The sequence below is a fragment of the Pseudomonas oryziphila genome, assembly GCF_003940825.1.
Taxonomy (GTDB): Bacteria; Pseudomonadota; Gammaproteobacteria; order Pseudomonadales; family Pseudomonadaceae; genus Aquipseudomonas; species Aquipseudomonas sichuanensis.
Genome location: NZ_CP034338.1, coordinates 507501 through 734004 on the forward strand (window position 1 = coordinate 507501; position 226504 = coordinate 734004).

General features: G+C 63.3%; 212 protein-coding genes, 5 tRNA genes, 2 rRNA genes, 1 pseudogene and 1 riboswitch (2 of these 221 only partly in view). Of the genes and pseudogenes, 157 read left to right on the forward strand and 63 right to left on the reverse strand.

The features are described 5' to 3' along the window. The 52 genes from EJA05_RS02430 to bfr all read left to right on the forward strand — a co-directional run. Nucleotides 1-1897, forward strand: a 23S ribosomal RNA gene (locus EJA05_RS02430); it begins 1006 nt to the left of the window's first position. A 133-nt stretch (nucleotides 1898-2030) separates the two neighbouring features. Continuing rightward, nucleotides 2031-2146, forward strand: a 5S ribosomal RNA gene (gene rrf / locus EJA05_RS02435). Nucleotides 2147-2313: 167 nt separating this feature from the next. Then, nucleotides 2314-3273, forward strand: coding sequence for a bifunctional biotin--[acetyl-CoA-carboxylase] ligase/biotin operon repressor BirA (gene birA / locus EJA05_RS02440; protein ID WP_125462375.1), 960 nt, complete (start codon nucleotides 2314-2316; stop codon nucleotides 3271-3273). After that, the gene (locus EJA05_RS02445; RefSeq protein ID WP_125462376.1) at nucleotides 3263-4012 is read left to right on the forward strand and encodes a pantothenate kinase; all 750 of its coding nucleotides are present in this window, start codon (nucleotides 3263-3265) and stop codon (nucleotides 4010-4012) included. The genes birA and EJA05_RS02445 overlap by 11 nt, the downstream gene beginning before the upstream one ends. 7 nt (nucleotides 4013-4019) lie before the next feature. After that, complete coding sequence (locus tag EJA05_RS02450; protein ID WP_125462377.1) at nucleotides 4020-4445, forward strand: hypothetical protein; 426 nt, start codon at nucleotides 4020-4022, stop codon at nucleotides 4443-4445. Nucleotides 4446-4597: 152 nt separating this feature from the next. Further along, nucleotides 4598-4681 (forward strand) — tRNA-Tyr (locus EJA05_RS02455). A gap of 24 nt (nucleotides 4682-4705) precedes the next feature. Next, nucleotides 4706-4779, forward strand: a tRNA-Gly gene (locus tag EJA05_RS02460). A 28-nt stretch (nucleotides 4780-4807) separates the two neighbouring features. Beyond that, a tRNA-Thr gene (locus EJA05_RS02465) sits at nucleotides 4808-4883 on the forward strand. Between the two features lie 79 nt (nucleotides 4884-4962). Then, nucleotides 4963-6156, forward strand: coding sequence for an elongation factor Tu (tuf, locus tag EJA05_RS02470; protein ID WP_016497741.1), 1194 nt, complete (start codon nucleotides 4963-4965; stop codon nucleotides 6154-6156). A gap of 54 nt (nucleotides 6157-6210) precedes the next feature. Continuing rightward, nucleotides 6211-6286: transfer RNA gene (locus EJA05_RS02475), tRNA-Trp, on the forward strand. Between the two features lie 43 nt (nucleotides 6287-6329). Next, the gene (secE, locus tag EJA05_RS02480; RefSeq protein WP_125462379.1) at nucleotides 6330-6698 is read left to right on the forward strand and encodes a preprotein translocase subunit SecE; all 369 of its coding nucleotides are present in this window, start codon (nucleotides 6330-6332) and stop codon (nucleotides 6696-6698) included. Between the two features lie 9 nt (nucleotides 6699-6707). Next, complete coding sequence (gene nusG / locus EJA05_RS02485; RefSeq protein ID WP_110996446.1) at nucleotides 6708-7241, forward strand: transcription termination/antitermination protein NusG; 534 nt, start codon at nucleotides 6708-6710, stop codon at nucleotides 7239-7241. Nucleotides 7242-7360: 119 nt separating this feature from the next. Beyond that, nucleotides 7361-7792 carry a 50S ribosomal protein L11 gene (gene rplK, locus EJA05_RS02490; protein WP_027595466.1) on the forward strand — a complete coding sequence of 144 codons (432 nt, stop codon included), beginning with the start codon at nucleotides 7361-7363 and terminating at the stop codon, nucleotides 7790-7792. Further along, a complete protein-coding gene (gene rplA, locus EJA05_RS02495; RefSeq protein ID WP_125462380.1) occupies nucleotides 7792-8487 on the forward strand; it encodes a 50S ribosomal protein L1 in 696 nt (231 codons plus the stop codon). Before rplK ends, rplA begins: the two co-directional genes overlap by 1 nt. A 199-nt stretch (nucleotides 8488-8686) precedes the next feature. Continuing rightward, nucleotides 8687-9187: a 50S ribosomal protein L10 gene (gene rplJ / locus EJA05_RS02500; protein WP_110996444.1), complete on the forward strand. Its 501-nt coding sequence runs from the start codon at nucleotides 8687-8689 to the stop codon at nucleotides 9185-9187. A 77-nt stretch (nucleotides 9188-9264) separates the two neighbouring features. Then, on the forward strand, nucleotides 9265-9630 hold the full coding sequence (gene rplL, locus EJA05_RS02505) for a 50S ribosomal protein L7/L12 (protein ID WP_003255496.1): 366 nt from the start codon (nucleotides 9265-9267) through the stop codon (nucleotides 9628-9630). A 218-nt stretch (nucleotides 9631-9848) separates the two neighbouring features. Continuing rightward, nucleotides 9849-13922, forward strand: coding sequence for a DNA-directed RNA polymerase subunit beta (gene rpoB / locus EJA05_RS02510; RefSeq protein ID WP_125857232.1), 4074 nt, complete (start codon nucleotides 9849-9851; stop codon nucleotides 13920-13922). A gap of 64 nt (nucleotides 13923-13986) precedes the next feature. After that, nucleotides 13987-18186 carry a DNA-directed RNA polymerase subunit beta' gene (rpoC, locus tag EJA05_RS02515; RefSeq protein ID WP_125462382.1) on the forward strand — a complete coding sequence of 1400 codons (4200 nt, stop codon included), beginning with the start codon at nucleotides 13987-13989 and terminating at the stop codon, nucleotides 18184-18186. 211 nt (nucleotides 18187-18397) lie between these two features. Continuing rightward, entirely contained in the window at nucleotides 18398-18769 is a 372-nt protein-coding gene (rpsL, locus tag EJA05_RS02520; protein ID WP_003255492.1) for a 30S ribosomal protein S12, read from the forward strand. A gap of 106 nt (nucleotides 18770-18875) precedes the next feature. Beyond that, entirely contained in the window at nucleotides 18876-19346 is a 471-nt protein-coding gene (gene rpsG, locus EJA05_RS02525) for a 30S ribosomal protein S7 (RefSeq protein WP_003246741.1), read from the forward strand. Nucleotides 19347-19376: 30 nt separating this feature from the next. Next, nucleotides 19377-21524, forward strand: a complete 2148-nt coding sequence (fusA, locus tag EJA05_RS02530; protein ID WP_125462383.1) for an elongation factor G — start codon at nucleotides 19377-19379, stop codon at nucleotides 21522-21524. Nucleotides 21525-21551: 27 nt separating this feature from the next. Further along, nucleotides 21552-22745, forward strand: coding sequence for an elongation factor Tu (gene tuf / locus EJA05_RS02535; RefSeq protein WP_016497741.1), 1194 nt, complete (start codon nucleotides 21552-21554; stop codon nucleotides 22743-22745). Nucleotides 22746-22886: 141 nt separating this feature from the next. Next, entirely contained in the window at nucleotides 22887-23198 is a 312-nt protein-coding gene (rpsJ, locus tag EJA05_RS02540; RefSeq protein ID WP_003186070.1) for a 30S ribosomal protein S10, read from the forward strand. A gap of 80 nt (nucleotides 23199-23278) precedes the next feature. Beyond that, complete coding sequence (rplC, locus tag EJA05_RS02545; RefSeq protein ID WP_011531887.1) at nucleotides 23279-23914, forward strand: 50S ribosomal protein L3; 636 nt, start codon at nucleotides 23279-23281, stop codon at nucleotides 23912-23914. Between the two features lie 12 nt (nucleotides 23915-23926). Further along, nucleotides 23927-24529 (forward strand): 50S ribosomal protein L4, encoded by a 603-nt coding sequence (gene rplD, locus EJA05_RS02550; RefSeq protein WP_003255485.1) that lies wholly within the window; start codon nucleotides 23927-23929, stop codon nucleotides 24527-24529. Then, a complete protein-coding gene (gene rplW, locus EJA05_RS02555) occupies nucleotides 24526-24825 on the forward strand; it encodes a 50S ribosomal protein L23 (RefSeq protein ID WP_003255484.1) in 300 nt (99 codons plus the stop codon). Before rplD ends, rplW begins: the two co-directional genes overlap by 4 nt. A gap of 14 nt (nucleotides 24826-24839) precedes the next feature. Next, nucleotides 24840-25664 carry a 50S ribosomal protein L2 gene (gene rplB / locus EJA05_RS02560; protein ID WP_003255483.1) on the forward strand — a complete coding sequence of 275 codons (825 nt, stop codon included), beginning with the start codon at nucleotides 24840-24842 and terminating at the stop codon, nucleotides 25662-25664. 16 nt (nucleotides 25665-25680) lie between these two features. Continuing rightward, nucleotides 25681-25956 (forward strand): 30S ribosomal protein S19, encoded by a 276-nt coding sequence (gene rpsS / locus EJA05_RS02565; protein WP_003255482.1) that lies wholly within the window; start codon nucleotides 25681-25683, stop codon nucleotides 25954-25956. A gap of 11 nt (nucleotides 25957-25967) precedes the next feature. Then, nucleotides 25968-26300, forward strand: a complete 333-nt coding sequence (rplV, locus tag EJA05_RS02570; RefSeq protein ID WP_003103908.1) for a 50S ribosomal protein L22 — start codon at nucleotides 25968-25970, stop codon at nucleotides 26298-26300. A gap of 13 nt (nucleotides 26301-26313) precedes the next feature. Beyond that, complete coding sequence (gene rpsC, locus EJA05_RS02575) at nucleotides 26314-27000, forward strand: 30S ribosomal protein S3 (RefSeq protein WP_011531889.1); 687 nt, start codon at nucleotides 26314-26316, stop codon at nucleotides 26998-27000. Between the two features lie 12 nt (nucleotides 27001-27012). Continuing rightward, on the forward strand, nucleotides 27013-27426 hold the full coding sequence (rplP, locus tag EJA05_RS02580; protein ID WP_009397508.1) for a 50S ribosomal protein L16: 414 nt from the start codon (nucleotides 27013-27015) through the stop codon (nucleotides 27424-27426). Further along, the gene (gene rpmC, locus EJA05_RS02585) at nucleotides 27426-27617 is read left to right on the forward strand and encodes a 50S ribosomal protein L29 (RefSeq protein ID WP_002555481.1); all 192 of its coding nucleotides are present in this window, start codon (nucleotides 27426-27428) and stop codon (nucleotides 27615-27617) included. Before rplP ends, rpmC begins: the two co-directional genes overlap by 1 nt. Nucleotides 27618-27619: 2 nt before the next feature. Next, nucleotides 27620-27886 carry a 30S ribosomal protein S17 gene (rpsQ, locus tag EJA05_RS02590; protein WP_003255478.1) on the forward strand — a complete coding sequence of 89 codons (267 nt, stop codon included), beginning with the start codon at nucleotides 27620-27622 and terminating at the stop codon, nucleotides 27884-27886. A gap of 23 nt (nucleotides 27887-27909) precedes the next feature. Next, nucleotides 27910-28278, forward strand: a complete 369-nt coding sequence (gene rplN, locus EJA05_RS02595; RefSeq protein ID WP_008089810.1) for a 50S ribosomal protein L14 — start codon at nucleotides 27910-27912, stop codon at nucleotides 28276-28278. Between the two features lie 11 nt (nucleotides 28279-28289). Then, nucleotides 28290-28604: a 50S ribosomal protein L24 gene (gene rplX, locus EJA05_RS02600; RefSeq protein ID WP_125462384.1), complete on the forward strand. Its 315-nt coding sequence runs from the start codon at nucleotides 28290-28292 to the stop codon at nucleotides 28602-28604. A gap of 20 nt (nucleotides 28605-28624) precedes the next feature. Further along, a complete protein-coding gene (gene rplE, locus EJA05_RS02605) occupies nucleotides 28625-29164 on the forward strand; it encodes a 50S ribosomal protein L5 (protein WP_003255474.1) in 540 nt (179 codons plus the stop codon). Between the two features lie 13 nt (nucleotides 29165-29177). Next, nucleotides 29178-29483, forward strand: coding sequence for a 30S ribosomal protein S14 (rpsN, locus tag EJA05_RS02610; protein ID WP_023629181.1), 306 nt, complete (start codon nucleotides 29178-29180; stop codon nucleotides 29481-29483). 210 nt (nucleotides 29484-29693) lie between these two features. Then, the gene (gene rpsH / locus EJA05_RS02615; RefSeq protein WP_110996348.1) at nucleotides 29694-30086 is read left to right on the forward strand and encodes a 30S ribosomal protein S8; all 393 of its coding nucleotides are present in this window, start codon (nucleotides 29694-29696) and stop codon (nucleotides 30084-30086) included. Between the two features lie 12 nt (nucleotides 30087-30098). After that, nucleotides 30099-30632 (forward strand): 50S ribosomal protein L6, encoded by a 534-nt coding sequence (gene rplF / locus EJA05_RS02620; RefSeq protein WP_110996349.1) that lies wholly within the window; start codon nucleotides 30099-30101, stop codon nucleotides 30630-30632. Nucleotides 30633-30642: 10 nt separating this feature from the next. Beyond that, the gene (rplR, locus tag EJA05_RS02625) at nucleotides 30643-30993 is read left to right on the forward strand and encodes a 50S ribosomal protein L18 (RefSeq protein ID WP_011531893.1); all 351 of its coding nucleotides are present in this window, start codon (nucleotides 30643-30645) and stop codon (nucleotides 30991-30993) included. Nucleotides 30994-30996: 3 nt separating this feature from the next. Further along, nucleotides 30997-31497, forward strand: a complete 501-nt coding sequence (gene rpsE / locus EJA05_RS02630; RefSeq protein ID WP_046857343.1) for a 30S ribosomal protein S5 — start codon at nucleotides 30997-30999, stop codon at nucleotides 31495-31497. A 2-nt stretch (nucleotides 31498-31499) separates the two neighbouring features. Beyond that, the gene (gene rpmD, locus EJA05_RS02635) at nucleotides 31500-31676 is read left to right on the forward strand and encodes a 50S ribosomal protein L30 (RefSeq protein WP_011531895.1); all 177 of its coding nucleotides are present in this window, start codon (nucleotides 31500-31502) and stop codon (nucleotides 31674-31676) included. Nucleotides 31677-31679: 3 nt separating this feature from the next. Further along, on the forward strand, nucleotides 31680-32114 hold the full coding sequence (gene rplO, locus EJA05_RS02640; RefSeq protein WP_110996350.1) for a 50S ribosomal protein L15: 435 nt from the start codon (nucleotides 31680-31682) through the stop codon (nucleotides 32112-32114). Further along, nucleotides 32115-33446: a preprotein translocase subunit SecY gene (secY, locus tag EJA05_RS02645; protein WP_003257108.1), complete on the forward strand. Its 1332-nt coding sequence runs from the start codon at nucleotides 32115-32117 to the stop codon at nucleotides 33444-33446. 30 nt (nucleotides 33447-33476) lie between these two features. Beyond that, entirely contained in the window at nucleotides 33477-33593 is a 117-nt protein-coding gene (gene rpmJ / locus EJA05_RS02650; RefSeq protein WP_032116397.1) for a 50S ribosomal protein L36, read from the forward strand. Nucleotides 33594-33722: 129 nt separating this feature from the next. Then, the gene (gene rpsM, locus EJA05_RS02655) at nucleotides 33723-34079 is read left to right on the forward strand and encodes a 30S ribosomal protein S13 (protein ID WP_003255457.1); all 357 of its coding nucleotides are present in this window, start codon (nucleotides 33723-33725) and stop codon (nucleotides 34077-34079) included. An 18-nt stretch (nucleotides 34080-34097) separates the two neighbouring features. Continuing rightward, nucleotides 34098-34487: a 30S ribosomal protein S11 gene (rpsK, locus tag EJA05_RS02660; RefSeq protein WP_003255454.1), complete on the forward strand. Its 390-nt coding sequence runs from the start codon at nucleotides 34098-34100 to the stop codon at nucleotides 34485-34487. A 15-nt stretch (nucleotides 34488-34502) separates the two neighbouring features. Next, entirely contained in the window at nucleotides 34503-35123 is a 621-nt protein-coding gene (gene rpsD / locus EJA05_RS02665; RefSeq protein ID WP_110996351.1) for a 30S ribosomal protein S4, read from the forward strand. A gap of 22 nt (nucleotides 35124-35145) precedes the next feature. Further along, nucleotides 35146-36147 (forward strand): DNA-directed RNA polymerase subunit alpha, encoded by a 1002-nt coding sequence (locus EJA05_RS02670; RefSeq protein ID WP_003255452.1) that lies wholly within the window; start codon nucleotides 35146-35148, stop codon nucleotides 36145-36147. A gap of 42 nt (nucleotides 36148-36189) precedes the next feature. After that, a complete protein-coding gene (gene rplQ / locus EJA05_RS02675) occupies nucleotides 36190-36576 on the forward strand; it encodes a 50S ribosomal protein L17 (protein WP_003255451.1) in 387 nt (128 codons plus the stop codon). Between the two features lie 171 nt (nucleotides 36577-36747). Next, nucleotides 36748-38187 carry a catalase gene (locus EJA05_RS02680; RefSeq protein WP_125857233.1) on the forward strand — a complete coding sequence of 480 codons (1440 nt, stop codon included), beginning with the start codon at nucleotides 36748-36750 and terminating at the stop codon, nucleotides 38185-38187. A 163-nt stretch (nucleotides 38188-38350) separates the two neighbouring features. Next, entirely contained in the window at nucleotides 38351-38815 is a 465-nt protein-coding gene (gene bfr / locus EJA05_RS02685) for a bacterioferritin (RefSeq protein WP_110996353.1), read from the forward strand. Between the two features lie 65 nt (nucleotides 38816-38880). Here bfr and uvrA read toward each other — a convergent pair whose 3' ends face one another. Next, the gene (gene uvrA / locus EJA05_RS02690) at nucleotides 38881-41715 is read right to left on the reverse strand and encodes an excinuclease ABC subunit UvrA (RefSeq protein ID WP_178125880.1); all 2835 of its coding nucleotides are present in this window, start codon (nucleotides 41713-41715) and stop codon (nucleotides 38881-38883) included. A 129-nt stretch (nucleotides 41716-41844) separates the two neighbouring features. On the opposite strand from uvrA, the gene EJA05_RS02695 reads away from it, so the two are divergent. From EJA05_RS02695 to EJA05_RS02815, 25 genes are all read left to right on the forward strand, one after another. After that, nucleotides 41845-43239 carry an MFS transporter gene (locus EJA05_RS02695; RefSeq protein ID WP_125462386.1) on the forward strand — a complete coding sequence of 465 codons (1395 nt, stop codon included), beginning with the start codon at nucleotides 41845-41847 and terminating at the stop codon, nucleotides 43237-43239. Between the two features lie 9 nt (nucleotides 43240-43248). Next, the gene (locus EJA05_RS02700) at nucleotides 43249-43797 is read left to right on the forward strand and encodes a single-stranded DNA-binding protein (RefSeq protein ID WP_110996355.1); all 549 of its coding nucleotides are present in this window, start codon (nucleotides 43249-43251) and stop codon (nucleotides 43795-43797) included. A gap of 196 nt (nucleotides 43798-43993) precedes the next feature. Further along, nucleotides 43994-46327, forward strand: coding sequence for a hypothetical protein (locus tag EJA05_RS02705; protein ID WP_125857234.1), 2334 nt, complete (start codon nucleotides 43994-43996; stop codon nucleotides 46325-46327). Further along, nucleotides 46324-47526 (forward strand): hypothetical protein, encoded by a 1203-nt coding sequence (locus EJA05_RS02710; RefSeq protein WP_125857235.1) that lies wholly within the window; start codon nucleotides 46324-46326, stop codon nucleotides 47524-47526. The genes EJA05_RS02705 and EJA05_RS02710 overlap by 4 nt, the downstream gene beginning before the upstream one ends. 10 nt (nucleotides 47527-47536) lie before the next feature. Further along, the gene (locus EJA05_RS02715) at nucleotides 47537-48193 is read left to right on the forward strand and encodes a DUF1266 domain-containing protein (RefSeq protein WP_125857236.1); all 657 of its coding nucleotides are present in this window, start codon (nucleotides 47537-47539) and stop codon (nucleotides 48191-48193) included. 443 nt (nucleotides 48194-48636) lie between these two features. Beyond that, the gene (gene tssA / locus EJA05_RS02720) at nucleotides 48637-50193 is read left to right on the forward strand and encodes a type VI secretion system protein TssA (RefSeq protein WP_125857237.1); all 1557 of its coding nucleotides are present in this window, start codon (nucleotides 48637-48639) and stop codon (nucleotides 50191-50193) included. A 33-nt stretch (nucleotides 50194-50226) separates the two neighbouring features. Further along, complete coding sequence (tssB, locus tag EJA05_RS02725) at nucleotides 50227-50727, forward strand: type VI secretion system contractile sheath small subunit (RefSeq protein ID WP_110996291.1); 501 nt, start codon at nucleotides 50227-50229, stop codon at nucleotides 50725-50727. 28 nt (nucleotides 50728-50755) lie between these two features. After that, entirely contained in the window at nucleotides 50756-52228 is a 1473-nt protein-coding gene (gene tssC, locus EJA05_RS02730; protein ID WP_110996292.1) for a type VI secretion system contractile sheath large subunit, read from the forward strand. 6 nt (nucleotides 52229-52234) lie between these two features. Then, a complete protein-coding gene (gene tssE, locus EJA05_RS02735; RefSeq protein WP_125462391.1) occupies nucleotides 52235-52657 on the forward strand; it encodes a type VI secretion system baseplate subunit TssE in 423 nt (140 codons plus the stop codon). Between the two features lie 133 nt (nucleotides 52658-52790). Further along, nucleotides 52791-54578: a type VI secretion system baseplate subunit TssF gene (gene tssF / locus EJA05_RS02740; protein WP_110996294.1), complete on the forward strand. Its 1788-nt coding sequence runs from the start codon at nucleotides 52791-52793 to the stop codon at nucleotides 54576-54578. Then, nucleotides 54542-55549 carry a type VI secretion system baseplate subunit TssG gene (gene tssG, locus EJA05_RS02745; RefSeq protein ID WP_125462392.1) on the forward strand — a complete coding sequence of 336 codons (1008 nt, stop codon included), beginning with the start codon at nucleotides 54542-54544 and terminating at the stop codon, nucleotides 55547-55549. Before tssF ends, tssG begins: the two co-directional genes overlap by 37 nt. 6 nt (nucleotides 55550-55555) lie before the next feature. After that, on the forward strand, nucleotides 55556-58180 hold the full coding sequence (gene tssH, locus EJA05_RS02750; RefSeq protein ID WP_190306029.1) for a type VI secretion system ATPase TssH: 2625 nt from the start codon (nucleotides 55556-55558) through the stop codon (nucleotides 58178-58180). Nucleotides 58181-58190: 10 nt separating this feature from the next. Then, nucleotides 58191-59711, forward strand: coding sequence for a sigma 54-interacting transcriptional regulator (locus EJA05_RS02755; RefSeq protein ID WP_125857239.1), 1521 nt, complete (start codon nucleotides 58191-58193; stop codon nucleotides 59709-59711). 83 nt (nucleotides 59712-59794) lie between these two features. Further along, complete coding sequence (locus tag EJA05_RS02760) at nucleotides 59795-59935, forward strand: type VI secretion protein (protein WP_125462395.1); 141 nt, start codon at nucleotides 59795-59797, stop codon at nucleotides 59933-59935. Between the two features lie 18 nt (nucleotides 59936-59953). Next, the gene (gene tagH, locus EJA05_RS02765) at nucleotides 59954-61135 is read left to right on the forward strand and encodes a type VI secretion system-associated FHA domain protein TagH (RefSeq protein ID WP_125857240.1); all 1182 of its coding nucleotides are present in this window, start codon (nucleotides 59954-59956) and stop codon (nucleotides 61133-61135) included. A gap of 5 nt (nucleotides 61136-61140) precedes the next feature. Continuing rightward, nucleotides 61141-61647, forward strand: coding sequence for a type VI secretion system lipoprotein TssJ (tssJ, locus tag EJA05_RS02770; protein ID WP_110996300.1), 507 nt, complete (start codon nucleotides 61141-61143; stop codon nucleotides 61645-61647). Further along, nucleotides 61644-62975 carry a type VI secretion system baseplate subunit TssK gene (gene tssK, locus EJA05_RS02775; protein WP_110996301.1) on the forward strand — a complete coding sequence of 444 codons (1332 nt, stop codon included), beginning with the start codon at nucleotides 61644-61646 and terminating at the stop codon, nucleotides 62973-62975. The genes tssJ and tssK overlap by 4 nt, the downstream gene beginning before the upstream one ends. Before the next feature lie 2 nt (nucleotides 62976-62977). Beyond that, nucleotides 62978-63847 (forward strand): type IVB secretion system protein IcmH/DotU, encoded by an 870-nt coding sequence (gene icmH / locus EJA05_RS02780; RefSeq protein ID WP_125462397.1) that lies wholly within the window; start codon nucleotides 62978-62980, stop codon nucleotides 63845-63847. A 14-nt stretch (nucleotides 63848-63861) separates the two neighbouring features. After that, nucleotides 63862-67389, forward strand: coding sequence for a type VI secretion system membrane subunit TssM (gene tssM, locus EJA05_RS02785; protein WP_125857241.1), 3528 nt, complete (start codon nucleotides 63862-63864; stop codon nucleotides 67387-67389). Then, nucleotides 67389-68117 (forward strand): PP2C family protein-serine/threonine phosphatase, encoded by a 729-nt coding sequence (locus EJA05_RS02790; protein ID WP_125462399.1) that lies wholly within the window; start codon nucleotides 67389-67391, stop codon nucleotides 68115-68117. The genes tssM and EJA05_RS02790 overlap by 1 nt, the downstream gene beginning before the upstream one ends. After that, nucleotides 68114-69160 (forward strand): serine/threonine-protein kinase, encoded by a 1047-nt coding sequence (locus tag EJA05_RS02795; RefSeq protein ID WP_125857242.1) that lies wholly within the window; start codon nucleotides 68114-68116, stop codon nucleotides 69158-69160. The genes EJA05_RS02790 and EJA05_RS02795 overlap by 4 nt, the downstream gene beginning before the upstream one ends. 51 nt (nucleotides 69161-69211) lie before the next feature. Continuing rightward, nucleotides 69212-72187, forward strand: a complete 2976-nt coding sequence (locus EJA05_RS02800; protein WP_125857243.1) for a type VI secretion system Vgr family protein — start codon at nucleotides 69212-69214, stop codon at nucleotides 72185-72187. Beyond that, nucleotides 72184-76950, forward strand: a complete 4767-nt coding sequence (locus EJA05_RS02805) for an RHS repeat-associated core domain-containing protein (protein ID WP_223811880.1) — start codon at nucleotides 72184-72186, stop codon at nucleotides 76948-76950. Before EJA05_RS02800 ends, EJA05_RS02805 begins: the two co-directional genes overlap by 4 nt. Nucleotides 76951-77070: 120 nt before the next feature. Then, on the forward strand, nucleotides 77071-77259 hold the full coding sequence (locus EJA05_RS02810) for a hypothetical protein (protein ID WP_125462402.1): 189 nt from the start codon (nucleotides 77071-77073) through the stop codon (nucleotides 77257-77259). Nucleotides 77260-77545: 286 nt separating this feature from the next. After that, nucleotides 77546-77788 (forward strand): hypothetical protein, encoded by a 243-nt coding sequence (locus tag EJA05_RS02815; protein ID WP_125857244.1) that lies wholly within the window; start codon nucleotides 77546-77548, stop codon nucleotides 77786-77788. Nucleotides 77789-78423: 635 nt separating this feature from the next. On the opposite strand, the gene EJA05_RS02820 is transcribed toward EJA05_RS02815, so the two are convergent. Beyond that, nucleotides 78424-80058 (reverse strand): hypothetical protein, encoded by a 1635-nt coding sequence (locus tag EJA05_RS02820; RefSeq protein WP_125857245.1) that lies wholly within the window; start codon nucleotides 80056-80058, stop codon nucleotides 78424-78426. A 506-nt stretch (nucleotides 80059-80564) separates the two neighbouring features. On the opposite strand from EJA05_RS02820, the gene EJA05_RS02825 reads away from it, so the two are divergent. The 14 genes and pseudogenes from EJA05_RS02825 to EJA05_RS02890 all read left to right on the forward strand — a co-directional run bounded on the left by EJA05_RS02825 (nucleotide 80565) and on the right by EJA05_RS02890 (nucleotide 97040). Further along, nucleotides 80565-81083 carry an Hcp family type VI secretion system effector gene (locus EJA05_RS02825; protein ID WP_125462404.1) on the forward strand — a complete coding sequence of 173 codons (519 nt, stop codon included), beginning with the start codon at nucleotides 80565-80567 and terminating at the stop codon, nucleotides 81081-81083. An 84-nt stretch (nucleotides 81084-81167) separates the two neighbouring features. After that, nucleotides 81168-84179 carry a type VI secretion system Vgr family protein gene (locus EJA05_RS02830; RefSeq protein ID WP_125857246.1) on the forward strand — a complete coding sequence of 1004 codons (3012 nt, stop codon included), beginning with the start codon at nucleotides 81168-81170 and terminating at the stop codon, nucleotides 84177-84179. Then, complete coding sequence (locus EJA05_RS02835; RefSeq protein WP_223811881.1) at nucleotides 84176-88879, forward strand: RHS repeat-associated core domain-containing protein; 4704 nt, start codon at nucleotides 84176-84178, stop codon at nucleotides 88877-88879. Before EJA05_RS02830 ends, EJA05_RS02835 begins: the two co-directional genes overlap by 4 nt. 10 nt (nucleotides 88880-88889) lie before the next feature. After that, complete coding sequence (locus EJA05_RS28325) at nucleotides 88890-89504, forward strand: hypothetical protein (protein WP_223811882.1); 615 nt, start codon at nucleotides 88890-88892, stop codon at nucleotides 89502-89504. A gap of 272 nt (nucleotides 89505-89776) precedes the next feature. Further along, a pseudogene (locus tag EJA05_RS02845) lies at nucleotides 89777-90202 on the forward strand (RHS repeat domain-containing protein); the annotation flags it as partial. Nucleotides 90203-90562: 360 nt separating this feature from the next. Then, nucleotides 90563-90970, forward strand: coding sequence for a hypothetical protein (locus tag EJA05_RS02850; protein WP_125857247.1), 408 nt, complete (start codon nucleotides 90563-90565; stop codon nucleotides 90968-90970). Nucleotides 90971-91739: 769 nt separating this feature from the next. After that, nucleotides 91740-92129: an Imm10 family immunity protein gene (locus EJA05_RS02855; protein WP_223811883.1), complete on the forward strand. Its 390-nt coding sequence runs from the start codon at nucleotides 91740-91742 to the stop codon at nucleotides 92127-92129. Nucleotides 92130-92682: 553 nt separating this feature from the next. Then, on the forward strand, nucleotides 92683-93198 hold the full coding sequence (locus tag EJA05_RS02860) for a hypothetical protein (RefSeq protein ID WP_125857248.1): 516 nt from the start codon (nucleotides 92683-92685) through the stop codon (nucleotides 93196-93198). A gap of 367 nt (nucleotides 93199-93565) precedes the next feature. Beyond that, nucleotides 93566-93886, forward strand: coding sequence for a hypothetical protein (locus tag EJA05_RS02865; RefSeq protein WP_125857249.1), 321 nt, complete (start codon nucleotides 93566-93568; stop codon nucleotides 93884-93886). Nucleotides 93887-93938: 52 nt separating this feature from the next. Continuing rightward, nucleotides 93939-94247 carry a hypothetical protein gene (locus tag EJA05_RS02870; RefSeq protein ID WP_125857250.1) on the forward strand — a complete coding sequence of 103 codons (309 nt, stop codon included), beginning with the start codon at nucleotides 93939-93941 and terminating at the stop codon, nucleotides 94245-94247. A 328-nt stretch (nucleotides 94248-94575) separates the two neighbouring features. Continuing rightward, complete coding sequence (locus tag EJA05_RS02875; RefSeq protein WP_125857251.1) at nucleotides 94576-95166, forward strand: hypothetical protein; 591 nt, start codon at nucleotides 94576-94578, stop codon at nucleotides 95164-95166. A gap of 304 nt (nucleotides 95167-95470) precedes the next feature. Further along, entirely contained in the window at nucleotides 95471-95794 is a 324-nt protein-coding gene (locus EJA05_RS02880) for a hypothetical protein (protein ID WP_125857252.1), read from the forward strand. Nucleotides 95795-95933: 139 nt separating this feature from the next. Then, complete coding sequence (locus tag EJA05_RS02885; protein ID WP_223811884.1) at nucleotides 95934-96653, forward strand: SMI1/KNR4 family protein; 720 nt, start codon at nucleotides 95934-95936, stop codon at nucleotides 96651-96653. Nucleotides 96654-96776: 123 nt separating this feature from the next. Continuing rightward, complete coding sequence (locus EJA05_RS02890; RefSeq protein ID WP_011531938.1) at nucleotides 96777-97040, forward strand: PAAR domain-containing protein; 264 nt, start codon at nucleotides 96777-96779, stop codon at nucleotides 97038-97040. Between the two features lie 349 nt (nucleotides 97041-97389). Here the strand turns inward: EJA05_RS02890 and EJA05_RS02895 are convergent, their stop codons facing one another. The 7 genes from EJA05_RS02895 to EJA05_RS02925 all read right to left on the reverse strand — a co-directional run bounded on the left by EJA05_RS02895 (nucleotide 97390) and on the right by EJA05_RS02925 (nucleotide 104956). Further along, on the reverse strand, nucleotides 97390-98775 hold the full coding sequence (locus EJA05_RS02895; protein ID WP_125857253.1) for a TolC family outer membrane protein: 1386 nt from the start codon (nucleotides 98773-98775) through the stop codon (nucleotides 97390-97392). Beyond that, the gene (locus tag EJA05_RS02900) at nucleotides 98775-100862 is read right to left on the reverse strand and encodes a peptidase domain-containing ABC transporter (protein ID WP_125857254.1); all 2088 of its coding nucleotides are present in this window, start codon (nucleotides 100860-100862) and stop codon (nucleotides 98775-98777) included. Before EJA05_RS02900 ends, EJA05_RS02895 begins: the two co-directional genes overlap by 1 nt. Nucleotides 100863-100899: 37 nt before the next feature. Next, complete coding sequence (locus EJA05_RS02905; protein WP_125857255.1) at nucleotides 100900-102057, reverse strand: JmjC domain-containing protein; 1158 nt, start codon at nucleotides 102055-102057, stop codon at nucleotides 100900-100902. 752 nt (nucleotides 102058-102809) lie between these two features. Then, nucleotides 102810-103022 carry a hypothetical protein gene (locus EJA05_RS02910; RefSeq protein ID WP_125857256.1) on the reverse strand — a complete coding sequence of 71 codons (213 nt, stop codon included), beginning with the start codon at nucleotides 103020-103022 and terminating at the stop codon, nucleotides 102810-102812. Between the two features lie 51 nt (nucleotides 103023-103073). Further along, nucleotides 103074-103385: a hypothetical protein gene (locus EJA05_RS02915; protein ID WP_125857257.1), complete on the reverse strand. Its 312-nt coding sequence runs from the start codon at nucleotides 103383-103385 to the stop codon at nucleotides 103074-103076. Nucleotides 103386-103528: 143 nt separating this feature from the next. Further along, nucleotides 103529-103732: a LuxR C-terminal-related transcriptional regulator gene (locus EJA05_RS02920; protein ID WP_125857258.1), complete on the reverse strand. Its 204-nt coding sequence runs from the start codon at nucleotides 103730-103732 to the stop codon at nucleotides 103529-103531. Nucleotides 103733-103774: 42 nt separating this feature from the next. After that, nucleotides 103775-104956: an HlyD family secretion protein gene (locus EJA05_RS02925; RefSeq protein ID WP_125857259.1), complete on the reverse strand. Its 1182-nt coding sequence runs from the start codon at nucleotides 104954-104956 to the stop codon at nucleotides 103775-103777. A 400-nt stretch (nucleotides 104957-105356) separates the two neighbouring features. Between EJA05_RS02925 and fdnG the strand changes: the two genes are divergently transcribed. From fdnG to EJA05_RS02965, 7 genes are all read left to right on the forward strand, one after another. Next, nucleotides 105357-108425, forward strand: a complete 3069-nt coding sequence (gene fdnG, locus EJA05_RS02935; protein ID WP_150132777.1) for a formate dehydrogenase-N subunit alpha — start codon at nucleotides 105357-105359, stop codon at nucleotides 108423-108425. After that, on the forward strand, nucleotides 108425-109375 hold the full coding sequence (gene fdxH / locus EJA05_RS02940) for a formate dehydrogenase subunit beta (protein ID WP_125462412.1): 951 nt from the start codon (nucleotides 108425-108427) through the stop codon (nucleotides 109373-109375). The genes fdnG and fdxH overlap by 1 nt, the downstream gene beginning before the upstream one ends. After that, a complete protein-coding gene (locus EJA05_RS02945; RefSeq protein ID WP_125462413.1) occupies nucleotides 109372-110028 on the forward strand; it encodes a formate dehydrogenase subunit gamma in 657 nt (218 codons plus the stop codon). The genes fdxH and EJA05_RS02945 overlap by 4 nt, the downstream gene beginning before the upstream one ends. A gap of 4 nt (nucleotides 110029-110032) precedes the next feature. Beyond that, nucleotides 110033-110959 (forward strand): formate dehydrogenase accessory protein FdhE, encoded by a 927-nt coding sequence (fdhE, locus tag EJA05_RS02950; RefSeq protein WP_125857262.1) that lies wholly within the window; start codon nucleotides 110033-110035, stop codon nucleotides 110957-110959. Between the two features lie 154 nt (nucleotides 110960-111113). Beyond that, nucleotides 111114-112541 carry an L-seryl-tRNA(Sec) selenium transferase gene (gene selA / locus EJA05_RS02955; RefSeq protein WP_125857263.1) on the forward strand — a complete coding sequence of 476 codons (1428 nt, stop codon included), beginning with the start codon at nucleotides 111114-111116 and terminating at the stop codon, nucleotides 112539-112541. Then, nucleotides 112538-114460 (forward strand): selenocysteine-specific translation elongation factor, encoded by a 1923-nt coding sequence (gene selB, locus EJA05_RS02960; RefSeq protein ID WP_125861233.1) that lies wholly within the window; start codon nucleotides 112538-112540, stop codon nucleotides 114458-114460. Before selA ends, selB begins: the two co-directional genes overlap by 4 nt. A gap of 9 nt (nucleotides 114461-114469) precedes the next feature. Then, nucleotides 114470-114565: transfer RNA gene (locus EJA05_RS02965), tRNA-Sec, on the forward strand. Between the two features lie 121 nt (nucleotides 114566-114686). Here EJA05_RS02965 and EJA05_RS02970 read toward each other — a convergent pair. Both EJA05_RS02970 and EJA05_RS02975 read right to left on the reverse strand, forming a co-directional pair. Then, a complete protein-coding gene (locus tag EJA05_RS02970; protein WP_125857264.1) occupies nucleotides 114687-115679 on the reverse strand; it encodes an asparaginase in 993 nt (330 codons plus the stop codon). Nucleotides 115680-115828: 149 nt separating this feature from the next. After that, nucleotides 115829-117271 carry an alanine/glycine:cation symporter family protein gene (locus tag EJA05_RS02975; protein WP_125462417.1) on the reverse strand — a complete coding sequence of 481 codons (1443 nt, stop codon included), beginning with the start codon at nucleotides 117269-117271 and terminating at the stop codon, nucleotides 115829-115831. 179 nt (nucleotides 117272-117450) lie between these two features. Here EJA05_RS02975 and EJA05_RS02980 point away from each other — a divergent pair, with 179 nt between their 5' ends. Next, nucleotides 117451-118254: a helix-turn-helix domain-containing protein gene (locus EJA05_RS02980; RefSeq protein ID WP_110993334.1), complete on the forward strand. Its 804-nt coding sequence runs from the start codon at nucleotides 117451-117453 to the stop codon at nucleotides 118252-118254. Between the two features lie 248 nt (nucleotides 118255-118502). On the opposite strand, the gene EJA05_RS02985 is transcribed toward EJA05_RS02980, so the two are convergent. After that, the gene (locus tag EJA05_RS02985) at nucleotides 118503-119342 is read right to left on the reverse strand and encodes an alpha/beta hydrolase (RefSeq protein ID WP_125857265.1); all 840 of its coding nucleotides are present in this window, start codon (nucleotides 119340-119342) and stop codon (nucleotides 118503-118505) included. A gap of 159 nt (nucleotides 119343-119501) precedes the next feature. On the opposite strand from EJA05_RS02985, the gene EJA05_RS02990 reads away from it, so the two are divergent. Together EJA05_RS02990 and EJA05_RS02995 are read left to right on the forward strand one after the other, a co-directional pair. After that, nucleotides 119502-120386, forward strand: coding sequence for a sugar nucleotide-binding protein (locus EJA05_RS02990; RefSeq protein WP_125857266.1), 885 nt, complete (start codon nucleotides 119502-119504; stop codon nucleotides 120384-120386). After that, complete coding sequence (locus EJA05_RS02995; protein ID WP_125462422.1) at nucleotides 120379-121311, forward strand: NAD-dependent epimerase/dehydratase family protein; 933 nt, start codon at nucleotides 120379-120381, stop codon at nucleotides 121309-121311. The genes EJA05_RS02990 and EJA05_RS02995 overlap by 8 nt, the downstream gene beginning before the upstream one ends. A 251-nt stretch (nucleotides 121312-121562) precedes the next feature. On the opposite strand, the gene EJA05_RS03000 is transcribed toward EJA05_RS02995, so the two are convergent. Then, a complete protein-coding gene (locus EJA05_RS03000; protein WP_125857267.1) occupies nucleotides 121563-122003 on the reverse strand; it encodes a winged helix-turn-helix transcriptional regulator in 441 nt (146 codons plus the stop codon). 100 nt (nucleotides 122004-122103) lie between these two features. On the opposite strand from EJA05_RS03000, the gene EJA05_RS03005 reads away from it, so the two are divergent. Continuing rightward, complete coding sequence (locus EJA05_RS03005; protein WP_125857268.1) at nucleotides 122104-123348, forward strand: MFS transporter; 1245 nt, start codon at nucleotides 122104-122106, stop codon at nucleotides 123346-123348. Here the strand turns inward: EJA05_RS03005 and EJA05_RS03010 are convergent. The 5 genes from EJA05_RS03010 to EJA05_RS03030 form a co-directional block, all read right to left on the reverse strand. Further along, entirely contained in the window at nucleotides 123336-124019 is a 684-nt protein-coding gene (locus EJA05_RS03010) for an OmpW/AlkL family protein (protein ID WP_125462425.1), read from the reverse strand. The genes EJA05_RS03005 and EJA05_RS03010 overlap by 13 nt on opposite strands. 109 nt (nucleotides 124020-124128) lie before the next feature. Continuing rightward, entirely contained in the window at nucleotides 124129-124662 is a 534-nt protein-coding gene (locus tag EJA05_RS03015; RefSeq protein ID WP_125861235.1) for a DUF3299 domain-containing protein, read from the reverse strand. A 122-nt stretch (nucleotides 124663-124784) separates the two neighbouring features. Continuing rightward, entirely contained in the window at nucleotides 124785-126050 is a 1266-nt protein-coding gene (locus EJA05_RS03020) for an ABC transporter permease (RefSeq protein WP_125857269.1), read from the reverse strand. After that, entirely contained in the window at nucleotides 126050-126760 is a 711-nt protein-coding gene (locus tag EJA05_RS03025; protein WP_125857270.1) for an ABC transporter ATP-binding protein, read from the reverse strand. The genes EJA05_RS03020 and EJA05_RS03025 overlap by 1 nt, the downstream gene beginning before the upstream one ends. Then, a complete protein-coding gene (locus EJA05_RS03030) occupies nucleotides 126761-127336 on the reverse strand; it encodes a DUF2796 domain-containing protein (protein WP_125857271.1) in 576 nt (191 codons plus the stop codon). A gap of 133 nt (nucleotides 127337-127469) precedes the next feature. On the opposite strand from EJA05_RS03030, the gene EJA05_RS03035 reads away from it, so the two are divergent. Continuing rightward, entirely contained in the window at nucleotides 127470-127814 is a 345-nt protein-coding gene (locus EJA05_RS03035) for a hypothetical protein (RefSeq protein ID WP_125857272.1), read from the forward strand. Between the two features lie 124 nt (nucleotides 127815-127938). Here EJA05_RS03035 and trxA read toward each other — a convergent pair whose 3' ends face one another. From trxA to EJA05_RS03050, 3 genes are read right to left on the reverse strand one after another with little or no spacing between them, the layout of a single operon-like run. Next, the gene (gene trxA, locus EJA05_RS03040; protein ID WP_125462430.1) at nucleotides 127939-128811 is read right to left on the reverse strand and encodes a thioredoxin; all 873 of its coding nucleotides are present in this window, start codon (nucleotides 128809-128811) and stop codon (nucleotides 127939-127941) included. A 28-nt stretch (nucleotides 128812-128839) separates the two neighbouring features. Continuing rightward, complete coding sequence (locus EJA05_RS03045) at nucleotides 128840-129499, reverse strand: class I SAM-dependent methyltransferase (protein ID WP_125857273.1); 660 nt, start codon at nucleotides 129497-129499, stop codon at nucleotides 128840-128842. Next, complete coding sequence (locus tag EJA05_RS03050; protein ID WP_125857274.1) at nucleotides 129500-129952, reverse strand: YbaY family lipoprotein; 453 nt, start codon at nucleotides 129950-129952, stop codon at nucleotides 129500-129502. A gap of 96 nt (nucleotides 129953-130048) precedes the next feature. Between EJA05_RS03050 and nrdR the strand changes: the two genes are divergently transcribed. The 12 genes from nrdR (at nucleotide 130049) to EJA05_RS03110 (ending at nucleotide 138905) form a co-directional block, all read left to right on the forward strand. Continuing rightward, nucleotides 130049-130513: a transcriptional regulator NrdR gene (gene nrdR, locus EJA05_RS03055; RefSeq protein WP_016393425.1), complete on the forward strand. Its 465-nt coding sequence runs from the start codon at nucleotides 130049-130051 to the stop codon at nucleotides 130511-130513. A 2-nt stretch (nucleotides 130514-130515) separates the two neighbouring features. Further along, a complete protein-coding gene (ribD, locus tag EJA05_RS03060; RefSeq protein ID WP_125857275.1) occupies nucleotides 130516-131646 on the forward strand; it encodes a bifunctional diaminohydroxyphosphoribosylaminopyrimidine deaminase/5-amino-6-(5-phosphoribosylamino)uracil reductase RibD in 1131 nt (376 codons plus the stop codon). Between the two features lie 42 nt (nucleotides 131647-131688). Continuing rightward, entirely contained in the window at nucleotides 131689-132354 is a 666-nt protein-coding gene (locus tag EJA05_RS03065; RefSeq protein ID WP_110993350.1) for a riboflavin synthase, read from the forward strand. A gap of 18 nt (nucleotides 132355-132372) precedes the next feature. Further along, a complete protein-coding gene (gene ribBA, locus EJA05_RS03070; RefSeq protein ID WP_110993351.1) occupies nucleotides 132373-133464 on the forward strand; it encodes a bifunctional 3,4-dihydroxy-2-butanone-4-phosphate synthase/GTP cyclohydrolase II in 1092 nt (363 codons plus the stop codon). A gap of 91 nt (nucleotides 133465-133555) precedes the next feature. Further along, nucleotides 133556-134032, forward strand: coding sequence for a 6,7-dimethyl-8-ribityllumazine synthase (gene ribH / locus EJA05_RS03075; RefSeq protein WP_110993352.1), 477 nt, complete (start codon nucleotides 133556-133558; stop codon nucleotides 134030-134032). Beyond that, entirely contained in the window at nucleotides 134029-134529 is a 501-nt protein-coding gene (nusB, locus tag EJA05_RS03080; RefSeq protein ID WP_110993353.1) for a transcription antitermination factor NusB, read from the forward strand. The genes ribH and nusB overlap by 4 nt, the downstream gene beginning before the upstream one ends. A gap of 17 nt (nucleotides 134530-134546) precedes the next feature. After that, on the forward strand, nucleotides 134547-135503 hold the full coding sequence (thiL, locus tag EJA05_RS03085) for a thiamine-phosphate kinase (protein ID WP_125857276.1): 957 nt from the start codon (nucleotides 134547-134549) through the stop codon (nucleotides 135501-135503). Further along, entirely contained in the window at nucleotides 135500-136003 is a 504-nt protein-coding gene (locus EJA05_RS03090) for a phosphatidylglycerophosphatase A family protein (protein WP_023632630.1), read from the forward strand. Before thiL ends, EJA05_RS03090 begins: the two co-directional genes overlap by 4 nt. A gap of 17 nt (nucleotides 136004-136020) precedes the next feature. Then, a complete protein-coding gene (locus EJA05_RS03095) occupies nucleotides 136021-136761 on the forward strand; it encodes a substrate-binding periplasmic protein (RefSeq protein ID WP_125857277.1) in 741 nt (246 codons plus the stop codon). Between the two features lie 298 nt (nucleotides 136762-137059). Continuing rightward, nucleotides 137060-137677, forward strand: coding sequence for a GTP cyclohydrolase II (gene ribA, locus EJA05_RS03100; protein WP_125462436.1), 618 nt, complete (start codon nucleotides 137060-137062; stop codon nucleotides 137675-137677). After that, on the forward strand, nucleotides 137674-138093 hold the full coding sequence (locus tag EJA05_RS03105; RefSeq protein WP_125462437.1) for an MFS transporter: 420 nt from the start codon (nucleotides 137674-137676) through the stop codon (nucleotides 138091-138093). The genes ribA and EJA05_RS03105 overlap by 4 nt, the downstream gene beginning before the upstream one ends. Continuing rightward, on the forward strand, nucleotides 138093-138905 hold the full coding sequence (locus EJA05_RS03110) for a cobalamin-binding protein (protein WP_125857278.1): 813 nt from the start codon (nucleotides 138093-138095) through the stop codon (nucleotides 138903-138905). The genes EJA05_RS03105 and EJA05_RS03110 overlap by 1 nt, the downstream gene beginning before the upstream one ends. Here EJA05_RS03110 and EJA05_RS03115 read toward each other — a convergent pair. From EJA05_RS03115 to EJA05_RS03130, 4 genes are all read right to left on the reverse strand, one after another. Next, complete coding sequence (locus tag EJA05_RS03115) at nucleotides 138883-140733, reverse strand: TonB-dependent receptor domain-containing protein (RefSeq protein WP_125857279.1); 1851 nt, start codon at nucleotides 140731-140733, stop codon at nucleotides 138883-138885. The two genes, EJA05_RS03110 and EJA05_RS03115, sit on opposite strands and share 23 nt — an antisense overlap. 94 nt (nucleotides 140734-140827) lie before the next feature. Next, nucleotides 140828-142723 (reverse strand): 1-deoxy-D-xylulose-5-phosphate synthase, encoded by a 1896-nt coding sequence (gene dxs, locus EJA05_RS03120; RefSeq protein ID WP_125857280.1) that lies wholly within the window; start codon nucleotides 142721-142723, stop codon nucleotides 140828-140830. 184 nt (nucleotides 142724-142907) lie between these two features. After that, nucleotides 142908-143795: a polyprenyl synthetase family protein gene (locus tag EJA05_RS03125; protein WP_125857281.1), complete on the reverse strand. Its 888-nt coding sequence runs from the start codon at nucleotides 143793-143795 to the stop codon at nucleotides 142908-142910. Next, the gene (locus tag EJA05_RS03130; RefSeq protein ID WP_011531978.1) at nucleotides 143792-144034 is read right to left on the reverse strand and encodes an exodeoxyribonuclease VII small subunit; all 243 of its coding nucleotides are present in this window, start codon (nucleotides 144032-144034) and stop codon (nucleotides 143792-143794) included. The genes EJA05_RS03125 and EJA05_RS03130 overlap by 4 nt, the downstream gene beginning before the upstream one ends. A gap of 225 nt (nucleotides 144035-144259) precedes the next feature. On the opposite strand from EJA05_RS03130, the gene EJA05_RS03135 reads away from it, so the two are divergent. From EJA05_RS03135 to EJA05_RS03145, 3 genes are read left to right on the forward strand one after another with little or no spacing between them, the layout of a single operon-like run. Next, entirely contained in the window at nucleotides 144260-145663 is a 1404-nt protein-coding gene (locus tag EJA05_RS03135; protein WP_125857282.1) for an MBOAT family O-acyltransferase, read from the forward strand. Next, nucleotides 145650-146777, forward strand: coding sequence for an SGNH/GDSL hydrolase family protein (locus EJA05_RS03140; RefSeq protein ID WP_223811885.1), 1128 nt, complete (start codon nucleotides 145650-145652; stop codon nucleotides 146775-146777). Before EJA05_RS03135 ends, EJA05_RS03140 begins: the two co-directional genes overlap by 14 nt. A gap of 1 nt (nucleotide 146778) precedes the next feature. Then, nucleotides 146779-147972, forward strand: coding sequence for an SGNH/GDSL hydrolase family protein (locus EJA05_RS03145; protein WP_125857283.1), 1194 nt, complete (start codon nucleotides 146779-146781; stop codon nucleotides 147970-147972). Nucleotides 147973-148092: 120 nt separating this feature from the next. Here the strand turns inward: EJA05_RS03145 and ribB are convergent, their stop codons facing one another. Next, nucleotides 148093-148743, reverse strand: a complete 651-nt coding sequence (ribB, locus tag EJA05_RS03150; RefSeq protein WP_125857284.1) for a 3,4-dihydroxy-2-butanone-4-phosphate synthase — start codon at nucleotides 148741-148743, stop codon at nucleotides 148093-148095. 80 nt (nucleotides 148744-148823) lie between these two features. After that, a riboswitch (FMN riboswitch) is annotated at nucleotides 148824-148965 on the reverse strand. A 93-nt stretch (nucleotides 148966-149058) separates the two neighbouring features. On the opposite strand from ribB, the gene EJA05_RS03155 reads away from it, so the two are divergent. The 4 genes from EJA05_RS03155 (at nucleotide 149059) to EJA05_RS03170 (ending at nucleotide 152069) form a co-directional block, all read left to right on the forward strand. Next, nucleotides 149059-150264, forward strand: a complete 1206-nt coding sequence (locus EJA05_RS03155) for an RtcB family protein (RefSeq protein WP_125857285.1) — start codon at nucleotides 149059-149061, stop codon at nucleotides 150262-150264. 100 nt (nucleotides 150265-150364) lie between these two features. Then, nucleotides 150365-151348, forward strand: coding sequence for a zeta toxin family protein (locus EJA05_RS03160; RefSeq protein ID WP_125857286.1), 984 nt, complete (start codon nucleotides 150365-150367; stop codon nucleotides 151346-151348). A 158-nt stretch (nucleotides 151349-151506) separates the two neighbouring features. Continuing rightward, nucleotides 151507-151737: a type II toxin-antitoxin system ParD family antitoxin gene (locus EJA05_RS03165; RefSeq protein ID WP_125857287.1), complete on the forward strand. Its 231-nt coding sequence runs from the start codon at nucleotides 151507-151509 to the stop codon at nucleotides 151735-151737. After that, the gene (locus EJA05_RS03170) at nucleotides 151734-152069 is read left to right on the forward strand and encodes a type II toxin-antitoxin system RelE/ParE family toxin (RefSeq protein ID WP_125857288.1); all 336 of its coding nucleotides are present in this window, start codon (nucleotides 151734-151736) and stop codon (nucleotides 152067-152069) included. The genes EJA05_RS03165 and EJA05_RS03170 overlap by 4 nt, the downstream gene beginning before the upstream one ends. Nucleotides 152070-152378: 309 nt before the next feature. On the opposite strand, the gene EJA05_RS03175 is transcribed toward EJA05_RS03170, so the two are convergent. The 9 genes from EJA05_RS03175 to exaC all read right to left on the reverse strand — a co-directional run bounded on the left by EJA05_RS03175 (nucleotide 152379) and on the right by exaC (nucleotide 161647). Continuing rightward, nucleotides 152379-153077 (reverse strand): LexA family transcriptional regulator, encoded by a 699-nt coding sequence (locus EJA05_RS03175; protein WP_125857289.1) that lies wholly within the window; start codon nucleotides 153075-153077, stop codon nucleotides 152379-152381. A 163-nt stretch (nucleotides 153078-153240) separates the two neighbouring features. Beyond that, the gene (ppa, locus tag EJA05_RS03180; protein WP_003255365.1) at nucleotides 153241-153768 is read right to left on the reverse strand and encodes an inorganic diphosphatase; all 528 of its coding nucleotides are present in this window, start codon (nucleotides 153766-153768) and stop codon (nucleotides 153241-153243) included. Nucleotides 153769-153862: 94 nt separating this feature from the next. Next, on the reverse strand, nucleotides 153863-154678 hold the full coding sequence (locus tag EJA05_RS03185) for a M90 family metallopeptidase (protein WP_125857290.1): 816 nt from the start codon (nucleotides 154676-154678) through the stop codon (nucleotides 153863-153865). A gap of 5 nt (nucleotides 154679-154683) precedes the next feature. Beyond that, complete coding sequence (locus EJA05_RS03190) at nucleotides 154684-155331, reverse strand: DedA family protein (protein WP_125857291.1); 648 nt, start codon at nucleotides 155329-155331, stop codon at nucleotides 154684-154686. Between the two features lie 333 nt (nucleotides 155332-155664). Further along, nucleotides 155665-156123 (reverse strand): GNAT family N-acetyltransferase, encoded by a 459-nt coding sequence (locus tag EJA05_RS03195; protein WP_125462452.1) that lies wholly within the window; start codon nucleotides 156121-156123, stop codon nucleotides 155665-155667. A 106-nt stretch (nucleotides 156124-156229) separates the two neighbouring features. Next, nucleotides 156230-157048 carry an ethanolamine ammonia-lyase subunit EutC gene (gene eutC / locus EJA05_RS03200; RefSeq protein ID WP_125857292.1) on the reverse strand — a complete coding sequence of 273 codons (819 nt, stop codon included), beginning with the start codon at nucleotides 157046-157048 and terminating at the stop codon, nucleotides 156230-156232. 8 nt (nucleotides 157049-157056) lie between these two features. Beyond that, nucleotides 157057-158451, reverse strand: coding sequence for an ethanolamine ammonia-lyase subunit EutB (locus tag EJA05_RS03205; RefSeq protein WP_125462454.1), 1395 nt, complete (start codon nucleotides 158449-158451; stop codon nucleotides 157057-157059). 49 nt (nucleotides 158452-158500) lie between these two features. After that, entirely contained in the window at nucleotides 158501-159949 is a 1449-nt protein-coding gene (gene eat, locus EJA05_RS03210; protein WP_125857293.1) for an ethanolamine permease, read from the reverse strand. A 177-nt stretch (nucleotides 159950-160126) separates the two neighbouring features. Continuing rightward, the gene (exaC, locus tag EJA05_RS03215) at nucleotides 160127-161647 is read right to left on the reverse strand and encodes an acetaldehyde dehydrogenase ExaC (RefSeq protein ID WP_125462456.1); all 1521 of its coding nucleotides are present in this window, start codon (nucleotides 161645-161647) and stop codon (nucleotides 160127-160129) included. A gap of 266 nt (nucleotides 161648-161913) precedes the next feature. On the opposite strand from exaC, the gene EJA05_RS03220 reads away from it, so the two are divergent. The 4 genes from EJA05_RS03220 (at nucleotide 161914) to EJA05_RS03235 (ending at nucleotide 166207) form a co-directional block, all read left to right on the forward strand. Next, nucleotides 161914-163881: a sigma-54-dependent Fis family transcriptional regulator gene (locus tag EJA05_RS03220; RefSeq protein WP_125857294.1), complete on the forward strand. Its 1968-nt coding sequence runs from the start codon at nucleotides 161914-161916 to the stop codon at nucleotides 163879-163881. Nucleotides 163882-163947: 66 nt separating this feature from the next. After that, on the forward strand, nucleotides 163948-165297 hold the full coding sequence (gene mpl / locus EJA05_RS03225; RefSeq protein ID WP_125857295.1) for a UDP-N-acetylmuramate:L-alanyl-gamma-D-glutamyl-meso-diaminopimelate ligase: 1350 nt from the start codon (nucleotides 163948-163950) through the stop codon (nucleotides 165295-165297). After that, nucleotides 165294-165923 (forward strand): flavin prenyltransferase UbiX, encoded by a 630-nt coding sequence (gene ubiX, locus EJA05_RS03230; protein WP_125462459.1) that lies wholly within the window; start codon nucleotides 165294-165296, stop codon nucleotides 165921-165923. Before mpl ends, ubiX begins: the two co-directional genes overlap by 4 nt. Beyond that, nucleotides 165920-166207 carry a YceK/YidQ family lipoprotein gene (locus EJA05_RS03235; protein WP_125857296.1) on the forward strand — a complete coding sequence of 96 codons (288 nt, stop codon included), beginning with the start codon at nucleotides 165920-165922 and terminating at the stop codon, nucleotides 166205-166207. Before ubiX ends, EJA05_RS03235 begins: the two co-directional genes overlap by 4 nt. A 125-nt stretch (nucleotides 166208-166332) precedes the next feature. Here the strand turns inward: EJA05_RS03235 and EJA05_RS03240 are convergent, their stop codons facing one another. From EJA05_RS03240 to EJA05_RS03250, 3 genes are all read right to left on the reverse strand, one after another. Continuing rightward, the gene (locus tag EJA05_RS03240) at nucleotides 166333-166977 is read right to left on the reverse strand and encodes an oxidoreductase (protein WP_125462461.1); all 645 of its coding nucleotides are present in this window, start codon (nucleotides 166975-166977) and stop codon (nucleotides 166333-166335) included. 26 nt (nucleotides 166978-167003) lie between these two features. Next, on the reverse strand, nucleotides 167004-168737 hold the full coding sequence (locus EJA05_RS03245) for a C13 family peptidase (RefSeq protein WP_125857297.1): 1734 nt from the start codon (nucleotides 168735-168737) through the stop codon (nucleotides 167004-167006). 113 nt (nucleotides 168738-168850) lie between these two features. Beyond that, nucleotides 168851-169306: a MaoC family dehydratase gene (locus EJA05_RS03250; RefSeq protein ID WP_125462463.1), complete on the reverse strand. Its 456-nt coding sequence runs from the start codon at nucleotides 169304-169306 to the stop codon at nucleotides 168851-168853. Between the two features lie 148 nt (nucleotides 169307-169454). Between EJA05_RS03250 and EJA05_RS03255 the strand changes: the two genes are divergently transcribed. From EJA05_RS03255 to EJA05_RS03265, 3 genes are read left to right on the forward strand one after another with little or no spacing between them, the layout of a single operon-like run. Further along, complete coding sequence (locus EJA05_RS03255; RefSeq protein ID WP_125857298.1) at nucleotides 169455-169817, forward strand: CidA/LrgA family protein; 363 nt, start codon at nucleotides 169455-169457, stop codon at nucleotides 169815-169817. Continuing rightward, a complete protein-coding gene (locus EJA05_RS03260; RefSeq protein ID WP_110993385.1) occupies nucleotides 169814-170530 on the forward strand; it encodes an LrgB family protein in 717 nt (238 codons plus the stop codon). The genes EJA05_RS03255 and EJA05_RS03260 overlap by 4 nt, the downstream gene beginning before the upstream one ends. A 9-nt stretch (nucleotides 170531-170539) precedes the next feature. Further along, a complete protein-coding gene (locus tag EJA05_RS03265; RefSeq protein ID WP_125462465.1) occupies nucleotides 170540-171130 on the forward strand; it encodes an LON peptidase substrate-binding domain-containing protein in 591 nt (196 codons plus the stop codon). Nucleotides 171131-171217: 87 nt separating this feature from the next. Here the strand turns inward: EJA05_RS03265 and EJA05_RS03270 are convergent, their stop codons facing one another. Next, on the reverse strand, nucleotides 171218-172534 hold the full coding sequence (locus EJA05_RS03270; RefSeq protein WP_125857299.1) for a bifunctional DedA family/phosphatase PAP2 family protein: 1317 nt from the start codon (nucleotides 172532-172534) through the stop codon (nucleotides 171218-171220). A gap of 3 nt (nucleotides 172535-172537) precedes the next feature. Next, nucleotides 172538-173230 carry a DNA-3-methyladenine glycosylase gene (locus EJA05_RS03275; protein WP_125857300.1) on the reverse strand — a complete coding sequence of 231 codons (693 nt, stop codon included), beginning with the start codon at nucleotides 173228-173230 and terminating at the stop codon, nucleotides 172538-172540. A gap of 297 nt (nucleotides 173231-173527) precedes the next feature. Here EJA05_RS03275 and EJA05_RS03280 point away from each other — a divergent pair, with 297 nt between their 5' ends. The 13 genes from EJA05_RS03280 (at nucleotide 173528) to EJA05_RS03340 (ending at nucleotide 185962) form a co-directional block, all read left to right on the forward strand. Then, nucleotides 173528-174799, forward strand: coding sequence for a glutamate-5-semialdehyde dehydrogenase (locus tag EJA05_RS03280; protein ID WP_125857301.1), 1272 nt, complete (start codon nucleotides 173528-173530; stop codon nucleotides 174797-174799). A gap of 34 nt (nucleotides 174800-174833) precedes the next feature. Further along, a complete protein-coding gene (gene nadD, locus EJA05_RS03285) occupies nucleotides 174834-175460 on the forward strand; it encodes a nicotinate-nucleotide adenylyltransferase (RefSeq protein WP_189654551.1) in 627 nt (208 codons plus the stop codon). A 44-nt stretch (nucleotides 175461-175504) separates the two neighbouring features. Further along, nucleotides 175505-175933, forward strand: a complete 429-nt coding sequence (gene rsfS, locus EJA05_RS03290; protein WP_110993391.1) for a ribosome silencing factor — start codon at nucleotides 175505-175507, stop codon at nucleotides 175931-175933. Between the two features lie 9 nt (nucleotides 175934-175942). Further along, nucleotides 175943-176410, forward strand: coding sequence for a 23S rRNA (pseudouridine(1915)-N(3))-methyltransferase RlmH (gene rlmH, locus EJA05_RS03295; RefSeq protein ID WP_125857302.1), 468 nt, complete (start codon nucleotides 175943-175945; stop codon nucleotides 176408-176410). Nucleotides 176411-176426: 16 nt separating this feature from the next. After that, a complete protein-coding gene (mrdA, locus tag EJA05_RS03300) occupies nucleotides 176427-178325 on the forward strand; it encodes a penicillin-binding protein 2 (protein ID WP_110993392.1) in 1899 nt (632 codons plus the stop codon). Between the two features lie 38 nt (nucleotides 178326-178363). Beyond that, the gene (gene rodA / locus EJA05_RS03305; RefSeq protein ID WP_189654552.1) at nucleotides 178364-179467 is read left to right on the forward strand and encodes a rod shape-determining protein RodA; all 1104 of its coding nucleotides are present in this window, start codon (nucleotides 178364-178366) and stop codon (nucleotides 179465-179467) included. Between the two features lie 17 nt (nucleotides 179468-179484). Continuing rightward, nucleotides 179485-180495, forward strand: coding sequence for a lytic murein transglycosylase B (mltB, locus tag EJA05_RS03310; RefSeq protein ID WP_125462471.1), 1011 nt, complete (start codon nucleotides 179485-179487; stop codon nucleotides 180493-180495). Next, the gene (locus tag EJA05_RS03315) at nucleotides 180495-181493 is read left to right on the forward strand and encodes a septal ring lytic transglycosylase RlpA family protein (protein ID WP_125462472.1); all 999 of its coding nucleotides are present in this window, start codon (nucleotides 180495-180497) and stop codon (nucleotides 181491-181493) included. Before mltB ends, EJA05_RS03315 begins: the two co-directional genes overlap by 1 nt. Nucleotides 181494-181751: 258 nt before the next feature. Beyond that, nucleotides 181752-182912 carry a D-alanyl-D-alanine carboxypeptidase family protein gene (locus EJA05_RS03320; protein WP_110993396.1) on the forward strand — a complete coding sequence of 387 codons (1161 nt, stop codon included), beginning with the start codon at nucleotides 181752-181754 and terminating at the stop codon, nucleotides 182910-182912. 72 nt (nucleotides 182913-182984) lie between these two features. After that, on the forward strand, nucleotides 182985-183260 hold the full coding sequence (locus EJA05_RS03325; protein WP_110993397.1) for a DUF493 domain-containing protein: 276 nt from the start codon (nucleotides 182985-182987) through the stop codon (nucleotides 183258-183260). Then, nucleotides 183260-183907 (forward strand): lipoyl(octanoyl) transferase LipB, encoded by a 648-nt coding sequence (gene lipB, locus EJA05_RS03330; protein ID WP_125462473.1) that lies wholly within the window; start codon nucleotides 183260-183262, stop codon nucleotides 183905-183907. The genes EJA05_RS03325 and lipB overlap by 1 nt, the downstream gene beginning before the upstream one ends. Nucleotides 183908-183909: 2 nt before the next feature. Further along, nucleotides 183910-184926 carry a lipoyl synthase gene (lipA, locus tag EJA05_RS03335; RefSeq protein WP_125857303.1) on the forward strand — a complete coding sequence of 339 codons (1017 nt, stop codon included), beginning with the start codon at nucleotides 183910-183912 and terminating at the stop codon, nucleotides 184924-184926. Nucleotides 184927-185023: 97 nt separating this feature from the next. Next, complete coding sequence (locus tag EJA05_RS03340) at nucleotides 185024-185962, forward strand: S66 peptidase family protein (protein WP_125857304.1); 939 nt, start codon at nucleotides 185024-185026, stop codon at nucleotides 185960-185962. Between the two features lie 120 nt (nucleotides 185963-186082). On the opposite strand, the gene EJA05_RS03345 is transcribed toward EJA05_RS03340, so the two are convergent. Both EJA05_RS03345 and arfA read right to left on the reverse strand, forming a co-directional pair. Beyond that, nucleotides 186083-187396, reverse strand: coding sequence for a lytic murein transglycosylase (locus EJA05_RS03345; RefSeq protein WP_125857305.1), 1314 nt, complete (start codon nucleotides 187394-187396; stop codon nucleotides 186083-186085). 250 nt (nucleotides 187397-187646) lie between these two features. Next, the gene (arfA, locus tag EJA05_RS03350) at nucleotides 187647-187811 is read right to left on the reverse strand and encodes an alternative ribosome rescue factor ArfA (protein WP_125857306.1); all 165 of its coding nucleotides are present in this window, start codon (nucleotides 187809-187811) and stop codon (nucleotides 187647-187649) included. Nucleotides 187812-188259: 448 nt separating this feature from the next. Here arfA and EJA05_RS03355 point away from each other — a divergent pair, with 448 nt between their 5' ends. Both EJA05_RS03355 and EJA05_RS03360 read left to right on the forward strand, forming a co-directional pair. After that, nucleotides 188260-188727, forward strand: coding sequence for a hypothetical protein (locus EJA05_RS03355; RefSeq protein WP_125857307.1), 468 nt, complete (start codon nucleotides 188260-188262; stop codon nucleotides 188725-188727). A gap of 92 nt (nucleotides 188728-188819) precedes the next feature. Then, a complete protein-coding gene (locus EJA05_RS03360) occupies nucleotides 188820-189722 on the forward strand; it encodes a hypothetical protein (RefSeq protein WP_125857308.1) in 903 nt (300 codons plus the stop codon). A gap of 154 nt (nucleotides 189723-189876) precedes the next feature. Here EJA05_RS03360 and holA read toward each other — a convergent pair whose 3' ends face one another. The 3 genes from holA to leuS all read right to left on the reverse strand — a co-directional run bounded on the left by holA (nucleotide 189877) and on the right by leuS (nucleotide 194224). Beyond that, nucleotides 189877-190914 (reverse strand): DNA polymerase III subunit delta, encoded by a 1038-nt coding sequence (holA, locus tag EJA05_RS03365; RefSeq protein ID WP_125857309.1) that lies wholly within the window; start codon nucleotides 190912-190914, stop codon nucleotides 189877-189879. Nucleotides 190915-190950: 36 nt separating this feature from the next. Beyond that, on the reverse strand, nucleotides 190951-191556 hold the full coding sequence (locus tag EJA05_RS03370) for an LPS-assembly lipoprotein LptE (RefSeq protein WP_125857310.1): 606 nt from the start codon (nucleotides 191554-191556) through the stop codon (nucleotides 190951-190953). 61 nt (nucleotides 191557-191617) lie between these two features. Continuing rightward, nucleotides 191618-194224: a leucine--tRNA ligase gene (leuS, locus tag EJA05_RS03375; protein WP_125857311.1), complete on the reverse strand. Its 2607-nt coding sequence runs from the start codon at nucleotides 194222-194224 to the stop codon at nucleotides 191618-191620. A 239-nt stretch (nucleotides 194225-194463) separates the two neighbouring features. Between leuS and EJA05_RS03380 the strand changes: the two genes are divergently transcribed. Together EJA05_RS03380 and EJA05_RS03385 are read left to right on the forward strand one after the other, a co-directional pair. Continuing rightward, the gene (locus EJA05_RS03380) at nucleotides 194464-194778 is read left to right on the forward strand and encodes a hypothetical protein (protein WP_125857312.1); all 315 of its coding nucleotides are present in this window, start codon (nucleotides 194464-194466) and stop codon (nucleotides 194776-194778) included. Between the two features lie 129 nt (nucleotides 194779-194907). Continuing rightward, nucleotides 194908-195669 carry a YdcF family protein gene (locus EJA05_RS03385; RefSeq protein ID WP_125462480.1) on the forward strand — a complete coding sequence of 254 codons (762 nt, stop codon included), beginning with the start codon at nucleotides 194908-194910 and terminating at the stop codon, nucleotides 195667-195669. Between the two features lie 252 nt (nucleotides 195670-195921). On the opposite strand, the gene lnt is transcribed toward EJA05_RS03385, so the two are convergent. The 8 genes from lnt to EJA05_RS03425 form a co-directional block, all read right to left on the reverse strand. Further along, a complete protein-coding gene (lnt, locus tag EJA05_RS03390; protein WP_125857313.1) occupies nucleotides 195922-197439 on the reverse strand; it encodes an apolipoprotein N-acyltransferase in 1518 nt (505 codons plus the stop codon). A gap of 8 nt (nucleotides 197440-197447) precedes the next feature. Next, nucleotides 197448-198287 (reverse strand): HlyC/CorC family transporter, encoded by an 840-nt coding sequence (locus tag EJA05_RS03395; protein ID WP_110993410.1) that lies wholly within the window; start codon nucleotides 198285-198287, stop codon nucleotides 197448-197450. A 26-nt stretch (nucleotides 198288-198313) separates the two neighbouring features. Continuing rightward, a complete protein-coding gene (ybeY, locus tag EJA05_RS03400; protein WP_125857314.1) occupies nucleotides 198314-198787 on the reverse strand; it encodes an rRNA maturation RNase YbeY in 474 nt (157 codons plus the stop codon). Continuing rightward, nucleotides 198780-199778, reverse strand: coding sequence for a PhoH family protein (locus EJA05_RS03405; protein ID WP_125462483.1), 999 nt, complete (start codon nucleotides 199776-199778; stop codon nucleotides 198780-198782). Before EJA05_RS03405 ends, ybeY begins: the two co-directional genes overlap by 8 nt. A 262-nt stretch (nucleotides 199779-200040) precedes the next feature. Then, nucleotides 200041-200586, reverse strand: coding sequence for a tetratricopeptide repeat protein (locus EJA05_RS03410; RefSeq protein ID WP_125857315.1), 546 nt, complete (start codon nucleotides 200584-200586; stop codon nucleotides 200041-200043). A 246-nt stretch (nucleotides 200587-200832) separates the two neighbouring features. Next, nucleotides 200833-202116, reverse strand: a complete 1284-nt coding sequence (hemL, locus tag EJA05_RS03415) for a glutamate-1-semialdehyde 2,1-aminomutase (RefSeq protein ID WP_125462485.1) — start codon at nucleotides 202114-202116, stop codon at nucleotides 200833-200835. Nucleotides 202117-202133: 17 nt separating this feature from the next. Further along, nucleotides 202134-202757 carry a thiamine phosphate synthase gene (thiE, locus tag EJA05_RS03420; RefSeq protein ID WP_125462486.1) on the reverse strand — a complete coding sequence of 208 codons (624 nt, stop codon included), beginning with the start codon at nucleotides 202755-202757 and terminating at the stop codon, nucleotides 202134-202136. A 14-nt stretch (nucleotides 202758-202771) separates the two neighbouring features. Further along, nucleotides 202772-203569, reverse strand: coding sequence for a hydroxymethylpyrimidine/phosphomethylpyrimidine kinase (locus tag EJA05_RS03425; protein WP_125857316.1), 798 nt, complete (start codon nucleotides 203567-203569; stop codon nucleotides 202772-202774). A 264-nt stretch (nucleotides 203570-203833) separates the two neighbouring features. On the opposite strand from EJA05_RS03425, the gene EJA05_RS03430 reads away from it, so the two are divergent. The 4 genes from EJA05_RS03430 to EJA05_RS03445 all read left to right on the forward strand — a co-directional run bounded on the left by EJA05_RS03430 (nucleotide 203834) and on the right by EJA05_RS03445 (nucleotide 209835). Next, nucleotides 203834-205825 (forward strand): sensor histidine kinase, encoded by a 1992-nt coding sequence (locus EJA05_RS03430; RefSeq protein WP_125462488.1) that lies wholly within the window; start codon nucleotides 203834-203836, stop codon nucleotides 205823-205825. Between the two features lie 109 nt (nucleotides 205826-205934). After that, a complete protein-coding gene (locus tag EJA05_RS03435; RefSeq protein ID WP_125462489.1) occupies nucleotides 205935-207587 on the forward strand; it encodes an acyl-CoA dehydrogenase family protein in 1653 nt (550 codons plus the stop codon). 124 nt (nucleotides 207588-207711) lie between these two features. Next, nucleotides 207712-209199: an AMP nucleosidase gene (gene amn / locus EJA05_RS03440; RefSeq protein WP_190306030.1), complete on the forward strand. Its 1488-nt coding sequence runs from the start codon at nucleotides 207712-207714 to the stop codon at nucleotides 209197-209199. A 6-nt stretch (nucleotides 209200-209205) separates the two neighbouring features. Further along, a complete protein-coding gene (locus tag EJA05_RS03445; protein ID WP_125857318.1) occupies nucleotides 209206-209835 on the forward strand; it encodes a pseudouridine synthase in 630 nt (209 codons plus the stop codon). A 102-nt stretch (nucleotides 209836-209937) separates the two neighbouring features. Here EJA05_RS03445 and EJA05_RS03450 read toward each other — a convergent pair whose 3' ends face one another. The 3 genes from EJA05_RS03450 to EJA05_RS03460 form a co-directional block, all read right to left on the reverse strand. Then, entirely contained in the window at nucleotides 209938-210141 is a 204-nt protein-coding gene (locus EJA05_RS03450) for a DUF2788 domain-containing protein (RefSeq protein ID WP_011535816.1), read from the reverse strand. A 53-nt stretch (nucleotides 210142-210194) separates the two neighbouring features. After that, on the reverse strand, nucleotides 210195-210671 hold the full coding sequence (locus EJA05_RS03455) for an Lrp/AsnC family transcriptional regulator (RefSeq protein ID WP_125462492.1): 477 nt from the start codon (nucleotides 210669-210671) through the stop codon (nucleotides 210195-210197). Between the two features lie 428 nt (nucleotides 210672-211099). Next, the gene (locus EJA05_RS03460) at nucleotides 211100-212311 is read right to left on the reverse strand and encodes an MFS transporter (RefSeq protein WP_125857319.1); all 1212 of its coding nucleotides are present in this window, start codon (nucleotides 212309-212311) and stop codon (nucleotides 211100-211102) included. 132 nt (nucleotides 212312-212443) lie between these two features. Here EJA05_RS03460 and EJA05_RS03465 point away from each other — a divergent pair, with 132 nt between their 5' ends. Together EJA05_RS03465 and EJA05_RS03470 are read left to right on the forward strand one after the other, a co-directional pair. Continuing rightward, nucleotides 212444-213031: a TetR/AcrR family transcriptional regulator gene (locus tag EJA05_RS03465; protein ID WP_125857320.1), complete on the forward strand. Its 588-nt coding sequence runs from the start codon at nucleotides 212444-212446 to the stop codon at nucleotides 213029-213031. Between the two features lie 93 nt (nucleotides 213032-213124). After that, complete coding sequence (locus EJA05_RS03470) at nucleotides 213125-213931, forward strand: DUF6515 family protein (protein WP_125857321.1); 807 nt, start codon at nucleotides 213125-213127, stop codon at nucleotides 213929-213931. Between the two features lie 147 nt (nucleotides 213932-214078). Here EJA05_RS03470 and EJA05_RS03475 read toward each other — a convergent pair whose 3' ends face one another. Both EJA05_RS03475 and EJA05_RS03480 read right to left on the reverse strand, forming a co-directional pair. After that, nucleotides 214079-214948, reverse strand: coding sequence for a cation diffusion facilitator family transporter (locus EJA05_RS03475; protein ID WP_125857322.1), 870 nt, complete (start codon nucleotides 214946-214948; stop codon nucleotides 214079-214081). 25 nt (nucleotides 214949-214973) lie between these two features. Continuing rightward, on the reverse strand, nucleotides 214974-215393 hold the full coding sequence (locus EJA05_RS03480) for a polyribonucleotide nucleotidyltransferase (RefSeq protein WP_125462495.1): 420 nt from the start codon (nucleotides 215391-215393) through the stop codon (nucleotides 214974-214976). 122 nt (nucleotides 215394-215515) lie between these two features. On the opposite strand from EJA05_RS03480, the gene hrpB reads away from it, so the two are divergent. Next, nucleotides 215516-218044 (forward strand): ATP-dependent helicase HrpB, encoded by a 2529-nt coding sequence (hrpB, locus tag EJA05_RS03485; RefSeq protein WP_125857323.1) that lies wholly within the window; start codon nucleotides 215516-215518, stop codon nucleotides 218042-218044. 51 nt (nucleotides 218045-218095) lie between these two features. Here hrpB and EJA05_RS03490 read toward each other — a convergent pair whose 3' ends face one another. Then, entirely contained in the window at nucleotides 218096-218587 is a 492-nt protein-coding gene (locus EJA05_RS03490; RefSeq protein WP_125857324.1) for a hypothetical protein, read from the reverse strand. Between the two features lie 149 nt (nucleotides 218588-218736). Next, nucleotides 218737-219393, reverse strand: coding sequence for a YciC family protein (locus tag EJA05_RS03495; RefSeq protein WP_125857325.1), 657 nt, complete (start codon nucleotides 219391-219393; stop codon nucleotides 218737-218739). A gap of 156 nt (nucleotides 219394-219549) precedes the next feature. Here EJA05_RS03495 and EJA05_RS03500 point away from each other — a divergent pair, with 156 nt between their 5' ends. Both EJA05_RS03500 and EJA05_RS03505 read left to right on the forward strand, forming a co-directional pair. Beyond that, nucleotides 219550-220293, forward strand: coding sequence for a DUF2076 domain-containing protein (locus tag EJA05_RS03500; RefSeq protein WP_125462498.1), 744 nt, complete (start codon nucleotides 219550-219552; stop codon nucleotides 220291-220293). A gap of 157 nt (nucleotides 220294-220450) precedes the next feature. Next, the gene (locus EJA05_RS03505; RefSeq protein ID WP_125857326.1) at nucleotides 220451-220930 is read left to right on the forward strand and encodes an NYN domain-containing protein; all 480 of its coding nucleotides are present in this window, start codon (nucleotides 220451-220453) and stop codon (nucleotides 220928-220930) included. 132 nt (nucleotides 220931-221062) lie between these two features. Here EJA05_RS03505 and EJA05_RS03510 read toward each other — a convergent pair whose 3' ends face one another. After that, nucleotides 221063-221521 (reverse strand): Lrp/AsnC family transcriptional regulator, encoded by a 459-nt coding sequence (locus tag EJA05_RS03510; RefSeq protein WP_125857327.1) that lies wholly within the window; start codon nucleotides 221519-221521, stop codon nucleotides 221063-221065. A 154-nt stretch (nucleotides 221522-221675) separates the two neighbouring features. Here EJA05_RS03510 and yedA point away from each other — a divergent pair, with 154 nt between their 5' ends. Together yedA and EJA05_RS03520 are read left to right on the forward strand one after the other, a co-directional pair. Then, nucleotides 221676-222572, forward strand: coding sequence for a drug/metabolite exporter YedA (yedA, locus tag EJA05_RS03515; RefSeq protein WP_125857328.1), 897 nt, complete (start codon nucleotides 221676-221678; stop codon nucleotides 222570-222572). A gap of 182 nt (nucleotides 222573-222754) precedes the next feature. Then, on the forward strand, nucleotides 222755-224086 hold the full coding sequence (locus EJA05_RS03520; RefSeq protein WP_125462502.1) for a DEAD/DEAH box helicase: 1332 nt from the start codon (nucleotides 222755-222757) through the stop codon (nucleotides 224084-224086). A gap of 108 nt (nucleotides 224087-224194) precedes the next feature. Here EJA05_RS03520 and EJA05_RS03530 read toward each other — a convergent pair whose 3' ends face one another. Further along, entirely contained in the window at nucleotides 224195-225436 is a 1242-nt protein-coding gene (locus tag EJA05_RS03530) for a TIGR03862 family flavoprotein (protein ID WP_125861239.1), read from the reverse strand. A 273-nt stretch (nucleotides 225437-225709) separates the two neighbouring features. Next, nucleotides 225710-226504, reverse strand: the 3' portion of a protein-coding gene (locus tag EJA05_RS03535) for a histone deacetylase family protein (protein WP_125857329.1). 120 nt of this gene lie beyond the right edge of the window; the window shows 795 of its 915 coding nt (coding positions 121-915); the start codon falls outside the window, past its right edge; its stop codon occupies nucleotides 225710-225712.

Here is a 226504-nt window from a genome sequence, read left to right on the forward strand (position 1 = left end):
CCAAAGTCATGGTTAAGTGGGAAACGATGTGGGAAGGCTTAGACAGCTAGGAGGTTGGCTTAGAAGCAGCCACCCTTTAAAGAAAGCGTAATAGCTCACTAGTCGAGTCGGCCTGCGCGGAAGATGTAACGGGGCTCAAACCATGCACCGAAGCTACGGGTATCATCTTTTGATGATGCGGTAGAGGAGCGTTCTGTAAGCCTGTGAAGGTGAGTTGAGAAGCTTGCTGGAGGTATCAGAAGTGCGAATGCTGACATGAGTAACGACAATGGGAGTGAAAAACTCCCACGCCGAAAGACCAAGGTTTCCTGCGCAACGTTAATCGACGCAGGGTTAGTCGGTCCCTAAGGCGAGGCTGAAAAGCGTAGTCGATGGAAAACAGGTTAATATTCCTGTACTTCCAGTTATTGCGATGGAGGGACGGAGAAGGCTAGGCCAGCTTGGCGTTGGTTGTCCAAGTTTAAGGTGGTAGGCTGAGATCTTAGGCAAATCCGGGATCTCAAGGCCGAGAGCTGATGACGAGTGCTCTTTAGAGCGCGAAGTGGTTGATGCCATGCTTCCAAGAAAAGCTCCTAAGCTTCAGATAACTGGGAACCGTACCCCAAACCGACACAGGTGGTTAGGTAGAGAATACCAAGGCGCTTGAGAGAACTCGGGTGAAGGAACTAGGCAAAATGGCACCGTAACTTCGGGAGAAGGTGCGCCGGCGAGGGTGAAGGACTTGCTCCGTAAGCCCATGCCGGTCGAAGATACCAGGCCGCTGCGACTGTTTATTAAAAACACAGCACTCTGCAAACACGAAAGTGGACGTATAGGGTGTGACGCCTGCCCGGTGCCGGAAGGTTAATTGATGGGGTTAGCGCAAGCGAAGCTCTTGATCGAAGCCCCGGTAAACGGCGGCCGTAACTATAACGGTCCTAAGGTAGCGAAATTCCTTGTCGGGTAAGTTCCGACCTGCACGAATGGCGTAACGATGGCGGCGCTGTCTCCACCCGAGACTCAGTGAAATTGAAATCGCTGTGAAGATGCAGTGTATCCGCGGCTAGACGGAAAGACCCCGTGAACCTTTACTATAGCTTTGCACTGGACTTTGAGCTTGCTTGTGTAGGATAGGTGGGAGGCTTTGAAGTGGGGACGCCAGTTCTCATGGAGCCATCCTTGAAATACCACCCTGGCAACCTTGAGGTTCTAACTCAGGTCCGTTATCCGGATCGAGGACAGTGTATGGTGGGTAGTTTGACTGGGGCGGTCTCCTCCCAAAGAGTAACGGAGGAGTACGAAGGTGCGCTCAGACCGGTCGGAAATCGGTCGTAGAGTATAAAGGCAAAAGCGCGCTTGACTGCGAGACAAACACGTCGAGCAGGTACGAAAGTAGGTCTTAGTGATCCGGTGGTTCTGTATGGAAGGGCCATCGCTCAACGGATAAAAGGTACTCCGGGGATAACAGGCTGATACCGCCCAAGAGTTCATATCGACGGCGGTGTTTGGCACCTCGATGTCGGCTCATCACATCCTGGGGCTGAAGCCGGTCCCAAGGGTATGGCTGTTCGCCATTTAAAGTGGTACGCGAGCTGGGTTTAGAACGTCGTGAGACAGTTCGGTCCCTATCTGCCGTGGACGTTTGAGATTTGAGAGGGGCTGCTCCTAGTACGAGAGGACCGGAGTGGACGAACCTCTGGTGTTCCGGTTGTCACGCCAGTGGCATTGCCGGGTAGCTATGTTCGGAAGAGATAACCGCTGAAAGCATCTAAGCGGGAAACTTGCCTCAAGATGAGATCTCACTGGGATCTTGAATCCCCTGAAGGGCCGTCGAAGACTACGACGTTGATAGGTTGGGTGTGTAAGCGCTGTGAGGCGTTGAGCTAACCAATACTAATTGCCCGTGAGGCTTGACCATATAACACCCAAGCAATTTGCGCGTAAGCCGAATTGTGGTGGTGAAGACGAAAAACCCGAAAGTTCGCAACATCACAAATCACATATCTGAATTAGCCAAGAGTGTTCCTAAGACATTCTGGGCAACCGAATTTCTTGACGACCATAGAGCATTGGAACCACCTGATCCCATCCCGAACTCAGTAGTGAAACGATGCATCGCCGATGGTAGTGTGGGGTTTCCCCATGTGAGAGTAGGTCATCGTCAAGATTCATTTCGCAAAACCCCTATCTGCGCATGCAGGTAGGGGTTTTGTCTTTTCCGGAAGAAAATATTGCAATGTCGACGACGGTTTCCTCCCTTGAGGGTGGCCCTTTTCCTATGCAAGGCTTCGGGGCGTGGCTATCATGCCAGCCTTATTCCGAGTCGAGACTGGCATGCTGAAGTTGTTGAATCTCCTCAAGGATGGCCGGTTCCATTCCGGAGAAGCACTGGGGGCGGCCCTTGGTGTAAGCCGCAGTGCCGTCTGGAAACAGCTGCAACATCTTGAGAGTGAGCTGAACCTGACCATCCATAAGGTCCGTGGGCGCGGCTATCAGCTGGCAGCGCCGTTGAACCTGCTGGAATCGCACGCGATTACCGCGTTCTCCCAGGGCGAACAGTGGCCTGTGTTCATCCATGAAAGCATCGACTCGACCAATGCCGAGGGCTTACGGCTTGCGGCGCAAGGCCAGACTGCTCCCTTTCTGGTGCTTGCCGAGCGCCAGACGGCCGGTCGTGGTCGTCGCGGGCGGCAGTGGGTAAGCCCGTTTGCTGAAAACCTTTATTACAGCCTGGTGTTGCGGGTTGAGGGTGGCATGCGTCAGCTCGAGGGGCTGAGTCTGGTGGTTGGCCTGGCGGTAATGCGTACCTTGCAAGCTTTCGGGCTCAAGGATGTCGGGCTCAAGTGGCCAAACGATGTTCTGGTAAGGGGGCGCAAGATCACCGGGATCCTGCTGGAGTTGGTCGGCGATCCGGCCGATGTCTGTCATGTGGTGCTGGGTATCGGCATCAATGTGAATATGCAGTCCAGTGAGCAGATCGACCAGCAATGGACCTCCATGCGTAGCGAAGCTGGTCTGGTGGTTGATCGTAATAAATTGGTTGCTTTACTCAGTCAGCAGCTGCAGCACGAGCTGGCGCGTCATCGCCGATACGGCTTCGCCGCGTTCCAGGAGGAATGGGAGCAAGCGCACCTGTGGCAGGGGCGCAAAGTCTCCTTGGTGGCAGGCAATACCCGCATCGATGGGGTGGCGCGAGGTGTGGATGGTCAAGGCGGCTTGCGTCTTGATGTAGATGGTGTGGAAAAGAGCTTCAGCGGTGGCGAGCTCAGTCTGAGGTTGCGTGATGATTCTTGAGCTCGACTGCGGGAACAGCTTTATCAAATGGCGGGTGATACACACTGCAGATGCGGCTATCACTGGGGGTGGAATCGTCGACTCTGACCAGGCCCTTGTAGCTGCTATCGGTGCGCTTCCTGGCTTGCACCTGGCGGGAGGGCGAATGGTCAGCGTGCGTAGCGAAGAAGAAACTACGGCACTTTGTGCTCTTCTTCAGCAAGCCTTCGCCATCGACGTTAAAGTGGCTCAGCCGGTGCAGGAAATGGCCGGGGTGCGCAATGGCTATGAGGATTTCCAGCGCCTGGGCATGGATCGCTGGCTGGGTGCCCTGGGCGCTTTCCACTTGGCCAAAGCTGCTTGCCTGGTCATTGACTTCGGCACTGCGGCCAAGGCGGACTTTGTTGCGGCCGATGGTGAGCATCTGGGGGGGTATATTTGCCCTGGCATGCCGCTGATGCGCAGTCAGTTGCGGACCCACACGCGCCGTATCCGCTATGACGATGCATCGGCTGAGCGTGCTCTTAGCAGCCTGGCTCCTGGGCGCTCTACGGTAGAGGCAGTAGAGCGTGGCTGTGTGCTGATGCTCCAGGGTTTTGCCCGGACGCAAATCGAGCAGGCGAAAGCCTTGTGGGGTGATGACTTTACGATTTTCCTCACGGGTGGAGATGCCCCGTTGGTGCATGAGGCCGTTCCCCAGGCGCGGATCGTGCCGGATCTGGTATTCGTTGGTCTGGCCATGGCCTGCCCTTTGAGTTGAGGTGTCTATGCGCTGGTTGTTTCTGCTGTTACTGGTGCTGAACGTTTTCTATTACGTATGGCATCAGCAGGAGGCTCCGCTGAGGGTCAAAGAGGTCGCACCTCTCTCTTTATATAAAGGCAGCCAGCAAGAGATTCGTCTGCTGCGTGAAACGGGAGTTGCGACACCAGCCAGGCGCCGGGATGAATGCCTGGTGGTGGGTGGGCTTGCTGGGCGGGAGCAGCTCGATGCGCTACGTCAGCGGTTACTGAGCCTCGATATCGCCTCGCAGCCGGTCGCAGGACAGTTGCCTGGATCCGACGGGTTGTGGCTCAAGGTGGCCCCTGAAGGCGAGCGTTTGCTGGACCAGTCGGTGCTGGCCATTCTTTCCAAGGATTTCAAAGACTTAAAACACAAAATTATTTTGTGCGAGGGTATTGCAACTGCTGAATAGCTTGATAGAATGGCGCCCGCTTCACAGGGAACGCCACTCAGGTAGCAGAACCAGAAGCAGTGTCAAAGTGGCTAACCTTCAGATTTGATTGAAAAAATTTGAAAAAAAGCTTGACACTAGGGCGGCAGCCAAATAGAATGCCGGCCACATCTGGAGGGATTCCCGAGCGGCCAAAGGGGACGGACTGTAAATCCGTTGCGCGAGCTTCGAAGGTTCGAATCCTTCTCCCTCCACCAGTTTTAGCGAGAGCCGCAAGCTCCGCGGGTATAGTTTAGTGGTAGAACCTCAGCCTTCCAAGCTGATGATGCGGGTTCGATTCCCGCTACCCGCTCCAAGTTTGCAGTTGTTGCGCAAAGTGTTTCGCTCTTGTAGCTCAGTTGGTAGAGCACACCCTTGGTAAGGGTGAGGTCAGCGGTTCAAGTCCGCTCAAGAGCTCCATATAAACAAGGCAGATATGAAAATATCTGCCTTTGTTTTATCAGCGGTATGACTATTTCTTCTGCGGAGGACTGTATCGATGGCTAAGGAAAAGTTTGATCGTTCCCTACCTCACGTTAACGTCGGCACTATCGGCCACGTTGACCACGGTAAGACTACTCTGACTGCAGCGCTGACCCGCGTCTGCTCCGAAGTTTTCGGTTCGGCCGTCGTTGAGTTCGACAAGATCGACTCGGCTCCGGAAGAAAAAGCTCGCGGTATCACCATCAACACCGCGCACGTTGAGTACAACTCGAACATTCGTCACTACGCTCACGTTGACTGCCCAGGTCACGCTGACTACGTGAAGAACATGATCACCGGTGCTGCCCAGATGGACGGCGCGATCCTGGTTTGCTCGGCCGCCGATGGTCCGATGCCACAAACCCGTGAGCACATCCTGCTGTCCCGTCAGGTTGGCGTTCCGTACATCGTGGTCTTCCTGAACAAGGCTGACCTGGTAGACGACGCTGAGCTGCTGGAACTGGTCGAGATGGAAGTTCGCGACCTGCTGTCCACCTACGACTTCCCAGGCGACGACACCCCGATCATCATCGGTTCGGCTCGTATGGCTCTGGAAGGCAAAGACGACAACGAAATGGGCACCACCGCTGTCAAGCGTCTGGTTGAAACTCTGGACAGCTACATCCCAGAGCCAGAGCGTGCTATCGACAAGCCGTTCCTGATGCCAATCGAAGACGTGTTCTCGATCTCCGGTCGCGGTACCGTTGTTACCGGCCGTATCGAGCGCGGTATCGTTCGCGTTCAAGACCCGCTGGAAATCGTTGGTCTGCGTGACACCACCACCACCACCTGCACCGGCGTTGAGATGTTCCGCAAGCTGCTGGACGAAGGTCGTGCTGGCGAGAACTGCGGCGTCCTGCTGCGTGGTACCAAGCGTGACGACGTTGAGCGTGGTCAGGTTCTGGTCAAGCCGGGTTCGGTCAAGCCGCACACCAAGTTCACCGCAGAAGTCTACGTTCTGTCGAAGGAAGAAGGCGGTCGTCACACTCCGTTCTTCAAAGGCTACCGTCCTCAGTTCTACTTCCGTACCACTGACGTGACCGGTAACTGCGAACTGCCGGAAGGCGTTGAAATGGTAATGCCAGGTGACAACATTCAGATGACTGTCACCCTGATCAAGACCATCGCAATGGAAGACGGTCTGCGCTTCGCCATCCGTGAAGGCGGTCGTACCGTCGGCGCCGGCGTCGTAGCAAAAATTATCGAATAAGTAGTTGATTTACTTGATCAGGCCGGTATAATGGCCGGCCTGATACAGCGTTACAGGTCAGTAGCTCAATTGGCAGAGCGACGGTCTCCAAAACCGTAGGTTGGGGGTTCGATTCCCTCCTGACCTGCCATTCACCTCGGTGTGATGGCTTTCTTCTTACAGGATCCTCCTCGATGACCCCCAAAACTGAAGCCCAAGAATCGCGTTTTGATCTGTTCAAGTGGCTGGCTGTAGTGGCTTTGGTGGTTGTTGCTGTCGTGGGTAATCAGTATTACTCGGCATCGCCGATCCTGTATCGCGTTCTCGCACTTCTTGCTCTGGCTGCGGCTGCTGGCTTTGTTGCCCTGCAGACTGCGAAGGGTAAGTCGTTTTTTGCGTTGGCGAAGGAAGCTCGTACTGAGATCCGTAAAGTCGTGTGGCCGACCCGCCAAGAAACCACTCAGACCACGCTCATCGTAGTGGCTGTTGTTCTGGTTATGGCACTGCTGCTGTGGGGGCTAGACTCCCTGCTCGGCTGGGCGGTCTCCTTGATTGTTGGCTAAGGGTGTCCCGTGGCTAAGCGTTGGTACGTAGTGCATGCTTACTCGGGTTACGAGAAGCATGTGATGCGCTCCCTGGTAGAGCGCGTCAAGCTGGCTGGCATGGAAGACGAGTTCGGCGAGATCCTGGTCCCGACCGAAGAAGTCGTCGAAATGCGCAACGGCCAGAAGCGCAAAAGTGAGCGCAAATTCTTCCCTGGCTATGTGCTGGTCCAGATGGAAATGAACGAAGGGACTTGGCACCTTGTCAAGGACACCCCTCGCGTCATGGGTTTCATTGGTGGTACCGCAGACAAGCCTGCGCCGATCACCGATAAAGAGGCTGAGGCCATCCTGCGTCGCGTAGCCGATGGCAGTGACAAGCCGAAGCCGAAGACGCTGTTCGAGCCTGGTGAAGTGGTTCGCGTCATTGACGGACCATTCGCCGACTTCAATGGCAGTGTCGAAGAGGTTAACTACGAGAAGAGCCGTCTGCAGGTTGCAGTGCTCATTTTCGGTCGCTCTACTCCGGTGGAGCTCGAGTTCAGCCAGGTCGAGAAGGTCTAGCCGAACGAAGCATCCCATACCCCGCAGCCCTATGTGCTGCGGGGTTTTGTCGTCACTGGGATAAAACGCAAGTCATCCGGGGAGCCATCTGGCGTTCGTACCCGATATTGGAGTAGCTCATGGCTAAGAAGATTCAGGCTTACATCAAGCTGCAAGTAAAGGCCGGCCAGGCCAACCCTAGCCCACCCGTTGGTCCAGCACTGGGTCAACACGGTGTGAACATCATGGAATTCTGCAAGGCCTTCAACGCCCGTACTCAGGGTCAAGAAGCCGGCCTGCCGACTCCTGTGATCATCACTGTCTACAGTGACCGTAGCTTCACCTTCGAAACCAAGAGCACCCCTGCCTCGGTTCTGCTGAAGAAAGCTGCTGGCCTGACCAGCGGTTCGGCTCGCCCGAACACTGTCAAGGTCGGTACTGTGACCCGCGCTCAGCTGGAAGAGATCGCCAAAACCAAACAGGCTGATCTGACCGCTGCTGACCTGGACGCTGCTGTACGCACCATCGCTGGCTCTGCCCGCAGCATGGGCCTGAACGTGGAGGGTGTGTAATGGCTAAGCTGACCAAGCGCCAAAAGGCTATCGCCGAGAAAATCGAAGCAGGCAAGGCCTACAACTTCGAAGAAGCCGCAGCTCTGCTGGCTTCGCTGCCGAACGCCAAATTCGTCGAGTCGTATGACATCGCCGTAAACCTCGGTGTTGACCCGCGTAAATCCGACCAGGTCGTACGTAGCGCTACCGTGCTGCCGCACGGCACTGGCAAGACCGTACGCGTTGCCGTCTTCACCCAGGGTCCAGCTGCTGAGGCCGCTCTGGCTGCCGGCGCTGACCGTGTAGGTATGGACGACCTGGCTGCCGAGATGAAAGCCGGCGACCTGAACTACGACGTCGTTATCGCATCGCCTGATGCCATGCGTGTTGTGGGTCAGCTGGGTCAGGTTCTGGGTCCTCGCGGCCTGATGCCTAACCCGAAAGTCGGTACCGTTTCGCCAGACGTAGCCACTGCCGTGAAAAACGCCAAGGCTGGTCAGGTTCGCTACCGCACCGACAAAAACGGTATCATCCACACCTCCGTTGGCAAAGTCGGCTTCGAAGCTGGCAAGCTGAAGGAAAACGTTGAAGCCCTGATCGCTGATCTGAAGCGTATCAAGCCGGCTTCCTCGAAAGGTATCTACGTCAAGCGCGTTACCCTGAGCACCACCATGGGCCCAGGTCTGATCATCGATCAGAGCTCGCTGAGCGTGTAAGACAATGTTGGCGGGTGTCATGCCCGCCAGCAGCAAAAATTGGGGTCCCTGCCTGGCGGGGGCTATCCAAGACCGTAGGCGGCGCAAGCCTTAAACAACCAGCCTACGCAGATGGTGCTCCCGGTTCCTTACCGAATCAGACACCAAAACGACATCCGGCTTCGGCCAGATGAAACGGTAACAAGCAGGAGTTTTACCCGTGGCAATTAAACTCGAAGACAAGAAGGCCATCGTCGCTGAAGTCAACGAGGCTGCCAAAGTCGCTCTGTCCGCTGTCGTGGCTGATGCCCGTGGTGTGACTGTAGGCGCAATGACCGGACTCCGTAAAGAGGCTCGTGAAGCTGGCGTATACGTACGTGTCGTACGTAACACCCTGCTCAAGCGCGCTGTTGCTGACACTGAATTCAGTGTCCTCAACGACGCCTTCACTGGCCCTACCCTGATCGCTTTCTCCAACGAGCACCCGGGCGCTGCTGCCCGTCTGTTCAAAGAGTTCGCCAAGGGTCAGAGCAAGTTCGAGATCAAGGCAGCTGCGTTTGACGGCAAGTTCATTGCAGCGAACCAGATCGACGTGTTGGCTACCCTGCCGACCCGCGACGAGGCCATCGCGAAGCTGATGAGCGTGATCCAAGGCGCTACCAGCAAGCTGGCTCGCACCCTGGCAGCTATTCGCGACCAGAAAGAAGCAACCGCCGCCTAAGGCGCGCGAAACTCTTTCGAATCATACGTTTAATTTGATAGCTGCTTAGGCTGTCACCCCAATACAGGATTTAAGTCATGTCCCTGACTAACGAGCAAATCATCGAAGCAATCGGCCAGAAAACCGTTCTGGAAGTTGTTGAGCTGATCAAAGCAATGGAAGAAACCTTCGGCGTTACCGCTGCTGTTGCCGCTGCTGGCCCAGCTGCCGCTGCTGCCGTTGTTGAAGAGCAGACCGAGTTCAACGTTGTTCTGGTTGAAGCCGGCGACAAGAAAGTGAACGTCATTAAAGCCGTTCGCGAGCTGACCGGTCTGGGCCTGAAAGAAGCCAAAGAGAAAGTCGATGGCGCTCCTCAGGTTGTAGCTGAAGGCGTTTCGAAAGAAGCCGCTGAAGACGCTAAGAAGAAGCTGGAAGAAGCAGGCGCCAAAGTCGAGCTGAAGTAATTTCGACTGTGCGATGCCAGCCTGAGCGTTAAGCGAAGGGCTGATGGCTGGTGGCTTATGCCACCGGCCTTTTTCCGTTATTGGTGGCCGATCAGGTCGGCCCCGATAACGAGCAGTAACCACCATGAGGGTGGCGCAAACCAAGGGGTTTGCACGATTTTCTGGCTGCTCCCGCCGGGAGATGCCAAACAAGCAGGTGACCAAGCTGGGGAATGCTGATGGCTTACTCATACACTGAGAAAAAACGTATCCGCAAGGACTTTAGCAAGTTGCCGGACGTCATGGACGTGCCTTACCTCCTGGCAATCCAGCTGGATTCGTATCGCGAATTCCTGCAGGCAGGAGCATCCAAGGACCAGTTCCGCGACATCGGCCTGCATGCGGCCTTCAAATCGGTATTCCCGATCATCAGCTACTCCGGCAATGCTGCCCTGGAGTACGTCGGCTACCGCCTGGGTGAGCCGGCCTTCGATGTGAAGGAATGTGTCCTGCGCGGTGTGACCTTCGCGGTCCCGCTGCGGGTGAAGGTGCGCCTGATCATCTTCGACAAGGAATCGTCGAACAAAGCGATCAAGGACATCAAAGAGCAAGAAGTCTACATGGGTGAAATCCCCCTGATGACTGAGAACGGTACCTTCGTTATCAACGGTACCGAGCGTGTGATCGTCTCCCAGCTGCACCGTTCGCCTGGTGTGTTCTTCGACCACGACCGTGGTAAGACCCACAGCTCGGGCAAGCTGCTGTACTCCGCACGCATCATCCCTTACCGCGGTTCGTGGCTGGACTTCGAGTTCGACCCGAAGGACTGCGTGTTCGTTCGTATCGACCGTCGCCGCAAGCTGCCGGCCTCGGTACTGCTGCGCGCCCTGGGTTACAGCACCGAAGAGGTTCTGAACACCTTCTACACCACCAACGTTTTCCACGTTTCCGGCGAAAAACTGAGCCTGGAGCTGGTGCCTCAGCGTCTGCGTGGTGAAGTCGCGGTCATGGACATCCACGACGATTCCGGCAAGGTCATCGTCGAGCAGGGCCGTCGTATCACCGCACGCCACATCAACCAGCTGGAAAAGGCTGGCGTGAAACAGCTGGACGTGCCGCTGGAATACATGTTGGGCCGCACCACCGCCAAGGCGATCGTGCACCCGGCTACCGGCGAGATCCTGGCCGAGTGCAACACCGAGCTGACCACCGACCTGCTGGTCAAGGTCGCCAAGGCTCAGGTCGTTCGCATCGAAACGCTGTACACCAACGACATCGACTGCGGTCCGTTCATTTCGGACACCCTGAAGATCGACACCACCAGCAACCAACTGGAAGCGCTGGTCGAGATCTACCGCATGATGCGTCCGGGCGAGCCGCCAACCAAGGACGCCGCCGAGACCCTGTTCAACAACCTGTTCTTCAGCGCCGAGCGTTACGACCTGTCCGCCGTTGGCCGCATGAAGTTCAACCGTCGTATCGGTCGTACCGAGATCGAAGGTTCGGGCGTGCTGAGCAAGGAAGATATCGTCGAGGTTCTCAAGACCCTGGTCGACATCCGTAACGGCAAAGGCATCGTCGACGACATCGACCACCTGGGTAACCGTCGTGTCCGTTGCGTCGGCGAGATGGCCGAGAACCAGTTCCGCGTTGGCCTGGTGCGCGTGGAACGTGCGGTCAAAGAGCGTCTGTCGATGGCTGAAAGCGAAGGCCTGATGCCGCAAGACCTGATCAACGCCAAGCCGGTTGCGGCGGCGGTGAAAGAGTTCTTCGGCTCCAGCCAGCTCTCGCAGTTCATGGACCAGAACAACCCGCTCTCCGAGATCACCCACAAGCGCCGTGTCTCTGCACTCGGCCCTGGCGGTCTGACCCGTGAGCGTGCTGGCTTTGAAGTCCGTGACGTACACCCGACCCACTACGGCCGTGTGTGCCCGATCGAAACGCCGGAAGGCCCGAACATCGGTCTGATCAACTCCCTGGCGGCCTATGCCCGCACCAACCAGTACGGCTTCCTGGAAAGCCCGTACCGCGTGGTGAAAGAGGGTGTGGTCAGCGACGACATCGTGTTCCTGTCCGCGATCGAAGAAGCCGATCACGTCATTGCCCAGGCTTCGGCCGCAATGAACGAGAAGAAGCAACTGATCGACGAGCTGGTAGCGGTCCGTCACCTGAACGAATTCACCGTCAAGGCGCCGGAAGACGTCACCCTGATGGACGTTTCGCCGAAGCAGGTAGTTTCGGTTGCTGCGTCGCTGATTCCGTTCCTCGAGCACGACGACGCCAACCGTGCGTTGATGGGTTCGAACATGCAGCGTCAGGCTGTACCTACTCTGCGTGCCGACAAGCCGCTGGTCGGTACCGGCATGGAGCGCAACGTTGCCCGTGACTCCGGCGTCTGCGTCGTGGCCCGTCGTGGCGGCGTGATCGACTCCGTCGATGCCAGCCGCATCGTGGTACGTGTTGCCGATGACGAAGTGGAAACCGGTGAAGCCGGTGTCGACATCTACAACCTGACCAAATACACCCGTTCCAACCAGAACACCTGCATCAACCAGCGTCCGCTGGTGAGCAAGGGTGACGTGGTCAAGCGCAACGACATCATGGCTGACGGCCCGTCCACCGACATGGGTGAACTGGCGCTGGGTCAGAACATGCGCATCGCGTTCATGGCCTGGAACGGTTTCAACTTCGAAGACTCCATCTGTCTGTCGGAGCGCGTGGTTCAGGAAGACCGCTTCACCACGATCCACATCCAGGAACTGACCTGTGTGGCCCGTGACACCAAGCTTGGCCCAGAGGAAATCACCGCGGACATCCCGAACGTGGGTGAAGCTGCGCTGAACAAGCTGGACGAAGCCGGTATCGTCTACGTAGGTGCCGAAGTCGGCGCTGGCGACATCCTGGTCGGCAAGGTCACCCCGAAAGGCGAGACCCAGCTGACGCCGGAAGAAAAACTGCTGCGCGCGATCTTCGGTGAGAAGGCCAGCGACGTCAAAGACACCTCCCTGCGCGTGCCGACCGGCACCAAGGGTACCGTCATCGACGTACAGGTCTTCACCCGTGATGGCGTTGAGCGCGACAGCCGCGCCCTGTCCATCGAGAAGATGCAGCTGGACGAGATCCGCAAGGACCTGAACGAAGAGTTCCGCATCGTTGAAGGCGCAACCTTCGAGCGTCTGCGTTCCGCGCTGAACGGCCAGGTGGTTGACGGTGGTGCGGGCCTGAAGAAAGGCACCGTGATCACTGACGACGTGCTGAACGGTCTGGAGCACGGCCAGTGGTTCAAGCTGCGCATGGCTGAAGATGCACTGAACGAGCAGCTGGAAAAGGCTCAGCAGTACATCGTCGACCGCCGCCGTCTGCTGGACGACAAGTTCGAAGACAAAAAGCGCAAGCTGCAGCAGGGCGATGACCTCGCACCGGGCGTACTGAAGATCGTCAAGGTCTACCTGGCAATCCGTCGTCGCATCCAGCCGGGCGACAAGATGGCCGGTCGTCACGGTAACAAAGGTGTGGTCTCGGTGATCATGCCGGTTGAAGACATGCCGCACGACGCCAACGGTACGCCGGTCGACGTCGTACTGAACCCGCTGGGCGTACCTTCGCGTATGAACGTCGGTCAGATCCTTGAAACCCACCTGGGCCTCGCGGCCAAGGGCCTGGGCGAGAAGATCGATCGCATGATCGAAGAGCAGCGCAAAGCCGCTGAGCTGCGTGGTTTCCTCACCGAGATCTACAACGAGATCGGTGGTCGTCAGGAGAACCTGGACGAGTTCACCGACGAAGAGATCCTCGCCCTGGCGCACAACTTGAAGAAGGGCGTGCCAATGGCCACTCCAGTCTTCGACGGTGCCAAGGAGAGCGAGATCAAGGCCATGCTGAAACTGGCAGACCTGCCAGAAAGCGGCCAGATGGTGCTGTTCGATGGCCGTACCGGCAACAAGTTCGAGCGTCCTGTGACCGTCGGTTACATGTACATGCTCAAGCTGAACCACTTGGTGGACGACAAGATGCACGCGCGTTCCACTGGTTCTTACAGCCTGGTTACCCAGCAGCCGCTGGGTGGTAAGGCGCAGTTCGGTGGTCAGCGTTTCGGGGAGATGGAAGTGTGGGCGCTGGAAGCATACGGCGCGGCATACACCCTGCAAGAAATGCTCACAGTGAAGTCGGACGACGTGAACGGCCGTACCAAGATGTACAAGAACATCGTGGATGGCGATCACCGTATGGAGCCGGGCATGCCCGAGTCCTTCAACGTGTTGATCAAAGAGATCCGTTCGCTCGGTATCGACATCGATCTGGAAACCGAATAACACGTGACGCGAAGGGGAGTGCGGCAGCTGATGCCCACTCCCTGCTCCGCCAGGAGGAAAGGCCTTGAAAGACCTACTGAATTTGCTGAAAAACCAGGGTCAAGTCGAAGAGTTCGACGCCATCCGTATCGGTCTGGCGTCGCCTGAAATGATCCGTTCGTGGTCGTTCGGTGAAGTCAAAAAGCCCGAGACCATCAACTACCGTACGTTCAAGCCTGAGCGTGACGGCCTGTTCTGCGCCAAGATCTTTGGCCCAGTCAAGGACTACGAGTGCCTGTGCGGCAAGTACAAGCGCCTGAAGCACCGTGGTGTGATCTGCGAGAAGTGCGGCGTTGAAGTCGCCCTGGCCAAGGTTCGCCGTGAGCGCATGGCGCACATCGAGCTGGCCTCGCCGGTTGCCCACATCTGGTTCCTGAAGTCGCTGCCGTCCCGTATCGGCCTGCTGATGGACATGACCCTGCGTGACATCGAGCGCGTGCTCTACTTCGAGAGCTACGTCGTGATCGACCCGGGCATGACCACCCTCGAGAAGGGTCAGCTGCTCAACGACGAACAGTACTTCGAAGCGCTGGAAGAGTTCGGTGACGACTTCGACGCCCGCATGGGTGCCGAGGCTGTCCGCGAGCTGCTGCACGCTATCGACCTGGAGCACGAGATTGGCCGCCTGCGCGAAGAAATTCCGCAAACCAACTCGGAAACCAAGATCAAGAAGCTGTCCAAGCGCCTGAAGCTGATGGAAGCTTTCCAGGGCTCGGGCAACCTGCCTGAGTGGATGGTCCTGACCGTCCTGCCAGTTCTGCCGCCGGACCTGCGTCCGCTGGTACCGCTGGATGGCGGCCGCTTCGCGACCTCCGACCTGAACGATCTGTATCGTCGGGTGATCAACCGTAACAACCGTCTGAAGCGCCTGCTCGATCTGTCGGCGCCGGACATCATCGTGCGCAACGAAAAGCGCATGCTGCAGGAGGCGGTCGACGCCCTGCTCGACAACGGCCGTCGCGGTCGCGCCATCACTGGCTCGAACAAGCGTCCGCTGAAGTCGCTGGCCGACATGATCAAAGGTAAGCAAGGTCGCTTCCGTCAGAACTTGCTCGGTAAGCGCGTGGACTACTCCGGTCGTTCGGTAATTACCGTAGGCCCGACCCTGCGCCTGCACCAGTGCGGTCTGCCGAAGAAGATGGCCCTCGAGCTGTTCAAGCCGTTCATTTTCGGCAAGCTGGAAATGCGTGGTCTGGCGACCACCATCAAGGCCGCCAAGAAGATGGTCGAGCGCGAGCTGCCAGAGGTGTGGGACGTTCTCGCCGAAGTGATTCGCGAACACCCCGTACTGCTCAACCGTGCACCGACCCTTCACCGTCTGGGTATCCAGGCCTTTGAACCGGTACTGATCGAAGGTAAGGCGATTCAGCTGCACCCGCTGGTCTGCGCCGCGTACAACGCCGACTTCGACGGTGACCAGATGGCCGTTCACGTGCCGCTGACGCTGGAAGCCCAGCTCGAAGCGCGCGCGCTGATGATGTCGACCAACAACATTCTGTCGCCAGCCAACGGTGAGCCAATCATCGTTCCGTCGCAGGACGTTGTACTGGGTCTGTACTACATGACCCGTGAAGCCATCAACGCCAAGGGCGAAGGTCGCGTATTCGCCGACCTGCAGGAAGTCGACCGCGTATTCCGCGCCGGCGAGGCTGCCCTGCACGCGAAAATCAAGGTTCGTATCAACGAAACCGTGAAAGAGCGTGATGGTTCGGTGGTCAAGAACACCCGCATCGTCGACACCACCGTTGGCCGTGCGCTGCTGTTCCAGGTTGTACCGGCAGGCCTGCCGTACGACGTGGTCAACCAGCCGATGAAGAAGAAGGCGATCTCCAAGCTGATCAACCAGTGCTACCGCGTGGTTGGTCTTAAAGAGACCGTTATCTTCGCTGACCAGCTGATGTACACCGGTTTCGCTTACTCGACCATTTCCGGCGTTTCCATCGGTGTTAACGACTTCGTTATCCCGGACGAGAAAGCCCGCATCATCGGTAACGCTACCGATGAAGTGAAGGAAATCGAGAGCCAGTACGCCTCCGGCCTGGTAACCCAGGGCGAGAAGTACAACAAGGTCATCGACTTGTGGTCGAAGGCGAACGACGAAGTGTCCAAGGCGATGATGGCCAACCTCTCGAAAGAGAAGGTCATCGACCGCGAAGGCAAGGAAGTCGAGCAAGAATCCTTCAACTCGATGTACATGATGGCTGACTCCGGTGCTCGTGGTTCCGCGGCCCAGATCCGTCAGCTGGCCGGTATGCGTGGCCTGATGGCCAAGCCGGACGGCTCGATCATCGAGACGCCGATCACCGCGAACTTCCGTGAAGGTCTGAGCGTACTGCAGTACTTCATCTCGACTCACGGTGCTCGTAAAGGTCTGGCGGATACCGCACTGAAGACAGCTAACTCCGGTTACCTGACTCGCCGTCTGGTGGACGTTGCCCAGGATCTGGTCGTGACCGAGATCGACTGCGGCACCGACCAGGGCCTGCTGATGACCCCGCACATCGAAGGCGGCGACGTTGTCGAGCCGCTGGGTGAGCGCGTACTGGGTCGTGTCATCGCCCGTGACGTGTTCAAGCCAGGTACCGAGGACGTCATCGTTCCTGCCGGCACTCTGGTCGATGAGCAGTGGGTCGAGTTCATTGAGCTGAACAGCATCGACGAAGTGGTCGTGCGTTCGCCGATCAGCTGCGAAACCCGCTACGGCATCTGCGCCAAGTGCTACGGTCGCGACCTGGCTCGCGGTCACCAGGTGAACATCGGTGAAGCTGTCGGCGTTATCGCTGCACAGTCGATCGGTGAGCCGGGTACCCAGCTGACCATGCGTACGTTCCACATCGGTGGTGCTGCAAGCCGTACTTCGGCTGCCGACAGCGTCCAGGTGAAGAACGGCGGTATGGTGCGTCTGCACAACCTGAAGCAGGTCGAGCGTGCCGATGGCAACCTGGTTGCCGTGTCGCGTTCAGGCGAACTGGCCATTGCCGATGAATTCGGTCGTGAGCGTGAGCGCTACAAGCTGCCTTACGGTGCGGTGATTTCGGTCAAGGAAGGTGACAAGGTCGAAGCTGGCGCCATCGTCGCCAAGTGGGACCCGCACACCCACCCGATCGTTACCGAGCTGAAAGGTACCGTGACCTTCGTGGGCATGGAAGAAAACATCACCATCAAGCGCCAGACCGACGAACTGACCGGTCTGACCAACATTGAAGTCCTGGACGTCAAGGATCGCCCTGCCGCAGGCAAGGAAATCCGTCCGGCCATCAAGATGGTCGATGCCAATGGCAAGGATCTGTACCTGCCAGGTACCGATGTACCTGCTCAGTACTTCCTGCCAGCCAACGCCCTCGTCGGTGTGGCTGACGGTGCTCAGATCGGCGTCGGTGATGTTATTGCGCGTATCCCGCAAGAAACTTCGAAGACCCGTGACATCACCGGTGGTCTGCCACGCGTTGCCGACCTGTTCGAAGCGCGTCGTCCGAAAGAAGCCTCGATTCTGGCTGAAGTCAGCGGCACCATCGCCTTCGGTAAAGAGACCAAGGGCAAGCGCCGTCTGGTCATCACCCCGACCGATGGCAGCGATCCGTACGAAGAGCTGATTCCGAAGTGGCGCCACCTGAACGTCTTCGAAGGCGAACAGGTAAACCGCGGCGAAGTTATCTCCGACGGCCCGAGCGATCCGCACGACATCCTGCGTCTGCTGGGTGTGAGCGCGCTGGCGAAGTACATCGTCAACGAGATCCAGGACGTTTACCGTCTGCAAGGCGTTAAGATCAACGACAAGCACATCGAGACCATCCTGCGTCAGATGCTGCGCAAGGTCGAGATCGCCGAGTCGGGTGACTCCAGCTTCATCAAGGGCGACCAGATGGAACTGACTCACGTGCTGGTCGAGAACGAGCGTCTCGCCGCCGAAGACAAGTTCATCTCGAAGTTCACCCGTGTGCTGCTGGGTATCACCAAGGCCTCGCTGTCGACCGAATCGTTCATCTCCGCGGCTTCCTTCCAGGAAACCACCCGCGTACTGACCGAAGCGGCCGTTACCGGCAAGCGCGATTACCTGCGCGGCCTGAAAGAGAACGTGGTCGTGGGTCGTCTGATCCCGGCCGGTACCGGTCTGGCCTATCACAGCGAGCGCAAGCGCCGCCGTGAAGCCGACAAGCCGCTGCGTGTGAGCGCCAGTGAGGTGGAAGCCGCACTGACCGAAGCGCTGAACTCCAGCGGTAACTAAGTACAGGGCAGGGCCCCGGCAAACCCCGCGCGACCATCGATGACATGAAATGTTGCCGATGATCGGGCGGGGAGGGCCGGGGCCTCGTCTTGACTGGGTGCAAGATCCTCCGTAGACTTTTGTACCCTTAAATTTGGTGAGGCTCCGTCTCGCCAATTTTTGGCTTTCTTGCAAGACAATTGAGTCGCAAGGCAATCAGTGGAGCTAGTAGATGGCAACTATCAACCAGCTGGTACGTCAGCCGCGTAAGCGTTCGGTCGAGAAATCGGACGTTCCTGCGCTGCAGAACTGCCCGCAACGTCGTGGCGTGTGCACCCGCGTGTACACCACTACGCCGAAAAAACCTAACTCGGCACTGCGTAAAGTATGCCGTGTGCGTCTGACCAACGGTTTCGAGGTTTCCTCGTACATCGGTGGTGAAGGCCACAACCTGCAAGAGCACAGCGTCGTCCTGATCCGTGGCGGCCGTGTAAAAGACTTGCCAGGTGTTCGTTACCACACCGTTCGCGGCTCTCTGGATACTTCGGGCGTCAAAGGCCGTAACCAGGGTCGTTCGAAGTACGGTACCAAGCGTCCGAAGTAATCGGCCGTTTGCAGACATCCATTTTTTTGAGTCGATAAGAGTAAGGTCGGGCAGGGGTCGAAGACCCACGTCCCGGGCTAACCTGAAGACCGTTTGAGGGCTTATCATGCCAAGACGTCGTGTAGCAGCAAAACGTGAGATCCTTGACGATCCGAAGTACGGATCCCAGATCCTCGCCAAGTTCATGAACCACGTGATGGAAAGCGGCAAGAAGGCCGTAGCCGAGCGCATCGTTTACGGTGCCCTGGATACCGTCAAAGCACGCAAGAACAGCGACCCCCTGGAAATCTTCGAGAAAGCTCTCGACGCCATCGCTCCGCTGGTCGAAGTTAAGTCCCGCCGTGTTGGCGGTGCCACTTACCAGGTCCCGGTTGAAGTTCGTCCATCCCGTCGTAACGCTCTGGCAATGCGCTGGCTCGTAGACTACGCCCGCAAGCGCGGCGAGAAGTCGATGGCCCTGCGCCTGGCCGGTGAACTGCTGGATGCTGCCGAAGGCAAAGGTGCTGCAGTCAAGAAGCGTGAAGACGTTCACCGTATGGCTGAAGCCAACAAAGCGTTCTCGCACTACCGCTTCTAATTCAAGCATCAATCATTTTGCGAGGGCTTTATGGCTCGTACTACAGCAATTAACCGCTACCGTAACATTGGTATCTGTGCCCACGTTGACGCGGGCAAGACCACCACTACCGAGCGGATCCTGTTCTACACAGGTCTGAGCCACAAGATGGGCGAGGTGCATGACGGCGCCGCGACCACCGACTGGATGGTGCAGGAGCAGGAGCGCGGTATCACCATTACCTCCGCTGCCGTTACCACCTTCTGGAAAGGTTCCCGTGGTCAGTACGACAACTACCGCGTAAACGTCATCGATACCCCCGGCCACGTTGACTTCACCATTGAAGTAGAGCGTTCGCTGCGTGTACTCGACGGCGCGGTCGTTGTGTTCTGCGGTACCTCCGGCGTTGAGCCGCAGTCCGAAACCGTATGGCGTCAGGCCAACAAGTACGGCGTTCCACGTGTTGTTTACGTGAACAAGATGGACCGTGCCGGTGCCAACTTCCTGCGCGTTATCGGCCAGATCAAGAACCGCCTGGGTCACACCCCGGTTCCGGTCCAGCTGGCTATCGGTGCTGAAGACGACTTCCAGGGTCAGGTTGACCTGATCAAGATGAAAGCCATCTACTGGAACGACGACGACAAAGGTACTACCTACCGCGAGGAAGAGATTCCTGCTGAGCTGGTGGACCTGGCCAACGAGTGGCGCAGCAACATGGTCGAGGCTGCTGCCGAGGCCAACGAAGAACTGATGAACAAGTACCTTGAAGAAGGTGACCTGTCCGTCGAGGACATCAAGGCTGGTCTGCGCGCCCGTACCCTGGCGAGCGAGATCGTTCCTGCTGTCTGCGGTTCGTCGTTCAAGAACAAGGGTGTTCCCCTGGTTCTCGACGCCGTTATCGACTTCCTGCCTGCTCCGACCGAAATCCCGGCGATCAAGGGTATCCACCCTGACCTGATCGACGTGCCGAAGGACGAAGTTACCGCAGAGCAGTACGATGAGCGTCCTGCTGACGACAACGAGCCGTTCTCGGCCCTGGCGTTCAAGATTGCCACCGACCCGTTCGTTGGTACTCTGACCTTCGTCCGCGTTTACTCGGGCTTCCTGACCTCCGGTGACTCCGTCATCAACTCGGTCAAGGGCAAGAAAGAGCGCGTTGGTCGTATGGTGCAGATGCACGCCAACCAGCGTGAAGAGATCAAAGAAGTACGCGCTGGTGACATCGCTGCTCTGATCGGCATGAAGGACGTCACCACCGGTGACACCCTGTGCAACGCCGACAAGCCGATCATCCTCGAGCGTATGGACTTCCCTGAGCCGGTAATCTCGCTCTCCGTAGAGCCGAAAACCAAGGCTGACCAGGAGAAGATGGGTATCGCACTGGGCAAGCTGGCCCAGGAAGACCCGTCGTTCCGAGTCAAGACCGACGAAGAAACCGGCCAGACCATCATCTCCGGTATGGGTGAGCTGCACCTGGACATCCTCGTTGACCGCATGAAGCGCGAGTTCAACGTCGAGTGCAACGTCGGCAAGCCGCAGGTTTCGTACCGCGAGAAGATCACCAAGTCCAACGTCGAGATCGAAGGTAAGTTCGTTCGTCAGTCGGGTGGTCGTGGTCAGTTCGGTCACTGCTGGATCCGTTTCTCGGAGCCGGACGTGGACGACAAAGGCAATATCACCGAAGGCCTGGTGTTCTCCAACGAAGTCGTTGGTGGTGTGATTCCTAAGGAATTCATCGCCCCGATCCAGAAGGGCATCGAAGAGCAGATGAAAAACGGCGTTGTTGCCGGCTATCCGCTGCTCGGCCTGAAGGCCACGGTATTCGACGGTTCGTACCACGACGTCGACTCCAACGAAATGGCGTTCAAAATCGCTGCTTCGATGGCCACCAAGCAACTGGCCCAGAAGGGCGGTGGCGTGGTCCTCGAACCGATCATGAAGGTCGAAGTTGTAACCCCGGAAGATTACCTGGGTGACGTGATGGGTGACCTGAGCCGTCGTCGTGGGATGATCCAGGGTAATGAAGACTCGGTGTCCGGCAAGGTAATCACTGCTGAGGTGCCGCTCGGAGAGATGTTCGGTTACGCGACCGACGTTCGTTCCATGTCTCAGGGTCGCGCAAGCTACTCCATGGAATTCTCCAAATACGCCGAAGCTCCGTCGAACATCGTCGAAGCACTCGTTAAAAAACAAGGCTAATCCCCTTTAGGCAAGAGGTTCACTGTCGTGGCTAAAGAAAAATTTGATCGTTCCCTTCCCCACGTTAACGTCGGCACCATCGGCCACGTTGACCACGGTAAGACCACTCTGACCGCAGCTCTGACCCGCGTCTGCTCCGAAGTTTTCGGTTCGGCCGTCGTTGAGTTCGACAAGATCGACTCGGCTCCGGAAGAAAAAGCTCGCGGTATCACCATCAACACCGCGCACGTCGAGTACAACTCGAACATTCGTCACTACGCTCACGTTGACTGCCCAGGTCACGCTGACTACGTGAAGAACATGATCACCGGTGCTGCCCAGATGGACGGCGCGATCCTGGTTTGCTCGGCCGCCGATGGTCCGATGCCACAAACCCGTGAGCACATCCTGCTGTCCCGTCAGGTTGGCGTTCCGTACATCGTGGTCTTCCTGAACAAGGCTGACCTGGTAGACGACGCTGAGCTGCTGGAACTGGTCGAGATGGAAGTTCGCGACCTGCTGTCCACCTACGACTTCCCAGGCGACGACACCCCGATCATCATCGGTTCGGCTCGTATGGCTCTGGAAGGCAAAGACGACAACGAAATGGGCACCACCGCTGTCAAGCGTCTGGTTGAAACTCTGGACAGCTACATCCCAGAGCCAGAGCGTGCTATCGACAAGCCGTTCCTGATGCCAATCGAAGACGTGTTCTCGATCTCCGGTCGCGGTACCGTTGTTACCGGCCGTATCGAGCGCGGTATCGTTCGCGTTCAAGACCCGCTGGAAATCGTTGGTCTGCGTGACACCACCACCACCACCTGCACCGGCGTTGAGATGTTCCGCAAGCTGCTGGACGAAGGTCGTGCTGGCGAGAACTGCGGCGTCCTGCTGCGTGGTACCAAGCGTGACGACGTTGAGCGTGGTCAGGTTCTGGTCAAGCCGGGTTCGGTCAAGCCGCACACCAAGTTCACCGCAGAAGTCTACGTTCTGTCGAAGGAAGAAGGCGGTCGTCACACTCCGTTCTTCAAAGGCTACCGTCCTCAGTTCTACTTCCGTACCACTGACGTGACCGGTAACTGCGAACTGCCGGAAGGCGTTGAAATGGTAATGCCAGGTGACAACATTCAGATGACTGTCACCCTGATCAAGACCATCGCAATGGAAGACGGTCTGCGCTTCGCCATCCGTGAAGGCGGTCGTACCGTCGGCGCCGGCGTCGTAGCCAAAATCATCGAGTAATCACTCGACCGATTGAAAAAGCCCCCGCTCAGCGGGGGCTTTTTTTATTGGGTTGACACTAAATTGGGGCGTCTATAGAATCACGCCTCCTTTTAGCGGGCGTAGTGCGTCCGTTGGGAACAGCCTGGAGTCTGAAATCCAATGCAAAATCAGCAAATCCGTATCAGGTTGAAGGCTTTCGACCATCGCCTGATCGACCAATCCACCCAGGAAATCGTGGAAACCGCGAAACGTACTGGTGCACAAGTGCGTGGTCCAATTCCACTGCCTACCCGCAAAGAGCGTTTCACCGTTCTGGTCTCCCCGCACGTCAACAAAGACGCGCGTGACCAGTACGAGATTCGCACTCATAAGCGTGTTCTGGACATCGTCCAGCCAACGGATAAAACCGTTGACGCGCTGATGAAGCTTGATCTGGCGGCCGGTGTGGAAGTACAGATCAGCCTCGGCTAAGACTTCGGTCTGGTCGTGTAACGCTCTGAAATGGGCGGCCATAGCGGGTGAAAGCCCCGTACACTCATGAGGTTTACAACATGACTATTGGTGTAGTCGGTCGAAAAGCGGGTATGACCCGTATTTTCACCGAAGAAGGTGTCTCCATTCCGGTCACGGTCATTGAGATCGAGCCGAATCGCGTCACCCAGTTCAAAACCGAAGAAACTGATGGCTACCGTGCAGTGCAAGTCACTGTCGGCGAGCGTCGTGCTTCGCGTGTGACCGCCGCTCAGGCTGGCCACTTTGCCAAGGCCAACGTTGCCGCTGGTCGCGGTGTCTGGGAGTTCCGTCTTGAAGAAGGCGATTTCCAGGCTGGCGATCTGATCAAAGCTGAACTCTTCACTGCAGGCCAGCTGGTAGACGTAACCGGTCAGTCCAAAGGTAAAGGCTTCGCCGGTACCATCAAGCGCTGGAACTTCCGTGGTCAAGATAACACCCACGGTAACTCCGTATCGCACCGTGTCCCTGGCTCCATCGGCCAGTGCCAGACTCCTGGTCGTGTATTCAAGGGCAAGAAAATGTCCGGTCACATGGGCGCTGAGCGCGTGACTGTGCAGTCCCTGGAAGTAGTACGCGTAGACGCTGAACGCAACCTGCTGCTGATCAAGGGTGCCGTTCCAGGCGCTACTGGCGGCGACGTGGTTGTGCGTCCAGCTGTCAAGGCTCGCGGGTAAGGGGAAACTGACATGCAACTTAATGTAAATGACGCTCAGGCGATCGAAGTTTCCGAACTGACTTTCGGTGGCGAATTCAACGAGACGCTGGTACACCAAGCAGTCGTGGCCTACATGGCCGGCGGCCGTCAGGGCACCAAGCAGCAGAAGACCCGTTCTGACGTGGCCGGTGGCGGTAAGCGCCCATGGCGTCAGAAAGGTACTGGCCGTGCTCGTGCCGGTACTACCCGTGGTCCGATCTGGCGTGGCGGTGGTGTAACCTTCGCAGCTCGTCCTCAGGATCACTCGCAGAAGCTCAACAAGAAGATGTATCGCGCAGCTCTGCGCTCCATCCTCGCTGAGCTGGTGCGTAGCGACCGTCTGGTCGTGGTTCAGGACTTCGCTGTTGAAGCGCCGAAAACCAAAGACCTGCTGAACAAGCTGAACGGCATGGGTCTGAGCGATGTTCTGATCGTTTCGGACGCTGTTGATCAGAACCTGTACCTGGCTGCTCGCAACCTGCCGCACGTCGATGTACGTGACGTTCAAGGTTCCGACCCGGTCAGTCTGATCGCATACGAGAAGGTGTTGATCACCGTCTCGGCCGTGAAGAAATTCGAGGAGCTGCTGGGATGAACCAGGAACGCGTATTCAAAGTCCTCCTTGGCCCGCACGTTTCCGAGAAGGCTACCGTTCTGGCTGAGAAGAAAGGCCAGTTCGTATTCAAGGTTGCTACCGATGCAACCAAGCTGGAAATCAAGAAAGCTGTCGAAGGCCTGTTCAACGTAAAAGTTGAAAACGTGTCGACTGTTAACGTTCTGGGTAAAACCAAGCGTACCGCACGTGGTCTGGGCAAGCGTAATGACTGGAAGAAGGCAATCGTCTCCCTTCAGCCAGGCCAAGATCTCGATTTCAGCAGCAGTGCTGAGTAAGGAAGGGGTGCATCATGGCAATCGTTAAATGCAAACCGACTTCCCCTGGCCGCCGTTTTGTGGTCAAGGTGGTCAACAAGGAGCTGCACAAAGGCGCTCCTCACGCACCGCTGATCGAGAAAAAATCGAAGTCTGGTGGTCGTAACAACAATGGCCGCATCACCACGCGTCACGTGGGTGGTGGTCATAAGCAGCATTACCGTCTGGTCGACTTCCGTCGCAACGACAAGGATGGCATTCCAGCCACCGTCGAGCGTATCGAATACGACCCGAACCGTACTGCTCACATCGCCCTGCTGTGCTACGCAGACGGTGAGCGTCGCTACATCATCGCCCCTAAAGGCGTGAGCGCTGGCGACCAGCTGATTGCAGGTGCCCTGGCCCCAATCAAGGCCGGTAACTCCCTGCAGCTGCGCAACATTCCAGTAGGTAGCACCATTCACGGCATCGAACTGAAGCCGGGTAAAGGTGCTCAGATCGCTCGTTCCGCTGGTGCTTCGGCTCAGCTGATCGCTCGCGAAGGTGTCTACGTGACCCTGCGTCTGCGCTCTGGTGAAATGCGTAAAGTCCTGGCTGAGTGCCGTGCGACCCTGGGCGAAGTCTCGAACTCCGAGCACAGCCTGCGTTCGCTGGGTAAAGCTGGTGCCAAACGCTGGCGCGGCGTTCGCCCAACCGTTCGTGGTGTTGCCATGAACCCGGTTGACCACCCGCATGGTGGTGGTGAAGGTCGTACCTCCGGTGGTCGTCATCCGGTATCGCCATGGGGCTTCCCAACCAAGGGTGCTAAAACCCGTGGTAATAAGCGTACCGACAACATGATCGTCCGTCGTCGCAAGTAACTAGAGGGATACGACAGTGCCACGTTCTCTGAAAAAAGGTCCTTTTATCGATCTTCACCTGTTGAAGAAGGTCGAAGTGGCGGTGGAGAAGAACGATCGCAAGCCAGTTAAAACCTGGTCGCGCCGTTCGATGATCCTGCCACAAATGGTCGGTCTGACCATCGCGGTACACAACGGTCGCCAACACGTCCCAGTTCTCGTGAACGAAGACATGGTCGGCCACAAACTGGGCGAGTTCGCCGGTACCCGCACCTATCGCGGGCACGTGGCTGACAAGAAAGCCAAGCGTTAAGGGGTAAGGAAATGGAAGTAGCCGCTAAGTTGTCGGGCGCTCGCATCTCCGCCCAGAAAGCCCGCTTGGTCGCCGACCAGATCCGCGGGAAGAAGGTGGGCGAAGCGCTCAACCTGTTGGCCTTCAGCAGCAAAAAAGCCGCTGAAATCATGAAGAAAGTCCTCGAGTCGGCCGTTGCCAACGCCGAACACAACGAAGGCGCAGACGTTGATGACCTGAAGGTCTCCACCGTCTTCGTCAACGAAGGGCGTTCGCTGAAGCGCATCATGCCGCGTGCCAAAGGCCGCGCTGATCGCATCGTCAAGCGGTCTTGCCATATCACTGTCAAGGTTGCGGACAAGTAACGGAGTCGATCAGATGGGTCAGAAAGTACATCCCACTGGCATTCGCCTGGGAATCGTCAAGGAGCACACCTCCGTCTGGTACGCAGACGGCGCGACTTACGCAGATTACCTGCTGAAGGATCTGCAAACTCGTGAGTACCTCCAAGACAAACTAAAAAGCGCGTCCGTAAGCCGTATCGATATTCATCGTCCGGCTCAAACTGCACGCATCACCATCCACACCGCTCGTCCCGGTATCGTTATCGGCAAGAAAGGTGAAGATGTTGAGAAGCTGCGTCAGGACCTGACCAAGCAGATGGGTGTGCCTGTGCACATCAACATCGAAGAGATCCGCAAGCCGGAACTCGACGCTATGCTGGTTGCTCAGAGCGTAGCCCAGCAGCTGGAACGCCGCGTAATGTTCCGTCGCGCCATGAAGCGCGCCGTACAGAACGCCATGCGTATTGGTGCCAAGGGCATCAAGATCCAGGTGAGCGGTCGTCTCGGCGGTGCCGAGATCGCACGTACCGAGTGGTATCGCGAAGGTCGTGTGCCCCTGCACACCCTGCGTGCCGATATCGACTACAACACCTACGAAGCTCACACCACCTACGGTGTGATCGGTGTCAAGGTTTGGATCTTCAAAGGCGAAGTGATTGGTGGTCGCCAGGAAGAGCTGAAGCCTCAAGCACCAGCGCCTCGTAAAAAAGCTGCTAAGTAAGGGGTACGCCAAATGTTGCAACCAAAGCGTACAAAATTCCGCAAGCAGATGACTGGCCACAACCGTGGTCTGGCACTGCGCGGTAGCAAGGTCAGCTTCGGCGAGTTCGCTCTGAAAGCTGTCGCCCGCGGTCGTCTCACCGCTCGCCAGATCGAGTCGGCACGTCGTGCCCTGACCCGTCACGTTAAGCGTGGCGGCAAGATCTGGATCCGTGTGTTCCCGGACAAGCCAGTTACCAAGAAGCCTCTCGAAGTGCGGATGGGTAAAGGTAAGGGTTCCGTGGAATACTGGGTTGCCCAGATTCAGCCAGGCAAAGTCCTGTACGAGATCGAGGGTGTTTCTGAAGAGCTGGCGCGCGAAGCTTTCGCCCTGGCCGCTGCAAAGCTGCCTCTCGCCACCTCCTTTGTTAAGCGGACGGTGATGTGATGAAAGCGAATGAACTTCGTGAAAAATCCGCACAGCAACTGAATGAGCAACTGCTCGGCTTGCTGCGCGACCAGTTCAATCTGCGCATGCAGAAAGCAACTGGCCAGTTGGGGCAGTCGCACCTGCTCTCGCAAGTTAAGCGTGACATCGCTCGCGTGAAAACTGTGCTCAACCAGCAGGCAGGTAAGTGATCATGGCTGAAGCTGAAAAAACCGTCCGTACGCTGACTGGCCGTGTCGTCAGCGACAAAATGGACAAGACCATCACCGTTCTGATCGAGCGTCGCGTAAAGCACCCGATCTACGGTAAATACGTTAAGCGTTCGACTAAGCTGCACGCGCACGACGAAGCCAACCAGTGCAAGATCGGCGACAAGGTTTCCATTCGCGAAACCCGTCCGCTGGCCAAGACCAAGTCCTGGGCACTGGTTGAAGTCCTCGAACGCGCTGTTGAAGTCTAAGGGCTAGGGGTCGGAGAAATTTTATGATTCAGACTCAATCCATGCTCGATGTGGCCGATAACAGCGGCGCTCGTCGCGTCATGTGCATCAAGGTGCTCGGCGGTTCGCACCGCCGTTACGCCGGCATCGGTGACATCATCAAGGTAACCGTCAAGGAAGCAATTCCGCGCGGTAAGGTCAAAAAAGGCCAAGTGATGACTGCTGTTGTCGTCCGTACCCGTCACGGTGTACGTCGCGCTGACGGTTCCATCATTCGTTTCGACGGCAACGCTGCTGTTCTGCTGAACACCAAGCAAGAGCCGATCGGCACTCGCATCTTCGGGCCAGTGACCCGTGAACTTCGTACCGAGAAGTTCATGAAGATCGTCTCGCTCGCCCCTGAAGTGCTCTAAGGAGATCCGACATGCAAAAGATTCGTCGTGACGACGAGATCATCGTGATCGCCGGCAAAGACAAAGGTAAGCGCGGTAAGGTGCTGAAGGTTCTCGCTGATGACCGTTTGGTCGTCGGTGGTGTCAACCTGGTCAAGCGTCATACCAAGCCTAACCCGATGGCGGGCGTCCAGGGCGGTATCGTCGAGAAAGAAGCGCCACTGCACGCTTCCAACGTTGCCATCTTCAACAGCGAAACCAACAAAGCTGACCGCGTTGGTTTCAAAGTAGAAGAAGGTAAGAAAATTCGTGTCTTCAAGTCGACCCAAAAAGCGGTTGATGCTTGAACACTGCTAGGTAGAAGACCATGGCACGACTGAAAGAGATTTACCGGAACGAAATCGCTCCTAAGCTTAAGGAAGAACTTAAGCTGTCGAACGTGATGGAAGTTCCTCGCGTTACCAAAATCACCCTGAACATGGGTCTGGGCGAAGCGATCGGCGACAAGAAAGTCATCGAGCACGCTGTAGCTGACCTGGAAAAGATCACCGGTCAAAAGCCGGTCGTGACTTTCGCTCGCAAATCCATCGCTGGCTTCAAAGTCCGCGAAGGCTGGCCGATCGGCGTCAAGGTGACCCTGCGTAGCGACAAGATGTACGAATTCCTGGACCGCCTGCTGGCGATCTCCCTGCCTCGGGTTCGCGACTTCCGCGGCCTGAATGCCAAGTCCTTCGATGGTCGTGGCAACTACAGCATGGGCGTGAAAGAGCAGATCATCTTCCCGGAAATCGACTACGACAAGATCGATGCTCTGCGCGGTTTGGACATCACCCTGACCACCACTGCTCGTTCGGACGACGAAGGCCGCGCTCTGCTGCGTGCTTTCAAGTTCCCGTTCCGCAACTGATTGGAGTAGGAAAATGGCCAAGAAGAGCATGAAAAACCGCGAGCTGAAGCGTCAGCTCACGGTAGCCAAGTACGCCAAAAAGCGTGCCGAGCTGAAAGCGACCATCGTCAACCTGAACGCCTCTCCAGAAGAGCGTTTCGCTGCCGTTGTCGCTCTGCAGAAGCAGCCACGTGACGCTAGCGCCTCGCGCATGCGTAACCGCTGCCGCATCACCGGTCGTCCGCACGGCGTGTACCGCAAGTTCGGCCTCGGCCGTAACAAGCTGCGCGAAGCCGCCATGCGTGGTGATGTGCCAGGTCTGGTCAAGGCCAGCTGGTAATCCCGGTTGGCGTGACCGCCGGCGGAAGGGGAGAAATCTTCCGACCGCCGGTGACCTCGCAAAGAAACAAGCCCCTATATGGGGCTTGTTTCGTTTCTGCCTTGTGTCTAGAATGACCGGCTCACCTGAGCCTGGGTTTTTTACCCTGCCTGCCCGGGTGGTTGTGATAGCCGCAAGGCTAATAATTCTTGTATCAGGAGCATCTAGCCCATGAGTATGCAGGACCCGTTAGCGGACATGCTAACTCGCATCCGTAATGCCCAGATGGCTGAAAAGTCTGTCGTAAGCATGCCTTCCTCCACGCTGAAGGTCGCGGTTGCCAAAGTACTGAAAGACGAAGGTTACATCGCCGGCTACGAAGTCAGCGGCGAAGCCAAGCCTTCCCTGTCGATCGAACTGAAGTACTTCGAAGGCCGTCCGGTCATCGAGGAACTGAAGCGCACCAGCCGTCCAGGCCTGCGCCAGTACAAGGCCGTCACTGACCTGCCGAAAGTACGTGGCGGTCTGGGCGTGTCTATCGTCTCCACCAACAAAGGTGTGATGACTGACCGCGCTGCGCGCGCTGCCGGTGTCGGCGGCGAAGTTCTGTGCACAGTGTTCTAAGGGGAGATAGGCATGTCTCGCGTCGCTAAGAACCCCGTTAAGCTGCCAGCAGGCGTCGAAGTCAAATTCGCCGGTCAGCAGCTTTCGGTGAAGGGTGCCAAGGGCACTCTCGAACTGAACGTTCACTCGTCTGTTGAAGTTACCGAAGAAGCTGGCGAGCTGCGTTTCGTCGCCCGCAACGGTGATCAGCAAGCTCGCGCCATGGCCGGTACCACCCGCGCCCTGGTGAACAACATGGTCCAGGGCGTAAGCCAAGGCTTCGAGCGCAAGCTCCAGCTGGTCGGTGTTGGTTACAAGGCACAGGCCAAGGGCACCATCCTGAACCTGGCTCTGGGCTTCTCGCACCCAGTGGATTACGAACTGCCAGCCGGTATCACCGCTGAAACTCCTAGCCAGACCGACATCCTGATCAAGGGTATCGACAAGCAGCTGGTAGGTCAGGTGGCCGCTGAAGTCCGCGGTTTCCGTCCGCCAGAGCCTTACAAGGGCAAGGGTGTGCGTTACGCGGATGAAGTAGTCCGTCGTAAAGAAGCCAAGAAGAAGTAGGGCCTAGCAAATGACCGACAAAAAAGTTACTCGACTGCGTCGCGCTCGCAAAGCACGCCTGAAAATGCACGAGCTCGAAGCCGTGCGTCTGTGCGTGTTCCGCTCCTCGCAGCACATCTACGCCCAGGTCATCTCGGCCGACGGCAGCAAGGTTCTGGCAAGTGCCTCGACCTTGGACAAAGAACTGCGTGATGGTGCCACCGGCAACATCGACGCGGCCACTAAGGTTGGCAAGCTGGTAGCTGAGCGTGCGAAAGCCGCCGGTGTATCTCAAGTTGCCTTTGACCGTTCCGGCTTCAAGTACCATGGCCGCGTCAAAGCGCTGGCTGATGCTGCTCGTGAAGGCGGGCTGGAGTTCTAAGTTATGGCAAATAACGATCAAAAGCGCGACGAAGGCTACATCGAGAAGCTGGTTCAAGTTAACCGCGTTGCCAAGACCGTCAAGGGCGGCCGTATCTTCACCTTCACCGCGCTGACCGTGGTAGGTGATGGCAAAGGCCGCGTTGGCTTCGGCCGTGGCAAATCGCGCGAAGTACCAGCTGCGATCCAGAAAGCCATGGAAGCTGCTCGTCGCAACATGATTCAGGTTGACCTGAAAGGCACCACCCTGCAGTACGCCACCAAGGCCGCCCACGGCGCCTCGAAGGTCTACATGCAGCCTGCCTCGGAAGGTACCGGTATCATCGCCGGTGGCGCAATGCGTGCCGTCCTGGAAGTTGCTGGCGTTCAGAACGTCCTGGCCAAGTGCTACGGCTCGACCAACCCAGTGAACGTGGTACACGCCACCTTCAAGGGTCTGAAAGCCATGCAATCCCCTGAGTCCATTGCTGCCAAGCGCGGCAAGACTGTTGAGGAGATCCGCTGATCATGGCAACCGTTAAAGTTACGCTGATCAAGAGCGTCTCGGGCCGTATCCCTAACCACAAACTGTGCGTGAAGGGTCTGGGTCTGCGTCGTATCGGTCACACTGTAGAAGTCCAGGATACTCCCGAGAACCGCGGGATGATCAACAAGGCTTACTACATGCTGAAGGTCGAGGGTTAATCGATGAAACTCAATGATCTGAGTCCAGCGCCGGGTTCCCGTCGCGAGAAGCACCGTCCGGGCCGTGGTATCGGTAGCGGTCTGGGCAAGACTGGTGGCCGTGGTCACAAAGGTCAGACTTCGCGTTCCGGTGGCACCATTGCTCCAGGCTTCGAAGGCGGTCAACAGCCGCTGCACCGTCGCCTGCCGAAGTTCGGCTTCGTATCCCTGAAAGCCATGGACCGCGCAGAAGTGCGTCTGTCCGAACTGGCCAAGGTGGAAGGCGATCTGATCACCGTTCAGTCCCTCAAGGACGCCAACGTGATCGGCCAGCACGTACAGCGCGTGAAAATCATGCTGTCGGGCGAAGTCACTCGCGCAGTCACCCTCAAGGGTATCGCCGTCACCAAAGGTGCACGTGCGGCTATCGAAGCAGCTGGCGGCAAGTTCGAGGAATAAATGGCTAAGCAAGGTGCTCTCTCTTCGCTCGGTAAGGGCGGGATGTCGGAACTCTGGGCTCGTCTGCGTTTTCTGTTCATGGCGATCATCGTCTATCGGATTGGCGCGCACATCCCGGTACCAGGCATTAACCCGGACCGTCTCGCGGATCTGTTCCGGCAGAATGAGGGGACCATTCTTAGCTTGTTCAACATGTTTTCCGGCGGCGCGCTGGAGCGCATGAGCATCTTTGCACTGGGGATCATGCCGTACATCTCGGCATCGATCATCATGCAGCTCATGACCGCTGTCAGCCCGCAGCTGGAACAGTTGAAGAAGGAAGGTGAAGCTGGCCGTCGCAAGATCAGCCAGTACACCCGCTACGGCACCGTTATCCTGGCGCTGGTTCAAGCCATTGGCATGTCCATTGGCCTGGCCAACCAGGGCGTGGCGTTTTCTGTTGGCCTCGGCTTCCATGTCGTCGCCGTCTCCACCTTCGTGGCAGGCGCGATGTTCATGATGTGGCTGGGTGAGCAGATCACCGAGCGCGGTGTGGGCAACGGTATCTCGATGTTGATCTTCGCAGGTATCGTTGCCGGTCTTCCGAGAGCAATCGGGCAGTCTTTCGAGTCTGCGCGTACAGGCGATATCAACATCTTCGCCCTGGTCGCTATCGGTTTGCTGGCAGTAGCGATTATCGGTTTCGTGGTGTTCATTGAGCGTGGTCAGCGTCGTATCGCCGTTCACTACGCCAAGCGTCAGCAGGGCCGCAAGGTCTTCGCTGCGCAGACCAGCCACCTGCCGCTGAAAGTGAACATGGCGGGCGTAATCCCGGCCATTTTCGCGAGCAGCATCTTGCTGTTCCCGGCTTCGCTGGGTGCCTGGTTCGGTCAGTCCGAAGGTATGGGCTGGCTGCAGGACATCTCGCAGTCGATCGCTCCTGGTCAGCCGTTGAACATTCTGCTGTTTAGTGCAGGGATCATTTTCTTCTGCTTCTTCTACACAGCGTTGATGTTCAATCCGAAAGACGTAGCGGAAAACCTGAAGAAGTCCGGTGCCTTTATTCCGGGTATCCGTCCTGGTGAGCAGTCGGCGCGCTACATTGATGGCGTTCTGACCCGTTTGACCATGTTCGGTGCTCTTTACATGATGGCCGTGTGCCTGCTTCCCCAGTTCCTGGTGGTGGCTGCAAACGTGCCGTTCTACCTTGGCGGGACCTCGTTGCTGATTGTGGTAGTGGTTGTGATGGACTTCATGTCCCAAGTACAATCGCACCTCGTTTCGCACCAGTACGAATCCCTGATGAAGAAAGCCAACCTGAAAGGCTACGGCGGCAGCGGTCTGCTGCGCTGATCTAGCCCCTTAAGGTTCGAGGAGTCGGTAATGAAAGTTCGTGCATCGGTGAAAAAGCTGTGCCGCAACTGCAAGATTATTCGTCGCGAAGGTATCGTGCGCGTGATCTGCAGCGTGGAACCGCGTCACAAGCAGCGCCAAGGCTGAGTGTGATCTGCGTCAAACCCAGCAGCTAGTGTGCTGCTGGGTTGATTATTCGTTTCTACAGCGATATTATCTCGCGCCCTATTTCTTGGCTTCCGGGGCGTAGGTAGCTGTCAATTGGAGTCCCACTGAATGGCCCGTATTGCAGGCGTCAACATTCCAGATAACAAGCATACTGTTATCTCGCTGACCTACATCTATGGTGTCGGTCGCACTACTGCACAGAAAATCTGTGCAGACGCTGGTGTCAACCCAGCCGCAAAGATCAAGGATCTGAGCGACGAGCAAATCGAAACCCTGCGTGGCGAAGTTGCGAAGTTCACCACCGAAGGTGACCTGCGTCGTGACATCAACATGAAGATCAAACGCTTGATGGACCTGGGTTGCTACCGCGGCCTGCGTCATCGTAAAGGTCTGCCGGTTCGCGGTCAGCGCACCAAGACCAACGCACGCACCCGTAAGGGCCCGCGTAAGCCGATCCGCAAGTAATCGCCCAGGAATATAGACATGGCAAAACCTGCTGCTCGTCCTCGTAAGAAAGTCAAAAAGACAGTGGTTGATGGCATCGCCCACATCCATGCGTCTTTCAACAACACCATCGTGACCATCACCGACCGTCAGGGCAACGCACTGTCCTGGGCGACCTCCGGTGGTTCGGGTTTCCGTGGTTCGCGCAAATCCACCCCGTTCGCAGCTCAGATCGCTGCTGAGCGTGCTGGTCAAGCTGCGCTGGAATACGGCCTGAAAAACCTCGACGTCAACGTCAAGGGTCCAGGTCCGGGTCGTGAATCCGCCGTTCGTGCACTGAACAGCTGCGGCTACAAGATCGCCAGCATCACCGACGTGACGCCAATCCCGCATAACGGGTGCCGTCCGCCGAAGAAGCGTCGCGTGTAATCAGGAGACAGATAAATGGCACGTTACATTGGTCCAAAATGCAAACTGTCTCGCCGTGAAGGCACTGACCTGTTCCTGAAGAGCGGCGTTCGCGCTCTGGAATCGAAGTGCAACATCGAAGCAGCCCCAGGTATCCACGGCCAGCGCCGTGGCCGTCAGTCCGACTACGGTACCCAGCTGCGCGAGAAACAAAAAGTTCGTCGTATCTACGGTGTTCTGGAGCGTCAATTCCGCGGTTACTACCAAGCGGCTGCCTCGAAGAAAGGCGCCACCGGTGAGAACCTGCTGCAGATGCTCGAGTCCCGTCTGGACAACGTCGTCTACCGTATGGGCTTCGGTTCTACCCGTTCCGAGTCCCGTCAGCTGGTTTCGCACAAAGCAATCAGCGTCAACGGCAAGACCGTGAACATTCCATCCTACCAAGTTCGTCCGGGTGACGTGGTCGCAGTTCGCGAGAAGTCGCTGAACCAGCTGCGCATTGTTCAAGCCCTTGAACTGTGCTCTCAGCGTGGCCGCGTTGAGTGGGTAGACGTGGATGCTGCTAAAAAGTCGGGCGTTTTCAAGAACGTTCCTGCTCGCAGCGACCTGTCCGCCGACATCAACGAAAACCTGATTGTCGAGCTCTACTCCAAGTAAGGGCTAGAAAATAGGTGCATCCATGCAGATTTCGGTAAATGAGTTTCTGACACCCCGCCACATTGATGTGCAGGTTGTCAGTCCAACCCGCGCCAAGATCACGCTCGAGCCTCTCGAGCGTGGCTTCGGCCATACCCTGGGCAACGCGCTGCGCCGCATCCTGTTGTCCTCCATGCCTGGCTGTGCAGTAGTCGAGGCCGAGATCGATGGCGTACTCCATGAGTACTCCGCGATCGAAGGTGTACAGGAAGACGTCATTGAAATCCTGTTGAACCTGAAAGGCCTGGCTATCAAGCTGCACGGTCGTGACGAAGTTACGCTGACCTTGTCGAAAAAGGGTTCGGGGGTGGTTACCGCTGCCGATATTCAGCTGGATCACGATGTCGAGATCGTCAACCCCGATCACGTAATCGCGAACCTGGCGTCCAACGGCGCCCTGAACATGAAGCTCACTGTAGCTCGTGGTCGCGGTTACGAGCCGGCCGACTCCCGTCAGACCGACGAAGACGAAAGCCGTAGCATTGGCCGTCTGCAGCTGGACGCTTCGTTCAGCCCGGTGCGTCGTATCGCCTATGTGGTCGAGAACGCCCGTGTTGAACAGCGTACCAACCTGGACAAGCTGGTCATCGATCTGGAAACCAACGGTACCCTGGATCCTGAAGAGGCCATCCGTCGTGCCGCGACCATCCTGCAACAGCAGCTGGCCGCGTTCGTCGACCTCAAGGGTGACAGCGAGCCGGTTGTGGTCGAGCAGGAAGACGAGATCGATCCGATCCTGCTGCGCCCGGTTGACGACCTGGAACTGACCGTACGTTCGGCCAACTGCCTCAAGGCGGAGAACATCTACTACATCGGCGACCTGATTCAGCGTACCGAAGTAGAGCTGTTGAAGACTCCTAACCTGGGCAAGAAGTCCCTGACTGAAATCAAGGACGTCCTGGCCTCCCGTGGTCTGTCTCTCGGCATGCGCCTCGACAACTGGCCGCCTGCAAGCCTTAAGAAAGACGACAAGGCGACAGCCTGATCGTCGTAATCACCGAACGTTGTGTTTGGTAAGGAATGAATCATGCGTCATCGTAAAAGTGGACGTCACCTGAGCCGTACCAGCTCTCACCGCAAAGCTATGTTCCAGAACATGGCTGTGTCGCTGATCGAGCACGAGCTGATCAAAACCACCCTGCCGAAAGCCAAGGAACTGCGCCGCGTTGCCGAGCCGCTGATCACCCTGGCCAAGGAAGACAGCGTTGCCAACCGTCGTCTGGCCTTCGACCGTACTCGTTCGAAGTCCGCTGTTGGCAAACTGTTCAACGACCTGGGCAAGCGTTACGCCACCCGTCAGGGCGGCTACCTGCGCATCCTGAAGTGCGGTTTCCGCGCTGGCGACAACGCTCCTATGGCGTACGTCGAGCTGGTTGATCGTCCGGTCGGTGGTGCTGTAGAAGCTGCCGAGTAAGACGTTCTGTCTGCTACAAAGAACCGGGCCTAGTGCCCGGTTTTTTGTTGCCTGATGAATTGTCATTTTCTATTGATGCAAGTCAGGCAATGAATTTGTTCGTGTCACACCGCTCGTCAATACTCTCTCCAAGCCGATTAGCCGGCCGTTCAAGACCGATAAGGAGAGCCCATGAGCAAGATTCTCACCACCGCCAGCGGTGCACCTGTAGCCGATAACCAGAATTCCCGTTCCGCCGGCCCGCGCGGCCCGCTGTTGCTCGACGATTTCCACCTGCTCGAGAAGCTCGCTCACTTCAACCGCGAGAACATTCCTGAGCGCCGGGTACATGCCAAAGGCTCGGGCGCCTACGGTACTTTCACCGTTACCCGCGACATCACCGGCTACACCAGCGCCAAGCTGTTCAGCGCCGTCGGCAAGCAGACCGAAACCTTCTTGCGGTTCTCCACCGTGGGTGGCGAGCGCGGATCTGCTGATACCGAGCGCGACCCGCGTGGCTTTGCGGTCAAGTTCTACACCGAGGAAGGCAACTGGGACATTGTCGGCAACAACACGCCGGTCTTCTTCATTCGTGACCCGCTGAAATTCCCGGATTTCATTCACACCCAGAAGCGCCACCCGCAGAGCAACCTGAAGAACGCCCAGATGATGTGGGACTTCTGGTCGCATTCGCCGGAGGCGCTGCATCAGGTCACCATCCTGTTCTCCGATCGCGGCATCCCGGACGGCTACCGCCACATGCACGGTTTCGGCAGCCATACCTACAGCCTGATCAACGACAAGGGTGAGCGCACTTGGGTCAAGTGGCACTACAAGACGCAACAGGGCATCAAGAACCTGGCCCCTGCCGAAGCCGCGCGCCTGGCCGGCAGCGACCCTGATTACGCCCAGCGCGACCTGTTCGAGGCCATCGAACGTGGCGATTACCCGCGCTGGACCGTGTGCATCCAGGTGATGAGCGAAGCCGAGGCTGCATGCCGTCAGGAGAACCCGTTCGACGTAACCAAGACCTGGTCGCAAAAGGACTATCCGCTGATCGAGGTCGGCGTGCTGGAGCTCAACCGCAACCCGCTCAACTACTTCGCCGAAGTCGAGCAGGCCACGTTCGGCCCGAGCAACATGGTCCCGGGCGTGGGGCTGTCGCCAGACCGTATGCTGCAAGGGCGCGTATTCGCCTACGCCGACGCCCACCGCTACCGCGTGGGTACCAATCACCAGCATCTGCCGGTGAACGCGCCGCGCAGTCCCGTGCACAGTTACCAGCGCGATGGCGCCATGGCCAGCGGCAGCTACGGCAGCGCGCCGAACTACGAACCGAACAGCTTCAGCGATGCACCCAAGCAGTCGCCGCGTCATGCCGAGCCGTCGTTGGCCCTCAATGGTGCGGCTGATCGCTACGATCACCGTGAGGACAACGACTACTACAGCCATGCCGGCGCACTGTTCCGCCTGATGAGCAACGAACAGCGAGCACTGCTGATCAACAACATCGCCGGTACCATGGCCAATGTCAGCGAGGACGTCATCCAGCGCCAACTGCAGCACTTCTACAAGGCCGATCCGGCCTATGCGCAAGGCATTGCCAAAGCCCTGGGCATAACCCTTGCCTAAGTCGAAGTGATAAAAAGAACCGCCCTCATTTGGGCGGTTTTTCAATGAAAATCACTACGGTTTAGCCGATTATTTGCCGTTAATTGCGCATTTTCCCGTGACCACGCGCAAAAGCTGGTTCAAACTATGAGCTGTCGAAGTATTCACAGGGAGAAGCAGGGCGATGCAAGGTCACCCGGACGTAATCAACTACCTCGTCATGTTGCTGAAGGGCGAACTGGCAGCACGCGATCAATACTTCATCCATTCGCGGATGTATGAAGATTGGGGCCTGGGCAAGCTCTTCGAGCGCATCAACCACGAGATGGAAGAAGAGACGCAGCACGCCGATGCGCTGATGCGCCGTATCCTCATGCTCGAAGGCACCCCGGACATGCGCGCTGACGATCTGGAAGTGGGCAAGACCGTGCCCGAGATGATCGCTGCCGACCTCAAGCTCGAGTACAAAGTCCGCGCCGCGCTGTGCAAGGGCATCGAGCTGTGCGAGCTGCACAAAGACTACATCAGCCGCGACATCCTGCGCGCGCAGTTGGCAGATACCGAAGAAGATCACACCTACTGGCTAGAGAAGCAGCAGGGCCTGATCAAGGCTATCGGCCTGGAAAACTACCTGCAGTCGCAGATGTAAGTTATCCACAGCTGCAAAAAAGCCCCTGTCACTCACATGGCAGGGGCTTTTTCATGGCCGCGAGATCAGGCTCGATCTCGCTCCAGCAGTGGTTTCAGATAGTGCCCGGTATAGGACTGCTGCTTCTCGGCCAGCTCTTCGGGCGTACCGACGGCAATGATCTGCCCGCCCTTGGAGCCACCCTCCGGCCCCAGGTCCACCAACCAGTCCGCCGTCTTGATCACATCCAGGTTGTGCTCGATGACCACCACGGTGTTGCCGTGGTCGCGCAGACGATGCAGCACGTCCAGCAGTTGCTGGATATCGGCGAAGTGCAAGCCTGTGGTCGGCTCGTCGAGGATGTACAGGGTCTTGCCGGTATCGCGCTTGGACAGCTCGCGCGACAGCTTGACCCGCTGCGCCTCGCCGCCCGACAGCGTGGTGGCTGACTGCCCCAGCTTGATGTAGGAAAGCCCCACGTCCATCAGCGTCTGCAGCTTGCGCGCCAGTGCTGGCACCGCGTCGAAGAACCCACGGGCATCCTCGATGGTCATTTCCAGCACCTCGTGGATGTTCTTGCCCTTGTACTTGATCTCCAGGGTTTCGCGGTTATAGCGCTTGCTCTTGCACACATCGCACGGCACGTAGATGTCCGGCAGGAAGTGCATTTCCACCTTGATCAGGCCGTCGCCCTGGCACGCCTCGCAGCGCCCGCCCTTGACGTTGAACGAGAAGCGCCCCGGGCCATAGCCACGGGAGCGCGCCTCCGGCACACCGGCGAACAGCTCACGGATCGGTGTGAAGATGCCGGTATAGGTCGCCGGGTTTGAACGCGGCGTGCGACCGATCGGGCTCTGGTCGATATCGACCACCTTGTCCAGGTGTTGCAGGCCATCGATGCTGCTGTGCGGCGCCGGCTCCAGGGTGCTGGCACCGTTGAGCGCGGTGGCCGCCAGGGGGAACAGGGTGTTGTTGATCAGCGTCGATTTACCCGAGCCGGACACACCGGTCACGCAGGTCAAAAGGCCAATCGGCAGTTCCAGGTCGACGTTCTGCAGGTTGTTGCCGCGCGCGCCCTTGAGCTTGAGCGACAGCTTCTTGTTGCGCGGGGTGCGCTTGGCCGGCACGACGATCTTCTTGCGCCCGGACAGGTACTTGCCGGTCAGCGAATCGGGGTGCGCCATCACCTCGTCCGGTGTGCCTTCGGCGACGATCTGCCCGCCATGCACGCCGGCCCCAGGGCCGATATCCACCACGTAGTCGGCCAGGCGGATGGCATCCTCGTCGTGCTCCACCACGATCACCGTGTTGCCCAGGTCGCGCAGGTGGTTGAGGGTGGCCAGCAGGCGGTCGTTGTCCCGTTGATGAAGGCCGATGGACGGTTCATCGAGGATGTACATGACGCCCACCAGGCCGGCGCCGATCTGGCTGGCCAGGCGGATCCGCTGGGCCTCGCCGCCGGACAGGGTGTCGGCGCTGCGGTCGAGGGTCAGGTAGTCGAGGCCGACGTTGACCAGGAACTGCAGGCGCTCGCAGATCTCCTTGAGGATCTTCGCCGCGATCTCGCCACGGCGGCCGGTCAGGGTCAGGTCGCTGAAGTAGTTGCTGGCTTCACCGATCGGCAGGTTGGTCACCGCCGGCAGGGTCTTCTCGCCCACCCACACATGCCGCGCCTCACGGCGCAGGCGGGTGCCGCGGCAGTCGGGGCAGGGCTGGGTGCCAAGGAACTTGGCCAGCTCTTCGCGCACGGTGGCCGACTCGGTCTCGCGGTAGCGGCGCTCGAGGTTGGGCACGATGCCTTCGAACGGGTGCGAGCGCTTGACGATATCGCCCCGGTCGTTGAGGTACTTGAAGTCGACGCTTTGCTTGCCGCTGCCGTGCAGGATGACCTTCTGGTCCTCGGCCGAAAGCTCGCCGAACGGCTGCTCAAGGCTGAAGCCATAGTGCGCCGCCAGCGAACCGAGCATCTGGAAGTAGTAGACGTTACGCCGGTCCCAGCCGCGTATCGCCCCCTCGGCCAGGGTCAGCTCGCTGTTGACCAGGCGCTTGGTATCGAAGAACTGCTTCACCCCCAGGCCATCGCAGGTCGGGCAGGCGCCGGCCGGGTTGTTGAAGGAGAACAGCTTCGGTTCCAGCTCGCTGATCGCATGGCCGCAGATCGGGCAGGCGAAGCGCGCGGAGAAGATCGTCTCTTCGCCGTCCTCGTCATCCATCGGCGCTACCAGGGCGATGCCGTCCGCCAGCTTTAGCGCGGTCTCGAACGACTCGGCCAGGCGCTGTTGCAGGTCGGCACGCACCTTGAAGCGGTCTACCACCACATCGATGCTGTGCTTCTTCTGCTTGTCCAGCTTGGGCAGTTCGTCCAGCTCGTAGAGCTTGCCGTTGACCCGCGCACGCACGAAGCCCTGGGCGCGCAATTCGTCGAACACCGCCAGGTGCTCACCCTTGCGCTCGCGGACCACCGGTGCCAGCAGCATCAGCTTGCTGCCTTCGGGGTTTTCCAGCACCAGGTCGACCATCTGGCTGATCGTTTGCGCTTCCAGCGGGATGTCGTGGTCCGGGCAGCGCGGCGTGCCCACCCGCGCATAGAGCAGGCGCAGGTAGTCGTAGATCTCGGTGATGGTGCCCACGGTGGAGCGCGGGTTGTGCGAGGTGGACTTCTGCTCGATGGAAATCGCCGGCGACAGGCCTTCGATGGTGTCGACGTCGGGCTTTTCCATCATCGACAGGAACTGCCGGGCGTAGGCCGACAGCGATTCCACATAGCGGCGCTGGCCCTCGGCATACAGCGTGTCGAACGCCAGCGACGACTTGCCGGAGCCGGACAGGCCGGTGATCACGATCAGCTTGTCCCGCGGTAGCGTGAGGTCGATGTTCTTCAGGTTGTGGGTACGTGCCCCACGAATCAGGATCTTGTCCACTGCGGCCTCGCTCGGCGGGCATAAACAAAGGAGTATACGGCGCGCTGCCAGTACGCGGCAAAGCGTCGCGCAGATGCCGCCAAGCCGTCGGACTGATAGAATCGCCGCCGGTTCACACGAGGTTAATCCATGCACGACACCCACAACGAGCGCATGAGTGGCAGCGAAACCCGCGCCGCTAGCGGCCTGGCCCTGGTCTTTGCCTTTCGTATGCTGGGCATGTTCATGGTATTGCCGGTGCTGGCCACCTACGGCATGGACCTGGCCGGTGCCACGCCTGCGCTGATCGGCCTGGCCATCGGCGCCTATGGCCTGACCCAGGCCGTGCTGCAGATTCCGTTCGGCATGATCTCCGACCGCATCGGCCGCCGCCCGGTGATCTACCTGGGCTTGGTGATCTTCGCCCTCGGCAGCGTGCTGGCGGCCCAGGCCGACTCGATCTGGGGCGTGATCGCCGGGCGCATCCTGCAAGGTGCCGGGGCCATTTCCGCAGCCGTCATGGCGCTGCTGTCCGACCTCACCCGTGAGCAACACCGCACCAAGGCCATGGCCATGATCGGCATGAGCATCGGCCTGTCGTTTGCCGTTGCCATGGTCGTCGGGCCGCTGCTGACTCGCGCCTTCGGCTTGTCAGGATTGTTCCTCGCCACTGCAGGACTTGCCCTGGTCGGTATCGCCCTGATCGCCTTCGTCGTGCCCAACACCCACAAGACCCTGCAGCACCGCGAGTCCGGCGTGGCCCGTCAGGCCCTGGGCCCGACCCTGCGCCATCCGGACCTTCTGCGCCTGGACGTGGGCATTTTCGTCCTGCACGCCATCCTCATGGCCAGCTTCGTCGCGCTGCCGCTGGCCTTCGTCGAACGCGGCGGGCTGCCGAAGGAAGAACACTGGTGGGTGTACCTGACCGCGCTGCTGGTTTCATTTTTTGCAATGATCCCCTTCATCATCTACGGCGAGAAGAAGCGCAAGATGAAACGCGTGCTGCTTGGCGCGGTCAGTGTATTGTTGCTGGTGGAGCTGTTCTTCTGGCAGTGGGCTGACAACTTGCGCGGACTGGTGATCGGCACCGTGGTATTCTTTACCGCCTTCAACCTGTTGGAGGCATCCTTGCCTTCGCTGGTCAGCAAGGTGTCGCCCGCCGGTGGCAAAGGGACTGCAATGGGTGTGTACTCCACCAGTCAGTTCCTGGGTGCCGCGCTGGGAGGAATCATCGGTGGCTGGTTGTTCCAGCACGGTGGCCTGAGCATGGTGTTTCTCGGTTGCGCGGGGCTGTGTGCCCTGTGGCTGGTCACTGCGTTGCGCATGAACGAGCCGCCTTACGTGACCAGCCTGCGCATGCCGCTGACGCCAGAGGCAGTCCGGGAAGCCGGGCTTACCGAGCGCCTGATGGCCGTGCCGGGTGTGACCGACGCCGTGGTGGTGGCAGAAGAAGCCGCCATCTATATCAAACTGGATACGAAAATTTTGGACCGTGCGACCCTCGAGCGTCTGGTGAACCCAGCCTCTTCGGCGTGCGAAGCCTAGGAGAACGTTATGGCCCGTGGGGTTAACAAAGTCATTCTGGTCGGTACCTGCGGTCAGGATCCCGAAGTCCGCTACCTGCCCAACGGTAACGCCGTGACCAACCTGAGCCTGGCCACCAGCGAGCAGTGGACCGACAAGCAGTCCGGCCAGAAGGTCGAGCGCACCGAGTGGCACCGCGTTTCGCTGTTCGGCAAGGTTGCCGAAATCGCCGGCGAGTACCTGCGCAAAGGTTCGCAGGTGTACATCGAAGGCAAGCTGCAAACCCGCGAGTGGGAAAAAGACGGCATCAAGCGCTACACCACCGAGATCATTGTCGACATCAACGGCACCATGCAGTTGCTTGGCGGCCGTCCGCAGAACCAGCAGGGTGGCGGCGACCAGTACAACCAGGGTGGTGGCAACAACTACAACCAGGGTGGCGGCCAGCAGCAGTACAACCAGGCCCCGCGTCAGCAAGCCCAGCGTCCTCAGCAGGCGCCACAGCGCCCAGCGCCGCAGCAGCCGGCTCCGCAGCCAGCCGCCGACTTCGACAGCTTCGACGACGATATTCCGTTCTGATCGCAAGCGCTCGGCGTTACGCCAACTCGAAAAACCCAGGGCCTGTGCCCTGGGTTTTTTTATGGCCCCTCGCGCAGTAACGCAATCACCGACTGATGGCATATTGGCGCCAGGAATCTTGGCTTTGTCTGGCGCAACTGGTAGCGTGCGCGCCACGACGCACAGGGTGTGCGCAGGTCATCACAGGGAGCAGCACATGACAGTCGCCAATACCGTCATTACCGGCATTGAACTCGAGCAATTGCTGGACCGCCTCGACGGCGTCCTCCAGGACCATGGCGCTGCCGCGCTGCTGGAGCAACTGCAGGCCGAGCCGCTGCAAGCCGACTCGATCGGCTCGATCGAGCGCCTGCATGTGCTGTGGGTCAACGCCGGTGACCTCCACGCCGCCACCCGCGTGCTCGAGCATGACGGCCAACGCCTGCTTGAACACTGCGACCCCGCCGCCCGCGCCGAACTGAGCATGTGCCTGCTGCTCAAGCGCCTGCGCCTGGCCAATTACTGCGACGACGAAGCGCTGCTGGAGCAACTGCTCGACCAAGCCCAGGCCATGGCCCAGGTCGCGCCGGACTATGACGTCGAGCACTACCGCCGCGCGCGTATCTTCGAGCAGCTCGAGCAGCGTTGCCTGGCGCTGGCGCTCAAGGCCATCGATGCCCGCCACGCCCTGACCCTGCTCAACCCCGGGCGTGCCAGCCTGCGCGCCTGGGATCAGGCCGACCGCGCCTGCCGCCGCGCCTGGGCGCTGCACAACCACCAGCAGCAGGCCGAAGCCCACGAGGTCGCCCTCGAAGCTGTGGCCGCGTTGCGCCAGGCCGGCCCGGACCAGGACATCGACCAGGGCGACTGGACCTGGCTGGGCAATAGCCTGATCGAGCTGATCCCGTTGCGCCTGGCCATGTTCGAGCAACCGGTGATGGCGCTGATCGCCGACCTGCCGCTGGCCCAGCGCCGCGAGTGGGAAGTGCGCCTGGCGCGCCTCGCCGCCCGGGCCATGCATGCCCAGGGCGACCTGCCGGGCGCCTTGCGCATCCTGCCGGCCGCGGCCATTGCCCTGGACTGCGAAGGCGACAACAGCTTCATCGCCTATGAGCTGCCTTGGCTGGTCGAGGCAGGCGAAATCGAACGGGCAGGGCGCCGAGCCTTCCACGAGATCTACGACCTGCGCGCAACCGCCGGGCCGGTCTCGGCACAGGTGGTGGTCGAGCGCCTGCTCGCCCAGGACCCGAGCGTCTGGTGGCCACTGTGCGTCATGCGCGCCTGTGACAGTGAAGAGGTGCTGGAGCACTTCCTGGCGTGCCTGCCGGCCCTCGACGAGTCGCCAGCGGGGAAGGGCGCGCTGCTCGAAGCGCTGTACGACGATGGCGAACAGCCCGAACGGCTCGCGCGTCTGTATGCCCTGGCCCTGGCCGAGGCCCAGCGCATCGCCCCGCGCCACCCCTGGATCCTGCGCTTGCAGGCCGTGCGCGACCGGCAGGCCGGGCGCATCGACGCCGTCACCGAGCTGGCCCTGCTGCAGGAAGCCTTCGCCAGCGGCCAGTTGGATGATCACCGCAGCAGCTATGCCCTGATGTACGCCACGGCCAGTGCGCAGGGCCTGCTCGCTGCCTTGCACCTGCCACCATTCACCCTGGCCAGTGGCTACGACTACTACAACCACGGCTGCAAGCTGTCGGGGCTGGTCGAGCACTTCATCGAAACCCTCGCGCCCGAGCAGCAGGCACAAGCCTGGCACTTGAGCGAGATGGCCCAGCGCGAAAGCTACGAGCGCGGCCAGGCATGCCTGGAGCGCTACTTCGCCAGCGGCCAGGGGCATCGCGGCGACGGTTGCGCGCACCTGTACTCGATGCTGTGCAACAACCTGGCGATCAACTACCGCTACCTCAAGGGCCAGGAGCGCGTCGCGGCGTCCATCGAACTGCACCAGCGCGGCATCGACGCCAGCCCCTTCGCCGAGCACTACCACGGCCTGCTCAACGCCCAGCTCGCCCTCGACGACCACGCGGCGGTGTGCCAGGCGGCGGAAGCCCTGTGGCACTTCGTCCTGGCCCATGGCTACGGCCGTCACGACCCGGATGGCTACATCGGCAAGGTCGCCAGGGCGCTGTATTTCCTCGACCGTGACCACGAGATCACGATCTGGCTGCAACGCCTGCTCGACTGGCAGGCCGAGCAGGAAATCACCGATCAGCAAGTGGACTACGACGGCCTGCGCTGCCGGATGAAGGTAGCCCTGCACCTGGCCCCCACCCAGCCGGACGCCGCGCTGGCGCTGTGGCAGCGCTTTGAAGCGATCATCGTTGGCCACAACGACACGCTGCTGACCTGGGATGCCGGTGACCTGTTCAAGAACCTCGGTCGCAAGGATGAAGCCATCGCTCGCTACACCGCGGCACTGGCCCTGTGTGCCGGCAGCGAGGCGCCCCACGACGTGGCCAACGCCGCCACCCTGCGCCAGGTCATCGACGAGATGCAGCAGGAGCCGGTGCAGGCGCCTGCGGCCAAGCGCTGGTGGCAAGTGTGGAAATGATCGCCACCCCGCGCGCCGGCGCCTATGCGCCGCGCAACCTGCTCAACGCCGAAGCGCTCAAGCGCCGCCTTGAGCAACGCAGCCAGGCCAGGGGCGACGAAGCGCCGGTGCGTAGCTGGCTGCTCAACCATTTCTACCGCCAGCTGGTCGGCAACTTCGAGCCGGTGCACAGGGTGCACAGCCTCGAGCAGGCCGCGACCTTGCTGCAAGGCCAGGCCGTGCCAGCCTGGGTCGGCCGCCACCTGGAACAGGCGGCCAAGGCGGATGGCGCCGTGACGCTCGCCTGGCTCGACCCGGAACACCCAGCGGTGCTGGAGCAGGAGGCGATGCTGGTGGAGTTCCTTGCCGCGCGCAAAGGCACGGCGCTGGACGGCAAGCTCGAACGCATCAACTGCCCGCAGGCCCTGGCGCTGTGGCACCAGGAACACGCCCGCATGGCCGCGCGCCAGGCCCAGGGATGGCGCCAGAGCCGGCCCGAGGCAGTGCGCCAGGTGGTCGAATGCGCCGAGCACGCGCTGGTCGAGCTGCTGCCAGACGGCCCGCACCTGCGCGAGGAAATGGCCTTCGAAAGCTACGTGATGCGCCACTGCCTCGGCCAGTTCGCCGACCGTCGCGCCCTGCACGGTGGCTACGGCGAAAGCTACGCCGAGGCCGTGGAGGCCGGGCGCATGCGCATCTTCAGCCTGCGCGATGGCCAGGGCCAGCCGCACATCACCATCAGCCTGCTGGTCATGGCCGACGGCAGCCTGCGCCTCGACCAGCTCAAGGGCAAACAGAACCGCCCGCCGGTCGGCCGCTACCTGGACGACGTGCTCAGGTGCCTGAACGCCCTGGGCACCGACCGGCAAACGCCGGCGGATTGCCTGGCCATCGGTGTGGTGCGCTGTGACGCGGGCTGGTGCCGGCTGGAGGCGGTGACCGACCCCGCTACCCAGGCGCGGCTGATCGCCCAGCACCCGCAGTTGTTCGACCGTTTCGCCGCGCCCTCGGCGCTGGTGGAATGGCTGGTGGCGGCGCGTCAGCCCGAACAGTTGCGGGCGACGCCACCGCGCACCGCCACGTTGCGCTACGCCTTGCGCCACCTGCTTGGCCAGCCCGCACATGACGGCCCGGTCTACGCGACTGAAGCCGTGACCTGGCCCGGCATGACCGCGGCCATGGCCGCTGGCATCGCCGATTGGCTATCCACCCAACGCTGAGGCTATTGCGATGTTGATCTTCCTGGGCATGCTGGTCGCCACCTGGCTCCTTGCACGCTGGCTGCGCCCGCGCGCGCCGGATTTCGAGCTGTACAGCCCCCGCAGGCACCTTGCGCTGGCGCTGGCGAGCCCCATGGCAGAGGCCATGCAGGTGGACGGTTTCTACAACAAGCACTGCACGAACTTCACGCAAAGTGCCCAGGACTTCCTGCGCATCCCCTTGCTGCACATCGTTGGTCTGCAAGGCAGCGCCAGCGACGAAGAGATCCAGCGCTACTTCGCCACCGACTTCGAGCGCCAGTGGTTCCGCCTTGACCTGCTCAACTTGCAACCAACCGACGACCCGCGTGCCGCGCTGGCCTTCGCCTGCCTGCGCTGCGCCTTTCTCGTGCGCTGCGCCCTGTTGCTGGGTTGGCTGGCGCCCGACATTGGCTGGCGCGTGCTGTTGCTCAACGCCCAGCGCGCCCAGGACTGTTTCGATGGCTGGGCGGATTTCGGCGCGGCCTATCTTGCCGGTCGTCGGCAATGGGTCGGGGCCTTTCGCGCCGATTCGTTGGGTCTTTTTGACGAACAGCGGCTTCAGGCATTGCTGGCGCCCGAGGGGCGTTGGGCCGAGCTGCCGTGGCGCGAAGTGCCTGCATTGAGTCCAGAACTTCAGCCGGCATGAGCGCATGTTCTTGTTGCAAGATGCTGCGGGGCTCGATGTAGGAATGCCCTGAAATTTGATTCAAGTAATTGTGTTTCGAGCGCATCACTGATTACTGTTGCGGCCCTTCAATGAAGTCTGGTGTTGGCGCTAACATGTGTTGTTGCTTATGTGTGTGAAATTTAAGTTAAAACAACGGAATATTGTTTCAAGCATTAACCTGACAACTTTCCCAGGTGGGTCAGGGTATATATGAGTGCCATCAGGGAAACCCCTAGAAGCCCGCTGCTCCTGTGTTTGCTATCCATTTGAGTGATTGCAAAGCGCTATTGATAGCATTAGGCTATTCGACCGTTTGATCGACTGCCCACCGGATTGTGGGCTGAATCAATAGAACTTCCAGATCGGCAAATCCTGAACGTCAGTTCCAGGGTCGATGGCGAGGTTCTAACTGTGAGAAAAGGATGTCCTACTCTTCGAAGCTGGCCGCGCGCTATCTTGAACTTGGCAAAAACTCTGTCTCCCCCGGGTCTTTCGGCGGTGAAGACGTGCGTTTTTCCACCGAGTTCGAAGCCCTCGAAAGCGAGCTGACCCGCGCCCAGTCGATCCACGCCAGCGGCCAGGTGGACTGGCTGAAAATCCTCGAGAACAGCGAAGCGCTATTGCGCGACCAGTCCAAGGATCTGCGCGTGGCCTCGTGGTTCACCTGGGCCCTGTTCCAGCGTGAATCCTACGCCGGCCTGCTGGCCGGCATCAGCGTGCTGCGCGAGCTGTGCGAGCAGCATTGGGACGACGTCCACCCCGCCAAACCCCGTACCCGTTCCGCCGCCATCGGCTGGCTGGTGCCGCGCCTTGAACAGGCGCTGGGTGCCGACATCGCCATCAAGGAGCAGTTGCCGCTGTTCCAGCAGATGGTCGAGCAGCTAAGCGGCCTGGAGGCGGCGCTGTCCGCCCGGCTGGGGGACGACGCGCCCCTGCTGCTGCCGATCTGCCGCGCACTCAAGGGCCAGGTCCAGCGCTCCGCCGACAACGAACCACAACCCGGTGCAGTCGGCGCCATCGTCGCCCAGGTCAAGCAGGCCGCCACCCAGCTGTTCACCCCCGGCGAGCCGGTGGAGAACGAGAAGGACGCCAACAAGGCCCTGCGCGCCCAGCAAGAACAGGGCCGGCAGCTGTGCGTGTGGTGGCAGCGGCAGAAAGCCACCGACCTGCGCGCCCTGCGCCTGAACCGCACGCTGCTGTGGTTGCCCATCGAAGCGATGCCCGAGCGCAACGCCGAGAACGTCACCGCCCTGCGCGGCCTGCCCGCCGACAAACTCAAGAGCTACAAGGATCGCTTCGAGCAGGGCAACTACGCCGACCTGCTGGTGGAGCTGGAAAACAGCGTGGCCAAGGCACCGTTCTGGTTCGATGGCCAGCGCCTGGTGTGGGAGTGCTGCCAGGCCCTGAACGTCGAAGCCGGCATGCGCGAAGTGGAGATGAACTTCGCCTCGCTGTTGCAACGCCTGCCCAGCGTCATCGAGCTCAAGTTCCACGACGGCACCCCGTTCGCCGACCCCGAGACCCGCGCCTGGGTCGCCGCCCAGGTCACCCCCCACCTGCAAACCGCCGTGGCCCAGCCAGTGGCCGAGCCCGGCGTGCGCCAGGCTCCCTGGGATGAGGCCCTGGAGGCGAGCCTGCCGATCCTGCGCAAGGACGGCCTCAAGAGCGCGGTGCAGCACCTCAAGCAGCAGATGCAGGGCGCCCACGGCGGGCGCGAGCGCTTTTTCTGGCAACTGAGCCAGGCGCGCCTCTGCTACACGGCCAAGAAATACGAACTGGCCAAGACCCAACTGGAAGCCCTCGACGAGCAACTGCGCCAATCCGGCCTGGATGCCTGGGAGCCAGACCTGTCGTTGCAGGTATTGCACCTGTTGCACACCTGCTGCGAGCTGCTGCCGCAGAACCATGTGGTGCGCGAACGCAAGGACGAGATCTACCGCAGGCTGTGCCACCTCGATCTCGAAGTCGTACTCGAATAGGCCCAAGGGCCATAACCCTCAAGGAGAAAACCAATGGCCAAAGAAGGCTCGGTAGCCCCCAAGGAACGCATCAACGTTACCTTCAAACCCGCCACCGGCGGAGCTCAGGAAGAGATCGAACTGCCATTGAAGCTGCTGGCGATCGGTGACTACACCCTGCGTGCCGACGATCGCAAGATCGAAGACCGCAAGCCGATCAGCATCGACAAGATGAACTTCGACGAAGTGCTGGCCAAGCAGGAACTGAGCATGACCCTGGCCGTGCCGAACCGCCTGCAGGAAGGCGCCGAAGGCGACGAGCTGGCGGTGAGCCTGCGCGTCAACACCATGAAGGACTTCAACCCGGCCAGCCTGGTCGAGCAAGTCCCTGAGCTGAAGAAGCTGATGGAGCTGCGCGAAGCCCTGGTTGCCCTGAAAGGCCCGCTGGGCAACGCCCCGGCCTTCCGCAAGGCCATCGAAGGTGTGCTGGCCGACAACGAGTCCCGCGAGCGCGTGCTCGGCGAGCTGGGCCTGAACGCTCAGCCGGACGCCTGATCCCCCTAGTCAAGGAAGCCTAATTGCCATGAGCACCGCAGCAGAGCAACAGAGCGCCGAGAACAGCGAATTCAGTATTCTCGACAGCATCATCGCCGAAACCCGCCTGACCCCGGACGACGAAGCCTACGACATCGCCAAGCGCGGCGTGTCGGCCTTCATCGAAGAACTGCTCAAGCCGCAGAATGACGGCGAGCCGGTCAAGAAAGCGCTGGTCGACCGCATGATCGCCGAGATCGATGCCAAACTCAGCCGCCAGATGGACGAGATCCTCCACCACCCGGACTTCCAGTCCATGGAGTCCGCCTGGCGCGGCCTGCAGTTGCTGGTCGACCGCACCAACTTCCGCGAAAACATCAAGATCGAGATCCTCAACGTCTCCAAGCAGGACCTGCTGGACGACTTCGAAGACTCGCCGGAAGTCATGCAGGCTGGCCTGTACAAGCACATCTACACCGCTGAATACGGCCAGTTCGGTGGCCAGCCGGTCGGCGCGGTCATCGCCAACTACTTCATGTCGCCGAGCTCGCCAGACGTCAAGCTGATGCAGTACGTCTCCAGCGTCGCCTGCATGTCCCACGCGCCATTCATCGCCGCGGCCGGCCCGAAATTCTTCGGCCTCGAAAGCTTCACCGGCCTGCCAGACCTGAAGGACCTGAAGGATCACTTCGAAGGCCCGCAGTTCACCAAGTGGCAGAGCTTCCGCGAGTCCGAGGACGCGCGCTACATCGGCCTGACCGTGCCGCGTTTCCTGCTGCGCAACCCGTACGACCCGGAAGAGAACCCGGTCAAGTCGTTCGTCTACAAGGAAACCGTGGCCAACAGCCACGAGCACTACCTGTGGGGCAACACCGCCTACGCCTTCGGCACCAAGCTGACCGACAGCTTCGCCAAGTTCCGCTGGTGCCCGAACATCATCGGCCCGCAGAGCGGTGGCGCGGTGGAAGACCTGCCGCTGCACCACTTCGAGAGCATGGGCGAGATCGAGACCAAGATCCCGACCGAAGTGCTGGTGTCCGACCGTCGCGAGTACGAGCTGGCCGAAGAGGGCTTCATCGCCCTGACCATGCGCAAGGGCAGCGACAACGCGGCGTTCTTCTCGGCCAACTCGGCGCAGAAACCGAAGTTCTTCGGCATCAGCGCCGAAGGCAAGACTGCCGAGCTGAACTACAAGCTGGGCACCCAGCTGCCGTACATGATGATCGTCAACCGCCTGGCCCACTACATCAAGGTCCTGCAGCGCGAGCAGCTGGGCTCCTGGAAGGAACGCACCGACCTGGAGCTGGAACTGAACAAGTGGATCCGCCAGTACGTGGCCGACCAGGAGAACCCGAGCGCCGAAGTGCGTGGCCGTCGTCCGCTGCGCGCCGCCCAGGTGATCGTCAGCGACGTGGAAGGTGAGCCGGGCTGGTACCGCGTCAGCCTGAACGTGCGTCCGCACTTCAAGTACATGGGCGCCGACTTCACCCTGTCGCTGGTCGGCAAGCTGGACAAGGAGTAAGCGACGATGGGCAATGGTTACGGAAGCCTGTTCGAGCGCCTGAGCGGCGAAGCCGACCAGCGCGCCAACTGGCGGCGTGAAGACGCCGCCATGGCTTCCGTGGCCGCTCATCTGGCGAAGATGCTCAGCACCCGGGCCGGCAGCGTGCAGACGCTCGCCGACTACGGGCTGCCCGACCTCAACGACATGCGCCTGAGCCTGCACGACGCGCTCAGCCAGGCACGCCGGGCCATCGAGTACTTCATCGAAGCCTACGAACCGCGCATGTCCGATGTCCGGGTGGTGTCCCGCCCGCGTGATCACGATCAGCTCAAGCTGGCTTTCAGCATCGAAGGCCAGCTTGAGGTGGACGGAATCAAGCGCCAGGTCAGTTTTGCCGCGCGCCTGGATGGCAGCGGGCAAGTCAGAGTCAGTCAAGGAGACGAGTGATGTTGCGCCTCCCATAGCCTGAGTTTTCCCCCAACCCTTGCGCGGCAAACGGTCGGCCCAGTGGCCCGGCCCCGCGCATGCGCAGTACCGGCCACTGGCGGTACCCGAGAGCTGAATTCAGGCGGAACGACGGATGTCCTTCAATTACTACTACCAAAGCGAGCTGACGGCACTGCGCCAGCTGGGTCGGCGTTTTGCCGAACGCAGCCCGGCGCTGGCGCCGTACCTCGGCCAGGCCGGGCGCGACCCGGACGTCGAGCGCCTGCTTGAAGGTTTTGCCTTCCTCACCGGCCGCCTGCGGCAGAAGCTCGACGACGAACTGCCCGAGCTGACCCACTCGCTGATGCACCTGCTGTGGCCGAACTACATGCGCCCGCTGCCGGCCTTCAGCATCCTGCAGTTCGACCCCCTGCGCCAGGCCGGCCCGGCGCTGCGGGTCGAGCGTGACACCCCGGTGGAAGGCCGGCCGATCGAGGGCGTCAGCTGCCGCTTTCGCACCTGCTACCCCACCGAAGTTTTGCCCCTGCGCCTGAGCGCGCTGAACTACTCGCTCAATGGCCAGGGCGCGCTGCTCAGTCTGCGCCTGGACATGAACTGCGACGGCAACCTGGGCGACGTCAAGCTCAGCAAGCTGCGCCTGCACCTGGCCGGCGAGCGCTACATCAGCCAGATGCTCTACCTGAGCCTGCTGCGCGGCCTGGCCGGCATCGAGCTGATGCCGCTGGACAGCCACGGCAAACCGATGGTCAACGCCAAGGGCGAGCCGCTGCTGCTGCGTGCACCGGCGGCCAAGGTGCACCCGGTGGGCTTCGCCGAGGAAGAGGCGCTGATTCCCTACCCGCTGAACACCTTCCGCGGCTACCGCTTCCTGCAGGAGTACTTCGCCTTCCAGGACAAGTTCCTGTTCGTCGACGTGACCGGCCTGGACGTGCTGCAGAGCCTGCCCGAGGAAACCCTCAAGCAGGTGCATGGCATCGAGCTGCGCTTCGACATCCGCCAGGGCGAGGCCCAGCGCCTGCGCCCGACCCTGGACAACGTCAAGCTGTACTGCACGCCGATCGCCAACCTGTTCAAGCACGACGCCCTGCCTATCCGCCTGGATGGCAAGCAGGACGAATACCTGCTGCTGCCGGCCGAGCTCGACCCTGAGCACTGCGGGGTGTTCTCGGTCGACGGCGTGACCGGCTGGAGCCCCGGCGGCCTCGGCTACCAGAGCTACGTACCCTTTGAATCGTTCGAGCACGACGCCAGCTTCGACGTGCCGGAGAACCGCTCGCACTACAGCATCCGCCAGCGCTCCTCGCTGCTGCATGACGGCCTCGACACCTACTTGAGCTTCGGCGTGCACCAGGCCGAATCCCACGAGACGCTGTCGATCGAGCTCACCTGCACCAACCAGAACCTGCCGCGTCGCCTGAAGCTCGGCGACATCTGCATGCTCAGCGAAGAGACCCCCGAATTCCTCACCTTCCGCAACATCACCCCGGTCACCGCCAGCTACGCGCCGCCGCTGAACCGCGACTTCCTGTGGAAGCTGATCAGCAACATGTCGCTGAACTACCTGTCGCTGGCCGACGTTGATGCACTCAAGGTGATCCTCGAAACCTACGACCTGCCGCGTTACTACGACCAGCACGCGGAAAAGGTCAGCCGCCGCCTGCTTGGCGGGCTCAAGGCGATCCGCCACCAGCACGTCGACCGCCTGCACCGTGGCCTGCCGCTGCGCGGCCTGCGCACGGAACTGACAATCGACCCGGAGGGCTACATCGGCGAGGGCGACCTGTTCGTCTTCGCCTCGGTGCTCAATGAATTCTTCGCACTCTACGCCAGCCTCAACTCGTACCACGAGCTGCGGGTGAAAAGCACACAGGGGGAGGTGTACCAATGGACACCACGCATGGGCCTGCAACCGCTGCTGTAAGCCGGCTCAGCCGGAGCATCCGCGAGTACTCGCTGTTCCAGGCCGTGCTGCTGGTGATGGAACAGCTGCGCGAGGCGTACCCGTACCTGGAAGACGAAGAGCTTTACGACCTGGTCGAGTTCCAGGCCAACCCCAGCCTCGGTTTCCCCGGCAGCGACGTCGATCGCATCGAGTTCTTCCGCGAGCACGGCCAGTTGCGCGCGCGCATGCGCTTCAACCTGATCGGCCTGGTCGGCTCCAGCTCGCCGCTGCCGGCGTTCTATGGCGAACAGGCGCTGGGCGACAACGAGGACGGCAACCCCACGCGGATGTTCCTCGACCTGTTCCACCACCGCCTGCAACGCCTGATGCTGCCGATCTGGCGCAAGTACCGCTACCGCGCCAGCTTCGAGAGCGGCGCGCTGGATGGTTTCTCGTCGCACCTGTTCGCCCTGATCGGCCTGGGCGGCGACCAGATCCGCCAGGCCAAGGAACTGAACTGGAAACGGCTGCTGCCGTACCTCGGCGTGCTCAGCCTGCGCGCCCACTCGGCGGCGCTGATCGAGGCCGTGCTGCGTTACTACTTCAAGCACGCCGACCTGGTGATCGAGCAGTGCCTGGAGCGGCGCGTCGACATCCTCGAAGAGCAGTGCAACCGCCTGGGGCTGGCCAACAGCCTGCTGGGCGAGGACGCCGTGCTGGGCGAGCGCGTGCGCGACCGCAGCGGCAAGTTCCGCATCCACATCACCCAGCTGGACTGGCAGCGCTTTCACGAATTCCTGCCGATCGGTTTCGGCTACCAGCCGCTGTGCGCGCTGACCCGCTTCACCCTGCGCGACCCGCTGGACTACGACATCCGCCTGGAGTTGCGCCGTGAAGAGATCCGCGAGCTGCGCATCGGCGAACAGAACGTCTGCCACCTGGGCTGGACCAGCTGGCTGGGTCGCGAGCGCGCCGATGGCGTGGTGACCCTGGGAAGCAAAATTCATTAAGGACCAATGGCCATGATCAACGTAGACCTGCAACAACTCGTCCAGGCCCTGGACGCCGACAGCCGCCGCGACCTTGAACGTTCCGCCGAGCGCTGCGTCGCCCGCGGCGGCAGCAAGATCCTCATCGAGGACCTGCTGCTGGGCCTGCTCGAGCGCCCCGACAGCCTGTTGCAGCGTGCGCTGCAGGACGCCGCGATCGATACCGGCGCGTTCAGCGCCGCGCTGCAACCCAACGTCGAGCACAGCGCCACCCGCAACCCGGTGTTTGCCCCGGAGCTGGTGCAGTGGCTGCAGGACGCGTTGCTGGTCTCCAACCTCGAGCTGGGCCAGAGCCAGGTCGACCAGGCCGCGCTGATCCTCGGCCTGCTGCGCAACCCGCTGCGCTATGCCGGCAGCCGCTATCACAAGCTGCTCGGCGGCGTGGATATCGAACGCCTCAAGGGCTACGCCCTGGCCCAGCAACCGGCCGCCGCCAAGGCCCCCGGCGCGCCCCAGGGCGAATCGATGTTGCAGCGCTTCACCCACAACCTCACCCAGCAGGCCCGTGACGGCAAGCTCGACCCGGTACTGTGCCGCGACGCGTCGATCCGCCAGATGATCGATATCCTCGCTCGCCGGCGCAAGAACAACCCGATCGTGGTCGGCGAAGCCGGCGTGGGCAAGACCGCCGTGGTCGAAGGCCTGGCCGCGCGCATCGTCGCCGGCGAAGTGCCGCCGGCCCTGCAAGGGGTCGACCTGCTGGCGCTGGACATGGGCCTGCTGCAGGCTGGCGCCAGCGTCAAAGGTGAGTTCGAGCGCCGCCTCAAGGGTGTGATCGACGAGGTCAAGGCCGCGCCGCGCCCGGTGATCCTGTTCATCGACGAAGCCCACACCCTGATCGGCGCCGGCGGTAACGCCGGTGGCTCCGACGCCGCCAACCTGCTCAAGCCAGCCCTGGCCCGTGGCGAGCTGCGCACCATCGCCGCCACCACTTGGGCCGAGTACAAGAAGTACTTCGAGAAAGACCCGGCCCTGGCCCGTCGCTTCCAGCCGGTGCAACTGCTCGAGCCCACCGTGGGCGAGGCGGTGACCATCCTGCGTGGCCTGGCCCAGCTGTACGAAAAGAGCCACGGCATCTACCTGCGCGACGACGCCGTGGTCGCCGCCGCCGAACTGTCGGCGCGCTACCTGACCGGCCGGCAACTGCCCGACAAGGCCGTCGACGTGCTCGACACCGCCTGCGCCCGGGTGCGCATCAGCCTGGCTGCCGCCCCCGACAGCCTCGAGCGCCTGCGCGCCGAACTGGCCGAGGGCGAACGCCAGCGCAATGCCCTGCGCCGTGACGCCGAGGCGGGCCTGGCCATCGACCACGAGGCCTTCGCCGCCCTCGAGCAGCGCCTGGCCGAAGCCCACGGGCAAGAGATCGAATTGGCCGCCCGCTGGGCCCGTCAGCGTGAGCTGGCCGAGCAGGTACTGGAGCTGCGCCAGCAGGTTGCCAACGCCGCCGTCGCACCGGCCGAACAGGCCGAAGGGGAGGAGGGCGAGTCCGTCGTCGAAGGCGAAAGCCGCGAACATTTGCAACAACGCCTGGCCGAGACCCATCAGGCCCTGCTCGACGCCCAGGCCGAAGAACGCCTGGTCAGCGCCGAAGTGTGCCCGCGCCTGGTGGCCGAAGTGATCAGCGCCTGGACCGGCGTGCCGCTGAGCCAGCTGGCCCGCGAGCACAACGCCAAGGTGATCACCTTCGCCGACGACCTGCGCGCCCGCATCCGTGGCCAGGAGCAGGCCGTGCATGCGCTCAACCGCTCCATGCGCGCCACCGCCGCCGGCCTGAACAAACCCGACGCACCGGTGGGCGTGTTCCTGCTGGTCGGCCCCAGCGGCGTCGGCAAGACCGAGACCGCGCTGGCGCTGGCCGACCTGCTGTACGGCGGCGACCGCTTCATCACCACCATCAACATGTCCGAGTTCCAGGAGAAGCACACCGTCTCGCGCTTGATCGGCGCGCCGCCCGGCTACGTCGGTTACGGCGAAGGCGGCATGCTCACCGAAGCGGTGCGCCAGAAGCCGTATTCGGTGGTGCTGCTGGACGAGGTGGAGAAGGCCGACCCGGACGTGCTCAACCTGTTCTACCAGATCTTCGACAAGGGCGTGGCCAACGACGGCGAAGGCCGCCAGATCGATTTTCGCAACACGCTGATCCTGATGACCTCCAACCTGGCCAGCGACCAGATCAGCGCCCTGTGCGAAAACGGCGAGCGCCCTGACGCCGAGCTGCTCGAACAGCACATCCGCCCGGCGCTCAGCCGCCACTTCAAGCCGGCGCTGCTGGCGCGCATGCGCGTGGTGCCGTACTACCCGGTGGGCGGCCCGGTGCTGCGCGAGCTGATCGAAATCAAGCTGGGCCGCCTGGGCGAGCGTTTGCAGCGTCGGCAACTGGGGTTCAGCCACTGCCAGGCGCTGGTCGACCACCTGGCCGAGCGCTGCAGCCAGAGCGAAGCCGGCGCGCGCCTGATCGACCACCTGATCGACACCCACGTGCTGCCCAAGGTCGCCGACCGCCTGCTCGACGCCATGGCCAGCGGCGAGGCGATCAGCCGCGTACACGCCACCCTCGACGGGGATGCCGGCGTGACCTGCGAGTTCGCCTGAGGTGGGGGTGATGTTCACGCACGTGCCACAACCGCTGGCCTACGCCGAAGCGCTGCTGGGCACCTTCACCGAGCTGGCGCGGGCAACTGACGAGCAAGGCCTGCTGCAGGCACTGGTGCCGGCCGTGGCCGAGCTCAGCGGCTGCCCGCTGGTGCAGGTCTACCTGCTCGACCCGACCCACACCCGGCTCGGGCTCGAAGCTGCCTGGCTCGACGGGCGGCTGCTGGCGCGCGACTGCTCCAGCCTGCCGGCCGACTACAACGGCGAGCAGCTGTTGCAGTTCGCCCTGTGCCAGAACCGCGTGGTGAACATCAGCGACCTCTCCGCCAGCCTGTTCGACACCAGCTTCCTGCCCAGCCAGGCCACGCCCTGGCAAGCACTGCTGGCGGTGCCCCTGCTGACCGCGCAACAGCGGGTGGCCGGGGTGCTGTTGTGCGTGAACCGTGTGCGCGGCGGGCTTGAAGCCTTCGCCGACTCCCTCGGCCAGCTCGGCAGCTTCACCATGGGCCAACTGCAACTGCTGCGCCGCTTGCACCAGCCCGGTCCACAGCCCCAGGCGAGCGGCCGCGCCCCGGTGGCCGCCAGCAGCTACGGCCTGATCGGGCAGAGCCCGGCCATGCGCCAGACCTGCCAGATGATCAGCAAGGTCCTGCACAGCCCCTACACCGTGCTGCTGCGCGGCGAGACCGGCACCGGCAAGGAACTGGTGGCCCGCGCCATCCACGACTACGGCCCGCGCCGCTCCGGCGCGCTGGTGGTACAGAACTGCGCAGCCTTCCCCGAGAGCCTGCTGGAGAGCGAACTGTTCGGCTACCGCAAAGGCGCCTTCACCGGTGCCGACCGCGACCGCCCGGGGCTGTTCGATGCCGCCGACGGCGGCACCCTGCTGCTCGACGAGATCGGCGACATGCCCCTGGCCCTGCAGGCCAAGCTGCTGCGCGTGCTGCAAGAGGGCGAGATCCGCCCGCTGGGCGCCAACGTCACCCACAAGATCGACGTGCGCATCATCGCCGCCACCCATCGCGACCTGGCGCAACTGGTCGCCGACGGCCTGTTCCGCGAAGACCTCTACTACCGCCTGGCGCAGTTCCCCATCGAGCTGCCGCCGCTGCGCCAGCGCGTCGGCGATGTCATCACCCTGGCCCGGCACTTCTGCGACAAGGCCTGCACTTTCCTGCAGCGCAGCCCGGTGGGCTGGACCCAGGCCGCCCTCGATCACCTCGAAAGCTACGCCTTCCCCGGCAACGTGCGCGAGCTCAAGGGCCTGGTGGAGCGCGCGGTGCTGCTGTGCGAAGGCGACGCGCTGGAGGTTGGCCACTTCTCGTTGAACCTGGCCGAACCGCCGCCCGAAGACAACGAGCTGAACCTGCGCGAGCGCCTCGAGAAGGTCGAGCGCAGCCTGCTGCTCGACTGCCTGCGCAAGCACGACGGCAACCAGACCCTGGCCGCCCGCGAACTCGGGCTGCCGCGGCGCACCCTGCTGTACCGGCTGGGTCGCCTGAACATCCAGATCGGCGATTGCGAGGGCTGACCGGCATGACCCCGACACTTACTCCCTTTACCCCAGGCGCACCTGTAACGGTGCCTGCCTCATCCGCACATGGAGCCGCCCCCATGCTTCACCGTTACTGCCGGGCCAGCTTGCTGGCCCTGCTCACCGCGTTCGCCCTGGCCGGTTGCACAGGCAACTACAAGTTCGACGACGACAGCTACCGCCCCCTGGGAGATCCCCAGGCCCTCAACCGTGACAACTGAGCGCAAGGAGCCCTGACCATGGAACTGGTTTTCGAACTGCTCGACAAACGCCAGCACGGCCGCACCGACTCGCCGAACAAGACCTTTGGCCGCGCCGGTGGCGAGATCGGCCGGGCCAAGGATTGCCACTGGTGCATCGAGGACGACAAACGTCACCTGTCCAGCCATCACGCCCAGGTCACCTACCAGAACGGCGCGTTCTTCCTCACCGACACCAGCAGCAACGGCATCCGCCTGGCCAGCAGCGGTGCGCAGTTGCGCAAGGGCGAGCTGCACCGCATCGAGCAAGGCGCGATTTACCGCATGGGTGACATCGAGGTGCGCGCGCGGCTGATCGACAGCGAGGCCGGCTACGACGTCGGCCTGGGCATGCCGGGTGGCGCCATCATCCCCGACGACGCCTTCCTCGAACTCGACCCCATCAGCGCCCTGGACCACGAAGAAACGCGCCTGCAACCGATGGACGAGCTGGCCGCCCTGGCCATGCCCGAGCCCCCGGCGCGCCAGCGTGCCGACTACGCGCAGATCGACCAGGAAAGCCTGATCGTGCCCACCCTGGTGCCTGCCGTGGCGCCAGAGCCCGCACCTGTGCCGGCCCCGCGCGAACGCCGCGACGACGCCTTCTGGAAGCGCTTCGGCGCGGCCCTGGGCGTCGATCTGGACAACCTCGACGAGCAGGCCCGCGAAGACCTCGCGGTGCAGGCCGCCGGGCTGCTGCGCCACAGCGTCGCCGGGCTGCAACAGAGCCTGCGCACCCGCAGCGAGCTGAAGAACGAACTGCGCCTGTCGCTGACCACCCCGCAAAGCGCCAGCCGCAACCCGATCAAGGCGCCGCTGGAAGCCGACCAGGTGCTCGGCGACCTGCTCAAGCCGCGCCGTGGCGGCCAGCTGTCTGCCGAGCAGGCAGTGGCCCAGGCTTTCCGCGACCTCCAGGCGCACCAGGTGGCCATGCTCGGCGCCAGCCGCCAGGCCCTGCGCAGCACCCTGGAGCACTTCGCCCCGGAGCAGCTGGCGCTGCAATTCGAGCGTCAGGGCCGCCGCGGCCTGTTCGGCAGCCGCTGGAAGGCCTACGTGCGCTACCACCAGGCCCTGGTGGGCAACGAAGACTGGAGCGAGCGCCTGCTGACCAAGGACTTCGCCCGCACTTACGAAGAACAGGTGCGCCTGATCGCTTCGCTCAATCACGACCCGCAAGGATAAAACCCATGACTCGCATCACCCGCACGATGCTCAGGGCGACGTGGGCCCTGGCCACCCTGTCCTGGCTGGCCGGCTGCAGCGCCCTGTCGCCGTACTCGCACATGACCAAGCTCGACCTCACCCTGACCGCCACCGACCAGCTCAACCTGGACATCAACGGCCGGCCGTCGCCGGTGGTGGTGCGCCTGTACGAGCTCAAGCACCCGGTGGCCTTCGAGAGCACCGATTTCTTCACCCTCTACCAGCGCCCGAAAGAAGCCCTGTCGCAGGACATGGTGGCCACCGAGGAGCACGAACTGCGCCCCGGCGAAACCCTGAGCCTGAAGCTCAGCATCGACCCCGACAGCCGCTTCGTCGGCGTCATGGCCGCCTACCGCGACCTCGACCAGGCGCAGTGGCGCCGGGTGCAGGCCATTCGCGCCGGCGAGCGGGTCACCGCCAACCTCTACCTCGACCAGGCCGGCATCCACAACGGTGTGCCGGCCGTGGCGCAAGCGGGTGATCAGCGATGAACGTGCACAAGGTAGTCTGGCAGGAAGGGATGCTGCTGCGTCCCCAGCATTTCCAGCACAACGACCGTTACTACGACAGCCAGATGAAGACCCGCACCCAGCTGCTGGGCACCTACACCTACGGCTTCATCAACCTGGAAATCGACCTGCAGTTCCTCAACATGGGCAAGCTGGTGATCAGCCGCGCCGCCGGCATCCTGCCCGACGGCAGCCTGTTCGAGCTCGACGGCAGCAGCGAGCCGCTGGCCCTGGACGTGCCGCCGAACACCGGCGCCACGCCGATCTTCATGGCCCTGCCGCTGGTCACCGGCAACCACATCGAGGCGCGCCGCCCCGAGCAGTCCGACGTGCTGACCCGCTACACCACCTACGAGGTGGAGGTGTCAGACTCCAACGCCGGCGACGACAACAGCAGCCAGATCAACTGCGCGCGCCCGGACTTCCGCCTGCTGCTGGGCGAGCAGCAAACCGACCAGGCCTACGTCAAGCTCAAGGTCTGCGAGATCCTCGACACCTCGCCCGACGGCGTCATCAGCCTCGACCCGAACTTCGTGCCCACCTACATCCGCACCCACGCCTCGGTGTACCTGCTGTCGTGCCTCAAAGAGGTCATCAGCATGCTGGCGCTGCGGGGCGACACCCTGGCCGAGCGCATCCGCTCCAACGGCAAGGTCGGTGGCGCCGAGGTCGGCGACTTCATGATGCTGCAGCTGATCAACCGCACCGAAATGCTCCTGCGCCACTACCTGAGCCTGGAGCAGGTGCACCCCGAAGAGTTGTACCGCACCTTCCTGATCATGCTCGGCGACCTGTCGACCTTCTCCAGCGACACCAAGCGCCCGCGCCTGGACGCCCGCTACCAGCACAGCGACCAGGGCGCGAGCTTCCGCAAGCTGATGGAGTCGATCCGCCAGGTACTGTCGATGGTGCTCGAGCAGCACGCCATCGAGCTGGAACTGCAACAGCGCCAGTACGGCATCCTGGTGTCGCCGCTGCACGACCCGGGCCTGCTCACCACCGCCTCGTTCGTGCTGGCCGCCAGTGCCAACTGCGAGTCCGAGGAGCTGCGCCAGCGCCTGCCGTCGCACCTCAAGGTCGGCCCGGTGGAGCGCATCCGCCAGCTGGTCAACCTGCACCTGCCCGGGCTCAAGGTCAAACCGCTGCCGGTGGCGCCGCGGCAGATCCCGTTCCACGCCAACAAGACCTATTTCATCGTCGAACTCGACGCCGAAGATCGCAAGAAGATGGACGGTTCCGGTGGCTTCGCCTTCCACGTCACCAGTGAGTTCTCCGATCTCGAACTGAAATTCTGGGCCATCAGGAACTGAGCATGAGCAAGGACATGGATACCCCTCAGGACGACAAGACCGTCCTGTTCAACCAGGATGGCTCGGCACCGCAAGGGCAGGCCCTGACCGCCCTGGGCAGCTCGGCGCGGGCCGAGCCGCTGGAGCAGCGCATGGTCTATTCGGCGCGCCTGCCCTCGAGCGGCAGCTTCAGCGTCGGCCTCAACCCGCTGGTGGCTGCCGCCAGCGAGCTGCTCTCGGAAGTGGTGCGGCTCAAGCACAGCGACACCGCCGAAGACCTGAACAACCTCAAGGAGCGCCTGAGCGCCTGCGTGCGTGCCTTCGAGGCACGCATCCATTACGAGGGCGTGGAGAGCGGCCAGGTCACCGTGGCCCGCTACCTGCTGTGCACCGTGGTCGACGAGGCGGTGGTCACCACCCCCTGGGGCAACGAGAGCCAGTGGTCGCAGATGAGCCTGCTCAGCGCCTTCCACAACGAGACCTTCGGCGGCGAGAAGTTCTTCTCGCTGCTCGACCGCATGTCGAAGAACCCGGTCAAGCATCTGGCGATGCTCGAACTGATGTACCTGTGTCTGTCGCTGGGCTTCGAGGGCAAGTACCGGGTCATCGACCGCGGCATGTCCGAGCTCGAGGGCATCCGTGACGCACTGTTCCGGCAGATCCGCCAGCTGCGCGGCGACGTGCCCCGCGAGCTGTCGCCGCGTTGGGAAGGGCTCGACCAGCAACGCAACAGCCCGGTGCGCATCGTGCCGTGGTGGAGCGTGGCGTTGTTCACCCTGGTGTGCCTGGTGGTGATGTATTCCGGTTTCGCCTGGGTACTGGGCGAACAGCGCGCGACCGTCCTGCAACCCTTCCAGACGCTCGAGCAGCCAGCGGCCCAACCGCGGCAGTGACACAAGGACCTGTGATGAAGAATTTTTTCAAGAAAGTAGGCGCCTTCCTCGCCAAGACCTGGGTCTGGAGCCTGCTGCTGGTGCTGGCCCTGGCGCTGCTGGTGTGGTTCGCCGGCCCGTTGCTGGCCGTGGCCGACAACAAGTTCTGGGAAGACGCCGCCGCGCGGTTGCTGACCATCAGCGTGCTGTTTTTGCTGTGGGGCCTGTGGATGGTGTTCGCCAGCTGGCGCGCCAACAACCGCAAGCAGGAAGAGCTTGAGAGCGAGGACGGCCGCGAGCGCCTGGAACGCGAAGAGCGCAAGGACGAGGAGGCCAGGGAGATCAAGGCCCGCTTCAAGCATGCCTTGTCCACCCTCAAGCATTCGAGCCTGTATGGCGGGCGCAGCGAACGCTGGCGCCGCGACCTGCCCTGGTACCTGGTGCTCGGCCCCCAGGGCGCGGGCAAGACCAGCCTGATCGACCATTCGGGCCTGGAGTTCCCGATCAACGCGCTGGAGCGCAAGCTCGCCCGTGATCCGTCCAGCGGCGATTTCTGCGATTTCTACTTCGCCGAACAGGCCGTGCTGGTGGACACCGCCGGGCGCTTCCTCAACCAGTCCGACAGCGAGATCGACGGCAGCGCCTGGCGCGTGCTGCTCGACCAGCTGCGCCTGCGCCGACGCAACCGCCCGCTCAACGGCGTGGTGGTCACCGTGCCGCTGGACACCCTGTTGGGGGGCGAGGCGGCGGTCAACGACCTGGCGCAGAAAGTCCGCTCGCGCTTGCAGGAGCTGCGCCAGCGCCTGCACGTCGAAGTGCCGGTGTACCTGGTGCTGAGCAAGACCGACCGCCTGCAAGGCTTTGACGCCTTCTTCGACCAGCAGTCGCGCGAAGAGAACGAGCAAGTGTTCGGCATCACCTTCGGCAAGGGCCAGAACGGCGCCGACACCGAGCTGCTGGCCAAGGAATTCCAGGGCCTGCTGCAACGCCTGGGCGACCAGGTCACCCAGCGCATGCACCACGAGCGCAACACCCAGCGCCGCGCGCGCATCCTCGACTTCCCGCACCAGCTGGGGCGCATCGGCGACCAACTGTGCCTGTTCGTCGACGCGGCCTTCACTGGCAACCGCTACCAGCGCGCCAGCCAGCTGCGCGGCTTCTACCTGACCAGCGCGCCGCATCAGGCGCCGCGGGTCGACAGCGACAACGGCTTCCACCCCGGCCAGCCCGGCCGTGGCGCGGTGCAGGGCCGCTCGCGCTTCACCCTGCAACTGTTCAGCCGGGTGATCTTCCCCGAGTACGACCTGGCTGGCCTCGACCAGCGCGAACGCCGCCGCATCCACTGGGGCCAACGGGCCGTCTACCTCGGGGCCCTGGGCGCGCTGGCGCTGTTCGGCGCGCTGTGGGCCGGCAGTTTCTCCGGCAACCACGAACGCCTGGAGCAGGTGCGTGAGCTGGGCCGTCAATGGCAGCGCCAACACCTTGCCCTGGATGCCCGCGATGACGCCCTGGCCGCGCTCAAGCCGCTGGACACCGCCTGGCAGGCCTCACGCGTGTTCCCCGTTCCCGGCGATGTCTCGCTGCTGCAACGCGGCGGCCTGTACCAGGGCGTGCCAGCCAACGAGGTGCTGCAACCGGCCTACCAGCGCGAGCTGGAAACCGTGCTGCTGCCGCGGGTGGCGCAGATGGTCGAAGGGCAGATCCGCAGCAACCTGAAGAACCGCGAGCGCCTGCTCAACAGCCTGCGCGCCTACCTGATGCTCGGCCTGCCCGAGCGCCGCGACCAGGCCTGGCTCAAGGACTGGGTGGCGGCTGGCTGGTCGCAGCGCTACAACGGCAACACGGCCGCCCAGGACAGCCTGAACACCCACTTCGGGCGCCTGCTCGAGCAATCGTTCGCCTACCCGCTCAACGACGCCCTGGTGGCCCAGGCCCGCCAGGTGCTGCGCGCCGAATCGCTGGCCAGCGTGGTGTACCGCGTGCTGCGCGAACAGGCCCGCAGCCTGCCCGAATACCGTCTCAGCCAGCAGCTCGGGCCGCAGGCCGCGCAGTTCGTCGGCATCGACTACCCGATTCCCGGCTTCTACACCTCCCAGGGTTACCAGCAGTACTTCTCGGTGCAGGGCGCCAACCTGGTCAACGACATCCTGCGCGACAACTGGGTGCTGGGCGAGGGCAGCGGCATCAGCGACATGGACATGCGCCGCCTGATGGTGGAGCTGGAGCAGCTGTACTTCCGCGACTACGCCAACTACTGGGGCGAGGCGGTCAACCAGGTCGGCCTGATCCCGTTCAGCGACGCCGGCGAAGGCGCCGATCAGCTGTCGGCGCTGACCGCCGCCAACTCGCCGCTGCTGCTGTTGCTCACCGAGGTGCGCGAGAACACCCGCTTCCCGGTACTGGCCGAAGCCACCGACGAAGGCAACCCGGCCGCCGAAGCCGCCGCCAACAAGGCCGTGGCCAAGAAGCTCGGCAAGGGTGGCGCGGCCGTGGCCGGTGCCGTGGCCGACAAGGCCCGCGACGCCCTGGCCAAGAAGCCGCTGCCGGACACTGCGCGCATGGCCCTGCAACGGCGCTTCGAGCCGCTGCACCGGCTGCTCGACGACAACAACGGCCCGGGCCCCGACCTGGCGCCGACCCTGCAAGCGCTCAACGACCTGCAGCAGCAGCTGGCCGGCCTGGCCCGCTCCAACCAGGCCGAAGAAGCCTCGTACCAGATGGCCAAGGCGCGCATGTCGGGGCAACGTGACGCCCTGAGCAGCCTGCGCAACGGCACCGTGCGCCTGCCGCGCCCGGTGGCCGGCTGGTTCAACCTGCTGTCCGACGACATCTGGCGCATGGTGCTCAACGACACCTACACCTACCTCAACCAGCGCTACCAGAGCGAGCTGTACAGCCACTACGGCCGCACCATCGAGTCGCGCTACCCGTTCAACGCCCATGGCACCAGCGATGTGGCGATCAGCGACTTCCGCGACTTCTTCAAGGCCCAGGGCGTGGCGGACCGCTTCTTCGACACCTACATGCGCCCGTTCGTCAGCGGTGAGCCCGGCGCCTACCGCCTGCGCAGCCTCGACGGCCAGAGCCTGCCGATGACCAAGGCCTACCTCGAGCAGATGAGCGCCGCCCAGACCATCCGCCAGAGCTTCTTCGCGCAGAACCCCGAAGAGCCGCAGGTGCAGTTCAAGCTCGAGCCGTACACCCTCGACCCGGCGGTGAGCCGCGCCGAGTTCCGCTTCGGCGACACGGTGATCGATTACCGCCACGGCCCGATCGTCTCCACCAGCCTGAAGTGGCCGACCGAAGCCCAGGACGGCAACACCAGCCTGACCCTGGAGCAGCTCAACGGCCGCCCCATGGCGCTGGAGAAGAACGGTGGCCCGTGGTCGCTGTTCCGCCTGCTCGACCTGATGCAGACCGAGTACCTCAAGGGCCGCGACACCATGGTGCTCAAGGCCAATGTCGGCGGCATGCGCGCCAACTACCTGCTGACCAGCCAGCGCGCGCCGAACCCGTTCGACCTGAGCGTGCTGCGCGGCTTCCGCCTGCCAGGGGAGCTGTGATGCGCGCAGCCAGCCCTTGGCGCAGCGCGGCGCGCACCGACCCCGGCAAGGTCCGTGCGCGCAACGAGGACGCCTTTCTCGACTGCCCGCAGCACGGGCTGTGGGCGGTCGCCGACGGCATGGGCGGCCACGAGGCCGGTGATATCGCCAGCCAGATGATCGTCGAGAGCCTGGCCGATCTGCCGGCCGCCAGCAGTTTCGACGAGCGCGTGCTCGCCGTGCGCCAGTGCCTGCACTGGATCAACCGGCGCCTGGGCCAGGAGCTGACGGTGAGCGTCGCCGGCCAGGCGCGGGTGATCGGCAGCACCGTGGTGACCCTGCTGCTCGACGGCCGCCGCGGCGCCTGCGTGTGGGCCGGCGACAGCCGCTGCTACCTGTGGCGCGGCCAGCGCCTGTACCAGCTGACCCGCGACCACTCGCTGCAACAGCAGCTGATGGACCAGCAAAGCATGAGCGCCGAGCAGGCCCGCGAGCACCCCTCGGCCCGGGCCCTGACCCGCGCCGTCGGCGCCAGCGCCAGCCTCACCCTGGAAGTGCTGGAGTTCGAGGCGCAGCCGGGCGACGTGTTCCTGCTGTGCAGTGACGGCCTCTACGACGGCCTGGAGAGCGGCGGCCTGGGCCACGCCCTGGACCTGGCCTCGCCCGGCGAGGCCCTGCAACGCCTGTTCGACACCGCCCTGGGCGGCGCGGCGAAAGACAACCTGACCGCAGTGGTGATCCACCGATGAACCTTGGCAGCGGCGACGCGCTCGACGTGCTCGACGCCCTTGAGCAGGGCAGCGAGTCGACTTACTTTGCATTCACCCAGGCCAGCGAGGCCGAGCCCGCCCGCACCGGCAAGGCGCGGCGCAAGCGGCGCGGCAAGGGCCGCGCGCAACCCGCGCCGGCCCCGGCCGTGCGGGCGCTGGCGCCGATCCCCGACGTGCTCGCCGGGCGCTACCGCCTGGAACGCCTGCTCGGCGCCGGCGGCATGGGCCTGGTGTATCGCGCCCGCGACCTGCTGCAGGAGGGCTTCGGTGACCCACAACCGTTGCTGGCGGTGAAGCTGATGAGCGACCAGTTGGCCACGGCGCCCGACGCCAACGCCCTGCTGTTCAACGAGTTCGCCCTCACCAGCCGCCTGCGCCACCCCAACCTGGTGCGCCTGCAAGGCTTCGCCATCGACCCGCAGAGCGAACGCGGCTTCATCACCATGGAGCTGATGCGCGGCACCTCGCTGGACCGCCTGCTCTGTGACCAGCCGCTGGGCCTGGCCTGGGCGCAAGTGCGCGAGATCGCCGTGCCGCTGCTCGACGCCCTGGCCTGCGTGCATGCCCAGGGCGTGGTGCACGGCGACCTCAAGCCCAGCAACGTGATGCTCGGCGACGACGGCCTGCGGCTGTTCGACTTCGGCCTGGGCCTGGCCCTGGACGGCCCGCTGGCCGGCCTGCCGCACCTGAGCCATGGCCGCTTCGAAGCCTGGACCCCGGCCTACGCCGCCCCCGAACTGTTCGAGGGCGGCACGCCGAGTAGCGCCAGCGACCTGTATGCGGTGGCGTGCGTGCTGTACGAGCTGATTACCGGCCGTCACCCCTTCGAGCGCGTGCCGTCGCTCAAGGCCCGTGACCAGGGCATGCAACTGGCGGCCAAGGCCCCGCCCGGCATGCCAGGCAAGGCCTGGACCGCGCTGCGCCGGGCCCTGGCCTTCGACCCCGAGCAGCGCCGCGTCGATGCCGGGCAGTTGCGCGACGCCTTCGCCGCGCAAGGCTTCTGGGCCAGGCTCCGGCGATGACGCCAGGCCACGGACGCATTAACACGAATTCACGCACATAGAGGGACAAGGATGTTTGCCGCCGCGAACCAGACCCATTTCAGCCTGCACATCGACGGGTTGGAGCATGACTTCCAAGTGCTTGCCTTCGATGGCAACGAAGCCATCAGCCAGCCCTACGCCATCGACCTGGAGCTGGTCAGCGAGCGCCCTTCGCTGGACCTGGAGAACCTGCTGCACAAGCCCGCGTTCCTTCAGCTCGGCGACGACGGCCGTGGCCTGCACGGCCTGATCTACCGCGCCGCGCAAGGCGAAGCGGGCAAGCGCCTGACCCGCTACCAGGTGACCCTGCGCCCGCAGCTGGCGTACCTGGCCCACCGCATCAACCAGCGCATGTTCCAGCACATGACCGTGCCGAAGATCATTGCCCAGGTGCTGGAAGAGCACGGCATTCTCGCCAACGCCTATCAGTTCCAGCTCGGTGCCGTGTATCCGGACCGTGAGTACTGCGTGCAGTACGACGAGTCCAACCTGCAATTCATCCAGCGCCTGTGCGAAGAGGAGGGGATTCACTACCACTTCCGCCACAGCGCCGACGGCCACCAACTGGTGTTCGGCGACGACCAGACGGTGTTCCCCAAGCTGGCGCCGGTGCAGTTCCAGCACGACTCCGGCCTGGTCGCCGACACGCCGATGATCAAGCGCTTCGCCCTGCGCCTGGAAACCCGCACCAGCAGCGTCACCCGTCGCGATTACGACTTCAAGAAGCCGCTGATCCAGCTCGAAGGCGCCGCCGACAGCCTCGACGAACCGGCCCTGGAAGACTACGACTACCCCGGCCGCTTCCTCGACCGACCACGCGGCAAGCACCTGGCCACCCGCGCTCTGGAACGCCACCGCAGCGACTACCAGCAGGCCAGCGGCGACAGCGACCAGCCGCTGCTCGCCAGCGGGCACTTCCTCACCCTGGGCAGCCACCCCAACGCCCAGTGGAACGACCTGTGGCTGCTCACTGACGTGCACCACCAGGGGCGCCAGCCGCAGGTACTGGAAGAGGCCATCACCAGCGACGTCGACGCCAAGTACGATGGCTTCCAGCAGGGCTACCGCAACTTCTTCGTGGTTACCCCGTGGCAGCAGCCGTACCGTCCGCCGCTGAAACACCCGAAACCCAAGGTGCTGGGTGATCAGCGCGCCGTGGTCAGCGGGCCGGCTGGTGAAGAGATATACTGCGACGAGTTCGGCCGCATCAAGGTGCAGTTCTTCTGGGACCGCGAAGGCCAGGCCGACGACAAGTCCAGCGTGTGGATGCGCGTGGCTTCGAGCTGGGCCGGGCAGGGCATCGCTGGCCTGCAACTACCGCGCATCGGCATGGAGGTATTGGTCAGCTTCCTCGAAGGCGACCCCGACCAGCCGCTGGTGACCGGCTGCCTGTACCACGGCGTGAACATGCCGCACTACAAGCTGCCCGACCTCAAGACCCTGGCCACCATCAAGAGCAAGGAATACAAGGGTAGCCGCGGCAACGAACTGCGCATCGACGACACCACCAGCGAAATCAGCATCGCCCTGCGCAGCGACCACGGCGCCAGTGCGCTGAACCTCGGTTACCTCACCCACCCGCGCCCCTCCGGCGGCGCCCCGCGTGGTGAAGGTTTCGAACTGCGCACCGACCGCCACGGCGCCATCCGCGCTGCTGGCGGCCTGCTGCTCACCACCGAACCTCGCGCCAACGAAGCCAAGCACCACAAGGACCTGCCCGAAACCGCCGAACGCCTGGCCACCGCCAGTGACCAGCAGGACAGCCTGGCGGAACTGGCCAAGCAAATGCAGGCCCAGGAGCCCGGCGACCAGGACACCGTGGCCAAGGACCTGCACAAGCAGCACCAGGGCATCCTCGGCAGCGGCCCGGGCGACCTGAGCAAAAACGAGTTCGCCGAATTCACCCAACCGCACCTGGTGGTGTCGAGCCCTGCCGGCATTGCCCTGACCACCCCCGGCCCAAACCACCTCACCAGCGGCAGCCACCTGGCCCTGAGCAGCACTGGCCACACCAGCATGGCCATCGGCAAGCGTCTGCTGGCCAGTGCCAGCCAAGGCATGCGCCTGTTCGTGCAGAGTCTCGGCCTGCGCCTGGTGGCAGCCTCCGGCGACATCGACTTCCGTGCGCTGAAGGACAACATCAACCTGTTGGCCAAGCTCGACATCACCGCCAATGCCGATCGCATCACCCTCAAGGCCAAGACCGAGCTGGTGGTACAAGGCGGCGGCAGCGGCACGACCTACAACGCCGGCGGCATCACCCACGTCACCAGCGCCAACTACACCGCCCACGCCGCGCAGTTCGCCCATATCGGCGGGGCGAGCATGGCCGGCACCTTCCCCGAACCGCCCAAGCCGGGCAAGGGCGCGCTGGAGCTGTTCAACCTGTACGCCAACACCAAAGGCATCAAGGCCGGCGACTACGAAGTCACCGATGCCCTGGGCACAGTGCTCAAGGGCGCGCTGGACGGGCAGGGGTTCAATACCGTCTCCGGCGCGGCGCCGGGGCCGGCCATGGCCAAGTTCGGCCTCGACACGGCCGATACCTGGAGCCTCGGCAGCTTTGCCAAGGGGCTGCCCTGGCCGAAGCTGCCCGTGGCCGAAGAGGGCACGCCGTCGCTGCTCGAATCGATGTACGCCAAGCTCGCCCCCGACGGCAGCGGCGGCATGCTGGACAAGGCCAAGCAACTGGCCAGCAGTGGCATGAGTGCGGCGAAGACCGGCATGGGCCTGCTCAAGACCGGGCAGAACACCCTGCAAAGCGCGCAGCAGGTGCAAGCCGCGCTCAAGGGCGGCGTGGCTGGCTTGCCGCAACTGGCCTCTGCCGCCAGCTCGGCGCTGCCGGCCGCTTCTGGCGCGCTGGGCGCCGCCGGCAAGGCCGGTGCCGCCGTCCAGGGCGCCATGGCCAGCCTGCCCAAGCTGCCGACCCTGCCCAAACTCCCCGACTTCAAGGCGCCGAGCCTGAACACCCTGACTGACCTGATGCCAGGCGAGCTGATCTCATGACTGCACAGAATGCCGCAACAAACGAAAACGCCCGTGCCCCTCAGGTCGCGATCACCCCACTGGCCGAGGTGCAGATCGAGGACGTTGGCCGTGGCGCAGTGGTGTTCGATACCTGGCTGCGTAACACCAGCGCCAGCTTCGTCACCCTCGAACGCCTCAAGGGCGTGGCCGGCAACGTGGCCGTGGCGGGCAACATCATCGCCCTGGTGGATGCCTTGGGCGATATCGCCATCCTCAGCCGCAACAAGGTGCCCGACCCGATCGACTGCGCCACCTACGGCATCAACCTGATCGGCCTGGTCACTTCCCCCGCCAGCGCTGCGGCGGCCCGCATGGCCCTGCGCCCGATGCTGTTCATCGTGCGCCAGGAGGGCAAGCAGGTGTTGGGCGATGCGCTGATCGAGCTGATGGTCGGCCACCTCAACGCCGATATCGTCGGCAGCATCGACGACTTCGTCGGCCAGGCCGCAGGCAATCTCAAGGCCGCACTGGCCGAGGCTGCCACCCTCGGCGAGCAGTTGATCCTCGACATCGCCGGCGGCCTGGCTACCCTGGCCGCTGGCCCGGCTCCCGCCAGCGTGGCGGCCGGTGGCGGGGGCAGCCTGCTGCTGCATGACCCGCAAGCCAGCATCGGCAACTACCTGGCCGCTGCCTTCAACGCCTACAAGAGCGCCGGCAAGGGCATGACCAGCGCCGACGTCAGCCCCGCGCTCAGCGCCGCCGGCAAGACCGAACTGCTGGCCCACAGCGCCCGCCTGCGCCTGCTGGCCCCGCTGGTGCGCGGCGAGATCCTCAAGCTGGGTGACGCCGGCAGCCCCGGCTCCATCGAGGCCCTGCGCCTGACCCTGGCCAGCAGCGTCAAGCAGTGGCGCCAACGCAACCCGCAACAGGTGGTGGCCAACGTCAAGGCGGGCGGCACCAGCAAGGCCCGCCACCAGCTGGCCGAAGGCAAAGTCGAGACGCAAAAGGAGCAGATGCCCGCGTCCCAGGCCCCCAATCAGTGCAAGAACGGCGCCCCGGCCAACACCTGCAACAGCATCAACTTCGCCCTGGGCAGCGAGACCCTGCAGCACACCGACTTCAGCCTGCCCGGCCCGTTCCCGATCAGCTGGACCCGCACCTACCACTCGCGCCTGGCCGCCCTCGACAGCGGCAGCCTCGGCGCCCGCTGGATCACCGCCTTCACCACCTGCATCGATGTGCAGGACGATGGCCTGCTGCTGCACGATATCGACGGCCGCAGCCACGCCTACCCGCTGCCCAAGGTCGGCAAAACCCATTACGACGCGGTCGAGTACCGTGGCCTGACCCGCACCACCGACACCCAGCTCATCCTCTCGCGCGGGCAGGAACGCCACGAGACCTACGAGCGCGTCGGCGAGCGTTTTCACCTGGTGCATATCGTCATGCGCAACGGCGTCGGCGCGATGCTGCACTACGAGCACAGCCACAACGGCTGCCCGGTGCTGTCGGACATCAACACCTACGCCGACAACGACCCGACCAAGGTGCACCTGCAACTGGGCACGCTGCTCGATGACCACGGCCATATCCAGGGCCTGTGGCAAGTGGTCGACGGCAAGCCGCTGCGCCAGCTGTGCGCCTACCACTACGACGACCAGGGCGACCTGATCGCCGCCCAGGACGAACACGGCGCCGCCTGGCGCTACCAGTACCAGCACCACCTGATCACCCGCTACACCGACCGCACCGAGCGCGGCCTGAACCTGGAATGGGACGGCAGCGGCCCGCACGCCCGGGCGATCCGCGAATGGGCCGACGATGGCAGCTTCGAAACCCGCCTGGCGTGGGATGAGCACATCCGCCTGACCACCGTGACCGACGCCCACGGCGGCCAGACCCGCCACTACTACGACGCCGACGGTTACACCTACCGCATCCAGCACGCTGACGAGCGCTCGGAGTGGCTGTTCCGCGACGCCCGCAAGAACGTGATCCGCCACCTGCACGCCGACGGCAGCCAGGATCGCTACACCTACGATGAACGCAGCAACCGCCTGCAGCACATCCGCGCCGACCATACCGTCGTGCACTACGCCTACGACGACAAGGACCAGCTGATCAAGATCAGCGATGCCGAAGGCGGCCTGTGGCTGCGCGACTACGACGATGTCGGCAACCTGGTCGAAACGGTCGACCCGCTGGGCAACAAGACCGAATTTGCCTACACCTCGACGGGACTGTTGAAGGCGATCAAGGACGCCAACGGCAACGAAAAGAAGATGGCGTATAACGACGCCGGGCAACTGCTCGAGTACACCGACTGTTCCGGAAAGACCAGTAAATGGGAGTACGACGAACTGGGGCGCCTGGTGCAGGCCAGTAATGCGCTGGGCGAGAGCATCCAGTACGCCTACAAGGCGGGGCAGTTGAGCAAGGTCACCCATGCGGACATGACCGAGGAGCGTTTCGAACGCGATGCCGAAGGCCGGTTGCTGGCCCATGTCGATGCGCTGGACCGCTGTACCACCTGGAGCTACACCCGCGCCGGAATGCTCGCCGAGCGTGTCGATGCGCTGGAGCACAAGCTGCGCTACCGCTGGGACAAGCTCGGCCGGTTGCTCAGCCTGGAGAACCAGAACGAGAGCCGCGCCAGCTTCGTTTACGACCTGGCCGGGCGCCGCCTGGAAGAGACCGGCTTCGATGGCCTGACCACCCGCTACCAGTACGACCCGAGCAGCGGTCGGCTGGCGAGCACCCAGGTCGGCCAGCGCCGCATCGACCTGCGCTTCGATGCCATGGGGCGCCTGGTCGAGCGCTGCGCAAGCCAGGGCGATCAGCAGCAGAGCGAAACCTTCGCCTACGATGGCAACGGCAAGTTGATCCAGGCGCTCAATGCCGTCAGCAAACTGCAGTGGTTCTACGATGACGCCGGCAACCTGACCCGCGAACATCAGCACTACCTGATGACCGGCGACCCGATGGTGGCGGTATGGCGTCATGAGTACGATGCGCTGAACCGCCGCACCGCCACAATCCGCCCCGACGGGCACAAGGTCAGCTGGCTGACCTACGGCAGCGGCCACCTGCTGGGCATGACCCTCGATCAGCACGAGATGCTCGCCTACGAGCGCGATGACCTTCACCGCGAAGTCGTGCGCCACCAGGGCAACAAGCTCATGCAGATGCAGCGCTGGGGCAAGACAGGGCTCCCTGAGGAGCAATGGCTCGGCAGCCATGACGGCAAGACTGCCCTGCTCAAGCGCCAGTATGAATACGACACGGTGGGGCAGTTGACCGATATCCACGACAGCCGCCGTGGCCAGCTGGCGTATCAGTACGACCCCCTGGGGCGCTTGTTGCAGGCCAACAGCCGCCTGGGCGCCGAAACCTTCGCCTTCGACCCGGCGGGCAACCTGCTGGACGAAACCCAGCAGCTCAACCGCCCCCTGGAAGAAGACGCCCGGCGCAACAAGGTGATGGACAACCTGCTGCGCACCTATGCCGGCAGCCAGTACCGTTACGACGAGCGCGGCAACCTGAGCCATCGCCTGCAAGACGGTGCGCAGGCGCACTTCACCTGGGACCTGTTCAACCGGCTGGTGCGTTACAACGACGACAGGCTCAAGGTCGAATACAGCTATGACGCCCTGGGTCGTCGCCTGCACAAGCATTCGCTCGCCCATTACTGGGACAAGCCCGAGGCCGGCACCGGCTGGAACCAGCTGGAACGGGCCAGGCGCCAGCGTGAACTGCACTGCGGCTTCACCCTGTATGGCTGGGACGGCGAAACCCTGGCCTGGGAAAGCTCGCCGCCGCTGGATGAGGGCGATACCGGCCGCACCGTGCACTACCTGTACGAGCCCGGCAGCTTCGTGCCGGTCGCCCAGGCCCTGCACAACCGCCCGGTACGCCTGTTCAAACAGCCGGACTGGGCGGGGCGCGAGTACGACTTCGACCGTGATCCGCTGTGGCACACCGAGGTCAAACCGCAGGCCTTCGATGCCATGGCCTGGTACCACTGTGACCATCTGGGCACGCCGCAAGAGCTCACCGATGAGCAGGGGGACGTGGTCTGGAGTGCGCATTACACCGCATGGGGCGAAATACGCGAGGAGCGAACGGAGCAAGCCAGATTGCAGGGGGTGAGCAATCCGATTCGCTTCCAGGGGCAATACCAAGACCCGGAAACGGCGCTGCACTACAACCGCTATCGGTATTACGAGCCGAAAATGGCGCGGTATGTGTCCAGGGACCCGATTGGGATGCAGGGTGGGCTGAACGTCTACAGCTACGTGAGTAACGCGCCTGTTATGCGTGCGGACCCGTTGGGCTTGTGGGATGTACCGTTTGCCAACATGCCGGGCGTGCAGGAACGTGCTTCGTTGGGCATGCACATGATGAAGAATGGTGAGTCGCCGGAGGCCATTTCCAGAGCAATGTCACCACCACCGCCCAAGCCGATTGCGACAGGTGAATGTCGGATAACAGGGACCCTTGCGGCTGGTTCGGGCGTTTCTGTTGCAGGGAAATTCAATGAGGTATCGGGAAGGAGTGTTGAAGTTGGAGTGCCGATGATCGCAGTGGCGGCACGGGCTACTGCAACTTGTGGTTTGAAGTTTGCTGATCCGGACGCCAAGTCACTTCGCGCCGCTGCCGGTGTAGGGTTCAGTTTAGGTATATTCAGCGTGGATATAAGCCAAACATCTACGTGGCCTGAGGTGTATATCGGAGTGGGGCCAGGTATTGGGCCGGAAATTGATGTGCCTGTTACGCCTGCTGTCTCAGGCACCGCTTTCTAAAGGTGATGTATGTGTGAGATTGTTCAGTTCGTGAGAATTGCCATATTTGTGGTCTGTGCTGGGTTGGTTTTCACTTCGATCATTTGCGCGAACGCATATTGCAAGAAAGTGGGTGTGAATATGAACACCTTCGAAGGCATGCTTGAGATGTATCGGAGGGTGTTCAAATTCGAGAATAAGCTGTTGTCGATCCTGGTGCTGTTCAGCATGTACGGCGGAGCTTTGATGGTGTTTGGGCTTATGGGCTTGACCCTCTGGGGTGAGGCGCAGGGGTGTGATTTTCATATCAATGATCGGTCCATAAGGTAGCCAGATACGGCGAGTACAGCGATGGCGTCTTCGGACGCCATCCGTACAAAAGGCCATTGTCGGTAGCGCCAGGGGAGCAGTGAGGTTAGTGCTTTTCGATATCAGGACTGTCCCGAATTCAGCATGCCCTGATATCGATATCGGTGTAGGCCACTGTATTGGGGCTGAACTCGAGGCTCCATACTTTTCGACCCTTATGTAACTATTTTTCTGTAGTTGAGTGAGAGTTTATTGTGTGTGTATGGTTGGAGCTGTTGATTGAGATTGTGTATTGGGGGTGGCAATTATGTTGGTTGTCACGGTGCTCTACGGGCATTTTTACTCAAAGAGAAACGGGATAAATATTAATACATTCCCTGGGATGCTTGAGTTGTTTGGTCATGTTTTTAAGTTTAAAGATAAAGTGTTGTCCGGTCTGTATATTTTTTCTATGTACGGCGGTGCGATTATTGGTATTGGTTTGGCTGTGTTGATTTTTTATGCGCAATCCAAGGGGTGTGATATCCATGTCAAAGTCAGTATAGGTTGATGTTTAGGTGTGTGTTGCGAGGCTAGGGGTGTGCCAAATGATCAGTGTGTGTACGAAAAAATCAGGGGCTTCGCTGTCAATCCGCGCTACCTCATACAGTGCCTGAATACTGGGTTGAATATGATTTATTGAGGTTTGTGTATGTGTGATGGAATTGATGTTGCGAGGAAATTATTGTTCGCGCTTTGCATGCTTGTGCTTTTTCTGACTATCGTATATATGGCTGTTTATGCGAAAAGGGAGGGGGTTGATTTTAATACGGTGGGCGGGTTGCTTGAGGTGTATCGGCGTGCGTTTGCGCGTGAGCATAAAATGCTATTTTGGGTAGTGCTTATTGGGATTTATGGGAATACGCTGATTTTGCTTTTTTCATTTTGGCTTTATTACTGGGGGCTCTCTGAGGGGTGTGTCTTCAAGCTGAACGGTAGATGGTCAAATCTGTAGAATTGCTGGGTTTTTTGGATTGCGAAGCGCTCCTTTACCCGATATCAAATAGTGTCAAAGATGCCGCAAATTCAGGCTTTGCTGCCGCGTTGCGGCAGATCGCGGGGCAAGTCGCATCGGCGCACCGCCGCTCCCACAAAATCTTTCGTACAGAGCCTAGATAAAAGCTCCCCCGGCACAGAACGCGCCCGTCAATCCTGCTGCGTCCCGGGAACGCCAAATCCATACCCTTGCAACAGGTCCTGACGAATGCTGGTCCCCAGGGCATACAGCCTGTCCTGTTGAGGTGCGGCCCAGTCAATCGCCGCACTGGCCAGGGCAAGGGTCAGGCCGAGGGCTTCCTCGCCCTGCTGCGGCAGGTCGCCCGCCGACACCTTCGGCTTGCCGGCAATCAGCGACACGCTGGCCAGCAGCAGCGCGTAAACCCCTAGCAGTTTCAGGTACAGGCCAAGCGGTTGTGCCTTCACCAGGCGCAGCAGGTAGGACAGCGCACGGAACCCATGCACGGCCAGCCCACAGAGGATTAGCAGGGCAGCCACGCCGGGAGTGATCAGATCGCGGTAGCTGTCGCGGCCCAGGGTCGAAAGATCGCTCGCCGAGGCGACGCGCTGCTTCATCAGTTCACGGGCGTCGTGCTGCAGCGTGGGCAGGTAGACCGAGCGCACGTAATACTCCTCGGTCAGGTAGGCATACAGGGTGAGGCTCGGCGGCAGCGCCAAGTCCTGGCGCCACTGCCCCTGGATGGCATCCACCGCCAGGAACGCCGGGCGCTTGAGGCCGGGTTCGATCCAGCCGGCATTGATCCGCTGCTGCAGCAGTGTTGCGTAGTGGTTGCGTGCGTCACGTCGCACCTGGCTGGCCACGGCGCGGTTGAAACCGGGGCGGTCGTCGGGCCGCCAGAGGTCGTTGACCGGTACGTTCATCTGCTCGCGCAGGACATGGCGCACGTCTTGCCATTCGCTGCTGGGCAGGGTCCAGGGGTTGAGGTTGCGCCCGCGGCTGCTGAGCAGGCGCAGGTAGTCGGTCCAGGCCTGGCCCTGGCGCTGGAGGATGGCCAGGCGGCTGGTGGCCCCCGCGTAGTAAAGGCTGGCGCGACGGTATTGGCGGTAGTTGTCTTCCTGCCGCCCCGTGGCCTGGCGGTAGCGCTCATAGTTGCGCTGCAGGCCGCCGCGCTGCTGGTCGGCGAGTTGTTCGAACAAGGCCTGCGGGGTCAGGCCTTCTGTGGCCTTCAGCGCGGTGATGTGCGGCAGGCGCAGGGCCAGTTCGGCCAGTTGCAGTTTGCCTTGCGGGCTGCGCAGTTGCTCGGCTGTTGCGGCCTGGCCATCCAGACGCAGGTCGTGGTGCAGCATGAGGTTGAGCAACGGGATGCCGAAGGCGGCCTGGGCCTGCTGCTCGGGGCTGGCCTGTTCGACCAGGCTGTCCACCAGCAGGCGCTGGGCGTGATAGCCGAGGTACAGGCAGCTGCCGCAGGTGATCAAGGCCCAGAGTACCGTGCGCCCGAACGGCCAACCCTGGCGCATGCTCTTGCGCAGCAGGCAACTGAGTACCAGCAGGGCCAGGGCGGCGGCGCCCAGCCATTGGCCCTGGCGGGCGAAATTTTGCAGCAGGGAATGTGGCACGAGGCTGCCGACCAGATCGGTCAGTTGCGCGAGGTAGCCCAGCGCGAGCACCAGGTAGATCACGGTCGGTACCAGCATCAGCCGCGCAAAGCAGCATTCCTGGGCGCGGGTCAGCGGCAGGTCGCCACCCCACAAGGCGCGGGCCAGGCGTTGCCAGGGTGTGTGTTCCTGGCCATGGGCGGAACGTAGCAACAAGGCGCCGATCATCAGGCACTGCCTGCTTGGCAAAGGAAAAGGGCAGGGCTGGGCGAAGTGGGCTCTGGGGTGTTCACGCGCGGCTTTCCTTGTCGAATCGGTGGAGCGTCCATTGAATGCGGCGCGATAGTAGCACGTTGATGTTAGCGGCGCGGGGGCAGCCCTGAGCCATGCGCAGGATGGCCTGTAAACCATGGGAAGATCTGGTCGCTGACTTTTTGCTCAAGTGCGCAAGAAGTTGCGCACTTCAATGTGGATAAGTCTGTGGATAAGCGCTGTGGGCATTGCTGTGTATGGCCTGCAGCCATATGCGCAACTTTTTGCCAGCACTGCGCAAGAAGTTGCGCAACTTTTGAATGCTCATCGCTCAAGTAGGCACTCGAATGGATGGCTTTGCTAAATAACTAATTGAATTTATTGATTATTTTTCAATTGGCACAGCTCTTGTATCGAAAGCTGCTCCCGCTCGGCAATTTCCTGCCGTCTGCGCGACTTTTTTCTTACGCAAGGAGAGCACCATGGCAACACCAGCCTACATGTCCGTCACTGGCGAAAAACAAGGCCTGATCACCGCTGGCGCATTCACCGCCGACTCGGTGGGCAACACCTACCAGGAAGGCCACGAAGACCAGGTGATGGTCCAGGGCTTCGAGCACGAAGTGATCATCCCGCGTGACCCGCAATCCGGCCAGCCGACCGGCCAGCGCGTGCACAAACCAGTGAAAATCACCAAGGTCTTCGACAAGGCTTCGCCGCTGCTGCTGGCTGCCCTGACCTCGGGCGAGCGCATGACCAAGATCGAGATCAAGTGGTACCGCACCTCGGCCCAGGGCACTCAGGAGCACTACTACACCACCGTCCTGGAAGACGCGATCATCGTCGACATCAAGGACTACATGCACAACTGCCAGGACCCGAGCAACGCTCACTTCACCCACCTGGAAGACGTGCACTTCACCTACCGCAAGATCACCTGGACCCACGAAGTGTCCGGTACTTCCGGTTCCGACGACTGGCGCGCGCCGGTCGCAGGCTAAGCCTGGACCCCACCGTAGCCCGCCGCGCTTGCGCCGCGGGCTGCGGTCGTTTCACCAGCCCATTCTCGCTACAGAGGGACAAGGATGTTTGCCGCCGCGAACCAGACCCACTTCAGCTTGCATATCGATGGCCTGGAGCATGACTTCCAGGTACTCGCCTTCGATGGCAGCGAAGCCATCAGTCAGGTGTACTCCATCGACCTGGAACTGGTCAGCGAGCACCCCTCGCGGGACCTGGAAAGCCTGCTGCACAAGCCCGCGTTCCTTCAGCTCGGCGACGACGGGCGGGGCCTGCATGGCCTGATCTACCGCGCCGCGCAAGGCGAGGCAGGCAAGCGCCTGACCCGCTATCAGGTCACGTTACGCCCGCAGCTGGCGTACCTGGCCCACCGCATCAACCAGCGCATGTTCCAGCACATGAGCGTGCCGAAGATCATTGCCCAGGTGCTCGAAGAGCACGGCATTCTTGGCAACGCCTACCAGTTCCAATTGGGCGCGACGTACCCCGAGCGCGAGTACTGCGTGCAGTACGACGAGTCCAACCTGCAATTCATCCAGCGCTTGTGCGAAGAAGAGGGCATTCACTACCACTTCCGCCACAGCGCTGCCGGCCACCAACTGGTGTTCGGTGACGACCAGACCGTGTTCCGCAAGCTGGCCCCGGTGGCCTACCAGCAGGATGCCGGGCTGGTGGCCGACACGCCGATGATCAAGCGCTTCGGCCTGCGCGTGGAAACCCGCACAAGCAGCGTCACCCGTCGCGACTACGACTTCAAGAAGCCGCTGATCCAGCTCGAAGGCGAGTCGGTCAGCCACGCCGAGCCTGAGCTGGAAGACTACGACTACCCCGGGCGCTTTCTCGACCGCGCCCGCGGCAAGCACCTGGCCACCCGCGCCCTGGAACGCCACCGCAGCGACTTCCGCCTGGCCGAAGGCCACAGCGACCAGCCCTTGCTCGCCAGCGGGCACTTCCTGACCCTGGCCAGCCACCCCAATGCCGCCTGGAATGACCTCTGGCTGCTGCTTGAAGTGACCCACCAGGGCCGCCAGCCGCAGGTGCTGGAAGAAGCCATCACCAGCGATATCGACGCGAAACATGACGGTTTCCAGCAGGGCTACCGCAACCAGTTCAGCGCCACCCCGTGGGATGCGGCCTATCGCCCGCCCCTGAACCACCCCAAGCCACGCATCCTCGGCACCCAGCGCGCCGTGGTCAGCGGCCCGGCCGGCGAAGAGATCTACTGCGACGAATTCGGCCGCATCAAGGTGCAGTTCTTCTGGGACCGCGAGGGCCAGTCCGACGACAAGTCCAGCGTGTGGATGCGTGTCGCCAGCAGTTGGGCCGGGCAGGGCATCGCCGGGCTGCAACTGCCACGCATCGGCATGGAGGTACTGGTCAGCTTCCTCGAAGGCGACCCCGACCAACCGCTGGTGACCGGCTGCCTGTACCACGGCGTGAACATGCCGCACTACAAGCTGCCTGACCTCAAGACCCTGGCCACCATCAAGAGCAAGGAATACAAGGGCAGCCGCGGCAACGAACTGCGCATCGACGACACCACCAGCGAAATCAGCATCGGCCTGCGCAGCGACCACGGCGCGAGTGCGCTGAACCTCGGCTACCTCACTCACCCCAGGCCGAGCGGCGGCGCCCCGCGCGGTGAAGGTTTCGAGCTGCGCACCGACCGCCACGGCGCCATCCGCGCTGCGGGCGGTTTGTTGCTCACCACCGAGCCCCGCGCCAACGAAGCCAAGCACCACAAGGACCTGCCCGAAACCGCCGAACGCCTGGCTACCGCCAGCGACCAGCAGGACAGCCTGGCGGAACTTGCCAAGCAGATGCAGGCCCAGGAACCCGGCGACCAGGACGACGTCGCCAAGCGTTTGCACGAGCAGCACCAGGGCATCCTCGGCAGCGGCCCGGTCAACCAGAGCGCCAACGAATTCCCCGAGTTCGCCCAGCCGCACCTGGTGCTCTCCAGCCCTGCCGGTATCGCCCTGACCACCCCGGGCCCCAACCACATCACCACCGGCGAGCACCTGGCCCTGAGCAGCACCGGCCACACCAGCCTGACCGCCGGCAAACGCCTGTTGGCCAGCGCCAGCCAAGGCATGCGCCTGTTCGTGCAGAGCCTGGGCTGGAAGCTGGTGTCGGCCTCCGGCGACATCGATATCCGCGCCCTGAAAGACAACATCAACCTGCTGGCCAAGCTCGACGTCACCGCCAACGCCGACCGCATCGTGCTCACCGCCAAGACCGAGCTGGTGCTGCAGGGCGGCGGCAGCGGCACGACCTACAACGCCGGCGGCATCACCCACGTCACCAGCGCCAACTACACCGCCAAGGCTGCGCAGTTCGCCCATATCGGCGCGGCGAGCAAGGCCGGCACCTTCCCCGAGCCGCCCAAACCGGGCAAGGGCAACCTCGAGCTGTTGTACCAGTACGCCAACAGCAAGGGCGTGAAGACTGGCGACTACGACGTGATCGACGCCCTGGGCAAGTCGATCAAGGGCAAGCTCGACGGTCAGGGTTTCAACATGGCCAGCGGCGCCGCCGCCGGCCCGCTGTGGGTCGACTTCGGCCTGGACCCGGCCGACACCTGGGCCGACGGCAGCCACTTCGGTGCTGGCGTCTGGCCGGCGAAGACCGACTTCAACGACATCGCCCCCGGCCAACAGGCCGTGGTCGGCGAGGTGCTGAGCGCCGGCAAGGGCGCCGACGGCCTGCTGGGCAAGGGCCTGGCACTGGCCCAGCAAGGCATGGACAAGGGCAAGGGATTGGTACAGAACGCGATGGCACAAGGTAAAGCGATGATCGGCCCCGGTGGCACAGGGATGCTGGAGCAGGGCAAGGCCCTGGCCGGCACTGGCATGCAACTGGCGAAAAGCGGCCAGGCCGCGCTGCAGAAGGTGCAGCAGGTCAAGGCCGCAGTCGGCGGCGACACCGGCGCCATGGCCCAACTGGCCAGCAATGTGGTGCCCGGCGCGGCGCCCGCGCTCAAGGCCGCCAACGCGGCCCGTCAGTTGCCGAGCCTGCCCACGCTCACCCCACCGCTCAACCCGGCGAAAAGCCTGAGCAGTGAGGTGCTGGCATGACCGACGCCAAGCAGCGCGAACCGCAGGTCGCCGTCGCCCCCCTCAACACCATCGATGCCAAGGACGTCGGCCGCGGCGCCGCCGCCTTCGACGCCTGGCTGCAATCGGTCAGCGGTGGCTACGTCACCCTCGAACGGATCAAGACCGTGGCCGGCGCACTGCCGGTGGTGGGCAACATCATGGCCCTGGTCGATGCCCTGGGCGACGTGGTGACCCTGGTCAAGAGCAAGAACCGCCAGCTGCTCGACTGGGTGAGCCTGGGCATCAACCTGATCGGCGTGCTGCCGGCGCCGCCGACCATGGCCGCGGCGCGCATGAGCCTGCGCCCGACCCTGTTCCTGGTGCGTCAGGAGCTGCGCAACAGCGCCAAGATGCTGCTGGGCGATTCGCTGATCACCGTGCTGATCGGCCATCTCAACGCCACCATCGCCGGCACCATCGACGACTTCGTCAAGCAGGCCCAGCCGAAGCTCGCGGGCATCCTCGCCGACGCCGGCGCGCTCGGCACCAAGATGACCAGCGAGATCGCCACGGGGCTGGAGAAGGTTGCCCTGAGCCAGTTGGACGCCAAGGGCGACATGTCGAAGGCGGGCAAACAGGCGTCCGCCGCCGCCGACAAGCTGCTCAACGATCCAAAGGCCGCCTTCAGCAACTTCTTAGGCGCGGTGCACAGTGCCTACAAGGCTGCCGGCAAGGGGCTGGCCAACAGCGCGACGAGCAAGCTGCTGCCGGACGAAATCAAGACCAAGGTGCTGGCCAACACCGGCCAGCTGCGTGCGTTGGGCCCGGAGATGGCCCGGCAGTTGAACAAGCTGGCTGACCCGGGTACGCAGATGAGCATCGGTTGGATGCTCAATGTGCTGGGCGGGGCGGTGAAGGGGTTCCGCAAGCGCAACAAGAATGGGCAGCCGGGGGTGAGCAAGCCGGGGACCACCACGCAGGTGGAGCGGGAGAAGGGCAAGGGGGAGTTGGCGGTCAGTGGGTCGCAGGCAAAAGCGGAAAGTACGCCCAGTCCCAAACGTAAGCCCTGCCCACCAGAACCCAAGGCACGTACAGGCCACAGCATCAGTTTCTCGCTGGGTTCCGAGTTCATCCTGCATACCGATTTCAGTTTGCCTGGACCGTTCCCCATCGAATGGGAGCGAACCTATCACTCGCGCCTGGCCGAATATGACCAGGGCAGCCTCGGGGCGCGCTGGATCACCGAGTTCACCACCCGTATCGACGTGGTGGGCAAGGGCCTGCTGTTCCATGACCACGACGGTCGCAGCCATGCCTTCGAGCTGCCCAAGGTCGAGAAGTCGCTGTACAACGCCATCGAGGACCTGCTGCTGGTTCGCAGCCGTGAAAACGAGCTGGTGATCTGCCGAGGTTTCGAGCGCAAGGAATACTACCTGCGCGTCGAGGATCGTTATTACCTGCAGAAGATCACCCTCAACAACGGTGCCGGTTGCATGCTGCACTATGAGCACCACCACGAGGGGCGTCCGGTGCTGTCGGACATCATTACCTTCCAGGGTGATGTGAAAGATGTGCTGCGCCACCTCGGCACCCTGATCGACGACCACGGCCATATCACCGGCCTGTGGGAAATGCGCGACGGCCAGCCGCTGAGGCAGCTGTGCGCCTACCACTACGATGACCAGGGCGATCTGACTGCTGCTCAGGATGAAAACGGCGCGGCCTGGCACTACCAGTACCAGAATCACTTGGTGACCCGGTACACCGACCGCACCGGTCGCGGCATGAACCTGCAATGGGATGGCAGTGCCTTCGATGCCAAGGCCATCCGCGAATGGGCCGACGATGGTAGCTTCGACACTAGGCTTGAGTGGGATGAGAACATCCGCCTGACCTACGTCACCGACGCCCACGGTCAGGAGACTTGGTACTACTACGACATCCAGGGTCGCCTTTATCGCGTCCGCTACCCCGACGAGCGCTCGGAATGGTTGTTCCGCGATGAGCGCAAGAAGCTTTTGCGCCACGTCCACCTGGATGGCAGTGAAGACCGCTACGACTACGACGAGCAAGGCAGCGTCATTCGCCATATCCGTGCCGACCACAGTCAGACGCACTTCGCCTATGACGACCGTCGCCACCTGATCAAGATCCGCGATGCCGAAGGTGGTTTGTGGCTGCGTGACTACGACAAGCAGGGCAACCTGGTCGAAACCACAGACCCGCTGGGCCACAAGACCGAGTTCGCCTATACGCCCTCCGGCCTGGTCAAGGCGATCAAGGACGCCAACGGCAACGAGAAGAAGCTGGCGTACAACGGGGCGGATCAGCTGGTCGAGTACACCGACTGCTCGGGCAAGACCAGCCAATGGGAGTACGACGATTTCGGCCAATTGGTGCTGTTCACCGATGCCGCGGGCAACAAGACAGTCTACGAATACAAGGCCGGCCAACTGGCCAAAGTCATTCACCCGGACAACACCGAGGAACGCTTCGAGCGCGATGCCGAAGGCCGCCTGCTGGCGCACTCCGATGCGCTGAACCGGTGTACTACCTGGGCCTACAACGCTGTTGGTCTGCTCACCGAGCGCGTGGATGCTGCTGAGCACACCCTGCATTACCGTTGGGACAAGCTCGGCCGCCTGATTGGCCTGGAGAACGAGAACGAGAGCAAGGCCACCTTCCACTTCGACCCGGTTGGTCGCCTGCTGGAAGAAAAGGGCTTCGACGGCCTGGTCACGCGGTACGAGTACGACGCTGAAAGCGGGCGTCTGAACAGCACCTATGTTGGGCAGCGTCGTACCCAGGTGACCTTCGATGCCGTGGGGCGAATCGTTTCCCGAGTTGCCAGCCAGGGCGATCAACGCGAAGAAGAGACCTTCGCCTACGACCGCAACGGCAAGCTGATCCAGGCAATCAACGCCGCCAGCAAGCTGCAATGGTTCCACGACGAAGCCGGCAACCTTACTCGCGAACATCAGCACTACCTGGGCACCGAGGTGCCGATGGTTGCGGTGTGGCAGCACGAATACGATGCGCTGAACCTGCGTACGGCGACGATTCGCCCCGACGGACACAAGGTCAGTGTGCTCACCTACGGCAGCGGTCACGTGCTGGGCATGACCCTCGACCAGCACGAACTGTTGGCCTACGAGCGCGACGACCTGCACCGCGAAGTGGCGCGGCATCAGGGCAACCAGCTGATGCAAACCCAGGCGTGGGATCCGGCCGGGCGTCTTCAGGAGCAACTGCTGGGCAGCCACGATGGCAAGTCCACCCTGCTCAAACGGCAGTATCAATACGATGCGGTTGGCCAGCTGACCGATATCCACGACACCCGCCGTGGCCATCTGGCCTATCAGTACGATCCCGTTGGTCGCTTGCTGCAAGCCACTAGCCGCCTTGGTGTCGAGACCTTTGCCTTCGACCCGGCCGGCAACCTGCTGGACGACAAGACCCAGGAACTCAATCGTCCGCTGGAAAGCGACCCACGTCGTAACAAGCTGATGGACAACCTGCTGCGTGAATACGCCGGGACCCATTACCAGTACGACGAACGCGGCAACCTGGTCCATCGTCTGCACAACGGCGAACACGCGCGACTCGGTTGGGACCTGTTCGACCGTCTGAGCCGTTTCGATGACAGCAAGCTCAGCGTGGTGTACAGCTACGACGCATTGGGCCGCCGTCTGCACAAACACTCCACTGCGCATCATCAGGACGATCCGCGTGCCGGCAGTGGCTGGAACCAGATGCAGCGCGCCAAGCGCCAGCGCGAACTGGGGTGTGGCTACACCCTTTATGGCTGGGACGGCGATACCCTCGCCTGGGAAAGCTCGCCGCCGCAGGACGAAGGCGAGACCGGGCGCACGGTGCATTACCTGTACGAGCCGGGCAACTTTGTGCCGGTTGCTCAGGCGTTGCGCAAGGAGCCGATTCGCTTGCTGCGCCAACCGGACTGGAGCGGCCGGGAGTACGACTTCGATCAGGACCCGCTGTGGCAGCACGAGGTCAAACCGCAACCGATCGACGCCATTGCCTGGTACCAATGCGACCACCTCGGTACGCCGATGGAGCTTACCGACCACACTGGCGAAGTGGCGTGGGCGGGGCAGTACAAGGCCTGGGGTGAAGTGCGCGAGGTACGCTCGGAGTGGGCCAAGCAGCTTGGGATGACGAACCCTATTCGCTTCCAGGGTCAGTACCACGATCACGAGACGGGGCTGCACTACAACCGCTATCGGTACTATGATCCGAGGGTTGGGCGGTTTGTGGGCCAGGACCCGATCAGTTATAGCGGTGGTTTCAATCTTTATGCGTATACACGTAACCCTACGACCTGGGTTGACCCGTTGGGGCTTGCAGGTAATCCCGCAAATGCGACACATGTCACGTACCATGCAATTGATAAAGAAACTGGTAAGCCTTATATAGGCTACGCAAGCATGCCAGGTGATCAGGCGGGTCGCGATGTTGTTAAATATCGTTACAATGGAAACTATGATCGCTTTGGTGGAACAGCTCCAACAGTCCTGTATCGAGGATATGGGCAAGAAGGTAAAGCAACTGCTAGAGGCCTGGAGCAGCATTATTTCCTTGAGAATGATGGCTTGGACGGTACCGCTAACCGTCAGAATCCTGTAGGCGCAGGTAACGCAAGGCGGCAAGAGTATTCTGACGCGGCAAATCGGCATTTAGAATCACAGGCGGCCAATGGCTCGGTAGTTTGCGAAATTTAAAGGTTGTATGATGAGAAAAAGAATAGTTTGGAAGTTTGGGGAGTTTGTTGTTCTTCAGGTGCGGGAGGATCTTTACACCGTTGCTCGCATGTTGAGCGGTGCAATGTTATGTGTGTGCGATGTCTTTCGTCAGGAAGATTGCTGGGATGATGTTAATTGGGGTGATGTGAAACCACTGTTTCATATATTTGTCGGTGCGGTTGTTCTGAAAGAATTGGGCGTTCGAAAAATCTCAGTTGAAGGGGTGCAAGAGTGTTGTTTGACCCCGCAAAGATACTGGATTGTTGCGTATACTTCTTTGGATAAGGGGCATTTCAAAGGCGGTCGTGACACTTTCTCTCTGTACGGCGGGCGATTAGTGGATTTGAGCGGCGGCGACCGTGTAGAGACTTACGAAGCTCCGGTCATAAAACATGACTTATCAGTTGTGGAGGATCGTGAAATTATTGAGGGGCACGAGTTGGTAAATATGTGGGGTGATGAAGATCTTTCGGATAGGCTTGCACGTTATTATGATTCTGGGATAAATCGAGATGATCTGAAATTCGAGATTTTTCCAGGGCTGTGGAATGATCGAGAAGCATTGCGGCCTCTGACAAGAAGATTGCCTATTCCTATGCGTTAAGCTGGTATACGACCAACAGCTCTACCTAATTGTTTTCTGGAGGGCCTTCAGGAATCACAGGTTTAGTTAGGCATTGTTGAAGTGTTTCACCGCCGATTCATTAGTCTGGGGCGGAGGTCGGCCTGCTGCCGGCGCCGCCGACTCTGTTCCTGGTGCGCCAGGGGCTGCGTAACAGCGCCAAGATGCTGCTGGGCGATCCGCTGATCACGGTACTGATCGGCCACTTCAACGCCACTATCTCGTGCCGGTGGCCCAGCACTGCATAACCCTCGATCCGTTTGCTGCGCGAGCCCAACTGGAGCGATCGCGAGTACGACTTCGATCAGGATCCGTTGTGGCAACAAGAGATCAAACCGCAACCGATCGATGCGATCCTCTGGTACCAGTGCGACCACCTGGGCACGCCGATGGAGCTGACCGACCACACTGGCGAGGTGGCGTGGACGGCGCAGTACAAGGCCTGGGGTGAGATCAAGGAAACCCGTTCGGAGTGGGCCAAGCAGATTGGGTTGAGCAACCCGATCCGTTTCCAGGGGCAGTACCACGACCATGAGACGGGGCTGCACTACAACCGCTATCGGTACTATGATCCGAGGGCTGGGCGGTTCATAAACCAGGACCCGATCAGTTACACCGGTGGCTTGAACCTGTTTGCGTATGCGCCGAACCCTGTTGAGTGGGTTGACCCGTTAGGGTTGTGGAAAGGGCAACCGCGTCAGGCGGGTGGTAAGTTTGCGGCGGGGAAAGATCCATCCAAGCCATGCCCGTGTGAATCGGATGGTACCCATGGGAATAGCCACAATTCGACCAAACCTGCGATTGGCTACACACTGAGAGATCGAAAGTCGGGTGAGGTTATGAAGTATGGCGAAACTACAATGGGTAAAAAGCGGTACACGCAAAAATACCTCGACGATAATGGTGTGGAAATGCAAGAGGAAGCATCTGGGAGCAAGAAGGAGATGCACTCTTGGCAGCATAAAAAAATCCTTGAGTATAAGGCTGCAAATGGTGGCAAGAGGCCTCCATTAAATAAAAGTGATTACTAGGAGTCGCTGATGGATTTTTGGATGTCGAGCGAAAAGCACATTCTAGTAGGTGATTCAGAGAGAGTTGCGCGTAATACAGTTGAGCCTGTTATCTCTGAGTTGCTCGAAGGTGTCGAGCTCTCATGTGGTGCAAAAAAATGGAGTGTCATAACTATAGTTATGCCCGACGAGCGAGTTGGTGATTATCCGGAAGTTAAGCGTTACCACAAGGCGAGGCAAGTTATTGAGCTTCGTGTGCAACTGCCTTTCTATAAGTTTAAAGAGGCAGGTGGCTCCGAGCAAATTGGTTTGGTGCTTGATGCATTAACGCGCTCGGTCGACATGATGAAAGAGATAAAAAGCTTGAAGCTAACAGGTGAGGAATATTCCATGCTAAAAAAAATCGTTGAGAAGGCCCGGTTGGAGCTAAAAGTCTAGGGCAGAATTATATGAGTCGCCGAGGGGGAGCGTGATTACTTGCTCCCAGAGGCGGCACTTATTGGCAGGCAAACTGAGCAGATTGGCCTGCACAATCCAATCCGCTTTCAGGGGCAGTATCACGACTCTGAGGCAGGGCTAAACTAGAGCCGCAATCGCGACTATGATCCGAAGGCTGGGCGATTCATAAACTGGGAATCGATCAGTCTCATCGGTGGCTTGAGCATATTTGCTTATGCGCCTACGAGAGGTAGTAAGCGTCTATCGCTAATATGAGCGTCTATTAAATTGGTGCTTTATGATATTTGGAGTGACCAGTGAGCAGCATGCGCTTATCGGTGATGCGGAGCATATTGCACGCAACAAAATATAGCCGGTTATGGTGCGATTGCTGGAGGATGTTGTCCTCGAATGTGGTGCGGAGAAAATGACTTTTATCTCTATTGTGATGCCTGAGGAATTGGTTGCTGAGTATCCTGAGGTTAAGCGCTATCACAAAGCTAGAAAAGTCGTTGAGGCACGTGTGCAGCTTCCTTTTTATGAGTTCAAGTAGGCGGATAGTGTCCAGCAGGTGGGGTTGATGCTCGATGCGCTGGTTCGATAAATTGATATGCTTGGTAAGATAAGAAGCTTGAGGCTTACGAGGAGCGACTATTACATGCTCAAGAGAACAGTTGAAAAGGCGCGAGTACAACTGGCAGCTGACTTGCATTGAAGTGAAAGGGGAGTAATTACTCGTCTACTACAGGCCTCCGGAAGCGGAAATAGCATGGCTATGGATAATAAGTTTACAGCGATATGTTTTAATTCCTCTAGAGAAGAGGATGCTCTGATAGTCGGTTTTGCGGATAGCCATGATGAGCCTTCGGAGTTCATCATTTTACAAAGATCGGATGAGATTGATGATCAGGATGAAGACCTTGGGCAGGATACTTATTATGTTGAGGTTGGAAGTCCGGGTGTTGCTGGTTATGGTGGCCTAAAGAAGGTAGAGATTTTTGTAGATAAGGTTGTATTTAGTTTCGTTGAAGCCTATGGGTGGGTGCAGTCACTCAACTCAGTTCAAGTCAATATTTCAAGCTCTGTCGTGGAAAGCGAAGAGATTTTTTTGGCTTTAAATGATGTTTTCATGGGGGAAGTAACTCTTCTTAGGTACTGACTTAACTCTGTATAGGCGCCGGTAGCACCGCTTGCTTTGTGGCTAATGGCCTGTGCCGAGCAGGGTCTATCATCAGGGCCACCAGCTGATGCAAAACCATGCCTAAGAATCAGCAGGGCGCTTACAAGAGAAACTCCTGGGTGGTCATGACGGTAAGTCCACGCTGCTCAAGCGCTGGGATCCATTCGATGCAGTCGGCCAACAGGCCGATATCCGCGATACCCGCCGTGGTCACCTGGCCTATCAGTACGATCTGGTTGGCTGCCCGCTGCAAACCACCAGCCGCCTCGGTGCCGAGACCTATGCCTTCGATCCGGCAGGCAATCTGCTGGACGAGGAAACTTAGGAACTAAATCGCCCGCTGGGGAGCGATCCACGCAGTAACAAGATGGACATGCGGAGGCCAGCATTATCAAAAGGTACGCAGAGAAAAATAATATGATGATGCAGGAAAATGCGGCCAGCAGGCCAATATGCGTGAACTGCGAGGAAACAATCATGGGGTATGGTGCCAAGCCTGTGTCGCCGTTGAAGCGGAATAGAGGTTGAGAGCATGAGTGATGATGAGCGAGTTGGGCTTTATGTCGTGCTGAAGTCACTTGATCGCCTTACGGTGCTGTTAGAGGGCAAAGGTATCGTAATCCCGACCGTATTTATTGGTTTGCTCGATCAGGCATGGAGGTGGCTTGCGGAAGGCAAAAAAGTCACTCTCAAAGGGGTAGAGAAAGCCATGCGAAGCACTGTTGTTGATGAGCAAGATGCTAAAGCAGAGGGTATTCTGCTAAATATGTACTTGTACGCTCTGTCAGATCTTGCTCAGTATTTCAAAGAGGGTGAACTTGAGAGCTTGGAGTGTGTGGAGGCAGCTGTTATTGATTTTTATGACTTCTATGTAGCTCAGATGCATTTGGAGAGCATAGGTGGTACAGGGGCGGTAGTGTTCAGCGCCGCTCAAGAAACAGCGGTGAAGGAGGATCCGATCTTCGCCGGTGAATTATCAATGTTAAGCGCTGATCGTGCATTTTCCAAAAAACAGGTCGGTTGGTCAGGTATTGAATCGACTCGTTGAGGCATTACTTTTCGCTGGGGAAATAAGTTATTGGTGACATTTAAAGCAATTAACTCACTACGCCTTGGCTCGATCATTGAGTGCAGGTCCAAGGCCCTTGCCAGCAGCGGCCTACAACTGGCAAGAAGTGGCCAGGCTGCGCATGTGAAATAGAGTGTATCTGGAGCATGCCAGTAATAAATCGTTGTCAAAAATTGAGGTGCAGAAAAATATCAGATCAAGGAAGATAAAGGTCGGGATTATATAGAGGCTGACGTTGAGGATAGCAGGTTGGAGTGGGTGGGCAAGTCCCGCTATCATAAACAATAGTTGGCGGTCAAAGGTGATCTTGAACTGAGAAATCATACGGTGGTGCGAAGGAAGTTATATGAGAATTGAGAATGAAGAAATCTCCCTGAGCAGGAAAGATGTGGACGCCATATTGAGAGAGGTAGAGTTTATCTTGGTGTCGCTTGGAAGATTGAATCGGCACTATGAAAGTGAGTCAATTGCGGACCTAGCAGATTGTGAAGATTACTGTGCGGCGATCACGAAATTTATTGATTCCGAGCGGGTGACTGACAGGTTGGCAAAAATGAGAATGATAATTTCTTCAAAATTCGATGATACGCTAGGCGATGATGATATGGATGATCTGGAGAGGGTTTTGGATAAAATTGAGTTTTGGGAGCGGCCGGGGGATGTATAGCTTCGGCGGTTCAGAGTGGATCAAAATTTAACTCAGTAGGGAGGGGAAGTAGTTGCGTGAAGAACAAGATGTAACAATCTCTGGTGAAGAGGCTGTAGATATTCTTTGGGAGTTGGAGTACCTCCTGATTTCATTAAGGAATATCGGGCTGCATTACTATATGCGTGAAGAGGTTGCCGCGAAAGATGAAAGGGGCTATCGCGTGGAAACTGCAAGGTTTATATGTGATTCTCAAATGATTTCTAGGCTGGAGAAGATTAAAGGTAAGCTTTCGGATAGGTTTGAGGCGTGCTGTGGTCGAGAGGAGTTGGATTTGCTCCGTAAGAAGCTTAAAAGGAAACGTTTTTGGAAAGCGGAGTGATTTCTAAAGATGAAAGGGGACAGATTTGTTTTTTATTCTAATTTCTGCCGGCTGGGATCAAGTGGCGCAGAACTGAAGTTCCGGCAGAGAAATTTAACTTGATTCGATAGGCTTTTTGACGGGCAAAGCAGGCGGACAACAGTCGGTTTGTGGACGAGCCTACGCAAGTCGCCGCTAAATGCATCTAGCAAAAGAATCAGGCTGGACAGAAGTTAGGGTTGAGAAAATAAATCTGTTCCCTTTTTTAAGTGGCTGAACTCACGAAGCTCAAGGGTGTTTCACAAGCGAATCACGGTAGTGGAATAAGCTCTGTCAATAGGTAAGCCAGATGAATTACTTGAAATGTAATGTTTTTGAACTGTGCTTGAGCTATTTGATGGGTGCGTCAAGCATCAAAGCTGAGACGTTTGGCTTGAGGGCCTTTGGCGAGGCTGAGCTTAAAACAGAAAATTTTGATATGGTTGGCGATGCAGATGATTTTTGCCTCTATGAGAAGGACTATCTCGCTGTCCATTTCGTGCGCTCCGTGGATGTGATACTAAAGCGTTATTTTTTCAATGGAAGAGAAAGTGGTTGTGGTATTTCTCTCTCGCCGGGTGTTCGATTAGTTCCTTTGCTGAAAAGGATTATTTCACGGGGCCTAAGTGTGGAGTTTTATTTGCACGAGGGTGCTCTTGATGGGGCGGTGGTGGTCGGAGGGAATTCGATAGTAAGATTTTCTGAGAATCGCTCAGGTACGGCATACGAGGTGCGGGATTTGGAGTCGGATCAGCTCCTGAATAATGAGGAGGCTGCCGTAAGCTCAATTAGAAAATCGATGTCTCGCATTTTAGTTGCAACGCCGCAAGACAGGGGCAAGGTGGTGGCTCTTGATCGACTGCTCACGTACTTAAAAAGGCGAGGAGTTTTACAGCCGTGACCCACGATTACCTCTAGAGTCAAAAGTGCGAATCTCTCAAGGGTTCAAGCTGACCGGCATCTGTTCCAAAGGCAGCTACTTCAGCGGTAATATTTGGACGGCCAAAAACCGGTTTCGCGAAGTTGTTCTCAGACAGCAGGCCGTGGACGTTGGAGTCAAGAGAGGCTGGATTAGGACCTTGCCGCGTTGAACCATTAGTGGGATTCCAAGAGCTTGAGGCAATCGGGGTACACCTAATCGTAATCAGTAAGACGATCCACAATCCCGCAGACCTGCCTACCGTTCGAAAAAGGCCGCATAGATCATGAGCTACGAATACCGCCTTGTTTTTGATGACCCTGCTGCGTTGCAGCGAGTTATCGAAAGAATTCGCACCTGTAAGGCGCATGTCGGAGAGGGTGAAGGAGTTGTGTGTCTCAAAGATCAGAAACAGTCAACATTAGCTGCTTATGATGTGCGGCTGACCAGGCTTGGCTCACTTTCTGCGTGGTTGGAGGTCAGTTTTAGGTCGCTGGAGTTGTATGAGCTCTTTAGTACTTCATTGGCAGGGGCAAATGTGAGGTGCTTTGAAGATGGCGACCTTGATGACGAGGTGACTCTGAGAGAGGCGTTCAGGATTAAAAATTGAACCATTTAGCAGAGCTAAAGAAGGAAAAGCTCGCTGCCGTTAGTCGCGCTGCACGGTCCCTTGCATTTCCAAAGGGAAGGGCCAATAGCAATACCCACAAACCGAGGTGCATTTGTTGGGCCATGGCTCGCGAGCGACCTTGTCCGATGCATGGCAGGCTTACACGGATGCAGACGCTGATGCTGCACAACGAAGGAAAGTTGATTTGACGGACATTCAGATAACCCGCCTGGAAAAACTGTTGTCGATCACAGGTGAGCCCCTGGCCCTGCCCGACACGCTCGATGCACGTAGTCGCGCCCTGGCGGGCCCGCGGGCCGATGAGCTCGAAAGCCTGCTCTTACGGTGCAATGGCTTCTACGCCTTTGAAAGCGCGTTGCATGTGTTCGCCACAGGGGCCACCGCGCCGGGCAGCGAATCCAGCCTGCAGCAGTGGAATGACCCAAAATTGTGGCGCTTCGAGTTTCCTGAGTTGGAGGAAACGCCAGTGTTGTTCTTCGCCGAGGACGTCTTCGGTGTGCAGTTCTGCCTGCGGCAGGGCCAGGTGTACACATTCGACCCGGAAACAGGCGGGTTCGAATACCTGGCTAATGACCTGGAGGGTTGGGCAGCGGCAGTTCTGGCCGATTACAAGGTGCTGACCGGTTGGCCCCTGGCGAACGCCTGGCAAGCGCTGCACGGCCCCCTTACCCAGGGCCAGCGATTGCTGCCACTCACTGGGTTTGCCTTCGGTGGTTCGTTCTCGGTGGATAACCTGCGCGCGGGCAATGCCATCGAGGGCATGCGCTACCGGGGTTGCATCGCACGGCAGATGGCAGGAGTGGCCGATGGCTCGGTGGTAAAACTCTCAGTGTCCTGACGGGCTGCCCTTGTCACCCTCAGCACATCAATCGGACTGATGGCCTATAGCCTCTGATCTGCCCCACCATGTTAGGCTTTGCCACCGGCATCGACGCCACCTTACTGACACGGAGTTCTCCCCATGAAAGACATCATCCGCCTCGGCGATTCCACCACCCACGGTGGCAAGGTACTCGGCTCCTTCGGCAACACCAACGTCAACGGCAAGCCCATCGCCGGTGTCGGGCACATGGTCAGCTGCCCGCTGTGCAAGGGCGTGTTCCCCATCGTCGAAGGCAGCGCCACCTACAACGTCGACGGCACCCCGGTCGCCCTCGATGGCCACAAGACCGCCTGCGGCGCGGCGCTGATCGCCAGCGGCCCGAAAAGCGGTGTCGCCAGCTGAAATTGGCCTGAGGGGACGACACATACCCAGTGGGCAACCGTCTTCTTGTACAGGTCGGGCTGGCCGGTGCCAGACTCCGCGTCGCCGGCATCGCGGGGCAAGCCCGATCCCACGCCATGCAGACTGCCCGAAAAGCGGTGTCGCCAGCTGAGATTGGCCTGCGGGGACGACACATACCCAGTGGGCAACCGTCTTCTTGTACAGGCCGGGCTGGCCGCTGCCAGACTCCGCGTCGCCGGCATCGCGGGGCAAGCCCGCTCCCACGCCATGCAGACTGCTCGAAATGCAGTTCCATGCACGACAAGGAAGCCTGATTGATGGATGGGTATCTCGGGGATGCCGTGACCCTCTAGTTCACCGCGTAACCTGTGGGAGCGGGTTTACCCGCGAAAGCGCCGGGCGCTTCACCTTCGTTTTCACGGGCAAGCGTTGAGCCAAGCAGCCGGTTGACCTCATGCAGGTCGCTTTCCATCAGGCCGCCCACGGCTGCCTTCAAGCGCAGCTGGGCCTGCAGGGTGTCGTAGCGCGCTCGGGACAGCTGTTGCACGATGTCGGTGAAACGCCCCTGGGCCTCCAGCACGTCGATGCTCACGCGCACCCCCACCCGGTATCCAAGCCGGTTGGCCTCCAACGCCGATCTGGCCGAGATTCTCGCCGCCTCCAGCGCCTGCACCTGGGCCCTGCCATCGAGTACACCCAGCCAGGCTTCGCGCACCTGCAACTGCGCGGTGCGCTTGGCCTCCTCGTACTGGGCCTCGCCTTGGGCGCTCAATGCCTGGGCCTGGCGCACCGCCGAGCTGGGGCGCCCACCCGCGTACAGCGGCAGGCTCAGGCGCAGGCTGACACTGGTAAGGTCGCTGCGCGCGGCACCGATGTTTGGCTGCTGCTGCACCCCTTGGCTTGCCACCAGGTCGAGCGTAGGCAGGTGCTCGGCCTTGCGGCTGCGCACTTCGTTTTGCGCGATGGCCAGGCGCAAGGCTTGCGTCTGGACCTCGTAGGCGTCTTGCTGCGCCGCAGCCAACCAGGCGCCAATATTGGCGGGGTACGGTGGGGCCAGGCTCACGCCCTCGCGCAGGCCCTGCAGGGGGCCGGGGGTTCGGCCGATGATCCGCGCCAGTCCGTGGCGGGCCAGTTCGACCTGGCTGGCGGCCTTGATCGATGCAGCCAGGGCCGCGTCGGCGCTGGCTTGTGCCTCGTGCACGTCGGCAATGCTGACGTTGCCCAGCTCGAAATGCTTGCGGGCGCTGGCCAGTTGCTGAGTATCGGCGGCATGCTGCTGGCGCAGGGCATCCACGCTTGCCTCCGCGCTCAGGATCGCGAAGTAGGCTTCGGCCACGCGCAGCAACAGCGCCTGGCGCGCTTGGTGGTAACGGCTGATGGCCAGGGCGGTCTGTTGGCTGCCCTGCTGGTACTGGACCCAGTTCTGCCAACGGAACAGCGGTTGCACCAGTTGGATGCTGTAGGTCCGGCTCTGGCGGCGATGAGTCATCGCTTCGTTGTCGAGCTGGTACTGGGTGCGGTTCCAGGCGTTCTGCGCCTGCAGGGAGAGTTCGGGCAGCAGGCCGGCGCGGGCTTGTACTTCGGCTTCCAACCCTGCCTGGTGTTCTGCCTGGGCCGCCGACCATTGCTGGTCGTTGTGCAGGGCTTCCTGGTAAATGCTGAGCAGGTCGTCGGCCTGGGTGGGCAGCGCCAGGCACCCCAGCGCCAAGGCGAGCAGGCGTGCGGCAATGGGCATCAGGCAGGCTCCGGCAGGGCTGCGCGCCGCCAGTCTTCGACGATCGCTCCTTTCTCAAGGCGCACCACGCGGCTGGCCAGGGCAATGGTTTCCTGGCGATGGGCGATGCTGACGCGGGTCATGCGCATTTGCTGCATGGCTTTTGCCACGCATTGCTCACTGTGCAGGTCCAGGTGGCTGGTGGCTTCGTCCAGGGCCAGGATCTTCGGTTGCTTGTACAGCGCCCGAGCCAGCAGCAAGCGTTGTCGCTGGCCGCCGGACAGGCCGCTGCCCATCTCCGCCACCAGGGTCTGGTAGCCCATGGGCATCTGACTGATCGTGTCGTGGATATGGGCATGCCGCGCCGCCGTTTCGATCCCGCCCTGGTCGACGTGAGGATCGAAGCAGGCGATGTTCTCGGCGAGGGAGCCGGCCAGCAGATGGTCATCCTGCATCACCGAACCCACCAGGCCGCGCAGCCCTTCGACCCCCAGTTGGCGCACCGGGATGTCGCCGATCCGTATTTCGCCTTCGGTGGGTTGCAGCAGGCCGAGCATTAGCTTGAACAGCGTGGACTTGCCGCTGCCCGATGCGCCGACGATCGCCAGCGAGTCGCCGGCAGCAATGGTCAGGGACAGGTTACGTAGGATCCACGGTTCCCCCTCGGCATAGCGGAAGGAAACATCCCGGAACTCGAGGCAGGGCTCGATGCGCTGCATGTCGGTTTCCAGCTGCGTCATCGGCTCGGTGGGTTCCAGAGCGATATCCGCCAGGCGCTCGGCATGCAACGACAGCATCCTGATCTCGACCCCCAGGTCGATCAATTTGCTGGCGCGCCCGGTGAACTGGCTCTTGTAGGCCAGGAAGGCGAGCAACATGCCCAGCGACAGCCCGCCCTCCAGCACCGCCAGGCCGCCGATATACAACAGCAACATGCCTTCAATGCCGAAGATCAGGGTATTGAGGCTGGCGAATGCCAACAGCATCTTCTGGGTGGCGACGTCGCGATTCTGCACATCGGCCAGCAGGTTCTGCCAGGTGGCCAGGCGCGCCGAGGTCATGTTGAACAGCTTCAGTGGCATGACCGTGCGGATGGTTTCGAGGAAGTACGAGTTCTCCCGGGCGGCCAGCACGATTCGCTCCTCCGAGGCATTGCGCAAGGGGTGGTAGAACGCCAGGCGCAGGGCCGCGTACAGCAGCACCGCCACCCCGACGATGCCGGTCAGCGTGGTGCTGTACAGCAGCATCATGCCCAAGGTGATGAAGGTGACCAGGGCATCCAGCACCACGGTGACGGCGCCATTGGTGAAGACCGTGCGAATGGCCGCCAGCGACTGGAAACGCGCGGTGATGTCCCCTAGTTGGCGCTTTTCGAAGAACGGCCAGGGCAGGCGCAACAGGTGGTTGAAGAGGTTGCCTGACCATTGCAGGGCCAGTTGCTGGTTGAGGCGCAGGTTCATCCAGCCCCGGGCCATGCGCAGGGCGAAGTCGATCAGCATCAGCAGGCAGCCCCCTATCACGGCCAGGAGCAACAATTGGCGGTCGGCGGAAACCAGGGCGCCGTCGACCACCCACTGCGTGACTTGGGGCGAGAGCAGGGCCACCACTTCCAGCGCCAGGGCCAGCACCAGGATGTTGGCCAGCGCACGCTTGAGCCCCTGCACCCGGCCGGTCAACGCCCTCAGGCGCAGGCGCGGCTTGTGTTGGGCGGGCACGAACTCGGCGTTGGGCGAAAGCTCCAGGGCCACCCCGGTAAAGTGCCGAGAGGCTTCTTCCAGCGTGATCACCTGGCGGCCCCGGGCAGGGTCGAGAATCACCAGGCGGCCGGCCTTGAACGCCTCCAGCACCACGAAATGGTTCAGGTTCCAGTGCAGGATGCAGGGGGTGCGCAGTTGGCGGATTTCCTCGAGTTCAAGGCGCAATGGCCGGCAGGTGAACGCCAGCTGCTGAGCGTGGCGGATCAGTTGCGCCAGGCTGGTGCCTTTACTTGAAACGGCAAAGCGCCGGCGCAGGGTCGCCAGGTCCAGATGCAGGCCATGGGTGGCGGCGATCATCACCAGACAGGCCAGGCCGCACTCCTGGCTTTCGGCCTGCAGGGTCACGCGCATGGTCTGAATATCCTGACTGGAGAGGGCAGCCTGCTGCTCATGGGCGGCTCAACTCCAGGATGTCCTGGCAGCACAGGTCGTGAATCAGGGTTCGAAGTTTGCTGGGGGGCATATCGGCCAGGACAGCGATCAGTTGGTCCAGACGGACTCCCGGCTGGTCATCAATGCAGCGCACCACGCGCAACGCCGATTCATCCAGGGTGATTCGAGAACCATTGGCGATCAGGTGACCCTGAGCGATCGACGCGGTGCGGTTGGCGGCAAGTCGTAACTGGGCATCATCTGGTAAAGGTGCCATGGCGGGGTTGCCGAAGAGATCCATGGCCAGTGGCGTATCGATACGTTGGGCCGCGTCAAAAGCCTCCATGAACTGTTGGTAGTGATCAGCATCGGTGAGGCGTTCGGCCAGATGTGCGGCGAGTGACGACAGGTTGTCGCGGTCGTGCTCGAAGCTGCTCATCGACTGGCGCGCTGCCAGTAGCTCCGGGAGCTTTTGCGTTGTCCAGTGCAAGTAGTCCAGGGTGTGGGCAGGGAAGGTGCCGACGGAAAGATGGAAGGTTTCTTCCTCGAAGGGCAGCGGGTTGTGCCACCAGCCTCGCGGCAGGTAAAGGATGTCGCCTGGCTCGAGGACAAGATCCATGCAGGGTTCGGTTGGGCAGGGATAGTCATGCTCCAGGTCTTTGCTCTGCTGCATGAACAATGGCTCGGCGAAACTTGGCGGGTAGATGAGCCAGCGTTTGCGACCGATCAACTGGATGGCGAATATGTCCCGGGTGTCCCAGTGGGTCTGGAAGGATGCCTGGCGGCCGAAGGCGGCATACACGCTGCTGACGGTTTGTCGGCCTGTGAAGTGCGCCACCTGGCGCGCCAGGGCGTGGATCTTGGGTTCGTTGACGAGCTTGTTGGCGATCAGGGTTGCGCCATTCTTGAGACGCTCATAGACCGCCGACTTGATCAGGCGGTGCCTGACCATGCCGACGTCATAGAAGGTTTCGATGTACTCCTGCTTGGGGACCAGGCCGTTGTGGAGGATCTTGAAGTCGTCTGTATCAATAGACGCTCGCTCGATGATCTCATTGGCGTCGGGCCAGGAAAAAGATAGCGGTGTGCTAATGGCGTTACTGATTACAAGTGGCGATTTACCTTGGTGAAGGCGAGTGAAGTCGTGCTGCGTGATTTTAAAGTCAATGATCATGGTTGTCGGTATGAAAGATATCTTGAGGCCGGTGTTTGGAGTGTTAATTATGTGTGGTCTAATTTTCCAGGCACAGGTGATTTATCAACTGATGCGACCATCTGTTGGAGAGGTAAGCTGATAGGATGGTTGAAGGGAATACTAATAGGAAAATATCAAGCGACTTTGATGTTCGCCAGCCGGATATCAAAAGCAGTGCCTTGATGATTAGTACGCCGGCCAGCATTAAGAGTGATGATGAGAAAAACTGTACGGCGCCAACACAAGTCATATTTGGTTTCTCTGAGTAAGGATGGATTTTATGTTCATCAGGGGGACGTTGCTCAACGGTTGTAGTTGGTTCCGGAAGTATCCAGCCCACGCCTTATCACTTCACCAATCATTCCCCAATAAAAACTAATTTTTCCAACCGTTATGAAAGCTGTGGCATTGGAATAGACTCCAGTAGGTTCGCCAATGATTAGATTGGACGGATTGCTCGGGAGAGAATGTATTTCTGCTTTGTGAGGTTGAAGTTATTTGAGGTTTCTGTTGTTAGTTTGTCAGTCCGAGCAGGGAACCTAACGCCTGTGAATAAGTGGTTGTGATGTGAGCAGCAATTATGGCGGGCGCTCCGGTGAGCAATGAAAATTCTAGAGGTTCTGGAATTCTTGGTTTAAAAATTAGAAGAAGTATTTTTATTAGGATGCAACTGATCAGTGCTACGCCTACTGTAAGGCTGAGCCTGATTGCTTCAAGGGGCTCCATGTCTATCACTCGATTATGCCTAAGGCGATGGCCAGTGTGCGTGACAATTTATCGGCGATGTGGAGCGCTGTTAATGTGGAGAAGGTGATGGCGAACGGAAGATATAATGGGTCTGATATGTCTTTCTTGAAATAAAAAAGTATGTGCTTTGTTGCAAGCACGATTGTCAGGCTTGCGCCTATTGTGAGTGCAAATTTTAATGCATCTAAGGCATCCATATTTTAATTGTCCATAGCTGATGGCGCGCATTGGAAGTGTGGTTTTAACGGCTATCGGTTGTAGTTAGTCCCGGCGGCATTCATCCAATTACTCATCATTCCGCCTGCCATACCGCCATAAAAACTGGCCTGTGTGCCTGCGATAGCTCCGGCTGCAACGGCTTGCGCACCCGCAGGGCCTGCGATGAAGCCGCTGATGGCACCTGCCGCTACAGTCGTTGCGAAACCATTCATTGAGCCTTCACCTGTCATGCTTTGGTACCCGATGTAGCCGGCCCCGGCGATGGCTGCATTGACAACAGCTCCGGGGATACCGTACCCGCCTGCGATCAGCTCGAGTTCTTCGATTAGTAAATCCTTCATAGCGTGTCTCCTGAAATATGGGGTAGTAGGTAGTTGTTTACCTTCGGTTGAATCGCTTGGTGTAAATCTAATTTGAGTCTAAAGCTTTATGTTTGGCTTTCAGAACGGGTAGCGCTGTAATGCTGCACTCGTTTGATGCGCCTTCATATCCGACAGGTGTCGTGGTGGCCTGATAAATGCGCTGCCATCAATGTCGAACGAGAGTGCGTGCAGTGTTTTCGAAGCAGCGATGACACATGGTCGCGTACCGTGTAATCGCTGATATGTAAATCAATTGCGATCTGCTTGTTGGTCTTGCCGAGCAACAGCAGCCGCAGTACCTCTGACTCACGTGGTGTCAAATTCATCGTTTCCCCGTAATAGTTGGGCATCGCCCTTGTTGAAAATGCTTAATCCCGTAATCGCCCCGTTACCGAATACAAAGGCTCCAACGCCCATTCATACAGCCGCCGTCGGTCCTGGATGACATCCGCCTCCAGCAACATGCCCGCTTGTAATGGCTGCTCATGCCCATAGACCCTGATGCTTTTCGCGTCGAGCGCCACCGTGACCCCATAGAACAGTTCAGATGGCCCGCCCTGGCCTTGCAGCGACGAGGCGATATGGGACGGCAGCTCCTGAACGGCATAGGGGCTTTGGGTGATACTCACCACTCGGCCCCGAGCCATGCCGAACTTCTGGTACGGATAGGCGGCATAGCGCATCAACACTGGCTGCCCTGGCTCGATGAAACCGGCCTGACGGGACGCTGCATACAAATGAGCGTTCAAGTTCGAACCCTCCGGCAGCAAGCTGGCGAGCACCGTGCCCGCGCTGACTTGCTGGCCGACTTGTACGTTCAAGCCGGTAACCGTCCCGGCATGGGGCGCCACGATCCTTGTTTCGCTACGTGCTCCGTTTTCCGCCTGCTCTTGCTTGATCTGAGCCATGGCCCCGTCCACGTCACTCGTCTCGTCGCGGTGGCGCAAACCTGCTTCCTGCTGCTGGGCCAGTAGCCCAGTGCGTTCGCGCTCTAGGCCGGCACGTGCACGTTGGGTAGCCTGCAGTTGGCCTTGCAGGGCCAATAACTCGCTCTCGGCGGTCTGCAATTGGGCAGCGGCAATGAACCCGGCCGCTGCCAGTTGCTGTTGGCGTGCAAAGTGGGCATGCGCCAGTTCCACCCGGCGTTTCAGAAGGCGGTGTTCTTCGCTGAACTGACGAAGCTCGCTGGCGATGGTGGTGAGGCGGCTGTCGAGCATCCGCTGTTGCCCCGACAAGCGTTCATCCGCCAGGGCCTGGCGCCTCTCGAGTATTACCTGGCGCTTTTGCAGTTGCTCGGCAATCAATGCCTGCGTGTCACCCAGCCCTGATTGACGTTCACCCGAGATCACTACCAGCACATCACCTTTGTCGACGCGTTGCCCCTCTGTGGCCAGCACCTCGCTGAGGATCCCGGTGCCGGGCGCGCTCAGGCGCAACATACCCTGCTCGGGCATCAACAGGCCGTGCAAGGTGGCCTTGCGTGTGTAGCTGCCGAAGTAGGCGAACGCCGAGATCATGACGATTAGAAGACCGGCCAGCAGGGCTATCAACTAATAGCTCAGGGGCTGATCGACAAGGACCTTGCCGAGTTGTTGTGCCCGCGATGCGCAAACGGCTTCGGGTCGATACAGGGGCTGGGTGGGTAATGGCGCAGAGGGCATTGGCTGGCGAAATCTTGGGCGTGTGGGGTTGGCAGAAGGAAAGTAGCGGCTCCGCCTGCGAGTCGATGCCGTCCATCACGCCCTGGCAGGTAGGAATGCTCCCGCTGATCCGTGGCCCCGGGAGAGTGCGGCATGAACCCGGCACTCACTCCAATCATGACCCAGGTCATCCCCCTTCCCGAATTCTTGACTAGTCTTAACCGTTGGCGGCCTATGTGTGCCGCCACCGTGAAGTCCCTGAGGCGCCGGCCATGTCCCGCGCGCCCGAGAACCTGATCAGGAGTGCACGATGGACCTCAACCGTCGGCAATTCTTCAAGGTCGCCGCCGTCGGCCTTGGAGGCTCGAGCCTTGCGGCGTTGGGCATGGCCCCAACCCCCGCATTTGCCGAGCAGGTGCGCCACTTCAAGCTGGCGCACACCAAAGAAACCCGTAACACCTGCCCCTACTGCTCGGTCGGCTGCGGCCTGATCATGTACAGCCAGGGCGATGCGGGCAAAAACGTCAAACAGAGCATCATCCACATCGAGGGCGACGCGGACCATCCGGTCAACCGCGGCACCCTGTGCCCCAAAGGCGCGGGCCTGCTGGACTTTATCCACAGCCCGAGCCGCCTCAAGTACCCCGAGATCCGCAAGCCGGGCAGCAAGGAATGGACCCGCATCGAGTGGGACGAGGCCCTCGACCGCATCGCCGACCTGATGAAAAAGGACCGCGATGCCAACTTCATCGAGAAGAACGCCCAGGGCCAGACGGTCAACCGTTGGCTCACCACGGGCTTCCTCGCTGCGTCCGCCGCTTCCAGCGAAGCGGGCTACCTGACGCACAAGGTGATCCGTTCGACCGGCATGCTGGGGTTCGATAACCAGGCGCGTGTCTGACACGGCCCGACGGTGGCAAGTCTTGCCCCGACGTACGGCCGTGGCGCGATGACCAATCACTGGTCTGACATCGCCAACGCAAACCTGGTCCTGGTGATGGGCGGCAACGCCGCTGAAGCGCACCCGTGCGGCTTCAAGTGGGTGACCGAGGCCAAGGCGCACAACAAGGCGCGGCTGATCGTGGTCGACCCGCGGTTCACCCGTACCGCTTCGGTAGCCGATTACTACGCACCGATTCGCACCGGCAGCGACATCGCCTTCATGGGCGGGCTGATCAACTACCTGCTGAGCAACGACAAGATCCAGCACGAGTACGTGCGCAACTACACCGACGTGTCGTTCATCGTCAAAGAAAGCTATGGCTTCGAGGACGGGCTGTTCAGTGGCTACGACGCGGCCAAGCGCGTGTACGCCGACAAGTCCGGCTGGGGCTATGAGCTGGGCGAGGATGGCTTTGCCAAGGTCGACCCGACCCTGCAGCACCCGCGTTGCGTCTATCAGCTGATGAAGCAGCACTACAGCCGCTACACGCCGGAGCTGGCGAGCATGACCTGCGGCATGCCCCAGGACCAGATGATGAAAGTCTGGGAAGAGATCGCCACCTGCTCGGTGCCGGGCAAGACCATGACGATCCTCTACGCCCTGGGCTGGACCCAGCACTCCATCGGCGCGCAGATCATCCGCAGTGCGGCCATGGTGCAGTTGCTGCTGGGCAACGTCGGCATGCCGGGTGGCGGGGTCAACGCCCTGCGCGGGCACTCCAACATCCAAGGCCTGACCGACCTGGGCCTGCTGTCGAACTCGCTGCCGGGCTACCTCACCCTGGCCGGCGACGCCGAGCAGGACTACGCCAGCTACATCGACAAGCGCGCCTCCAAACCGCTGCGCCCCGGGCAGCTGTCGTACTGGCAGAACTACGGCAAGTTCCACGTCAGCCTGATGAAGGCCTGGTACGGCGCCAATGCCACCGCGGCAAACAACTGGGGCTACGACTGGCTACCCAAGCTCGACGTACCAGCCTACGACGTACTGCGCATGTTCGAGATGATGGGCCAGGGCAAGGTCAACGGCTACATGTGCCAGGGCTTCAACCCGATTGCCGCGCTGCCGGACAAGAACCGCGTCACTGCCGCGCTGGCCAAGCTCAAGTGGCTGGTGATCATGGACCCGCTGGCCACCGAAACCTCTGAGTTCTGGCGCAACGCCGGCCCGTTCAACGACGTCGACACGGCCAACATCCAGACCGAGGTGATCCGCCTGCCCACCACCTGCTTCGCCGAGGAAGACGGCTCGCTGGTCAACAGCAGCCGCTGGCTGCAGTGGCACTGGAAGGGCGCCGACGGCCCGGGCGAAACCCGTACCGACGTGCACATCATGAGCGAACTGTTCCTGCGCCTGCGTAAGCGTTACCAGGCCGAGGGCGGCGCTTACCCCGACGCCATGCTCAACATCAGCTGGCCCTACAAGGTCCCTGAAGAGCCATCCCCCGAGGAGCTGGCCAAGGAGATGAACGGCTGGGCGGTCAGCGACCTCACCGACGCCAGTGGCGCCACGCTCAAGGCCGGGCAACAGCTCGCCGGCTTTGCCCAGATGAAGGACGACGGCAGCACCGCCTCCGGGTGCTGGATCTTCGCCGGCAGCTGGACCGAGCAGGGCAACCAGATGGCCCGCCGCGACAACAGCGACCCGTACGGCATGCACCAGGTGCAGAACTGGGCCTGGGCCTGGCCTGCCAACCGTCGCATCCTCTACAACCGCGCCTCCAGCGACCCGCAAGGCAAGCCGTGGGACCCGGAGAAAAAACGCCTGGTGTGGTGGAACGGCAAGGCCTGGACCGGCACCGACGTGCCGGACTTCAAGGTCGACTCGCCGCCGGAAGCGGGGATGAACCCGTTCATCATGAACCCCGAGGGCGTGGCCCGGTTCTTCGCCATCGACAAGATGGCCGAGGGGCCGTTCCCCGAGCACTACGAGCCGTTCGAGACGCCGATCGGGATCAACCCGCTGCACCCGCAGAACAAGAAGGCCACCAGCAACCCGGCCGGGCGCATCTTCGATTCGGTGTGGGACACCCTCGGCACCCACGACGAGTTCCCTTATGCGGCGACCACCTACCGGCTGACCGAGCACTTCCACTTCTGGAGCAAGCATTGCCGGCTCAACGCCATCGCCCAGCCCGAGCAGTTCGTCGAAATCGGCGAGGTGCTGGCCAACGAGAAAGGCATCAAGGCCGGCGACCGGGTGCGGGTGTCGAGCAAGCGCGGGCATATCGACGCGGTGGCGGTGGTGACCAAGCGGATTCGCCCGCTGCAGGTCAACAACCAGACCGTGCACCAGATCGGCATCCCGCTGCACTGGGGCTTCACCGGCAGCACGCGGCACGGCTACCTGACCAACACCCTGGTGCCGTTCCTCGGTGATGGCAACACTCAGACGCCGGAGTCCAAGTCGTTCCTCGTCAAAGTGGAGAAACTCTGATGGCCAGCCAAGACATCATTGCCCGCTCCGCCACCACCACCGTGCCGCCCTCGGTACGCCAGCAGCAGGAGGTCGCCAAGCTGATCGACACCACCAAGTGCATCGGCTGCAAGGCCTGCCAGGTGGCGTGCTCGGAGTGGAACGAACTGCGTGACGAGGTGGGCCACAACCACGGCACCTACGACAACCCCCAGGACCTGTCCGCCGAAACCTGGACCCTGATGCGCTTCACCGAGCACGAGCGCGACGATGGCAACCTGGAGTGGCTGATCCGCAAGGACGGCTGCATGCACTGCGCCGACCCGGGTTGCCTGAAGGCCTGCCCGAGCCCAGGGGCGATCATCAAGCATGCCAACGGCATCGTCGACTTCAACCAGGACCACTGCATCGGCTGCGGCTACTGCATCACCGGCTGCCCGTTCAACATCCCGCGCATCTCGCAGAAGGACCACAAGGCGTACAAGTGCACCCTGTGTTCCGACCGCGTCAGCGTGGGCCTGGAGCCGGCCTGCGTGAAGACCTGCCCCACCGGGGCGATCGTCTTCGGCAGCAAGGAAGAGATGAAGGTGCATGCCGACGAGCGCATCGTCGATCTGAAATCGCGAGGCTTTGAGAACGCCGGGCTGTACGACCCGGATGGCGTCGGCGGCACCCACGTGATGTATGTGCTGCACCATGCCGACACGCCACGGATCTACGCCGGCCTGCCGGACCAGCCGGTGATCAGCCCGCTGGTGGGGCTGTGGAAGGGCTTCACCAAGCCACTGGCGCTGCTGGCCATGGGCGCGGCGGTATTGGCCGGGTTCTTCCACTACGTGCGCGTCGGGCCGCAGCGGGTCGAGGAGGACGAACACCCGGCGCCTGTGGATAACACGGTCCATCAGGTGGATCCGGCGGTGCATGTCTATGATCCGAACCGCCCGGGCGGGCAGGGGGAGCAGCGGCCATGAACGACGACAAACCGATCCTGCGCTACAACGCCAACGAACGCAGCAACCACTGGGTGGTGGCGATCCTGTTCGTGCTGGCCGGCCTGTCGGGGCTGGCGCTGTTCCACCCGGCGCTGTTCTGGCTCAGCCACCTGTTCGGCGGCGGCCCCTGGACGCGGATCCTCCACCCGTTCCTCGGCGTGGCGATGTTCGTGTTCTTCCTCGGGCTGGTGCTGCGTTTCTGGCGCGCCAACTTCATCACCGCCAATGATCGCCTGTGGCTGCGCCGCGTCGACCGGGTGATGCTCAACCAGGAAGAGGGCGTGCCGCCGGTGGGCAAGTACAACGCCGGGCAGAAGCTGCTGTTCTGGACCCTGCTGGCCTGCATGCTGGTGCTGTTGATCAGCGGCGTGGTGATCTGGCGGGCGTACTTCAGCCACTGGTTCGGCATCGACGTCATACGCCTGTCGGCCCTGCTGCATGCCCTGGCGGCGTTCGTGCTGATCCTCAGCATCATCGTGCATATCTATGCCGGGATCTGGATCAAGGGCTCGATCGGCGCCATGCTGCACGGCTGGGTCAGCCGCGCCTGGGCACGCAAGCACCATGAACTCTGGTACCGCGATGTGACCGGCGACAAGACGCCGAGCAATCACGGCCGTAAGGAAGGATGACCGTTTGAGCACGATTCTCGAACCCGGGCAGATCGAAGCGTCGGCAGTGATGCCGCCGTTTCTGCACCTGCCCCCCGCCAACCTGTTCGAACTGCGGGCCGCGCGGTTGCAGTACCTGGCCGAGGGCAATGCCTTGGGTGAGTACCTGCAATGGGTTGCGCAGCTTTGTCGGATCCAGCAGCGGCTTGTGGATAACCCGCCCGGCGCCTTGCCGGTGGCGGCAGAGCGTCAGCGCCTGTGCATAAGCCATGGCTTGCCGCCGCTGGCGGCGGACAGCCTGGTGCGCGAAGGGCCGTGGTTGCCGTGGTTGCAGGCGCTGCTCGAGCACTTCAAGGTCGACGCCGAGGGCCCCTTGGCCGATGCGCTGCAAACCTTGCGCGACGCGGACGACAGCCAGCGCAAAGGCTGGGGCATCGCCTTGCTGGGTGGCCAGTACGATGCGCTGCCGGCGGCGCTGGTGCCCTTCATCGGTGCCGCGTTGCAGGCGGCCTGGTCGAGCTGGTTGCTGGCGCTGCCTGAACCCGAGCTCAAGCCCGCTGGCAGCCTGGCGCAATGCCCGGCTTGCGGTTCGCCGGCCATGGCCGGGGTGGTGCGCAACCGCGGCAAGCACAACGGCCTGCGCTACCTGGCCTGCTCGCTGTGTGCCTGCGAATGGCATGTGGTGCGGGTCAAATGCGTGTATTGCGAGTCGAGCAAGGACTTGCGCTACAGCCACTTCGAAGACGACCGCTACGCCGCAGGCAAGGCGCCGCTGCGCGCCGAATGTTGCCCGGGGTGCCAGAGCTATTTGAAGCAGAGCTATCTGGAGAACGACGCCGCCGCCGAAGCGCTGGCCGACGACCTGGCGAGCCTGGCGCTGGATATTCGCCTGGACGAGGAGGGGTTCCATCGCCTGGCGCCGAACCTGCTGTTGGCGCCGGGTGGGGAGTGAGTGTCTACACTGCAGTACCGAGCCGCCCTTTTCGCGGGTAAACCCGCTCCCACAGGAATTGCGCTGGCATCATGGCCGGTGCCGTACCTGTGGGAGCGGGTTTACCCGCGAATGGGCCAGAAAGGACAACGGATCAGTTCAAGGTAGTACCTGAATGTCTTCAACCCTCGCCAGCTCCACCCCACGCCTACCCTCCATCGACACCCTGCTGCGCCACCCGGCCTGCGCCCCACTGATCGACCGCCACGGCCGCGACACCACGCTGGCCACCCTGCGCCAACTGCTCGACGACCTGCGCGAGCCAGCTCGTCTCGGCCAACTGAATGCCACCGAACTGACCGCCGAAGTCCTCCTGGGCCGCGCCGGCGAACGCCTGGCCATCCAGCAACGCAGCCAGGTCCGCCGGGTGTTCAACCTCACCGGCACGGTTCTGCACACCAACCTGGGCCGGGCATTGCTGCCCGAAGAAGCCATCGAGGCGATGCAGACTGCCGCCCGTTACCCGCTCAACCTGGAATTCGACCTGGCCACCGGCAAGCGCGGCGACCGCGACGACCTGATCGAAGGCCTGATCCGCGAGCTGACCGGCGCTGAAGCGGTCACCGTGGTCAACAACAACGCCGCCGCCGTGCTGTTGGCGCTCAACAGCCTGGGCGCGCGCAAGGAAGGCATCATTTCCCGCGGTGAGCTGATCGAGATCGGCGGCGCCTTCCGCATCCCCGACATCATGGCCCGCGCCGGCGTGAAGCTGCACGAGATCGGCACCACCAACCGCACCCATGCCCGCGACTACGAAGGCGCGATCAACCCGCGCACCGGGCTGCTGATGCGCGTGCACTGCAGCAACTACAGCATTCAGGGTTTCACCACCCAGGTGCCTACCGCCGAGCTGGCACGCATTGCCCACCAACACCAGTTGCCGTTGCTCGAAGACCTGGGCAGCGGCAGCCTGATCGACCTCACCCGCTGGGGCCTGCCGGCCGAACCGACGGTGCGCCAGGCCCTGGCCGACGGCGCCGATATCGTCACCTTCAGCGGCGACAAGCTGCTCGGTGGCCCACAGGCCGGGATCATCGTCGGGCGCAAGGACCTGATCGCGAAGATCAAGAAGAACCCGCTCAAGCGCGCCCTGCGCGTGGACAAGATCACCCTCGCCGCGCTGGAAGCGGTGCTGGCGCTGTACCGCAACCCCGACCGCCTGGCCGAACGCCTGCCCAGTTTGCGCCTGCTGACCCGCAGCCAGGCTGAAATCCAGGCCCAGGCACTGCGCCTGGCCCCTGACCTCCGGGCCCACCTGGGTGAACAGTGGGCCGTTACCGTGGAGCCCGCACTGGGCATGATCGGCAGCGGCAGCCAGCCCGTGGCGCGCCTGCCCAGTGCCGCCCTGTGCCTGCGCCCGCAGGTGTCGAAGAAGCTGCGGGGCCGCAGCCTGCACGTGCTGGAGCGGGCCCTGCGCGATTTGCCGGTGCCGGTGCTCGGCCGCATCGACGACGATGCCCTGTGGCTCGACCTGCGCCAGCTCGACGACGAGGCCCAGTGGCTGGCGCAACTGCCGGCGCTGCAACTGGGGCCGGTACAGTGATCGTCGGCACCGCCGGGCATATCGACCATGGCAAGACCGCGCTGCTGCAAGCCCTGACCGGCCAGGCCGGCGACACCCGCCAGGAGGAGCGAGCGCGGGGCATGACCATCGACCTCGGCTACCGCTACGCGGCGCTGGCCGAGGGTGCGCCGCTGACCGGCTTCATCGATGTGCCCGGGCATGAGCGCTTTATCCACAACATGCTGGCCGGCGCCCACGGCATCGACCTGGTGCTGCTGGTGGTGGCCGCCGACGACGGCGTCATGCCGCAGACCCGCGAGCACCTGGCGATCATCGAGTTGCTGGGCATTCCCCAGGCGTTGGTGGCGATCAGCAAGTGCGACCGTGTCGAGCCGGCGCGGCTGCTCGAGGTGCAGGCGCAGGTTGCCGAACTGCTGGCGCCCGGGCCCTATGCGGGGGCGTTGCAGTTCCCGGTTTCGAGCTTGAGCGGCGAAGGGGTCGAGGCGTTGCGCGAGGCATTGCTCGTCGCTGAACGACAGGTTCATCGGCGCAGTGCGCGAGGGGGCTTTCGGCTGGCCATGGACCGCGTCTTTGCCGTGTCCGGCGCGGGCATCGTGGTCACGGGCACGGCGTTGGCCGGGCAGGTCAGCGCCGGTGACACACTGCTGCTTGGCAAGGCCGGCAAACCGGTGCGGGTGCGCGGATTGCACGCACAGAACCAGGCTGCGCTGATAGCCGAAGTCGGGCAGCGGGTAGCGCTGAACATCACTGGCGAACGCCTGGCGATCGAGCAGGTGCATCGTGGCGATTGGTTGCTACCCGAGTGGCTGCATGCGCCCAGTGTGCGGGTCGATATCGAACTGACCTTGCTGGCCTCGGAAACCCGCACCTTCGAACATTTCAGTGCGGTGCACGTGCACCTCGGCACCCAGGACGTGACGGCCCGGGTGGCGCTGCTGGAAGGTGAAAAGCTGGGCGCCGGCGAGCGCATGTTCGCCCAGTTGCTGCTCAATGCACCCTTGCAGGCGGTGCACGGCGATCGCCTGGTGCTGCGCGACCAGCGCGCCCAACGCACGCTGGGTGGCGGCCGGGTGCTCGACCCATTCGCCCCGAGCCGGCAACGCCGCAGTGAGGTGCGTTTGCGCCAGTTGCAGGTGCTGCGTGATGCCATCGAGCTGGAGCAGGCCTTGCCTGCGCTGCTCGAAACCGCCCCCGCAGGGCTCGACCCGCAGCGCCTGGAGCGCCAGTTCAACCGCCGGCGTGAAACCTGGCAGCTGCCAGACCACGTGGTGGTGATCGCCACGCGCCAGGGCCAGCTGTTGTTTGCCCGTGAGCAATGGCAGGCACTCAAGCAACAGCTGCTGGCGCGCCTGGCGCAGTTCCATGAGCAGGAGCCCGACCAGCTCGGCCCCGACCGTGACCGGCTCCGCCGCTTCTGCGCCTTGCCGCTGGAGCGCCCGGCGTTCGTCAGCTTGCTGGATGAGCTGCTCGGTGACGGCGCGATCGGCAGCAGTGGGCCCTGGCTGCACTTGCCGGATCACAAGGTTCAATTGAGCGAGGCCGATGCGGCCTTGTGGGCGCGTTTGCAACCGCGCCTGCTGGCGGGCGACTACGATCCACCGTGGGTCAGGACCCTGGCCGGGGAACTGCAACGCGAAGAGGCCGAAGTGCGTCTGTTGCTGCGCAAGCTGGCAAGGCTGGGCGTGGTGCACCAGGTGGTGCGTGACCTGTTCTACCCGCAGGACACGCTAAGGCGCATGGCAGAGCTGCTGTTGCAGCTGGCGGCGGGATCGCCGATAGTACAGGTCGCCGCGTTTCGCGACAGCTTGGGCATCGGTCGCAAGCGCAGTGTGCAGATACTCGAATACTTCGATCGCATCGGCCTGACCCGCAGGGTCGGCGACCAGCGTCACATTCGTAACGACAGTGCCCTGGCCCAGCAGCAGGCCGAGCACTGAACGATCCAAGGAAGGCAATCGCGCCCGGTGGCGCGGCCGGGCTTCAAACCCGGTTGGGGACGGCATCCGTTCCCGGGCAGGTTCGACTCCCGCTGCCTTCCGCCATTCATTCTGTTGGGGCTGCTTTGCAGCCCTTTCGCGACACAAGGCCGCTCCTACAGGGAAACGCAATTCCCCTGTAGGAGCGGCCTTGTGTCGCGAAAGGGGCGCAAAGCGCCCCCAGCATTCAGTTGGCGCGCTCCCCGCACAGGTCCAGCGCAAACCAGTGCTCAGCCGAATCGGCATCCAGCCCCGCCCCCAGCAGCGCAAACAACTTGCCCAGGGCCGCCTCACGGGTCATGCCACCGCCACTCACCAGCCCGGTATCGCGCAGGCGGCTACCGGCGGCGTAGGTATCGAACACCACCGAACCTTCCGGGCACTGGCTGATGGCGACGATCATCACGCCGCCCTGGCGGGCGTCATGCAGCACGTCGAGCAGCGCCTGGTCGTCGGACGGCCCGGTGCCGCTGCCATAGCACTCCAGCACCAGCCCCTGCACGCCACTGTCGAACAGGCCGCGCAAGTGCTCGGCGGCAAGGCCCGGGAACACCGGCATCACCGCCAGCTTGACCGGCTGGCGCTTCTGGCGGTAGTCCAGGCGAGTCGGTAGTTCCGGAGCGCGCGGGCCCTCACGGTGGCGGGGCAGGGCAGTGAAGGCGTCGAACGCCTCGCTACGCAGCTTCGACGCACGGCAGCCGTGCAGCAGCTGGCCGTGGAAATACAGCTGCACGCCGTCTTCCAGGCCGCTTTCGAACAGGCGCAGGGCGCCGATCAGGTTGGCCCAGGCATCGCTGTCCGGCGCGCCGGCCGGCAGCATCGAGCCGGTCAGCAGCACCGGCACCGGCAGGCCCAGCAGCAGGAACGACAGGGCCGCGGCGCTGTAGGCCAGGGTATCGGTGCCGTGCAGTACCAGCACGCCGTCGTGGCCCTGCTGCTCGACTGCCTCGACGATGGCGTCGCGCATTGCCAGCCAGTTGGCCTGCTGCATGTTGGCGCTGTCGATCAGCGGGTTCAGTTCACGCAGGGTCCAGGGTAACTGGGGGGCATCGGCGCAAGCGGCAAAGTGCTCGCGCATGCGTGCGTCGAAGCCGCCGGCTGGCGCCAGGCCTTCGGCGGACTGCAACATGCCGATGGTGCCACCGGTGTAGAGGACGAGGAGATTCTTGACTGCACGCATTGGAGCATTCCGTAGCGATGTCAGGCCCTGTCGCGGCGTATGCCCGGGGCAGCGCGATCCCCAGTGGGAGCCGGCTTGCCGACGAGGGGCCTGAAGACGAAGAAAGAGTCAGCCGCCCACGGACGGGGCGGCTGGGGCAGGGGAGAATATCAGCGCTGGGTTTGCGCTTGGGCAGCGCGATTGTCAGCGGCTGTTTCAGCCTGCGGATTGGCCGGCCAGGCGGCACGGTCCAGGTCCAGATCGGTGAACTTGCTCGAGTCGAACACCGGCTGCTTGATGCCAGCCTTGCGCTGCTCGTCGTAGTCGCGCATCACCCGCAGGCCGACCTTGAACAGCAGGGCCAGGGCCACCAGGTTGACGAACGCCAGGCAGGTCATGGTGATGTCGGCGAAGGCGAACACGGTCGACAGGTCCTGCATCGAACCCCAGACCACCAGTGCCAGCACCAGGCCGCGGAAGGTCATCAGCACAACGCGGTTGCGGGTCAGGAACTGCAGGCTGTTCTCGCCCAGGTAGTAGTTGTAGAGGATGCAGGTGAACACGAACAGCGACAGTGCGACGCTGACGAAGATGCGGCCCCAGTCACCCACCACGGCGGCCAGCGAGTTCTGGGTCAGGACGATGCCGTCACCTTCGAAGCCAGGGGTGTAGAAGCCCGACAGCAGGATCAGCAGCGCGGTGCAGGTGCAGATCACGAAGGTGTCGAGGAACACGCTGAAGGCCTGGACCACGCCCTGGGCGCCAGGGTGTTTCACCGCGGCCACGGCGGCGACGTTCGGCGCACTGCCCAGGCCCGCTTCGTTGGCGAACACGCCACGCTTCACGCCCATGACGATGGCGCTGCCGAGCAGGCCGGCGAACGCAGGGTCAAGGCCGAAGGCGCTCTTGAAGATGGTTTCCAGCATGGCCGGTACGTGTTCGATCTGGGTGCCGATCACGTACAGGGTCACGCCGATGTAGGCCAGGGTCTTGATCGGTACCAGCAGGTCGGACACCGCGGCGATGCGCTTGATGCCACCGATGAAGGTGATGGCCAGCAGCACGGCCAGGACGATACCGGTCTGGCGTGGGTCGAAGGCAAAGGCGTTCTGCAGCGAGTGGGTCACGGTGTACGACTGCAGGCCGATGAAGGCGAAGCCGTAGGTGACCAGCAGCAGGATCGAGAACACGATCGCCATGCTCTTGAGCTTCAGGCCGTGCTGGATGTAGTACGCCGGGCCGCCGCGGTACAGGCCGTCGCCGTCGGCGCGCTTGTAGACCTGGGCCAGGGTGCATTCGAAGAAGCTGCTGGACATGCCCACCAGTGCGGTGACCCACATCCAGAACACGGCGCCTGGGCCGCCGAGGGTCACGGCGATACCGACACCGGCGATGTTACCGGCGCCGACGCGGCCGGCCAGGCTCAGCATCAGGGCCTGGAACGAGCTCAGCTGGCCTGCCTGGCCACGCAGGGATTCCTTGAACACACTGAACATGTGGCCGAAGTGGCGGAACTGCACGAACCGCGAGCGGATGGTGAAGTAGCTGCCGAGACCGACGATCAGCACGATGAGGAGCTTCCCCGAAAGGAAATCGTTGAGTGCTTCGAGCATTTTGAAATGACCTCGATTCTTATTGTTCGTGTGGAAAATCTGCGGACGGCAGGCGCACCGCGATTGATTGGGGCGCAGGGTGGGTCATGACAACTGCGGTTACAATTTCGCGGGTTGCTCTGTTTTGGTGCGACTTGATGCTAGAATTGCATCACTCGCATCATCTGGACCCCGGCATCATGGGCGATCACTTCGCTGACAACCTTAAATTGGCCTGTAGCCACTACCGCTCTATCTCGGAGGTTTGCCGGCAGCTGTCGATCAACCGCGGGCAGTTCAACAAGTACCTGAGCGGGCAAAGCCGGCCGACGCCGTACAACCTCAAACGGATTGGTGACTTCTTCGGCGTCGAGGATTACGAGCTGGGTTTGCCGCCCGAACAGTTCGCCCGCCTGATCGGCGCGCGCAACCCGGCCGCGCAGCAGAACAACCCGATCAGTGAGCTGTTCAAGCCGCTCAACGACCATGTCGTCAACCTGTCGCGCTACTGCGGTTACTACTTCGAATACTCCAACTGCATGTCGGTGCCAGGCTTGATCCTGGTGTCGCTGGTGCACCTGCGCGAAGAACGTGAGCGCTACCTGTTCGAGCGCCAGGAGCGCCAGGAGCGCAGCAGCGCCACCGACCCCCACGCCGAGGTGCGCTGCCGCTACCTGGGGGCGGCGTTCCAGTTGCAGGATCGCCTGTTCCTGGTGGACTACGAGTCGCTGACCTTGAACGAGATGAGCCAGACCATCCTCATCCCCAGCTTCAAGAGCCGCATCACACGCCTCAATGGCCTGAAAACCGGCGTGTCCAGCGGCGACCGGCGTAACCCGGCGTGCACCCGCGTGGTCTGGGAGTACCTGGGCGAGGAGATCAACCGGATCAACGCCTTCCGTCAGGTGCGCCTTTATCGCCCGGATGACCCGCGCATCGACGACGATATCCGCGACCGCCTGAGCGCGGGTTCCATCAGCAACGGCCTGTTCGAGATCGAGTGATAGGTTGTGGGAGCGGGTTTACCGGAGTGCCGGACCACCGCGAAGCAGGCGGCGCGATGGATGGCACCGGCTCTGCCGGTGTTCGCGGGTAAACCCGCTCCCACAGGCAGAGTGCAGGTCTTGAGTTCGGCACGATCCCTGTGGGAGCGGGTTTACCCGCGAATGCTGAGGTAAAACCAACGGCGCCTTCGCGGGTAAACCGCAGCGGCGAATCGCCGCTCCCACAGGGCCGCAGGCGTCAGGCGAATTCACCCCAGAATGAACGCCCCCACCGTCTGCGCCACCTGATCCGCCACCTCCGGCCGGTCACGCAGATGGGCGGCAATGCCATGGTCGCAGTCGGTGAGCATCAGGCACTCCACATGCGGCGCCGGCACAGAGCGCAGCAGGCTGTGGGTAACTTCCTCGGGGATCGGGCTGTAACGCTCGACACCCGCCATTCGCCGGACCCCCGCCGACGTCCCGGCCCCCTGGCCGTGCACCCGCGAGTTGAGCCCGTCGTATTCGCCGATCACCAGCAGCACGCGGCCCTGGAACTGGCGCAGAAAGGCATAGCTGTCGCAGTCAAGAAAAGCGAAGGGCTGGCGGATCGCCGCGCTGAACGCCGGGCCGAAGGGCGCGCTGTGGGCGGCGTCGGGGTACACCGCCGGGCAGATCAGCACCAGCTTGCGCACATTCGGGCGCTGCGCCGCCAGCTTGAGGGCGATGGCGCCGCCCAGGCTGTGGCCGATCAGGGTGTCGCTACGGCTGTCCAGATGCTGGTGGAAGCGCAAGGCTTCCTGCAGGTTGCTGGCCAGCGAGGCATCCTTTGCCCCCGGTTCGCTGGCCAGGCTGTGGCCGGACAGGTTGCCGGTCAGCGAGCCGATGCCCTGCTGCTGCAGGCGGTACAGCAGCGGGTTGAGCCGGGTGAAGTCCGAACGGGCGCCGCCGACCACGAACACCGGTGGCGCCCGTTCGCTGTCCGGCAACAGCAGGCGGGCCTGCTGGCGATAACCGTCGAAGGCTTCGTCAATGAAACGCTCGGCGCCGGGGGCGGGTTCGTTGTACTGCCAGAGAGCGCGTTGCGCGGTGGTCGATTCGGCGTCCATGAACATCTCCTTGTGCAGGCCTGGCGCAGTATAAGTAGCTGTCGGGCAAGGGGGAACCGCGCCCTGTGCTCTTGCGACCCGGCCTACGTTGGACTTCCCCTGCCGGAAACCGCAAAATGCCCCCTTTCCTCCATCGACCTGAGCGGACCTGTTGACCCTATGCGTATGCGCCTGATGCTGTTGGGTGGAGGCAATGCCCTCGGGCAAGCATTGATTCGTCTTGGCGCCGAGGAAGACATCGCCTTCCTGGCACCGCGCCCCCCGGAAACCGGCTGGGCCCCGGCCAGCCTGACCCTGTTGCTCGACGAGCACCGCCCCGACGCGGTGGTCAACCTTGCCTATTACTTCGACTGGTTCCAGGCCGAGTCGGTCAGCGAACAGCGTCTGGCCCAGCAGGAGCGTGCGGTGGAGCGGCTCGCCGAACTGTGCCAGCACCACGAAATGATCCTGGTGCAGCCTTCCAGCTACCGGGTGTTCGATGGCTCGCGCGCCACGGCCTACAGCGAGAAGGACGAACCGGTACCGCTCGGCTTGCGCGGCCAGGCCCTGTGGCGCATCGAGCAGAGCGTGCGCGCCACCTGCCCGCAGCATGTGCTGCTGCGCTTCGGCTGGCTGCTCGACGAAAGCCGCGACGGTGCGCTCGGGCGTTTCCTGACCCGCGCCGAACAACCGCAGGAGCTGCTGCTGGCCGACGACCGGCGCGGCAACCCGACGCCGGTGGATGACGCCGCGCGGGTCATCCTCTCGGTGCTCAAGCAGCTCGACTGCAAGGCGCCGCTGTGGGGCACCTACCACTACGCCGGCAACGAGGCCACCACGCCGCTGGCGCTGGGCCAGGCGATCCTCGGCGAAGCCGCGCAGTGGCACAAGCTGGCCGTGCAGCAACCGACCGCCCAGGCCCATGCCGCGCGCCCGGATGCCAGTGAAGAGCCGCAGCATGCGGTGCTGGCCTGCAAGAAGATCCTTCACACTTTCGGCATCAAGCCGCGCGCCTGGCGTGCCGGCTTGCCGCCCCTACTGGACCGTTTCTACCGACATGGCTGATGCCCCCATCCTGATCACCGGCGGTGCCGGCTTCATTGGCTCCCACCTGTGCGATGCGCTGCTGGAAAAAGGCTACGCGGTACGCATTCTCGATGACCTGTCCACCGGCAAGCGCAGCAACCTGCAACTCGGCCACCCGCAGTTGCAACTGATCGAGGGCGATGTCGCCGATGCGGCGCTGGTCGCGCGTGCGGCCGCCGGTTGCCGGGCCGTGGTGCACTTGGCCGCGGTAGCCTCGGTGCAGGCGTCGGTCGAGGACCCGGTAAAAACCCACCAGAGCAATTTCATCGGCACGCTCAACGTCTGTGAAGCGATGCGCCAGCATGGCGTGCGCCGGGTGCTGTTCGCCTCCAGCGCGGCGGTGTACGGCAACAATGGCGAAGGCCAGTCCATCGCCGAAGACACGCCCAAGGCACCGCTGACCCCGTACGCGGTGGACAAGCTGGCCAGCGAGCAATACCTGGATTTCTACCGTCGCCAGCACGGCCTGGAGCCGGTGGTATTCCGCTTCTTCAATATCTTCGGCCCGCGCCAGGACCCGTCTTCGCCGTATTCCGGGGTGATCAGCATCTTCTGCGAGCGTGCCACCAGCGGCAAACCCATCATGGTGTTCGGCGATGGTGAACAGACCCGTGATTTCCTGTATGTCGGCGACCTGGTCCAGGTGATGGTCCAGGCGCTGGAGCAGCCGACGGTGGAAGAGGGCGCGGTGAACATCGGCCTGAACCAGGCGACTTCGCTGAACCAGTTGCTCAAGGCCCTGGAACAGGTGATCGGCAGCCTGCCGCCGATCAGCCACGGCCCGGCGCGTTCCGGGGATATCCGCCATTCGCGGGCGGACAATGCGCGGCTGCTGGCGCGCTTCGACTTCCCCGAGCCAACGCCCTTCGTTGAAGGCGTGGCACGGTTGCTCGGCAAGGCCTGAGGCCGGCGGCCACAGGGGCAGCGTAATTCTTGTGGGAGCGGGTTTACCCGCGAAGCAGGCGGCGCGGTGGATGGCACCGGCTCTGCCGGTGTTCGCGGGTAAACCCGCTCCCACAGGACACGCGCCGCTTTGACGGCAAGCGTTGTAACTGTGAGGGTGCAGCCTGCGATGAGTTAAACGCAGGCAGTACAAGACAGTTGCTCCTAGAGTGGACGTTCAAGTCCATTGCGTGGGGATCGCCTCACAGGCCATCACCCATGCCGAACCAACCGCCGCTGGCACTGTTCCGGCTCCACCACTCGCCCATCCTCAGCCCGCACCTGCAGCGTCTGAAGCCCCTGGCCGCGCTCATCGACCAGCTGCGAGCGTGACTCCCCTTCCGTAAACAGATACCGCTCCCCCCACTGGCGCAGGCCGATCACGATCGGGAACACCGCGCGCCCCTGCTCGGTCAGTACGTATTCCTTGTAGGCACTGCCATCGGAGGCGGGTTGTTGCGCAAGCAGGCCGGCCTCGACCAGCAGCTTCAGGCGCGTGGCGAGGATGTTCTTCGCCAGCCCCAGGTTCTTCTGCCATTCGCTGAACCGGCGCAGGCCATCGAAGGCATCGCGCAGGATCATCAGCGCCCAGCGATCGCCGAGCACTTCCAGTGCGCGGGCCACGGGGCATTGCTGGTTGTTGTCGTCGAGCATGGGCCATTCCTGATCAAGGTTGGTTGCAGATTAAAACCACATTTGCTAGAAATCCAGTTGTGGTTTCAAAACGAAACCGGAATCTGTCGAGGACTGTGCAATGACATCTGCCTCATCTGTACCGCCGCCATTGACCCGCGGCCTGACGCTGCTGCTGGCACTCGCCTGCGGCCTTGCGGTGGCCAGCGTGTATCTGTCCCAGCCGCTGCTGGAGACCATGGCCGGCAGCCTGGGTATCGCCCAGGCGCAGGTCGGCCTGGTGGTCGGCGCGACCCAGGCCGGGTATGCCGCAGGGTTGCTGCTGATCGTGCCGCTGGGCGACCTGTTCGCTCGCAAGCGGCTGATCCTCACGCAACTGGTGCTGGCGGCTGTTGCCCTGCTGGCGGTGGCGTCGAGCCTTGACTGGGCAATGCTGCTGGCGGCCATGGGCATGGTCGGGCTGATGGCGGTGGTGGTGCAGGTGATGGTGGCCCACGCCGCCACACTGGCCACGCCCGCGCAGCAGGGGCAAGCGGTGGGCACGGTCACCAGTGGTGTGGTGCTGGGCATCCTGCTGGCACGCCTGGCCTCGGGGTTGGTGGCCGATCTGGCGGGTTGGCGTACGGTTTATTGCGTGGCTGCGGGCCTTGCCCTGCTGATGGCGCTGTTGCTCGGCTGGCGTTTGCCCGAGGCACCACCGCGCGGCGTGCGACAGGGGTATCTGGCCCTGCTGGGGTCGGTGTTCGCGCTGTACCGCCACGACCGGCTGTTGCGGCAGCGGGGCACCTTCGCCCTGCTGATCTTTGCCGCCTTCAGTGTGTTGTGGAGTGCCATGGTGCTGCCCCTGAGCGCCGCGCCGCTGGCGCTGGACCATACCCAGGTCGGCCTGTTCGGCCTGGCGGGGGTTGTCGGTGCCCTGGCGGCCGCACGGGCCGGGCGCCTGGCCGACCGTGGGCAAGGGCAGCAGACCACCGGCCTGGCGCTGGGGTTGCTGGTGCTGTCATGGTTGCCGATTGCCCTGCTCGAGCACTCGTTGCTGGCGCTGCTGCTGGGCGTGCTGCTGCTGGACTTTGCCGTGCAGGCGGTGCACGTGACCAACCAGAGCCTGCTACTGGCCGGGCGTGGCGACATGGCCAGCCGGCTGATCGGTGCCTACATGTGCTGCTACTCGTTGGGCAGCGGGCTGGGTGCGGTGGCCGCGACCTGGGTCTACGGGCAATGGGGCTGGGGCGCGGTGTGCGGGCTGGGGGCCGGCATCAGTGGCCTGGCCCTGGGGTACTGGGTGTACCTGTGGCGGCTGGGCCAGAATGAAAAAGCCCGCTCAGGCGAGCGGGCTTGTCGGGCGGTACTGGATCAGAACTTGTAGCCCAGGCCCACCATGTAGACCCACGGGTCGACGTCCACGTCGACCTTGGTCTTGCCCACGCCCAGGGCGCTCGGGCCGTCGATGGTGGCCTTGGTGTCGATGTCGACGTACCAGACCGCGGCGTTGAACAGCAGGTTTTCGGTGAGCATGTAGTCCATGCCCAGCTGGCCGGCGAGCCCGACCGAGTCCTTCAGCTTCATGTTGCTGAAGCCTTGCGCCTTGCGGTTGCTGCTCAGGTCTTCATCGAAGAACAGGGTGTAGTTCAGGCCCACGCCGGCGTATGGCTGGAACTTGGAGCTGGCGTCCATCGGGTAGTACTGCAGCGACAGGGTCGGTGGCAGTTGCTTGATGTCGGCCAGCTTGCCGTCCAGGCCGGCACCCAGGCCCTTCACGCCGACGGTGTGCTTGAACGGGGTGGCGGCCAGCAGCTCCAGGCCGATGTGGTCGGTCAGCATGTAGGCGAATGCCAGGCCCAGTTGGGTATCGCTGTCCAGGGTCGCCTTGGTGCCCGACACCTTGGCGCCATCGAGTTTGATGTCGCCGCTGTTCTCGTTCGGCGCGGTGGTGATGGCGCCGGAACGGATGATGAAATCACCTGCCTGGTGGGCGTGGGCAACAGGGGCTGCGAGCGCCAACGCGACGAGCGAGGCACTGAGCAAGGACTTGTTCATGGAAGCTCCCAAAGGACGTGAGTAATCGAGTAGTCCAATGGTACGAAGCTGACTAAACAGAAAGTTTGACCCAGCTCAACGAAGCCGTGTCATGAGCCCCTGTCAGTGCTCACTTCAGCTCATAGGCGTAGATTTTCTCCGCTTCCATCTGGTAACCGGCATCGGCCAGTTCGCTGCTGCTGGCCTTGACCTGCATCGTCCCCTCGATCCAGTACGGCTGGTAGAGGTCTTCGACGCGCACGCCCATCTCGCTGAAGATATGCACGATCTGGTTCGACGGCGGTGGCGGCACATGGATGCAGGCGCCGTAGTAGGGCACCAGCAGGAACTCGGTGGTGCGGCCCTCTTCGCTGACCTCCAGCGGCACGATGTAGCCGGGCAGCTTCACCTGCTGGCCATCGAGTGCCTTGACCACCGGCGCGTCGGGTGCTTGCTGGCGCGCGGCAGGGGCGGACTCGGAAAGCGCACTGCCGATCTGCGACAGGTCGTGCAGCGGGGCCAGTTGCGGCGGGATGACCGGGGCGCCCTCGGGGATCAATGCGGGCCAGTCCAGCTCGCGGGGTTCGCTGGCCCAGGCTGGAGACAAGATGAACAGCAGCGCCAGGGCCAGTGTGGCGAGCAGGCTCGGCTGCGCTGCCTGCATCGCCGGCAACCCGGCTCCCACAGGTATCGCGTTGGCCTTGAAGGTCGCGCTATTCATGTGGGAGCCGGCTTGCCGGCGATTGAATGCAACGAAGGTCTTGGCTGAAAGGTGCATGGTCATTCTCAAAGATGAATCGACAGCCCATCGGCCAGCGACTGCCGATAGGCGCGCCAGGCCGGCACGCTGCCCATCAGCAGCGCCGCGCCGAGGATGATCCCCAGCAACGTCCACTCATGCGCATTCGGCCAATCCAGCGGCAGGTACAGCCCGTAGTTGGCCTGCACATAGCCCTGGGCGAGGGCGATCCCGGCATACAGCAAGCCCAGCCCGGCGGCGATCCCGGCCACGGCCAGGGCCAGTGCTTCGAGTACCAGCAACCCGGCGATGTGCCACGGCCGGGCCCCCACCGAACGCAGGATGGCCATCTCCCGGCGGCGTTCGTTGAGGCTGGTGAGGATCGCCGTGAGCATGCCGATCAGCCCGGTCAGCACCACGAACAGCGACACCACGAACAGCGCCTGCTCGGCCGTGCCCATCAGGCTCCACAGCTCTTGCAGCGCCACGCCGGGCAGGATCGCCAGCAGCGGCTCGTTGCGGTACTCGTTGATCTCGCGTTGCAGGCTGAAGGTGGCGATCTTGTTGTTCAAGCCGAGCATGAACGCGGTGATCGCCGCCGGTTGCAGGTCCATGCCGCGGGCCTGCTCGGCGCTGATGCGCCCGGCACCACGCGCCGGCACGCCGTTGTGCCAGTCGATGTGGATCGCCTCCACGCCCGCCAGGCTGATGTGCAGGGTGCGGTCCACCGGGGTGCCGGTACGCTTGAGCACGCCGACCACGGTGAATGGCTTGTCGTCGTGCTTGACCAGGCTGATGGCGGCTACACCGTGGGCCAGCACCAGTTTGTCGCCGAGCTTGTAATGCAGCGCGTCGGCCACTTCGGCCCCCAGCACCACTTCGAAGGGGTCGTCGGCGAAGGGCCGGCCCTGGCTCAGCTCGAGATGCTGGCGGCGGCCGTACTGATAGTGCGCGAAGTAGTCGCCGGTGGTGCCCATCACCCGGTAGCCGCGATGCGAGTCACCCAGGGAAATGGGGATGGCCCACTTGACTCGTGGGTCCTTGGCGTACTGCTGGTAGCTGTCCCAGCGAATGTTGTTGGTGGCGTTGCCGATGCGGAACACCGAATACAGCAGCAGGTTCACCGAGCCCGAACGGGCGCCGACGATCAGGTCGGTGCCGCTGATGGTGCTGGCGAAGCTGGCGCGGGCTTCGGTGCGCACCCGCTCGACGGCCAGCAACAGGCACACCGACAGGGCGATGGCGAAGGCGGTGAGCAGGGCGGTGAAACGGCGGTTGGCCAGGCTGGCCAGGGCAAGGCGGAGCAGGTACATCAGGCCTCCCGGGGCGTGGCGGCGCGGTTGAGTTCGGCCAGGGACAGGTGACGGTCGAACAGCGGCGCCAGGCTCTGGTCATGGCTGACGAACAGCAGGCTGGAGCCGGCCGCGCGGCATTCGTCGAACAGCAGGCGGATGAAGGCTTCACGGGTGTCGGCATCGAGCGCCGAGGTGGGTTCGTCGGCGATCACCAGTTCGGGCTGGCCGATCAGCGCCCGGGCGGCGGCGACGCGTTGCTGCTGGCCGATCGACAGGCTGCCGGCGCGGCGGGCGAGCAGGCCGGGCTCATGCAAACCCAGGTGCGCCAGCAGGTGCGCGGCGGCCTGGTCGACGCTGCCATGGCGCTGGCTGGCGCGTTCGGCACGGGACTTCGAAAAGCGGCAGGGCAGTTCAACGTTCTCGCGCACCGACAGGAACGGCAGCAGGTTGAACTGCTGGAAGATGTAGCCGGTGTGATCGACCCGAAAACGGTCGCGGGCGCCCTGGCTCAAACTGGCCAAGTTCTGGCCGAGCAGCTGGATACGCCCCTGGCCCGGGCGGTTCACCCCGCCCAGCAGGCCGAGCAGGGTGGTCTTGCCGCTGCCGCTGGGGCCCTTGAGGAACAGCGCCTCGCCGGCTTCCAGGCGGAACTCGCGGATATCCAGCAGCGGCGCCTGGCCGGGCCAGGCGAACACCAGGTCATGCAGTTCGATCAGCGCCTGGCTCATTCAGAACGCGACCACGGCCTTGGCCGCAGTGGCCTCGACGCCTTTCTGGCCGTTGGGGCCGATCAGTTGCACGTTGATCTTCTGGGTTTGCGGGAAGGTCTTGAACAGCGGGCCAAGGTCGAGCTGGGCGAGCTTGGCCGGGGTGGCGCAGGTGAACTGGTAGTGGGCGTTCACATCGGCGTGCTGGTGGCCGTGTTCGTGTTCGTGCGCGTCGCCATCGTCGTCGGCATGGGCGGCGTCGCCGAACAGCGGGCTTTCAAGCTCTTGCGCTTCATCCTTGCAGCCGGCGGCCTGGGCCAGGCCGAACAGCTTCAGCGGTTGCTCCAGCTGCTGGCGCGCGGCGGCGACCTTGGCCTTGTCGGCATCGGTGCTGGCGGCGTGCTCGAAGCCGACCAGGTTCATGGCCGGGCTGTCCAGTTCCAGCTCCAGGGTGTTGCCGTCGAGCACCACGTTGAGCTTGGCCACACCATGCTCATGGGCGGCGAGGGTGCCGTGATCGTGGTCATGCTCGTCGTGGGCATGGGCCACGGCCAGGGGCAGCAGGGCAAAGGGCAGGGCGAGCAGCAGACGACGCATGAACGGCTCCAGGGAGGCTTGGAATGATTTGGTAATGTTATAACAATTTTTCTGCGCCTCGCCAGCCTGCCTGGCACAGGTTTCATGTTCGTGGGAGCATGACGGCATTCAGCCCTGGTACGAGGAAGGCAGCGTGAGAATTCGTGGACAGATCGGTGAATGGCCGGTGGATTTGACCATCGAGCTGGCGCCGGAAGAGTGGGCGCAGTTGGGCCGTCGGCTGGAGCAGCCTGCGCTGGTCGAAAACGCACCGGTGAGTGCCAGCCCCGTGCCGCGCCAGGATGACGGGCAGTGGATGGCCGCGCGTGATGTGTTGCGTCAGGCCGGGCAGATGAGCGGGCCCGAGTTGCTCGACCGCCTCGAAGGGCTCACCGGCAGCACGGCGGCGGGCAAGCGCCTGCTGGTGCGTTTGCGGCACAGCAGTGAGGTGAAGGTGGAAAGCGGCGTGGATGCGCCGGTGTATCACTGGGTGGGGTGAACCAGCAGGTTCTGTGCTGGCATTTTCGCGGGTAAACCCGCTCCCACAGGGATCGTGCTGTTCTTGATTCCTGTGGGAGCGGGTTTACCCGCGAACGAGGGCGAAGCCCTCGCCAATTATTGGATCAGAACATCGCCGCCGACAGTTTGCGGCGGTACACCCCCACCAGCGGATGATCGCTGCCCAGCAGCTCGAACACCTGCAGCAGCGCCTTCTGCGGCAAGCCGTTCTCGTAACCACGGTTACGCTGGAACAGCTTGAGCAACCCGTCCAGCGCCGCTTCGTACTGCTGGCGCGCCAGTTGCTGGATGCACAGCTGGTAGCTGGCCTCGTCATCCTGCGGGTTCTGCGCCAGGCGGCTTTTCAGCTCGGCGGCTTCCGGCAGGCTGGCGGCCTGGCGCAGGAAGGTCAGCTGGGCCTTGGCGCCTGCCAGGGCTGCTTTGTGCTCATCGGTCTTCACCGCGTCCAGCACCACTTGCGCCTCGCCCAGCTCACCGCGCTCGGCCAGGCAGCGGGCGTACAGGATCAGCGCTTCGGCGTTGCTGTTGTCTTCACCCAGCAGCACCTGCAGCAGCGCTTCGGCCTCGCTGAAACGGCTCTCGGCGAACAGCGCCTTGGCCTGCTCCAGCGGCGCGGCGGTTGGCGCTGCGGGCATCTGCACATGGGGCTCGAGCATGGTGCGGATGGCCGACTCGGGCTGGGCACCGGCAAAACCGTCGACCGGCTGGCCGTCCTTGAACAGCACCACGGTCGGCAGGCTGCGGATGCCGAACTGGGCCACCACCTGCTGCTCGACGTCGCAGTTGATCTTGGCCAGCAGCAGCTCGCCCTGGTAGCCCTCGGTGATCTTCGCCAGCAGCGGCATCAGCGCCTTGCACGGCGCGCACCACTCGGCCCAGAAGTCGACCAGGACGGGTTTGTGGAAGGAGTTCTCGATGACCAGTTGCTGGAAGGTGGCATCGGTGGCATCGAAGATGTACTGCGTTTCCTGGCTCATCGTGACTCTCGCAAACGTGAATGCCCCACTATAAAGGCTCGCGGCTGGCGTGGTACAGGCTGACCCGGCGGAATTCGTGCGGCTCGGCCAGGTCCGGCAGGGTCAGCGCCTCGAGCACGCCCAGCGGGCGGTATTGCGGGTGGCTGAAGTCGCGCACGCGCGAATCCGCCACCAGCGCCTGACGGCCACGGCTGAGAAATTCATCCAGCAACGGCAGGTTGGCGCGGTCGTACAGCACATCGGCGACCAGGATCAGGTCGAAGCGGTCGGCCTCTGCGAAGAAGTCGCTGCTGTAGTTCAGCGCCACGCCATTGAGCGCGGCATTGGCGCGGCAGGCGTCGAGGGCCAGCGGGTCGAGGTCGCAGGCCACCACCTCGAGCGCGCCCGCCCGGGCCGCAGCGATACCGGCAATCCCGGAGCCGGCGCCGAAGTCCAGCACGCGCTTGCCGCGCACCCACTCCGGGCGCTCGGCCAGGTAGCGCGCCATGGCCAGGCCGCTGGCCCAGCAGAAGCTCCAGTAGGGTGGCTCTTCGAGGATGCGTCGGGTTTCCTCGCTGCTGAATTCACGGTCCATGTTCTGGTCGTCGATCAGCCAGAGCTTCAGTGCGCACCCGGGCAGCTCGCTGACCACCAGGCGCGCTTCGCCGATCAGGCCGCTCAGGGCCTGTTGCAGGGCGTGCGGTGCCATTTACGGGGCCTTTTCGAAACGCAGCGGGCCAGTGGCCTGGGTTTCGGCCTGGGCGATGCGCACCGGTGGCAGGTGCATGATCAGCTGGCCGGACTGGCTGGCACGGCCACGCAGCTCCACGCGGGCCCCGGCGGGGAAAGCCTCGGGGTTGAAGCGCAGTTGGTAGGGCAGGGCCTGGCCGGTGCCGGTCAGGGTGCTGCTGGCCAGCAGCTGTTGCGGGCGGCCCCGCTCGTCGATGACCAGCAGTGCCAGTTCGACGTCGGCGCCGGCGGGGATCTCCATCAGCGTGCCGCTCAACTCGCGCTGGTAGGCCGGCAGCGGGCCGAGTGGCTGGGCTTTCTTCGCCACCTTGGCCGGCACGGGCTTTGGTGCCTGTTCAGGCTTTGGTCGGTCGCTGCCGCAAGCGGCGAGCAGGGCGGCGGCGCACAGCACGACGAGCGCTCGATAGTGCATGGTGTAGTCCTTGGCGGGCAGAATTGCATGGATGGTAGCTTGTCTTGCCAGTGCAATGCGCTACCATGGCCCTCCCTTTTTTTGTTGCCTGCCACCATGCACTGTCCGTTTTGCGGTGCCAACGACACCAAGGTCATCGACTCGCGCCTGGTCGCCGAGGGCGAACAGGTTCGTCGCCGTCGTGAATGCGTCGCCTGCGGCGAGCGTTTCACCACCTTCGAAACCGCCGAGCTGGTCCTGCCACGGCTGATCAAGCAGGACGGCACGCGCCAGCCCTTCGACGAAGACAAACTGCGCGCCGGCATGCAGCGCGCGCTGGAGAAGCGGCCGGTCAGCGTCGAGCGCCTGGAAGCGGCGCTGGCGCATATCAAGAGCCGCCTGCGCGCCACCGGCGAGCGGGAAGTGAAGTCACTGGTGGTCGGTGAACTGGTGATGGCCGAGCTGCGCAAGCTCGACGAAGTCGCCTACATCCGTTTTGCCTCGGTCTACCGGCGTTTCCAGGACCTCGACGAGTTCCGCGAAGAAATCGACCGCCTGGCCCGCGAGCCAGCCAAAGAGTAAGCATGACCAGCCAAGCCGCCATTCTCGACGCCCACTACATGGCCCGGGCCGTGGAACTGGCCCGCAAGGGCCTCTACACCACCCACCCCAACCCACGCGTAGGCTGCGTGATCGTGCGCGATGGCGAGGTGGTCGGCGAAGGCTGGCACGTGCGCGCCGGCGAGCCCCATGCCGAAGTCCACGCCCTGCGCCAGGCCGGCGAGCGCGCCCGTGGTGCCTGTGCCTACGTCACCCTCGAGCCTTGCAGCCACCATGGCCGCACGCCGCCGTGCGCCGAGGCGCTGGTCAAGGCCGGTGTGGCGCGGGTGGTGGCGGCCATGCAGGACCCCAACCCGCAAGTGGCCGGCAATGGCCTGCGCCGCCTGCAAGAGGCCGGGATCGAAGTGGCCAGTGGCGTGCTCGAAGCCGAAGCCCGTGCCCTCAACCCCGGTTTCCTCAAGCGCATGGAGCACGGCCTGCCGTTCGTTCGCGCCAAGCTGGCGATGAGCCTGGACGGCCGCACCGCCATGGCCAGCGGCGAAAGCCAGTGGATCACCGGCCCCGCCGCCCGCTCGGCGGTGCAGCGCCTGCGCGCGCGCTCCAGCGTGGTACTGACCAGCGCCGCCAGTGTGCTGCAGGACAAGGCGCGGATGACCGTACGCGCTGAACAGCTGGGCCTGGACGCCGAGCTCACGGCCCTGGCCTTGTCGCGCCCGCCGTTGCGGGTATTGATCGACGGCCGCCTGCGCCTGCCACTGGACGCGCCATTCTTCCAGGCCGGCCCGGCGCTGGTGATCACCGCCGCCGGTGATGATCCGCGCTATGCCGCCGCTGGCCACGAATTGATCAACCTGCCCGGCAGCGCTGGCCAGGTCGACCTGCCGGCGCTGCTGCGCACCCTGGCCGGGCGCGGCGTCAACGAAATCCTGCTGGAGGCCGGTGCCGGCCTGGTCGGTGCCTTCGCCCGCCAGGGCCTGGTCGACGAGTTCCAGCTGTTCGTCGCCGGCACCTTCCTCGGCTCCGCTGCCCGCCCGCTGCTGGACTGGCCACTGGCGCAGATGAGCGAGGCGCCGCGGCTGAAGATCACCGAAATGCGCGCAGTCGGCGATGACTGGCGAGTCACTGCCATCCCCCTGCCGGCCCCCGGCGTATAATGCCGGGCTTGCCCCGCGCAGCCTGTCTTTGAGGAGAACAGCATGTTCACCGGCATCATCGAATCCATCGGCACCATCCGCAGCATGACCCCCAAGGGCGGTGACGTGCGCGTTTATGTAGAAACCGGCAAGCTCGACCTGGGCGACGTCAAGCTCGGCGACAGCATCGCCGTCAACGGCGTGTGCCTGACCGCCGTCGAACTGCCCGGCGACGGCTTCTGGGCCGACGTCAGCGTCGAGACCCTCAAGCGCACCGCCATGGTCGACTTGAAAACCGGCAGCCGGGTCAACCTGGAAAAGGCCCTCACGCCCACCACCCGCCTGGGCGGCCACCTGGTCAGCGGCCACGTCGACGGCGTCGGCGAGATCGTCTCGCGCGCCGATAACGCCCGCGCCATCCAGTTCCGCGTGCGCGCACCCAAAGAGCTGGCCAAGTACATCGCCCACAAGGGCTCGATCACCGTCGACGGCACCAGCCTGACGGTCAACGAAGTCGATGGCGCCGAGTTCGAGCTGACCATCGTCCCGCATACCCTGTCCGAAACCATCATGGCCGACTACCGCGCAGGGCGTCGGGTGAACCTTGAGGTCGACCTGCTGGCCCGTTACCTGGAGCGTCTGCTGCTGGGCGACAAGGCCGCCGAGCCGAGCAAGGGCAGTGGCATTACCGAAAGCTTCCTGGCCGCCAACGGCTTCTTGAAATCCTGATTGAGAAGGGGGTGCCGCGTGGCGCTCAACAGCATCGAAGAACTGGTTGAAGACATCCGCCAGGGCAAAATGGTCATCCTCATGGATGACGAAGACCGCGAGAACGAAGGCGACATCATCATGGCGGCCGAGTGCTGCCTGCCTGAGCACATCAACTTCATGGCCAAGCACGCCCGTGGCCTGATCTGCATGCCGATGACCCGCGAGCGCTGCGAAACCCTGAAGCTGCCGCTGATGGCGCCGCGCAACGGTTCCGGTTTCGGCACCAAGTTCACCGTGTCGATCGAGGCCGCCGAGGGTGTCACCACCGGCATTTCCGCCGCCGACCGCGCGCGCACCGTGCAGGCCGCCGCCGCCAAGGACGCCAAGGCCGAAGACATCGTCAGCCCTGGCCACATCTTCCCGCTGATGGCCCAGCCCGGTGGCACCCTGGCCCGCGCCGGCCACACCGAAGCCGCCTGCGACCTGGCGCGCATGGCCGGTTTCGAGCCGAGCGGGGTGATCTGCGAAGTGATGAACGACGACGGCACCATGTCGCGCCGCGCCGAGCTGGAAGTGTTCGCCGCCGAGCACGGCCTGAAGATCGGCACCATCGCCGACCTGATCCACTACCGCATGATCCACGAGCGTACCGTTCAACGGGTTTCCGAGCAGCCGATCGAGAGTGAGCTGGGTGAATTCAACCTGGTCACCTACCGTGACGCGGTGGAAGGCGACGTGCACATGGCCCTCACCCTCGGCAAGATCTGCGCCGAAGAGCCGACCCTGGTGCGGGTGCACAACATGGACCCGCTGCGCGACCTGCTGATGGTCAAGCAGCCGGGCCGCTGGAGCCTGCGCGCGGCCATGGCCGCCGTGGCCGAAGCCGGCAGCGGCGTGGTGCTGCTGCTGGGTCACCCGCTGGACGGCGACGTGCTGCTGGCGCACATCCGCGAAAGCGCGGGCGATGCGCAACCCAAGGCACCGACCACCTACAGCACCGTTGGCGCCGGCTCGCAGATCCTGCGCGACCTCGGTGTGCGCAAGATGCGCCTGATGAGTTCGCCAATGAAGTTCAATGCGATATCCGGATTCGATCTGGAAGTTGTAGAATACGTGCCCTCCGAGTGACTTGAGGCGGCTTGATCGCCTTGCAACTCGAGTCAAAACCCTCCCGAGGCCGCCACAGCGCGGCCTCGCTCTTGAAGATGAGAACTCAAGAATGACCCTGAAGACCATCGAAGGTACCTTCATCGCCCCCAAAGGTCGCTATGCTTTGGTGGTTGGCCGCTTCAACAGCTTCGTCGTCGAAAGCCTGGTAAGCGGTGCAGTCGATGCCCTGGTACGCCACGGCGTCAGCGAAAGCGACATCACCATCATCCGTGCTCCGGGCGCGTTTGAAATCCCGCTGGTGGCACAGAAAGTCGCCCAGCAAGGCAACTACGACGCGATCATCGCCCTGGGCGCCGTGATCCGTGGCGGTACCCCGCACTTCGAATACGTGGCGGGCGAGTGCACCAAGGGCCTGGCCCAGGTGTCCATGGAGTTCGGTGTTCCGGTGGCCTTCGGCGTGCTGACCGTCGACTCCATCGAACAGGCCATCGAGCGCTCCGGCACCAAGGCCGGCAACAAAGGTGCTGAAGCTGCCCTGTCCGCTCTGGAAATGGTCAGCCTGCTGGCGCAGTTGGAGGCCAAGTGATTAGCGACGAAAGCGATCGTTTCAACCCGCGCGATCCGAAACCTGCGGATGCCGGCAAGCCCTCGAAGAGCGCCAAGCGTCGCGAAGCCCGCAAGCTCGCCACCCAGGCCCTCTACCAGTGGCACATGGCCAAGCATTCGCTGAACGAGGTCGAAGCGCAGTTCCGGGTCGACAACGATTTCACCGATATCGACGGCGCCTACTTCCGCGAGATCCTGCACGGGGTCCCGGCGAAGAAGAGCGAAATCGACGAAGCACTCAAGCCTTGCCTGGACACCCCGCTCGAAGAGCTCGACCCGGTCGAACTGGCGGTTCTGCGCCTGTCCACCTGGGAGCTGATCATGCGCGCCGACGTACCCTACCGCGTAGTGATCAACGAAGGTGTGGAACTGGCGAAAGTGTTCGGCGCCACCGACGGTCACAAGTTCGTCAACGGCGTGCTGGACAAGCTGGCTCCGCGTCTGCGTGAGGCGGAAGTCAAGGCGAACAAGCGCTGAGTGCGCGCCTGCCGGCCATGGGTGAGTTCGAGCTGATCAGCCATTACTTCGCCGCCGCGCCCTGTGCGCAGGGCGGCGAAGGCGTGGCCCTGGGCATCGGCGACGATTGCGCCCTGCTGGACATTCCCGCCGGCGAGCAGCTGGCGATCTCCACCGACACCCTCGTGGCCGGTGTGCATTTCCCCGCAGTCTGCGACCCCTTGCTGCTTGGCCAGCGTGCGCTGGCCGTGGCGGTCAGCGACCTGGCGGCCATGGGTGCCACGGCGATCGGCTTCACCCTCGCGCTCACCTTGCCCCAGGTCGGCCCCGACTGGCTCGAAGGCTTCGCCGACGGCCTCGGGCGCATGGCCCGGCGCTGCGGCATCAGCCTGATCGGCGGCGACACCACCCGTGGCCCGCTGAGCATCACCGTGACCGTGTTCGGCCGGGTGCCGGCCGGCCAGGCGCTGCGCCGCAGTGGCGCGCGCCCGGGCGACCTGCTGTGTGTCGGCGGTGATCTGGGCAATGCGGCCGGGGCGCTGCCGTTGGTGCTGGGCGAGCGCGAGGCCATCGACGAGGTGGCTGGGCCGCTGCTTGAGCACTATTGGTCGCCGCTGCCGCAACTGCAGCTTGGCGAGCGGCTGCGTGGCCTGGCCACGGCGGCGCTGGATATCTCCGATGGCCTGCTGGCCGATTGCGGGCACATCGCCAAGGCGTCCGGCGTGGCATTGCAGGTGAACCTGGCGCAGGTGCCAGTGTCTGGCGCCTTGCAGGCCTTGCTCGGCCATGAAGGGGCGTTGCACGCGGCGCTCACCGGTGGCGATGACTACGTACTGGCGTTCACCGTACCCGAGGCGGCCTTGGCGACCCTGGGCGCTGGCGTGCACGTGATCGGCCATGTGCTGGAAGGCCAGGGCGTGACCCTGCGCGACCCGCAGGGCCGGGACATCACCCCGCAACAGCGGGGCTATCAACATTTCAGGGAGACACCGTGACCGACCACCCCAACCAGGTGCCTGCGGAGTTCGTTCCGCCTTCGGTCTGGCGCAATCCGTGGCACTTCATCGCCTTCGGCTTCGGCTCCGGCACATTGCCCAAGGCCCCCGGGACCTGGGGCTCGCTGGTGGCGCTGCCGTTCATTCCGCTGTGGCAGATGCTGCCCGACTGGGGCTACTGGCTGCTGCTGGGCATCAGCATGCTGTTCGGTGTGTGGTTGTGCGGCAAGGTGGCCAATGACTTGCGCGTCCACGATCATGAAGGCATTGTCTGGGACGAAATCGTCGGCATGTGGATCACCCTGTGGCTGGTGCCGGAAGGCTGGCAGTGGCTGCTCGCAGGGTTCCTGATGTTCCGCTTCTTCGACATCCTCAAACCGTGGCCGATCCGCTGGGTCGACCGGCATGTGCATGGCGGGTTCGGGATCATGCTCGACGATATCCTGGCCGGGGTATTTGCCTGGCTGGGCATGCAGGTTCTGGTGTGGGCGGTGGCCTGAAACACAGGAGTGTTGTGATGGGCGTGAGGACTGTTGTACTGGCATTGATGCTGCTCGTCGCCCCGGCCGTCATGGCCCGCGAGACGCCCGCACAGGTGCGCCTGGTCAGCGAGGAATGGCTCGACTACACCAACGCCGATGGCAGCGGGGTGGCCTGGGACGTGCTGCGCAAGGTGTTCGAGCCGGCAGGGGTCAAGGTCGTCACCCAAAGCGCGCCGTACAGCCGTGCAGTAGGCCTGGTCAGGCGTGGCGAGGCCGATGCCTGGGTTGGCTCGTACAAGGAAGAGAACGACGACAACCTCTACCCGCGCTGGCACTTCGACATGGACCACATCTACGCCCTGGGCCTGGCCGGCAAGGCACAGCCCACGCCCGAAAACGTCGGCCAGTATCGCCTGGCCTGGGTGCGCGGCTATGACTACGCCAGCTACCTGCCCAACGTACACAACTTCCGTGAGGTTCAGCGCCGCGAGGGCATCCTGCCGATGCTCGAGCATGACCGGGTGGACTTCTACATCGATGCGCAGACCGAAGTCGACTACGTGCTTGGGCAGTCGCCACACCCCGAGCGTTTTCGCAGCACCCACGTCGCCGAGCTGCCGCTGTACCTGGCCTTTACCCGTAGCGAGCAGGGCAAGGCCCTGAGTGCGCTGTTCGACAAGCGCATGGCCGAGCTGGTGCGCAGCGGTGAGTTGAAGCCGATCTTCGAGCGCTGGAAGCAGCCGTATCCGTTCAGCGCCGACAGCCAACCGCATTGAGAGCGGCTGGTGGTTTCCACTGTTGGCGCTGATCCTGTGGGAGCGGCTTTAGCCGCGAACACCGGCGAAGCCGGTGCCATCCACTGCGTTGCCTGTTTCGCGGCTAAAGCCGCTCCCACAGGGTTCGCGCCAGCGTCCTGATAATCAGCAGGGCAGTTGTTCCCAGGTGCATGCAGCGCGCGCTCCCCATAAGCATCGAACTTTTCGATCTTAAGCGGCGATATTCAGCCTGCGCACCTGCGCCGGGCTGCTGATACAATCGGCCCAACTGAAATTTCCCACTTCCCAGGAGCACAACGTGCCCGTCGTCTTTGTCGCCGCTTGCAAACTCCCGACCCCCTACGCGATTTTCACCATGCATGGTTTCCTCGACGAAGCCACCGGCCGTGAGCACGTGGTGCTCAGCCTGGGTGACATTGCCGACGGCGAGCCGGTGTTGGGGCGGCTGCACTCCGAGTGCCTGACCGGCGATGCGCTGTTCAGCCAGCGTTGCGACTGCGGTTCACAGCTGGACGCCGCGCTGCAGGCCATCGCCCGCGAAGGCCGTGGCGTGCTGCTGTACCTGCGCCAGGAAGGCCGTGGCATTGGCCTGTTGAACAAGATCCGCGCCTACGAGTTGCAGGACGGCGGCGCCGACACCGTCGAGGCCAACGAGCGCCTGGGCTTCGCCGCAGACCAGCGTGACTACGCCATGTGCCTGCCGATGCTCGAGCACCTGGGCGTCAGCGCGCTGCGCTTGATGACCAACAACCCGCGCAAGGTCAAAGCCCTGACCGACATGCACATCAAGGTCGCCGAGCGCGTGCCGCTGCACACTGGCCACAACCCGCACAACCGCCTGTACCTGGCCACCAAGGCCGACAAGCTGGGCCACATGATGGGTAACAAGCACCAGGGCGAGGTGCCGCAGGCGTGACCCGTGGCGAGGTGAAGCGGCGCCTGGCGCTGGCCTGGTGGCAGTATCTGGCGGTCGGCCTGGTGCCGTTGCCGGTGATGGCCTGGGCTTTCGGTGGCGGCGAGCCGCTGATCCCGGTGCTGGCCATGCCGCTGTTCATCGCCGGCGCAGCCACCATGTTCCTCAGCCTGCCGCGCTTCGGCGCCTACAAGCGCACGCTGATCGCCACCGACAAGCACCTCGGCAGTGCCGAGGAGCCGGCCGCCTGGATCGAGCTGGCGCGGGTGCGGCGCCTGGCCATGCTGTATGCCTGTTTCCCGGCCTGGGTCGCCGCCTTGTCGGTGCTGGTCGGGCTGGAGGCGGTGCCGCAGATCCTCCTGGCGATTTCCACCGTGGTGCTGTTGTACCTCTACCGCATTCCGCGCCAGCTCGGCTGATGCGGGCGCTGCTCGTTCTGCTTGCACTGTTGAGCTTCGGCGCCCTGGCCGAGGCTGCGCCGCGGGTGGTCAGCCTGGCGCCGTCCATGACCGAGATCGTCGTCGAGTTGCAGGCACAGGACCTGCTGGTCGGCCTGCTCGATGGCGGTGAGCGCCCGGCATCGCTGCAGGATCTGCCCTCGGTGGGGCGCCACGGGCAACTGGACATGGAGCGGCTGCTCAGCCTCAAACCCGACCTGCTGCTGCTCTGGCCCGGCAGCGTGGCGCCTGCGCAGCGCGACCAGCTGCGGCGCCTGGGTATTGCCACCTTCAGCGCCGAGCCCGGCGACCTCGACCAGTTGATCACCCAGATCGAAGCCATCGCCCAGCGCCTGGGGCGTGAAGAGCAGGGGCGCGTGTATGCGGCCAGCCTGCGTGAACGACTGCACGGCCTGCGCGAGCGCTACCGGCGCGAGACGCCGTTGCGGGTGTTCTACCAGGTGTGGGACAAGCCCCTGTATACCTTGGGCGGGCGGCAGGTGGTCAGCGATGCGTTGCGGGTCTGCGGGGCGCGCAATGTGTTCGATGACCTGCCGCAACCGGCGCCACAGGTCAGCCTGGAGTCGGTGCTGCTGCGTGACCCGCAGGTGATCCTCGCTGGCGACCAGGCGCAACTGGCCAGCTGGCGTAGCTGGCCGAAGCTGAGCGCCGTGGCCGCTGGCCACTTGCTGGTGGTGCCTGACAAGGGCCTGGAGCGGCCCAGCGGGCAGATGATCGAGGCCACCGCGCGCTTGTGTGCCTTGCTCGACGCTACAGCGCCGGTGTCCAGGTGACGCTGAGCAGCCAGGTGCGACCCTCTTCGCGATAGCCGTACTGGCTGCCGTCGAAGCTGTACAGGGCGCGGCTGTACTCTTTGTCCAGCAGGTTGTCGAGCTTGAGCTCCAGCTTCACCTCATCCGTCGCCGACCAGCCGCCGCGTAGGCCGAGCAGGCCGTAGCCACCCAGGGTATTGCGGTTGGCTTCGTCGTCGTAGCTGCTGCTGACGGCCTGCCAGCTGCCGCCCAGGCTGAAACGCTCGAACTGTCGATCAAGGTCCAGGCTCAGCGTGCGCCGGGCGCGGCGGGCCAGGGTGTGGCCGCTGTCACGGTCGCGCGGGTCGATCAGTGCCAGGCCAAGCTGACTGTGCCATTCGCCCCATTGCTGCTGCAGCCCCAGCTCGAAGCCATTGATGCGCGCCGAGGCCACGTTGCGTGGGATCGAGTCGGCGCCGAAGATGATCGCGTCGCGCAGGTCGGTGCGGTACAGCGAGGCTTCCAGGCGGCTGTCGGCGGTCAGCTGGCTACGCCATTGCAGCTCGTAGCTCTTCGAACGCTCAGGGTCCAGGTTCGGGTTGCTGTACTGCGGGTAGTACAGGTCGTTGAAGGTCGGCGCGCGGAACCCCTCGCTGTAGGACAGCAGCAGGTCGTTGCTGGCGTTGACGGGCAGGGTGAGGCTGGCGCTCCAGGTGGTCTGGCCGCCGAACTGCTGGTTCTGGTCGCGGCGCAGCCCCAGCTCGGTGGAGAACCACTCGCCGGCGAAGCGATGCTGGGCGAAGACCGCACGGTTCCAGCGGCTGTCCTCGTCGAAGTTGGTGCTGGCATGCACCCGGTCCTGGTACCAGTCGCCGCCGAGCAGCAGGTTGTTGCGCGCATCCAGGGTGAAATCGTTCTGCCAGGTGAGCTGGTCGCGGTAGGTGTTGAACACCTGGCGTTGGTCGCTGAGCTTGTCGCGCTTGTCGTCACGGTTCTCGCTGTGGCCCAGCTCCAGGCGTGAATGCCAGGCGTCGTTGAGCTGGGCGTCCAGGTAGGTGCCGAGGCTGCTGAAGGTGAAGTCGGTATAGGGCTTCTGGCCGAACAGGCCGAACGGGTTGTCGTATTCGCTGCGCCCACGGCTGTCGAGCAGGTTCAGCCCGGCCTCGAAGCGTTCGTTGAACACGTGGCTCAGGCTCAGGTTCAGCGAGCGGTCGCGGTAGGCATCATGGTCGCCGTCGCTGGCGAATGACGGGCCGGTCGAATCGATCCCGGCGGTCTCGTCCAGGCTGGCGCCCAGGTTGAAACGGGTGTCGCCATCGCCGCCGGCCAGGCCCAGGCTGCGTTGCCAGGCCTGGTTGCTGCCGGCCGCCAGGCGCAGGCGGGGCTGCAGGCCCTGGCCGTGGCCACGGCGGGTGAAGATCTGGATCACCCCGCCGATGGCGTCGCTGCCGTACACCGCCGAACGCGAGCCGCGCAGCACTTCCACCCGTTCGATCTGCTCGACGTCGAGAAACTGCAGGCCGCTGTCGCCGGAGGTGGCATTGGCGATGCGCACGCCATCGACCAGCACCAGCGTCTGCGCGGCCTTGGTGCCACGGATGAAAATGCCGGGCAGGCTGCCGCGGCCGCCGGTCGGCGCCACTTGCACGCCGGGCACGCGGGTGAGCAGGTCGCTGACGCTGGTGGGTTGCAGGCGGTCGATGTCGCTGCGGGTGAACACCGTGTTGGCGGCGCTGGTGGCGCTGCGCGATTCGACCTGGCGGCTGGCGCTGATCAGTACATCGGGGAGCTTGAGGGCGTCGTCGCGGGAGGGTTCGGCGGCCAGGGCGGCGGCAGGGAGGCAGAGCAGGGAAAGCGTAGAGATCTTCATGGGCAGTTCAATTGAAATCGCGGGGCAAGTCGCATCGGCGCACCGCCGCTCCCACGCAGTCTCCGTGGGAGCGGGCTTGCCCCGCGATAGGGCCTTACAGGCCGAGCTTGGCCATTCGGGCTTTGACGGCAGCCTCGATCCCGGCGGCATCCAGCCCGCACTCGGCGAGCATCTGCGCAGGCTTTGCATGCTCGACATAGATGTCCGGCAGGCCCAGGTGCAGCAGCGGCTTGACCACCGCCTCGCGGGCGAGGAACTCACCCACGGCAGCGCCGGCACCGCCCATGATGGCGTTTTCTTCGACGGTCACCAGCAGCTCATGGCCAGCGGCCATTTCCAGCACCAGGGCTTCGTCCAGCGGTTTGACGAAGCGCATGTCGACCACGGTGGCGTCGATCTCTTCGGCGACCTGCAGGGCTTCGCTCAGTTGCACGCCGAACACCAGCAGGGCGACCTTGCTGCCCCGGCGGCGGACCACGCCCTTGCCGATCTCCAGTGGCTCGAGGTCGCCGCTGATCGGCGCGTTCGGGCCGGTGCCACGCGGGTAGCGCACGGCCGCCGGGCCCTTGTAGTGGTGGCCGGTGCTGAGCATCTTGCGCAGCTCGTTCTCGTCGCTCGGGGTCATTACCAGCATGCCGGGGATGCAACGCAGGTACGAAAGGTCGTAGGCCCCGGCGTGGGTCGGGCCGTCCTCGCCTACCAGGCCGGCGCGGTCGATGGCGAACAGCACGTCGAGGTCCTGCACCGCCACGTCGTGGATCAGCTGGTCATAGCCGCGCTGCAGGAAGGTGGAGTAGATCGCCACCACTGGCTTGGCGCCTTCGCAGGCCATGCCGGCGGCCAGGGTGACCGCGTGCTGTTCGGCAATTGCCACGTCGAAGTAGCGCTCGGGGAAGCGTTCGCTGAAGTCGACCAGGTCCGAGCCTTCCTTCATCGCCGGGGTGATGCCCACCAGGCGGTTGTCGGCGGCGGCCATGTCGCACAGCCACTGGCCGAACACAGCGGAGTACTTCGGCCCGCTCGGCTTTTTCGGCGCGACCGGCTTGTTGGCCGGCTCCAGCTTGGTGATGGCGTGGTAGCCGATCGGGTCGACCTCGGCCGGGGCGAAGCCCTTGCCCTTTTTGGTCACCACGTGCAGGAACTGCGGGCCCTTGAGGTCACGCATGTTGCGCAGGGTGGCGATCATGGTCGGCAGGTCGTGGCCGTCGATCGGGCCAATGTAGTTCCAGCCCAGCTCTTCGAACAGGGTGCCGGGCACCAGCATGCCCTTGGCGTATTCCTCGGTGCGGCGGGCGATTTCCCAGGCGCCAGGCAGGCGTGACAGCACTTTCTTGCTGCCTTCGCGCATGCTGGCGTAGGTGCGGCTGGAGAGAATCTTGGCCAGGTAGTTGGACAGCCCGCCGACATTGCGCGAGATCGACATGTCGTTGTCATTGAGAATGACCAGCATGTCGGCATTCACTTCCTGCGCGTGGTTCAGCGCTTCGAAGGCCATGCCGGCGGTCAGTGCGCCGTCGCCGATCACCGCGATGGATTTGCGCGGATCGTTCTGCAGGCGGGCGGCGATGGCCATGCCCAGCGCGGCGCTGATCGAGGTGCTGGAGTGACCGACGCCAAAGGTGTCGTACTCGCTCTCGCTACGGCGCGGGAAAGCGGCGATGCCGTCCTTCTGGCGCAGCGACAACATGCGGTTGCGCCGGCCGGTGAGGATCTTGTGCGGGTAGGCCTGGTGACCGACGTCCCACACCAGCCGGTCATCCGGGGTGTCGAAGACGTAGTGCAGGGCGATGGTCAGCTCGATGACGCCCAGGCCGGCACCGAAATGCCCGCCGGTCTGCCCCACGGTATAGAGCAGTTCCTGGCGCAGCTCGTCGGCCAAAGGCTCGAGGTCGGCTTCGGCCAGCCGGCGCAGGCCAGCAGGCGTGTCGGCGCGGTCGAGCAACGGCGTGACCGGGCGTTCGCGGGGGATCTCTTGAAACGTCGTGGGCATCAGGCGAGTCGTTATAGGTTTGAAGACGCGGCAGTTTACCCCATTGTGGGAAAAGCTGCCCATTCAGACGGGGGTATCAGCAGGGATCTGTGGGCTCGTGGGAGCGGGCTTGCCCCGCGATGCGATGTCAGGGCAACCGCCGTCATCGCGGGGCAAGCCCGCTCCCACGCGATCCGGTCAGGGCTTAATGACGGCGTTCGACGATATAGCGAGCCAGGGCCCGCAGCGGCTCGGCGCTGTCACCGAAGCCGGCGAGGGCGCCCAGCGCCTGGTCGCGCAGTTCCAGGGCATAGGCCTTGGCGGCGTCCAGCCCGAGCAGCGCCGGGTAGGTCGGTTTGTCGCGGGCGATGTCGGCGCCCTGGCGTTTGCCCAGGGTGGCGGTGTCGCTCTCCACATCGAGGATGTCGTCCTGCACCTGGAAGGCCAGGCCGATGGCCTGTGCATAAGTCTGCAGGGCGTCGAGCTGGGCCTGTTCGGCGCGGGCGCTGGCCAGGGCGCCGAGGCGCACGCTGGCTTCGATCAGCGCGCCGGTCTTGTGCCGGTGCATGTATTCCAGGGCCTGCTGGTCGAGCTTGACGCCCACCGAGCCAAGGTCGATGGCCTGGCCGCCGACCATGCCGGCGGGGCCTGCGGCCTTGGCCAGGGCCTGGACCATCTGCAGGCGGATGCTGTCGGCTTGCGGGCTCAGCGCCGGGTCGAGCAGGGCGCTGAACGCCAGGCTTTGCAGGCCGTCGCCGGCGAGGATGGCGCAGGCTTCGTCGAAGGCTTTGTGGGTGGTCGGTTGGCCGCGACGCAGGTCGTCGTCGTCCATCGCCGGCAGGTCGTCATGCACCAGCGAGTAGGCGTGGATCAGTTCCACCGCGCAGGCCGCCCCGTTGGCCTGTTCGGCCGGCGCGCCCAGGGCCTCGCAGGCGGCGTAGGCGAGCAGCGGGCGCACGCGCTTGCCACCGTTCATCACGCTGTAGCGCATGGCGGCGTAAAGGCGCTCGAGTTCTTTGGAGGGGGCCTTGAACAGCGTTTCCAGTGCGGCGTCGACCCGCACCTGGGCACTGGCCTGGTAACCGCCGATCATGCCTCTGGCTCCGCGTCGAACGGCTGGGCAGCCAGCTCGCCGTCACGTTCCAGCAGGATCTGCACCTTTTGCTCGGCCTGGGCCAGGGCGCCCTGGCAGTCACGGGTCAGGGCGATGCCTTGCTCGAAGGCGGCCAGCGACTCTTCCAGCGACAATTCGCCGTTCTCCAGGCGCTCGACCAGGGCTTGCAGGTCGGCGAGGGACTGTTCGAAATCGATGGAGGCTTTTTTGCGGGCCATGGCGACTGTCTCGGTGGTATTCAGAACGGCGCGACACTAGCAGAGCGGGGCAGGGGGAGCAAATCAGCAAGGCTTTGGTCTTATTTTGTAGCATTTGTGCCGGTGCGGATGTCTTGCAAATCCAGTCGTTTTCAGATTGTGAGGGGGTTGGCCCTCTGCCATACTCCGCGCCCTCTGGCCCGCGGGCTGGCGCCCCCCCTTTGATGTCACGTAACGGACTACGTTGTGAGCTTCCTTTCTATCGAATTCGGCCTCTGCTTCACGCTGTTCTTCATTGTCTACTGGAGCCTGTGCTGGAGTGCACGGCTACAGAACCTCCTGCTACTGGCGGCAAGCTATGGCCTGGTGGCGAGTTTCAGCCTGAACTCGCTGTACATCCTGCTGGGCTACAGCGCACTGGTGTACCTGCTTGGGCTGCTGGCCGGGCGCTACCCCGGGCGCCGGTTCTGCGGCGTGCTGCTGCTGACCTTGGTGCTGGGCTGCTTCTACCTGTTCAAGTACCAGGCATTCTTCGTCGAAGGCGTGCAAGCCGCGCTGGCGGCGGCCGGGCTGGACGTGTCGCTGCCGTTGCTGGAACTGCTGGTGCCCATCGGCCTGTCGTTCTACACCTTCCATTCGGTCAGCTACCTGGTATCGATCAACCGTCGCGAACTGGCGCCGGCCACGGCGCTGGACCTGGCCCTGTACCTGGCGTTCTTCCCCAGCCTTGTGGCCGGCCCGGTCAACCGCGCCCTGCACATGCTGCCGCAGATCCGCCCGCAGGGCTTGCGCCAGGTGCTGGAGCCACAGCGGGCGCTGGGGTTGATCGCGCTGGCGGTGGTCAAGCTGTTCTTCCTCAGCGCCTGGCTGGGCAGCGAGTGGGTCGACCCGGTGTTCGAAACCCCGGGCAGCTTCACCCCCGAGCAGGTGCTGCTGAGCGTGTACGGCTACAGCCTGCTGATCTACTTCAACTTCAGCGGCTACACCAACCTGGTCACCGGCATCGCCCTGCTGCTGGGGTTCCGCCTGCCGGAGAACTTCAACGCACCTTATGCCGCGCACAACCTCAAGGAGTTCTGGGGGCGCTGGCACATCAGCCTGTCGCGCTTCATCCGCGACTACGTCTATATCCCGCTGGGCGGTAACCGCAAGGGCGTGTGGCGCGGCAACCTGAACATGCTGCTGGCGATGCTGGTTTCCGGGCTGTGGCATGGCGCCAGCATCAACTTCATTCTGTGGGGCGCGCTGCACGGGGTTGGCCTTGCCCTCTCGAAGCTGTTCAGCCAGCTGCTGCCAGGCTTTGCGCAGATGCCGGGCGCTGGCCTGCTGGCACGCCTGATGACCTTCCACTACGTGGCCTTTGCCTGGATCTTCTTCCGCAGCCCGACGCTGGACGGCGCCGTCGAGATGCTCGGCGACATCGCCCAACTGAGCCTGGCCGGGCTCAACAGCGCCACCGGCCTGATGCTGCTGGCCTGCGTGCTGTACATCGCCACTTATCCACAGTGGCTGGCAGTGCTGCGCAAGGGCTTTGCCGCCAGCCAGCGGCTGCCCTGGCAGCTTTACCCCGTGCCGTTGGGGATTGGCGTGTCGCTGGTGATTTTCGCTTCGCAATCGGGTGTGCCGGGGTTCATCTATGCAAGCTTCTGATAGCAAACAGCTGTTTCAGGTGCAGATGGGCGCGGCCCGTGCGTTGTACGCGATCGTGGTCACTACCGCCTTGTTGTTCTGGCTGAACCAGGACTCGATCAGGCTGTACTGCCAGCAGAAGTACCACCAGAGCTGCGAGATCCCGCTGCTCGGCCAACTGCCGGCCTGGCGCTTCGGGGCGCAACTGACGGTGGCGCTGGAGCAGGGCCGCGACAGCGTCATCGCGCAACTGCAAGAGGCGCAGCAGCAGGTCGCAGGCCCATTGCCCGAGGTGCTGCCCGCGCCGATGCCGGTGGTCACGGTCAACCTGGAAACACCGGCGGCGCTGGCCCAGCCCTTGCCGGCGACGCCAGTGGCCTTGCCTGCGCCTGCACCCCAGCATGCCCTGCCGCCTCAGGTGGCCGTTGCAGCACCGCCGGCGGCACCTGCCCCGACCTTGCTGCAACCTGGCACCGTGGTTTCCCTGGCCGCCGGCGACGACGTACTGCTGGTCGGCGACTCGCTGATGCAGGGCGTGGCCCCGCACCTGGCCAACAGCCTGCGCAAGCGCTACCAGATCCGCACGGTCAACCTCAGCAAGCAGAGTACCGGCCTTGCCTACCCGGGCTTCTTCAACTGGCCGAAAACCGTGGCCGAGACCCTCGCCCACGAGCCGAACATCCGCCTGATGGTGGTGTTCCTCGGCCCCAACGACCCCTGGGACATGCCCCAGGGCAAGGGCAAGCCGTTTCTGCGCTTCAAGTCGCCGGAGTGGGAAGTGGCCTATCGTGCACGTATCGACTCGATCCTCGACCAGGCCCGTGCGCACAACGTGCAGGTGCTGTGGGTCGGGCCGCCGAACATGGAGAAGCCGCGGCTGTCCACGGCCATGGGCTACCTGAGCGACCTGTACCAGCAGCAGACTGCGCTGTACGGCCAGCACTATGTGTCGGCCAACCCGATCCTCGGCTATACCGACGACGGGTTCGCCGCGACGGTGCTGACGCCCGAGGGCAAGCGGGTCAAGGTGCGGGTCGATGACGGCATTCATTTCACCATCACGGGCCAGAAGATGATCGCCGCACAGGTACTGTCGCTGATCAGCTTGCCAGGCCTGACCGTTACAGGACACTAAGATGCGCCAATGGCATCACTTGCTGGGCCTGGCCCTGCTGATCAGCGCCGTACCTGCGTGCAGCACCGGCGCCAACAGCGTGGCCACCCAGCCCGCCGCACGGCCGGCAGCCGCGCCCGTTGTGCGCCAGGACGGCAACGTCGGCCTGCTCGCCGGCAAGTTGCGCAATGCCGGCCGCGCGCCGGTTGGCATCGTCCAGCTGGGCGACTCGCACACCGCCGCCGACCTGTTCAGCGGTGAGCTGCGCCGCCTGTTGCAGGCGCAATACGGCGATGGCGGTATCGGCCTGGTGCCGGCTTCGTCGGTGCCGGGTATCCGCAATGACCGAGTGATCATCAAAAGCGAGGCGCGCCAGTGGCAACTGGTGTCGGCACGCAACCAGCAGAGCAGTCAGTTCCCGCTTGGCGGTTACCTGTCGCTGCCGCAGGCCAACCGCTCCAGCGTGCTGTTGCAGGCGCGCGATGAAGACCGCCAGCGCTACAAGGTTTCGGCGCTGTACCAGTCCACCGGCAATGCCACGTTGCTGGCCAACGGCGGCCAGCGTCGCCCTTTGGCCATCACCAACGGGCAGTGGCGCTTCAGCCCGGCCTTCGCCAATCTCGGCCTGCCGCTGCAACTGGGCGTCGAGGGCGGGGGCAACATCGCGTTGGGCGGCTGGTACCTGCAGGGGCAGAGGAATGCCGGGGTGATCTACTCGGCGCTGGGCATCAATGGTGCCCGCCAGGAGGTGGTGGACAAGTGGCAGCCGGGTTGGCTCGACAGCCTCAAGGCTGTGCGACCGGACCTGGTGATCCTGGCCTATGGCACCAACGAGGCCTTCGACGACACGCTCGACCTGGGGCTGTACCAGTCGCAGCTGGAGGCGACGCTGCGCAGCCTGCGCAAGGACCTGCCGCAAGCAGCGATCCTGCTGGTCGGGCCGCCGGACTCTATCAAGCGGCGCAAGGCGGCGAGTTGCGCGGCGCGTCAACCACAGCCGCTGGCGTCGGTGATCCGCATTCAGAAGCAACTGGCACAGCGGCACAAGGCGCTGTTCTGGGACTGGCAGGCGTTCATGGGCGGGCCGTGCTCGATTGCCGGTTGGCAGGCCAATGGGCTGGCGCGGCCAGACCTGGTGCACCTGACGGCTGACGGCTATCGCAAGAGTGCGGCGGGGTTGTATGCGTTCTTGAAGGGGCCGTTGGGGTTGCGTTGAGCTTCAGGCCCTATCGCCGGCAAGCCGGCTCCCACCCCGACCGTATAAACCCAAGCTATGCGCTATCCCTGTGGGAGCCGGCTTGCCGGCGATAGGGGCGCAAAGCGCCCCCGACAAAGGTCAGGCCGGCTCGGTCTCAAGCGCCAGCATGGCTTGGCGATAGCGCGCCAGCTCCTCGATGGTCAGCACCGGCAGGTTGTACTGCCGGGCATACACCGCTACCTGCTCACCCCGGGCCATGCTGCCATCGGGGTTCATCAATTCGCACAGCACCGCCGCCGGGCGCAGGCCGGCCAGGCGCGCCAGGTCCACCGAGCCTTCGGTGTGGCCGCGGCGGGTCAGCACGCCGCCGTCGCGGGCGCGCAGCGGGAACACGTGGCCGGGGCTGACGATATGCCGCTGCTGCGCGGTGGAGCGCAGCGCCGCTTCGATGGTGGTGATGCGGTCCTGTGCCGAGACACCGGTGCTCACGCCCTCGGCCGCCTCGATGGTGACGGTGAAGCCGGTACCGTGGCGGGCCTGGTTGTTCGGCACCATCGGCGCCAGTTGCAGGGCGTCGACGGTGGCTTCGTCCAGGCACAGGCAGACGATGCCGCTGCAGTCGCGGATCATCATGGCCATGGTCTGCAGCGAAAGGTTCTCGGCGGCGGCGACGATATCGGCTTCGTCCTCGCGGTCGTCGTCGTCGAGCAGCAGCACCGGGCGCCCGGCCTGGAAGGCGGCGATGGCGGCAGTGACGTTGGGGAATTGCTTGGAGTGCAAGGTGGACATGAAACGCTCCTCGTGAATGATCGATGAACGTCTCGGGGCGAACAAAATGCGCGCGCAGGGGCGCCCGGATGGCCCCTGCCTGACGCCTTCTTTCATCCGGACTATGACCGTCGGCTCTGGAGTCGCACCAGATCTGCTGACCCCCGGCATGGCCGGGGCGCTCGCGGGCTCATCTTTCGATTTACCGCCGGTGGGGACTTTCACCCCGCCCTGAAGACCGGGCAAGCATACAGCACTGTGCCACCTTGCTGGCAAGCGGCCGGTCTACGACCTTCGGCGGTATCATGGCGGCAACAGCTCTGCGGAAGCGATGACATGGACACCTTGCAAGGCGCCGGCGGCAAGCCGATCAAACTGTGGACCGACGGCGTGCCGGTCGAAGACGAGGCCCGCAAACAGCTGCTCAACACGGCGCAGATGCCGTTCATCTTCAAGCACCTGGCGGTGATGCCGGACGTGCACCTGGGCAAGGGCTCGACCATCGGCAGCGTGATCCCCACGCTGGGCGCGATCATCCCGGCGGCGGTGGGGGTGGACATCGGCTGCGGCATGATCGCCGCGCGGACCTCGCTGCATGCCCGTGACCTGCCGGACAACCTGCACGGCCTGCGTACGGCCATCGAGCAGGCCGTGCCCCACGGCAAGACCTTCGGTCGCCGCGACCAGGGCGCCTGGGACAACGTGCCCAGGCAAGCTGACCAGCAGTGGCAAGGCCTGGCCGGGCGCTTCAAGGCCATCACCGACAAATATCCACGGCTGGAAAAGACCAATAACCGCCAGCACCTGGGCACCCTGGGCGGTGGCAACCACTTCATCGAGGTCTGCCTGGACGAGGCCGACCGGGTCTGGTTCATGTTGCACAGTGGCTCGCGGGGCGTCGGCAATGCCATCGGCAACCTGTTCATCGAGCTGGCCCAGGCCGACATGCGCCAGCACCTGGCCAATCTGCCGGACAAGGACCTGGCCTATTTCAAAGAGGGCAGCCGGCATTTCACCGACTACGTGGAGGCGGTGGAGTGGGCCCAGGATTTCGCCCGGCACAACCGCGAGCTAATGATGAAGGCGGTAGTGGCGGCCACCCGCAAGGTGCTGGGCAAACCGTTCGAGGCCAGCCTCGAGGCGGTCAACTGCCACCACAACTATGTGCAGAAGGAACAGCACTTCGGCCGTGAAGTGCTGGTGACGCGCAAAGGGGCGGTGTCGGCGCAGAAGGGGCAGTTGGGCATCATCCCGGGCTCCATGGGCGCCAAGAGTTTCATCGTGCGCGGCCTGGGCAACGAGGAATCGTTCTGCTCGTGCAGCCATGGTGCAGGCCGGTTGATGAGCCGCACCAAGGCCAAGAGTCGCTTCAGCGTCGATGACCAGCGGCGCGCCACGGCCCATGTCGAGTGCCGCAAGGACAAGGACGTGATCGACGAGATCCCCATGGCCTACAAGGATATCGACGCGGTCATGCTGGCCCAGCGCGAGCTGGTCGAGGTGGTGCATACCCTGCGTCAGGTGGTGTGCGTGAAAGGCTGAAGTTGCGACCAGAGGCTGCGTTATCTACCGCAGGCATCGCCTGAGCGGGCTCTACCTTTTTGGCTCGCCCATTCCCGGGCAGCCAACAGGAATGACCCGCATGTCCCAGCGCCACACCTTCACCGCCGAAGACGTTGCAACCGCTTTCGAATCCCTCGAACCCCTTCTGTTCAGCCGCAAACGACGGACCGACGCCCAGGGCAACCCGGCGCCGAAAATGCTGGTCGTGGCCGGCGCCGAAGGCTCGGGCAAGACCTATCTGCTCAACAACTCGCTGCTGGCGAGCAGGCGCTATGATGACTACGTCAGTCTCTACGACCCGGCTTATCGCAAGCTGCATCCACAGTACGAGCAGATGAAGGCCGGCGGTGGCCGGTATGTCTACGCCCACACCGAGCAGTTCATCTGGCAGTTGGGCGGCAAGCTCTTCGAGCATGCGCTGGCCAACCACTACGACATCATCATGGAGACCGCGCTGGACGACGCGGCCTTCGCCGATGTACCGGCCCTGGCACTGCAGGCGGGTTACCAGTTGGAGCTGCACCTGATCGCCTGCCAGAAGGAATTCGGTCATTGGAACACCCTGGAGCGCGGGGTGAAGAGCGTTGCCGAGGACCAGCTCGAACGCTTCGTTTCCCTCAGCAAGATCGAGGTGTCGCAAGCCAATGCCGCAAGGATCATCGATGCCTTCGAGGCCGCCTGCCTGGTCAGTCCCGGCTCGCAGATCAGCTTGTACCAACGCGGCATGGAAACCGACCGGGAGAGCAGATTGCTGTGCCGCAGCGTCTGCTCCACAGCGTTGCAACTGGTACCGCAGGCGGCAGGGGCCGATGAAGCGTACTTCCAGCCGCCCCATATAGAGGGGCGGTTCGAGATTCGCCGTACGTCCCTGGATCAGGTGCCCAGTACCTATCCGCAGTACTTCCAGCTGGTGCATACCGGCATGGTCGATGATCAGGTGCGCAGCAACATGCTCAAGGCTTGCTGCGCAACGCTGGGCAAGGCCCAGGCGTTGAGTGAGCGGATCCCGGCCGACGTGTTCCGCGAACTGTCCCTGTATGTGCTCAAGTACTTGCATCCCTGAGCATCAGGGGTGTCACTCGGCTGGGCTGTTGAATGCCTGGCTTGGTGCTGGCGTTTCGTCGCAGGGGTAATGCTTGGCCATCCTTCTGTCGTGCAGGGCTTCAACACTGTTTTCTGGGGTGTATGCTTTGGCAAATTTTGGCAAATCCGGACGCAGCCATGAGCACCATGAACATTTCCCTGCCGGACTCATTGAAGTCGTTCGTTGACGATCAGGTCAGCCAGCGTGGCTACAGCACCAGTAGCGAGTACGTGCGCGAACTGATCCGAAAGGATCAGGATCGGCAACATCTACGGGGGCTGCTTCTGGCCGGGGCTGGCTCGGCTCCCACCACTTCGGTGGATGATGACTACTTCGAATCACTGCGGGCAAAGGTACGCAGGGGGTGAAGGCAACGGCCAAGCCAGTGATTCCCCGAGTGCTCGCGCGTGAAGATGTCGAGCATGCTGTCAGTTACTACCTTGCTGAGGCTACAGAGCAAGTCGCAGTCGGATTCATCGATGCGCTTCAACAAGGCTACTGGCATATCAGTCGCCATCCGACATCGGGTATCAGCCGCTATGGCCACGATCTGGATCTGCCTGGGTTGTTCTGCTGGCCGTTGAAGCGTTACCCCTACCTGGTGTTCTACGTCGAGCGCGATGACCACATCGATGTTTGGCGTGTTTTGCATGCCAAGCGCGACATTGCTCAATGGTTGGCCGACGACCTCATCCATTAGTTCGATGGGGGCGCGTAAGACGCGCATGACAACCTCAGGCTATGCCCGGTGGCAGAAAAATGCGGGGGTAGGGTGCAGGCATTAAAAAGCCGGCTTGTGGCCGGCTTCTCGGGGACGATCTTGGCTCATTTTTGATAAGCCGCAATCGCCTTAAACGGTTGGCAACATGGCCTGAAAAAGATGGCGGACGGCTGTGTGAGGCGTCGCCAGGCCCTCTGCAATGCGGCTTGCACCATCAGGGGGCGTGATGTGGCGCGTAGCATACTAGGGCTCGCCGGGGATGCCCAGCAAAAAGTGGTGCGAAGTGTTTCAGCATGGCCGCGCCGGGCGCAGGCAGGACCACCAGAACACCCAGCCGAGGATCTGCAGTTTCTGCGTTCTGCGCTGTGGGGCGGTGAAGCGCTCGACCGGGTGGTTGAGGCGGTCGTGGCTGTGCAGGCACAAGGTGCCGTTGTTGCCTTGGGTGAGTCGGTGCACGCGCAACTGTCCGTTGTGCAGCAGTGCGTAGTATTCGCCTTCGATCACCCGGGTGAGGGTGGAGTCGATGGCCAGCAGCGTGCCCTGGGGCAATAGCGGCGCCATGTTGCTGGCCGGCATGCCGATACAGAAGGCGTTGTGCGCGGCAACGCCGACGCTGTCGAGGGCTTGGCGGGGGATCGGTTGGAACAGCCCGGGTGTGGCACTCAGGCTACCCTGCTGCAGCTGGTGCAAGGGCAGTTGCACGCTTTGCGTGCCCAGCGCCAGCAGCGGCGCTGGGCCCTCGGTGGGAGCATGCGCAGGGCGGGCAGGCGCGAGAGGGTCGGGATGTTTGGGGCCTTCGCCGCTACGTAGCCAGCGCGGGTACACGCAGAACAGGTCGGCGATTTCGTCGAGCCGAGCTTGTGGCACGCCACGCTTGAACCAGTTGTTGATGTGTTGGGGCGTGACGTTGCGCTGGGCAGCAAAGTCGGAAGGGGTCAGGTTGCACTCCTGCAGGAGGGCTTTGAGGCGATCACCGGATGAGTTCATGGTGGCGAGTCTATCGCCCTCATTAATGTGTGGAAATGAACTCGATGTGGAGGCGATCTGTGGGAATCATTGCGGTTCGCAGGCATTTGCCTAGGAGCAAGTAGGAATTTTCCATCGCCCACAAAAAAGCCCTGCCGAGGCAGGGCTTTTTCATGCATCAGCTTCAGCCCTTGTAGGCAGCAACCGACTTGGTGATCGCGGCGCGGGCGGCGTCGGCGCCTTCCCAGCCTTCGATCTTGACCCACTTGCCCTTCTCCAGATCCTTGTAGTTGGCGAAGAAGTGCTCGATCTGCTGGATCAGCAGGGCTGGCAGGTCGGTGTATTCCTTCACGTCAACGTACAGCTGGGACAGCTTGTCGTGCGGGACGGCGATGACCTTGGCGTCGCCGCCGCCGTCGTCGGTCATGTTCAGCACGCCGACCGGGCGGGCGCGGATGACCGAGCCCGGGGCAACCGGGTACGGGGTGACGACCAGCACGTCCAGCGGATCGCCGTCGTCAGCCAGGGTGTTGGGGATGAAACCGTAGTTGGCCGGGTAGAACATCGGGGTGGCCATGAAGCGGTCGACGAACAGGGTGTCGCTGTCCTTGTCGATTTCGTACTTGATCGGCGCGTGGTTGGCCGGGATCTCGATAGCGACGTAGATGTCGTTCGGCAGGTCTTTGCCAGCCGGGATCTTGCTGTAGCTCATTGGGCTATGCCCCCGTGTTTGATCAAAAAAAAGTGGCGCGATTATAGGCACATTCCGACAGGGCATGCCACGCCCGGCCTGATGTGCGGGGCTGTCAGGCGTGGTTTTCGCGGTAGTCCGGATGCTCGGCCTGCAGGCGTGCCAGACGGGCCAGCGGGTCCTGGCGGTAGAACAGCGACAACTGAAGGTAGACCTTCGGATAAGCGGCGTGCAGCAGGTCGGGGGCGCTGAAGAAGTACTCGCTGCTGACGGCAAAGAACTCCGCCGGATTCTCCGCCGCGTAGGGGTCGATGGCGGTCTCGGCGTCGGGGTTGGCGTCGAGCTGACGGTTCAGGTCATCGTAGGCGTGCTGCATGGCGTTGGCCCAGTCTTCGACCTGCATGCCGCTGTGCAGAGGCGGCAGGCCGTTGGCGTCGCCATTGAGCATGTCGAGCTTGTGCGCCAGCTCGTGGATTACCAGGTTGTAGGCCTCCCAGCCGCCGCTGGTCAGCACCCCCGGCCAGGCCAGGATCACCGGGCCCTGTTGCCAGGCTTCGCCACTGTGCTCGGCGTCCCACACGTGTTCCACGCCGCTGCTGTCGCGGTGGCGCTGGGGGCTGACGAAGTCGTCGGGGTAGAGGATGAGCTCATGGAAGCCCTGGTACCAGTTCAGCTCGCCCAGGTGCAGCAGTGGCAGCTGGGCCTGGGCGGCGAGGAACAGACGCTGCTGGTCATCCAGTTCGACCCCGGGCAGGGCGGTCAGGTGCTTGTCGTGCAGGAACAGCACGCAAGCCTCGCGCAGCCAGCGGTCTTCGTCGTCGCTGATGCCGTCGAGCATTGGCAGGCGCTGGCGGATGGCCTGCCACAGTTGATCATCGACCGGGTAGCGGGCCAGGGTGCGCCGGCGCCGCCAGGCGCTGAACGACCACATTTGCGTCAGTGGGCCTTGGCGGTGCGGCCCAGGCGGCCGCGCAGCAGGCCGAGGAGCATCGGCACCAGCGACAGGATGATGATGGCCACCACCATCAGCGACAGGTGTTGCTTGATGAACGGCACATTGCCGAAGAAGTAGCCCAGCGTGACCAGGCCGCCCACCCACAGCAGCGAGCCGGTGATGCTGAAGGCCAGGAAGCGCGGGTAGTGCATGTGGGCAATGCCGGCGACGAACGGCGCGAAGGTACGCAGGATAGGCAGGAAGCGCGCGAGGGTGACGGTCTTGCCGCCATGGCGGGCGTAGAAGTCGTGGGTCCGCTGCAGGTAGTCCTGGCGGAAGATCTTCGACCTGGGGTTGCTGAACAGCCGTTCGCCTGCCGTGCGCCCGATCACATAGTTGGTGCTGTCGCCGAGGATCGCTGCCGCCATCAGCAGGCCGGCCAGCAGCACCGGGTCCATGCCGCCGCCTGCGGCCACGGCACCGGCGATGAACAACAGCGAGTCACCCGGCAGGAAAGGCATCACCACCAGGCCGGTTTCGCAGAAAATCACGGCGAACAGGATGGCGTAGATCCAGGGGCCGTAGTTGGTGACCAGCAGATCAAGGTAGGCATCGAGATGCAGGATGAGGTCCAGCGGGTTGAAATCCATGTACAGCACCTGAGTTCATGACCCGCTTCCACGGGCGCGCGATGACGGACAGCGTCTTGGGCGTGGGCAGATTCACCTGGGGAAAGGTAACTTTTCACACATGACTGGACGGGGATTATACGGCGAAGTCGCGATCGTGCCCGGAGAGTTTGTAGCGGGGGGTTACGATGGACTCACGCATAACCTGTGGGAGCGGCTTTAGCCGCGAAGCAAGCGACGCGGTGCATGGCACCGGCTGCGCCGGTGTTCGCCGCTGAAGCCGCTCCCACAGGGCCTGCCATGCCAATTACATCTGTGCAGATCTGTGAGAACAGCCTCGCGCAGCGCTTGCGATCAATCCTGGCTGATCGGCAGGATGTAGTTCTCGAACTCGGTGTCCTTGCGAAAACCCATGGACTCGTAGGTCTTGCGCGCCACCTCGTTGTCGCTGCTGGTGGACACGCGCATGCGCACGGCGTTCGATTCCTTGGCCATCTTCTTGGCTTCGCGCATCAGGTGGTCGGCCACCAGCATGCGCCGCGAGTCTTCGGCGACGTAGATATCGTTGAGAATCCACACACGTTTGAGCGACAGCGACGAGAAGCTCGGATAGAGCTGGCAGAAACCCAGCAACTTGCTGTCGTCGTCGACGGGCAGGGCGAGGTAGATGATCGATTCGCCGCGCTTGAGGCGCTTTTCCAGGAAGCTGCGGGAGCTGTCCGGGTATGGCAGCTGGCCATAGAACTCACGGTACTTCACAAACAACGGCGTGAGCAGGTCGAGGTGCTCCAGGGTAGCCTTGATGATTCGCATGTGCGGGCCTCAGTGTCCATTTGGGGGATACGGCGGATTGCCAGCAGTCAACAGCATGCTGCCTAAAGCAGCCTACAAGTGCAATCCGCCTTCCGTGACATGTTTTTTACCCATCTCCTAGCAGGAAGTTTCCATTTTTTTTGCCCGAATTGTCACTTTCAATGCTGTGGACCTCGGCCTCATCCTTCAGATTCACCCCTGAAAGCTGCCTTTTGCAGGCTTCGCGCATCAGGTACAGCAGGCGATGGGCGGCCATGCCATAGCTCAGGCCTTCCAGGCGTACGTTGGAAATGCAATTGCGATAGGCGTCGGTCAGGCCGACCTTGGGCGCGTAGGTGAAGTACAGCCCGAGGCTGTCGGGCGAGCTCAGCCCCGGGCGCTCGCCGATCAGCATCACGGTCATGCGTGCCTTGAGCAGCTCGCCCACTTCATCGGCCACCGCCACCCGGCCTTGTTCCACCAGCACCACCGGGGCGCTGGTCCAGCCGTCGGCGGCGGCCTGCTCCTCGAAACGGCTGAGGAAGGGCAGGGTGTGGCGGTGCACGGCCAGGGCCGACAGGCCGTCGGCGACGACGATGGCCAGGTCGACGCCCGCCGGGTTGGCCTGGGCGTGTTCACGCAGTTGCTGGGCAGAGTCCGCGTGCAGGCGCCGGCCAAGGTCGGGGCGCTGCAGGTACTGGTTGCGGTCGCTGGCGGCGCTGTGCAGCAGCAGGCTGGCGCGGCCACGATCACTGAGCTGCTGGCGCAGGCCGGCATGGTCGAAGGGCAGGTGCACGGCATCGCGGGCCTGGGCGTGGGCGTACTGGAAGTCCAGTTGGGCGCTGGTCGGCAGGCTGATACCGGTGCGGCCCAGGGCGATGCGCGCCGGGGTGAGGTTACGCAAGGCCAGCCAGGGGTTTTGCTCGGTGGGGGTATGTCGGTCCATGGGCGCTCCTAGGCCAGCTGCGCGAGCGCGTGGCGGAAGGCCGGCGGCAGGTTGTCGCCGAAGCGGACACGGCCATCGGCCTGGGTGAAGATGCCGGTGCGCTCGAGCCATGCTTCGAATTCCGGCCCGGGTTTGAGGCCGAGGGTTTGCCGTGCATACAGCGCATCGTGGAACGAGGTGGTCTGGTAGTTGAGCATGATGTCGTCGGAGCCGGGGATGCCCATGATGAAGTTGATCCCGGCCACGCCCAGCAGGGTGAGCAGGGTGTCCATGTCGTCCTGGTCGGCTTCGGCATGGTTGGTGTAGCAGATGTCGCAGCCCATCGGCACGCCCAGCAGCTTGCCGCAGAAGTGATCCTCGAGGCCGGCGCGGATGATCTGCTTGCCGTTGTAGAGGTACTCCGGGCCGATGAAACCGACCACGGTGTTGACCAGGAAGGGTTTGAAATGCCGGGCCACGGCATAGGCGCGGGTTTCGCAGGTTTGCTGGTCGACGCCGTGGTGGGCGTTGGCCGACAGGGCGCTGCCCTGGCCGGTTTCGAAGTACATCAGGTTTTGCCCGAGGGTGCCGCGCTTGAGTGACAGCCCGGCCTCGTAGCCTTCCTGCAGCACGTTGAGGTTGATGCCGAAGCCGGCATTCGCCGCTTCCGTGCCGGCGATCGACTGGAACACCAGGTCCAGTGGCACGCCACGGTTGATCGCCTCGATGCTGGTGGTGACGTGGGTCAGCACGCAGGACTGGGTGGGGATCTGGTAGCGCTGGATGATGTTGTCGAGCATCACCAGCAGGTCGCAGATCGAGGCGATGCTGTCGGTGGCCGGGTTGATGCCGATCATGGCATCGCCGTTGCCGTACAGCAGGCCGTCGAGGATGCTGGCGGCGATCCCGGCGGGTTCGTCGGTGGGGTGGTTGGGTTGCAGTCGTGTCGACAGCCGCCCACGCAGGCCCATGGTGCCGCGGAAGGCGGTGACCACACGGATCTTCTGCGCCACCAGCACCAGGTCCTGCACACGCATGATCTTCGACACGGCCGCGGCCATTTCTGGTGTCAGGCCGGGGGCCAGGGCGCGCAGGCTGTGCTCGTCGGCCTGCTCGCCGAGCAGCCAGTCGCGCAGGCCGCCGACGGTCAGGTGGCTGACCGGGGCGAAGGCCTGCGGGTCATGGCTGTCGATGATCAGCCGGGTGACTTCATCGTCTTCGTAGGGGATCAGCGCTTCGCTGAGGAAGTGCTTGAGCGGGATGTTGGCCAGGGCCATCTGCGCGGCGACCCGTTCGCCATCGTTGCTGGCGGCCACCCCGGCCAGGTAGTCGCCCGAGCGTGCCGGGCTGGCCTTGGCCATGACCTCTTTGAGGCTGTCGAAACGGTAGAGCTGGTTGCCCACCGTGTGTACGAAACTTGCCATACAGAATCTCCAGAGCGCCGCAGGGCTGGCCTGCGGCGCGGGTCGACGATCAGTGCAGGGCCTCTTCGGCCTTCTGGATCGCGGCGAATTCCTCTTCCGGCGTGCCGGCCACCAGGTGGTGGCGGCTGTAGAACGCAAAGTAGGCAATCAACACCGCGTAGATCACCGCGGCGCCAATCACCACCCGCGGGTCGACCAGGAAGCCGGCGACCACGGCGATGCAGGCCAGCACCAGGGCCACGCCCGAGGTGAAGATGCCACCGGGGGTGCGATACGGGCGCTCCATTTTCGGGCGACGGATACGCAGGGTGATGTGCGCGGCCATCATCAGCACATAGGACAGCGTAGCGCCGAATACCGCCACCAGGATCAGCAGGTCGCCCTGGCCGGTCAGCGACAGGGCGAAGCCGATGATCCCGGGGATCACCAGGGCCAGTACCGGGGCTTTGCTCTTGTTGGTCTGCGACAGTTTGCGCGGCAGGTAGCCGGCACGGGACAGTGCGAAGATCTGCCGCGAATAGGCGTAGATGATCGAGAAGAAGCTGGCAATCAGGCCGGCCAGGCCGACCAGGTTGACGAAGCCGCCCATCCAGGTGGAGCCGCCGTAGGCTTTGGCCAGCGCCTCGACCAGCGGGTTGCCCGAGGCCTTGAGGGCGTCGGCCCCTGCGCCGCCGGGGCCGACCACCAGGATCAGCAGGGCGAAGGCCAGCAGCACCAGCATGGCGCCGATCAGGCCGCGCGGCAGGTCACGTTTGGGGTTCTTGGTTTCTTCGGCGGCCAGGGGCACGCCTTCGACGGCGAGGAAGAACCAGATCGCATAGGGGATCGCGGCCCACACGCCGACATAACCGAACGGCAGGAAGCTGCTTGCACCGACAGCGTCGGTCTTGGCGATGTCGAACAGGTTGGCTGCATCGAAATGGGGCACCATGCCGATCAGGAACACCGCCAGGGCGATGGCGGCGACGGCGGTGATGATGAACATCAGTTTCAGTGCCTCACCCACCCCGAAGATGTGGATGCCGATGAAGATGATGTAGAACGCCAGGTAGATCATCCAGCCGCCGATGCCGAACAGCGACTGGCAGTAGGCACCGATGAACACGGCGATTGCTGCGGGGGCGATGGCGTATTCGATGAGGATCGCCGTGCCGGTAAGGAAGCCGCCCCAGGGCCCGAAAGCGCTGCGGGCAAAGCCGTAGCCGCCGCCGGCGGTGGGGATCATCGAGGACAGCTCGGCCAGCGAGAAGCACATGCACAGGTACATGGTGGCCATCAGCAAGGTGGCGAGGAACATGCCGCCCCAGCCACCCTGGGCCAGGCCGAAGTTCCAGCCGGCGTAGTCGCCGGAAATCACGTAGGCCACGCCCAGGCCGACCAGCAGGACCCAGCCGGCGGCACCTTTTTTCAGTTCACGTTGCTGGAAATACTCGGAATTGACCTTTTCAAAGTCGACGGAAGAGCTTGCCGGCGCGCCGGCGGAATGATCGCTTGGCATGGATTCACCTGTTTTTCTTCTTGGTGGCCGGAAGGGTTCCGGGCCGATGGTGATGGGTACTGCAGGAAGCGAGCCATAGAGCAGCTACAAGCCGCAAGCTACAAGCTGCAAGATAGAGCGGACGCAGGCGGACAGCTCTTTCTTGCCGCTTGTAGCTTGCAGCTTGAAGCTGTTTCTTTAGAAGAAGCCCAGCGGGTTGATGTCGTAGCTCACCAGCAGGTTCTTGGTCTGCTGGTAGTGGTCGAGCATCATCTTGTGGGTTTCACGGCCGACGCCGGACTTCTTGTAGCCACCGAACGCGGCATGCGCCGGGTACAGGTGGTAGCAGTTGGTCCACACACGGCCGGCCTTGATGCCGCGGCCCATGCGGTAGGCGCGGTTGATGTCGCGGGTCCACACACCGGCGCCGAGGCCGAACTCGGTGTCGTTGGCAATCGCCAGGGCTTCGGCTTCGTCCTTGAAGGTGGTGACGCTGACCACCGGGCCGAAGATTTCTTCCTGGAACACGCGCATCTTGTTGTTGCCCTTGAGCAGGGTCGGCTGAATGTAGTAACCCGTGGCCAGCGAGCCTTCGAGTTGCTCCACCTTGCCGCCGGTCAGCAGCTCGGCGCCTTCTTCCTGGGCGATCTTCAGGTAGGACTGGATCTTGTCGAACTGCTGCTGCGAGGCCTGGGCGCCGACCATGGTGTCGGTGTCCAGCGGGTCGCCGCGCTTGATCTGCAGCACCTTCTTCATCACCACTTCCATGAACTGCGGGTAGATCGACTCCTGTACCAGCGCCCGCGACGGGCAGGTGCACACTTCGCCCTGGTTGAAGAACGCCAGCACCATGCCTTCGGCGGCCTTGTCGATGAAGCTCGGCTCGGCCTGCATGATGTCTTCGAAGTACACGTTCGGCGACTTGCCGCCCAGTTCGACGGTGGACGGGATGATGTTCTCCGCTGCGCACTTCATGATGTGCGAGCCGACCGGGGTGGAGCCGGTGAAGGCGATCTTGGCGATGCGCTTGCTGGTGGCCAGCGCTTCACCGGCCTCGCGGCCATAGCCTTGCACCACGTTGAGCACGCCTTTGGGCAGCAGGTCGCCGATCAGCTCCAGCAGCACGGTGATGCCCAGCGGGGTCTGTTCGGCGGGCTTGAGCACCACGCAGTTGCCGGCGGCCAGGGCCGGGGCGAGCTTCCAGGCGGCCATCAGCAGCGGGAAGTTCCAGGGGATGATCTGCCCGACCACGCCCAGCGGCTCGTGGATGTGGTAGGCCACGGTGTTCTCGTTGATCTCGGCGGCGCCGCCTTCCTGGGCGCGGATGCAGCCGGCGAAGTAGCGGAAGTGGTCGACGGCCAGCGGGATGTCGGCGTTGAGGGTTTCGCGGATCGGCTTGCCGTTGTCCCAGGTTTCGGTGATGGCCAGCAGTTCGAGGTTCTGCTCGATGCGGTCGGCGATCTTCAGCAGCACGTTGGAGCGGTCCTGCACTGAAGTGCGGCCCCAGGCATCGGCGGCGGCGTGGGCGGCGTCGAGGGCCTTGTCGATGTCTTCGGCAGTGGAACGAGGGAACTCGGCGATCGGCTGGCCGTTCACCGGCGAGGTGTTGGTGAAGTACTCACCCTTTACCGGAGGAACGAACTCACCACCGATGTAGTTGCCGTAGCGGGTCTTGAAGTTGACCTTGGCGCCCTCGGTACCGGGATGTGCGTAACGCATGGTGTGTCTCCTGGTCATTGTGATTGTTGCGGAGTTACCAAGCGTAGAGCAAAGGTCGGGCCAGTGCCGTCGGGCCCTTGCAGATCAATGACTTGGGTCATTTTTTCAGGCGGGTCGACACGGCCCTGTACCAAGGCTGGCACGGGCCGGGTGACATTTTGTACCGTTCATGGCACAGCCGGTGACTCGGTGGTCAGCCAGCATTGCAAAGCGCTCGTGCCTGGAGGATGCTGGCGCAACGCTCTATCTGCGGAGAACAACAACAAATGCAGAGCAATTCGTTCAGCCGCCACGCCCAGCAAGTGCTGACTGTCGCCCATGGCCAGGCCAGCGGGCCAGGCAGCGACCCCTCCATCGCCCGCTCCTGGCTGCGTTGCCTGGAGGACTATCACCTCGACCCTGCGCGCGCCCAGGCCCCGGTGGTGCTCGAACACGGCCGCCTGCTGGAAAGCCGCGAGCGCCTGCAGCAGGTGCTGCAGATCGCCGACAACGAGATGAACAGCCTGCACCAGCAGCTTTCGGGCAGCGGGCATGCGGTGCTGCTCACCGATGCCCGCGGGGTGATCCTCAACTGTGTGACCGCACCCGGCGAGCGGCGCATTTTCGAGCGTGCCGGGTTGTGGCTTGGTGCCGACTGGAGCGAGGCGCGCGAGGGCACCAACGGCATTGGCACCTGCCTGGTCGAGCGCCAGGCCCTGACCATCCACCAGGGCGAGCACTTTCGTGGCCGTCATACCGGCCTGACCTGCTCGGCCAGCCCGGTGTTCGACCCCCACGGTGAACTGCTGGCGGTGCTCGACGTGTCGTCGGCGCGGCCGGATGTGTCGCGCCAGAGCCAGTTCCACACCATGGCGCTGGTCAACCTGTCGGCGAAGATGATCGAGAGCTGTTACTTCCTGCGCCACTTCGAGCAGCAATGGCTGCTGCGTTTCCACCTGCAGGCCGAATCGGTCGGTTTGTTCAGCGAGGGCTTGCTGGCGTTCGACGGCGACGGGCGGATCTGCGCTGCCAACCAGAGCGCGCTGAACCTGCTGGGCAGCATTCGCGGTGGCGTGCTGGGCAAGCCGGTTGATCGGTTCTTTGCCTGCAGTCATGACGAACTGTTCAGCCGCGCCACGGCGCAAGGCAGCACGGCGTGGCCACTGCATACCCGTGATGGCCGGCAGGTGTTCGCCAGCCTGCGCGGCCAGGCGCGTAAACCTGTGTGGTCGGTGCCGGCGGCGTTGCCCCAGGCACGCCAGGCCGCCGAGCCGGGCATCTGCCTGCTCGACCCGGCGTTGCAGCATGACTTTCGCCGGGCCGTGCGGGTCTTCGAACGTGATGTGCCGCTGCTGCTGCGCGGTGAGACCGGGTGTGGCAAGGAGGCGTTCGCCCAGGCCGTGCACCAGGCCAGTGCCCGCCGTCACAAACCCTTCGTGGCGATCAACTGCGCGTCGATCCCGGAAAGCCTGATCGAGAGCGAGCTGTTCGGCTATCGCGGCGGCAGTTTCACCGGGGCACGCAAGGAAGGCATGCGCGGCAAGCTGTTGCAGGCCGATGGCGGCACCCTGTTGCTCGACGAGATCGGCGACATGCCGCTGGCGTTGCAGACCCGCTTGCTGCGGGTGCTGGAAGAGCGTCAGGTGGTGCCGATTGGCGGTGAACCGCAAGCTGTGGATGTGCGCATCATCAGCGCCACCCACCGCGATTTGCTCGAGCGGGTGGCGCAGGGGGGCTTTCGCGAAGACCTTTATTACCGCCTCAATGGCCTGGAGGTGGCGTTGCCGGCGCTGCGCGAGCGCAGTGACAAAGGGCAGTTGCTGGACTTTTTGCTGGGTCAGGAGGCCGAAGGGCAGGCGCTGGCTATCGAGCCCGCGGCGCGCCAGGCGCTGCTCGATTTTGCCTGGCCGGGTAACGTGCGGCAGATGCGTAACGTGCTGCGCACGCTGGTGGCGTTGTGTGATGAGGGCCTGATCGAGTTTCAGGACCTCCCGGCTTTGGTTCGTAACGTGGGAGCGGGCTTGCCCCGCGATGGCGTCCGACCAGGCAAGGACGATGGCCCTGCCGACGCCATCGCGGGGCAAGCCCGCTCCCACAATGGTCATGCTCGCCTTGAGAATGCCGAACGTGATGCATTGCTGGCAGTACTGGAAGCAAACCGCTGGCACATGACCCACGTCGCCGAGCACTTGGGCATCAGCCGCAACACCCTGTATCGGAAACTGCGCAAACACGGCATCGCCAGAGCCGGCTGAGCGAAACAGCGGGTGCGATTTCCCGCGCCCTGGGCTACCCTGCGTCGACGTTTTGCGAGGTCGACCATGCACATTCATATTCTCGGTATTTGCGGCACTTTCATGGGCTCGCTGGCGGTGCTGGCCAAGGCACTTGGCCATCGCGTCACCGGCTCGGACGCCAACGTCTATCCGCCCATGAGCACCCAGCTCGAAGCCCAGGGCATCGAGCTCACCCAGGGCTATGACCCTGCACAACTGGAGCCGGCCCCGGACCTGGTGGTGATCGGCAACGCCATGTCGCGGGGCAACCCGGCGGTGGAGTACGTGCTGAACAAGGGCCTGCCTTATGTGTCCGGCCCGCAGTGGCTGGCCGACCATGTGCTGCAGGGCCGCTGGGTGCTGGCAGTGGCCGGTACCCACGGCAAGACCACCACCAGCAGCATGCTGGCCTGGGTGCTCGAACACGCCGGCATGAGCCCGGGCTTCCTCATCGGTGGCGTGCCGCAGAACTTTTCGGTCTCCGCCCGCCTGGGCGATACGCCGTTCTTCGTGGTCGAGGCCGACGAATACGACAGCGCGTTCTTCGACAAGCGCTCGAAGTTCGTCCACTACCACCCGCGCACCGCGATCCTCAACAACCTTGAGTTCGATCACGCGGACATCTTCCCGGACCTTGCAGCCATCGAGCGGCAGTTCCATCACCTGGTGCGCACCATCCCGAGCGAAGGCCTGGTCATCCACCCGACCACCGAGCAGGCCCTGGAGCGGGTGATCGGCATGGGCTGCTGGACCCCGGTGCAGACCACCGGCGAGGGTGGCCAATGGCAGGCGCGCCTGCTCAGTGCCGACGGCTCGCGCTTCGAAGTGCTGTTCGGCGGTGAGGTGCAAGGCGTGGTGGACTGGGAAATGACCGGCCAGCATAACGTCGCCAACGCCCTGGCCACCCTGGCCGCCGCCCGTCATGTCGGTGTGGTGCCGGCCATGGCCATCGACGGCCTGAGTGCGTTCAAGAGTGTGAAGCGGCGCATGGAGAAAGTCGCCGAAGTGCAGGGCGTGACCATCTACGACGACTTCGCCCACCACCCGACCGCCATCGCCACCACCCTCGATGGCCTGCGCAAGCGCGTCGGCGAGGCACCGGTGATTGCGGTGATCGAGCCGCGCTCCAACTCCATGAAGCTCGGCGCGCACCGCGATGGCTTGCCGGAAAGCGTCAACGATGCCGACCAGGTGATCTGGTATGCCCCGGCCAACCTGGGCTGGGACCTCGCCGCCACGGCCGCCCAGTGCAAGGTACCCAGTGTGGTCGCCGACAGCCTCGAAGCGATCATCGAACGCATCAAGGGCCAGGCCCGCCCGGGCACCCATGTGGTGATCATGAGCAACGGCGGTTTCGGCGGCCTGCATGGCAAGCTGGCCGAGGCACTGAAGTGAACGGGCCGCAGCGCATCACCCTGGCCATGACCGGCGCCTCTGGGGCGCAATATGGCCTGCGCCTGCTCGACTGCCTGGTGCGTGAGGACCGCGAGGTGCACTTCCTCATCTCCAAGGCTGCGCAACTGGTGATGGCTACCGAGACCGATGTGCTGCTGCCGGCCAAGCCCCAGGCGATGCAGGCCTTCCTCACCGAGTACACCGGCGCCGCCGATGGGCAGATCCGTGTGTATGGTAAGGAAGACTGGATGTCGCCGGTGGCTTCAGGCTCCGGCGCGCCGGCGGCGATGGTGGTGGTGCCCTGTTCCACCGGTACGCTCTCGGCGATTGCCACCGGTGCCTGCAACAACCTGATCGAACGCGCGGCCGACGTCACACTCAAGGAGCGACGCCAGTTGATCCTGGTGCCGCGTGAAGCACCGTTCTCCACCATCCACCTGGAGAACATGCTCAAGCTTTCGCAGATGGGCGCGGTGATCCTGCCGGCGGCGCCGGGCTTCTACCACCAGCCGCAGACCATCGACGACCTGGTCGATTTCGTCGTGGCGCGGATTCTCAACCTGCTGAACATTCCCCAGGACATGCTGCCGCGCTGGGGTGAGCATCACTACGGGGTCGACGATTGAGGCGGGTTCTGTTCGGGCTGCTGGTGCTGACCCAGCTTGGCGGTTGCGCCACGGTGCGCACGCTGGACGCGAACAAGCCGGGCGCCCCGGTGGTGTATGCCGGAACGCGGCTGGACCTGTATGTGATGAATGGCGGCTGTTGCCCGCAAGATCACTTCGGTGCGCTGGCGCCGGCCTATCCGGGGCTGGACCTGCCGGGGAGCGCGTTGCTCGATACCTTGCTGTTGCCGTTGTCGTTGCTGACGGCGGCGGGGATTGGCTTTAACGCCACAGGTGGGCTGTAGCAAAAGGTTAGTCATTGATCAGGTAGAGACTGTGGGAGCGGGTTTACCCGCGAATGCGTCTTTGGGGTCAATGGCGCATTTGCGGGTGAACCCGCTCCCACAGGTTATGCACTTCGCGTTTCAATTCACTTTTTGCCCAGCCTGCGCAGTTCGTCCGACTCGACCACCCGAATCCCGTCCTCTTCTTCCAGCGCCAGGCGCCACAGCGCCCTGGCCAGCGTACAGGCCTCGATCCCACGATACTTGCCCGGGATCAGCCGGGAGAAGGGCGCGGCCATGCGCTCTCCCAGTCGAGGTTCGATGCGCTCGCCCAGCAGCAATGACGGCCGCACGATGGTCAGCTGCGGCCAGTCCTGACGCTTGAGCGCCTCTTCCATCTCGCCCTTGACCCGGTTGTAGAAGATCGAAGATTTTGCGTCGGCCCCCAGCGCGCTGATCACCAGCAGGTGGCGCGCCCCCATCTCGCGGGCGCGCTTGCTGAAGGCCACGACCATGTCCAGGTCGACCGCACGGAAGGCGTTTTCCGAGCCGGCCTGCTTGAGTGTGGTGCCCAGGCAGCAGAAGGCGATATCGACACGGCCGGCCAGTTGCGGGAGAAACACGGCCGGGTCACCCACCGGGTTTTCCAGGTGCGGGTGCTCGGCCAGCGGCCGGCGAGTCGGCGCCAGCACGCGGCTGATGGTGGGCTCGTTGAGCAGGCGGTCGAGCAGGTGTTCACCCGTCAGACCCGTGGCACCGGCAAGCAGAACATGCTGAGGCGTCAAGTACATGATGTCTCTCCCTTGTTACACACAGCTTAGTGGGTGGCAGGTATTTTTGCCTGTTCGCCCGGTACTGGCTGTGTGCTATTGCGCAAGGCTTGTTCGGCCTGTTGGCGGCGCAGGCGCTGCCAGTGCGTGACCACGGCCGGCGGCGCCCAGAGCTGCGGCTCAGAGGCTTCGAAACCTTCCCTTCTCTCCCGTTCGGCAACACTTTGCCGCGCCAGTTCAAACGCCTGTTTCAGGTCGTCGGTCTGGTTCAATGCCTGGGCGAACAGGGCATCGCCGAAATAGGTGAAGTCGGCCTCTTCCGAGCAGCCGAACGATACCCGGTCGGGGCGGGCGGCGGTCATGATCAAGGTCCGGTCGTCCTTGAGCGGAGCGATATAGCCACCGGAGTAGCAGGCGGAGACAACGATGACCTTGTCGCGGTCCTTGAGGGGGGCGAGGGCGCTGGCCAGCTCGTCGGCGGTCAGGTCGGCCAGTTGCAGACGCGGCTGGTCGAGCACCAGCTGGTGGTCATGGCTGCCGTGGCTGGTCAGGTAGACGAACACCAGGTCTTCCGGGCCGCTGCGCTCGGCGATCACGCGAGCGGCGCGGGTGAGGTTCTCGCGGGTGGCCATGGGGCGGTCGGCAAGGTGGTCGCGGTGGTTGACCAGGGTCACCTGGCCATGGGCGCCGAAGCGAACCTTGAGCATGTTGCTGACGTAGTCGGCCTCGCGCATGAACACGCTTTGCTGGCCATCGCCGGCCACCACGAGGCTGTACAGCTGCACGGGGGGGAGCGAGCGCGGCACCTTGCTCAGGGCATCGTCCAGCAGCTTGCCCTGGTTGAGCAGGGCCAGGTCGAGTGGGTCGGGCAGCAGCTTGCTGTTCTCGTCACGCACACGCACGCCGTTGGTCCAGAAGCCAGCCTCGACCCGGCCGTCGGGGTGGGTCAGGCGGCCATGGCCCTGATAGGCGTCGTCGGCGAAGCCGCCAATGTACTCGCTGCCATCGGCCAGTTGCAGGCTGCCGTTGCCGTTGAACTTCCAGTCACGAAAAGCCCCTTTGTAGCGGCTGCCGTCGCTGCCCAGCAGTTCGCCCTGGCCCACCAGCGAGCCATCCTTGAAGTCGCCTATCCACACATCGCCGTCGGCATTCTCGTAGCGCCCTCGGCCTTCGAGGCGGTTGTCCTTGAACTCGCCGATGTACTGCTCGCCGTCGGCGCTGTCGTAGGTGCCGGCGCCCTGCAACTGGCCGTCGATGAAATGGCCGCTGAACTGATTGCCGCTGGCATCGCTGCGTACCCCGGCGCCATTGGGCTTGCCTTTGGCGAACAGGCCCTGGTAACGGCTGCCGTCGGCCAGGTCGAGCTGGCCGGCGCCGTCGTACTGGTCGTCCTTGAACTGGCCGCGGTAGGTCTGGTCATGTTGCTTGAGGGTGCCTTCGCCGTCGCGGCGGCCGTGCTTGAAGGTGCCGGCGTAATGGCTGCCTGGGGTGGTGAGGTCGCCCAGGCCCTGGAACAGCCCGGCGGCGAACTGGCCACGGTAGACCTCGCCGTTGCTGCCGTGCCATTCGCCCTGGCCATGCCATTGGCCATCCTTGAAGGTGCCGGCGTACCAGCTGCCATTGGGGTAGTCGATGCGCCCCTCGCCCTGCAACAGGCCGTTGACCACCTGGCCCCGGTAGCGGCCGCCATCGGGCAGGCGGGCGTCAGGTGGCGACAAGGGTTCGCCATCGCCGCAGGCGGCGAGCAGCAGGATCAGGGTCAGGGGTAGCAGGGGGCGCATGGCGGGTTCCGGGCCGAACGATGCATGGAGTATGCCGCACAATGCGTGAAAGGGTGAATTGGGGCGCTTGTGGGAGTGGGTAAGCCCACTCCCACAAGTGTTCAGTCAGCCCTTCAGACGAAGCAGAGCGACAGCGGCTCGGCGATGTAGGCCGGTTTCTCCTCACCTTCGATCTCGAGGGTTACGGTGGCCTTGAGCAGCCACTGGCCGGGCTTCTTCTCGATGGCGTCGGTCAGGTCCACCTTCAGCCGCACATTGCTGTCGACTTTGACCGGTTGGATGAAGCGCACGCTGTCCAGGCCGTAGTTGACCACCATCTTCAGGCCTTCGGGCAGCACCAGCAGGTCCTCCATCAGCTTGGGAATCAGCGACAGCGTGAGGAAACCATGGGCGATGGTGGTACCGAACGGGGTCTTCGCCGCTTTGACCGGGTCGACATGGATGAACTGGAAATCGCCGGTGGCCTCGGCGAACAGGTTGATGCGTTGCTGATCGATCTTCAGCCAGGCGGAACGTCCCAGTTCCTTACCAACGTACTGCGAAAGCTCTGTAACTGGTACATGGGGCATCGCGACTCTCCAGGTTGTCATTTGGTACGAAGGTGCAAGATCAGCACGGCCAGCCGTTGCAGTCAAGTTATGCCTTTTTCGCCGAATATCGCCTTATAGCCGCGTGCTTGGCGTGCTTATAATGGCCGCCTGCTTTCAGGAGGTCTTTATGCTGTTGCGTGGGTTGACCTGGCTGGTGCTGTTCCAGCTGCTGGGGACGGCGATCAATCATCTGTTCCTGCCTATCCTGCCCGGGCCGATCATCGGCCTGTTGCTGCTGTTGGCCTTCCTGATGGCGCGCGGTGAAGTGGGCAAGCCGCTCAACGAAGCCGCCAGCAGTCTGCTGCGCTACCTGCCGTTGCTGCTGGTGCCGCCGGCTGTGGGGGTGATGGTCTACGCCAGGGACATTGCCGCCGACTTCTGGGCAATCGCCGGCGCCTTGCTGATCTCCTGCCTGGTGACCCTGGTGTTCGTTGGCGTGCTGATGCAGAAGCTGATCCACCGCCAGGGCAAGCGCGAGGAGCTGCCATGACCCTCGACTGGCATGGCGCGCTCGACGCGGTGATCCATCATCCGTTGTTCGGCATCGGTATCACCCTGGCGGCCTATCAGTTGGTGCTGGCGGCTTATGAAAAGACCCGCTGGATCTTCCTGCAGCCGGTGCTGGTGTCGATGCTGGTGGTGATCGGCGTGCTGCTGGTGTGCGGCATCGATTACGCCGAGTACCGCAAGAGCACCGAGATCATGGGTACGCTGCTGGGGCCGGCTACCGTGGCCCTGGCAGTGCCGCTCTACCTGAACCTGCGCCGTATCCGTCAGCTGTTCTGGCCGACATTTACTACGCTGGTAATCGGAGGTTTGTTCGCCACGCTGGCCTGTCTGGCCCTGGGCTGGTGGTTCGGCGCCGAGCACATGATCCTGATGACCATGGCGCCCAAGTCGGTCACCTCGCCGATCGCCATGCTGGTGGCCGAACAGATTGGTGGCGTGGCGGCGCTGGCGGCGGTGTTCGTGCTGATCACCGGGGTGATCGGGGCGATCTTCGGCCCGGCGCTGTTGACCCGCTTCGGCGTGCTCAGCCCCGAGGCCCGGGGCATGGCCCTTGGCGTAACCGCCCACGCGGTGGGTACCTCGGTGGCCTTGCAGGAAAGTGATGAATGCGGCGCCTTCGCCGCGCTGGCGATGAGCCTGATGGGGGTGGCCACGGCGGTGTTCCTGCCGTTGGCGGTCAGCCTGGTGGCATGAGGACTTGAGATGACGTTACCGCTGTTTCCCCTCAATACCGTGCTGTTCCCCGGTTGCCTGCTCGACCTGCAGATCTTCGAGGCGCGCTACCTGGACATGATCGGCCGCTGCATGAAGCAAGGTGCAGGCTTTGGTGTGGTGTGCATCCTCGAGGGCGAGCAGGTGGGCAAGGCCCCGCCGGCGGTGGCATCGATAGGTTGTGAGGCGCTGATCCGCGATTTCGTGCAGCAGGACAATGGCCTGCTGGGGATTCGCGTCGAAGGTGTGCGGCGCTTCAGTGTCGAGCAGACCGAGGTGCAGAAGGACCAGTTGCTGGTCGGTGAAGTCAACTGGCTGCCGGAACTGGCCGACAGTCCGCTGGTAGAGCAGGACGATGACCTGCTGGCGCTACTGCTGGCGCTGGGCGAGCACCCGATGGTCGAGGCGCTGGACATGCCGCGTGACGTGGATGGGCGGCAGTCGCTGGGCAACCAGCTCGCCTATCTGTTGCCGTTCATGGAAGAAGACAAGCTCGATTTGCTGGCGATCGATTCGCCGCAGCAACGATTGGAGGCGATCCAGGCGTTGCTGGAGCGGATTCAGGGTGAGCTGTTTGCCTGAATGCATCATTGGCCCCTTCGCGGCTGAAGCCGCTCCCACAGGGGCTGCGTATAACCTGTGGGAGCGGCTTTAGCCGCGCAGTCGCCCTCAATACTGATAACGCAGCAACGCCTTCGGCAATGCATGCAGCACAAAGAACGCCAGCAGCGCGACACACGCCGGCAGCACCAGCCACCACACCCGTTGCGACAAGGCCGTGAGCGGCTGGCGATACTGCACCAGCGTCAGGCCCAGCGCGCACACGCAACACGCCAACAGCGCCCCGGCCAGGATATCGGTCGGCCAGTGTGCCCCCAGGTACACCCGCGACAGGGCGATCGCCAGGGCCGGCAGGCAGCCCAGCATCACCCAGGTCAGGCGCATGCGCGGTGGTTGCCCGCGCCCGGCCAGTACCGCCAGCACCAGGAAGAAGGCGAACGCCGCCGAGCTGTGGCCGCTGGGCATGCTGTAGCTGGTCAGCGGGTCGCTCAGCACCTCTGGGCGGGCCCGGGCAAACAGCCATTTCAGCGTGCCATTGGCGATTGCCGTGCCGATCAGTACCGAGCCTGCGAACAGTGCATGGCGCCACTGCCGGGCCAGCAGCAACAACCCGGTCAGCAGGCCACCAAGGAAGAACTGCGTACGGAAATCGCCCAGGCGGGTGATCATCACCACGGCGCCGTCGAGTGCCTGGCTGCGGTGCTCCTGCACCAGGGTCATCACCCCTTGGTCGAATTCGCTCAGGTACGGCCAGCCGACGAACAGGGCGGCCACCGCCACGCCGCTGAGCGCGGCGACCAGGCGGGTGCCGTGGCGCTGGTCGCGGATGCTGCTGTTCAGGCTCAGGCCAATCAATACCGCAAGGGTGCCGACGATGATCCCGGCATCCAGCCAGAACCCCTCGGGCAGCGGCAGGCGCATGGCGGCGCCGGTGGCCCAGCCAGGCAGCAGGTAGGCCACCGACCAGCCGGCGCCGGCCACCAGGCTGACGGCGATGAAGCGCGGCAGCGGCATGTCGAACATGCCCGCGACCATCGGCAGCATCGGCCGCAGCGGGCCGATGAAGCGGCCCACCAGCAGGCTGGCGATGCCGTAGCGCTGGAAGTAGGCCTCGGCGCTGCCAATCCATTGCGGGTGGCTGCGCAGCAGCGGCAGGCGGCGGATGTTCTGGTGGAAATACTTGCCCACAGCATAGGAAATGGCGTCACCCAGCAGGCCGCCGAGGAAACCCAGCAACAGGGTTTCGCCCAGGCTGAAGGCGCCGCTGCCGGCCAGCACGGCGACAGCGAACAGCAGTACGGTGCCGGGCACGATGATGCCGGCGATCGCCAGGCATTCCACGCAGGCCACCACGAAGATCGCCAGGCCCAGCCACTGCGGGTTGGCGCCAAGCCAGGAGGTCAGGCTGTCTAGCCATTGGCCCATGGGTCAGTTTCCTTGTTCGAGAATGAAGAAGTCTTGGCCTTCGACCTGGCCGCGGCGCAGTGGGTTGCGCGTGCAGTAGCGGGCATATTCGGCGTCGACGAAACGATAGGGCAGGTGCTCGTCACGGCCGTGGGGGATCCCCAGTCGGGCGGCCTGCAGCACCCGGGGCACGCGGATGCCGCAGTCCTCGACGTACAACCGCTCGGGGTCGAAGCGCTTGGCGTCCCAGTGCGGCACCTTGAGGCCCATGGCCCGGCATAACAGGGTCTGGCCGTTGCACAGGCGTTCTGGCGGGCGCAGGTTGCCGCTGGCGTCGGGGTTGTTCTGTTGCATCTGCGCCAGGCTGTTTTCGTCGGACAGGGCATCGACCCAAGGGTAGGCGGACTTGATCAGCACCGCGTTGCCCGGGCCATGGGCGCTGAAGTTCAGTGAGTCACCGCCGCGGGCGTAGTACATGTAGATATGCCCGCCATCGAGGAACAGCGCCTTGCGCTTTTCGGTAAAGCCCAGGGACGCGTGGCTGCCCTTGTCGGTGAGGTAGTAGGCCTCTGTCTCGATGATCCGCGCTGCCAGCCAGAGATTGCCGTGACGGTGGCGGATCACCTTGCCGAGCAGGTCGCGGGCGAGGGTCTGGGCGTCGCGGTCGAAAAAGCTGTCGGGCAGGGCGCGGGCCGGGCAGGGGGCGTGTTCGGGCATGCGGGCGGTTCGTGGCGGTAAAGCCGGGGATGATAGCAATGATTGGCTTAATCGAGGCTGAATCGCGGGCTGCTTCATCGCTGGCAAGCCAGCTCCCACAGGAGGGTGCCAAGCCTGTGGGAGCTGGCTTGCCAGCGATGACGGTAGTGCAGGTGTGGGATTTTTCGATAAGGCTGGTTACATCTTTCCTACGCATCGACGCCCACCATTTTCTACCATCCGCCACCCACCGCTGGGCGTACCGAAGCGCGCCAGTTATAATCAGCCGATTTCCCCTTTCGCCAAGACACCGAGCCCATGACTGAGTCCGTTCTTGACTACATGACCCGCCTGGGTCACGCCGCCCGTGAGGCCTCGCGGGTCATCGGCCGTGCCAGCACCGCGCAGAAGAATCGCGCCCTGCAGGCCGCCGCCGACGCGCTGGACGCCGCCCGCGACGTGCTCACCGCAGCCAATGAACAGGACCTTGCCAACGGCCGTGCCAATGGCCTGGAGCCCGCACTGCTGGACCGCCTGGCACTCACCCCGGCGCGTATCGACGGCATGATCACCGGCCTGCGCCAGGTGGCCAGCCTGCCGGACCCGGTCGGCGCCATGCGGGACATGAGCTACCGCCCGTCGGGCATCCAGGTCGGCAAGATGCGCGTGCCGCTGGGGGTGATCGGGATCATCTACGAATCGCGTCCCAACGTGACCATCGACGCCGCCAGCCTGTGCCTCAAGTCGGGCAACGCCACCATCCTGCGCGGCGGCTCCGAAGCCATCCATTCCAACCGCGCCATTGCCACCTGCATCCAGCGTGGCCTGGCCGAAGCCGGCCTGCCGCCGGCGGTGGTGCAGGTGGTCGAGACCACCGACCGCGCCGCGGTGGGCGCGCTGATCAGCATGCCTGAGTTCGTCGATGTGATCGTGCCGCGCGGCGGCCGTGGCCTGATCGAACGCATCAGCCGTGATGCGCGGGTGCCGGTGATCAAGCACCTGGACGGCATCTGCCACGTTTTCGTCGACGAACACGCCGACCTGGACAAGGCCTGGCGCGTTGCCTTCAACGCCAAGACCTACCGCTACGGCATCTGCGGCGCCATGGAAACGCTGCTGGTCGACCAGCGCGTGGCCGAGCGCTTCCTGCCGGAGATGGCCCGCCGCTTCCAGGAAAAGGGCGTCGAGCTGCGCGGCTGCCAGCGCACCCAGGCGATCATCGACTGCCAGCCGGCCACTGAAGACGACTGGCACACCGAATACCTCGACGCGATCCTGTCGATCCGTGTGGTCGACGGCCTGGACCAGGCCATCGAGCACATCAACCACTATGGCTCGCACCACACCGATTCGATCATCACCGAACACCAGGGCCAGGCCCGGCGCTTCATCGCCGAGGTCGACTCGGCGTCGGTCATGCTCAACACCCCGACCTGCTTCGCCGATGGCTTCGAGTACGGCCTGGGCGCGGAGATCGGCATTTCCACCGACAAGCTGCATGCCCGCGGCCCGGTCGGCCTGGAAGGCCTGACCTGCGAGAAGTACGTGGTGATCGGCGACGGCCAGCTGCGCGGCCAGGAGTCCTGCTGAGTTGAGCAAGGCGGTGGCGGTCCGGCGCGTCGGCATGCTCGGCGGTACCTTCGACCCGGTGCATATCGGTCACCTGCGCAGTGCGCTGGAAGTGGCCGAGTTCATGCACCTGGACGAGTTGCGCCTGCTGCCCAACGCCCGCCCGCCGCACCGCGATACGCCGCAAGTGGCGGCGCAGGACCGCTTGGCCATGGTGCGCAGCGCCGTAGAGGGTGTCGGCTGCCTGAGTGTGGACGCCCGCGAGCTGGCGCGCGACAAGCCGTCGTACACCATCGACACCCTCGAATCGGTGCGTGCCGAGCTGAATGGGCACGACCAGTTGTTCCTGATCATGGGCTGGGACGCGTTCTGCGGCCTGCCCAGCTGGCACCGCTGGGAAGAGTTGTTGCAACACTGTCACATCCTGGTGCTGCAACGCCCGGATGCTGATGTCGAACCCCCTGACGAGCTGCGCAACCTGCTGGCTGCGCGCTCACAGAACGACCCCACCGCCATGTCCGGCCCGGCGGGGCATATTTCGTTCGTCTGGCAGACGCCGCTCGCGGTGTCCGCCACGCAGATCCGACAGCTGCTGGCCAGCGGCAAGTCGGCGCGGTTCCTGGTGCCGGACGCAGTACTGGCCTACATCGAGGCGCACGATCTGTATCGTGCGTCCAACTGACGGCGCCCACGGGCGCCTCATTCAATGAGTTGAACGAGTTTTATATGACCAAGCAGAAAATCAATGGCATCAGTGGCGAAGAGCTGGTCGCGCTGACCAAGGCCGCGCTGGAAGACGTCAAGGCCCAGGACATCCAGGTTATCGACGTGCGCGAGAAGCACAGCCTGACCGACTTCATGATCATCGCCACCGGTACTTCCAATCGCCAGATCAACGCGATGCTGGAAAAGGTCCGTGAAGCGGTCAAGGCCAAGGGCGCTCAGCCACTGGGCGAAGAAGGCAAGGGCGACAGCGACTGGGTGCTGCTGGACCTGAACGACGTCATCGTGCACATGATGACCGCCGCCGCGCGCCAGTTCTACGACCTGGAGCGCCTGTGGTTGGGTGCCGAGCAGAGCCGCGCCAACGATGGCAAGCACCACAGCCCGGAGCACGCGCACGAGTATTCCGACAAGCTCAAAGACCGGGAATAAGGAAGCGTCGTGCGTCTGCGTCTGATCGCGGTCGGCTCGCGCATGCCCAAGTGGGTCGAGGAAGGCTGGCATGAATATGCCAAGCGCCTGCCCCCGGAGCTTGCGCTCGAGCTGGTGGAAATCCCGCTGAATACCCGCGGCAAGAACGCCGATGTCGCCCGCCTGATCCGTCAGGAGGGCGAGGCGATGCTGAGCAGGGTGCAGCCCGGGGAACGCATCGTCACGCTGGAGGTCCATGGCAAGCCGTGGAGTACCGAGCAGCTGGCGGGCGAACTGGATCGTTGGCGCCTGGATGCGCGTACGGTCAACCTGATGGTGGGCGGCCCGGAAGGGCTGGCGCCGGAGGTCTGCGCACGCAGCGAGCAGCGCTGGTCGCTGTCGCCGCTGACGTTGCCGCACCCGTTGGTAAGGATACTGATCGGCGAGCAGATCTATCGCGCCTGGACCGTGCTGTCCGGGCATCCGTACCACAAATGAACCTGTAAGCCCGCCGATGCCGCAGCAGATCCGCCTCAAGGACCACGAGAAAGACGCCCGCCTGGTGCGCAACCGCGTCGTCGTGGGCGCCGTGGCGGTGGTGCTGCTCGTCTGCGTATTGATCGCCCGGCTCTACTTCCTTCAGGTCATCCAGTTCGACTACCACTCGACGCTGTCGGAAAACAACCGGGTGCATGTGCAGCCGATCCCGCCGACCCGCGGGCTGATCTTCGACCGCAACGGGGTGATCGTCGCCGACAACCGGCCCAGCTTCAGCCTGGTGATGACCCGCGAGCGCTCCGGCAACCCTGGCAAGTGGCAGGAAGTGCTGGATGTGATTGTCGAGGTGCTGGAGCTCACCCCGGATGACCGCGCCCTGTTCGAGAAGCGCATGAAGCAGGGGCGTCGGCCATTCGAGCCGGTGCCGATCCTGTTCGAGCTCAACGAAGAACAGATCGCCCGTATCGCGGTCAACCAGTTCCGCCTGCCCGGTGTCGAGGTGGCGGCGCAGTTGGTGCGTCACTACCCGCAGGGCGCGCACTTTGCCCACTCGGTGGGCTACGTGGGGCGGATCAACGAGAAAGAGCTGAAGACCCTCGACCCGGTGAACTACAGCGGTACCCACCACATCGGCAAGACCGGCATCGAGCGATTCTACGAAGACGACCTGCACGGCCAGGTGGGCTACGAGGAAGTCGAGACCAATGCCCGGGGCCGGGTGCTGCGGGTGCTCAAGCGCACCGACCCCAAGCCGGGCAAGGATATCGTGCTGAGCCTCGACATCAAGCTGCAGGAAGCGGCCGAGCAGGCGCTGGGCGGGCGGCGCGGCGCGATCGTGGCGCTCGACCCGCGCACCGGCGAAGTGCTGGCGATGGTCAGCCAACCGAGCTTCGACCCCAACCTGTTCGTCACCGGCATCAGCTTCAAGGCCTATGCCGAGCTGCGCGACTCGATCGACCGGCCACTGTTCAACCGTGTGCTGCGCGGCCTGTACCCGCCGGGCTCGACCATCAAGCCGGCGGTGGCCATTGCCGGCCTGGACAGTGGGGTGGTGACCGCCTCCAGCCGGGTGTTCGACCCGGGCTACTACCAACTGCCCAACTACGACCACAAGTACCGCAACTGGAACCGCACCGGCGATGGCTGGGTGGACCTGGATGTGGCGATCATGCGGTCGAATGACACGTACTTCTACGATCTTGCACACAAGATGGGCATCGACCGCTTGTCCAACTACATGAACCGGTTCGGCATCGGGCAGAAGGTCTCGCTGGACATGTTCGAGGAATCCCCCGGCCTGATGCCGTCCCGCGAATGGAAGCGCGCCACCCGCCGCCAGGCTTGGTTCCCGGGCGAAACGCTGATCCTCGGTATCGGCCAGGGCTACATGCAGACCACGCCGCTGCAACTGGCCCAGGCCACCGCGCTGATCGCCAACAAGGGGGTGTGGAACCGCCCGCACCTGGCCAAGACCATCGAAGGCCAGCCGCCGGTGGACGAGAACCCGATGGAAAACATCGTCCTGCGCGACAAGTCCGACTGGGCCAAGGTCACCCATGGCATGGAGCAGGTGATGCACGGTGCCCGTGGTACCGCGCGCAAGGCGGCCCTTGGCTCGCAATACCGTATCGCCGGCAAGAGCGGCACCGCGCAGGTGGTGGCGATCAAGCAGGGCGAGAAGTACGACCGCAACAAGCTCCAGGAGCGCCACCGCGACCACGCCCTGTTCGTTGCCTTCGCCCCCGCCGAAGACCCGAAGATCGTGGTCTCGGTGATGGTCGAGAACGGCGAGTCCGGCTCCGGTGTCGCCGCCCCCGTGGTACGCCAGGTCATGGACGCCTGGCTGCTCGACGAGAACGGCCGGCTCAAGCCTGAGTTCGGCCCCGCCACAGTCGCCCAGGAAACGGCCCCGTGATGAACAACTTCGATCGCATGCTCTCCAGCGAAGACGTGATGCGCCGGCGCGCCAGCTTCCTGCAGCGCATCCACGTCGACGGCCCCTTGCTGCTCATCCTGCTGACGCTGGCCGCCGGCAGCCTGTTCGTGCTGTATTCGGCCAGCGGCAAGAACTGGGACCTGCTGATGAAGCAGGCCACCTCCTTCGGCATCGGCCTGGTGTCGATGTTCATCATTGCCCAGCTGGAGCCGCGCTTCATGGCACGCTGGGTGCCGCTGGCCTACCTCACCGGGGTGATGCTGCTGGTGGTGGTGGACGTGATGGGCCACAACGCCATGGGCGCCACGCGCTGGATCAACATCCCCGGGGTGATTCGCTTCCAGCCCTCGGAGTTCATGAAGATCATCATGCCGGCGACCATCGCCTGGTACCTGTCCAAGCGCACCCTGCCGCCGCATCTGAAGCACGTGGCGATCAGCCTGGTGCTGATCGGCGTACCGTTCATCCTCATCGTGCGCCAGCCCGACCTCGGCACGGCGCTGCTGATCCTCGCCTCCGGCGCCTTCGTGCTGTTCATGGGCGGCCTGCGCTGGCGCTGGATCATCAGTGTGATCGCTGCTGCGGTGCCGGTGGCAGTGGCCATGTGGTTCTTCGTCATGCACGACTACCAGAAGCAGCGCGTGCTGACCTTCCTCGACCCGGAAAGCGACCCGCTGGGCACCGGCTGGAACATCATCCAGTCCAAGGCGGCGATCGGCTCGGGCGGGGTGTTCGGCAAGGGCTGGCTGCTGGGCACCCAGTCGCACCTGGACTTCCTGCCGGAAAGCCACACCGACTTCATCATCGCCGTGCTGGGCGAGGAATTCGGCCTGGTCGGCATTTGCCTGCTGCTGCTGATCTACATGCTGCTGATCGGCCGTGGGCTGATGATCACGGCCCAGGCGCAGACCCTGTTCGGCAAGCTGCTCGCAGGCAGCCTGACCATGACCTTCTTTGTTTATGTGTTCGTCAATATCGGTATGGTCAGCGGCCTTCTGCCCGTGGTGGGTGTGCCGCTGCCCTTCATCAGCTATGGCGGAACTTCGTTGGTGACGCTGCTGTCAGCGTTTGGCGTTCTGATGTCGATCCATACGCACCGCAAATGGATTGCTCAAGTTTGAAAAAGGTGAAGAATTCAATGCAAGCAGTGCGTGGCTGGTTTGCCCGTTGTGTGCCGTGGATCGGTGTGGTGGGCCTGTGCGGCGCTGTCCAGCAAGCCCTTGCCGGCGATTACGACGGCTCGCCCCAGGTGGCCGAGTTCGTTGGCGAGATGACCCGTGATTACGGCTTTGCCAGTGAGCAGTTGCTGGGCGTGTTCAGCGAGGTACAGCGCAAGCAGGCGATCCTCGACGCGATCTCGCGGCCGGCCGAGCGGGTCAAGCCGTGGAAAGAGTACCGCCCGATGTTCATCACCGACGCGCGCATCGCCCGCGGGGTGGACTTCTGGCGCCAGCACGAGGCGGTGCTGGCCCGCGCCGAGCAGGAATACGGCGTGCCGGCGCAGTACATCGTCTCGATCATCGGCGTGGAGACCTTCTTCGGCCGCAACACCGGCAACTACCGGGTGATCGACGCACTGTCCACCCTCGGTTTCGACTATCCGCCGCGCGCCGAATTCTTCCGCAAGGAGCTGCGCGAGTTCCTGCTGCTGGCCCGTGACGAGCAGCTCGACCCGCTGACGCTCAAGGGCTCCTACGCCGGCGCCATGGGCCTGCCGCAGTTCATGCCGAGCAGCTTTCGCAACTACGCGGTGGATTTCGACGGCGACGGCCACATCAATATCTGGAACAACCCTGACGATGCCATCGGCAGCGTCGCCAGCTACTTCAAGCGTCACGGCTGGGTAGCCGGTGGGGCCGTGGTCAGCCGCGCGCAGGTCGCAGGCGCCAGCGCCGACGAAGGCCTGACCACCGGCATCGAGCCGGTCAAGACCGTGGGGCAGTTGCGAGCGCTGGGCTGGTCGAGTCATGATGCGCTGCGCGATGATCTGCCGGTCACCGCCTTCCGCCTGGAAGGTGAGTACGGCCCCGAGTACTGGATGGGCCAGAAGAACTTCTACGCGATCACTCGCTATAACCGCAGCGTGATGTATGCCATGGCGGTGCATCAGCTTGCCGAACAGCTGGTTCAAGCACGGGGCGTCAAGTAATGCGCGCAATCATCTCTGCCAACACCTTCAAGCTGCTGACCTGCGTCACCGTCGGCATGCTCCTGGTCAGCTGCTCCAGCAGCCGCCCGACCTCCCAGGGCAGCGGCAACGCGGTGCGTTCGCAGCCGGGCCTGGACATCAACCGCGCCCACAAGGATGGCGCGCCGTGGTGGGACGTGGACGTCAACAAGATCCCCGATGCCACCCCGACCGTGCACACCGGCAACTACAAGGCCAACCCGTACACGGTGCTGGGCAAGACCTATTACCCGATGCAGGACTCGCGCAACTACCGCGCCGAGGGCACTGCCTCGTGGTACGGCACCAAGTTCCACGGGCAGAACACCGCCAACGGCGAACTGTACGACCTCTATGGCATGAGCGCGGCGCACAAGACCTTGCCGCTGCCGGCCTACGTGCGGGTAACCAACCTGGCCAACGGCCGCAGCGTGATCCTGCGGGTCAACGACCGTGGGCCGTTCTATTCCGACCGCATCATCGACCTGTCCTACGCTGCGGCGAAGAAGCTCGGCTATGCCGAGAGCGGTACCGCCCATGTGCGCGTCGAAGGTATCGACCCGCAGCAATGGTGGGCCCAGCGTGGCCAGCAGCCGCCGCTGATGCTCAAGGAGCCGCAGGTCGCCCAGGCCCAGCCGATCGCCGCCAGCACCGGGCGTGTCGAGCAGTGGACCCCGCCGCCGCAGCAGCACGCGGCACCCGTGGTGCCGGTGCAGCTGAGCGGCAACAACGTGCCGAACAGCAACGGTGGCAGCATCCTGCAGGTGGGCGCCTTCGCCAACCCGGACGCCGCCGAGCTGCTGCGCTCCAAGCTGAGCACCATGGTCAGTGCGCCGGTGTTCATCAGCTCTGTCGTGCGTAACCAGCAGACCCTGCACCGAGTCCGCCTGGGGCCGATCAACAGCCAGGGCGAGATCCAGCAGACTCAGGACAGCATTCGCCTGGCCAATCTCGGCCAGGCCAAAGTCGTCACCGACTAGCAGCGGCAAGCTTCAAGAAAAAGCCACGGTGCACGCCTGCTCTTTCTTGCCGCTTGAAGCTTGCGGCTTGCAGCTCTTGCTGTCGGTTTGTTCATGAATTGCCGGGCGTTGCCATGTACAATGCCCGCTTTTGCCCGCAGCGGCATTAGGTCGCACTTTTGCGGGCCAGGCCATTGGCCATAAAACTAGACTGACGGGGCGCCGGGCACACGATGTGGCCCGCGGAACATCAGACCATTAGCGATTTACGAGAGACGGATGAACATCACCAACCTTGCCAAACGACTTTGCCTGCCTGTTCTGCTGCTGATCACGCCTGTCGCCTTCGCGGCCGAGCAGATGATGCCGGCACCACCGCAACTGGCCGCCAAATCCTATGTACTCATGGACGCGGCCAGCGGCAACGTGCTGGTCGAGAACAACGGTGACGAGCGTCTGCCGCCAGCCAGCCTGACCAAGCTGATGACCGCTTACATCGCCACCCTCGACATCCGTCGTGGCCAGATCGGCGAGAACGACCCGGTGACCGTCAGCGAAAACGCCTGGCGCACCGGCGGTTCGCGCATGTTCATCAAGGTCGGCAGCCAGGTGACCGTCAGCGACCTGCTGCACGGCATCATCATCCAGTCCGGCAACGATGCATCGGTGGCCCTGTCCGAGCACATCGCCGGCAGCGAAGACGCCTTCGCCGACATGATGAACAAGACTGCCGCCGATCTGGGCATGGGCAACAGCCACTTCATGAACCCGACCGGCCTGCCGAACCCGGAGCACTACTCCTCGGCCCACGACATGGCCCTGCTGGCACGCGCGATCATCAACGAAGACCCTGCGCACTACGCCATCTACTCGCAGAAAGAGTTCTTCTGGAACAACATCAAGCAGCCTAACCGCAACCTGCTGCTGTGGCGCGACAAGACCGTCGACGGCCTGAAAACCGGCCACACCGACGAAGCAGGCTACTGCATGGTCGCCTCCGCCGTCCGTGACGGCCAGCGCCTGATCGCCGTGGTGTTCGGCACCAACAGCGAGCAATCGCGTGCCGCCGAAACGCAAAAGCTGCTGACCTATGGCTTCCGCTTCTTCGAAACCCAGACCTTCTATCAGAAGGGCACCGAGCTGACTCAGGCCCCGGTATGGAAAGGCGCTACCAATCAGGTCAAAGCTGGCCTGGCCAACGACCTGACCATGACCATGCCTAAAGGCCAGTTGAAACGCCTGCAGGCTTCGATGAGCATGAATCCGCAACTGACCGCTCCGATCGCCAAAGGTGACGTGATCGGCAAAGTGGAAGTCAAACTGGACGAGAAAGTGATTCACAGCGCCGACCTGATCGCCCTCGATGGCGTGGAAGAAGCTGGTTTCTTCGGCCGTATGTGGGACAGCATCCGTCTGTTCTTCTATGGTTTGTTCAACTGATACGTGACCTGCATGCCCCCGTGAACCAGGCGGGGGCGTTGCTGTTGCCACGGCTTACGAGGCCATCCCGCAATGAGCGAAGAAGACGTCAAGTCGCATAAGATCGAATTCCCTTGCGAGGACTATCCGATCAAAGTGATCGGCGATACCGTGGTCGGTTTCAAGGACACGGTGATCGAGATCCTCAGCAAGTACGCCAAGGTCGATCTGGCCACGCTGGCGGAGCGCCAGAGCAAGGAAGGCAAGTACACCACGGTGCAACTGCACATCATTGCCGAAAGCGAAGATCAACTGCACGACATCAACAGTGCCCTGCGTGCCACCGGCATCGTGAAAATGGTGCTGTGATGAGCGCATGCCTCGGTATCCGCGAGCTCGGCCTGCAGCCCTATGAACCGGTGCTGGAGGCCATGCGTCGCTTTACCGAGGCGCGTGGCCCGGATGCCCAGGACGAAGTCTGGCTGGTGGAGCACCCGGCGGTGTTCACCCAGGGCCAGGCTGGCAAGGCCGAGCATCTGCTGGTGCCTGGCGACATCCCGGTGGTGAAGACCGATCGCGGCGGCCAGGTGACCTACCACGGCCCCGGCCAATTGGTCGCCTACCTGCTGCTGGATGTGCGCCGCCTGGGCTTTGGTGTGCGCGAACTGGTCAGCCGCATCGAGCAGACGCTGATCGAGCTGCTCGCCAGCTACGGCGTGCAGGCTAACGCCAAGCCCGATGCCCCTGGCGTATATGTCGATGGAGCGAAAATCGCCTCCCTTGGCCTGCGAATCCGCAACGGTCGTTGCTTCCACGGCCTTGCTCTGAATGTGGACATGGACCTTGCGCCATTCCGCCGAATCAATCCCTGTGGGTATGCGGGGCTGGCGATGACCCAGCTGCGCGACCTGGCAGGCCCGATCGAACTCGACGAGGTCAGGACAAGGCTGCGCGGACAGCTGGTCAAGCACCTCGACTACGCTGAGCAGACGACCCTCACGGGCGGAATCGACTGAATATGACAACTGTGCAAGAAGCCGTGCCTAACCTGATCCCGTCGCAAGACGTCACCTCGCGCCCCGCGTCCAAGAAAGTCGAAGCCGGCGTGAAGCTGCGCGGCGCCGAAAAGGTGGCGCGCATTCCGGTGAAGATCATCCCCACCGAAGAACTGCCGAAGAAACCCGACTGGATTCGCGTGCGCATCCCGGTTTCGCCGGAAGTCGACCGTATCAAGCAGCTGCTGCGCAAGCACAAGCTGCACAGCGTGTGCGAAGAGGCCTCCTGCCCGAACCTGGGGGAGTGCTTCTCGGGTGGCACCGCCACCTTCATGATCATGGGTGACATCTGCACCCGTCGCTGCCCGTTCTGCGACGTCGGCCATGGCCGGCCGAAACCGTTGGACCTGGACGAGCCGAAGAACCTTGCCGTGGCCATCGCCGACCTGCGCTTGAAGTACGTGGTGATCACTTCTGTGGACCGCGACGACCTGCGCGACGGCGGTGCCCAGCACTTCGCCGACTGCATTCGCGAGATTCGCGCGCTGTCGCCGGGTGTGCAGCTCGAGACCCTGGTGCCGGACTACCGCGGCCGTATGGACGTGGCGCTGGAAATCACCGCGCAGACCCCGCCGGATGTGTTCAACCACAACCTCGAAACCGTACCGCGCCTGTACAAGGCCGCGCGCCCGGGCTCGGACTACGACTGGTCGCTGGACCTGCTGCAGAAGTTCAAGCAGATGGTGCCGCACGTACCGACCAAGTCCGGGCTGATGCTGGGCCTGGGCGAGACCGACGAGGAAGTGATCGAGGTCATGCACCGCATGCGTGAGCACGAGATCGACATGCTCACCCTCGGCCAGTACCTGCAGCCGTCGCGCAGCCACCTGCCGGTGCAGCGCTTCGTGCACCCGGACACCTTCGCCTGGTTCGCCGAGGAAGGCTACAAGATGGGCTTCAAGAACGTCGCTTCCGGCCCGCTGGTACGCTCCTCTTACCACGCCGACCAGCAGGCTCACGAAGCCAAGATCAAGCTCTGAAGCGGGCTTGAGCTGAACATGCCGATGCGCGCTGAGAGGCGGCATCGGCTTTTTTTTAGCTGTAAGTTTCGAGCGACAAGCTGCAAGGAGTAGCGCGATGAATTGCGTGGAGACCGTTGAAACCCTGCTGCCTGGGGCTCTGTCCGGCAATGCCCGGTTCGCTATCGTCGCCCCGGCAGGGCCGGCCCGACTGGATGCAGACAAGGCTCGCCAGTGGTTCGACAGCCGTGGGTATCAATGCCGCATCTACCCAGGCGTCAACCAGGCCGATGGGTACCTGGCGGGCAGTGATCAACAGCGCCTGCAAGACCTGCACGATGCCTTCCAGGCCCCGGACATCGACGCCATTGTGTGCATGCGTGGCGGCTACGGCAGCATGCGCCTGCTGGATGCGCTGGACTTCGACCTGATCCGTCGCCACCCCAAGCCGCTGGTGGGCTACAGCGATATCACCGCGCTGCATACGGCGCTCAATCGGCATGCCGGGCTGATTACCTTCCACGGCGCGATGCTCAATGCCGATCTGTTGGGGGACAAGCTGGAGCCGACGGTGAGCTCACTGTTCGAGCAGTTGGGTGGGCGGCTGGGGGAGGGTGATGCCATTGTTCACCCGGCGGCCTACCCGCTGACCACGGTTGTGCCGGGTGTGGCGAGCGGACGGCTGGTTGGCGGTAACCTGTCGTTGCTGGGCGCAACGCTGGGGACTGTGGCCGAGATCGATTGCGAGGGCGCGATCCTCTTTATCGAGGACGTCAACGAGCCGCTGTACCGGCTTGACCGGCTGCTGACCCAGTTGCGCCTGGCGGGCAAGCTGCAAGGCCTGCGGGGCGTGCTGGTGGGAGACTTTGCCGGGGTGACGGTTGCAGCGATGACGCCGCTGCTGCTGGATATCTTCGGTCCGCTTGGGGTGCCGGTACTGGCCGGGTGGCGCAGCGGTCACTGTGATCCGAACCTGTGTTTGCCGATGGGGGCCAGAGTGCGGCTGGATGCTGAAGAGCAGCACCTGGTGCTTTCGCAGGATCTGTTCAGGGGTTGAGATCGCCGGGGCTGCTTTGCAGCCCTATCGCGGCGCGAGGCCGCTCCTACAGGTAGGTCGCATTTCTCTGTAGGAGCGGCCTTGTGCCGCGAAAGGGGCGCAAAGCGCCCCTCATATTCACTAGCGGCGCAGGCTATCCAGCAATTTGTGCGTCGGATAGCCATCAGCCGGCCAGCCCTGCGCTTGCTGCGCATTGCGAATGGCCTTGCGGGTGTTGGCGCCGATGATGCCATCGGGGTTACCCGCCTCGTGCCCGCTGGCGTTGAGCAGGGTCTGCAGTTCGATTCGCTCGCTGCGGCTCAAGGGCAGGTCGTCTTTCGGCCAGCTACCGGCGATGAAGCCCCAGCCATAGAACCGATCGCCCAGCAGGCTGACCGCCAGCGCGTAGGACGACGAGTTGTTGTACTTGAGGATCGCGCGGAAGTTGTCCAGCACCAGGAACGCCGGGCCGCGAGCGCCAGCCGGCAGCAGCAGGGCGGCGGACAGTTGGCTGCTGTTGGCCGGCAGCTGGGTGCCCGTCGGTAGTTTCACGCCCAGTTGCAACCATTCGTTGACGCTCTTGCGCTGGCTGCCGTCGGCCAGCCAGAAGTCGAAGCCGGCAGGTACTTGCACTTCGAAGCCCCAGGGTTGACCGCGTTTCCAGCCAGACGCCTGCAAGTAGTGCGCGGTCGACGCCAGGGCGTCGGCGGTGCTGTTCCAGATATCGCGGCGGCCGTCACCGTCGAAGTCCACGGCGTGGGTCAGGTAGGTGGTGGGGATGAACTGGGTCTGGCCCATGGCCCCGGCCCAGGAGCCGCGCATGGCGTCGGGCTGGATGTCGCCGTTCTGCAGGATCTGCAGGGCGGCGATCAGCTGGTCTTGGGCGAACTGCGGGCGACGGCCTTCGTAAGCCAGGGTGGCCAGCGAGCGGATCACCGATTTGCTGCCCTGGAACTGGCCGAAGTTGCTCTCCATGCCCCACACCGACACCAGCACCTGGCGGTCGACACCATAGCGTTGCTCAATACGAGCCAGCAGCTCGGCGTTCTGCTCAAGCAGCTTCTTGCCGTTGCGCACGCGCAGGGGTGAGAGCGCGCCGTCCAGGTATTCCCAGACCGGGCGGGTGAACTCGGGTTGGCTGCGGTCGGCCTTGATCACGTCCATGTCCGGGGTGACGCCGAGGAAGGCACGGTCGAACAGGTTCGGGCTGATGCCGGCTTGCAGGGCCTGTTGACGGAAACCCGCCTGCCATTGGGCAAAAGTCTGCAGGGGCTGGATTTCTGTGCTGGTGTCGGCGCTGGTACCGGGCAGCGTCACTACAGGGGCGGGCTGGGCAGGTGCCAGCGGTAGGGCGTCGGCGGCGGTGGGTTTCTCAGCGCAGGCGACGAGCAGGACGAAGCTGGTGGCTGCGATCAGCTGGCGGGGGGGCCAGCGGTGGGAAAGGCTGGAAAGCATGCACAGGTCCAAGGCTTACAGGTCAGGCGTGAACCTTACCATGGCTGCCGGGCCGACCGGAAAATTATGCATGTGAGCAATCGTATCGATGGGCGCTTGCTCAAGTGATTGTCAACTGACAGAACTGTCAGTTGTGCCTGGATACGCCGTTTTATATGTTGCGTATCGTCAGTAAGTTTAATGGTCGTTGTATCAGTGAAGTTTGCCGCAAACTTTCGAAGTTCGTCCGCTTGTTCGTCGAATAGTAATTTCAGGCGGCCATTAAGCAAGAAGCCTCCCAATCTCTCGATTGGAAGGCTTCGCGGCGGTAGCTGCCTTTGCCCTTTTCCGGTTTTTCCTGGCGGCAGCGGAACAGGGGTTGGGCGACGATCGACTTGGCTTTGTTGGGCGGATGCTTCTTGGATTTCCTGGTCATTTCGATACCTCTCGAGTAGGGCGGGCAGAGTAAGCCATCCCTGGACTACCGAGCCAATTGATTGAAACTATGTGAGGATGGCGTCGATGAACATCACAAGATCAACAAAGCCAAGCTTGGCCCTACCGTTAGTGATGTTCATTATTCTGGGCTTGAGTGGCTGTATCGGGCCGCGTGTCGATGAGCCCTTGCGCCCCCCTCCAGCGCCACCGCAGCCATCGGGGGTACTTGATGTCGCGGCCCGCCTCAATGCGCGTTATGCGAGCACGGTGGAGAATTGCAGCAATGGCGGGGCTGCCCTTGAATGCTCGGGGGTACTGATCAGGCGCTCGAGCTCCAGCAACTTCTGGGTACACAGTGCGGCGGCTGCAAAATTGGGTTCGGTCACTTTCTCCTACCTGCGTGCCGATGCGACGGTTCGCGGGCGGATGCCAGTGGCTTCATCTTCATGGACAAGCAGACTGCCCAGCAGCAAGGCAAGTCATGGGCTGAGCCGCGCTGTATCTATCCGTTGATCGCAGGTACTCAGAATGCCGGAAGGCCGGAAAATGGCTGCGGTTTTGCGACACGTGCGGGCGCTGAGCAAAGCACCTGTCGCGGGTTGGCCGTCCCAGCTGTGACTCCCGAGTTATGGATAGCGAATTTTAAAAGGTTCGGGTCGAATCCCAGTAATCAATGCTCGCTGAGCACGCGTGATGCCAAACAGTTCATGGCCAGTCTCAAGGTGCGGGGTTCTTTGGAACAGGCCAGCACCCTGCTGAACGAACTGTTGATCCCGACCTGGGATGTGAACACGCCGGAGCGGTTGCCCATCGAAGCCTTCTTCTACAACGCTGCTAGGGTCTGTGTGAAAAGTCTTGAGACGAAGGTCAGGCAAGGCGAAAACAGCCGAGGAAGCGGAGTTTACGGGTTGTAAATGAGCATTCCGAGGCTGTTTTCAACGCAGCATCACCGAGTATCAAGGCTTTTCACACAGAGCCTAGTCCCGGCAGCCTGATCACCGCCCAGATGCTGCGTCACGATTACCGCGTGCGAACGGGCTTGTCGCTACCGATCGTCACGCTTGACTTCGCGAAACCAACAGGCGAGCGCTTCGCTCAGCGTGCAGCGGACCAGGAGGACGGCTGGCAGGTGGCCGAGCAGCTCAATGCCCGTTTCGCGGACAAGTCCAGGCAATGCGCAGATGGGCGTGCACCGGTGTACTGCAATGGTGTACTGGTGCGTGGCTCGGATTACAGCACCGCGTTCCATGCCTGGAACCCTAACCCCAACTCCAATCCAAAGGACGCTGTGTCGTTTTCCTACCTACGAGCAGATATCAAGACGGTACGTACTGCAAGGTCTCAAGGGTTTGTGTTCAAGGAGTCTGGGTACATCCCAGGTGCGGCGTTGGAGAGAATCGCGCCTCTTTGTATTTATATGGCCGATGCCAATAGCTGGAAACGCCCGACTCAGGGTGGCTGCGGGCCTTGCACGGATTATCCCCTCGATAGCTCGCCCTGCGCCTCGATGGGTATCAATGATCTACCGGCACTTCGTGAGCATTTCTTCAGGGTTGGGGGAAATCCAGCCTGGCAGCGCTTGCACCATCAGTGCAGCCTGGCCATCCAACCGGCATCCTTCATGTTGGCTATCGAAGGGCGAAGAGACTTTATCGTGGGTACGGAGAACGTGTCCTATGGCTACAACGAAATCATGCTAACGATCTGGCCACAGAATGTGCCCGACCGGCTACCGCTCGAAGCGTTTTTCTATAGTGCGTCGGATGGGGCTGCGGCACTCGAGGCGGCAAAGAACATTCAGCGGGACTTCCAACGCAGTTCGAGCGACCTGATCAAGCCTGTTCTGCGCCTCGACTTAAATGTCAGCAGTAATCCGTTCAGTTATCAGTTGGCGGACCAGGGGCTCTGAGGAGACGGCCTTGGGCTAGTACAGCTCAGTCGTTGAGCTGCGCCACCACATGCTCTCCACGCAGTCCGTCGAGTATGCGCATGGCTGGACGGTGTTCACCTATCGCCGGGAAGACCAAGGCTATTGATGACGCGCTGAGATGGCGTCAGGCGGCCTACTCTGCTGGCAGAGTAAGTCGCTGCCCGGCCATCAGCAGTGACAAGCGCGCCAGGCTGGTCCAGGGCGAACCCTGGGCCTGCCCTTTGATTTGCGCATCAATACGCTGGGCATCCTGCAACAGCATGGCCCAGCGCTGCGCCGAGAGGCGTTGCAGGGCCTTGCTCACCAGCGGACGGCGCTTGTCCCACACCGGTGGACGGGCCTGGCTGAAGGCCTTGTCCAGCGGAACCCCCTGACTGAACTGCTGGGCCAACCCCGCCAGCAGGCGCAGTTCACGGGCCAGGGCCCAGAGGATCACCGGCGGCTCGACACCTTCCCCGCGCAGCCCCTCGAGCATGCGCAGGGCATGGGCGGCCTCGCCGTTGAGGATGGCATCGACCAGGCCGAACACATCAAAACGTGCGCTGTCGGCAACCGCCGCCTGCACGGTCTCGACGGTGATCTGGTTGCCATCGGCCAACAGCTTGAGCTTTTCGATTTCCTGGGCGGCGGCCAGCAGGTTGCCTTCGACCCTGGCAGCGATCATGTCGACCGCATCGCGCTGGGCTGTCAGGCCGGCCTGTGAGAGGCGCTGGTTGATCCACTGCGGCAACTGCTGGGCGTCCACCGGCCAGATCTGGATGAACTGGCAGTGACCGCCCTCGATCAGTGCCTTGCCCCACTTGGTTTTCTGCGCGCTGCCATCGAGCTTGGGCAGGCTGATCAGCAGCAAGGTGTCTTCAGCGGGGTTGGCGCAGTACTCGATGAGTGCGGCCGCGCCCTTGTCGCCAGGCTTGCCTGAAGGCAGGCGCAACTCCAGCAGGCGGCGCTGGGCGAACAGCGAGAGGCTGGCTCCGGCCAGCAACAGGTTGCCCCAGTCGAAGTTGGCATCGGCGCTGAACACCTGGCGCTCGTCGTAACCTTGCTGGCGCGCGGCGCCTCGAATGGCGTCGGCGGCTTCCTGGCACAGCAGCGGGTCGTCGCCGCTGACGATATACACAGGCGCCAGCTGGCCCTGCAGGTGTTTGTTGAGTTGGGCTGGGGAGAGTTTCATGGCGAAAGGCGGGGTGCCGGGGCACCCCGTTCAGGCTCAGTTGGCCGGGACTTCCAGCGGGGACTGCTGGGGCGTCTCGTCGCGGACGCGTTGTGCTTCCTGCAGTGCCTGGGCTTCGGCGCGGGCGCGTTCGTCGGCCTTGTGCTGCAGGTCGGCCAGACGTTCCGGGGTCAGCTGTTGCAGGCGGACCATCATGTTCTGTACCAGGTCGGTGCGCATTTCCTGACGAACCTGGGTCCCTTCCTGACCGGAGCCGGTGATGTTGTTGCCATCGTGCACGTAGTAGCGCTGCACCTGCAGTTTGTCTTCCAGCAGCACGGTGTCGTTCTGGCCTTCGATGGCATAGTTCAGCACTGTGGTCAGCTCGTATTCGGCCGAGCGGTTACCACCGCTGTAGGTCGCCGCGCGCTGGGTTTCCTGTTCGTTGGTGAGTACCAGCTTGTACGGCGCACCGCTGTATACCCTTACCTCGCTGTTTTCCAAAGTGCGGCGCAACTGCTTGACGGTCTCGCCGTAAGCGTTGCGGGCGCTGAGGTTCAGCTCCTTGATGGTCAGTTCGGTGGTGCCGGTGCCGCGCAGCTGGAAACCACAGGCGCTGAGCAGTACGGCCAGGCCCATTACCAGCAGATTGCGTTTGATCATGTTGTAGCTCCCTCGTGGGCCGAATACGCCCGCCCGCGGCATTCGCGGGCGGGCGCTGCCATCAATTGGCGACGATGTTGACCAGCTTGCCCGGTACCACGATGACCTTGCGGATGGTCAGGCCATCGGTGAAGCGCAGGACATTCTCGTTGTTGCGGGCGGCCGCTTCGATCTCCTCGCGGCTGGCGGCGGCAGGCATGTCCACCTGGCCGCGCAGCTTGCCGTTGACCTGTACCACCAGCGTGACGGTGTCCTGCACCAGCGCGCTTTCGTCAACGGCCGGCCAGCCGGCGTTGATCACGGCCTGGTCGTGGCCCAGGTGTTTCCACAGCTCGTGGGAAATGTGCGGGGTGATCGGCGACAGCAGCAGGGTTACGGCTTCGAGGCCTTCCTGCAGCAAGGCACGGTCCTGGGCGGTAGCTTGCGGGGCCTTTTCCAGTACGTTCATCACGGTCATCACCTGGGCGATGGCGGTGTTGAACTTGTGGAACTGGCCGACATCGGTGCTGGCCTGCTTGATCGCCGCGTGGATGGCGCGGCGGATGACTTTTTGTGCGTCGTCGAGCGAGGCGACATCCAGTTTGCCTGGCAGGCCCTGGGCAACGTGGGCCTGGGCCAGGCGCCAGACGCGGCGCAGGAAGCGGCTCGCGCCCTCGACGCCGGAGTCGGACCATTCCAGGCTCATGTCGGGCGGCGAGGCGAACATCATGAACAGACGGCAGGTGTCGGCGCCGTAGACGTCGATCATCGACTGCGGGTCGACACCGTTGTTCTTCGACTTCGACATCTTCTCGGTGCCGCCGATTTCCACCGGCAGGCCGTCGGTCTTCAGGCGTGCGCCGATGATCTTGGCTTTGGCATCACGCTCGATCTCGACATCGGCCGGGTTGAACCAGTCCTTGCCGCCGTTGCTGGCAACGCGGTAGTAGGTTTCGGCGACGACCATGCCCTGGGTGAGCAGGTTCTTGAACGGCTCGTTGGAGGTGACCAGGCCTTCGTCACGCATCAGCTTGTGGAAGAAGCGCGCGTACAGCAGGTGCAGGATGGCGTGTTCGATGCCGCCGATGTACTGGTCGACCGGCAGCCAGTGGTTGGCAGCTTTCGGGTCCACCAGGCCCTTGTCGTAGTTCGGCGAGGCGTAGCGGGCGAAGTACCAGGACGACTCGACGAAGGTGTCCATGGTGTCGGTTTCGCGCTTGGCCGCGGTGCCGCATTTCGGGCAGGTGCATTCATAGAATTCGGGCATGCGCGCCAGCGGCGAGCCGGCGCCGTCCGGAACCACGTTCTCCGGCAGGGTGACCGGCAGTTGGTCTTCCGGCACCGGCACGTCGCCACACGCAGGGCAGTGGATGATCGGGATCGGGCAGCCCCAGTAGCGCTGGCGGCTGATACCCCAGTCGCGCAGGCGGAACTGGGTGCGCGACTTGCCGAGGTCCTTGCGGATCAGGGCGGCTTCCATGGCGTCGAAGGCGCCGGCGAAATCCAGGCCATCGAATTCGCCGGAGTTGATCAGTTGGCCGTGCTCGCCATAGGCGGCCTGCCATTCGCTGGAAACTTCGTCACCGGCGCTGGTGCGCACAACGGCCTTCACCGGCAGGTTGTACTTGTGGGCGAACTCGAAGTCGCGCTCGTCGTGGGCCGGCACGGCCATCACGGCGCCGTCGCCGTAGTGCATCAGCACGTAGTTGGCGACCCACACCGGCAGCTTCTCGCCGGTCAGCGGGTGTTCGACCAGCAGGGAAGTGGCCATGCCCTTCTTCTCCTGGGTGGCCATGTCGGCTTCGGCGACGCTGCCGCTCTTGCACTCGTCGATGAACGCCTGCAGCGCCGGGTTGCCCTGGGCGGCCTGGGTGGCCAGCGGGTGCTCGGCGGCGACGGCGACGTAAGTGGCGCCCATCAGGGTGTCGGGGCGGGTGGTGAAGACTTTCAGCGTGCCTTCGTGGCCGATGCTGGCCTGGTCGTAGGGGAACTGCACTTCCATGCCGCGCGACTTGCCGATCCAGTTGCGCTGCATGGTCTTGACCTGCTCAGGCCAGCCCGGCAGCTCGTCGAGGCTTTCCAGCAGCTCGTCGGCGTAGTCGGTGATGCGGAAGTAGTACATCGGGATTTCGCGCTTTTCGATCAGCGCGCCCGAGCGCCAGCCACGGCCGTCGATGACCTGCTCGTTGGCCAGCACGGTCTGATCGGCCGGGTCCCAGTTCACGGTACCGTTCTTGCGGTAGATGATGCCTTTCTCGAACAGGCGGGTGAACAGCCACTGCTCCCAGCGGTAGTAGTCCGGCTTGCAGGTGGTGACTTCACGGGCCCAATCGATACCAAGGCCCAGGCTCTTGAGCTGGGTCTTCATGTAGTCGATGTTTTCGTAAGTCCACTTGGCCGGGGCGACGTTGTTCTTCATCGCCGCGTTTTCCGCCGGCATGCCGAAGGCGTCCCAGCCCATCGGCTGCAGGACGTTCTTGCCCAGCATGCGCTGGTAGCGGGCAATCACGTCGCCGATGGTGTAGTTGCGCACGTGGCCCATGTGTAGCTTGCCGCTCGGGTACGGGAACATCGACAGGCAGTAGTAGGTGTCCTTGCCTGGCTGTTCGGTAACAGCGAACGACTGTTGCTCGTCCCAGAACTTCTGGGCGGCGGCTTCGATATCACGGGGCGTGTATTGTTCGTGCATGGCTACTTTTTAACTGAGAGAGAAAGGACCCTGTTTCCAGGCAGCGGAACCTCGCTGCGACCGGCACTCCGGTGTCGATAGAGTGAACGCCGTAGCATACATGAGCGCCGCGCATCGTGGGAAACCCTGATTGCGTCCCCCGCCGCGCGGGCCGTTGGTCGCGGCGGGCAGCTGCTTTTCATGACAACGCTAAGCTCATTTGTGGGGGGAGATATTCTTACCTTCAATGAGGTGAACGGATGGGAGAGTCGCAACTACCTGCAAGCAAACCGGAGCTTTACGAACGCCTGATCGACCGCTTGGGCCTGGCACTGGAAGTGGCCAGAACCTCGGTACGATTGCGCGACGAGATGCCTGCCGAACTGGAATTGCGTGGCCTGAGCCACGCCGAGTTCGAGGTGATCAAGGCCTACCTGGAGTCACTCCCGGCAGGTCACCATGCAAGCGCCGGTGCCTACCCGCAACCGGAACCATCCTCGGCCAGGATCATCTGGCTCAAGGATCGAAAACGCGCCACTGCTCCAGCAAGATCCAGGACGCAGCCATCCCGATAGCCGTTCAGGTTTGCAGGCGCACGTGCTCACGCGCCGGTTCTTCAATACCCACACTGCGATCGGCGTCGACCTCCCCTTGAGGCCCGACGCCGATCCTCTTAGGCTGCATGCCTTCCATGGAGGTGTGCGATGCCGATTCGCTTTTTCATCAAACAATGGCTGATGCCGCCGGGCGTGCTGCTGCTGTTGCTGCTGGCGGCCTGGTGGTGGCGCCGGCGCCGGCCGCGCCTGGCGGCTGCGTGCTTTGCACTGGGCCTGGGCGGGCTGTGGCTGATGAGCCTGCCGTTGGTCGTGGAGCAGGCGGCCCGGCAGTTGGAAACGGAGCCTGCGTTGGCGCCGCAGAGCTGGGCGAGCCTGGCAAGCCGTGCCGATGCCATCGTGGTGCTCGGCGCCGGGCGTGATCGAGGCGATCCGGCCTGGGGCGGCAGCGATCAACCTTCCTACCTGGCCCTGGAGCGCATGCGCTATGCCGCGCAACTGGCCAAGGCGTCCGGATTGCCGGTGCTGACCAGCGGCGGCCTGCACTATGGCACGCCGCCGAGTGAGGCGCAGTTGATGGCTGAGCGGCTGCAGGCAGATTTCGGTGTCTCGGTCAGCTGGAAGGAAGAGGCCAGCCATACCACTTGGGAGAACGCCGCGCTCAGCGCGCAGGTTTTGCAGCCGCTGGGGATCCGCCGTGTGGTGGTGGTGACCCAGGCCTGGCACATGCAGCGCTCGCGCTGGAGCTTTGAGCGTGCCGGGTTCGAGGTGGTGCCGGCGCCGGTGGGGTTCCTCGGGCGCGATCATGCCCGGCCGTTCGCGGGGTTGCTGCCGGAAAGCCGGGCGATCTGGCAGAGCGGGCAGTTGCTGAACGAGGCGGTGGGGCTGGTGGGGTATCGGCTGTTCTACTGATTCTTGCACCGCAGGTGCCGGCCTCTTCGCGGCGGTTCGACGCCTCGATAAACCCGCTCCCACAGCTACTATGCAAGCCTTGAGGGCCGCGGCGAACCCGTGGGAGCAACTGTCTTATGTTGTCAGTGCTGGCCTCATCGCTGGCAAGCCAGCTCCCACAGGTACGATGCTTGCCTCGAGGTTGGCGCGGTCCATGTGGGAGCGGGTTTATCGAAGCGTCGAACCGCCGCGAAGAGGCCCTTGCGAGCGCTATCAGACGGTCTTGGCAATCCGCCCGGCCAGCAACGCCCAACCCAGCAGCAATGCACAGACAATCGCCAGCGGCCACGAACGCCATTGCAGGTAAGGCGTCAGCTGTTGCATCGGCACTACCTCGCCATACAGCACCGCACGCTCGAACTGCGGGATCTGCGTGGTGATCTTGCCGAACGGGTCGATCAGCGCGGTCACGCCGTTGTTGGTGGCGCGGATCATCCAGCGGCCGGCTTCCAGTGCCCGCATCTGTGCCATCTGCAGGTGCTGCAGCGGGCCGATCGAGGTGCCGAACCAGGTGTCGTTGCTGATGGTCAGCAGCAGGTCGCTGCGGGCTGCCAGGCTGGCGGCAAACTCGGGGTAGACCACTTCGTAGCAGATGTACGGCGCAATCTGGTAGCCCTTGGCCTGCAGCAGCGGCTGGTCCGCGGGGCCGCGGGCAAAGTCCGACATCGGCAGGTTGAAGAACTCGATCGCCCCGCGCAGCATGTCCTGCAGCGGCACGTATTCACCGAACGGCACCAGCTTCTGCTTGAGGTACAGGCCGTCGCCTTCACCGGCTACGGTGATGCCGTTGAAGTAGCGCCGCTGGTGGTGGACCATCTGCCGTACCGGCACCCCGGTGATCAGCGCCGAATGCCGCTCGGCGGCAAACGCCCCCATCATGTCGATGTAGCCCTGGGCCTGGTCCTTGAGCACCGGTACCGCGGTTTCCGGCCAGATCAGCAGGTCTACCGGTTTTGAGCTGAAGCTCATGTCACGGTACAGCGCCAGCTGAGCGTTGACGTGGGCCGGGTCCCATTTCAGGTCCTGTTCGACGTTGCCCTGCAGCGCGGCGACCTTGAGCGGGTCGCCGGCCGGCTGGGTCCAGGCGTGGCCCTTGAGCGCCATGCCGACGACCCAGGGCGCCACCAGCAACACGGCGCCGATGGCCAGGAACGATGGGCGCGCGCGCAGGCGGAGCAGGTTGCACAGCAATGCCGCAGTCAGCGCAAGGCAGAACGACACCAGCCACACACCGCCGAGCGGCGCCAGCCCGGCCAAGGGGCCGTCAAGCTGGCTGTAGCCGGCGTAGAGCCATGGGAAGCCGGTCAGGAACCAGCCGCGGAAAGCTTCCTGCAGCAGCCACAGCGCAGCGAAGCTCAGCGCATCGGCCAAAGGCGCCTCGTCGCGGCGCAACCAGCGCGCCCAGAGCCAGGCCGGCAAGGCGAAGAAAAACGCCAGGCAGGCGAAGAACGCCAGCAGCAGCAGGATCGCCAGCAACGGCGAGGCGCCGCCGTAGGTGTTCATGCTGACGTAGATCCACCAGGTGCCGGCGCCATACAGGCCGAAGCCGAAGCTCCAGCCGCGGGCCAGGGCCTGGCGCGGGCTGAGGGTACGCAGGCCGGCGTAGAACAGGGCGATGGACAGCAGCGCCAACGGCCAGATGTCGAAAGGCGCCAGGGCCAGGAGGGTGGAAGCGCCGGCCACCATGGCCAGCAGGTTACCGGGCCAGCCGGGGCGGGTGATCCAGCGCATGTTCGTCCTTAACGGTTGATCGGTGTCAGGCGTAGCAGGTGTATCCGCCGGCTGTCGGCGTTGAGAATGCGGAAGCGGTAGCCGCCGATCTCGGTGGTCTCGTTGCGTTTGGGCAGGTGGCCGAACGCACTCATCACCAGGCCGCCGACCGTGTCGAACTCGTCATCGGAGAATTCGCTGTCGAAGAACTCGTTGAAGTTCTCGATCGGGGTGAGTGCCTTGACCAGGAAGTCGCCGCTGGGCAGCGGCTTGATGTAGCTGTCTTCCTCGACGTCGTGCTCGTCTTCGATGTCGCCGACGATCTGTTCAAGCACGTCTTCGATGGTGACCAGGCCGGCCACACCGCCGTATTCGTCGATGACGATGGCCATGTGGTTGTGGTTGGCGCGGAACTCGCGCAACAGCACGTTCAGGCGCTTGGACTCGGGCACGAAGGTGGCCGGGCGCAGCAGGTCCTTGATGTTGAAGCTGTCGCCGTTCTCTTTGAGGATCAGCGGCAGCAGGTCCTTGGCGAGCAGGATGCCAAGCACATCGTCATGGCTCTCGCCGATCACCGGGTAGCGCGAGTGCGCGGCATCGATCACCGCTGGCAGAAACTCGCGTGGCGACTGGCTGGCCTTGATGCTGATCATCTGCGAGCGCGGCACCATGATGTCGCGCACCTGCAGGTCGGCGACCTGGATGGCGCCTTCGACGATGGTCAGCGCTTCGCTGTCGAGCAGCTTGTTCTGATGGGCTTCGCGCAGCAGTTCAAGCAGCTGCTGGCGGTTTTTCGGCTCATGGGCAAAAGCCTGGGTCAGTTTACCCAGCCAGGACTTTTGCCCGTTGCTCGATCGGTCTTCGCTCATGGCGGTTACTCGTGTTCCTTGCAGTGTCAGTGTGTGATTGGGTCGATTTCGTCGTCGGCGTACGGGTCCGGGTGACCCAGTTCCGCCAGCAATTCCCGTTCCAGCGCTTCCATCTCTTCGGCTTCGTCGTCGTCGATGTGGTCGTAGCCGAGCAGGTGCAGGCAGCCATGGATGACCAGATGGGCCCAGTGCGCTTCGAGGGATTTGCCTTGCTCTTGAGCTTCGCGCTCGACCACGGCGACACAGATCACCAGGTCGCCGAGCAGCGGGATGTCCAGCAGGTCGTCGGGCACATCGGCGGGGAAGGACAGCACGTTGGTCGCGTAGTCCTTGTGCCGGTAGGTATGGTTCAGCTCGCGGCCTTCGGCTTCGTCGACCAGGCGGATGGTCATCTCGGAGTCGGCGCTGCGCTGGCGCAGGGCAAGCTCGCACCAGCGGCGGAAGGCGGCGTCATCCGGGCTGGCAGCATCCGTTGCCCGTTGCAGATCGAGTTCAAGCATCTTTGCCGCGCGCCTCGGGTTGGGCCTGTCGGGCTTCGAAGCGGTCGTAGGCTTCGACGATGCGTTGCACCAACGGATGGCGCACCACGTCCTTGGGCTGGAAATGGGTGAAGCTGATGCCAGGCACGTCCTTGAGCACCTCGATCACATGAGCCAGGCCCGACTTGGTGCCGCGTGGCAGGTCGACCTGGGTGATGTCACCAGTGATCACCGCGGTCGAGCCGAAGCCGATGCGGGTGAGGAACATCTTCATCTGTTCGAGCGTGGTGTTCTGGCTCTCGTCGAGGATGATGAAGCTGTTGTTGAGCGTGCGGCCGCGCATGTAGGCCAGCGGGGCGATCTCGATCACCTGGCGCTCGATGAGCTTGGCCACGTGTTCGAAGCCAAGCATCTCGTACAGCGCGTCGTACAGCGGGCGCAGGTACGGGTCGATCTTCTGGGCCAGGTCGCCGGGCAGGAAGCCGAGCTTCTCGCCAGCCTCGACCGCCGGGCGCACCAGCAGGATGCGGCGCACCTGCTCGCGCTCCAGCGCATCCACGGCGCAGGCCACAGCCAGGTAGGTCTTGCCGGTACCGGCCGGGCCGACGCCGAAGTTGATGTCGTTGGCCAGGATCTCTTTGACGTAGCGTTGCTGATTGACGCCGCGCGGCGTGATTTTACCCTTGCGCGTGCGCAGCGAGACGCTGACTTCATTGACAGCGGGGTTGCCGATGTTCTCGACCGCTGATTCCTGGAGATAGAGATGGACCGTTTCCGGCGACAGCTCGCTGGCCTTGGCCTCGCGATAGAGGCGGCGCAGCAACTGTTCAGCGGCGGAGGTGGTCTTGGGTTCGCCGATCAGCTCGAATTGATTGCCGCGGTTGCGGATTTCGATGGCCAGGCGTTGCTCGATCAGGCGCAAGTGCTCGTCGAACTGGCCGCACAGGTTGGCGAAACGGTTGGCCTCGAAAGGTTCGAGGATGAAGCGATGGGGTTGTATGGGTGCGTTCAAGGTGGTTTTTAGCCGCTCGACGGCAATGAATGTGAGCTCAAGAATAACCCTTGAGTGGCAGTGGCGAAAGCACTGAAACGATCAAGGGTCGGTAGTGCCCTTGGCGGCCTCATCGCGGGGCAAGCCCGCTCCCACGTTATGGCCTGTTTTGGGCTGCCTCCAAAAACAGTTCCGTGTGCTCCGCAATGGAGCCGGCGCGAGCACGGGAAATCCTCGACCCATCTTGATCGGCATTTCTTACGTCCGTGTGATAGGGCTGTCGTCAGGGGAGGGGAGAGAACGGGGTGCGCCCTTCGGCGTTCTGCAGTTCCAGCAGGTACTTGCGGAAGATCTGGCCGAGCACCTGGGTGGCATGCTCAAGCTCGTCGCGCGGCATTTGCTCGGTGACTTCGTCGGCCATGTCCAGTGCATCTTCGGCGCCGTTGACCGCAGCCATCTTCAGCAGGATGTAGGCCTGCACGTTGTTGGCCTTGACTCCTTCGCCGTGGAAGAACATCGAACCGAGGCGATACTGCGACTGGGCGTGGCCCTGCAGTGAGGCCTTCTCGAACCACTTGAGTGCATTGTCGAGGTGACGGGGGGTACCGCTGTAATAGAACTCGCCCAGCTCGTACTGTGCTTCGGCATCCCCGGATTCCGCCGTTTGCTCGCAGGCCTTCAGGGCAGTCTCCTGATCCTCCGGCGCGGCATTCAGCGTGCAGCGGCCCGTCGCTGGAATCAGCAACGAGTTACCGCCCTCCGCCAGGGCCAGCAGGGGCTGAAGAAGCAACAGGCAGCCCATGGTCAGGGCGCGGCCGGTGCGGTTCATGGGGATCGACTTACCTCTGCAAAGCTACGGCCAAGGTCTCTGGTGGCACATTATGGGATAAGCAGCGCCAACCTTACAAAGTTTTACTGGAAATTCTACACCCCGAGCCAAGGCTGCTGATTTTGCCAGTGTTTGTGAGAGGGGTCACATTCACCGGCCAGATCGCGGGGCAAGCCCGCTCCCACGCAGAGCTGAGTCACGTGGGAGCGGGCTTGCCCCGCGATCTGGCCAGTACCGGCAGGCGCCTTACTTCAGCTTGGCGAATGCCCGCTCGGCCGCATCCAGGGTGATCTGCAGCTCTTTGTCGCCGTGGGCGATGGAGGTGAAGCCCGCCTCGAACGCACTCGGCGCCAGGTACACGCCGCCGTCGAGCATCAGGTGGAAGAAGCGCTTGAAACGGTCCGCATCGCTGGCCATCACGTCGTCGAAGGTGACGATGTCATCGGCGCCGCTGAAGTACAGGCCGAACATGGCGCCCGCCTGCGTGGTGACGAACGGGATGCCGGCGGCATCGGCGCGCTGCTGCAGGCCGTCGAGCATGCGGCTGGTGTAGGCGCTGAGCTCGTCGTGGAAGCCCGGGCGGCTGATCAGCTTGAGGGTGGTCAGGCCGGCCGCCATGGCCAGCGGGTTACCGGACAGGGTGCCGGCCTGGTAGACCGGGCCGAGCGGGGCGATGCAGCCCATGATTTCGCGCTTGCCGCCGAAGCAGCCGACCGGCATGCCGCCACCGACGATCTTGCCGAAGGTCGACAGGTCGGGGGTGATGCCGTAGTAGCCCTGGGCACCGCCCAGGGAGACACGGAAGCCGGTCATCACTTCGTCGAAGATCAGCACTACGCCGTGCTTGTCGCACAGTGCGCGCAGGCCTTCGAGGAAGCCCGGCGCCGGTGGTACGCAGTTCATGTTGCCGGCCACCGGCTCGACGATGATGCAGGCCACGGTCTGGCCGACTTCGGCGAGGGTTTTCTCGACCGCGGCGATGTCGTTGAACGGCAGCGTCAGGGTGTGCTTGGCGAAGTCCGCCGGTACGCCGGCAGAGCTGGGCACGCCCTGGGTCAGCAGGCCCGAGCCGGCCTTGACCAGCAGGCTGTCGGAATGGCCGTGGTAGCAGCCTTCGAACTTGATGATGGCGTCACGGCCGGTGTAGCCACGGGCCAGGCGGATGGCGCTCATGGTGGCTTCGGTGCCGGAGCTGACCATGCGCACCATCTCCATCGATGGCACCAGCGAGCAGACCAGGTCGGCCATCTCGGTTTCCATCGCGGTCGGGGCGCCGTAGGACAGGCCGTGCTGCAACTGATTACGCACGGCGTCCAGTACGTCCGGGTGGCCGTGGCCGAGGATCATCGGGCCCCACGAGCCGACGTAGTCGACGTAGCGCTTGTCATCCTCGTCGACGACGTAGGCGCCTTCGGCGTGCTTGAAGAACAGCGGAGTGCCGCCGACGCTCTTGAAAGCGCGGACCGGCGAGTTGACGCCGCCGGGGATGTGCTTCTGGGCTTGGGCGAACAGGGCTTCGGAACGGGACATGGGATCTTCTCTCGAAATCAGGAAGCGAACAGGGCGTTGAAGGCGCGGGCGCGGCGGGTGACTTCCTGCGCGCTGTCGGCACCGAACAGGCCGTGGATCACCGCCAGCAGGTCGGCGCCATGGGCGACCAGCGGGGCGGCGTTGTCGAGGGTAATGCCGCCGATCACGGCGATCGGCAACTTGACCTGGGCGCGGGCCTGTTCCAGCAGATCGACGCTGGCGGCCGGCGCGCCCGGCTTGGTGACAGAATTGAAGAAGCGGCCGAAGGCGACGTAGTTGGCGCCTTCCTTGGCGGCCTGCTGGGCAAGCTCAAGGCTGGCGTGGCAGGTGGAACCGATGATGGCCTGGCGGCCGAGCAGGGCGCGGGCCGGCGTGAGCGGGCCGTCGGTCTGGCCCAGGTGCACGCCGACGCCCAGGCGTGCGGCCAGTTCGGCGTCGTCGTTGATGATCAGCTGGGTGCCGTAGCGCTCGCACAAGGTCATCAGCGCTTCGGCCTCGCGCAGGCGGCGCGCGGCATCGTCACTCTTGTCGCGGTACTGCAGCAGGCAGACGCCGCCTTCGAGTGCCGCCTCGACGTGGCTGAGGAAACGGCCGGCGAGCAGCTGGCTGTCGGTGATTGCATACAGACCGCGGAGCTTCATCGGGTGGCCTCGTGTCAGGAGCAGAAATCCAGGGGCAGGCGGCTCGGCACGTACTGGCCCTTGCCCAGTTGCTCGGCGTCACGCAGGGTGCGCCAGGTGTAGTCCAGGGCGCTGCGCACGGCGCTTTGCAGCTGCTCGCCAAGGGCCAGGCGGCCGGCCAGGGCGCTGGCCAGGGTGCAGCCCGAGCCGTGATAACTGCCGGGCAGGCGTTGGCAGGTCCAGGTGTGCTGCTGGCCATCGCGGCTGTACAGGCGGTTGTGAATTTCGTCCTCGTCGCCGTGGCCGCCGGTGATCAGCAGGTGCTCGACGAATGGCAGCAGCTTGGCGGCGCACTCGTCGGCGGTGCCGTCCGGCAGTTCGGCGAGGATACGCGCCTCGGGCAGGTTCGGCGTGGCGATGGTGGCCAGCGGTAGCAGGCGCTCGCGCAGTGCGTAGCCGACCTCGTCCTTGCCCAGGCGGCCACCGCCGCCGGCGCGCAGCACCGGGTCGCAGACCAGCGGCAGGTGCGGGTGAGCCTTGAGCAGTTCGGCCACGGTGTCGACCATTTCGATCGAGCCGAGCATGCCCAGCTTGACCGCGGCCACGGTGGAGTCGGCCAGCACGGCGTTGGCCTGGGCCAGCACCCACTCGCGGTCAAGCACGCGGAAGTCGGAAACGTTGACGGTATCCTGCACGGTCAGGGCGGTCACGGCCGGTGCGGCGTGACAGCCTTGGGCGATCAGGGCTTCGATATCTGCCTGCAGCCCGGCGCCACCACTTGGGTCGTGGCCGGAGAGACAGAGGACAACGGGGCGGGAGCTGTAGGTATTCATGGTCGGCGAGCTTATCACCAAACCTTTTTGTGCGGATCGGTCGCCGCGCAAGATTTGCTGATCGAGTGGTCAGGATGGTCGCGATGTTTATCCTGTAATGCGCATGCTAGAGCTGTTTCATGCAAATTTGGTGTGGCCTCTGGTCTTGCCGGAAAGCTATGCTAGAGTGCTCGGATAATTCGATCAACGGACTCTGCCGGATCACGTCGTCTCAAAGGGAAGGGAGGCAACGCGACGCGAACGGACAGGCCATGCTGGGGCTGTATGCGCTATTTGCTGATTGTGCTTCTGGGCTGCTTGCCCCTGTTCGCCGGGGCGGTCGAATTCGACGCCAGCACCTCACGACTGCCACTGGGCAGGTTCATGCAGGTCTACGAGGACCACGATGGCAGCGCCAGTATTGGCCAGGTCAGCGCGCCTGCCTTTGCCAGCCGTTTTCAGGCGCACCCCCATGAGGTGCTCAATGCCGGTTACTCGACCTCGGTGTTCTGGCTGCGAATCGACCTGAACTACGCCGCCACCCCCTCCGCCGCGCCGCGCCAATGGTTGCTGGAGCTGGCTTACCCGCCGCTGGACCATCTCGAACTCTACCTGCCGGATGCCCAAGGGGTATTTCGCCTGGCCCAGCGCACTGGCGATGCATTGCCCTATGCCAGCCGGCAGATTCGCCAGAACAACTACCTGTTCGAGCTGCCCCTGCAACCTGGGCAGGCAACCACCGCCTACCTGCGCCTGCACAGCCAGGGTTCGGTGCAGGCGCCGCTGACGCTGTGGTCGACCCAGGCGTACCTTGAAGACCAGCCCACCCGCCTGTATGTGCTGGGCATGATCTATGGCGTGCTGCTGGTGATGCTGGTCTACAACCTGTTCATCTACCTCAGCGTGCGCGATGTCAGTTACCTCTACTACATCCTCTACATCGCCTCCTTCGGCTTGTACCAGGTGTCGGTCAACGGCGCCGGTATCGCCTACTTCTGGCCGGACAGCCCGTGGTGGGCGAATGCCGCGACGCCCCTGTTCATCGGCGCCGCCGGGCTTTTCGGCTGCCAGTTCGCCCGCCATTTCCTGCAACTGGGCCGGCTCAGCCGTGGTTTCGACCGCCTGCTGATGGCGCTGATGGCGGGTGGCGCGCTGGTCATGGTGCTGGCGGTGACCCTGCGTTACGGCATTGCGCTGCGCATGGCCACTGTGCTGGCGCTGTTGTTCACCGTGAGCATCTTCAGCGCAGGCCTGTACGCCTGGTGGCGCGGGGTGCGGGTGGCGCGCTGGTTCATCATCGCCTGGACCGCCTTCCTGCTGGGCGGGCTGGTCAACACCCTGATGGTGCTGGGCTATCTGCCTAATGTGTTCCTTACCATGTACGCCAGCCAGCTCGGCTCGGCGCTGGAGGTGGCGTTGCTGTCACTGGCCCTGGCCGACCGCATCAACAGCCTGCGCGAGCAGCAGGCCCAGGCCCTGCGCGAGACCGGGCGCACCCTCGAGCAACTGAACCAGCAACTGGCCCACAGCAATCGCCTGAAAGACGAGTTCCTTGCCACCGTCACCCATGAGCTGCGCACCCCGATGAACGGCGTGATCGGCTCGTTGGAGCTGCTGCACACCCTGCCCATGAGCGCCGAGCAGGCCCAGTACCACCGCACGGCCGCCGGTTCCGCCCAGGACATGATGGCCATGGTCGACGACATCCTCATCCTCACCGAGTTGCAGGCCGGCCGCCTGCGCAACCACGGTGTGCCGTTCAGCCTGCGCCGCCTGCTCCAGGAACTGCGTGCCGGTTACGCCGGTCAGGCGCTGGCCAAGGGCTTGTACCTGACCCTGGATATCCCCGCCGACGTGCCCGACAGCCTGGTGGGCGATGCGCAGAAGCTCGCCCGCTGCCTGGCCTGCCTGGTGGATAACGGCCTCAAGTTCACCCATCAGGGGGGCGTGACCGTTCAGGTGCGTGGCCGGCGCATCGGGCCCGACCGGCTGGCGCTGAGCCTGACCGTCAGCGACAGCGGCATCGGTTTCGAAGACCTCGACCAGGCCGTGCTGTACCAGCGCTTCTTCCAGGTCGATGGTTCGATGACGCGGCGCTACGGCGGCCTGGGCATCGGCCTGTCGATCTGCCGCCAATTGGGCGAACTGGTTGGCGCGCAGCTGTCGCACGAGTCTACCCCGGGGTTGGGCAGCCGCTTCGAACTGAGCCTGATCCTGACCGTGGCCCAGGTGCAGGTGACTTCCAGCCGGGCGGCGACGGGGCGCAGGCGCTACTGACGGGCGGGCAGGAAATGATCTGCTCATCGGCAGTTTTGTCACTTTGACTGTGCGGGCTGCGGTGCTTCACTGGGTTTTCCAGGCATGAGCGGATCCATGAGGCCCCCCGATGAACCTGCACCAGTTCGCCGAAACCCACGAAGTCACCAATCAGCCGCCGGCCCTCGACGGCGCCAACCTGTACCGCCTCGACCAGCCCTTGCAGGAATGGTCGCGACGCTTTGGCGCCGGCTGGGCCGAGCCGCGGATCGATGCCTACGGGGCACTGGCCGGCGGCCCGCTGATGGCCGCCGGGTTCCTCGCCAATGCGCACAAGCCCGAGTTCAGCAGCCATGATCGCTACGGCCACCGGGTGGATCTGGTGGAGTTCCATCCCGCCTACCACGAGCTGATGCGCACCGCGGTCGAGCATGGCCTGCCCTCGCTGCCCTGGGCCGAGCCGCGCGCGGGTGCCCATGTTGCGCGGGCCGCCATGACCTACCTGCACAGTCAGGCCGAAGCCGGAACCGGCTGCCCGCTGACCATGACTTTCGCCGCCGTGCCGGCGCTGCGGCTGCAGCCGGAGCTGGCCAGCTACTGGTTGCCGAAGATCCTCGCCCGCGAATACGACCCGCGCAACGTCGGCGACCGGCACAAGGCCGGGGTGACCATCGGCATGGCCATGACCGAGAAGCAGGGCGGCACCGATGTACGCGCCAACACCACCCGCGCCTACCCGGTCGGCGCCCCAGGCCCGGGCCAGGCCTACGAGCTGGTGGGGCACAAGTGGTTCTGCTCGGCGCCCATGTGCGACGCCTTCCTCACCCTGGCCCAGACCGACAAGGGCCTGAGCTGCTTCCTGCTGCCGCGCCACCGCCCGGACGACCAGCGCAACCAGTTCTATATCCAGCGCCTGAAGAACAAGCTCGGCAACTGCTCCAATGCCTCCAGCGAGGTGGAGTTCCGTGGCGCCCTGGCGTGGATGATCGGCGAAGAGGGTCGGGGTGTGCCGACCATCATCGAGATGGTGGCCATGACCCGCTTCGATTGCATGGTCGGCTCCAGCGCGTTGATGCGTCAGGCGCTGACCCAGGCCGCCCATCACTGCGCCCACCGCAAGGTCGGCGGACGGGTGTTGAGCGAGCAGCCGCTGATGCAGAACGTGCTCGCCGACCTGGCCCTGGAGAGCGAGGCGGCGCTGGCCCTGAGCCTGCGCATGGGCCAGGCCCTGGAGCAGCTCGACGACCCGCAGCAAGCGCATTTCGCCCGCCTGGTGACGGCAGTGGGCAAGTACTGGATCTGCAAGCGCGCGCCGGGGATGATCAACGAGGCCGCCGAGTGCCTGGGCGGTGCGGGCTATGTCGAGGACAGCATCCTGCCGCGGCTGTACCGTGAGGCGCCGGTCAACTCGACCTGGGAAGGTTCCGGCAACGTGCAGTGCCTGGACGTGCTGCGGGCGCTGTCGAAGGAGCCGGGTGTGCTGGATGCGTTGTTCATCGAGCTGGGCGATGGTCATGGCGATCCACGCCTGGCGGCGTTCATCGGCAACCTCAAAGGGGCGTTTGCCGATACCGGCGACATTCAGTACCGGGCTCGGCAACTGACCGAAGACATTGCCGTGGCATTGCAGGCCAAGCTGCTGCTCGAGGCCGGTAACGCCACGGTCAGCGATGCCTTCATCGCCAGCCGCCTGGGTGGCGGCGGGCGGGTCTATGGCGCATTGCCGCGCGGGGTGGATGTCGAGGCGCTGGTGGCCAGGGCGACGCCGGTCTGGGGCGGATAACGACATCGCGGGGCAAGCCCGCTCCCACGATGCCGTCGTGGGAGCGGGCTTGCCCCGCGAAAGGCTCAGTGCCGATTATCGGGGGTGTATTTGCCTGGCAACGCAGGCAAGATGGCTGTCATGCATGTCAGAAGACAGGAAGCCCAGCGTGAGCCAAGCGTTTGAAGTCGTTGATACCCCCGAACAGGCCGTCGACCGTCTGGCGGCCCTCCACGAACAAGCCACCGGCGCCCTGAGCCAGGCCCTCAAGCGCTACCTCAAGGACCGTACCGAACCGGGCCAGGACGAGCGTGCGCTGTTCCGCTACCCGGCGCTGCGCCTGACCTACTTCAGCCAGGGCGAAGTCGCCGCCACCACCCGCGCCTACGCCAAGGTCCAGGTGGCCGGCACCTACAGCGTCACCGTCACCCAGCCCGCCGCCTTCCGTGGCTACCTGCTTGAGCAATTGCGGCCATTGATGCACGACTACACGGTGACCGTGGAAGTCGGCGTCAGCGAGCAGAACATCCCGTACCCCTACGTGGTCGACCAGGGCGACGAACTGGCCGGCAGCGGCATCACCGCGGCGCAGCTGGCGCGGGTGTTCCCCAGCACCGACCTGTCGGCCGCCACCGACAACATCGCCGATGGCCTGTACGACTGGGAAAGCGCCGAGACTCTGCCGCTGGCGTTGTTCGACGCGGCCCGTGTCGACTTCTCGCTGCGCCGCCTGGTGCACTACACCGGCAGCGACTGGCGGCACATGCAGCCGTGGATCCTGCTGACCAACTACCACCGCTACGTCGACCAGTTCATCAGCCATGGCCTTGAGCAGTTGCGCGAGGACCCACGCTTCGTGCGCATGGTCCTGCCGGGCAACGTGGTCATCGAAAAGGGCATGGACAACGGCGAGGCCCAGGCCCTGGTGGCCAGCGTGGTCTGGCACCGCTACCAGATGCCGGCCTACCACCTGATCGCCGCCGACGGCGATGGCGTCACCCTGGTCAATATCGGCGTCGGCCCTTCCAACGCCAAGAACATCACCGACCACCTGGCGGTGCTGCGCCCGCACTGCTGGCTGATGATCGGCCACTGTGGCGGCCTGCGTCAGTCGCAGACCATCGGCGACTACGTGCTGGCCCACGCCTACATGCGCCGTGACGGCATCCTCGACCGCGTGGTGCCGCCGAACATCCCGATCCCGGCCCTGGCCGAAGTGCAGCTGGCGCTGCAGGAAGCGGCGGCGCAGGTTACCGGCGAGCGTGGCGAGGAACTCAAGAAGCGCCTGCGCACCGGCACCGTGCTCACCTACGACGACCGCAACTGGGAGCTGCGCTGGGCCCAGGAACGCCCGCTGATCAACCTGTCGCGTGCCGTGGCGGTGGACATGGAAAGCGGCACCATCGCCGCGCAGGGCTACCGGCTGCGGGTGCCGTACGGCACCTTGCTGTGTGTATCCGACAAACCGCTGCACAGCGAGATCAAGCTGCCCGGCTCGGCCAACGCCTTCTACAACCGCGCGGTCAGCCAGCACCTGAAGATCGGCATCGCCGCCCTCGACCTGCTGCGTACCGAGCTCAACTCGCTGCACTCGCGTAAACTGCGCAGCTTCGATGAGCCGCCGTTCCGCTGAGGATCCATGCCCCTGCCACCACGCAATACTCCGCGCCGCCCGGCGGCGCGGCCTTCCGGCCCACGTCGCCAGGCCAAGGTGCCGCCGGCCGAACCGCGCCTGATCCTGTTCAACAAGCCGTTCGACGTGCTCACGCAGTTCAGCGACGGCGAAGGGCGGGCCACGCTCAAGGACTTCATCGACATCCCCGGTATCTATCCGGCCGGGCGCCTGGACCGCGACAGCGAAGGCTTGCTGCTGCTGACCAACGATGGGCGCCTGCAGGCACGTATCGCCGACCCCAAGCACAAGCTGGCCAAGACCTACTGGGTGCAGGTGGAGGGTGAGCCGAGCGCGGAGCAGTTGCAGCGCCTGCGCGACGGCGTCGAGCTCAATGATGGCCCGACCTTGCCAGCCGAAGCCCGCTTGCTCGACGAGCCCACGCTATGGCCACGCAACCCGCCGGTGCGCTTTCGCAAGAGCGTGCCGACGGCGTGGCTGGAACTGGTGATTCGTGAAGGGCGCAACCGCCAGGTGCGGCGCATGACCGCGGCGGTGGGCTTGCCGACCTTGCGGCTGGTGCGGGTGAGGATTGGTGACTGGACAATCGAAGGGCTGGAGCAGGGGACGTGGCGGGAAGTGCCGCCGAAGCTCTGATCGCTATCGCGGGGCAAGTCGCATCGGCGCACCGCCGCTCCCACATTCCTCACATTCGTGGGAGCGGCGGTGCGCCGATGCGACTTGCCCCGCGATAGGTCCCTAAACCCCTTCCAGAAACCCCACCACCACGCTCTTGATGATGAACGCCAGCACGCCCAGGCCCAGCACGAAGAACAGGATCAGCGTGCCGAAGCGGCCAGCCTTGGATTTTTTCGCCAGGTCCCAGACGATGAAGCCCATGAAGGCGATCAGCACGGTGACGAGGACGATCATCATCCACTCTTCGAATACGGCGGGATCCATCGGTCAACTCCAGGCAGGATAAGAGCCCGATCATACGCCGGGCGCGCAGGGTTTCAACGCAGGTGGGTCAATGGCAGCTCGGTGCTGGCCAGCACCTGGTTGAGCACGAAGCTCGAACGTACGCTGGTCACGCCGTCGATGCGGGTGAGGCTGCCGAGCAGCAGCTTCTGGTAGTGGTCCATGTCCGGCACCACCACCTTGAGCTGATAGTCGGCGTCCATCCCGGTGACCAGGCTGCACTCCAGCACTTGCGGCAGGTTGCGGATCGCCGCCTCGAAGGTTTCGAAGCGCTCGGGGGTGTGGCGGTCCATGCCGATCAGCACATAGGCGGTCAGGCTCAGGCCGAGCTTCTTGCGGTCCAGCAGCGCCACCTGGCGCGAGATGTAGCCGTCGTCTTCGAGCTGCTTGACCCGGCGCGAGCAAGGGGAGGGCGACAGGCCGATGCGCTCGGCCAGTTCCTGGTTGGAGATGCGCGCGTCACGCTGCAATTCGGCAAGGATGCTCAGGTCATAGCGGTCGAGCTTGCTCATGAATAGGGCCTTTTCTGTTCGGATTGCGGCGAATTATCGATCCTGAGTGAAAAATTGCGCAAGCGGTATTTATCAGAGCAATCTTCGCAATCATCTGCCCCCTCGGCTCGCCTATCTTTATCACCAGAATCACTGCCCGGACATCAGTCCACGGCGAGGCGCCCCAGACGGGCGCTCGCGGCCAGCCCTCCAACCGGATCGGCACGGCCCCCGGGCTACGCACTGCCCAGAAGGCGGCGCGAGGTGAGCCGGTACCACAAGTGCCGAGCACGGACGACAATTCCCGAAGGGAGGCCGCAAGGCCTCCCTTTTTTATTGCGCCCAATCGCGGGGCAAGTCGCATCGGCGCACCGCCGCTCCCACGCCTGCACCACCAGTAGCGTGGGAGCGGGCTTGCCCCGCGATGGCGTCGATAGTGCGCAGCTGTTTCAGGACGGGACAGCCGGTGTTTCTGCCCGCGCCGCGCCCGGCCGCAGGCTCGCGGCCACTGCGCTCAGCAGTACCAGCAGCCCGCCGGCCAAGGCGATGACGAAGCCCTGGCCGGGTGTCGTCGCATCCACCAGTTGGCCCGCCGCAGCAGCACCCAGTGCCACGCCGACGTTCAGCCCGGCCAGCAACCAGGTCAAGCCCTCGGTCAACTGCTGCGCGGCGACGCAACGCTCCACCAGGGTCATGGCGATGATCATGGTCGGGGCGAAGAACACCCCGGCCAGCAGCACCGCCCCGGCCAGCCCGGCCAGGGAGTCGACCATCAGCAAAGGCAGGGTGGCCAGCGCCGTCGCCAGCGCGCCCGCCAGCAGCTGGCGTGGCAGTGGCAACGGCCAGCGCACGGCGCCGAACAGCAGGCCCGCCGCGCAGGAGCCGATGGCGTAGGCCGACAGCACCAGGCTGGCCGTGAACGGTTGCCCGCGTTCACTGGCGAACGCCACGCTGACGATGTCCACCGTGCCGACGATCACCCCCATAGCCACCATCAGCAAGGTCAGCCGGCGCAGGCTCGGCTGGCGCCACAGCGGCCGGTTGCGCGAGGGTGTGAGATCCACTGCGCCTACTGGCGGCTCACTGGCCCTCTGCAGCACCAGTGCCAGGGTGCCAAGCGCCAGCAGCGTGGCGGCGCCAAGCAGGCCGGCCGCCGGCCACAGGGCCACCCCGAGCCCGATCGCCAGGGGCGGGCCGGCGATGAAACTGGCCTCGTCGAACACCGTCTCCAGCGAGTAGGCGCTCTGTAACAGCGGCTGCCCGCGGTACAGGTAGGCCCAGCGCGCACGGGCCATGGCTGACATGCTGGGCATGCAGCCGCTGAGGACCGCCGCTGCGAACAGCAGCCAATCGGCACTGCGCAACCATGCCGCAGCGGCCAGCAACAGCAGGCCGGCCACGCTGATCAGGCTGGCCAGCGGCAGTACCCGACGCTGCCCCAGGCGGTCGACCAGGCGTGACACCTGTGGCGAAAGCAGCGCGTAGGTCAGCACAAAGGTGGCCGATACCGCCCCGGCCAGGGCATAGCTGCCGCGTGTGTGTGACAGCAGGGTGATGATCGCGATCCCGCTCATCGGCAGCGGCAAGCGAGCGAGTAGCGCCGCTAGGGCAAAGCCCCGCGTGCCGGGCAAGGCAAAAAGTCGGGTGTAGGGATTAGGCATTTCGGTTCCTCCTTGAGCCACACCACTTGCCGGGGCAGAGCGGGGGCGGAATTAATACGTACAGCACGTATGATTAAATAATCATACGATGTGAATGTAAATATTCATACGCAGTGTATGTAAGGGGGAGTGATGGTTCGCCGTACCCGCGCCGAAATGGAAGAAACCCGCGCCGCTTTGCTGGCGGTGGCCCGCCAGGTCATTAGCGAACAGGGCTATGCAAACGCGTCGATGGACGACCTGACGGCCCGTGCCGGCCTGACCCGTGGCGCCCTCTATCACCACTTCGGTGACAAGCAGGGCCTGCTGGCGGCGGTGGTGGCGCAAATCGACGCTGAGATGGACGCCCGCCTGCAGGCTATTTCAGACGCGGCCAGCGACCCCTGGGAGGGCTTGCGCCAACGCTGCCAGGCCTACCTGCGCATGGCCCGCGAGCCGCAGATCCAGCGCATCGTCCTGCGTGATGCGCGGGCGGTGCTGGGCGGCGCCTCGCCCGAGGCGCAACAGCGCTGTGTCGCTTCGCTGCAGCAACTGCTCGCCGGGTTGATTCAGCAGCAGGTGGTGGCCGAGGCCGACCCATGGGCGCTGGCGGCGATGGTCCATGGCAGCCTGACCGAGGCGGCGTTCTGGGTCGCTCAGGGCGAGCAGGGCGATGCTCGGCTGGCCCAGGCGCTGGCGGCGCTGGAGTTGCTGTTGCGCGGATTGCTGGCGCAGGGGTAGCGCGGTCGCTGTCCGCTATTTCATCAGCCGGCCTTGTGCGGCGCGTTAGACTGCCTGCAGTACAGGCAGGGGTCATTGACTGAGAGGAACAACATGAGGTCATGCATCTGGCAGTTGGCAGGTGTTGGTTTGCTGGGCATCGGTATCAGCCTGGGCGCCTTGGCCCAAGGGCCGGGAGACGGCCCGCAGGACCCCAATGGCGGGCGTGGTTCGCCGCTCAACTCGCGTGACGAAGTGCGCCAGACCCAGCAGCCACGCCAAGGGTATTACCAGGACATCCCGCGCCGGCATGACGACAACCGTCACTGGCAGGCCGGTGGCCCCGGTCAGCGACCGGGCGGCGACTGGTCGGGGCGGCCGGACGGCCATGGCGATGGTTGGGGCCCCGGGCCGCAGTATCGCCCCGGGCATACCGTCGATCGCTTCCCGGACCGCTCCTGGCAAGTGCCCTACCGCGGCCAGGATTACTACTACTCCGGTGGTTACTGGTATCGCCCCCATGGCGGCGGCTATGTCGTGGTCAGGCCGCCTTACGGGGTGAGGGTCAGTTACTTGCCGCCCTATGCGCGCGAAGTATGGCTGGGCGGAGCACTGTTCTTCCTGGTGGCCGACACCTATTACCAGTACCAGGCCAGCAGCGCCGAGTACGTGGTGGTCAACCCGCCCACGGTGGCGCCAGCGCCGCAACCGGCAGGTGGTTACGATGTGATCGCCTATCCGCTGTATGGCCAGGGCCCGGAGCAGCAGGAACAGGACCGTTATCAGTGCCATCGCTGGGCCGTCAGCCAGAGTGGTTTTGACCCGGCAACCGCCAGCTATGCGCCGCCGCCGAACGTGGCAGACAGCTATCGACGGGCATTGGGCGCTTGCTTGAGCGGGCGGGGTTACAGCATCAACTGATGCCAAACTGTGGGAGCCGGCTTGCCGGCGATGCAGTTTTTGGGCACCGGCTTCGCCGGTGATCGCCGGCAAGCCGGCTCCCACAGGGTTATGCATTTCTTTAGACCAGCGCGGTCAAGGTGGGAGCTGGCTTGCCAGCGATGAGGCCTACACCGGATCTGCATGCACGATCACATCTGCCCGTGGATAACGCTCGCGGATCGCCTGGGAGGCCTGCACGCACAACCCATGGGCCTGATGCAGCGGCAGGTCACCCGGCAATTCCAGGTGCAGTTGCACGAACCAGTGGCTCCCCGACACCCGCGTGCGCAGGTCGTGCGCGCCCTTGACCCCAGGGATCGCCAGCACCGCTTCGAGCATGCGCTCGCCGATGTCGGCCGGCAGCTCCTGGTCCATCAGGATCGCCGTGCTCTCGCGGGCGATCTGCACCGCGCTCCACAGGATGTACAGGGCGATACCCAGGCCAAACAGCGCATCCAGCTGTGGCCAGCCCAGGCGCGCCAGCAGCAGGGCCAGCAGGATGCTGCCATTGAGCAGCAGGTCGGAGCGGTAGTGCAGTGAATCGGCGCGCACCGCGGTCGAGCCGGTGATACGGATCACCCTGCGCTGCAACGCCAGCAGCGCCAAGGTCAGCACCAGCGACAGCAGCATCACCGCGATACCTGCCCCGGTATCGCCCAGCGGCTGCGGCGACTGCAACCGCTGCACGGCCTGCACCCCGATCAATACCGCACTGACCCCGATGAACAGCGCCTGCGCCATGCCGGCCAGGGCTTCGGCCTTGCCGTGGCCAAAACGGTGGTCGTCGTCGGCCGGGCGCAACGCGTAGTGCACCGCGAGCAGGTTGAGGAATGAGGCGACGGCATCCAGCGCCGAGTCGGTAAGCCCGGCCAGCAGGCTCACCGAGCCGCTCAGCCACCAGGCCACGGCCTTGCTCAGCACCAGGATGCTGGCCACCGCCAGGGATGCGCGGGTGGCCAGGCGCAGCAGGCGTTGGTGTTCGCTGGTCACGGTCATGCGCCGGGGTTCGTCCTTGTGGGTTTCAGGCTGCCGGTACCAGGCCGAGGGCCGCCAGTTGCTCGACGCTGCCGCGCTGCTGGATCAGCCGTGGGTCGTTCAGCGGCAGGCGCTGGCCCAGTTCGCTTTCGAGAATAGCCTGCAGCTTGATCCTGTCGACCTGGCCGTCGGCATTGATGGCGGGCTTGAGCTTGGCCGGGTCGACCTGCGCGGAGTAGCCGCCGGGGTAGTAGATGGCGCCCGTGGCGAAGTCGATGCCGAAGGCGATCAGGCCGGGGATGATGTAGAACAGCAGGCCGACGGCATCCAGCGCGGCGATCATCGGGTCGATCTTGCCTTCGATCTGCCCGCGACGGTCAGGGAAGAAAACCGTGCCGCAGGCCGTCAGTTGGGTCAGCAGGGTGGCGACAAGGGCGCCACCGATGACGCGGGAAGCGATGCGCATGTGAATCTCCGGTAAAGGTAACCACGACAAAGGGCGCGGCAGCGGCCGGCGCCTGAAGCTTAAGACCATGATAGGGCAGGCCAGGTTCGCCGTTATACTCGGGCGATTGTTCGAGGACCACCATGATTTCATTACCGATCGATGCCGTACTGCCTGACCTGCGCCTGGCCCTGGGGGCCCGCGACGAAGCCGTGCTCGAGGCGCCGCCCGGCGCCGGCAAGACCACCCGCGTGCCCTTGGCCCTGCTCGACGAACCCTGGCTGGCCGGGCAGACCATCCTCATGCTCGAACCCCGCCGCCTGGCCGCCCGCGCCGCCGCCGAGCGGCTGGCCAGCGAGCTGGGCGAGAAGGTCGGGGAAACGGTGGGCTATCGCATCCGCCTGGACAGCAAGGTTGGCCCCAACACCCGCATCGAAGTGGTCACCGAAGGCATTCTCACCCGCCGCTTGCAGAGCGACCCGGCACTGGAGGGGGTGGGGCTGCTGATTTTCGACGAATTCCACGAGCGCAGCCTCGACGCCGACCTGGCCCTGGCGCTGAGCCTCAATGGCCGCGGCTTGCTGCGTGACGAACTGCCGCTGAAGATCCTGCTGATGTCGGCCACCCTGGAGGGCGAGCGCCTGTCGCGGCTGCTGGATGACGCCCCGGTAGTCAGCAGCCAGGGCCGTATGCACCCGGTGGACATTCGTTGGAGCCGGCCCTTCCAGCCAGGCGAGTTCGTCGAACCGCGGGTGGTCGACTGTGTGCTGCAGGCGCTCGCCGATGAAGGCGGCAGCCTGCTGGTGTTCCTCCCCGGGCAGGCTGAGATCCGCCGGGTGCACCAGGCCTTGCAGGAGGCCCTGGGCGAGCGCCCCGGCATCCTGCTCTGCCCGCTGCACGGCGAGCTCGACCTGAATGCCCAGCGCGCAGCCATCGAACCGGCGCCCCAAGGCCAGCGCAAGGTGGTGCTGGCCACCAACATCGCCGAGACCAGCCTGACCATCGACGGCGTGCGCGTGGTGATCGATGCAGGCCTTGCACGGGTGCCGCGCTTCGACCCCGGCAGCGGTATGACCCGCCTCGACACCCAGCGCATCTCCCGCGCCAGCGCCACCCAGCGGGCCGGCCGTGCCGGGCGCCTGGAGCCGGGCGTGTGCTACCGCCTGTGGTCCGAGGCGCAGCATGATCAACTGGCGGCCCATGGCAGCGCCGAGATCCTCCAGGCCGACCTGGCCGGTCTGGCCCTGCAACTGGCGCGCTGGGGCGTACCGCCCGAACAACTGAGCTGGCTCGACCAACCGCCCACTGCCGCCTTCGCCCAGGCCCAGGACCTGCTGGCACGGCTCGGTGCCTTCAAGCCCGGCCAACGCGGGCAGTTGAGCGCCCACGGCCAGGCCATGGCCGAGTTGCCGGCGCACCCGCGCATCGCCCACCTGCTGCTGCGCGGCCAGGACCTGGGGCTGGCCGACTTGGCCTGCGACGTCGCGGCCTTGCTGGGCGAGCGTGACATCCTGCGCGGCGGCGGCGCCGACCTGCATTCGCGGCTGAGCGTGCTCAGCGGTGAAAGCAGAACCTCACGCGGCGGCCAGGGCGGCGTGCAACGTGCCCGGCAACTGGCCCGGCAATACCGTGGGCAATTGCGTGGCAAACCCCGCAGCCCAGTGGCGGATCCCGAGCATCCGCGCTGGCTCGGTGCCCTGCTGGCGCTGGCCTACCCCGACCGTGTCGCCCAGCAGCGTCGCGAAGGCGGCGCCGAATACCGCCTGGCCAACGGCCGTGCGGCGCTGTTCGGCGAAGCCGATGCGTTGATGAAATGCCCCTGGCTGGTGATCGCCGACCTCGGCAGCCGCCAGGGCCAGCGCGAGGAGCGCATTTACCTGGCCGCCGAATTCGAGCGGGCACTGTTCGATGATGTGCTTGCCGAGCAGGTCGAACAGCTCGACCTGCTCGACTGGGACGAGCGCGAGCAGGTGCTGCGCGCCGAACGCCAGCGCAAGGTCGGTGAACTGGTGCTCAGCCGCGAGCCGCTGCCCGGCCTTGCCGATGATGCCCGCGCCAAGGCCTTGCTCGGCCTGGTGCGGCGCAAGGGCCTGAACCTGCTGACCTGGACCCCCGAACTGCGCCAGTGGCAGGCTCGGGTTGCACTGCTGCATCGACTCGACCTGGAGAAAGACGGCCAGAGCGAGTGGCCCGACCTGTGCGACGACGCGCTACTGGCCAGCCTGGAAGACTGGTTGCAACCCTACCTGGGCAAGGTCTCACGCCTGAGCCATTTCGCCGCGCTGGATCTGTCGTCGATCCTGCGCAACCTGCTGCCCTGGCCGTTGCCCCAGCGCCTGGATGAGCTGGCCCCGGCGCACCTGAGCGTGCCTTCGGGCTCGAACATCCGCCTGGACTACAGCGAACAGCCACCGATTCTTGCCGTGCGCTTGCAGGAGCTGTTCGGCCTGGCCGACACCCCACGCATCGCCGGTGGCCGCCTGCAGGTCAAGCTGCACCTGCTGTCACCGGCACGCCGGCCAGTGCAGGTCACCCAGGACCTGGCCAACTTCTGGCGCACCACCTATGCCGAGGTGAAGAAGGATTTGAAAGGGCGTTATCCCAAGCACTACTGGCCGGACAACCCGCTGGTGGCCGAGGCCACGGCGCGGGCCAAGCCCAGAGGCACCTGACGAGGCTGGGCAGGCTAACCGGCGGGTGCCAAGGATGTCCCGAGAGCATCCTTACAAGGCACGTACGATCAGGTACTCGCACAGCTCGCCGGTTTGCACGGTGAGGCCAGCGACATCTGCACCATTGCCCGGCAACGCCTTGACCTGATGACCCTGCTGATCCCGGAGCAGGCACATGACCCGGTCTTTTTGCCACTCGAGCGGTTGTACCTTCCAGTACTGTTGCGTACTTGCTCGTGGATAGAGGCCGAGTCGCCCGTTGCTGTCGATGTCCAGCTGCCGTGTGCTGTCTCTGGCCAGCGACAGCGTGAAGTGAAGGCGCTCGGGCCCCTTGGAATGAAAGCGGAAGAGGAAGGCTTCGGCCGGGTCGGTACCTCCAGTCTGCAGCCAGCCCGTATCACTGCGAACATCCACCCCGAAACTGAAATCGTGGCGTGTGGCTTGCAGGTGAATGGGCGACCAACGCTGGCCTTGCCGTAGGTAGATCTGGCCGATGAAGGAACGGCCATCGGCCCAGGCGTTTGTGGTTTGGGGCATGCTCAAGCTGAGTTCTCCTGAATGTGCGCTGCGCCAGGCGAAGTTCGGGCCGGCGCGACGCACATTAGGCAGCAGGTGGGCAAAGGGGGGCAGCTTGAGCGGTTTCCTGGTCGTGTGGTGGTTCCTCGTGCTTGATGATCAGGCACGGACCAAACTCAGGCCGCCGCTTCGCTCTCCAGCAGCATGAACAGGCGGTACAGCACCACGGTGCTGAACAGCTGCAGGAAGCCGCTGAGGCTATCCAGGGCCAGTTGCACGCCTGGCTGGGGCTCGGGGAATACCGTCAGCAGCAAGCCATCGATCAGCCACAGCGGCGCCAGCACCGACAGCATGCACACCATGATGCGCATGAAGTGCCCGGTGGTCATGCGCGCGCTGGTGCGCATCGACTCGACCACTGGCAGGCCGCGCAGCACCAGCAGGTATTCGGCGAACACCAGGTTCACCATGATCCATACGCCCGGGAAGATGAACAGCATCAGGCCCGCCATGATCAGCAGCGAGCTGATCAGGATCAGCAGCGCCAGCGCCGGCCACAGCTGCAAGGCGCGGGCGAACAGGTTGCGCTTGGCGATCGCGTCGCCGTTGCTGCGGGTGTCGAGGTAAAGGATCAGTGCCGCGCTGTACAGCGGGTAGAACAGCAGGCTGACCAACATGCCGTAGGCCGGCGAAGCCTGCTCGCCAAGCTCGCGGTAGAGCAATTGGCTGCACAGTGCCTCGAGCACCACCAACGGCAGGCACAACTGAAGGATGCTCACCAGGTGGCGGCGGAAGAAGTACAGGGAGTCGCGCAGAACGCTCAGCGGATTCATCGGTCAACATCGCATGGCAGAAAAAGCAGGGCGTAACTTTAGCCCAGACCGCTCGCTTGCTGAAAAAAGTTTCATGGCCCGGGCGATTGAATCGCCCGGCCGGGCCCCCCATCTTTGAGCCTGTCCGCTGTCCAGTTCAGCCCATGAGGTCGCTTGATGAACACTGAAGAACAAACCCTGATCGACGGCCTGTTCGGCCGCCTCAAGCAAGCCGAGGACCCGGCCCAGCCGCGCGATGCCCAGGCCCAGGCGTGCATCGAGCAGCATCTGCGCCAGCAGCCAGCGGCGCCGTACTACATGGCCCAGGCGATCCTGGTGCAGGAGGCTGCGATCAAGCGCCTGGACGAGCAGAACAAGCAGCTCGAGGCCGAGCTCAAGCAGGCCCGTGCCCAGGTTGAAGCGACCCGTTCCAGCGCCGGTAATGGTGGCGGTGGTTTCCTGTCCAGCATCTTTGGTGGCGGTGCCGGTGCCCGCAGCCCAGAACCACAGCGCTCGGTTGCGCCGCCGCCGTCCGCTGCCGGTGGCTGGCGCGAGCCTGCCCCGCAAGCCTACGCCCCTCCTCAACCACAGCAGGGCTTCGGCGCGGCGCCTGCGCCGGCACGCAGTGGCGCCAGCAGCTTCCTTGGCGGGGCGATGCAGACGGCCGCCGGGGTGGCCGGCGGCGTGCTGCTGGCCCAGGGCATCAGCAGCCTGTTCAATCATCACTCGCAGCCTGAAGAGGTGGTCGAGGTGATCAAGGAAGAACCCGCGCCGGCCAGCGACACAGGCGGCTGGAACGACCAGGGTGGCCAGCAGCAGGTGGCCGACAACGGTGGCTGGGGCAGTGACCAGGGTGGTTTTGCCGATACCGACTACGGCAGTGATGATGGCGGCTTCTTCTCGGACGACGACTACGTCTGAGGGCTCTGGCATACTCGCTGGCACTCGGGGGCGCGTTGCGCCCCTTTCGCGGGCAAGCCCGCTCCCACAGAAGGCCGCGCATAACCTGTGGGAGCGGGCTTGCCCGCGAAAGGGCTCTGCAACAGCCTCCTTCACGGATTCAGCGAGGTCACCACGCGTGAAGAGAATCGCCCTGTTCGCCGACGTGCAGAACCTCTACTACACGGTTCGCCAGGGCCACGGCTGCCATTTCAACTATGCCGCGCTGTGGGCCGAGGTCAGCCGCGAAGGGGAGATTGTCGAAGCAGTGGCCTACGCCATCGACCGCGGCGACAGCAAGCAGCAACAGTTCCAGCAGATCCTGCGCAAACTCGGTTTCGAGGTGCGCCTCAAACCCTACATCCAGCGCGCCGATGGCTCGGCCAAGGGCGACTGGGACGTGGGCATCACCCTCGATGTGATCGAGGCGGCGGCGCGGGTCGATCAGGTGGTGCTGGCCTCCGGTGATGGGGATTTCGACTTGTTGCTGGAGCGGGCGATGCAGCGCCACGGCGTCGAAACCGTGGTCTATGGCGTGTCAGGGCTGACGGCGTTGTCGGTGATCCGCGCGGCCAGCCGCTACGTGCCGATCGAGGGCAAGCTGCTGCTGCGTCGTTGAAGGCCAATCGCGGGGCAAGTCGCATCGGCGCACCGCCGCTCCCACACTGATCGCGGCAAGTTTTTAAATTGTGAACAAAACAGTTGCTCCCATAGTAATCGTGGGAGCGGGCTTGCCCCGCGATTGGCTATTTCATCCCTTCCTGCCATTGCCCTCCAGATGCCCCAGCGGCACCCGCCGCTCCACCGCACTCGACAGAATGATCGAGGTCTTGCTGAAGCCCAGCTGAGACACCCGGTTGATCAGCGCCTCCAATTCACCCATCGAAGCCACCGCCGCCTGCATGATCACGCAAGGGTCGCCGGTGACCCGGTGGCACTCGGTCAATTCAGGGATGTTCGCCAGCACGTCATAGGCCTGCTGGTTGCCATGGCTGGCCAGGCGCAGCTCCATCACGCACTGGATCGGCAGGCCGATCTTTTCCAGGTCGACCTTGGCCGTGTAGCCACTGATCACCCCGCTGGCCTCGAGCTTGGCGACCCGCTCGGCCACCGCCGGGGCCGACAGGTTGACCTGGCGCGCCAGCTGCGCGTAAGTGGCCCGGCCGTCTTCCAGCAGGGCGGCGAGGAGCATGCGGTCGTATTTGTCCATGGCGATTCCTGGTGGCTTTGCAATCGATGGTCAAGGCTGTGCATAACCATGCTTTGCAAAGTGTTTCGGTGATTTAAACGTGTTTTGTAACTTAAGTTTGCCCGTGGCCCTTTCTAAACTAAGCCACCCGTAAACGGATTTCGAGCCCCCTGCCATGACTGCCTCCCGTCGCTTCCCCTTGCTGCTTGTCGGCGCCTTTCTTGCCCTGTACCTGGTCTGGGGCTCGACCTACCTGTTCATCCGCATCGGCGTGGAGTCCTGGCCACCGCTGATGATGGCGGGTGTGCGCTTCGTGATTGCCGGCAGCCTGCTGTATGGCTTTTTGCGTTGGCGCGGGGCGCCGGCTCCCACCTGGGCGCAATGGCGCGCGGCCGGGGCGATCGGTTTTTTGCTGCTCAGCTGCGGCAACGGTGGCGTGACCCTGGCCGAGCACGCCGGGGTAGCCTCGGGCGTGGCTGCCTTGGCGGTGGCGACCGTGCCGCTGTTCACCCTGGTGTTCGGCCTGCTGTTCGGCCACCGCAATTCGCGCCTGGAATGGGCGGGCATCGCCCTCGGCCTGGTGGGCATCGGCATGCTCAACATGGGTTCGAACCTGCAGGCCAGCCCCATGGGCGCCGCGCTGATCCTGTTTGCCGCGGCGGCCTGGGCCTTCGGCTCGGTGTGGAGCAAGCAACTGCCGCTGCCCCAGGGCGCCATGGCCAGCGCCGCGGAAATGCTGGTTGGTGGTGCTGCGCTGCTGATCGGCAGCGCTCTGAGCGGTGAGCGCCTGACCCAGATGCCCACCGCCGCCGGTTGGGGCGCGCTGGCCTACCTAGTGCTGTTCGGCTCGATCCTAGCCTTCAGCGCCTACATGTACCTGCTCAAGCACGTGCGCCCGGCGGCGGCCACCAGCTATGCCTACGTCAACCCGGCAGTGGCGGTGTTGCTGGGGATCGTCTTTGCCGGCGAGCAGATCGGCGCCGAGGAGTGCCTGGCGATGGCGGTGATCATCGGCGCGGTGGTGCTGATCGGCCTGCCGCAGTGGCGCAAGGCGCCTGCGGCGGTGAGCTGACGTCAGCGACGAGATGTCGTGTCCGTGGGAGCGGGCTTGCCCCGCGATACCGGCGTAGCCGGTGCCATCCAATCGCGGGGCAAGCCCGCTCCCACGAATGCCCGCTCCCACGAAACCCCACTCCCCCTACAGCCCATTGCGTTAAACTTGCCGCCTTCGCTGAACCCCCTGACGGTATTGCCATGAATTTCGCCCAACTCGGCCTGATCGAACCGCTGCTGCGCACCTTGCAGACGCTGGACTACAGCACACCCACCCCGGTCCAGGCCAAGGCCATCCCCGCCGTGCTTGCCGGCCGCGACCTGATGGCCGCCGCCCAGACCGGCACCGGCAAGACCGCAGGCTTTGCCCTGCCGGTGCTGCAGCGCCTGGCCCTGGAAGGCGAGAAGGTCGCCAGCAACTCGATCCGCGCGCTGGTGCTGGTGCCCACCCGCGAACTGGCCGAGCAGGTCCACGCCAACGTGCGCGAATATGCCGAGAACCTGCCGCTGTCCACCTACGCGGTATACGGCGGGGTCAGCATCAACCCGCAGATGATGCGCCTGCGCCGTGGCGTCGACCTGCTGGTGGCCACCCCCGGCCGGTTGCTCGACCTGTTCCGCCAGAACGCGATCAAGTTCGGCCAGGTGCAGACCCTGGTACTCGACGAAGCCGACCGCATGCTCGACCTGGGCTTTGCCGAAGAGCTGCGCTCGGTGTACGCCGCGCTGCCGCGCAAGCGCCAGACCCTGCTGTTCTCGGCCACCTTCTCCGAGCAGATCCGCCTGCTCGCCGGCCTTGCGTTGAACGACCCGCTGAGCATCGAAGTCAGCCCGCGCAACGCCGCCGCCACCACCGTCAAGCAATGGCTGGTGCCGGTGGACAAGAAGCGCAAGGCCGACCTGTTCTGTCACCTGCTGCGCAAGCAGCGCTGGTCCCAGGTGCTGGTGTTCGCCAAGACCCGCAACGGCGTGGACCAGCTGGTCGAGCGCCTGCTCGCCGAAGGCGTCAACGCCGATGGCATCCACGGCGATCGCCCGCAGGCCACCCGCCAGCGCGCGCTGGACAGCTTCAAGGCCCGTGAGGTCCAGGTGCTGGTGGCCACCGATGTCGCCGCGCGCGGCCTGGACATCGACGACCTGCCGCTGGTGGTCAACCTCGACCTGCCGATCGTGGCCGAAGACTACGTGCACCGCATCGGGCGCACCGGCCGTGCTGGTAACAAGGGTGAGGCGATCTCGCTGGTGTGCGCTGACGAAGTGCAGATGCTCGCGTCGATCGAGACCTTGATTCGCCAGCAGTTGCCACGCCATGAAGAGCCGGATTTCATCCCTGATCACCGGGTGCCGATGATCGATGCCAGTGGCCAGGTGGTGAAGAAACCGAAGAAGCCTAAAAAGCCGAAAGAGAACAGCGCCAAGCGCGGGCTGGGGCGTTGGATGGACAGCGACGAGGGCGGGGCCGCGGCGCCATCGGTCAAGGCGGTGCGCAAGGTGCCGAGCTTTAACGGTGGGCCGCGCAAGCGTAAGCCATAAGCTGGCACGAGCCCTGTGGGAGCGGGTTCACCCGCGAAGAATCCAACGCTGTGTATGGCACGGGCTTCGCCCGTGTTCGCGGGTAAACCCGCTCCCACAGGGGGCGGGTCAGCTTTGGAGTTTCAGCCAGTCTGCTGCTGCCTTACCCGCCCGCAATCCGCTGGCAAAGCACGCCGTCAGCAGATACCCCCCGGTCGGCGCCTCCCAGTCCAGCATCTCGCCGGCGCAGAACACCCCGGGCATGGCCCGCAGCATCAACCCCTCATCCAGCGCCTCGAAGCGCACCCCACCAGCACTGCTGATCGCCTCATCCAGCGGCCGCGTGCGCACCAGCGTGATTGGCAGCGCCTTGATGGCTGCCGCCAGGCGCTCGGGGTCGGCAAAGGCCGCCTGATCGGTCAGCTCACGCAGCAGCGCCGCCTTCACCCCCTCGATCCCCAACTGGCTGTGCAGGTGCTTGGCCATCGAGCGCGAGCCACGGGGCTTGGCCAGGGCCTGGGCGATCTTGTCCACAGGCCGGTCCGGCAGCAGGTCGAGCAGCAAGGTGCCACGCCCGTCGCGGTTGATCGCTTCGCGCACCGCCGCCGACCAGGCATACACCAGGCTGCCTTCAACGCCTTGCGCGGTGAGGATGAACTCACCTTTGCGCGGCACCGCGCCGGGCACGCTCAGGGCAATGTTCTTCAGCGGCGCGCCGGCGAACTTGCTTCGCAGCAGTTCGCTCCAGCCCGCCACCTCGAAGCCGCAGTTGCTCGCCTGCAGCGGCGAGATATCCACAGCCCGTTCGCCGAGCAGCGGCACCCAGGCGCCGTCCGAACCCAGGCGTGCCCAGCTGCCGCCGCCGAGGGCGAGCACCACGGCGTCGGCCTGGAGCTGCAATTCCCCCTGTGGATAAGCGATCCGCAAGGCACCTTCGGCCGTCCAGCCCAGCCAGCGGTGGCGCGTGTGGATAACTACCCCGGCCTCGCGCAGGCGCTTGAGCCAGGCGCGCAGCAGTGGCGCGGCCTTCATGTCGCGGGGGAACACCCGGCCCGAGGTGCCGATGAAGGTTTCGATGCCCAGCCCGTGAATCCACTGGCGCAGGGCCTCGGCGTCGAAGTGGCGCAGCAGGCCGTCGAGCTCGCCCTGGCGCTCGGCGTAGCGCCCGACGAAGGCGGGGTAGGGCTCGGAATGGGTGATGTTCATGCCGCCAACCCCGGCCAGCAGGAACTTGCGGCCCACCGAAGGCATGGCATCGAACACCTGCACCGCCGCCCCGCGCCGGGCCAGTGCCTCGGCGGCCATCAGGCCGGCGGGGCCGCCACCGATCACGGCGACAAGGGGAGGGGAGGCAGGGCGAGGATCGTTCATGGTCGGCAGCAGGCTGTGGAAAAGAGCGCGCATTCTACCCCAGCCAGGCATCTGCAAGTACTGTTCAAAAAATGATCAGTATCTTGCAGGCCAGGCAGACAAAGGGCTGGAGGTGCTTTCCCGCAGGTTATCCACAGCCGGTTCCACAGTCATTGTGAACAACCATGGCGCCTACCGCGTAGCGCTGATCAAAAAACGATCAAGACTTTGCAGGCCACGCAGGCAAAGGGCTGTAGGCGCTTTCCAGCAGGTTATCCACAAGCGGTTCCACAGTCATTGTGAACAACCCATGACACGCGCCGCGCTGTGGTGGAGGATGCCGTGGCGCCGGGCCAGGGCTTCGCGATCCTTGCTGTAGCCGCCGCCGATCACCCCGACCACCGGGATATCGCGGCCCAGGCACTGGCGCAACACATGTTCGTCGCGGGCGGCCAGGCCTTGGTCGGTCAGTTGCAGGTAACCCAGGGCGTCGTCCTTGTGCACATCGACACCGGCGTCGTACAGCACCAGGTCTGGCTGGTACAGCGGCAGCAGGTAGTTGAGCGCGTCCTCGACCACCTTCAGGTACGCGCTGTCGTTCATGCCGCGGGGCAGGGGAATGTCCCAGTCGCTTTTGGCCTTGCGGGCGGGGAAGTTCTGCTCGCAGTGCAGCGACACGGTGATCGCCTCGGGGGTGTCGTGCAGGATGCGCGCGGTGCCGTCGCCCTGGTGCACGTCGCAGTCGAAGATCAGCACCCGGTGCACGCGGCCGGCTTCCAGCAGGTAGCGGCTGATCACCGCCAGGTCGTTGAAGATGCAGAACCCGGCCGGGTGGTCGTAGTGGGCATGGTGGGTGCCGCCGGCCAGGTGGCAGGCGATGCCGTGCTGCAGGGCCAGTTCGGCCGTGAGCAGCGAGCCACCCACCGCGCGCACCGTGCGCCGCGCCAGCGCCTCGCTCCAGGGCAGGCCCAGGCGGCGCTGGTCCTCGCGGGACAGTTCACCGTTCATGTAGCGCTCGATGTAGTCGCGGTCGTGGGCCAGGGCGAGGATGTCGTTGGGGCAGATCTCGGGGCGCAGCAGCGCCGCGTC

What these genes read in the sequence shown, in the direction of transcription:
- birA (WP_125462375.1), top strand. Translation starts at nt 2,314, where the DNA reads ATGCTGAAGTTGTTGAATCTCCTCAAGGATGGCCGGTTCCATTCCGGA.
- EJA05_RS02445 (WP_125462376.1), top strand. Translation starts at nt 3,263, where the DNA reads ATGATTCTTGAGCTCGACTGCGGGAACAGCTTTATCAAATGGCGGGTG.
- EJA05_RS02450 (WP_125462377.1), top strand. Translation starts at nt 4,020, where the DNA reads ATGCGCTGGTTGTTTCTGCTGTTACTGGTGCTGAACGTTTTCTATTAC.
- tuf (WP_016497741.1), top strand. Translation starts at nt 4,963, where the DNA reads ATGGCTAAGGAAAAGTTTGATCGTTCCCTACCTCACGTTAACGTCGGC.
- secE (WP_125462379.1), top strand. Translation starts at nt 6,330, where the DNA reads ATGACCCCCAAAACTGAAGCCCAAGAATCGCGTTTTGATCTGTTCAAG.
- rplK (WP_027595466.1), top strand. Translation starts at nt 7,361, where the DNA reads ATGGCTAAGAAGATTCAGGCTTACATCAAGCTGCAAGTAAAGGCCGGC.
- rplA (WP_125462380.1), top strand. Translation starts at nt 7,792, where the DNA reads ATGGCTAAGCTGACCAAGCGCCAAAAGGCTATCGCCGAGAAAATCGAA.
- rplL (WP_003255496.1), top strand. Translation starts at nt 9,265, where the DNA reads ATGTCCCTGACTAACGAGCAAATCATCGAAGCAATCGGCCAGAAAACC.
- rpoB (WP_125857232.1), top strand. Translation starts at nt 9,849, where the DNA reads ATGGCTTACTCATACACTGAGAAAAAACGTATCCGCAAGGACTTTAGC.
- rpsL (WP_003255492.1), top strand. Translation starts at nt 18,398, where the DNA reads ATGGCAACTATCAACCAGCTGGTACGTCAGCCGCGTAAGCGTTCGGTC.
- rpsG (WP_003246741.1), top strand. Translation starts at nt 18,876, where the DNA reads ATGCCAAGACGTCGTGTAGCAGCAAAACGTGAGATCCTTGACGATCCG.
- fusA (WP_125462383.1), top strand. Translation starts at nt 19,377, where the DNA reads ATGGCTCGTACTACAGCAATTAACCGCTACCGTAACATTGGTATCTGT.
- rpsJ (WP_003186070.1), top strand. Translation starts at nt 22,887, where the DNA reads ATGCAAAATCAGCAAATCCGTATCAGGTTGAAGGCTTTCGACCATCGC.
- rplC (WP_011531887.1), top strand. Translation starts at nt 23,279, where the DNA reads ATGACTATTGGTGTAGTCGGTCGAAAAGCGGGTATGACCCGTATTTTC.
- rplD (WP_003255485.1), top strand. Translation starts at nt 23,927, where the DNA reads ATGCAACTTAATGTAAATGACGCTCAGGCGATCGAAGTTTCCGAACTG.
- rplW (WP_003255484.1), top strand. Translation starts at nt 24,526, where the DNA reads ATGAACCAGGAACGCGTATTCAAAGTCCTCCTTGGCCCGCACGTTTCC.
- rplB (WP_003255483.1), top strand. Translation starts at nt 24,840, where the DNA reads ATGGCAATCGTTAAATGCAAACCGACTTCCCCTGGCCGCCGTTTTGTG.
- rplV (WP_003103908.1), top strand. Translation starts at nt 25,968, where the DNA reads ATGGAAGTAGCCGCTAAGTTGTCGGGCGCTCGCATCTCCGCCCAGAAA.
- rpsC (WP_011531889.1), top strand. Translation starts at nt 26,314, where the DNA reads ATGGGTCAGAAAGTACATCCCACTGGCATTCGCCTGGGAATCGTCAAG.
- rplP (WP_009397508.1), top strand. Translation starts at nt 27,013, where the DNA reads ATGTTGCAACCAAAGCGTACAAAATTCCGCAAGCAGATGACTGGCCAC.
- rpmC (WP_002555481.1), top strand. Translation starts at nt 27,426, where the DNA reads ATGAAAGCGAATGAACTTCGTGAAAAATCCGCACAGCAACTGAATGAG.
- rpsQ (WP_003255478.1), top strand. Translation starts at nt 27,620, where the DNA reads ATGGCTGAAGCTGAAAAAACCGTCCGTACGCTGACTGGCCGTGTCGTC.
- rplN (WP_008089810.1), top strand. Translation starts at nt 27,910, where the DNA reads ATGATTCAGACTCAATCCATGCTCGATGTGGCCGATAACAGCGGCGCT.
- rplX (WP_125462384.1), top strand. Translation starts at nt 28,290, where the DNA reads ATGCAAAAGATTCGTCGTGACGACGAGATCATCGTGATCGCCGGCAAA.
- rplE (WP_003255474.1), top strand. Translation starts at nt 28,625, where the DNA reads ATGGCACGACTGAAAGAGATTTACCGGAACGAAATCGCTCCTAAGCTT.
- rpsN (WP_023629181.1), top strand. Translation starts at nt 29,178, where the DNA reads ATGGCCAAGAAGAGCATGAAAAACCGCGAGCTGAAGCGTCAGCTCACG.
- rpsH (WP_110996348.1), top strand. Translation starts at nt 29,694, where the DNA reads ATGAGTATGCAGGACCCGTTAGCGGACATGCTAACTCGCATCCGTAAT.
- rplF (WP_110996349.1), top strand. Translation starts at nt 30,099, where the DNA reads ATGTCTCGCGTCGCTAAGAACCCCGTTAAGCTGCCAGCAGGCGTCGAA.
- rplR (WP_011531893.1), top strand. Translation starts at nt 30,643, where the DNA reads ATGACCGACAAAAAAGTTACTCGACTGCGTCGCGCTCGCAAAGCACGC.
- rpsE (WP_046857343.1), top strand. Translation starts at nt 30,997, where the DNA reads ATGGCAAATAACGATCAAAAGCGCGACGAAGGCTACATCGAGAAGCTG.
- rpmD (WP_011531895.1), top strand. Translation starts at nt 31,500, where the DNA reads ATGGCAACCGTTAAAGTTACGCTGATCAAGAGCGTCTCGGGCCGTATC.
- rplO (WP_110996350.1), top strand. Translation starts at nt 31,680, where the DNA reads ATGAAACTCAATGATCTGAGTCCAGCGCCGGGTTCCCGTCGCGAGAAG.
- secY (WP_003257108.1), top strand. Translation starts at nt 32,115, where the DNA reads ATGGCTAAGCAAGGTGCTCTCTCTTCGCTCGGTAAGGGCGGGATGTCG.
- rpmJ (WP_032116397.1), top strand. Translation starts at nt 33,477, where the DNA reads ATGAAAGTTCGTGCATCGGTGAAAAAGCTGTGCCGCAACTGCAAGATT.
- rpsM (WP_003255457.1), top strand. Translation starts at nt 33,723, where the DNA reads ATGGCCCGTATTGCAGGCGTCAACATTCCAGATAACAAGCATACTGTT.
- rpsK (WP_003255454.1), top strand. Translation starts at nt 34,098, where the DNA reads ATGGCAAAACCTGCTGCTCGTCCTCGTAAGAAAGTCAAAAAGACAGTG.
- rpsD (WP_110996351.1), top strand. Translation starts at nt 34,503, where the DNA reads ATGGCACGTTACATTGGTCCAAAATGCAAACTGTCTCGCCGTGAAGGC.
- EJA05_RS02670 (WP_003255452.1), top strand. Translation starts at nt 35,146, where the DNA reads ATGCAGATTTCGGTAAATGAGTTTCTGACACCCCGCCACATTGATGTG.
- rplQ (WP_003255451.1), top strand. Translation starts at nt 36,190, where the DNA reads ATGCGTCATCGTAAAAGTGGACGTCACCTGAGCCGTACCAGCTCTCAC.
- EJA05_RS02680 (WP_125857233.1), top strand. Translation starts at nt 36,748, where the DNA reads ATGAGCAAGATTCTCACCACCGCCAGCGGTGCACCTGTAGCCGATAAC.
- bfr (WP_110996353.1), top strand. Translation starts at nt 38,351, where the DNA reads ATGCAAGGTCACCCGGACGTAATCAACTACCTCGTCATGTTGCTGAAG.
- EJA05_RS02695 (WP_125462386.1), top strand. Translation starts at nt 41,845, where the DNA reads ATGCACGACACCCACAACGAGCGCATGAGTGGCAGCGAAACCCGCGCC.
- EJA05_RS02700 (WP_110996355.1), top strand. Translation starts at nt 43,249, where the DNA reads ATGGCCCGTGGGGTTAACAAAGTCATTCTGGTCGGTACCTGCGGTCAG.
- EJA05_RS02705 (WP_125857234.1), top strand. Translation starts at nt 43,994, where the DNA reads ATGACAGTCGCCAATACCGTCATTACCGGCATTGAACTCGAGCAATTG.
- EJA05_RS02710 (WP_125857235.1), top strand. Translation starts at nt 46,324, where the DNA reads ATGATCGCCACCCCGCGCGCCGGCGCCTATGCGCCGCGCAACCTGCTC.
- EJA05_RS02715 (WP_125857236.1), top strand. Translation starts at nt 47,537, where the DNA reads ATGTTGATCTTCCTGGGCATGCTGGTCGCCACCTGGCTCCTTGCACGC.
- tssA (WP_125857237.1), top strand. Translation starts at nt 48,637, where the DNA reads ATGTCCTACTCTTCGAAGCTGGCCGCGCGCTATCTTGAACTTGGCAAA.
- tssB (WP_110996291.1), top strand. Translation starts at nt 50,227, where the DNA reads ATGGCCAAAGAAGGCTCGGTAGCCCCCAAGGAACGCATCAACGTTACC.
- tssC (WP_110996292.1), top strand. Translation starts at nt 50,756, where the DNA reads ATGAGCACCGCAGCAGAGCAACAGAGCGCCGAGAACAGCGAATTCAGT.
- tssE (WP_125462391.1), top strand. Translation starts at nt 52,235, where the DNA reads ATGGGCAATGGTTACGGAAGCCTGTTCGAGCGCCTGAGCGGCGAAGCC.
- tssF (WP_110996294.1), top strand. Translation starts at nt 52,791, where the DNA reads ATGTCCTTCAATTACTACTACCAAAGCGAGCTGACGGCACTGCGCCAG.
- tssG (WP_125462392.1), top strand. Translation starts at nt 54,542, where the DNA reads ATGGACACCACGCATGGGCCTGCAACCGCTGCTGTAAGCCGGCTCAGC.
- tssH (WP_190306029.1), top strand. Translation starts at nt 55,556, where the DNA reads ATGGCCATGATCAACGTAGACCTGCAACAACTCGTCCAGGCCCTGGAC.
- EJA05_RS02755 (WP_125857239.1), top strand. Translation starts at nt 58,191, where the DNA reads ATGTTCACGCACGTGCCACAACCGCTGGCCTACGCCGAAGCGCTGCTG.
- EJA05_RS02760 (WP_125462395.1), top strand. Translation starts at nt 59,795, where the DNA reads ATGCTTCACCGTTACTGCCGGGCCAGCTTGCTGGCCCTGCTCACCGCG.
- tagH (WP_125857240.1), top strand. Translation starts at nt 59,954, where the DNA reads ATGGAACTGGTTTTCGAACTGCTCGACAAACGCCAGCACGGCCGCACC.
- tssJ (WP_110996300.1), top strand. Translation starts at nt 61,141, where the DNA reads ATGACTCGCATCACCCGCACGATGCTCAGGGCGACGTGGGCCCTGGCC.
- tssK (WP_110996301.1), top strand. Translation starts at nt 61,644, where the DNA reads ATGAACGTGCACAAGGTAGTCTGGCAGGAAGGGATGCTGCTGCGTCCC.
- icmH (WP_125462397.1), top strand. Translation starts at nt 62,978, where the DNA reads ATGAGCAAGGACATGGATACCCCTCAGGACGACAAGACCGTCCTGTTC.
- tssM (WP_125857241.1), top strand. Translation starts at nt 63,862, where the DNA reads ATGAAGAATTTTTTCAAGAAAGTAGGCGCCTTCCTCGCCAAGACCTGG.
- EJA05_RS02790 (WP_125462399.1), top strand. Translation starts at nt 67,389, where the DNA reads ATGCGCGCAGCCAGCCCTTGGCGCAGCGCGGCGCGCACCGACCCCGGC.
- EJA05_RS02795 (WP_125857242.1), top strand. Translation starts at nt 68,114, where the DNA reads ATGAACCTTGGCAGCGGCGACGCGCTCGACGTGCTCGACGCCCTTGAG.
- EJA05_RS02800 (WP_125857243.1), top strand. Translation starts at nt 69,212, where the DNA reads ATGTTTGCCGCCGCGAACCAGACCCATTTCAGCCTGCACATCGACGGG.
- EJA05_RS02805 (WP_223811880.1), top strand. Translation starts at nt 72,184, where the DNA reads ATGACTGCACAGAATGCCGCAACAAACGAAAACGCCCGTGCCCCTCAG.
- EJA05_RS02810 (WP_125462402.1), top strand. Translation starts at nt 77,071, where the DNA reads ATGAACACCTTCGAAGGCATGCTTGAGATGTATCGGAGGGTGTTCAAA.
- EJA05_RS02815 (WP_125857244.1), top strand. Translation starts at nt 77,546, where the DNA reads ATGTTGGTTGTCACGGTGCTCTACGGGCATTTTTACTCAAAGAGAAAC.
- EJA05_RS02820 (WP_125857245.1), bottom strand. Translation starts at nt 80,058, where the DNA reads ATGATCGGCGCCTTGTTGCTACGTTCCGCCCATGGCCAGGAACACACA.
- EJA05_RS02825 (WP_125462404.1), top strand. Translation starts at nt 80,565, where the DNA reads ATGGCAACACCAGCCTACATGTCCGTCACTGGCGAAAAACAAGGCCTG.
- EJA05_RS02830 (WP_125857246.1), top strand. Translation starts at nt 81,168, where the DNA reads ATGTTTGCCGCCGCGAACCAGACCCACTTCAGCTTGCATATCGATGGC.
- EJA05_RS02835 (WP_223811881.1), top strand. Translation starts at nt 84,176, where the DNA reads ATGACCGACGCCAAGCAGCGCGAACCGCAGGTCGCCGTCGCCCCCCTC.
- EJA05_RS28325 (WP_223811882.1), top strand. Translation starts at nt 88,890, where the DNA reads ATGAGAAAAAGAATAGTTTGGAAGTTTGGGGAGTTTGTTGTTCTTCAG.
- EJA05_RS02850 (WP_125857247.1), top strand. Translation starts at nt 90,563, where the DNA reads ATGGATTTTTGGATGTCGAGCGAAAAGCACATTCTAGTAGGTGATTCA.
- EJA05_RS02855 (WP_223811883.1), top strand. Translation starts at nt 91,740, where the DNA reads ATGGCTATGGATAATAAGTTTACAGCGATATGTTTTAATTCCTCTAGA.
- EJA05_RS02860 (WP_125857248.1), top strand. Translation starts at nt 92,683, where the DNA reads ATGAGTGATGATGAGCGAGTTGGGCTTTATGTCGTGCTGAAGTCACTT.
- EJA05_RS02865 (WP_125857249.1), top strand. Translation starts at nt 93,566, where the DNA reads ATGAGAATTGAGAATGAAGAAATCTCCCTGAGCAGGAAAGATGTGGAC.
- EJA05_RS02875 (WP_125857251.1), top strand. Translation starts at nt 94,576, where the DNA reads ATGAATTACTTGAAATGTAATGTTTTTGAACTGTGCTTGAGCTATTTG.
- EJA05_RS02880 (WP_125857252.1), top strand. Translation starts at nt 95,471, where the DNA reads ATGAGCTACGAATACCGCCTTGTTTTTGATGACCCTGCTGCGTTGCAG.
- EJA05_RS02890 (WP_011531938.1), top strand. Translation starts at nt 96,777, where the DNA reads ATGAAAGACATCATCCGCCTCGGCGATTCCACCACCCACGGTGGCAAG.
- EJA05_RS02895 (WP_125857253.1), bottom strand. Translation starts at nt 98,775, where the DNA reads ATGCCCATTGCCGCACGCCTGCTCGCCTTGGCGCTGGGGTGCCTGGCG.
- EJA05_RS02900 (WP_125857254.1), bottom strand. Translation starts at nt 100,862, where the DNA reads ATGCGCGTGACCCTGCAGGCCGAAAGCCAGGAGTGCGGCCTGGCCTGT.
- EJA05_RS02905 (WP_125857255.1), bottom strand. Translation starts at nt 102,057, where the DNA reads ATGATCATTGACTTTAAAATCACGCAGCACGACTTCACTCGCCTTCAC.
- EJA05_RS02910 (WP_125857256.1), bottom strand. Translation starts at nt 103,022, where the DNA reads ATGGATGCCTTAGATGCATTAAAATTTGCACTCACAATAGGCGCAAGC.
- EJA05_RS02915 (WP_125857257.1), bottom strand. Translation starts at nt 103,385, where the DNA reads ATGAAGGATTTACTAATCGAAGAACTCGAGCTGATCGCAGGCGGGTAC.
- EJA05_RS02920 (WP_125857258.1), bottom strand. Translation starts at nt 103,732, where the DNA reads ATGAATTTGACACCACGTGAGTCAGAGGTACTGCGGCTGCTGTTGCTC.
- fdxH (WP_125462412.1), top strand. Translation starts at nt 108,425, where the DNA reads ATGGCCAGCCAAGACATCATTGCCCGCTCCGCCACCACCACCGTGCCG.
- EJA05_RS02945 (WP_125462413.1), top strand. Translation starts at nt 109,372, where the DNA reads ATGAACGACGACAAACCGATCCTGCGCTACAACGCCAACGAACGCAGC.
- selA (WP_125857263.1), top strand. Translation starts at nt 111,114, where the DNA reads ATGTCTTCAACCCTCGCCAGCTCCACCCCACGCCTACCCTCCATCGAC.
- EJA05_RS02970 (WP_125857264.1), bottom strand. Translation starts at nt 115,679, where the DNA reads ATGCGTGCAGTCAAGAATCTCCTCGTCCTCTACACCGGTGGCACCATC.
- EJA05_RS02975 (WP_125462417.1), bottom strand. Translation starts at nt 117,271, where the DNA reads ATGCTCGAAGCACTCAACGATTTCCTTTCGGGGAAGCTCCTCATCGTG.
- EJA05_RS02980 (WP_110993334.1), top strand. Translation starts at nt 117,451, where the DNA reads ATGGGCGATCACTTCGCTGACAACCTTAAATTGGCCTGTAGCCACTAC.
- EJA05_RS02985 (WP_125857265.1), bottom strand. Translation starts at nt 119,342, where the DNA reads ATGGACGCCGAATCGACCACCGCGCAACGCGCTCTCTGGCAGTACAAC.
- EJA05_RS02990 (WP_125857266.1), top strand. Translation starts at nt 119,502, where the DNA reads ATGCGTATGCGCCTGATGCTGTTGGGTGGAGGCAATGCCCTCGGGCAA.
- EJA05_RS02995 (WP_125462422.1), top strand. Translation starts at nt 120,379, where the DNA reads ATGGCTGATGCCCCCATCCTGATCACCGGCGGTGCCGGCTTCATTGGC.
- EJA05_RS03000 (WP_125857267.1), bottom strand. Translation starts at nt 122,003, where the DNA reads ATGCTCGACGACAACAACCAGCAATGCCCCGTGGCCCGCGCACTGGAA.
- EJA05_RS03005 (WP_125857268.1), top strand. Translation starts at nt 122,104, where the DNA reads ATGACATCTGCCTCATCTGTACCGCCGCCATTGACCCGCGGCCTGACG.
- EJA05_RS03010 (WP_125462425.1), bottom strand. Translation starts at nt 124,019, where the DNA reads ATGAACAAGTCCTTGCTCAGTGCCTCGCTCGTCGCGTTGGCGCTCGCA.
- EJA05_RS03015 (WP_125861235.1), bottom strand. Translation starts at nt 124,662, where the DNA reads ATGCAGGCAGCGCAGCCGAGCCTGCTCGCCACACTGGCCCTGGCGCTG.
- EJA05_RS03020 (WP_125857269.1), bottom strand. Translation starts at nt 126,050, where the DNA reads ATGTACCTGCTCCGCCTTGCCCTGGCCAGCCTGGCCAACCGCCGTTTC.
- EJA05_RS03025 (WP_125857270.1), bottom strand. Translation starts at nt 126,760, where the DNA reads ATGAGCCAGGCGCTGATCGAACTGCATGACCTGGTGTTCGCCTGGCCC.
- EJA05_RS03030 (WP_125857271.1), bottom strand. Translation starts at nt 127,336, where the DNA reads ATGCGTCGTCTGCTGCTCGCCCTGCCCTTTGCCCTGCTGCCCCTGGCC.
- trxA (WP_125462430.1), bottom strand. Translation starts at nt 128,811, where the DNA reads ATGAGCCAGGAAACGCAGTACATCTTCGATGCCACCGATGCCACCTTC.
- EJA05_RS03045 (WP_125857273.1), bottom strand. Translation starts at nt 129,499, where the DNA reads ATGGCACCGCACGCCCTGCAACAGGCCCTGAGCGGCCTGATCGGCGAA.
- EJA05_RS03050 (WP_125857274.1), bottom strand. Translation starts at nt 129,952, where the DNA reads ATGCACTATCGAGCGCTCGTCGTGCTGTGCGCCGCCGCCCTGCTCGCC.
- nrdR (WP_016393425.1), top strand. Translation starts at nt 130,049, where the DNA reads ATGCACTGTCCGTTTTGCGGTGCCAACGACACCAAGGTCATCGACTCG.
- ribD (WP_125857275.1), top strand. Translation starts at nt 130,516, where the DNA reads ATGACCAGCCAAGCCGCCATTCTCGACGCCCACTACATGGCCCGGGCC.
- EJA05_RS03065 (WP_110993350.1), top strand. Translation starts at nt 131,689, where the DNA reads ATGTTCACCGGCATCATCGAATCCATCGGCACCATCCGCAGCATGACC.
- ribH (WP_110993352.1), top strand. Translation starts at nt 133,556, where the DNA reads ATGACCCTGAAGACCATCGAAGGTACCTTCATCGCCCCCAAAGGTCGC.
- thiL (WP_125857276.1), top strand. Translation starts at nt 134,547, where the DNA reads ATGGGTGAGTTCGAGCTGATCAGCCATTACTTCGCCGCCGCGCCCTGT.
- EJA05_RS03095 (WP_125857277.1), top strand. Translation starts at nt 136,021, where the DNA reads ATGGGCGTGAGGACTGTTGTACTGGCATTGATGCTGCTCGTCGCCCCG.
- EJA05_RS03110 (WP_125857278.1), top strand. Translation starts at nt 138,093, where the DNA reads ATGCGGGCGCTGCTCGTTCTGCTTGCACTGTTGAGCTTCGGCGCCCTG.
- EJA05_RS03115 (WP_125857279.1), bottom strand. Translation starts at nt 140,733, where the DNA reads ATGAAGATCTCTACGCTTTCCCTGCTCTGCCTCCCTGCCGCCGCCCTG.
- dxs (WP_125857280.1), bottom strand. Translation starts at nt 142,723, where the DNA reads ATGCCCACGACGTTTCAAGAGATCCCCCGCGAACGCCCGGTCACGCCG.
- EJA05_RS03125 (WP_125857281.1), bottom strand. Translation starts at nt 143,795, where the DNA reads ATGATCGGCGGTTACCAGGCCAGTGCCCAGGTGCGGGTCGACGCCGCA.
- EJA05_RS03130 (WP_011531978.1), bottom strand. Translation starts at nt 144,034, where the DNA reads ATGGCCCGCAAAAAAGCCTCCATCGATTTCGAACAGTCCCTCGCCGAC.
- EJA05_RS03140 (WP_223811885.1), top strand. Translation starts at nt 145,650, where the DNA reads ATGCAAGCTTCTGATAGCAAACAGCTGTTTCAGGTGCAGATGGGCGCG.
- EJA05_RS03145 (WP_125857283.1), top strand. Translation starts at nt 146,779, where the DNA reads ATGCGCCAATGGCATCACTTGCTGGGCCTGGCCCTGCTGATCAGCGCC.
- ribB (WP_125857284.1), bottom strand. Translation starts at nt 148,743, where the DNA reads ATGTCCACCTTGCACTCCAAGCAATTCCCCAACGTCACTGCCGCCATC.
- EJA05_RS03155 (WP_125857285.1), top strand. Translation starts at nt 149,059, where the DNA reads ATGGACACCTTGCAAGGCGCCGGCGGCAAGCCGATCAAACTGTGGACC.
- EJA05_RS03160 (WP_125857286.1), top strand. Translation starts at nt 150,365, where the DNA reads ATGTCCCAGCGCCACACCTTCACCGCCGAAGACGTTGCAACCGCTTTC.
- EJA05_RS03165 (WP_125857287.1), top strand. Translation starts at nt 151,507, where the DNA reads ATGAGCACCATGAACATTTCCCTGCCGGACTCATTGAAGTCGTTCGTT.
- EJA05_RS03175 (WP_125857289.1), bottom strand. Translation starts at nt 153,077, where the DNA reads ATGAACTCATCCGGTGATCGCCTCAAAGCCCTCCTGCAGGAGTGCAAC.
- ppa (WP_003255365.1), bottom strand. Translation starts at nt 153,768, where the DNA reads ATGAGCTACAGCAAGATCCCGGCTGGCAAAGACCTGCCGAACGACATC.
- EJA05_RS03185 (WP_125857290.1), bottom strand. Translation starts at nt 154,678, where the DNA reads ATGTGGTCGTTCAGCGCCTGGCGGCGCCGGCGCACCCTGGCCCGCTAC.
- EJA05_RS03190 (WP_125857291.1), bottom strand. Translation starts at nt 155,331, where the DNA reads ATGGATTTCAACCCGCTGGACCTCATCCTGCATCTCGATGCCTACCTT.
- EJA05_RS03195 (WP_125462452.1), bottom strand. Translation starts at nt 156,123, where the DNA reads ATGCGAATCATCAAGGCTACCCTGGAGCACCTCGACCTGCTCACGCCG.
- eutC (WP_125857292.1), bottom strand. Translation starts at nt 157,048, where the DNA reads ATGGACCGACATACCCCCACCGAGCAAAACCCCTGGCTGGCCTTGCGT.
- EJA05_RS03205 (WP_125462454.1), bottom strand. Translation starts at nt 158,451, where the DNA reads ATGGCAAGTTTCGTACACACGGTGGGCAACCAGCTCTACCGTTTCGAC.
- eat (WP_125857293.1), bottom strand. Translation starts at nt 159,949, where the DNA reads ATGCCAAGCGATCATTCCGCCGGCGCGCCGGCAAGCTCTTCCGTCGAC.
- exaC (WP_125462456.1), bottom strand. Translation starts at nt 161,647, where the DNA reads ATGCGTTACGCACATCCCGGTACCGAGGGCGCCAAGGTCAACTTCAAG.
- EJA05_RS03220 (WP_125857294.1), top strand. Translation starts at nt 161,914, where the DNA reads ATGCAGAGCAATTCGTTCAGCCGCCACGCCCAGCAAGTGCTGACTGTC.
- mpl (WP_125857295.1), top strand. Translation starts at nt 163,948, where the DNA reads ATGCACATTCATATTCTCGGTATTTGCGGCACTTTCATGGGCTCGCTG.
- EJA05_RS03240 (WP_125462461.1), bottom strand. Translation starts at nt 166,977, where the DNA reads ATGTACTTGACGCCTCAGCATGTTCTGCTTGCCGGTGCCACGGGTCTG.
- EJA05_RS03245 (WP_125857297.1), bottom strand. Translation starts at nt 168,737, where the DNA reads ATGCGCCCCCTGCTACCCCTGACCCTGATCCTGCTGCTCGCCGCCTGC.
- EJA05_RS03250 (WP_125462463.1), bottom strand. Translation starts at nt 169,306, where the DNA reads ATGCCCCATGTACCAGTTACAGAGCTTTCGCAGTACGTTGGTAAGGAA.
- EJA05_RS03255 (WP_125857298.1), top strand. Translation starts at nt 169,455, where the DNA reads ATGCTGTTGCGTGGGTTGACCTGGCTGGTGCTGTTCCAGCTGCTGGGG.
- EJA05_RS03260 (WP_110993385.1), top strand. Translation starts at nt 169,814, where the DNA reads ATGACCCTCGACTGGCATGGCGCGCTCGACGCGGTGATCCATCATCCG.
- EJA05_RS03265 (WP_125462465.1), top strand. Translation starts at nt 170,540, where the DNA reads ATGACGTTACCGCTGTTTCCCCTCAATACCGTGCTGTTCCCCGGTTGC.
- EJA05_RS03270 (WP_125857299.1), bottom strand. Translation starts at nt 172,534, where the DNA reads ATGGGCCAATGGCTAGACAGCCTGACCTCCTGGCTTGGCGCCAACCCG.
- EJA05_RS03275 (WP_125857300.1), bottom strand. Translation starts at nt 173,230, where the DNA reads ATGCCCGAACACGCCCCCTGCCCGGCCCGCGCCCTGCCCGACAGCTTT.
- EJA05_RS03280 (WP_125857301.1), top strand. Translation starts at nt 173,528, where the DNA reads ATGACTGAGTCCGTTCTTGACTACATGACCCGCCTGGGTCACGCCGCC.
- nadD (WP_189654551.1), top strand. Translation starts at nt 174,834, where the DNA reads ATGCTCGGCGGTACCTTCGACCCGGTGCATATCGGTCACCTGCGCAGT.
- rsfS (WP_110993391.1), top strand. Translation starts at nt 175,505, where the DNA reads ATGACCAAGCAGAAAATCAATGGCATCAGTGGCGAAGAGCTGGTCGCG.
- mrdA (WP_110993392.1), top strand. Translation starts at nt 176,427, where the DNA reads ATGCCGCAGCAGATCCGCCTCAAGGACCACGAGAAAGACGCCCGCCTG.
- rodA (WP_189654552.1), top strand. Translation starts at nt 178,364, where the DNA reads ATGCGCCGGCGCGCCAGCTTCCTGCAGCGCATCCACGTCGACGGCCCC.
- mltB (WP_125462471.1), top strand. Translation starts at nt 179,485, where the DNA reads ATGCAAGCAGTGCGTGGCTGGTTTGCCCGTTGTGTGCCGTGGATCGGT.
- EJA05_RS03315 (WP_125462472.1), top strand. Translation starts at nt 180,495, where the DNA reads ATGCGCGCAATCATCTCTGCCAACACCTTCAAGCTGCTGACCTGCGTC.
- EJA05_RS03320 (WP_110993396.1), top strand. Translation starts at nt 181,752, where the DNA reads ATGAACATCACCAACCTTGCCAAACGACTTTGCCTGCCTGTTCTGCTG.
- EJA05_RS03325 (WP_110993397.1), top strand. Translation starts at nt 182,985, where the DNA reads ATGAGCGAAGAAGACGTCAAGTCGCATAAGATCGAATTCCCTTGCGAG.
- lipB (WP_125462473.1), top strand. Translation starts at nt 183,260, where the DNA reads ATGAGCGCATGCCTCGGTATCCGCGAGCTCGGCCTGCAGCCCTATGAA.
- lipA (WP_125857303.1), top strand. Translation starts at nt 183,910, where the DNA reads ATGACAACTGTGCAAGAAGCCGTGCCTAACCTGATCCCGTCGCAAGAC.
- EJA05_RS03340 (WP_125857304.1), top strand. Translation starts at nt 185,024, where the DNA reads ATGAATTGCGTGGAGACCGTTGAAACCCTGCTGCCTGGGGCTCTGTCC.
- EJA05_RS03345 (WP_125857305.1), bottom strand. Translation starts at nt 187,396, where the DNA reads ATGCTTTCCAGCCTTTCCCACCGCTGGCCCCCCCGCCAGCTGATCGCA.
- arfA (WP_125857306.1), bottom strand. Translation starts at nt 187,811, where the DNA reads ATGACCAGGAAATCCAAGAAGCATCCGCCCAACAAAGCCAAGTCGATC.
- EJA05_RS03355 (WP_125857307.1), top strand. Translation starts at nt 188,260, where the DNA reads ATGGACAAGCAGACTGCCCAGCAGCAAGGCAAGTCATGGGCTGAGCCG.
- EJA05_RS03360 (WP_125857308.1), top strand. Translation starts at nt 188,820, where the DNA reads ATGCTGCGTCACGATTACCGCGTGCGAACGGGCTTGTCGCTACCGATC.
- holA (WP_125857309.1), bottom strand. Translation starts at nt 190,914, where the DNA reads ATGAAACTCTCCCCAGCCCAACTCAACAAACACCTGCAGGGCCAGCTG.
- EJA05_RS03370 (WP_125857310.1), bottom strand. Translation starts at nt 191,556, where the DNA reads ATGATCAAACGCAATCTGCTGGTAATGGGCCTGGCCGTACTGCTCAGC.
- leuS (WP_125857311.1), bottom strand. Translation starts at nt 194,224, where the DNA reads ATGCACGAACAATACACGCCCCGTGATATCGAAGCCGCCGCCCAGAAG.
- EJA05_RS03380 (WP_125857312.1), top strand. Translation starts at nt 194,464, where the DNA reads ATGGGAGAGTCGCAACTACCTGCAAGCAAACCGGAGCTTTACGAACGC.
- EJA05_RS03385 (WP_125462480.1), top strand. Translation starts at nt 194,908, where the DNA reads ATGCCGATTCGCTTTTTCATCAAACAATGGCTGATGCCGCCGGGCGTG.
- lnt (WP_125857313.1), bottom strand. Translation starts at nt 197,439, where the DNA reads ATGCGCTGGATCACCCGCCCCGGCTGGCCCGGTAACCTGCTGGCCATG.
- EJA05_RS03395 (WP_110993410.1), bottom strand. Translation starts at nt 198,287, where the DNA reads ATGAGCGAAGACCGATCGAGCAACGGGCAAAAGTCCTGGCTGGGTAAA.
- ybeY (WP_125857314.1), bottom strand. Translation starts at nt 198,787, where the DNA reads ATGCTTGAACTCGATCTGCAACGGGCAACGGATGCTGCCAGCCCGGAT.
- EJA05_RS03410 (WP_125857315.1), bottom strand. Translation starts at nt 200,586, where the DNA reads ATGAACCGCACCGGCCGCGCCCTGACCATGGGCTGCCTGTTGCTTCTT.
- hemL (WP_125462485.1), bottom strand. Translation starts at nt 202,116, where the DNA reads ATGTCCCGTTCCGAAGCCCTGTTCGCCCAAGCCCAGAAGCACATCCCC.
- thiE (WP_125462486.1), bottom strand. Translation starts at nt 202,757, where the DNA reads ATGAAGCTCCGCGGTCTGTATGCAATCACCGACAGCCAGCTGCTCGCC.
- EJA05_RS03425 (WP_125857316.1), bottom strand. Translation starts at nt 203,569, where the DNA reads ATGAATACCTACAGCTCCCGCCCCGTTGTCCTCTGTCTCTCCGGCCAC.
- EJA05_RS03430 (WP_125462488.1), top strand. Translation starts at nt 203,834, where the DNA reads ATGCGCTATTTGCTGATTGTGCTTCTGGGCTGCTTGCCCCTGTTCGCC.
- EJA05_RS03435 (WP_125462489.1), top strand. Translation starts at nt 205,935, where the DNA reads ATGAACCTGCACCAGTTCGCCGAAACCCACGAAGTCACCAATCAGCCG.
- amn (WP_190306030.1), top strand. Translation starts at nt 207,712, where the DNA reads ATGTCAGAAGACAGGAAGCCCAGCGTGAGCCAAGCGTTTGAAGTCGTT.
- EJA05_RS03445 (WP_125857318.1), top strand. Translation starts at nt 209,206, where the DNA reads ATGCCCCTGCCACCACGCAATACTCCGCGCCGCCCGGCGGCGCGGCCT.
- EJA05_RS03450 (WP_011535816.1), bottom strand. Translation starts at nt 210,141, where the DNA reads ATGGATCCCGCCGTATTCGAAGAGTGGATGATGATCGTCCTCGTCACC.
- EJA05_RS03455 (WP_125462492.1), bottom strand. Translation starts at nt 210,671, where the DNA reads ATGAGCAAGCTCGACCGCTATGACCTGAGCATCCTTGCCGAATTGCAG.
- EJA05_RS03460 (WP_125857319.1), bottom strand. Translation starts at nt 212,311, where the DNA reads ATGCCTAATCCCTACACCCGACTTTTTGCCTTGCCCGGCACGCGGGGC.
- EJA05_RS03465 (WP_125857320.1), top strand. Translation starts at nt 212,444, where the DNA reads ATGGTTCGCCGTACCCGCGCCGAAATGGAAGAAACCCGCGCCGCTTTG.
- EJA05_RS03470 (WP_125857321.1), top strand. Translation starts at nt 213,125, where the DNA reads ATGAGGTCATGCATCTGGCAGTTGGCAGGTGTTGGTTTGCTGGGCATC.
- EJA05_RS03475 (WP_125857322.1), bottom strand. Translation starts at nt 214,948, where the DNA reads ATGACCGTGACCAGCGAACACCAACGCCTGCTGCGCCTGGCCACCCGC.
- EJA05_RS03480 (WP_125462495.1), bottom strand. Translation starts at nt 215,393, where the DNA reads ATGCGCATCGCTTCCCGCGTCATCGGTGGCGCCCTTGTCGCCACCCTG.
- hrpB (WP_125857323.1), top strand. Translation starts at nt 215,516, where the DNA reads ATGATTTCATTACCGATCGATGCCGTACTGCCTGACCTGCGCCTGGCC.
- EJA05_RS03495 (WP_125857325.1), bottom strand. Translation starts at nt 219,393, where the DNA reads ATGAATCCGCTGAGCGTTCTGCGCGACTCCCTGTACTTCTTCCGCCGC.
- EJA05_RS03500 (WP_125462498.1), top strand. Translation starts at nt 219,550, where the DNA reads ATGAACACTGAAGAACAAACCCTGATCGACGGCCTGTTCGGCCGCCTC.
- EJA05_RS03510 (WP_125857327.1), bottom strand. Translation starts at nt 221,521, where the DNA reads ATGGACAAATACGACCGCATGCTCCTCGCCGCCCTGCTGGAAGACGGC.
- yedA (WP_125857328.1), top strand. Translation starts at nt 221,676, where the DNA reads ATGACTGCCTCCCGTCGCTTCCCCTTGCTGCTTGTCGGCGCCTTTCTT.
- EJA05_RS03520 (WP_125462502.1), top strand. Translation starts at nt 222,755, where the DNA reads ATGAATTTCGCCCAACTCGGCCTGATCGAACCGCTGCTGCGCACCTTG.
- EJA05_RS03530 (WP_125861239.1), bottom strand. Translation starts at nt 225,436, where the DNA reads ATGAACGATCCTCGCCCTGCCTCCCCTCCCCTTGTCGCCGTGATCGGT.